This is a genomic window from Glaciihabitans sp. dw_435 (assembly GCF_018449675.1).
Taxonomy (GTDB): Bacteria; Actinomycetota; Actinomycetes; order Actinomycetales; family Microbacteriaceae; genus Glaciihabitans.
Genome location: NZ_JAAVUZ010000002.1, coordinates 286,227 through 455,523, shown reverse-complemented (window position 1 = coordinate 455,523; position 169,297 = coordinate 286,227). Strand labels below are relative to the sequence as shown.

The window sequence follows — 169,297 nt, the reverse complement described above, 5'->3', positions numbered from 1 at the left end:
GAGAGCCGGACTTGCCCGGTTTGGCGCGGGGCGCGCAGGAGGCGCGCGGGCGGCCAGAACGAAATTCAAATTCCGTCACAGCCGTGCAATAGGGTACAAAACGAACCTAGACTGTGGATATCAGGCCGATGTTGTTCGGCCTGACCCCCGTTAAGGGGGTACAGGCGCCGGGGTTTCGAGCAATCGGACTCGTCTGAGAGCATCCGATCGGGGAACAGTGGCGCTGGATTTGCCCACGCAGGCGAGCGCGCACAAGCTCAGCCGCACGTTCTCTGAGGTGCTGCACGCGCCCGCCTTTGTGTTGCTCGCCGGTGCCGCGCTCATGGTCGTGTTCTTCCAGATCCAGTACCCGCAGTACCCGCTCTGGCCCGCCTTCGTCGGCCCGGTAGCCATGCTGGCCGTCCTCATCGCGCTGGATCGCCGGCACTCGGCCGTGCTCACCGTCGTCTACGTCGTGGTCGGCGGCGTCGCAGTGTTCTTCTACTCCTATATATTCGCCACGTACTTTGACCTGCCCGTGATAGCCGATTCCTTCTCGGTGGCGCTGCCCAAGGTCGCGTTGGTGTTCGTCGGGGGAGTGGGGCGTGGGCTCGGCCCCGCGCTGCGGTGGTGCACGGTCGGAGCGGTGACGTCGGGTGTGACATCCGCTCTCGGCATGATTGCGGCGGGCAAGACGTTCATGTTCGATCCGATCACCATCACGGCCTACGTCGTCACGGTCGTCGTGCTCTCGGTCGTGTGGTTCGGGCGGCGCGGCGATACGCGCTCGCAGAGCGGGTTCTCCACGGCGACACAGGACGAGTTCGTGTCGCTCATTCGCCAGCGCGCCGAGCTCGAGGCAGCGGCGCTCATGCACGACACGGTCGTCAACCATCTCGCGATCATCGCCTCGTCCACGAGCGGGCCGCCGCCGATGGCGCTGCGCACGCAGATCGAGGGGGACCTCGCCAAGCTCCACGACCTCGAATGGGCCGTGGTGGTCGCCGGCGCCCGTCGCCCGAGCATCACCGTCGGATGGCCCGAGACCCCACTCTTCCACGCCATCGACGATGCAGTGCAGGGCGGCCTCGCCGTCTCCTGCACGGGGGAGACCTCACCCATCGTCGCGCTGTCCGACAGCGACGGGGAAGCCCTCGCCCTGGCCGTGCGCCAGTGCCTCGAGAACGTGCGGGCCCACGCCGGCGTCATGGCGGCGGAGGTGGCCCTCGACTCCACGGACGACGAAGTCATCGTGATGGTCGTCGACATGGGCGCGGGTTTCGAGCCCGACAAGGTGCACGCCGACCGCCTGGGTCTCAAGAGTTCCGTGCGCGGGCGCATCGAAGCGATCGGTGGAAGCGTCGCCGTCTGGTCGACGCCGGGCAGCGGAACGTCCGTCATCATGCGGATGCCCCGAGCCGACGTCCCGGGAGGCGCCGAGTGAACACCCCCGAACAGACGCAACAGCAGGTCGACCCGGCCTCGGCCATGGGCGCGCGCGTGCCCGCCATCACCCTCGCCGTCATCCCCGTCATCTGGGCTGGCATCGCCACCATCATCGAGACCGTGGGGCAGGGCCCCCGGCTGCCTGAGCTGCTCGCCCTGCTCTCCTTCGTCATTGCCGCCGCGATCGTCGCGCGGCAGACGGCCCCCGAGCGGGCGCCCTTCACGGCGACGACCCACGTGGTGGTGCTGGTGTTCGGTCTCGCGGCCTTCTTCTTCGATACCTACGGCGGCTGGGGCTCGCAGGACTACCTCCGCGACGACTGGGCACCGGCCTGCATCGGGCTCCTGATCCTCGCCATGAGCTCGTATCGACCCCCGCGGGAGCTCGTCATCCTCGGCTCGGTCGCCGCCGTCATCATCGGGGTCTCGACACTCGTCGAACTCAGCGGACAGCAGACCGTCGCCCCCGTCTACGCCTCGGCCCTCACCGTCACGCTTCCGCTCATCGCGTGCGCGTACGGCGCCGCCCGGTACTCGCGCGGAATAGTGCTCGCCTTCTCCAACTGGCACCTGCAGATGACCGGCCGGGCCGAGGCGCACGCCGACGAGCGCCGCGACGAGATCAACCGCGCCGTGCACCAGGACCGCATCGCCCTGCTCAGCAGCGACGTGACCCCCTTCCTCAGCGGGCTGCTCAGCCAGAACGCCATCACCGACGACGACCGCGCGACCGCCCGCAGCATCGCCGGCCAGATCCGCACGGCGCTGGTCGCCAGCGTGGACCGTACGTGGCTCCAGACCTCGGTCGCCGCCCTGCGCACGGTCGACGCCCACCCGCACGAGATCCATGACAACGGGCAGCTCGCCCCGGCGATGAGCCACGACCAGCGCACCGCCGTGCGGGCACTCCTGTTCGCCCTCGGGCAGGAGGCGACACCGCACTCGGTTTCCATATCGATCGAGCGCGAGGGAATCAGCGCCGTCATGACGCTGTTGGTGCAAGTGGATGCCTCGTCCCGCACGTTCCGCGGCGACTACAACCCGTATCTCGCCGTCGCGAGAAACACGTTCCCGATCCTGACGGTGTCGTTCACACCGCCCACTCTGTTGGTGAGGTTTTCCTATGACGCTGGCTGAGACATCCGCTGAAATCGTCCGTCCCGTCACCATCGCGATTCTCGACGACCACGAACTGTTGATGGACAGCATCAGCACCTGGGTGGCCACGAACGCGACGGACTTTGACGTTGTGCTCGCCGCCATCACCTGGGGTGACTTCGTGCTGTCGCCGCACTTTCCGGCCGACCTCGTGTTCATGGACTACCACCTGCAGGGATCGGCTTCCATCGAGTCGCGCGTGCGCACCTGTCGCGCCGCGGGGTCGAAGGTGATCGTGCTCAGTGGTCTGGACACCCGCGAGACGCGTGAGCGATCGCTCAACGCCGGTGCGGCTCGCTTCATCTCCAAGGCGCTCGGCATGACCGACGCAATGGAGATCGCCCGCGACGTCATGGGCCTGCCGCAGCTCGCGCCGGAGCCCGCTCCCGAACTCGTGGAGGCGCCCGAACTGATCAAGCCGAAGCTCAGCGCGGGGGAGACCCAGGCTTTGCTGCTCTACGCGTCGGGGTTCAACCTCGAGGATGTAGCGCGCGAGATGGGCGTGCAGTACGAGACGGCAAAGACCTACATCCGCCGCGTGCGCGAGAAGTACTCCAAGGCCGGCCGGGCCGCCAGCCGTCGCATCGAGCTCATCCAGCGCGCGGCCGAAGACGGCTACCTGAACTGACGCTGGCGAAGCTACGCGGCCAGCATCCAGATCAGCACACCCAGGTTCGCCACTGCCGTAACGGCCGGGCCGACCGTCTTGAGGGTGTCCCGCGTTCGCACGCCAATGATCGCGTCCGCGGCCTGTACAACCACCATCGCGATCGCGACGGCCGCAACAAATGCGGTCGAGCCAGCAAACAGCGCGATGATCGCCACTACGAGCAAGGCAAGGCTCCGCGCGAACGCGTACATCATCCCCACCTGCTCGGGGCCGCGAGCAGATCGCAGCCCCGCTACCGAGTACCCAAAACTAACCGCGGCGCTGACGGTCGTGACGGCGGCGCAAATCCAGAAGGCGATAGTCATCTGCTCATCGTAGGAGTACCTAGTTCAGGGACACGCGCTACCCGGGACGATCATGCGTCAGACGCCGTCCCCTAGGATTCCAAGGTGTCTGAGTCCAAGTCCCGTAGCAACGTCAAGCGGCCGAGTGCTGTCTGGTTATCCATCGCCGGTGTGACCGTCCTGGCCGTCATCGCGGGAGTCCTTGTCGGTGTCGCCCTGACCCGCCAGACACCGCCGGTTGATGCCAATGCCTCGCTCTACACAATTCCGCCGGAGCCCACCTCCACGGCGTCACCCGTGGTCGCCGTGACGCGCACCGATCAGCCGCTGAAAGTGCTGTTCGTCGGCGGTTCTCTGACGGGCAGCGTCTCTGCATCTGTCGACTCCAAGGGATTTCGGTCGACCATGGTCCGCGAACTGCGGAAGACCGGCGCCGTGACGAGTGCAAAGTCGTTGTATTCAACCGACAGCGACACAGCGGTCGCGGGTATAGCGGATGCCGGCGCCGACCAAGACATCGCGGTCGTGGAACTGGATCCAGACGACGTTGGTGCATCGAGTATCGATGCGTTTACGAGCGACTACAAGGCGCTGCTGTCGGCGGTTGTCGCGACGTCTCCCGGGATCAACTTCGTCTGCGCGGGAGTCCGGCAGGCGCCGGAGACCGGCGACCAATACGACGCGGTGATCGCTCGCGAGTGCGAGGCGCAGGGCGGAGTTTTCCGCGCCCTGTCGGATTTGCGCTCAGTCGAGGCGAACCGGGGACCGGCCGGAGTGACAGGAGTCGTCGGCGGCACTCGCGATGACGTCCACCCCAATGACACGGGCTACGCGGCGATTGCCGCCCGTCTCCTCCAAGCGATCGATATTTCCTAGCAGCGGCTCTTTCACCGTGACTACGGTGGAAGGATGAGCACGCAGCCAGTTTCATCGGTGGTCGAGGAGTATCTTCGGGACCTCGAGCCGACGAAGCGCGCCGCGGTGGTCCCGGTCTTTGAGACGGTGCACGCTGCGATGCCCGACGGTTACGAACTCGTGGACTTCCGTGGCGCCCCCAGCTGGGTCGTCCCGCTATCGACATACCCCAACACGTACAACAAGCAACCGCTGAGCTACGTCGCCCTAATTGCGCAGAAGAACTACAACTCTCTGTACCTGTTGTGCCTGTACAGCGATTCCGAGGAGGAGCGCCAGTTCCGCGCCGACTGGGAGGCCACCGGCCGCAAGCTCAACATGGGCAAGAGCTGTCTGCGTTTCACGTCGCTGGGTGACGTCGACCTCCCGCTCGTTGCTCGTACTGTGGCGAGCACTCCCGTGCAAAGTTTCCTAGAGACGTACGAGCGGATTCGAGCTGTGCCGCCACATACTGTGTAGTTATGGGACAGGTTTACACCTGTCGTTTATTTCCTGAGGTACCTTCATCTAGTATTCGAGGCATGCCCGCATCCAAGCCTCGCAAGCGTTCCCGTTCCCGTAGCAACGTTCGGAGGCAGAGCAAGGTCTGGCTCGCAGTGGGCGGGGTCGTTGCTCTGGGTATCGTCGCGGGTGTCTTGTCAGGTGTCGCGCTGACGAACAACTCGACGCCGACCGCAGCGGGCAGCCTGAGCTACACAATTCCGCCAGACCCTACGCCGACAGCGCTGCCCGTACTCGACGTGCAGCGGGGCACTGACCCACTCAAGGTACTCTTCATCGGCGACTCGCTGACGGGCAGTCTCTTTGCCTCATCTGAGGCCAGGGGGTTTCGCCCGCTGATGGTCAATGCGATGAAAGCGAGCGGGCCAGTCATCGCCGTGGAAGGGCATCGCAACGGTGGGGACACGGCCGATGCGAGCAAGCTGACCAACCTCGGCAGTTATCAAAATCTCGCCATCGTAGAGTTGGGAACCAACGACTACAACGTGACCACGATCGATGACTTCACGACTGACTATCGGGCGATCTTGGCGCAGATCGTAAGCACGTCGCCCGACGTTCGACTTCTTTGCGTCGGCTCATGGCAGCAACCCGACCGCGGCGCTGCGTATGACGCGGTTATCAAATCGGAGTGCGAAGCCCAAGGCGGCGTCTACCGGTCAATAGAGAACCTGCAGGTGCAGGAGAGCCTGCGCGGCCCCGCTGGTAAGACTGGCGTCTACGGCGGGACCAGCGATGACTTCCACCCCAACGATGAGGGCTACGCCGCGATCGCAAAGCTACTCCTTGGCGCTATCCATCTCAGCTGATAATTGCGCGGCGTGAACGTCAAAATCGGAAGGGCACGAACCCGTATCTCGACATTCGTGGCGGGAGGGGTGCTGTTCATCCTCGTCGCGGACCTGAGCGGAATCATGGCGCAGATCCCTGTGGTCGCTCTCGCCGCCGTAATGATGATCGTCGCCATAACCACCGTCGACTGGCACAGCGTCAAGCCGTCGACGCTGAGGCGCATGCCGATTCCTGAGACCATCGTGATGATCGTCACTGTCGTCGTCGTAGTTGCTACCGGCAACCTCGCCCTTGGGGTCATCGTTGGCGTGGTGCTCGCGATGGTCCTCTTTGCGCGTCGCCTCGCTCACGTAATTTCTGCCGAGCGCACGTTGGGCGACGACGCAACCACCGCGAGCTACGCTGTACGCGGCCCGCTGTTTTTGGCAGCAGCAATGACCTGGTCGAGCGCTTCAACTACATGGAAGACCCGAACGACGTCGTCATCGATTTCACCCAAACGCAGATCTGGGATGCCTCGACCGTCGCAGCTCTAGACCCTATCGAGATCAAGTACCGAAACCTCGGCAAGCTGGTGCGCTTCAAAGGGTTTGATGAACGCAGCGCTGCCCTCTACAGGCTATTAACGGGTCACGTGTCTGGCAACTGAATCATTCGCTCGACACGTGGATCGTCTCGTGGACAAACAGCTCAAAGTGTATTTCACCGCCCCTCGGTGGCCCTAGCATGTAATTAGATTGCGTGCTTCGTCGTCAACATTTATCTCTGGAGCGTTCCAGAAATGGGGGACTCAATGGCGGCTGAACTAGCTGCGGGCGGTAGTGAGATGTCGATCGCTGGCGTGATTGTGACGTTCAACACCGACGTGCCGGAGTTATCCTCTGCGTTGCGGCTGATTTCGACGTCGCTGTCGGAGTTGGTCCTTGCTGACAACAGCGACGACCCGGACATCGCGAGAGATATCAAAGAACTCGCTGAATCGATGGGAGCTACTTACATTGGGTTGGGTGGCAACCTCGGAATAGCCGCGGCGCAGAATAGCGCAATACGTCACATTCGTAGTCAAGGCCATGAGTATGTGCTCTTTCTTGATGACGATAGCAAAATGACCGCTGATGCCGTTTGGGCGTTGCTGGCTGCTTTGAAGGAAGAACAGCGCAAATATCCCAAGACCATCGCCGCTGGCCCGATAATTCTCGACGAGCGGGCCAATATCCCGTTAGCGTTCGTGTGGAAATCCAGCGCTATTAAGCGGCTCGTCGATGTGGACGCCACCGCAGAGCCGATAGAAGCAGCGTTTCTCCTCAGCTCGGGTTGTCTTATCGAAATGACCGCATTCGAGGCGATTGGAGAATTCAGGGACGAATACTTCATCGACCATGTCGACAAGGAATGGGGATTGCGGGCTGGCCTTCTGGGGTATCGGCTAATTGTCGTGCCAGGAGTCGTGATGAACCATCTTCTTGCAGACTCCGTCGAGTTCGATTCTCGCGGGATCCCGCGCCACCAGCATCAGAATCCGATCCGTGATTATTACTTGACGCGAAATGGGATATTCATCCTGCGAGATCTTCGACTTCCGCCCGTGCGTCGTTTTCGAATGATGCTGTTCCTAGGTGCGGCATACGCGCGAAAAATGCGCCGCAAGTCGACCACCCCTGTCCAGCGACGCATCATGACGGCAGCGGTGCTCGACGGCCTCAGAAACAGAAGAGGGCCGCTCGCGCCAACCGTAAAATAGAGCGGGGTCCTCCTGGGGCGGGACGCAAAGGTGTTATCCGTGGGCCGCGATGCCTGCCAAGACTCTTCGTAATCTAATGCCTTGCGCGAGCGTCACTCCAGTCTCTGCCGCCGCTACTGCAGCTGCTGCGCCGACGGCTCCATAAACAGGCACCGATACGAGTAAGAGCGGGATGCCAATGGCAGCGCCTACAACAGCGCTGATCGCCACGGCCTTGGACATACCAAGGGTCTGAAGTCCAGCCATTCCCGATGCGCGAGATATCGTTGACATCGCCACGGAGATGCCGACGAATGCCGCAAGCGCAAAAGTTACCGACACGTGGCTTCCGCCCAGTAGGTGGGCAAGCCAGGGGCCGAGTGAGGCTACGCCAATCCCAGCACCGATGCCAGCGACAGTAGCCGCATTCAGTCCCTTTTTGATCCGAGCGGGCGTATCGGTGTGGTGGCGGCCCAACCTCGGAACCCATCCTTGGAGCCACTGACCGAATGGGGTCAGAGCCATCAGGCTGAATCGACCTAGCCTGTCTGCGAGTGCGTACGCGCCAGTAGCCTGCGGCGCCGTGGCCGCCACCACTAGGGTTGGCAAAGCGAGGTATATGGACGCAGTTATCGCTGTGATTGATGGGTAGATCTGAGATCGCGTTTCTCGAATACCCACGCGAACGCTCCAGGTCCGGCCCGGCAGATGTGCACGCGGCGCTGTCGAATTCACCGAAGAAACTGTTACCGCTATTAGCCCGCCAACGAGTTGGCAGGCGGCGAGAGTCCAAAGGTTCCCAGTAACCAACAGGGCCGCCCCGCCCACGACGGTGCTTGCTGCTCGCGGTAACGTGTCAAGGACGAATAGTTCGGTCGGACGTCCCTGTCCCACGAATACCCAGGTCATGCCGAGTCCGACTGTCGAAGTCGCCAAACAGGATAGAACCGCCGCAATCGGATCGCCCGGAGCGAGTAACCACGCCGCAATCGAGCTAAGAATGAGTACGGGCGGGGAAATGATGATTCGCGAAATCAGAGAGGCGCGCGCGATGGCAACTTGATCTGGACCGGAACTCGCCGCGATTAACGTCGGTCCGCTGATTCCCCAGCCGAGCGCTATCAGTACCCCGGCTACCGACCCCGCCGACTGCCCCACGGCGAAAGAGGACCATCCAGAGTCACCAGTGGTACGGATGACGAAAGGTATGACAAGTAGGCCGACCGCCGCGGTAGTGATAACCGAAATTGAATAGCCGCCCAGAAGGCCGAGAACTCGTTTCATTTCGGTTCTCTCGTTGGCCCGGTAGTTGTTTCTCGATTGCTAGCTGCGGCGCTAACTCGACCATTGACTAAGTCTTGCTGCGTCGGTCGTTTTTGGTCGATGCCACCGTTCGGCACGATTCGAGAACGAAAGTCGAACAACGTCATGAACACCCATCCAAATGCGAACCACAATGAGTTAGTCAAGGCAGTGGTGATGGCAAGTGCGACGAAGAAGGCAATGCTGTCTCCTCTTCTACGAGTCGACCACCAGACGAATATCAGGCCAACGATGACCGCGCAAAGCCCGAGAAGACCAACGTCGTATAACTGGGCGATCCAGGCATTGGACAGATAGTCAGCTAAGCCGGCCTGCACGAGATCGGCGTGGCGCTGTTCGAAGGTATTTACCCCAAGTCCCGTGAACAGCGAGTTCTGTGCGGATATGTCATCGAAGGCCATTGCCCACGAACGTGCCCTGAATCCTCCCGTGCCGCTCTCTAGATCGAACAAGGACGTGGCGCGGTCCGTAAGTGGCGTGAGCCAATTCAGCGCTCCGGACGCCAAGGAGCCGAGTACGACCACGATGGAGACGATAACTACGCCTATGTTTTGGACGGCGCGAGATCGATCTCGGACTAGTGCGAAGACAACAATGACTGCGAGGGCCACCCAAGCGGCCCTTGTCATCGTGAGAATTGTCGCCAGCGCGATTATCCACACGAGGCTGTTGACGCGTCGGTTGAGCGAGCGTCTCCAGTACACCATGACTGCAATCCAAAGCGACCCGATTGCGCCCATTAGGTTGGGCTCAAAAGCGAGCCCTGACACTCGCTGTATAACTTCGCCGGCGTTGTATCCGGATAAAGGCGTTGTGAGTCCTGCGAAGGTGCCTCCCAGCCATGACAGGACCGACAGAACGCTGACTAGCGCGATCGCATAGGACCCGATAGCGACGAGTTCAACTCTAGGCGCGCTGTTTCGCGACATGATCCACATCGCGAGAAGGCTGGAAGCAGTCCACGACACGATATAGATGCTCGAGATAACTTCGGGGGACTTAGCAATGCTCGCGAACACGCCAAAGAGAAGCCAAATTATTAGTGGGATCCAAACTGCAGCGGAGAAAGTCCGCACTCGGGTCTGTCCCGTCTCTCGTCTGGCGCCAGCGAGCACCGCGAGTGACAGCAACAGACCTACATGTTCAGGGCGAAGCACGGCCCCGCTGAATTCGAGTCCCAGTCCGTTACTGACGAGACAAAGAACGTACAGGAACCAAGACCATCGCCACTTCGAAATTAGAAGTGGAAATATGAGTACGGCGACTGCGCCGACAATGAGAGTCGCAATCATGTCACCCTCTCAAAATGGAGCTGTCCGGCGGTTCACGTGTTAGCCATTGATCTGCGGCGTGTCGACCGTCAATTGCGGGCAAGAGGCTCTTTGCCTCGGGCGCAGTGCGCGTACTCGAAAGACCCATGACGATCGCGGCGGCAAGCTGCGCTCGGGTGGGCTTAGTAAGCACCAGATGGTCGTTAAGCTGCAGCCAATTCGCCAGACCTGTTTCGTCTGTCGTGATTACTTCGCAGCCTTCAGCGAGTCCTTCTACGATTGGTAGGCCAATCTGCTCTCGCCACGTCGCAGTGCGAACGGAGGGAAGAATTAGAACGTGAGAAAGGCTTAGGGTGCGTTCGATCGTCTCGCGTGATGGATGGAGAGACGTCTCGACGCTTGCCATCTTGCGCGCTGCAGTATGCACCAGACCTTCTAAGGGGCCCTGTCCCAAAATCTCCAACTTGGCATTTGGGATAGCGAGCAGAACCTCCGGCCAGGCATCAAGCAACTCGCGGATGCCCTTTCGGTCTTCAAAAGACCCAACAAAACAGGCCTGGTTATTTTCTCGAGCGACTGTGGTTTGAGATGCCGCAGGCAGGCCCAGAAAAATCCTGCTCTGAACCCGGACTGAACTCACACCGTAATTAGCGCCAAGCAACTCCGCGTAATTGTGCTCGGCCGCTGGCGTGCCGAAGGCGATTTTCGTTAGCTCGCGCATGACTGGCCGAAGGGCGCAGCGCAATAGGGCTCTAATTACACTTGCCGGTAGCGGAAGCTTTGACCGCAATTTGTCGACGGCGTCCATATTCTCAATTGCGTAGGTAACTAAGCGGGTTCCGGATCTTCCCGTCAGCCTTGACAGCCTCGCAAGGGTAGCCAATCCGAGCAATTTTGGGATTAGCGGAAGCGCCAATGGCTCGGGTATCTCTAGCAGTGCAAATTTACGCCGCCAGACTTGCCAAAGGAGTTGGGAGTAATTGACTCGGTGAACGTTAGGCAGGGAGGATGCAAGTGATTCGCTCCAGTCAGTTCTATGCGAGGAATAGAAAAACTCGATTTCACGAGAATCACGGATGCGTTCGATGTGGACTAATCGAGCGACTGGATAAAAACGCGCAACCGTGGGAGCCCCGGACCCATCCCCTTGGACCGCCGAAGGGCGACGTGGCGCGGTGAGCCGTCGGTTCATCTGTCGGGCCGAACGGCAGCTAGAGCGGTTGCATAGATTGAAAATCTGTGTGCGTTACGGAGTGCTTGCAACTTCTTCCTGGGTCTCGCTATCGCCAGCGCTCGGTACGCGACGGCGCGGCCTCTAAAACCGACGCCAACGATCGCTTTCCATGCGAGTGGTCCGTGAGAGGTGCGAGCAATTGTGGTTGCGTAAAGATCGAAGAGGTTCGTGATCCAGACTGTGCTCACTCTGCCATCGACATTGCTGCTGCTGCCGCCGACTTCGTGGATCGCTGTCGCGTTCGAATCGACAACAACGCCGTAACCACTTCGACCGACTCTCAAGCAGAGATCAATATCCTCTGCATACATGAACCAACGCTCTGATAAGCCATCCGCCGCGACCCACGCTGAACTCCTGATCATCAGGCATCCGCCGGACACCCAGTCCACGGTCGTGAGATTGTTACCAATGTTGCGAGGTATCAGATAGTGGCCCGTCATGAACGGCAAGCTCCCGCTCAACCGCGACAGACCCGAGGAGTGCAGAAACATGCGCCAGATACTTGGCTTAAGACCCGCACCGATCGTTGCGAATTCCGACTCCGGATCCGACACTAGTGGAGCGCAAATGCCGAGGGAGCTATCAGCGGCTAGAAGTGACGACAGCGCATTTACCGATTCCAATTCAATAATCGCGTCAGGATTCAGCAGGAGATAATTCGAGCCTGATGCTTGCTTTGCTCCTGCGTTTACAGCCTTGGCAAAACCAAGGTTGGATCCGCTATCGATGACGCGCACTGTTGGGTAACGGCTTCGAATGTGTGTCGGGGTTCCATCTGTAGAGGCGTTGTCGATGCAGATAATTTCCAAGGACCCATCGGATAGCGGGCCCAAGCAAGCATCAATGACGTGCTTGCTGTTGTAGGTAACGATGAGGACTGTGACCGTCGGGCTTGTTGAGAACTCGGAGTTCATCATTTTCGTGTACCAACAATCTTTGCCGGAACTCCCACAGCAATCGAATATGGCGGAATCGACTTCGTGACTACCGCCCCCGCGCCCACTACCGCGCCCGTTCCGATGGTGACACCCGCGAGTACCTTCACTCCAGCCCCGAGCCAGCAATCATCCTCAATTACCACAGCATCTCGTGAACCGAGTTGAGTCATTATCGGCTCGGACAATGAGGCAAAGGAATGATTTTCGGTGATTATCACCACGTCCGGACCTAGAAGACAGTTCTTGCCAATGATGAGCCCGCCCTGTCCCCATAGCGTGTTGCGGATACCGATGGCTGAATCCGAACCGATAGAGATTCCCGTGCCTGGCTCTCGGACAACAGTTGTCGCCAAAAGGCTGGAAAAAGAACCGATTGTCACACGGTCGCCAATTCGGATTCCGTTTGCTGAATAGGAATCGATCTTAGTATCGGAGGAAATGACGACGTTCTTGCCAGTAGAGAGCCATTTCGGATTCTGAATGATTACTCTCGCACCAACGAAGTGGGGCTGGGCGGACTGCGAGTAGCGTCTGCTGCGCAACAGGCCCCTAAACGCCATTTTTCCATAGCCGGATAACAGGGACATCAATACAGAAGTAGGTGAGTCTCCGAGCTCTCTGCCGCGGACGGCCTTGTACAGAAAAGCAACGACTCTCCTCACTGCACTGACTCCGTAGAAGTCTCCGCTAGTTTGGCTCGGATGGTTCGTACAACGTCGGCCCATTCCCGAATGGGGGAATGGGTCTGGAGGCGTTGTCCGCCAGCACGCAGAACATCAATAGCTGCGGCTATGGCATTGACGTCGAACGGGTCCACATAGATTGGCCCACTCCCGTTAACCTCGCGCATGACGGCATTTTCGCTCAGCACCAAGGGGATTCCGAACGCTGCCGCTTCCACTGGAGGTAAGCCGAACCCTTCGTCCAGAGAAAGATACAAGAGACCGAGAGAATGTTCGTACAGCCACCGAAGTTCACTGTCGGTGGCGCGGCCCAAGAACACAACGGAGCCGTTATCGATTTCCAGTTGCGCGATTGGATCGGTCTCATATGAGAGTCCGTTCTCCTCACCTACGATCACCAGCGGGCAGTCAGGGCGAATTGCAGAAGACAGAATAGCTGCGTCAATGACGCGACCGAGATTTTTTCGAGCGTTCAATCGCCCGACCGAAAGAAAGTAACTGTTCACTGGGGGGAGTCGGCCGGGCCGTGTTGGTGCGGCGGTCGCGAGTCCCGTGGACATTCCGAGGCCCACGACTGTCGGTGCTTTGGCTCGGCGAATAAACCTTGAAATTCGAGCTGCCTCGGAGTGAGACGATGCAAAGACGGTCGTGGACTTACGTACTAATTTGCCGATGAGGGACAGGTAGGCGCGTTCAACGTTGCTAAACCATTCCGGGTTACTGAGGAACAAGACATCTTGTATGAAGACTGCGGAGTTTTTGCTCAACGCAGCAAAATTTTGGGTAATAGCAAGCCTGTCGGTATTCCGAAGTCGCCAAGGCAGTTCAACCGCCATGGCGAGAGCATGAGGAAACAGCCGCAGCGGAATGAGAGTGACACTCGGCATTGCCTGTTTGACCGCATCCTGGTCTCGCGACCGAACAGCAAGACCCAGATCGTCATCTGGGAAGGTCTTCGACCAAGCCCTCGCAAGTTCGATGACGACTAGCCGGCCGCTTGGAGGACCGGACACCCACCAGTACGCATCCAGAGCAATTCGCATTATCTTGCCTTCACTAGAGCCAAAAGCGCTCGCTCGTAAGCCTCACAAACTGATTGCCATGAGTAGACGTCTACAGCTCGGGCGTGCGCGCGAACACTCAAATCGGACTGTGCGATTTGGTCTTCCATCAGGGAGTTAATCTTCTCCGCAATGTCATCGGGAGTCGGGTCGGCGAAGATGCCTGCGTCTCCCAACACCTCCCGATTGTAGGCCGTGTCCCGAGCAACGGTTGGTGCCCCCGCTGCCATCGCCTGAACCAGCGCGGGATTCGTTCCACCCACGCTGTGTCCGTGAAAATAGACCCCAGCATGCTGCCAAAGCGACATCAATCGATCGTCGTCGCTTACATGTCCGTACCAATGTACGTTGGCATCTGTTTTTGCGAGTCGAGAAACCTCGGCCTCGATCTCACCGCCATACCCAGATGAACCCACAATCACTACTGGCCAACGTGCACTGATTTCTGACACAGCGGAAACAAATTCCGGGATTGTGTTCTCAGGTACAAAACGGGCGACGACCAAAACGAATCCTCGGTGGGTGAGGCCCGGTTCGATCGGTAGGTCAGCGGGTACATCCCCGCCATATGGAATGAATTCTCCGTCTAGTCCGAATTCAGTGCGCCATCGTCGACCAATTTCTACGGAGTCATAAACCATTCGCGTGCCGTGCCGAGCAGTTGCCCGAGCGCCAGCGTGAAACACGCTTTTCGCGATGCGTCCCCACTTAGCTCTGTCCCACTCAATCCCATCCACGTTTACAAGGCTGGGGATGCCTCGGGCGTTGAGCAGCGGCAGGAAAAATCCGTTTGCGACATTCATCACGAGGGCCACATCGGGCTTTCGACGCAAAGCGCTTATCACCGCTGTAAATCCGTACGACAACGTGCTAACTGATTTGGTTTCCAGACCACGCGTCTCGATCGAGCGCACGCGATCGTCTCGCCCGGGATCGGACTGCCTTGTCGAGCCCTTACGCCCGTACACGGTGACATCCCACCCCTGTTCGGCTAAGTAAGGTGCCAGCTTTCGAACGGCAGTCTCGAATCCCCCGTAATAACTCGGGTACCCACGGGTGCCGATGATCACTAAAGACTTCTGGCTAGGCTTGATTGCGATGGCGTGTCCAATCCGGTGAACGTGCGGCGTGGGCCGCCGCAATCATCTTGCGTCCAGGCAGGGCTCGCGTGCGTGTGTCGATAGCGCGCATGCGAGTCACTCCCCCCGGATCAGTGACTTGGCCCACCAAATCCCGTTAATCATACGGGACGTCACGTTCATGGTTTCTGGACGCTGATTGACTCTGCCGGTGAATTAGGGGGTGCAGGATGCGGACGATTACGCAGGTGGAAAAGCCCCCTTCCCCGTGCATTGGCATTGGGGTGAGCAACGATCACGTTCCTATCGGTTCATATCGCTTCGGCCTATGCTGTCGACGTGACTAAGAACATCGATGTTGCTTTGATCGGCGGCGGAATCATGAGCGCCACCCTTGGTGCTCTGCTAAAGCAGCTTGAACCTAGTTGGGACATCCAGATATTTGAGCGGCTGAGCGGAGTTGCGCTAGAGAGCTCCAACCCGTGGAATAACGCCGGGACTGGCCATGCTGCCCTCTGTGAGTTGAATTACACACCGCAGATGCCAGACGGTTCTATAGACATAAACAGCGCGATCAAGGTAAACGAGCAATTTCAAGTTTCTCGCCAGTTTTGGTCACACCTGATCGACATTGGCGCGCTGCCTCATCCGAAGTCGTTCATAAACGCGACCCCACACATGAGCTTCGTGTGGGGAGCCGACAACGTGGAGTACCTTCGCAATCGCTTCGCCGCGCTGAAAGACAATCCGTTGTTTGCAGGCATGGAGTACAGCGAAGAAGCGTCGATAATTCGTAAGTGGACGCCGCTCTTGATTCCTGGCCGAAAGAGGGCCGAGCCGATCGCCGCAACCTACATGGCGGCGGGAACTGACGTGGATTTTGGCGCACTGACCGGGCTCCTTGTTGACTACTTGTCCGACAACGGCGGAACGCTCAATTTGGAGCAGACGGTCAAAAGAATCAAGCGCCAGAAGGACGGAACCTGGCAGCTGCACATTCGGAACGAAGTCGGGCACACGCCCAGCAGCGTCAACGCACGCTTCGTGTTTGTTGGCGCGGGTGGGAACGCATTGAACCTGCTTCAGAAGTCCGGAATACCCGAGATCAGGGGCTTTGGAGGCTTCCCAGTGAGCGGCGAGTTCTTGCGAACTGACAATCCCGCGGTGGTCGCTCGTCATGAGGCAAAGGTCTATGGAAAGGCGGGAGTGGGATCGCCACCGATGTCCGTTCCTCACCTCGACAAACGAGTGGTGAATGGTACTGCAAGCCTGATGTTCGGTCCTTACGCTGGCTTCAGCCCGAAGTTCTTGAAGACTGGGTCGTGGTTCGATCTCATCAAGTCCGTGCGTCATCACAACGTCATTCCGATGATTCAGGCTGGCGTCGGCAATCTCAGCCTGGTTCGTTATCTAGTCGGGCAGCTTGCTGCAAGCAAGAAGGCAAAATTCGCTTCCCTGAAAGAGTTCTATCCCGATAGCGACCCGGGCGACTGGTACGCAATAACGGCTGGGCAGCGGGTGCAGGTCATAAAGAACGGTCCTAACGGCGGATCGCTTCAGTTCGGCACTGAGGTAGTCGCGGCTGCCGATGGCACGATTGCGGGACTGCTGGGGGCCTCGCCGGGAGCGTCGACGGCGGTGCCCATCATGCTGGGCCTAATTGCCCAGTGCTTCCCTGATCGCATGGACGTCTGGACCCCAAAGATCAACAAAATGGTTCCCACCTTCGGCAAGAAGCTTTCAGATAATCCAGCACTCGCGAAGAAAACGATGGCAGAAACCGCAAAGGTCTTGGAGATCGCAAACTAGCCCTGATTGAATCCCCTTCAGAGTCCTCCGGGTACTGTGTACCGACCTATTCCCCGCATTAAGGATTTGTGTGCCTTCCTCTCCCCGTCTTCTTGCCTTCGATCTCGACGACACCCTCGCGCCGTCCAAGTCACCGCTCGATCCCCGGATGATTGAACTCCTCGTTGACTTGCTCGATCGTGTCGAGGTTTGCGTCATTTCCGGAGGTCAGTTTGGTCAGTTCAAAGCTCAGATCATCGACGAGCTTCCTGATGTCGCTGCCGAGAAACTCGAACGGCTTCACTTGATGCCGACTTGCGGTACGCAGTACTACCGCTTCGATGGAACGTGGAAGCAGATCTACGCACAGAATCTGACTGAGGACGAAAAGTCGCGAGCGCTGCATGCCGTCGAATCCACGGCCAGAGAGCTTGGATACTGGGAAAGTGACACGTGGGGCCCGATTCTCGAGGACCGCGGATCGCAGATTACTTTCTCTGCGCTCGGCCAAGCCGCACCAGTCGCCGCCAAGATGGCGTGGGATCCAACGGGAGAAAAGAAGAACACCCTGCGGTCGAAAGTAGCGGTTTTGATTCCTGATCTCGAGGTGCGTTCCGGAGGGTCGACATCCGTCGACATCACTCGCCAAGGAATTGATAAGGCCTACGGAATGACGCGTCTCGCGGAGTTGACTTCGATCGATCTTCAAGAGATGCTCTTCATCGGCGACCGCCTCGATCCTGAGGGAAACGACTATCCGGTGAAGGCACTTGGAGTGCCGACCCACGCGGTAGGAGGTTGGGAAGACACTGCGACTTTCCTCACTGGGTGGCTCGCTCATTCTGCTGAATAGAGCTATGTCCGCGCGGGCGGTGATGCTTGAATCTGGTGCGGGAGTCGCATTAGTGCTTGCTAGCACCGCGGCGACAATCACTATTGCCGATCAGAACCAGTAAAACGCGTCGAGCCGTCGCCTATTGTGGCTGGTACCTTTACTGCGGCGGCTTCTGTTCGCCGGGGGAGCCGGGGCGAACACTTGCGCCGCGCGCTATTGAATTTTGCTTGAAGTATCACGACGAAAGGCCGTCTCGGTGGAGCTAAGCGACTACTTGCGCATATTGCGCAAGCGCTGGATCGTTATCGTCGCGCTTACGCTGGTGGGGTTGGCAGCAGCGGCGGCAGCGACGATATTGACTACGCCGAAGTATGAGGCGTCGACCCTCTCGTTTGTGAACGTCTCAGGAAGTTCGGTTACCGACCTGGCGACAGGCGGCACGTTCGCCCAGAATCAGGTTAAGTCTTACGCCGATCTGATCGGTACGCCTCGGGTCTTGGACCCTGCCATCAAGCGTCTTGGACTCGACATTTCTGCGGAACAGCTCGCCAAGTCTGTTTCCGCGTCTGCGGCTCTTCAGACCGTGAATATTGCAATTTCAGTAGTTGACGATTCGCCGACAGATGCGGCCGCGATTGCGAACGCTGTAACTTCCAGTTTTCGCGAGCAGATCGCGGACATCACTGAGCCAGCCACCGGAACTTCTCAAGTTTCAGTAAGCGTCATGCAGCAAGCAACTGTGCCCACGGCGCCGATCTCGCCAAACACCCAACTTAACTTGGTGCTCGGACTCCTGATAGGCCTCGCTCTTGGGCTGGGCATTTCAATTCTCCGTGAAACGCTTGACACTCGCATTCGTGGCGAGCGAGATGTTCTCGCTATAACTAGCGCGCCCATCATCGGCGGCATCGCCTACGATCCAGCGGCCGTGAAACGACCGCTGATCGTTCAGGATGATCCGCACAGCGTACGCGCTGAAGCGTTCCGCACCCTTCGCACGAATTTGCAGTTCCTCAACGTTGAAGCTGGCCCCAAAACGTTCGTGATTACTTCATCGATCCCGAGCGAAGGAAAAACTACTACCTCTGCCAACCTTGCCATTGCGTTGGCTGATTCTGGCGCCAAGGTTGTCATTATTGACGGGGACATGAGGCGTCCGAAGCTTGCTGATTACATGGGCATTGAGGGCGCTGTCGGGCTGAGTGATGTTCTCATTTCGCGCGTCGAATTGGCGGATGTTTTGCAGCCCTGGGGGCGAGGTAATCTCATGGTGCTGGCCGCCGGCGCGGTGCCGCCGAACCCTAGCGAACTGCTGGGCTCGAAGGCCATGGCAGCTCTGTTGAGCGATCTCGAGGCCCATTTTGACGTGGTGATAATTGACCTTCCCCCTCTGTTGCCTGTGACGGACGCCGCGCTAGTGAGCAAGCTCACCCGCGGAGCACTCGTCGTGGTAGCCGCTGGTCGCACGCACAAGGGTGAGCTCGCAGGGGCGATTGCCGCCCTGGAGAACGTCGGCGCTCCCGTGGCCGGAGTCATCCTGACGATGATGCCGACAAAGGGCCCTGATGCTTACGGTTATGGCCGCTATGGGTACGGGAACTACGGGTACACCAGATACGGCGAAGAAGGCTCTGGGGTTAATTCAGAGTCAGCGGCGGCCGCCAAGAAGCTCGCCCCGGACTGGGGACAGGGACCAAGCTCGAGCTTGTAATGTTCATAAACGCGACGCTCTATCACGTGTTATCTTCGTAAACGCGATACAAGCTCAGTAGTGAGCACATGGGAGGTGCGGTATGTCGTCGTTGGACGGATCTGACGTGTTCCGTGTCCTCTTTGTGTGCACAGGAAATATCTGCCGATCACGCATCGCAGAGCAAGTGTTCCGAACTCGCTTTGGCAGTGCGAATATTGAATTTTCCAGCGCCGGCGTCGGCGCATTAATCGGTATGGCGATGCCAGTTCAGGCGCAGGCGGCGTCCCATCATCTCGGTGGCGACGATGACGGTCACGTAGCTCAACGTCTGACTCGAGACCTGGTGGCTGACGCCGATGTCGTCATAGCGCTTACCCGCGCGCACCGCAGTGAGATTGTGCGAACGCTTCCCCGTGCCGGCCGCTCGGCATTCACGCTGCGTGAATTGGCACGTGTTCTTGCGAGTTTCGTCAACGATCCAGATGCTGGCGCACCAGTCGAGTCTTCGTCTCTAGTCGACATCCTTCGTTCCTACGTTCCACTCGTAGCTGCACAACGTGGGTACGCAGAGCAGCCCGAATCTGCAGTTGACGATGACGTCATTGACCCGTTCCGGCAGTCGCAGGAGATTTACGACTTGTGCGAACAGCAGATCGGTAACGCAGTCGCCCAAATCGAAGCATCCATTTCACGCCTCGCGGGCGTCAGGCGATGACGGCGGGCGTCCACGTGGATCAGAGCGCCGGAGAATCCAGTCGAGGAGCTTGGGCTCAGGACCGCGACTGGGCCAAGTCGTATGCGATGCGCGTCGCGATCACCGACATGATCGTGATTACCTGGGCAGTCGTCGGTACTCAAATCGCGTGGTTTGGCACATTGGACTCGAGCCTCAACATAGAGAAATATCGAGGAGGCTTTGGGCTGAGCTATACCCTTATCTCGATCATCCTCATTGCCAGCTGGGTGGTTGTTCTGGCCGCCTTCGCTACCCGAGACGTTCGAGTAATCGGAATTGGCCCTACCGAATACAAGCGGGTCGTGGATGCGACCGTGCGCCTCTTCGGAGTTGTGGCAATCGTTGCCTTCCTCTTTCAGCTCGACCTCGCGCGCGGGTACATTCTCATGTCTCTGCCTGTCGGCGTACTTGCTCTCCTCGCCAGTCGATGGATCTGGCGCCAGTGGTTGAGCGGCCAGCGAGAGCGCGGCCTGTATTCGTCTCGTGTTCTTCTGTTGGGGACTCGCGACAGCGTCGCGGCGATCGCTCGCGATCTGGCTCGTGCGCCCTATGCCGGCTACCTCGTTGTCGCTGCGTGCGTTCCGGGAGATACGTTCGGGGGGACTCTTCGCGGTGGAATCCCGGTGCAAAACAACCTTGACGACATTCAGGCGATCATGAAGCAAAACGGCGCCGACACGGTTGTTGTCACGAGCAGCGACGAGCTTCCCCCTGAACGCATCCGTGAGCTGAGCTGGTCGTTAGAGCCCGGTCGTCAGCACCTCGTGCTGGTGCCAAGCCTCACCGACGTCGGTGGACCGCGTATTCACATGCGGCCAGTAGCGGGTCTGCCGCTCATCCACGTGGAGACCCCGAGCTACGAGGGCCTTAAGCGGTTCTCGAAGCGGACCTTCGACATCGCTGCGTCTGCGCTGCTGCTCTTGATCTTGTCACCGGTCCTGGTGATCATCGGGATGTGTGTGCGATTGAGCACGCCCGGCCAGGTGTTCTTCCGTCAGCGTCGGGTCGGACTCGATGGCAAACAGTTTGAAATGCTGAAATTCCGTTCGATGGCAATGGACGCCGAGCAGCGCCTTGATGAGGTGCGCCCGTTCCAGACGATCGAAGGCAACGCGGTGATGTTCAAGATGAAGAATGATCCGCGCGTCACTCCAGTAGGAGCCTTCCTCCGGCGATTCAGCCTTGACGAACTACCCCAGTTGTTCAACGTCTTGTCAGGTTCAATGTCACTCGTTGGGCCGAGGCCGCCGTTGGAACGAGAAGTTCAGGAGTACGAAAACCACGTACACCGCAGATTCCTCGTCAAACCAGGAATCACCGGCTTGTGGCAGGTGAGTGGGCGATCAAATCTGTCGTGGGAAGACAGTGTGCGGTTGGACCTGTACTACGTTGAGAATTGGTCGATGACCGGAGATTTCGTCATCCTGTGGCGCACGCTGAAGGCAGTTGTCGCACGGGATGGCGCGTACTAATTAGCGTAAAAATTTGCGCATGTTCGACGATATGGCTTATGCCGAGCGAGGAAGTAATCAGTAATGGGAAGAATTCTTGTAACCGGCGGCGCCGGATTTATCGGATCGAATTTCGTGCACTACGTACTGGAGAACACAGATGACTCCGTGACCGTGCTGGACTCATTGACATACGCAGGAAACCGCGCGTCACTCGATGGTCTGCCTTCGGATCGATTCAATCTCGTTGTCGGAGACATCCGCGATTCAAATCTCGTCGACGGGCTGTTTGCCGATCATGAGCAGGTAGTGCACTATGCCGCAGAGTCTCACAACGATAATTCCCTGCACGACCCGCGACCGTTTCTGGAAACCAACATCGTTGGCACGTACACCCTGCTCGAGGCAGCTCGAAAGCACGGCAATCGCTTTCACCACATTTCGACCGACGAGGTTTACGGCGACCTAGAACTGGACGATCCCCAGAGGTTCACCGAGAACACTCCTTACAACCCCTCGAGCCCGTATTCGTCGACGAAGGCTGGGTCGGACCTCCTCGTGCGTGCCTGGGTTCGTTCCTTCGGCGTGCTGGCGACGATCAGTAACTGCTCCAACAACTACGGTCCGTATCAGCATGTCGAAAAGTTCATCCCTCGCCAGATTACGAACGTTTTGGGCGGCGTCCGCCCGAAGTTGTATGGCGCGGGCCTCAACGTGCGCGACTGGATTCACGCCGACGACCACTCTTCAGCGGTATTGGCCATCCTCAATAGCGGAGTAATTGGCGAGACCTACCTCATTGGTGCTGACGGAGAGAAGAACAATAAGGAGGTCGTTGAGATGATTCTTGAGCAGCTGGGTCAACCCACCGATGCGTACGACCACGTCGTCGACCGGGCGGGGCACGACCTGCGTTACGCAATTGATTCATCCAAGCTGCGTAGCGAGCTTGGCTGGTTGCCGCAGTTCTCCGACTTCGCTGCTGGACTCTCCTCGACTATCGAGTGGTACCGCGACAACGAAGCATGGTGGCTTCCCCAGAAGCAAGCAACCGAAGCCCGCTACGCGGTGCAGGGACAGTAGAACTGATGCAGGCAGACAAGCCTCTGGCTATGCGCACGACCCCCATCCCTGGCGTGCTGATCTTCGACATTCCAGTTTTCGGTGACAGCCGCGGGTGGTTCAAAGAGAATTGGCAGCGTGCAAAAATGCTGGCCGCCGGTCTGCCTGACTTTGGCCCGGTTCAAAACAGCATCTCGTTCAACGAGTCGGTAGGAACTACACGGGGAATTCACGCAGAGCCGTGGGACAAGTTCATCTCAATCGGCCACGGTCGTGTTTTCGGAGCATGGGTTGATCTGCGAGAAGGTGATTCGTTCGGCGCGGTGTTTACCGCTGAGCTGGATCCCTCGGTTGCGATATTTATCCCGCGTGGGGTGGGGAACTCGTTCCAGACTCTCGAACCGCAAACGACCTACACCTACTTGGTCAACGAGCACTGGAATGCAGAGTCTCAGTCGCTGTACACGTTCCTCAACCTCGCTGACGAGACGGTAGCCATCGACTGGCCGATTCCACTGTCTGAATCCGAACTCTCGCAGAAGGATCTAAATCACCCGCGGCTGTCGGAGATAGCGCCGATGCCCTCGAAAAAGACGCTGATTCTCGGAGCGAACGGTCAAGTGGGACGCGCGCTCCGCGAACTGTTCCCCGACGCCGACGCGTTCGGACATGCAGAATTCGACATCACAAATCCGTCCGACTACGACACGGTCGAATGGACCTTGTACGACACGCTCATAAACGCCGCTGCCTACACTGCCGTCGACGAAGCCGAAACTCTAGATGGTCGCCGCCGTGCGTGGGCGACGAACGTCACTGCTACTTCTCAGATGGCACGAGTAGCTACCGCAAATCGACTGACCCTCGTTCACATCTCGACTGATTACGTTTTTGATGGCGAGTTGGAATCGCACGGTGAAGACGAGCCGCACACTCCGCTTGGCGTGTATGCGCAGTCGAAGGCTGCGGCCGATTCGATCGTGGCGACGGTGCCACGTCATTACATCGTGCGTACTAGCTGGGTCGTCGGGGACGGCGCAAACTTTGTGCGAACGATGGCGTCCCTCGCCCAGCGAGGTATCAACCCGAGCGTGGTCGAAGATCAGGTGGGGCGGTTATCTTTTGCCGACGACATCGCTGAGGGCATCCATCATTTGCTTGCATCGAAATCGCCGTACGGTGTTTACAACCTGACAAACGAGGGCGAGACGGTTACCTGGGCGGATATTGCTCGCGATGTCTTCAGTCTCACCGGCGCCGATCCGGATCGCGTCACTGGCGTAACCACGGCGGAATACTTCGCTGGCAAAGCCATCGCGCCGCGTCCACTGAACAGTGTTCTCGTGTTGGACAAGATTCGCGCGACTGGATTTGTCCCTCGAGACGCGAAAGAAGCCCTTCGGGAGTATCTCGCGTAGCCGCGTTCAGAAATCACCGATTCAGGACTGAACCGGTATTCTCAATTCGCGGCTCACACCTTCGCTTCGGCGGATCAGCGATTGCCGACTTACCCGAACGAAAGCATTGAACCTATGAAGATGTCTGTAATTGGTTGCGGCTACCTCGGCGCCGTCCACGCTGCGAGTATGGCGGAACTCGGTCATGACGTCGTGGGGATCGACGTCGACGCGGCGAAGATCGCAATGCTTTCTCGTGGAGAGGCGCCGTTCTTCGAGCCGGGGCTGCCCGAGATCCTGACGTCGTCAATCGCGACCGGTCGACTGCGCTTCAGCACAGATATGGCTGACGCTCAGGGTTCTCAAGTTCATTTCATTGCGGTGGGTACTCCGCAGCGCAAGGGTGAGCAGGCTGCGGACCTGACGTACGTCAATGCGGCGATCGACGGACTCATCCCGTTCCTTTCCGATGGCGATCTCGTCGCTGGCAAGTCGACGGTGCCTGTAGGTACGGCCGCCCGCCTTGCCGAGAAGATTTCAGCTGGATCGGGCGCCCTCCTGGCGTGGAATCCCGAGTTTCTGCGTGAGGGCTTCGCCGTGCAAGACACGATCGCTCCTGATCGCCTGGTCTACGGCATTCCGTCCGGCGACGCTGGCTCGCACGCCAAGGCGCTTCTGGACGAGGTGTACGCCACAGCGCTCTCCAAGGACACGCCTCTCGTCGTCACCGATTACGCCACTGCCGAGCTAGTAAAGGTCTCGGCCAACGCTTTTCTTGCGACCAAGATCTCCTTCATCAACGCGATGGCAGAGATTGCCGAGGTTACTGGCGCTGATGTCACCCAGCTGGCAGACGCCATTGGGTTTGACGCGCGTATCGGCCGCAAGTTCCTGAACGCCGGAGTTGGATTTGGCGGTGGTTGCCTTCCCAAGGACATCCGTGCGTTCACCGCGCGTGCCGAAGAGCTCGGGCGCGGAGAGTCGGTGGCCTTCTTGAAAGAGGTCGACGCGATCAACCTTCGTCAGCGCGACCGGGTCGTGCAGCTTGTCGTAGATGCGCTCGGCGGCAACGTCTATCAAAAGAAGGTCGCGGTCCTGGGGTTGGCTTTCAAGCCGAACTCGGACGACATCCGGGACTCGCCGGCACTGGACGTTGCAGTGCGACTCCACGGACTTGGTGCTGATGTGACTTCGACGGACCCCGAAGCCACGGTTCCCGCTCGTCGTCTCCATCCACAGCTCTCCCTCACCGAAGATACGATGGAGGCGCTCGAGGGTGCCGACGTAGTCGTTGTCGTGACGGAGTGGAAAGAATTCCGCGAACTCGATCCCGTGGCTGTCGCCGCGGTGGCTCGCGGCGCGATTGTTATTGATGGGCGGAACTGCCTCGACGCGGCCGCATGGCGGGACGCGGGCTGGACCTACCGCGGACTTGGTCGCCCGTAGGGTTTTACACGTGACGAATCGTAGGCTTTGCTGCATTAGTCTCGAAGTCCGTCGATTTCAGGGAATCGAACTAGGGGAATTGAGAGAGCATGTCGACCACGTCGCATAGTCGCCGCGGCCGACGCGCCAATCCGTCGCCACGACGTCGTCTGATCCTCTGGATTGTTGCGGCAGTCGTCGCAATTGTGCTCTTTGTGGTCTTGTGGGTTGCGATCCGGGCGCTCATCGCGCGTGATCAGCTGCTGGGCGCTGTGCCGCTCGTTCACTCGATCAGTGACGATGCGGTATCTGGAGACTCGGCAGGGATCGCCTCCGGCGTCGCCGAGTTGAGAGAGCGCGCGGCTAAGGCGGAGAGTCTAACTTCGGATCCAATTTGGCGAGCTACGGAAGTACTGCCCATCGTGGGGGCAAATCTCACAGCGTTCCGCGAAGCCGCAGCAATGATCCACGGGGTAGCTGACGAAGCCCTGCCGCCTCTTGCTGAATTGGCCAAGACCTTTTCAGTCGACAGTCTTTCTCCAAAAGACGGCAAGATCGACCTGAGTATCTTCACCACTGCGGCTCCACTGCTTGCTTCTGCGCGTGACGCGCTTGACAGTGCCACCGTGCAGGCGCAGGCGATTAATACCCGAGACACTGTTCCTCAGGTGGGTGAAGCCATCGATCAGCTCATCGGCGTTGTCGACTCAACGTCGGAAACTGTCGACGGGCTGGCAACGGCCGCGCAGGTGCTTCCGTCCATGATGGGTGGAGACTCTCCTCGAACCTACCTACTGCTGTCATTGAACAATTCCGAGCTGCGGGCGACTGGCGGGATCCCCGGAGCACTGGCGGTCGTCAAGGCGAACGACGGCGCGCTGAGCCTCGGCGCACGGTCGTCCGCCACCGCTTTAGGCCAGTTCCCCAAGCCGGTCTTGACGCTGACAACAGAAGAGAAGACTCTCTACAAGAACATTCTCGGTACCTACATGCAGGACGTCACGTTCACGCCGGACTTCGCTCGGTCGGGCGAACTGGCGGCTGCAATGTGGAAGCAGAAAACTGGGCAGACCCTCGACGGCGTGATCTCGGTGGATCCGGTTGCGCTCGGATACATTCTGAAAGCGACTGGCCCCGTTGATACATCGTCGGGCGTGACCCTTACTTCGGACAACGCAGCAGAGACGCTTCTCAGTACGGTGTACTCGAAGTTTCCGGATCCCGATGATCAGGACAAATTCTTCTCGCAGGTGACGAGCCAGATCTTCGGGCTACTCACGAAGGGAACCACGGACAGTGGCGCCCTGCTGAGCGCTTTGAGTGATGCGTCTGCCGAACACCGCATTCACATTTGGAGCGCTCACCCCGAGGAGCAGACCCAAATGGTCGCGTCCACCCTCGCGGGTCCGCTCCCCACGAGCAGTAAGAATGCGTCGGGGTTCGGTGTTTATTTCAACGACGCCACTGGCGCGAAGATGGACTATTACGTCCAGAGCTCGATCGGTATCTCGGCTGCCGTCTGCCGGGCGGACCAGCGTCCCAATTTCGACGTTCGCGTGCGGCTTCGTTCCACCGCGCCGGCGGACGCCGCCACCTCGCTCCCGAAGTATGTCACCGGGGACGGTGCGTACGGCGTGAAGATGGGAGATGTCAAAACAAGCATCTACGTCTATGCGCCCGCCGGATCAACGGCCACAGGAGTTGTCGTTGGGGGCAAGTCCAAGGCCTTCGTGAACAGCGAACACGATGGATTGGCAGTCTCGGGGGTCCAAGTGCAGCTCGCTCCCGGTGAGTCCACCGAGGTCTCCTTTAGCTTCGTTGGTCCTGTCGGCGCGTCGACAACCGCGACGTTGGAACACACGCCGATGGCAGGGCCTGTCTCGACAGCTCTCGACAATTACCTGGACTGCGACACCACCACGACGGCTCCAGGCGGAGACACGACGGCCCAAGCGGACGAGAACCCAGTAGTTTTCGCTCTTGCCAAGTAGGGGCCGTGCGCCCCACTATGGGGTCACAGCGAATGTTTACTCTTTCGTAACGTGACAACCTGTACTAATTTCGGAATACGCCAAGTAGACTCATCACAATCTTCTGGGGCGGCACCCGAATTCCTGACCGTCGTCCCAAATTTTTCCAAGGGGGAAACCATCGTGAAGACACGTATCGCAGCAGTTGCCGTTCTCGCAGCCGCACTCGCACTGACCGCAACGACCGCAGCCAACGCTGACGAGACCTACCCGAGCGACATCAGCGCCAACACCGCTGCTCCCGGTGCAGACATCACGTTCTCGGCACCCGAGACCGGTGAGGCTCCCGGAACCCCCGCGAACATCTCGCTCACGGGTGACCTGGCCGCCGAAGAGGCGACCATCACCGCAGCTTCAACTCTCACCAGCACCGTCGCGGTTGCCGCTGACGGTTCGCTCACCTTCGACGTGAGCCTCCCCACCAACGCTGCTCCCGGCAGCACCTACACCCTCGCGGTCTCGGCCGATGACGGAGTTGGCGCCAGCTTCAACCAGACCCAGACGCTGACCGTCGCCGCCGTTCCGGCTGACACGGCCGCTGACGCCGCTGACGGAACCACGGATGGACTCGCTGAGACCGGTACCGACTCGCTTCCGTACTTCTGGTTCGGTGGCGGACTGCTCGTCATCGGTGCTGGCTTCATCACCGCGATGACCATCGTTCGTCGCAACCGCTCGCACGGCACTCAGGCGTAAATAGCTTCATCGTGATCTAGGGAGTCCAGGCATGACGCTTGGGCTCCCTAGCCATTTGGCCCCGATCAGTACCCACCGATCGCTATCCCGCGCATTGCACGCGATTGCGACGGTGGTGCTGGCCGGGGCTTTTCTGTTGGTTGTGGCGTACCAGTTCGTCTATTTGGACCGGCCGCTGTGGCCAGCGCTCATCGCCCTCGCGCCCATGGGGTTCTTCCTCGCCGTTCTGAACCAGCGGTCCACACGGCTGAACGCGATTCTCTATCTGGCGGTCAGCGGGGTGGCCGTCGCCGTGTATACGGTCGTGCTGGTCGAGCAGATGCCCGCGGCCGTGCTCAACGGTCTGTTCCTGCTCAATCTCCCGCTGGTGGCTCTCGTCATGACGAGCGGCCCCGCGCGCACGGTTGCCGAATCGATCGTCTGGCCCGTCGCGGGATTCGTTACGGGAGCCCTCTCCGCCCAGATCTCCACCGCGGTCATCGGCATGCACACCGGGGTCGACATGGGGTCCCTCGCCGCACTCGTCGTGATCGTGATCATTCGCGTGGTTGCGGGATCCGCCCGCCGCAAAGCTGCGCGTGGCCAGGCGGGCCTTCACCGGGCCGCCAGGGACGAGCAATTCGCCGTTGTGCGCTCCCGGGTCGAGAGCCGAGCCGCGGCTCTCCTGCACGACACCGTGCTCGGACACCTCTCGCTCGTCGCCGGCGGAACCGCCGGCGCCATCGATCCGTTCGTGCGCCGCACCCTCGAGAAGGACCTCGTGGTGCTGATCGGCCAGGAATGGCTCGCCGAACCCGAGGAGGAAGACCCGATCTTCGGCTCTCCTTCGAAGTGCGAGGTCGTGCAGGTAATCCAGGCGGTGCGCGAACAGGGACTCACGGTCGAGACGTCCGGCGCGTTCGACGACCTCATCCGAGTGGTCGCGGACCGCCGCCAGTCGCTCGCCCTCGCCACCGAGCAACTGCTCATCAACGTGCTCAAGCACTCCGGCACCACCCGCGCGGACGTCATCGTCTCCAGCACCCCGACGGCCGTCTCGGTCATGGTGCTCGACAGCGGCAAGGGGTTCGATCCGAAGTCCACGCGCGCCGATCGGCTGGGCCTGCGGCAGTCGGTGACGGGGCGGATGACCCAGTCCGGCGGCACCGCGCAAATCTGGAGTACCCCGGGCAACGGCACTGCGGTGCTCCTCACCGTGCCTGCTGGCCCGCAGGAGTCCGCATGAGCACCAGGTCAGGCCTCCGGGAACGCAGCCTCCAACAGCTGGATCCGCTCGGCACCCTCGGCGCGCTGCCCCTCACGCATATCGCCGCCATTGCCGCGCCGGTCATAGGCCTGCTCCTCGGGCTGGCCCGATGGGAGCAGACCGAGCGGCCGGTGTTCACGGTGCTCGCGATTCTCTGCCTGATCGTGGCATCCGCTCTTCTCGTGTACGCCACCAGTCCGATGCGGGCGCCCTTCACCGGGCGTATCCACTGGACCGTCGCGGGCCTCGGCGCCCTGGCCGCGCTGTTCGGCTCGCTCGCGCAGACGGCAACCGACATGACGCTGCGGGACCAGTGGGGCATGATCACCCTCGGCATCCTGCTGGTAGCGGCCACGCCGTACCGGTCGGCCCGGTCTCTGGCGATGGTGGGCCTCGCCGCGGGCGGCTTTCTCGTAGTGCTCATCGCGGCCGAGTCCGCCCGATTCAACCTGCCTATTCCGCTGGCGGTGCTGATCATCATCGGGATCCTGCCCGTCGTGGCCCTGACCTCCGCCGGTATCGAGTTTGCGAACGCCGCGGTGACCGCCCGCGAGCGGTGGCAGGCGCACGCGGCATCCGCGTCCCTCGAACTTGCCTCACTGCTCAAGCCCGCCTTCGCCCGCTCGGTGCAGCAGGACCGCGTGACGGTGCTCAATCAGGAGGTCGTGCCATTCTTCAGTGATCTTCTCAGCAGCGAGCAGGTCACCGACGCCGACCTCGAGCATGCGCGCTCGATCTCCGAGGCCTTCCGCGCGATCATGATCGCGGACGTCAACAGCGGCTGGCTGGCCGACGCCGCCGAGGAGTCGGCGCACAAGGCCGGCTACGAGCTCCACGCGGTGACAGCGGTTCGGGATGACGCGCGGCTGGCCGACCTCCTTACCTACGAACAACGTGTCTCGGTACGCGCGCTGCTCGTGGCCCTGTTCGCGGAATCGTCGCTGACACCCGCGGGGTTCTCGGCCGTTGTCACGGGAGACATGAAAAGCACCGATATGGTGATCACCGCCCAGACGAAAAAACCGCGGGCGATGCACGCGCATTTACGACCGTATTTCGCCGCTGTTCGGGTGGTGTTTCCCCACATGCGTGTAGCGACCAATAAGACACATCTGACACTAAGGTTCTCGTATGAGCAGTAGCGAGGCGCGGACGCCAGCGGCGTCGGGGGCGCAGCCGGGGGTAGTCAGCACGCCAGTCACTCGGGTTCGCCTCGCGATCCTCGACGACCACGAGGTGCTGCTCGATAGCCTCTCCAGCTGGATCGCGGCGAACGCGCCCGACTTCGACCTGGTGCTGAGCGCCAGCACGTGGTTGCAACTCGTCCACAGCGATCAGTTTCCGACGGACCTGGTGTTCATCGACTTCCAGCTGAAGGAATCGGTCTCGATCGAGGCCCGCGTGCGCACGTGCCGCGCCGCCGGTGCCAAGGTGATCGTGCTGACCAGCCTGGATACGCAGGAGTCGCACGACCGGGCCATGGCGGCAGGGGCATCCGCTTTTTTGACCAAGTCCATGTCGATGCGCGAGGTCATGGACTCTGCACGCACCGTGATGGGCATCGCCCACGACGCAACGCTGCAGCGCGACTGGCGCCCGCTGCCCGGGGGAGCGATGCCGCAGCAGGTGCGGCCCAAGCTCAGCGCGGGGGAGGTTGAAGCCTTTAAACTGTATGTCTCGGGCTTCAGCACCACAGAGGTTGCCTCGCAGATGAACGTCCAGTACGAGACTGCGAAGACCTACCTGCGGCGCGTGCGCGAGAAGTACGCAAAGGCCAACCGGCCGGCCAGCAAAAAGGCAGACCTGATCAGGCGAGCCGCAGAAGACGGGTACCTCAGATAAGTGTCGAAGCTTTACTTCCGCTACGGCGCCATGAACAGCGGCAAGAGCACGGCGCTGCTGCAGGCCGCGTATAACTATGAGGAACGCAACCAGCAGGTGTTGCTGGCCAAGCCCTCCGTGGATACCAAGGGTGAGTCGCTCATCGTCTCCCGTCTCGGGGTCTCGCGCCCCGTCGATTTCACCGTCTCACCGACCGACGACATTCTCGAGGCGTTCAACGTCGAGCGTGCCCGCGTCAAGCGCGAGACGGGGGTGGATGTCTCGTGCCTGCTGGTCGACGAGGCGCAGTTCCTCACCGAATCCCAGGTAGACGACCTGCTGCGCATCGCGATTCTTGAGGGTGTTCCCGTGCTTGCGTATGGCATCCGCACGGACTTCCAGACTGTCGCGTTTCCCGGCAGCCGTCGTCTGCTCGAGGTCTCGCACTCGCTCGAAGAACTCAAGACGATCTGCCGCTGCGGACGCAAGGCAGTCTTCAACGCGCGCACCGTCGACGGAGTGTACATCTTCGATGGCGACCAGGTCGCGATCGATGGCGTCGACGTCACCTACGAATCGCTCTGCGGTGCCTGCTACCTCGAAGAGTCCGGCGGAATCCTGAACAACGGCTGGCGCCCCCGCGTCGACGTTGCCTACGCGTCCTCGCCCGACCCCGACTTCGCGTAACCGGCTAAGTCTCCGCACCCGGAGTCATCCATGTCCGATACCGCACGCCCGCCGCTGATTCGCAACCCGATCACCGTGCTGTCAGCCCTTCGCTCGCCGCGCCAGCTCTCCCGTGAGGTGCTCGCCGGCATGGTCACCACGCTCGCGCTGGTGCCGGAGGTTATCTCCTTCTCGATCGTCGCCGGTGTTGACCCGATGGTGTCCCTCGTCGCCTCGATCGTGCTCGCCCTCACGATGTCGATCCTCGGCGGACGTCCCGGCGTCATCACCGCCGCGGCCGGCTCCGTTGCCCTCGTCATTGCCCCACTCGTTCACGACCGTGGCGTGGAATACGTGTTGCCGACGGTGATCGTTGCCGGGCTCATCCAGATCGTCTTCGGCTTCGCCGGACTTGCCCGGCTGATGCGGTTCATCCCGCGCTCGGTCATGATCGGATTCGTCAACGCCCTGGGCATCCTCATCTTCGTGGCCCAGGTTCCCCACGTCGTGAACGTGCCGGGGCTGGCCTACGTGCTGTTCGCGGTGACCCTCGCGATCATCTTCGTGTTGCCCCGATTTACCAAGGCGGTGCCGTCCCCGCTGGTCGCGATCGTCGTGGTGACCGCGATCGTCATCATCGCGAACCTCACAGTGCCGAACGTCGCCGACGAGGGACCGCTGACCGGGCAGCTGCCCGGCATCACCCCGTTCCTGGTGCCGCTGAACCTCGAGACACTGCGGATCATTCTCCCCACCGCGCTGAGCGTCGCGTTTGTCGGCCTGATGGAGACGTTGTTGACCGCGAAGCTCGTCGACGAGATGACGGATAGCTCCTCGCACAAGGGCCGTGAGTCGTGGGCACTCGGGGTCTCCAACATCCTGGCCGGCTTCTACGGCGGCATCGCCGGCTGCGCGATGATCGGACAGACCGTGCTGAACGTTAAGACCGGCGGCGCCCGTACCCGCATCTCCACGGTCGTTGCGGGCGTGTTCCTGCTCTTCCTGGTTACCGCCCTGAGCTCGATCATGGGGCAAATCCCGATGGTCGCCCTCGCCGCCGTGATGATGATCGTCGCCATCACCACCGTCGACTGGCACAGCCTCACGCCGTCGACGCTGAGGAGAATGCCGATTCCGGAGACCCTGGTGATGGTCGTCACGGTTGTCGTCGTGGTCGCAACAAACAACCTCGCGCTTGGCGTCATCGTCGGTGTGATTCTCGCCATGGTGCTCTTCGCCCGGCGCGTGGCGCACGTCATCTCGGTCGAGCGTGCCCTCGATGCCGCCGGAGATCACGTCGCCTACCTGGTGAGCGGGCCGCTCTTCTTCGGCAGCAGCAACGATCTCGTCGACAGGTTTGCGTATGCCGACGACCCCGCGCTCGTGACCATTGATCTCAGTCAGGCGCAGATTTGGGATGCCTCGACCGTCGCAGCCCTCGACTCGATCGAGACCAAATACGCCCACCACGGCGCAGCGGTCACGTTCACCGGTCTCGACGCGCGCAGCACCGGCTTTCACCAGCGACTGACCGGTCGGTTCGGCGCCTAACGTTCCTCCGCGTGTAGTCGCCCGCTCCATTGATTCGGTCAGGCGGGCTCTGGGGTTACTCCGTTGAAGAGGTTTGCCAGCGCGTGAGGTGCGTGTGCGCCGAAGATCAGCTCGGCGCTCTCGTGCGCGGCTTCTGCTTCGGCCGCGGAGCGTTCGAACATCTCCTGCTCGTACTCCTCGAGCGCGGCTTCGACGTCGTCGGGCTGCGCGACGATCGCCTGTGCAAGCCTGGCGCCGTCGAGCATGGCGTTGTTCGCACCGTCACCGCCCGGCACCGTTGCGTGGGCAGCGTCCCCGAGTAGCGTCAGCCCCGGCGACCGGTGCCAGCGGTGGTTGTCGGGGAGTTCATGGATCATGCGCAGGATCGGATCACTGTCGCTGTCCGCTATCAGCGCCCGCAGCGTGTCATCCCACCCCTCGAACTCGGCCGCGAGACGAACCGCCGTCGCGGTGCGGTCCGTGAAGTCGAGCGATTCAAACCACGCGGGCTGCCTGTTGACGACCAGGTAGTTGTGGATGCGATCGCCCGGCTCGCGATGCGCGAGAAAACCCTTGCCGGACTCGAGCGCATACATCGCGCCGTCGCCGACGAGACGCGCGACCGCGGGGTGACGCACGTCGACGTCGTGCAGGTACGTGTCGATGTAGCTCATGCCGGAGTAAGCGGGCGTGGCTGCCGACAGCAGCGGGCGCACCTTCGACCACACGCCGTCCGCTCCCACCAGGATCTGCGCGGTGACGGTCGAGCCATCCGCGAATGTCAGCTCGTGCTGTCCGTCGCCGAGCGGCGTGACAGTCTTCAGCTTTTTGCCCCAGTGCACGGTTGCCGCCGGCAGCGATTCAAGCAGGATGCGGCGGATGTCCCCGCGAAGCGCCTCGGGATTTTCCATCGACCCGTCGTCGGGCAGCTCGGCGAGCACAACTCCGTGACGATCGACCACCCGGGCTGCTGCTCCGCCGAGATGCACGATGGACCGGAACTCCTCGCTGAGTCCGGCGATCTTCAGAGCCAGTTGACCGTTGTGCTCATGGAGGTCGATCTGGCCACCCTGCGGGCGGGCGTGGTCCGAGGCATCCGCTTCATAGACCGTTGCTTGGATGCCGTGGAGGTGGAGGACGCGAGCGAGCGTGAGGCCGCCGAGGCCGGCGCCGACGATGGTGACGATGGGGGAGTTCATGGGGTCCGTTCTGAGTAAGTTGGAGCAGTGCTCCATTAGTTTGGAGCGTTGCTCCAACTATGTCAAGATGGGTGCATGAAACCCGCAACCCCGCGACGCTCGGAAGCCCTGTCGAAGATCCGCATCGTGGAAGCGGCGATCGGAATCCTCGACGCAGAGAACTCTGGTGCTGGCGAGCTGACGCTGCGATCTGTGATGACGCAGCTCTCGACCGGATCGGGTGCCATTTACCACCACGTGGCGAACATGGACGAACTGCGCGCTGCAGCCGCGGATGAAGTGTTGCGCGGTGCTCTGGCTGACATCCCAAGTGACCTGGACGCGGATGAAGCCCTGCGTCTCGTTGGTCTGGGGATATTTGATTCGATCGGAGCCCATCCGTGGGTTGGCGCGCAGTTGACGCGGAAGCCCTTCCAGCCGGCGGTTGTGCTGATCTGGAAGACGATTGGACTGCAGCTTCGTCGGCTCGGCCTCGGGGGACCGGCCGCCATGAGCGCGGGGTCGACTCTTGCGAACTTCATCCTTGGCGCCGCGGCTCAGTACGCGGCCGGCCCGGCGCGGGTCGCAGACGGTAAGGACCGTGACGCCTTTCTGAAAGACTTGGGCGAGGCGTGGTCCGCCGTCGACGACGATGCGGTTGTGCTCGAGATTGCATCCGAGCTTGGTGCCCACGACGATCGTCAGCAGTTCATGGATGGCATCGACATCATCCTCCGGGGGATGAAAGCCCTACCGCGGCAGACTCAGTGAAGTGAGCCCTCGGCTCGACCGGCGCCGCGTAACCGCCTTACCCGGCACCCGCGTGACTCCGCGGAATCGGCTTCAGCGCTTGGCCTCTAGAACAGCATTGGCTGCGGTGACGCGACGCTCGCGACGGCGCTGTTTCGCACGCCGCCGGTCGCGGGGTTTTCGATTCCCTTGTGGAGTCCGTGTGCGCGGATGAGCGGCTCGATGCGAGCGGCGAGCCACTTGCGGTAGCCCACCGGGCCGTAGGCACTCTTGGCGTACATCTCCTCGTACTTGGCGACGAGCTCCGGGCGTTCCTGCTGCAGCCACAGCATGTACCACTCCTTGGCGCCGGGGCGCAGATGGAGTGCTGTGTAGATCACCGAGCTCGCGCCGGACTCCTTGACCAGCGCGAGCGCGTGGTCGAGGTGTTCCTTGGTGTCGGTGATGTACGGCAGCACGGGCATGAGGAAGACCGTGCAGTCCATGTTGTGATCGCGCACGGCCTTGACTGTGGCGAGTCTCGCCGTGGTGCTCGGGGTGCCCGGCTCGACGGACTGCTGCAGCGCGTCGTCGTAGATGGCGATGGACATGGCGATGTCTACGGGCACTTCTCTACTCGCGCTGGCCAGCAGATCGAGATCCCGCCGAAGCAATGTGCCCTTGGTCAGGATTGACAGGGGCTTCCGCGCCTTCACGAGCGCGTCGATGATCCCGGGCATCAGCTTGTAACGGCCCTCAGCCCGCTGGTAGGGATCCGTGTTCGTCCCCAGGCTGACCGCCGGAACCTGATCGCCCTTTGTACGAAGCTCCTTGGCCACGACCTCTGCCACGTTCACCTTGACGATGATCTCGGAATCAAAATCCTTGCCGGCGTCGAGGTCCAGGTAGGTGTGGGTGTTGCGGGCGAAGCAGTACGTGCACGCATGCTGGCAACCGCGATACGGGTTGATCGTCCATGCGTGCGGCATCGCCTGGCTCGCTCCCGGCACGTGGTTCAGGGCGGTCTTCGCGAGAATCTCGTGAAACGTGACCCCGGCGAAGTCCGGCGTTCGCACCGTGCGGACAAGATTGTTCAGCCGCGCCAGCCCCGGAAGGGCCTGCACCGTCGGCGTGGTCAGTTCCTGCTGGTTCCATCGCATGCAGCCCATTCGAACATATCTTCGAACGTCGTGCAACCGATGGCGACCCTGCGACTACTGGCGTCGCCGCCGATTTCGGATCAGCGCGAAGGCAGTCACCAGCACGATGGCGACCACCAGCACCACGATTCCAACCGTCGACATCTGTACGTTGCTGGAGGCGGTGTCGTCGCAATCGGAGTAGCCCACCGCACACGACGCAAATACTTGGCTGAAGATCACGCCCCAGCCAACCACGCCGAGCGATTCCTCGCCCACAGCCCCACCAGCGCAGCAAACGTCGCCCCGATGCCCGCCCGAGCCCTTCTCTTCAGCCCGCTTGTCTCCCCGGACGGCTTCCACCGCCCGAGCTCGCTCCAGCAGAGGCGGAGATTTGATCATTTCGACCTCTCATGTGCCCCAACATCACCGGATCTCCTCCGTGCGTGAAACAATGGCGAGCGGATTGCCCTGCCACGAGCGCATCTGAACTGCCGCCGATTTCGCGTACGGAGGTACCCAGAGTCTTCCGTTGGGCACGATCACACCGCAACTGATCTGCGCAATCGGCCCCGACACCGAGTTCTGGCCGCCGCATCATTACTGGGAACCCGCCTAGTGCGCCGCGCCCATCCCGCGGGTAGCGTCACTAGAAGTTGCCCTGGACCGTGGTCGCTGAGATCCCGAACGGAATTCGTTCGGAGCAGATAGCGAGCCAACGTCGTCAGGTGCTGGAGTTCTCGCACACACCCGGCCGTGTGGCCATGACGCAAGCGAGGCTCATCGTGACCAGCCCCTCCTCCTCTGCCCCCGTGCGGATCCTTCGAACGAAGCCGCGCGAGGGCCGCACGCACCCGACGTCCGAGTATTCGGCGCTGCTGCACACCGTGCGCGATGCCGGTTTGCTTCGACGTCGCACCGGCTACTACTTCGGGATGTTCGGCGTGGTCGTCGCCGGCTTGCTAGGGCTGGTGGCGGGGTTCATCCTGCTGGGCGACTCGTGGTTGCAGTTGCTCATCGCCGGCGGGCTCGGGGTAATCCTCACGCAGTTTGCGTTTCTCGCGCACGAGGCATCCCATCGTCAGGTTTTCGAGTCGGGCAAGGCGAACGACGTTGTCGGCCGCACCATCGCGAACTTGTTCGTCGGCATCAGCTATTCGTGGTGGATGACGAAGCACTCGCGTCACCACGCCAACCCGAACGTGCTCGGCAAGGATCCCGACATCGCGCGTGACCTGATCTCGTTCACGACCGAGGATGCCGCCCGCTCGCGCGGCCTGTACGCGTGGTTCACCAAGCGCCAGGGATATGCGTTCTTCCCTGTGCTCATGTTCGAAGGGCTGAATCTGCACATCCACGGGTTCCGTACCGTGTTCGGCCGCGGCAAGGTCGACAAGCGCTGGCTCGAAATCAGCATGCTCACGGCGCGCATCGTGATCTACGTGGCGATCATCTTCTGGTTCCTGCCGCTCGGCATGGCCGCCGCGTTCCTCGGTGTGCAGCTCGCGGTGTTCGGCGTCTACATGGGTGCATCGTTCGCGCCTAATCACAAGGGCATGCCGTTGCTGCCGCGGGATGCGAAGGTCGACTTCCTGCGCCGCCAGGTGCTGACCTCGCGCAACATCCGCAGCACCTGGCTGACCGACCTGTACATGGGCGGACTCAACTACCAGGTCGAGCACCACCTCTTTCCGAACATGCCCCGCCCGCACTTGCGCAAGGCCCAGGTCATCGCCAAGGAGTACTGCCGCACCAACGACATCGTCTACACCGAGACGTCGCTCGCACAGTCGTACGGCATCGTGATCCGCTACCTCAACCGCGTCGGGCTCTCCGCCGGCGGGGACCCTTTCGATTGCCCGGCCGCCACGGCGTTTGGTCGGTGAGCGGATGACCCGCGCCCCCGTTTTTGGGTGCGCCGTGTCCTCCATATGGAGGACACGGGCTGATAGATTTTTTGGATCGGTACGCAACCCCCCCTGCGCGCACCGATGCGTTTCGCGAGATGGCTACCCGAACTAGCTGTCTCGCGTGAGAACAGAGTCCGGTGCTGCCTGTAAAGGCGGCGCCGGACGTTCTCGTTGGGCGAGTCGTTACCTCGGGGTGCCCGCGCAACGGGGATGGGGCGCCCCGCATGTTACTGCGGCTCGGGTTCATCCACGTCAAGGTCGCTTGCGCGCGTAAGGATGTCCGAGATTAACGTGAGCCTGGCGAGGTCGCGAACCGCCGCATCCAGTGTGCGCTCGCCGAGGAATAGCGCGTCAAAGCAGAGCGGACCAACCAGGCGGCTGAAGGTGTGGTCGTCAACTCTCACGACTGTGGTGCTGAGCTCGGCCCGCCACATCTCGATGATCCCGCGACGGGTGGCGCCCGTTTCATCGGGTGCGAGCAGTGCGGCCCGTCCAACGGGCGTGGAGAGCCAGTCGCGAATGTGCAGGAGCCCCTGCTCCATGCGACCTTCGACCGTGGGGAGGGTCACCGCACCGCTCATGGGGAGGTAGAAGTGCATGAACATGTCGTTCCAGAACTCGGGCAACGTCGCCCAGTGCGTGTACAGGGTACGCCGGGAGACCTCGCACTGCGTCGCGATGGCCGCGTAGGTGATGGGCATAATGTCCGTGGTGAGGAGCAGATCGAGCACGCTGCGAAAGACGTGGTCGTTGGTGCGCATCACTCGAGGATCGGTCATACGCGTGACGCTACCGGGCGCGGGCTCCAGCACCTAGCGGAATTTACAGGAGCAGTAACACCTCAGTAGCCCCAATACTGCGGATGAGAATGGCCCGGCCTATGGCCCCCGCCTTAGGCCGGGCCGAGCGAGGGGCAAAGCGCTTAGACACCCCCCGCGCACGGTCAGTACCCGAACTGAACCGCATACGGAGAGGCTACCCGGAGGCTTGTGAAAACGTCGCCCCCCAAGCGGGGGCAACTGCCAGCGATCGACAATTCGCGCTCGGCAGACCTCCCTCTTGTGCGTACTCGCGTTAACGCACATGTCGTACAGTGCGGTTATGACTGACAAGCCCGTGGTTCTGTTCGTGTGTATCCATAACGCGGGGCGCTCGCAGATGGCGGCCGGCTTCATGCGGGAGCTGTCGGGCGGTGCCGTCGAGGTGCGCTCGGGTGGGTCCGAGCCGGGTAACGAGATCAATCCGATCGCCATTGCGGCCATGGCCGAAGAGGGCATCGACATCTCGCAGGGCGTGCCGCAGCTGATGACGACCGAGGCGGTGCGCGCGTCCGACGTGGTGATCACCATGGGATGCGGCGACGTGTGCCCGATCTTCCCGGGTAAGCGCTACGAGGACTGGGAACTCACCGACCCGGCGGACAAGTCGCTCGACGAGGTGCGGCCCATCCGCGATGACATCAAGGTGCGGGTTCAGGCGCTGCTCGCGCACATCCTGCCCGCGTCGGTCGGCTAAACGTAACTGTTCATCACGAATTTACAATTCGGGGTACAAAACTGTCCACGGAACGGCTGACACTGCCCTAACGTTTTCGCATGAGAAAAACTAAGCGTCAGCGCCTTCGGTCAGGCGAGCGCCGCCGCCGCCGGGCCGTTATCGGCAAGATCGCCGCTTACGTTGGACTCACGATTCTCGCGGTCGTCACCGTCGTGCTCGTGGCGGCGGCAGTCGCCAACCACTAGCCGCGCTTCTCGCGTCAGCGAATGATGCGGCGGATGACCCGGTACGCGGCCCATCCCGCGACCACCCACGGCCCCGCCACGATGATCGGGTCGATCCACGTGTGACGGGTATCGGCGCGGTCCTTGCCGAAGCGCGAAGCGAAGATGCCGGGCTTCAACTCGCTCAGAACACCGGTCTGCGTGATGGGATTATCCGGGCGCGCGGTGACGAACGAGTGCACTTGGTTCTCGATGGCGTCGACCCGGTCGGCGCCGAGCAGGATCAGCCAGTGCGCGGCGCGACCCTCGCTGAAGTGCTTGTACGAGTAGCGGCGCAGCGCCCCGGCGAGCCCGCGCAGCGGCGCTGAGGTGCCAAACACGGGGGTCAGCATCGAGTGCTCGACGGACTTCTCGCGGAACTCCATCTCGGGCTGGCGGGGCGGAAAGTCCCAGTGCGCGCCGGTCGGCTCGAAGCTCACCTGGCGGCCGGAGGGCCGGTCGGCGGGATCGAGATCCGCACCCCAGCCGGGGATGCGGGCGCGCAGCTCGTCGGCGCGGGAGCGCAGCGCGTCGTCGTCGGGAAGGGACGGGAGGTAAGGCGTGTTCGTCATGGCTGACCCCTTCTAGCTGGCGCTCGGAATGATGAGCGGCTTGATGCAGTTGTCGAGTTTGGACGAGAAGATGTGATAGCCCTCCGCGATGTGTTCGAGCGGGATGCGGTGGGTGATGAGCTCGCTGGGCTTGAGATACCCGTTCTGGATGTGCTCGAGCAACCTCGGCCACTGACGCTTCACGGGGGTCTGGTTCATCCGCAATGTCAAGCCCTTGTTCATGGCGTCGCCGAACTTCAGGGCACTGAACATCGGGCCGTATGCACCCACGACCGCAACGGTGCCACCCTTGCGCACCGAGTCGATCGCCCAGTTGAGCGCGATGGGGGATCCACCTTGCAACTTGAGTTTGGCCGAGGTGATGTGCTGCAGCAGGTTGCCGTCGGCTTCGGCTCCAACGGCGTCGATGACGACGTCCGCTCCGAGGTAGTCGGTGGTCTTCTTCATGGCCACCACGATGTCGTCGTACTCGTTGAAGTTGAAGGTTTCGGCGTGCGCGAAGGTGCGGGCCTTCTCAAGCCGGTACTCGAGGTGGTCGATCACGATGACCCGGCCGGCGCCCATGAGCCAGGCCGACTTCGCCGCGTACAGGCCGACCGGTCCGGCGCCGAACACGACCACGGTGTCGCCCTGCACGATCTCGCCAAGCTGCGCACCGAAGTAGCCGGTCGCGAGCGCGTCGGTCATCAGGAGGGCGTCTTCGTCGGACAGCCACTCGGGGATGATGCTCGGCCCGACATCGGCGAACGGCACCCGCACGAACTCGGACTGGCCGCCGTCGTAACCACCACAGGTGTGCGAGTAGCCGTAGATTCCGCCGACCGCCGTGGCATTCGGGTTGACGTTGTGGCACAGCGAGTACAGGCCGCGCACGCAGAAGTAGCACGAGCCGCAGAACACGTTGAAGGGCACCATGACGCGGTCGCCCTTCTTCAGGTTCTCGACCGACGGGCCCACCTCCTCGACGATGCCGATGAACTCGTGGCCGAACGTCTGGCCCACCCGGGTGTCCGGCATCATGCCGTGGTACAGGTGCAGGTCGGACCCGCAGATGGCGGCAAGCGTGACCCGGATGATGGCATCGTTCGGATGCTCGATGGTCGGGATGTCCTTCTCCTGGACACGAACCTTGTACGGTCCGCGGTACTCCATGGCGCGCATAGCGTCCCCTCGAAAAAGTGGATGGGTGTGCTTACAGGCTCCGCGAGGAATCCGATTTCAGATAGCTGTTGCCAGTGGGCGACACGTGACGTAAGGTGCCGGGCCGCGTGACCCCGATGCAGGTATTGGAGTGGACGAGTGGATGCCCCGGGGCAGGGTCATCCGCTCACCGCTCACCGCCCACCGCCCGTTCCTCGCGCGGCCGCCTGCTTGTACCGGGGCGGCACTCTTGTCGCTGCACCCACGCACCGTCAAGCCCGAATCCGCGATCTGGTATTTCGAGTTGAATGGCAGCATTGACACCCGCTGGGGGTGATCTCGAGCCGATGCCAGGAGGAACCACCATGAGTGACCCCAAGAACGACGAACCCATCGCCAAGCCGACCGCCCCGCAAGACGTGGATCCTGAGACCGGCACCGATCCCGACGGAACTCCCACGGAGAACCCCGCGGGCTGACCGCGCACGACGCAGCGCGGTGCCGGCGCGGGGACGGTCGCGCTAGCGTGGGGCACAGCACCATCCGCCGACGGAAGGCACCTCCCATGACAGCTGTGCTGATTCTCACCATTGTTTCCACGCTGATAGTTGTCGCCCTTCTCGTCGTTCTCGTGGTGGCGATTGTCCGTGCCCTGCGTGATCGCAGCGCACGGACCGCCGGCGACCCCGCCCTGCATAGTTTCGGCGCGGGGACCCGCCGCTCCGACCGCTCGGACTCCGGCAGCAGCAGCGTTTACGGCGGGGACTCGTCCAGCGGACTCTCTGGCCCCGGCCACCACGGCGGCTTCTTCGACGGCGGGGGCCACGGTCACTCCGGCGGAGATGGCGGCTTCGACGGCGGTGGAAGCGACGGCGGTGGTAGCGGAGACGGCGGCGGCGGTGGAGGCGACTAACGCCGTTAGTCCCTGCTGAGGAACCCTTCCAGATCGCGCTCGTTGTCGCGCGTCTGCATCCCGGCAGCGAGCAGCGCGTGAGCGAGGGTCGCGGCGTCGGGTCCGAACAGCGGTGTCAGCAGGGCGTTTTCCGTGGCCAGGCCCTCGCGGGTAACGGGTGTCGCGCCGGCTGTTACGGCGCCCTTGACGGAGGCGATGATGTCCGGGCTCAGGGAACCAATGCGGCGGGCGAGCGCGGCGACGAACGCGTCGATCTCGTCGGCGGGCAGTGCTCGGTTCACCAGGCCGTACCGTTCGGCAAGTTCCGCGTCGGCGAGCTGAGCGCCAAGAATCAGTTCGAGCGCCCGGGCGCGACCGACGAGTGACGACATGTACTGGGTTCCGCCGCCGCCGGGCATGATGCCCATGAGTACTTCCGGCTGCGCCTGGCCGGCGGTGCCGATGGCGGCGAATCGCATGTCGAGTGCCATGAGGAACTCGTTTCCGCCGCCGCGCGCCAGCCCGGTGAGCTTTCCGATGGTGACCTGGGGGAGCGAGCGAACCTCCTCGTGCACCACCTGCATGAGGTTCAGCGTCGACGGAAATTCGGCGTCGGGGTTTGCCGCCATCGTTGCGGCGCCGGCCGCGGCCATCACGTCGGGTTCCGTGATGAACCGCATATCTCCGTGGGCGATGAAGAAGTCGGGGTCGGCGCTGTCGAACACGATGACACGCACGTCCGCGTCATCCCGAACCTGTGCGACGAAGCGTCGCAGCGATGGCAGCAGCACTCCGTCCGAGAAGTTCAGCGGCGGGTTGTCGATGGTGACGGTGGCGACTCCATTGGAGACTGTGATGTGGAGGGCGGGCAGGTCATAGGTCATGGGGGTGCTCTTTCGTGCGGGTTGAGGAAGTGGTGCGGGCAGTGCCGTCGGCCATCGATGAAGCCGAGATGCGTAACTGAAACTGAGTATCACCATAGGTACCTGTGTTCAATTACGCAAGTCGGTTCGACTTTCCGTATCCTGAAGTCATGGAAGCTCTCAGCACTCGTGCCATCGGACGCGCGGCAGTGCGGGACGAGCTGGCGCGGATTGCGCTTCCCCGCTTCTTTGAGGACGGCTTCGAGAGCGTCACGTTCGATGATCTGGCGGCAGCGGCGGGTGTTTCCCGCAGCACGTTCCTCCGGCACTTCGGCAGTAAGGAAGACGTCGTCCTCTACGTCTTCGACCCGCTCGGTGACGCTATTTCCGGCGTCCTCGCGTCGCGGCCGACCGACGAAGACGAGTGGGTGTCGCTCCGGCGGGCCGTCGACCCCGTCGTGGAACTCCTGACCCGGGATCCCGGCGCCGGTCTCGCTCTCATCAGCCTGGTCTGGAAGACACCCGCGCTATGGTCGCGACTTCACGAGAAGCAGGGAAGCTGGCGACCCGCAATCGCCGATCTGCTGGCAGAGCGTGCGGGGGCGGATGCCGCGCCCATATTGGTACTGCGCACGCGAGCGATGGCGGCCCTCGGGTGCCTGATGGTTGCCTTCGACAGCTGGGTGATGGGTGAGGGAAGCGACGATCTCGCCGCTCTCACCGACACCACGTTCGGCTCTCTGGCGCCCGCGGACTCCACGACCTAGCCGTCGCGTCCATTTACCGATGACCCGTCCGCGTGAATCTGGGCTAGTTAGGCACTTCCGGGTGAGCGCGCACGCCCGCATCCGCCGGATTGGACCGCTTTAACGAAAGCGCCGCCCGCCGTGCGAGCTACACCCGCCGAACTCGCCCGTCTTCGTCGCTCCCAACCCGAAAACGGGCGAAAGCGCTGAAAACGGTCAAGCACGCTGGCCCGTTTTCAGCGAACTCGCCCGTTTTCGCGAAGTAGGTCGCTGGCGAGGACCCCAAGCAGCATCTCGCGACCGCCGAAGTCGCGAAGGACCGCCGCACCGCCGCCGGCCCAGCCGCCGCCCCAGCCGCCGCGTACCATTGAGCGGTGGTTACCGACAGCGCGAACACCCCCGACCTCGTCGGAACTCTCGTCGCCGCCCGCTACCGCATCCTCAAGCTCATCGGACGCGGCGGCCTCGCCACCGTCTACTCCGCCCGCGACGAAGTTCTCGGTCGCACCGTCGCGGTCAAGATCATTGACGGCAATGATGCGGATGCCTCGGCAGTCGCCCGCGAGCGCGCCGAAGTAGAACTCCTGGCGTCACTCAATCACCCCGCGCTGGTGACACTCTTCGACGCGAGTATCGACAACGGCGACGGAGTCGCGGGACATCCCGGCCGCACCATCCTCGTGATGGAACTCATCAACGGCCCCGACCTCGGCCACCGCATTGGCGAGGGCCCCATCGCCACGGTCGATGTCGCCACCATGGCGGCCGACCTCGCCGAGGCGCTGCACCTCGTCCACTCGCGCGGAATCGTGCACCGCGACATCAAGCCGTCGAACGTGCTGCTCAGCCGCTCGGACTTTCCCTCCCGCGAGTTCACGGCGAAGCTTGCCGACTTCGGCATTGCGTACCTCATCGATTCGACCCGCCTCACCTCCACCGGAACCGTGGTGGGCACCGCCGCCTACCTCAGCCCCGAGCAGGCGATGGGCTTGCCGCCGGGACCCGCCACCGACATCTACTCCCTCGGGCTGGTGCTGCTGGAGGCGCAGACCCTGATGCGTGAATTCCCCGGCACCATGATCGAGTCGCTCGGCGCCCGCCTGAACCGCGACCCCGAGATTCCCGTCTCGCTCGGCCACGGATGGGTGCAGCTTCTGAGGGCCATGACCGCGAGGCATCCCGCAGACCGTCCGACCGCCGTCGAAGTCGCCGTCGCCGCGCGCACCCTGCAGACGGCCTCGGTCGGCACCGACTTCGGCACCGATCGCGACATCGACCTGGGGCTGCGGGTGCATCCCGAGAACGAAAATGCTGGTGGGCAAGCGGATGCCACGGAGTTGCTGCCCGCGTCCGGCCCGGCTGCGACCCTGCAGATGAACCCCACGCCCACCGCCATGGCGCCGGACGCGACCTCGCGCATGGAACCCGCCCGCACCCGCGTGCTGCCGACCGCTGCCACGGACGTGCTGAGCCCGCGCGGCGGAGGCACCCGTGTGATGCCCGTGGCCGGCGACGATGACGCGACCGCGGTGCTCGATGGCGCCAGCCCCGATAGCGCCCGCACCCCGCGCAAGCTGCGTCGCTCGGTGATCGTGGCCGTGGTGATCCTCGTTCTGGTGGTGGCAGGAGTGCTGACGTACGTGCTGCGCCCGGCGGACGAGACGACGCCGCCTCCTGCGATGCCGACCGTGAGCGGACAGCTCGGCACGGATCTGCAGCAGCTGATGGATGAGGTGACCCCGTGACATCCCGCCGCCCCTTCCGCAGCGCGACCGTCGCCGCCGCGCCCGGACCGCGCCGCGCTGATTCTGGTCTCACACCGGCTGGCGCGCCCGAGCCGCGCCCCGGCGCATCTCGCGTTGCTCGGGCCGCCGCCGTGGCCGCGCTGAGCCTCGCCCTCCTGAGCGCGTGCGCGCCGACCTCGCCAGAGCTGTCGCCGACGGATGCAGCGGCGATGCAGACCTCCGTCGTCGGGATAGCGGATGTAGCGGCCGCCGGTGACTACACGACGGCGACATCCCGGCTGGCGGCGCTGCAGGCGCAGCTCGATGCCGCGATCGCCGCGGGCACCGTGACGTCGGCGCGCGGGGATCGCATCCAGACGGCGATAGACGCGGTCACCGCGGATGTGGCCGCCCTCGTGGCCGCCGCAACGCCCACGGCGACGACGACCCCGTCGCCGACGGTGACTCCGGTCACGGCGGCGCCCGTCCCCACCCCGACGGTGCCTGGCCCGGGCAACGGCGACAACACCGGGCCCGGCGCTGGTAACGGCAACGACACTGGGCCGGGCGCTGGTAACGGCAGTGACAAGCCCGGCAACGGCAACGGCCCGGGCAAGGGAAACGACAAGCCGGGCAAGGGCTAGCACCCGTACTCGCACCGGCTCCTCTCGCTCCCTCTCACCGGCTCCTCTCGCTCCCTCTCACCGGCCCCGCTCGCTCGCCGAATCTGGTCGCCGCGCGCCTGCGTGCGTCAGCCCGAGAAAAGGTGAGAGCTCCCCACAACTGGGGTCACCGGTGTCGCGGCGCTTCGGGTCCGTCTGAACGGCAGACCCTCCTGTCTACGTTACGTTCGTGAAACGGGATTCCCTTCCCGTCGTCTCAGGGAACGGACCGCACCACGATGAGCCGACTAAATGCCTTCTGGATTCACGTGGTGTTTTTCCTTGGGGTGGCTCTGTGCCTCTTTGGCCTGGGAACCCTCCTTTCTCCAATCAACATCCCCTACGACGCCGGCGAAAGCGCCGATTCACATGGCTGCGGGCTAACCGGGCAAATTTTGGTCGGCCTGACCTTTGAGGACAGCGGCAGCAATGACGTCATTGCCGAAGTTGAGGGCAGTTGCCAAGGTGAAGCTCACGCGCGTGGACTGATCGCGTTGGGGCCTCTGCTGGTCGGAGCCGGACTCATTTACACGGCAACCAAGTGGGCTCGCCGCATTCACCGCGACGACTACGTGTCTCCGGTGGTGGAGTTGTCGACCGAGGCGCAATCGCAGCGATACGGCCGACTGACGGTGCGGATGATCGTGGGACTTGCCGCTGTTGCGGTCGGCCTCGTTCTCGTGATTCAAGGGCTCGTCGTGGTGTACGCGGCCTCGGGCAGTTCCTTCGCGAAGTGCCAGCAGGAGCTGCCGGTTCCGATGCGGGCAACGACCGAGGAGACCGGCGGAACGCCGGGCTATTGGCCCCTCGGTATTGAGTGCGACTGGACCATCGAGGGCGCTGACGTTCGTCTGCCCGCCGCCGACTGGACGGCGACCATCGTGTCGTACGGTGGCCTGGCTGTTGCCGTCGCCGGGGGCATCGTGAGCTTCACCGCGAGCGGCGCCCGGGAACGCATCCGGGAAGGGAAGCACAATGTCTCTGTTTGATCCGGCTCAGTCCGGTGGTAGCGCCAGAGGCCCACGTCTGTCCAAGCACGACCAACTCACGAGTCGTATCGCCCTTGGTTTTATCGTCGCCGCCGTCGGCTTCGTCCTTTTTCTCCTGGGGATGTTTGCAGTCACCTGGAATGTGAGTAGCGGCGTCGCCGACTGCGGGACGGGTGCGCCGCCTCCGCCCGGTGCCACCCCCGAGACGTACTACATCCGCGCGGGGTATCTGCCGCTCGGCATCGACTGCGTATGGATGGTCGGCGACGACAAAGTGGTCGTGGAGCGGTCAACCGATTGGTCGGCGAGCGTGGGAACGTACGGCGCACTGCTGGCCGCGGTGGCCGGAACAGTGGTGGCTGTCAGGGCCATGGGCGCGCGCAGCCGAATCCCTCGCCGGACCCGCGATGCGGCACTATGAGCACATGACCTCCGCCCGCGCAGAAGTACCCGATAACGCCACGATCCGCCTGGTGACCCGAGTCGCCCTGGGATGGGCGCTTCTGGGCCTGGCCCTGCAAGTGGTCTTCACCGTCGTGATCGCCCCAGCGGTCGGGGACATCCTGCAATTCGCAATTCCCGGACGCGGCCCGACCCTGGCCGTCTCGGTCGACACCGGCGTGCTGTCCGTTGTCGGACTGATCGTCACCGTCGTCGCGGCAATAGTCGCGGCCATCGCGATCGCTCTGGTGCGCACGAAGGCGCGCGTCGCCTACGCGATTGCTGCGGTCATTTCGATTGTGATCCCGGGTTTCGCTGTGCTCAACATTGCGAATGGGATAGCGGATGTCACGAGCGACGGCGACATGTCGGCGGGGACTTCGCTCGTGGTGGCAATTCTCGGCATCGCCGCTATCTTTGCGGGCGCGATTTCCCTTGACCAGGTGCCGAAGCTCGCTCGCCGCCGCGCCGGACGGGCAAGCTGAGCTAACGTCTTCGCCAGATTAGGAAATTGTGCCCCGGAGGGGGCCGAGGTTCCTCACGAAGACGAAATTTCCCGCAAAGTCCTTATCTGCGCAACGGCTCGAGCCCTACGAACTCGAGCGCAATGGCTCGAGCCCGACGGACGCCGGACGCCGGACGCCGGACGCCGGACGCCGGACGCTCGCGCCCCTACGGACGCCCCACGATCAGCCGCAGCGACCCCTCGAACTCGGGCTGGGTGCGCAGGCCGCCGTATTTCGCGTCCCACGCGCCCGATTCGAGGTCTCGCCGCAGTGCCGCGTCGAACCTCGGCTCCACTGCCGGGCTGACGAAACTCCATGCCGAGTTGGCGAGCCGCGCGCCGGGATCCAGGAGCGATTCGGGGCGGCCGTAGTACGCCTCGCCGAAGCCGTCGGTGCAGTCCAGCGGGATGGGTAGCACCGAGACATCCACTGTCCCACCCAGCAGCCGCGCGATTTCCGCCGGTGCCGGGTAGCGGCGCGACTCGGTCTCGATGACCTCGGGCGCGTAGTCGACGAGCCAGAATCGGTCGAGTTCGGCGGGGTCGCAGGTGAGGATGACGACGGGCCCGGCGGTCACCCGGCGCAGCTCGCGCAGGCCGGCGGCGAGGTCGGGCCACTGGTGCACGGTGAAGGTGGCCATCGCGGCGTCGAAGGTGTCGTCCTCGAAGGGGAGGTGCTCGGCGGTGGCGTCGATCGCGACCGCGAGATCGGACGGACGCTGCGCCCGCATCGAGGCGCTGGGCTCGACCGCGGTGACGTTGCGTCCCCGCGGCTCGTACGAACCCGCGCCGGCGCCGACGTTGAGGATGCGGTCGGCGGCTCCGAGGGCGGCGAGAATTGCCGCCTCGAAGTGCGGGTCGGGCTGGCGGTACGCGGCGTAGTTCGACCCGATGGCGCCGTAGTCAGCGTCGCCCGCGCTGCCGTCGGCCCGGCGGGCGGGAGGTGGCACGTCGGTGGCCGGGGTGAGGTTGTCCGTGGCATCCATGATCCCCATTCTGCTGCGAGCACCCCACGGATGCACCCTGCTGCCCGCCCCGCGACCGGAGCAGAATCGCAGGGACCGGGGCGTCGACCCGAGCGGGGAGGCGCCGAAAGCGAGTGAAAAACTGCGTTAACGCGCACTTCGCGCAGATCAGACGGCGAAAGAGCGTCGATCGAACGGGTTTTGCCCGCCGAATTTTAGTTGCGGAGGAGATTCGGTAGCTGAACGGTTCTATTCGGGCCGAACTGACCGAATTTCCTCCCTGAGCAAAAAAGCGGGCGGCGGCCGGATGTCTCGGCTCCGAGGTCATCGCCAGACGGGGATGTCACGGGGCGACGCCCCCCCGGATCGACCCTGTTGCGCGCCCCAAGACCGGAGCAGAATCGCAGGGACCGGAGCGCCGGCCCGGGAGGGGTGAGCGCGGGACGCGAGTGAAGCGGAGGCATCTATGTCAGAGCAGACGGGCGCAGAGCAGGCGGGCGCAGAGCTGACCGGCGGGACCCAGAACCATGCACCCCTGGCAGGCGCCGACCAAACCGTCTTCGAGCAGGTACGGGTGTTCGACGGCGTCGCGGACACCCTCAGCCCGCCGACCAACGTCGTCGTCACCGCTAACCTCATCACCGCGATCACCGACGAACGCCCGCCCGACGGCTGGGGGCTCGCCCGCATCATCCGCGGACACGGCCGCGTGCTCATGCCCGGCCTCATCGACGCGCACGCGCACGTGGCCTTCGCCACCGTGCCGGTCTCGGCCCTGGTCTCCGCCGACGTCGGCTACATCAGCATCCACGCCGCCGTTGCCGCCGCGGACATGCTGCAGCGTGGGTTTACGACGGTTCGGGATGCCGGCGGGCCGGTGTTTGGCCTCAAGCTCGCGATCGACGAGGGAACCGTGCAGGGCCCACGCATCTTCCCGGCGGGCGCGTTCATCTCGCAAACGTCCGGCCACGGGGATTTCCGCCTGCCGACCGAGGTGCCCCGCGGCATCGCCGGACACCTCACGCATACCGAGGTCGTGCGGGCGGCCATCATCGCCGATGGCGTCGATGAGGTGCTGCGTGCGGTGCGCGAGCAGTTGATGCTGGGAGCGAGTCAGATCAAGATGATGGCCGGCGGGGGCGTGTCATCCGCTTACGACCCCATCGACTCGACGCAATATACGCTCGCCGAACTGCAGGCCGGGGTCGACGCCGCCGCCGACTGGGGCACCTACGTGATGGTGCACGCGTACACGCCGCGCGCGGTGCAGCGGGCTCTGCGCGCTGGGGTGCGCTGTATCGAGCACGGGCATCTGCTCGACGATGAGACCGTCGAAATGATGAGGCAAGCGGATGTCTGGTGGAGCCCGCAGCCATTCCTCAACGACGAGGACGCAATCAGGACATCGGGCGAGTCCGCGCGGGCGAATGGTGCGCTCATCATGCGGGGCACCGACCGGGCCTATGAGCTGGCAATAAAGTACGGCGTGAACCTGGCCTGGGGTACCGACACCCTCTTCGACCCGCACCTGGCAACGCGGCAGGGTGCGCAGCTCGCGAAGATGACGCGGTGGTTCACTCCGGCCGAAACGCTGCGGATGGCCACCTCGGAGAACGCGAAGCTGCTGGCCCTCAGCCGGGAACGCAATCCGTATCCAGGTCGCCTCGGGGTGGTGGCCACCGGCGCGCTCGCCGACCTGCTGCTGGTGGACGGCAACCCGCTCGAAGACCTCTCGCTCCTGGCCACCCCGCAGACGTCGCTCGTCGCCATCATGAAGAACGGCGAGCTGGTGCGCGGCGAGCCCGAGTAGCGTCCGGCGGCGCCGCGGGCCAACTGATGCCCGGCAGCGCCGCGAGCCCGAGTTAGGCCCAGCACCGAGCCGCGAGCCGACTGACGCCCAGACCGAGCCGCCCCATTTTCTCTAGCTGCGGAAGTTTTGCCACGAAAGGACCCGGGGTCCTCCGGAAGGGGCATTCGTACCAGAATTCCGTATCTAGCCAAACGGCACGACCAGATGACGGCAGTCGCCCCGATGGGCCGAGCCCGGCTGACCGCGGTGGTCTTTTCTCTAGCTGCGGAAGTTTTGCCACGAAAGGACCCGGGGTCCTCCAGAAGGCGCATTCGGACCAGAAATCCTTATCTGGCCAAACGGCGCGGAGAAGATGGGGTGGGGCGGATGCCTCGGTCCGCGCTACCCCGCGGAAGCGGGAGCGGGCGTCGGCGTCGGGGTCGCCGTCGGCCGCGCGTAGCTGCCGTCCTTGACCGCCGTCACCTCGTCCGAGGTGAGCAGACGCCACGGGCCGGAGTCAGGTGAGACGAGGGATGCCTCGGGGTTGTCGCCCTGGCTCCACCACTGGTTCTCGTAGGGAACCTTCCCCAGCATGATCCGATCGTTCTCGCCGTAGATTTTGGTCGGGTCCCACTCGGGGTAGGTGCCGACCGGAAGAATGATCTGCACCCGCGGTTTGTCGGTCGGCAGCACCGGCCCGATGAGCACCCACGGCGTCGTGGTGCCGAGGGCGGCGGGGTCATCCGGCAGCTCGCCTCGGGTCCACCACTTGGCCTGGAATACGTTGCCGTGCCAGACGACCTTCGTGTCCTTCTGGAAGACCGTGGTTGGTGCCCACACCACGTAGGGGCTGGTGATCGGGTTATCCACAATCTGCGACTCGGCGGGCGCGGCACCCTTGGTCGGAATCGTGGTCGCCAGCGGCATCACCGGGGTCGGCGTCGTCGTCGAGAAGCGGGTGCTGAGCGCGTCGGAGAAGAACGTTCCGCCCTGCGCGACGCCGCTGCACGAATTCGAGACCGTGCCGACGGCCACGAAGTTCGGCCCGCACGCGAGGTCGCGGTTCATCGACCACATGGACATGCGGCCGAGCTGCTTCTGCTGCGCGAAAGTGTTCAGCGCCGTGGCATCCTTCAGGTCAAAAATCTCACCGGGAACGTCGTTCTGTCCAATCATCGGCGTCGCCCCGATGCGCGACCACAGTTCGGCGCTGGTCAGCGGCTGCTTCGCGGTCGTGTAGAGCGTTGCCAGCTGGTCGTGGGTAGCGTTCAATGCGGCGATGGATGCCACGGACATCGAGTCGCTCGCGGCCTTGCTGCCACCGAAGTCCATCGTCATGGCATTCACGCCCGCGAGGTCGACGCCCGCGGCGAGCATCTGCGCAACGGCGGTGGTTCCGTCGGCGGTCAGGCCGGTGGGGGACACGGGCAGCGTCAGCCACACTTTGAGCTTCGCGCCGTCGGAGGTGCGCTTGTCCTGCAGGGTCTTGATCGCGAGGGCGCGGCGATCGCCGGCGGCGGTGTTGGTGAGGTCGTCACCCTCGATGTCGAGGTCGATCGTCGAGGATTTGTACCGGTCGACGACGGAGGCGTAGGCGGCGACGAGCTCGTCGGGGTCGGTGCAGACGGTGGCGAGCTCGTTGTTGATGGCGCCACCGAATGAGATGGTCGCGGCGCCGCCGAGCGTGGTGAGACGGGCGATGCGGCGGTCGAGGTCGAGGCCGTCAGCGGCGCTGTCGAGCGAGTAGAAGGTTCCCCACGACGGAGCGCAGTCGTCATCCGTTGCCGCGACGACGAAGGAGAGCACGACGTTCTTCTGGCTGGCGATCGACGGGTTCTCGAACGCGTACGAGGGGGTGCTGGTGACGTCGACGTAGCCGGCGAACCACGGGTCGTAGGAGGCGACCGCCCGATTGGAGTTCCACACCTGGTATCCCGTGTATGCGCCGGCGGTCAGGATGACCACGATGAACAGGGCGAGGGCGACGCGCAGCGGGGAGAGCCTGCGGCCGCGCGCGGGCGGTTTATCGGGGTGGTGCACGGGGATGGCGAGCTCGCTCACGCGCTGACCTCCGTGTGCGTCGCGTCCTGGGATTCGTGGTGTGAGGCTGATGGTGTCCAACTCGGGTGATCGGGGCTCGGCGGGGTAATGCGCACGGATGGTGAGTCGAGGGTGTGCCGCGTGACGGTGGCGAAGGCGGTGCGCTTCGGCACTTCGAGCACAGCCTGCGCACCCTCGGGGGTGAAGCTCGCGTTGCCGTAATAGAGAACCGTCTGCCAGTCGAGGTGCGGCGTTGCGACGGATTGGGTGGCCTGCACGGGCGGGCTGTCGCGACGGCGGTCGACCCAGAGCCAGTCGGTGAGGCCGAGCCAGATGTCCACGAGGGTGTTGACGATGCCGATGTTGGAGACGATCGAGATGATCGCCAGGGTGGCGTTGAAGCCGGCGAAGAACGCGTTGCCCCAGTTCTGCGCGTCGATGTTGCGCCACAGGGTAAGACCGGAGAACGCGACGATGACCAGGGGCACCACCACGAAGAGGATCGGGGACGCCGTGCGGTTGGCGACCTTGGGCGTGCGGGCGAACGGGATGCGCTTGCCGGTGATCGCCTGCTGCAGCGACTTGACGACGCCGGCAAGGTTGACCGGAAGCAGGATGAGGTTGAAGCCGTAGATCCGGAAGATGTCGCGGAACTGGTAGCCGTTGTAGCGGAGGTCGCTGCCCATTGCGATGAAGTAGGGCAGGGAGGCCAGCAGCACGATCGGGCTGAGCAGGCGGCTGTTGTACGGGTAGGCCAGCAGCAGTACGAGGCCGAAGCTTGCCCACGCGATCGACGCCACGTAGTTCAGCCGGAGGCTGAGCTCCATGAGGGTCACGGGGTGCGGGGTGTTGCGGCGGGCCTTGATCTGGCGAATGAGCTTCGGCAGGATCAGCAGGCCACCGTTGGCCCAGCGCCGGCGCTGCACCACGAGGGATCCGAAGTCCGGCGGCGTCGCGCTGTAGCTGAGGCGTTCCGGATAGTTGATCAGGCTCCAGCCGTGGGCGCCGAGGTCGATGCTCGACTCGGTGTCTTCGATGACGGTGCGGTCCTGTACGTAGACGCCGAGGTCGATGCTCGACTCGGTGTCTTCGATGACGGTGCGGTCCTGTACGTAGCGGCGGACTTCGAATCCACCGACGGTCTCGATCTCGACGATGTCTTCGAGGGCGCGCTTGCGGATGACCGCGTTGGCCCCGACCCAGAAGGCAGCACCGAAGTGCGACATGCCCTGGTGGAGGATGTGCTGCACGTCGGTGGTCGCACCGGCGAGACGCTCGATGCGGGTGGGCGCCCCGCGGAACGAGGAGTACGGCGTCTGGGTGACGGCAACGCGGGAGTTCTCGGACTGCTCGAGGAAGTAGATCAGGCGAAGGCAGTAGTCCTTGAGCAGGAGTGAGTCGGCGTCGAGGGTGAGCAGGTACTCGGAATCCGGCACCGAGAAGTTTGCCTGGCTCGGGTCATCCACTTCCCACAGCACGCTGCTGGTGCGGTCGTCTTCCCGGCGGAAGCTGCGGCCCATCAAACCGATGTAGGCGTTGAGGTTCATCGCCTTGTTCGCCTCGTGGGAGAGCGAGGTGAATGCCTTGCGCTCGAACGTGTCCATCTCGGCGGTGAAGACCCAGACCAGGCGGCGGTGCAGTTCGAGCATGCGCTTGGGGGTGGGGGCGAGCTCGTCCCAGGCGGAGGCGTCGAGGGCGGTGGCGAAGAGGGTGAACTCGTCGGCAAGGCCGCCGACGACCTCGGTGGCGAAGAACGTTGCGACGTGGTCGAGAGCGCCGTCGCTGTACGCCTGGCTGCTCAGCCAGCGGGCCGCCCAGCGGTAGTGCGCGGCGAGGCGGCGCACGGCGTCGCCGGACACCTCGCCGCTGCCGGCGTTGATCTCGCGTTCGAAGAGTTCCATCGCCTCGCGGAAGCGTCGTTCGGGGACGGCCATCGCGGTGGCGATCTCGTCGGCGATGCCGCGGCTCTCGGCGAGCTTGCTGATTTCGGTGGGGTCGGTCGGGTGCGGCGGGTTGTCCAGCAGCAGCACGACGCGCATGGACGGGTACTCCTGCAGCGCGGCGGACCACAGCGTTGCGCGGACGACGGACGGCTCCTCGGCGTAGGACGGCACGAGCACGGTCAGGTCGCCGTGGCCGGCACCGAAGTGGTGATCGAGGGCCGCACGCGGAACGCGGTGGTGGTCGCGGAACCGGGTGAAGGCACCCTGCCGGGCGATCAGGTACATGAGGGCGGAGAAGATCAGCACCGTCACGATCGCGAGGTACGAGAAGGCCTGCACCGCGAACGTGTAGTTCACGCCCTGAGGGTTGAAGAACTGGCGAATGATCGTGTCGACGACATAGAGCACCCAGAAAACGATGGTCAGGATGATCGCGAGGCGACCACGCACGAGTTTTCCATCGCTCGGTCGAGGGTGCACGGAGGGGAGGGCTGTGGTCGTCCGGTCGGCACCAAATTGGCGCCGGCGCATGCCGATGTTCTGGGTCATAATCGCGGGAGCTCCGAAGCTTGTACTCATGGGTCAAGTCGCGTCGCGACCCGCGCGGGCGGTGATGTCACGCCTTCGCGTGAGCCTCATCGTCGGTGCCGTCGGACGTTTTCCAACCTAGCCACGAGCCCGATCGGAAAACGGGGTAATTTGGCGGAATTTGGCCCCCTTTAGGGTCAAATAAGACACTCGATCGCGTTTTTCGCAGAATTTTGTACCCTATTTAGTCCTCCTAACGGCCGTCACGATTTTCGGCCCGCGCTCGCCAAAATCGACCGAATTCGACTCCCGGAAGCACGATCGCCACCCCGCGGTGCGCCTGTCTGTGCCCGCCCGCGTGGCCGTCACCAGGGCGAGTTCGGCGGCAGGCGCGACATTGATGTGAAAGACGGGCGAGTTCGGCGGCAGGTGCATAGGACGCGGTCCAACGCGGGCGAGTTCGGCAGCGCGTTCGCCGGGAGCAGTCCCACCACGGACGAGTTCGGCGCATGCGGCGGCCAAATCACGTATGTCCGGGCGCAATTTCGGGCCTCGTCACGAGAAACCGGGCGAGTTCGGACGTAAGACCCAAGCGCCCGAGAAATGACGGGTGAGTTAGGCCAAAGCGGGCCTGCGCGCTCGCCCGCAAGCGCCTAACTCGCCCGTCGTGATGCCGGGGGTGGTGGGGAAGTCCTGGACGCAGGCGGCGACGGGCACCCCTGCGCGGGGCGGGCGACGACGGCTCGGGGCCGGGGATGAGCACTCGCGCACAGGGCGGGCGGCGAGAGGCGCCGGGAAACACAAAAGGAGCCGCACAATGTGCGGCTCCTTTAGGTGTGTCGGGGTGGCGGGATTCGAACCCACGACCTCCTCGTCCCGAACGAGGCGCGCTACCAAGCTGCGCCACACCCCGATCAATTCACGCGACATGTCGCGCGAACCTCGTCAAGAATAGCTGATATCTCGAGCGGTTAACGTCACTACGACGGCTTCGGGCGGAACCGCGAACCGAACGGGCGCGTAGATCGAGGTTCCGAGGCCCGCAGAGACGTTCAAATACGCGGTTCTCTGCGCGTGATTCCACAGCGAAAGGCCCTGGGCCTGGTCGCGCGGAATGTCGCAATTGGTGACGAGAGCCGGGAAACCGGGTACGCGAACCTGTCCACCGTGGGTGTGTCCGGCGAAGATCACGTCGGCGCCGTAGGTGACGAAGGCATCGAGAACGCGCTGGTACGGGGCGTGGGTAACACCGATGCTGACGACGTCGGGGCCGGCCGTGTCATCCACCCACGCCACATTTTCGCGCATCTCGTCGATCGCTCCGGGGAGGCGGTCGAGACGGTCCCACTGGCGGTGCGCGTCATTGGTTCCGAAGAACTCGAGACGGGAGCCCTTGATGAGCATCGCGCGGGAGAGGTTGTTGAGGTCGAGCCAGCCGAGGGAGTCCTCGAAGAAACTTGTGAGGCCCTCGACGTCGAGCTTCGCCTGCTTGGGAGCGTGCGAGCTGGGCGCCATGAAGTATTTCAGCGGGTTCTTGGGCGTGGGGCCGTAATAGTCGTTCGAGCCGTACACGAAGACGCCTGGGACGTTACGGAAGGGCTCGAGGGCGTACTCGACGCCCGCAAGTCCCTCGACGTGGCCGAGGTTGTCGCCGGTGTTGACGATGAGGTCGGGCTCGTAAACCGTCAGCGAACGGACCCACTCCTGCTTGTCGACCTGCCACGGTGCCATGTGGAGGTCGGAGAGGTGCAGGACTGTCAGGGGACGTGCGCCGGGATCGAGCACGGGAAGGGTCTCGTGTCGCACCGTGAACGCCTTGCGCTCGACGAGAGCTCCGTACGCGAAGGCGGCCACGCCGGCCGCTGCCGCCACGCCGAGCGTGGAGACAGCGGCCTTGCCGATGGAGTGAGCCATTACGGCTTGGAGCAGTCGAGCGAGCCGTAGAAGATCGTCACGTTGTTGTCGTATCGCAGCGACTTTCCGGCCGTGGGGTTGGACCCGACGACCTTGCCGTCACGACCGGCATCGCCCGCGGCGAGCGTCTGACACTGGGTCTTGATCGAGGTGAAGCCTGCTCCCGAGAGCGTCGCCTGGGCGGAATCGACGGATTGCTGCCCGTCGCCGACGATGTTCGGCATCGAGGTGAGCTGGCCGTTGGAGGTGTAGATCGTCACCTCGTCACCGCGCGACACCAGGGTGCCCGACGAGGGGCTGCTCTTGGCGATGTCGCCCTCGGAAACCGAGGAGGTGACGGTGCCACCATTCTTGACCTTGAAGCCGGATGCCTCGAGCACAGACTTTGCGTAGTCGTAGCTCTTACCACTCAACGAGGGCACCTTTACGCCCGAGCCCACGAGCATCGACGCCGTGGCACTGGGGAAGTCGCCGCCCCGGTACTTCGAGACCTTGTCGATGGCCGTTGCCACGGTTTTGAAGATCTGGTGTCGCATGACGGCGGTTTGACCGTAGGCGGTGTACACGCTTCGCAGCGGGACCTTGCCCGAGATGTTTCCCACCCAGACGGCGGTGGCAACCTTGCGGCTTGCTCCGACCATCCACGTGTGAACCGAGTCGTCAGTGGTTCCCGTCTTACCGATGTACTCGACACCGTCGTACGGGTTCGAGGCGGTACCGGTACCGGCCGTCATGACCTTCTGCATCGCGAAGGCTGCGGTGTTCGCGACATCCGCATCGATTGCCTGCTTGCAGGTCTGTGCCTGGCCGGCCAGTTCCTTACCGTCGGGTCCGATGATCTTGTCGACGGCGATCGGTGCGCAGTACATGCCGCTGTTGGCGATGCCGGCGTACGCGGCGGCCATGGTCAGCGGGGCGACCTCGTTCGTTCCGAGGACGGACGACGGGTTGGTCTGCAGCGGGGTTCCATCGGCACGGTGGACGCCAAACGCCTGTGCGGTGTTGCGGATGTCACAGAGGTCGAGCTTCAACGCCATGGAGACGAAGACACCGTTGACCGAGTACTGCGTTCCGGTGGCGACGGTCATCTGTCCGCCGCGGCTGTCATCGTTCTTGAAGGTGAACGGACCGCCCCACCCACCGGGGGTGCAGGAGTCGGTGAAGCTGGAGGCAGCCTCGGTGCGGCCCGAGCCGTTGACCGACTCGTTCAGGCCGTGCCCGGCCTTGAGCCAGGTGAGAAGGGTGAAGGGCTTGTACGTCGATCCGGGCTGGAATCCGCTCGAGCCTCCGTATGCCTTGTCGGTGGAGAAGTTGACGGCGGTTGCGGTCTTGCCGCCACCCTTTTCGGTGTCGTTGAAGACCTTGTTCTCGGTCATGACCAGGATGCGTCCGGTGCCCACCTCGACCGAGACGGTCGAGCTACCCAGTTTCAGCTGGGCGTAGTCATTGGGGGCGTACTTCTGGTTCGCCTTGGTGGCCACGGTCTGCAGGTTGACGTCAAGCGTGGTGTAGATGTCGTACCCACCGCGCTTGAAGTTCGCCGCGCGTTCGGTGGCATTGGCGCCGAAGGCGGGCAGGTCCTTGACGAGTTGACGCACGTAATCACAGAAGAACTTGGAGTACTTGTTCGCCGAGATACAGCCGTTGCGGGGATCCGAGATCTTGATCGTCGTCTTGTCGAGCTTGGCGGCGAGGGCGGTGTCGCGCTCGGCAGCGGTGATCTTGCCGTCCGTGTACATCGAGTTGATGATGAAGTCACGGCGCACGAGGTTTGCGGGGTAATTCGCCGGGTCCTGCAGGCTTCGCGTGGACGGCTCCTGCACGATGGCGATGAGGCTCGCGGCCTGGGTCACCGTCAGATCCTTTGCGGAAACGCTGAAGTAGTGCTCGGCAGCTGCCTGGATGCCGTATGCGTTATCGCCGAAGAACGCGATGTTGAGGTATGCCAGCAGAATCTGCTGCTTGGAGTACTGCTTCTCCAACGAGATCGCGAGCTTCATTTCCTTCAGCTTGCGCTCGATGCTGGGGGAGACTGCCTCGTTGTACGCCTTCGTACGCTCCTCGGCCGTGTCCTTCTCCAGCGCCTGCTGAACGTAGATGTTCTTGACGACCTGCTGGGTGATCGTGGATGCACCCTGCAGTTCCTTGCCCGACAGGTTGCCGACGCCCGCGCGAATGATGCCCTGGATGTCCACTCCACCGTGCTCGTAGAAGCGCTTGTCTTCACCGCTGACCGCGGCATCCTTCGCTGCATCCGAGACGTTGTCCCAGGTCACTTCTTCGCGGTTCTGGTCGAAAATGGTGGCGATCTGGTACGGCTTGCCGTCCTTCGTCGCGAAGATTCGGTTCTGCTCAGGCTGCTGGTCGATCTCGATGAAGCTGGGCAGGCTGTCGAAGATGCCGATGGAACTGTTGACCGTGGCTCCGGTGATGGCGATGGCCGGTGTGACCATCACGGCCACCAGAAGACCGGCAAGAACGCTGAAGCCGAGGGTGCCAAGAAGCGCCGCGAGCACACTTCCGGATCGGGGTTTTTGGGCAGACATAGAATCAAGGGTAAGCGATCAACGCCGAACTCAAGCTGAATGAAGGCCCACAAATGCCCACCTGGGAATACTTGACCACCCCGCTGATGATTCACGCGACCTCAGCCATCCTCAATAACTGGGGCTCCGAGGGCTGGGAACTGGTGCAAATCGTCGTCGGCCCCGAGGGCGGATTGGTCGCCTACATGAAGCGCCAGACGAACGCGGACGCATCATGAGCCGCATCGATGAGCGTCTGGCAGAGCTCGGAATCGAATTGCCGGATGTCGCGGCTCCCGTCGCCGCGTACGTTCCCGCCGTCATCACGGGCAACCTCGTATTCACCTCGGGGCAACTGCCGTTCGTCAAAGGCGCCCTCTCCCACAGCGGCAAGGTAGGCGCCGCCGACGGAGTCTCCGCCGAGGACGCGAAAGCCCTCGCCGCCATCTGCGTGCTCAACGGGCTCGCGGCGGCCAAGAGTGTCATCGGGTCGCTGGACCGCATCACCCGCGTCGTGAAGGTCGTCGGGTTCGTGGCATCCGACCCGTCCTTCACCGGCCAGCCCGGTGTTATTAACGGAGCGTCCGAGCTGCTCGGCCAGATCTTCGGGGAGACGGGCCAGCACGCCCGCAGCGCCGTGGGGCTGACCGTCCTGCCCCTGGATTCGCCGGTCGAGATCGAGTTCGTCTTCGAATTCGCCTGATAACCCCTGCGTAAAGGCCGGGTCCGCGTGGTGCGGCCCGGCCTTTTGCGTCTGCGGACGGCTAGCAGGCGGTGCGGCCCACGCTGAGCCCGATGTGATCCGTGCGCTTCACGGTGCGACCGGAGCCCGGGCTGCTCGCGACGACATAGCCGTCACGGGCCGCGTTGCTGGGCGCGAGGGGGATGCAGAGCTCCGAGATGGTGGTGAAGCCGGCCGCAGACAGGCGGCCCGAGGCATCCGCAAATTGCAACCCGACCACCTTTGGCATCTTTGCCAGCTTGCCGTTGCTCGTGACGACGCTGATAGCGGAGCCGCGGGAGGCGATGGTTCCGGCGCCGGGGGAGCTGCGCACGACCGACCCGGCGGGCAGCGCCGACGAGATCTGGTCGGTGACGGTCAGCGTGAAGCCGAGGCCCTTGAGCTGCGCGGTGGCTTCGGGAAGCGTCAGGCCCGCCAAATTCGGCACGGTGATGCCGGAGCCTTTGAGGAGAGCGGATGCCGCCGGCGGGAAAGCGCCGCCGGGGTACTTCGAGTCGACTTCCAGCATCGTGGTGCGCCAGATATTGTGCCGGATCGTCGCCCCGTAGGAGCCGTTCGAGAGGTAACTGCGCAGCGGCACGTGCCCCGAGACGTTTCCGACCCAGACGGCGGTGGCCACCTTGCGGCTCGCCCCGACCATCCAGGTCTGGTTGGACTCGTCGGTCGTTCCGGTCTTGCCGATGTGGGGCGTGCCGTCGTTGGGGTTGGACTGGCCGCCGGTGCCGCCGGTCATGACGCTCGCCATCGCGTAGGCGGCGGTATTGGCGACGCTCGACTCGAGGGCACGGTGGCACTTTGCGTCCTGGCCGGGGAGGGTGGCGCCATCGGGGCCGATGACCTTGTCCACCGCGATGGGGCTGCAGTACTTTCCGCCGCTGGCGATGCCGGCGTACGCCGCGGACATCGTGAGCGGGGCAACCTCGTTCACGCCGAGCACCGAGGAGGGCCGGGTCTCGAGCGGGTCGCCGTCGGCGCGGTGCACCCCGAGCGACTTGGCCGTCTTGGCGATCTCGCAGAGGTCGAGCTGCAGCGACATGGAGATGAAGGCACCGTTGACCGACTTCGCAGTGGCCGCGGCGACGGTGTACGAGCCCTTTTCCCCGGCCTCGTCGTTGCCGAACGTGTAGGGGCCGGTCCACGGGCCGTTGCAGGAGTCGGAGAACGTGGACTGCGAGACCGTGCGCCCCGAGCCATCCACCGATTCATTAATGCCGTGGCCGTTCTGCAACCAGTTGAGCAGCGTGAAGATCTTGTAGGTCGAGCCCGGCTGGAAACCGCCGGACCCGCCGTAGGACTTGTCGGTGGAGAAATTGACGGATGACACGGAGCGGCCTGATGTCTCGCCGGTGTCGTCGAACTTCGTGTTTTGCGCCATCACGAGGATGCGGCCGGTTCCGACCTGCACGGACACCGTCGAACTCCCGAGGCGCAGGCGCGTCTCGCTGGCGGGCGCCAGCTCCCAACTCGCCTTCTGCGCGACCGTCTGCAGGTCGTAGTCGAGGGTCGTGTAGACGTCGTAGCCGCCGTGCTTCCAGTTCTCGGCCCGGGTTTCGGGATCCGCGCCGAGGGCGGTGAGGTCCTTCACACTCTTCTGGATGTAATCGCAGAAGTACTTCGCGTACTTGCTCGCGTAGGTGCACCCGTTGCGAGGCTCGGTGATGGTGACGGTGGTCTTGTCGACCGGTGTGGCGACCGCCTCATCGTGCTGCGCCTGCGTGATGTTGCCCTCGGCGAGCATCCAGCCGAGGATCACGTCACGGCGTTCCTTGTTCTCGGGGTAATTCGCGGGGTCGTTGAGGCTGCGGGTCTCGGGGTGCTGCACGATCGCAATGAGGCTCGCCGCCTGCGCCGCCGTCAGGTGCTTCGCGTCCGTGTTGTAGAACTGCTCGGCCGCCGCCTGGATGCCGTAGGTGTTGCCGCCGAACCCCGCAATGTTGAGGTATGCGAGCAGGATCTCATGCTTGGTGTACTTCTTGTCCATCGAGATCGCGAGTTTGACCTCCCGGATCTTGCGGTCGGGGGTGGGCCCCGCCGCCTGCTGGAGCGCGACCTTGCGCTCGGCCTTCGTGGGCAGCGTCAGCGCCTTCTGAATGAGGATGTTCTTCACCAGCTGCTGCGTGATCGACGACGCTCCCTCGTCGGCGGTGCCGGTCGCCAGGTTGTGGATCGTTGCGCGCGCCAGACCCTGCACGTCGATGCCGCCGGTCTCGAAGAACCGGCGGTCCTCACCGCTGACCGCGGCGTCCAGGGCGAACTCCGAGACCTCGTCCCAGGCCACTTCCTGCCGGTTCTGGTCGTAAACCGTCGCGATCTGCACGGGCTTACCGTTCTTCGTCGCGAAGATCCGGTTCTGCTGTGGCTGCGCATTGATCTCGATGTACGACGGAAGGCTGTCGAAGATGTCGATGGTGCTCGACGCCGCGGCGCTACTGACGGCCATCGCGGGTGCGACCAGCACCGCGACGAGTACGCCCGCAATCACGCTGAATACCGACAGCCCCAGCAGCGCGCCAAGCGCCGACCCGGCACCACGTGATCGTTGAGAGTTCTTCATCACTTCACGCTAGTGAGTGACGTCCTCCCGCGCCTCATCCCAGCGACGTATATCGACCAGGTTGTATACCTCGGCCGAATGGTCTCGCCGGAACGTTATCCGGCGGGCGGCGCTGTCGGTGGCGTCGGCGTTGCGGTTGACGGTGTGCAGACAGAGCGTGCGACCCGCAGAACAATAAGGTCGGCGGATGTCACGGAGTTGCTGGCTGCGGGGTTGGACGACACCACGGTCCCATCCTTCGCCCCACCCGACTTGGCCAGGGGCACGCACTCCTCGCTGACGTTCAGGAAGCCGTCCGAGGTGAGCACCGCCGCGGCATCCGCAAATCTCAATCCGACCAGGTTCGGCATGGTGTTGAGGGATCCGTCGCTGGTGACGACGGTGATGGCCGCGCCGCGCGAAGCCAGCGCACCGGCGGCGGGAGTGCTGCGCACCACAGTGCCGTAGGGCAGCGCCGACTTGGTCTTACCGGCGACGGTGATGGTGAAGCCGAGCACCTGCAGTTGCGCGGTGGCGGTCTCGACCTTCTGGCCGGCCAGCTGTGGCACCGTGACGCCGGACCCCTTGAGCAGGGCGGTCGCCGGCGGCGGGAAGGCGCCACCCTTGTACTTCTTGTCAATCGCGAGCATCGTGGTGCGCCAGATGTCGTGACGGATGTCGGATCCCCACGCCCCGTTCGTCAGGGTGCTGCGCAGCGGCACGAACCCGGAGATGTTGCCCACCCAGACGGCGGTGGAGACCTTGCGACTGGCGCCGACGATCCAGGTTTGGTTGGATGCGTCGGTGGTTCCGGTCTTGGCGATGTGCACGGTGCCATCGTGCGGGTCGGCCTTGCGGGCGGTGCCGCCGGTGACCACGCCGGCCATCGCGTAGGCCGCGGTGTCCGCGACGTCCGAATCGATCGCCGTGTGGCAGTTCGCGTTCTGGCCGGGGAGGGCAACTCCGCCGGGCCCGACGATCTTGTCGACCGCGATGGGGCTGCAGAAGGTGCCGCTGTTGGCGATGCCGGCGTACGCCGCGGACATCGAGATCGGGGCAACCTCGTTGATGCCGAGCACCGACGACGGGTTGGTCTTCAGGGGATCACCGTCGGCGCGGTGCACCCCGAGTGAGCGGGCCGTGTTGGCGATATCGCAGAGGTCGAGCTCCAGCGCCATCGAGACGAACGCACCGTTGATCGACTTCTGGGTGGCGCGCGCCACCGTGAACTGGCCGACTTCGCTTGCCTCGTCATTGCCGAACTTGTAGGAACCCACCCACGGGCCCCCGCAGGAATCCTTGAACGACGCCTGCGGGACTGTGCGGGGCGAGCCATCCACCGATTCGTTAATGCCGTGCCCGTTTTGCAGCCAGTTGATCAGGGTGAAGAGCTTGTAGGTCGAGCCGGGCTGGAAGCCGCCGGACCCGCCATACGCCTTGTCAGTGGAGAAATTGACGGATGTCACGGAGCGGCCCGAGGTCTGCCCGGTGTCGTCGAACTGCGTGTTTTGCGCCATCACGAGGATGCGACCGGTGCCGACCTCCACGGAGACGGTGGAACTGCCGAGCTTCAGCTTGGTTTCCTTGGCAGGCGCCAGTGCCCAGCTGGTCTGCTGGGCGACGGTCTGCAGGTCGTAGTCGAGGGTCGTGTACACGTCGTAGCCGCCGTGCTGCCAGTTCTCGGCGCGCTCGGCGGGGGTGGCGCCGAGGGCGGTGAGGTCCTTGACGCTCTTCTGGATGTAGTCGCAGAAGTACTTCGCGTACTTGAGGGCGTAGCTGCAGCCGTTGCGGGGCTCGGTGATCGTCACCGTGGTCTTGTCGACGGGAGTGGCGAGCGCTTCGTCGCGCTGGGCCTGGGTGATCTTTCCGTCGGTGAACATGGCGGTGATGATGTAGTCGCGTCGGGTCTGGTTGTTCACGTAGTTGGCGGGGTCGTCCAGGCTACGGGTCTCGGGGTGCTGCACGATGGCAATGAGGCTGGCGGACTGGGCAACGGTGAGGTGCTTGGCGTCGGTGTTGTAGAACTGCTCGGCGGCGGCCTGGATGCCGTAGGTGTTGCCGCCGAATCCGGCGATGTTGAGGTACGCCAGCAGGATTTCCGGTTTGGTGTACTTCTTGTCCATCGCGATGGCGAGCTTCATCTCGCGCAGCTTGCGGTCGGGGGTCGCGCCGGCTGCCTGGTGCAGCGCTGCCTTGCGCGCCTCGGGAGTGGGAAGCGTGAGTGCCTGCTGGATCAGGATGTTCTTCACCAGCTGCTGGGTGATCGTCGACGCGCCCTCGTCCGCGGTGCCGGTGGCGATGTTGTGCACGGCCGCGCGCACGAGACCCTGCACGTCGATGCCGCCGGTCTCGTAGAACCTGCTGTCCTCGCCGCTGACCGCGGCATCCAGGGCGAACTGGGAAACCTGGTCCTGCGTGACTTCCTGACGGTTCTGGTTGTAGACGGTCGCGATCTGCACGGGCTTTCCACCCTTGGTCGCGAAGATCCTGTTCTGCTGTGCCTGGGCGTTGATCTCGATGTACGTGGGCAGGCTGTCGAACACACCGATGGAGCTCGACACCACGAGGCTGCCGCCGGCGACCGCGGGCGCGATCATGACGGCGACCAGGCCGCCCGCGAGCACGCTGAAGAACAGAAAACCGAGGACGGAGCCGATCGCCGACCAAACCCCCCGAGGTCGTTGAGATCTCATGGACCGACGGTAACCCGGGGAACGCGCGTTTCCCCGTCGCTGGGTGCCGAACCGAGGGGTGTGTCTCCGTCCTTTACGTAGTCGGCCCCGCCCCTCGGCCGGCTTCCGGGGCTACTTGAGCTTGTCGCTGATGATCTGCATAACGGAGGTGTCGGCAAGAGTCGTGGTGTCGCCGATTTCGCGTCCCTCCGCGACATCCTGCAGCAGCCGCCGCATGATCTTGCCCGACCGGGTCTTGGGAAGCTCGGCGACGATGAAGACCTGGCGGGGCCTCGCGATCGCGCCGATCTGCTCGGACACGTGCTGGCGCAGGAGCGCGCTTGCCTCCGTTGCCGTCTGGGCGTCCTGCTGGTTCGACTTGATGATGACAAATGCCACCACTGCCTGGCCGGTGGCTTCGTCTTCGGCTCCCACGACGGCCGCCTCGGCCACGATCGGGTGGGACACGAGGGCCGATTCGATCTCCTGGGTCGAGAGGCGGTGACCGGAGACGTTCATCACGTCGTCGACACGTCCGAGCAGCACGATGTCACCGTCGGTATCGACGTGGGCGCCATCGCCGGCGAAGTACTTGTACTTCTCGGGCGTGGAGAACTTCGACCAGTACGTCTCGATGAAGCGGTCGGGGTCATTCCAGATGCCGCGCAACATCGACGGCCACGGCTCGGAGACGACGAGCAGTCCTCCGTGCGGCGGGTCTACCCGCGTGCCATCCTCACCGAGGATGTCGATCTTGATTCCCGGGATGGGAACCTGCGCCGAACCCGGCTTCAGCGTCGTCAACCCGGGCAGGGCCGAGATCATGATCGCGCCGGTCTCCGTCTGCCACCACGTGTCGACGATGGGCGTCTCGCCGCCGCCGATGATGTCGCGGTACCAGATCCACGCCTCCGGGTTAATCGGCTCGCCCACCGACCCGAGCAGGCGCAGGCTCGACAGGTCGAACTGCTGCGGAATCTGCCGTCCGATCTTCATGAACGAGCGGATCGCCGTCGGTGCCGTGTAGAAGATCGTGACGCCGTACTTTTGCACGATCTCCCACCAGCGTCCCTGGTGCGGGGTGTCCGGGGTTCCCTCGTACAGCACCTGGGTCGCACCGTTGGCCAGCGGACCGTAGACGACGTAGCTGTGACCGGTGATCCAGCCCACGTCGGCCGTGCACCAGTACACGTCGGTCTCCGGGTGCAGGTCGAACACGTGCTTGTGCGTGAACGCGACCTGGGTCAGGTAGCCGCCGCTGGTGTGCAGGATGCCCTTGGGCTTACCGGTTGTGCCCGAGGTGTAGAGGATGAAGAGCGGATTTTCCGCCTCGAACCCCTGCGCCTCGTGATCGGCGTCCATTGCGACGATCTCGTCGTGCCACCAGAGGTCGCGACCCTCGGTCCACTCGACATCGTTGTGTCCGCGCTGCACGACGAGTACGTGCTCGACGGTGGAGGTGCCGTTCGCCAGCGCCCCGTCGACCGCCGCCTTGAGCGGGAAGACCTTGCCCTTGCGCCATCCGCCGTCCGCGGTGATCACGAGCTTGGCGCTGGCGTCATCGATGCGCGAGCGAAGGCTCTCCGAGCTGAAGCCTCCAAACACGACCGAGTGCACCGCGCCGATGCGGGCAACCGCGAGCATGGCGATGACGGCCTCGGGAATCACCGGCAGATAGATGGCAACGCGATCACCCTGCTGCACCCCGAGCGAGGTGAGCAGATTCGCGGCCTTCTTGACCTCCCCGGTCAGTTCCGCGTAGGTGATGCGCGCGGTATCGCCATTTTCGCCCTCCCAATACAGTGCGACGCGATCGCCATTGCCGGCGATCACGTGCCGGTCAAGACAGTTATAAGCGACGTTGATGCTGCCGTCGGCGAACCATTTCGCAAATGGGGGATTTGACCAGTCGAGGGTCTCTGTGAAGGGGGAGTGCCAGTGCAGGAGTTCGCGGGCGGTGTCGGCCCAGAAGCCAACGCGGTCTTCCGCGGCCCGGTCGTAGATGTCCGGGGGAGTCACGGAGTTCGAACTGAAGTCCTCTGCGGGCGCAAATCGCCGGGTCTCGCGTAGCAGGCTGTCAATCGAATTCGTGGGCATTGTCATCCTTGTTTGTCTCGCTCCGTGCCTCAAAAGTGCACGATTCCTCGTTGAATAATCCGATCCTAGACCGAGCCTGAAAGTGGGCTTCGAATCCGCAATATCCGTGGTGCAAACATCTGGCACCGCGTCCTCCTTTAGGGGTACTATCGAACCCGTCAAATGCAAATTTGACGACGCGGCGTCAAGCGATTCCCCCCAATCCGACGCCGCTGTGGCGGCGCCTGTTCCCCCCAATAGGCGCCGCCCCTCTCGTTAAGCCGCGGGCCGTGACATCCACTCGCATTCAGCAGGGTGCCAGCCAACGTCCGGCACTCTCGCCAGCTCTACGCAGCATCGGATGCGAGGCTAAGTGCATGACAGTCCTCTCACGTTCCCGGGTGATTCTTCTGGTGTTCGTTGCGGCGACGACGGTAGGACTGGCGGGATGCTCGTCCACGTCCGCCTCCACCACTCCCGACGCAAGCGCCTCGGTCACCCAGCCGAGCGCGTCACACCCGTCAACGACGACGGCGACCGACACTCCCTCCGCCAGTACCTCCACCTCTAATCCCGGAACCACGACCACCGCGTCGTCCGGATGCGCCCCCACTCCCGCCACCTCGATGCCCGCGGACGCCGTTGCCCGCAAGGTGATTGACGTCGATGGCGACGGAAAAAAGGACGTCTTGTGGGCGACGGATGACGGTGGGCCCGTGCGATTCGGCGTGACGACCGCCTCGGGTGCGATGTTCTCGTACGAGGTCAACTCGGCGTCGCCCGGCGGACGCCACGCATTCCTGGCGAAAATGGTCGGCGGACGGATCATCTCCCTCGCCGACGACGGTCGTGGCGCGTATCTCCACGTGCTGGTCGGATGCAACTTCGTCCAGCCCCTGAACCCGGGCGGCGAGGCGTACACCTTCGACATGGAGAACCTTCGCGGCAATGGCACCGGCGTTGGCTGCATCACGACGGACCAGGGCACCGAAATCGTGGGACTGCAGGCCACGGCGACCGGCAGGACCTACACCGTGACGCAAACGGTGATCAACCTCAGCGCCAACGGCAAGCTCGCGAGCAACGGAGCAACGACGACGCTCGGCACCAAGCTCGCGGCCACCGATCCCATCGTGGTCGGCGCCCAGTCGATCACCTGCGGTGCGTCCTCGGCCGCAACGGACGGCGTCTCCATCCAGGAGCAGTAACTCCCCGTCTCTTAGTCACCAAGATGTGCGGTCATCATGACCGACACAAGAACGTTCGGCAGATCCACGCCGAGTTTGGTGACCGCGCGGGTGGGTTGCTCCGAGGGAAATATCGTTGCGTAGCTCTCGTTCATCCCGGCGAAGTCGTCGGGGTGCGCCAGGAGCACGGTGACCTGCACCACGTCATCCAGCGAACCACCGCCCGCTCTGAGGATCGCCTCGCAGTTGCGCAGGGCCTGCGTCGTCTGTTGCTCAATCGTGGGGCCTGCCAGCTCTGAGGTCGCAGGGTCAACTCCGGTCATTCCCGAGACATATACCGTCGATCCGACCTTGACGCCCTGGCTGTAGAGCGACGAACTCGGCGCGTTGGCGGTCATGATTATCTGCTTTGCCATACGCCCGACGGTATCCCCGCGAGCGCTCCGCCGGAAGGACCGCGACCAGGTAACAACAGGCTGGCTCGTGTCCTCCACAGAGTGACACGAATTTCCCGTTTACCCAGATTCATCGATCGCGATCCGGTGGTGACACCGGAGACCTACCGTCGTCGCATGATCGATGAATCGCGCGCAATCGCTCCCGTCATCCAGCTCGCGGCGCGGCGCGACGAAAGGTTCGTCGCGGTTCGCGAGAAGCCCCGTCGAGATCCGACGGCCACGCTTCACCTTGTCGATGCTGACCTCCCGCAGGCCGCATCTGTTCGTGACCCAGACGCTGCGCCATCCGATCTTCCGCGTCGAACTCTCGGCGGGGAGTACCCGTCCGAATTCGGACCGGTCGCCCACCTTGTCGCGGACGCCAGCGTTACCGACGTCTTCATCAACGGTGGCGCCGGCGTGTGGGTGGACAGGGGAGAGGGACTGAGTCCAGTGCCCGACCTTGCGCTGGACGAGGCGCAATTGCGCGCGTTGGCCGTGCGGCTGATGTCGCGGGGTGGCCGTCACATCGACGAAGCAACCCCGTGCGTCGATGCCCGGCTGGATGACGGCATCCGCGTGCACGCGGTGCTCCCTCCCATCTCGCCGGCAGGAACCCTGCTGTCGATACGCCTCCCTCGCGTGCAGATCATCACCATGGACACGCTAGACGGCGTCGGCTTCTTCGGGTCTTTCGCACGGGGCACCATCGAGGAGCTCATTTCCCGGCGAGAAAATATGCTGATCACCGGTGCCGGCGGTAGCGGTAAGACGACGTTTTTGTCGGCGATGCTGTGTGGAGCCTCCTCGACCGAACGCATCGTCGCAATCGAGGATGTCGGCGAACTTCGGGTCACCCATCCGCACTTCGTGTCGCTCGAGGCGCGGCAGGCCAACCTCGAAGGAGCGGGTGCGCTGGGCCTCGAACGTCTCGTGCGCGAGGCACTTCGAATGCGGCCCGACCGACTTGTGCTGGGGGAGTGCCGCGGCGCCGAAATTCGCGAGCTCCTCGCCGCGCTCAACACCGGGCACGACGGCGGCGCGGGAACCCTGCACGCGAACTCGCTCGAAGACGTTCCCGCCCGGCTGGAGGCACTCGGCGCCCTCGCAGGCATGTCCGCCGTGGCGATTGCCCGCCAGACGGTGAGCGCGATCGGCACCGTGCTGCACCTGGAACGCGTGGGTACGCAACGTCGGCTTGCCCAGATGGGGCGGTTCGCCCTCGATCGCCATGATCGATTGACCGTGGAGGCGGCGTGACCGGCGCCGCGACTCGCGCGAGGGGACGCGAGCGGCCACGTTTCAAGTGGCGAGCCCGGTCGCGCGCGCGGGCACCCGACATTGCGGCAGTCGCGTCCGTTGTGCAGCGTCTGGCGGTTCTGCTGCGGGCGGGTGTTGCGCCGGCTGGCGCATGGGAATACCTGCGAGCGGATGGCCCGGCCGGCCAGATTGCGGCGGCAGTGGCATCCGGACAGGCGATCCCCGATGCCATCGCGGCGGCCGCCGATGGCCGTCCGGACGGCGATGCCGGTGCCTGGCGAGGACTCGCCGCGGCCTGGGCCGTGGCGTCGGAGGCCGGTGCGCCGCTGGCCCCGACCCTGCGGGACTTCGCCCGATCCCTGCGGTCGCTTGCAGAAGCTCAACGCGACATCGCTGTCGCCCTCTCCGCCCCGGTCTCCACGGCACGCATGGTCATGGTGCTGCCGGTCATCGGTGTGCTGTTCGGAATGGTGTTGGGATTCAACACCGTCGCGACGCTCTTCGCGACCCCGGTGGGACTGGTGTGCCTCGTCGTGGGCGGCGGCCTGCTCGCGGCCGCCGCGGGGTGGAATCGCCGGCTGGTTCGGTCGGCGCAACCGCGGGATCTCACGCCCGGACTCACCCTCGACCTCGTGGCTATCGCCGTCTCCGGGGGAAGCCCGGTCGATCGCGCCCGGGAGCTGGTGCGACGGTGCACCGCCCAGTACGGGTTGGTGGAAGACCCATCGGCCGCACGAATCGACGAGGTGCTCGACCTGTCCCAACGCGCGGGAGTGCCGGCGGCGGAACTCTTGCGCAGTGAGGCCGACGACGCCCGCCGGGCTGCCCGCGCCGAGGTGCAGCAACGTGCAGCGCAGCTCGCGGTGCGGCTCATGCTTCCCCTGGGCCTGTGCATCCTGCCCGCCTTTATGGTGCTCGGTGTGCTGCCTCTGCTGGTGGCCGTGGTCACCAGCACAGTGGGCTCGTTCTGAGGACCCGTTTCGCCCGTGCGTCCAGCCCTCCACAGTCGCCGTCGAAGACCGGCCATCCACAGATCGCCACATTCCGCGCACGGCAGGGCCGGGCGCGGCGAGGCTTGTTGTACTCGTGCCGCCGAGACGCGTTTCGACGCAGAAAGAAAACGAGGCATCCATGAGACGACTGAGAGATCGTTTCCGGCAGTTACGAGACGAGGAAGGAGCGGCGACGGCGGAGTACGCAATCGCCACGATGGCGGCCGTCGGGTTCGCGGGGCTGCTGGTGGTGATCATGCGCTCGAACGAGATCCGCGGCATCCTCACCGAGCTGGTGCGCAATGCGCTCACCTACTCGCCGTAACTTGCGGGCGACCGGCGGCAGCGAACGCGGTAGCGTCACGGCCGAGTTCGCTGCCGTCATTCCCGCGGTGATCCTGGTTCTGGCCGCGGCGCTGGGATGCATGCAGGTTGCAGGTGAACAGTTGCGGCTGCAGGATGCCACCGCGGACGCGGCGCGGTCGTTGGCGCGCGGCGATGGCTCCGGCCACGCCTCCGGGAGGTTGGCTGAGGCGGTCGCGGGAGCCAGCTTCACCGTGCGGCACCGCGGCGACCTGCTCTGCGTGACCGCTCGGGCCCGCTCGTCGGCGGGTGCCGGGCTAGTCTCGCTGCTCACGGTGCGTGCGACCGCCTGTGCGCTGGACGGGGGTGGATGACCCGTGGGCGCAGACATCGGAGAACGGACGCTGCGATCGTGCGGAGCCCGTGATCGCGAAACGGGGGCTGCGGCAGTTCTGGCGGTTGCCGTGGTCGGTGCGATCGCAGCCCTAACGGCCACAATTCTTCCCCTATATATAGGTATGAGTATTCGGCAGTCGGTGATCGCCGCGGCCGATGCATCCGCCTTGGGCGCCGCCGACGTCGCGTCGGGTCGATTGCCGGGCGTTCCCTGTGCGATTGCTGAGGAAATAGCTGGTGCAAACCATGCCCGAATCGACCGGTGTGAGGCGGATGGACTGGTCCTCACGGTTGTTGCGGAGCGTGATTTCCTCGGAATTCGTCTGCGGGCCGCCGCGGCAGCCGGACCACCGGACCTGGTATCGAATTAGGTGCAACGCGGGTTGACCTGTGTATGGTGTCGCTGACGGTGGCACTTTGCACCGCCATTCACTGTCGTAAACAAGAGGAGCACCGTGCCCGGCACGAACAAGCTGGTAATCGTCGAGTCGCCTGCCAAGGCGAAGACGATCGGCCAGTACCTGGGTGATGGCTACGAGGTTCTCGCCTCGGTAGGTCACATTCGTGACCTCGTTGAGCCCAAGAACCTGCCGCCGGAACTGAAAAAGGGATCCCTCGGCAAGTTCTCCGTCGACGTGGAGAACGGCTTCGAGCCGTACTACGTCGTGTCCGAAGAGAAGAAGCGCACCGTCGCCGACCTCAAGCGAGCTCTGAAGGATGCCGACGAGGTCTACCTCGCAACTGATGAGGACCGCGAGGGTGAGGCCATCGCGTGGCACCTGCTCCAGGTGCTCAAGCCCAAGGTTCCTGTCAAGCGGATGGTCTTCCACGAGATCACCAAGGACGCCATCAACCTCGCGAAGGAAAACACGCGCGAGCTCGACACGGCTCTCGTTGACGCGCAGGAAACCCGCCGCATCCTCGACCGTCTCTACGGCTATGAGATTTCTCCCGTGCTCTGGCGCAAGGTGGGCCCCGGCCTGTCCGCCGGCCGCGTGCAGTCCGCCGCCACCCGCCTCGTTGTCGACCGTGAGCGCGAACGCCTCGCCTTTATCGCCGCCGGGTACTGGGACCTCACGGCCCACCTGACCCCGGGTGACAACCCCACCGATTTCGAGTCACGCCTCGTGCGCATCAACGGCACCCGCGTCGCCACCGGCCGCGACTTTGACGACACCGGAAAGCTTCGCGACAGGGTCGTGGCGCTGGATGAGGCATCCGCTACCGTCCTCGCGACAGCGCTCGCCGAAGACAGCGTTCGCATGACGGTCTCCTCGGTGGAGTCGAAGCCCTACACGCGCCGCCCGGCCGCGCCCTTCACGACGTCCACCATGCAGCAGGAGGCCGCTCGCAAGCTGCGCTTCTCCTCGCGCCAGACCATGAGCGTCGCGCAGTCGCTGTACGAAAACGGTTTCATTACCTACATGCGTACCGACTCGCCGAACCTGTCGGACCAGGCGATCACCGCGGCCCGCAAGCAGGCAACCCTGCTGTACGGCGCGGACACGATTCCCGAGAAGCCGCGCTACTACACCGGCAAGAACAAGAGCGCGCAGGAAGCCCACGAGGCTATCCGCCCGTCGGGTGAGACGTTCCGCACGCCCTCCGAACTGCAGTCGACGCTGCGCGGCAACGAGTGGAAGCTCTACGACCTCATCTGGAAGCGCACCGTCGCCTCGCAGATGTCCGACGCCAAGGGCTTGACCGCGTCTGTTGTCATCACGGCGGATCGTGCTACCGGCCTTCTGGCGGAGACGCCGGCGGTGGCATCCATCACCGCCGCTGAATTCGTGTCGACCGGAACCGTCATCACCTTCCGCGGCTTCATGGCCGCCTATGAGGAGAGCCAGGACGAGGACCGCAACCAGGTCGCCGAGCCGAGCGAGGCCAAGCTTCCCCCGCTGAAGGAGGGTCAGGTTCTGACTCTCGTCGACGTGGACGCCAAGGGACACGAGACGAGCCCGCCCCCGCGCTACACCGAGGCGAGTCTGATCAAGACGCTGGAAGAGCTGGGTATAGGTCGCCCGTCGACGTACACGGCCACGATCTCCACGATCGTCGACCGCGGATATGTCACGCCGCGCGGATCGTCGCTGATTCCGAACTGGATAGCGTTCTCGGTCGTGCGTCTGCTTGAGCAGTACTTCTCCGACCTCATCGAGTACCAGTTCACCGCCGACATGGAGGCCGACCTCGACCGCATCGCCGGGGGAGAGGCCGACCGCGTCGAGTGGTTGACCGGGTTCTACTTCGGTAACGAGACCCACCGGGGACTGCGTACCGTCATCGACAACCTCGGAGAGATTGATGCGAAAGACATCAACTCGATCAAGATTGCGGATGACATCACCCTGCGTATCGGTAAGTACGGCCCCTATCTCGAGGCTCCGGGTGACGATCCCGAGACCCCGCGGCGGATCAACATCCCGCAGGACCTGGCGCCCGACGAGCTGACCCCGGCCAAGGCCCGCGAACTCATCGACGCTCCCGTTGTCGGCGACCGCGTGATCGGACTGAACCCCGAGAACGGCAAGCAGATCGTGGCGAAGGACGGCCGATTCGGTCCGTACATCACGGAGCTCGAGCCCGAGCCCGAGGTCGACCCCGAAGCAGTCGCGAAGGAAGCAGCAGAGGCCGCCGCTGCGGCGGAAGCTGCCATCGTCGCGGCCGCCGCCGTTGCCGCCGGAGAAACTCCGATCAAGCCCAAGCGCAAGCCGGCCGCGAAGAAGGGCGTGGCCGTCAAGCCGCGCACCGCCTCCATCTTCAAGTCGATGGACCTGGCAACGGTTGACCTCGACACCGCGCTCAAGCTGCTGTCGCTCCCGCGCGTCGTCGGACATGACCCGGAGACGGGCGAGGAAATCCTCGCGCAGAACGGCAAGTTCGGTCCCTACTTGAAGAAGGGCGCGGACACGCGCTCGCTCGAGACCGAAGACCAGATCTTCGACATCGAGCTGCAGGGCGCGATTGACCTGTACGCGCAGCCCAAGTACGGCGCCCGCAAGGCCAGCAGCGCACTCAAGGAATTCGACGCGGACCCGGTGAGCGGCAAGCCCATCCGGATCAAGGACGGACGCTTCGGCGCGTACGTCACCGACGGCGTCACCAACGTGACGATTCCCCGTGGTGAGCAGATCGAGGACATCGACTTCGATCGTGCCGTCGAGATGCTCGCCGACAAGCGCGCCAAGGGACCGGCGAAGCCACGAGGCAAGGCCCCCGCGAAGCGTGCACCGGCCAAGCGTGCCCCAGCGAAGACCCCCGCGGCGAAGACCACGACGACCAAGGCAGCGGCTGCGAAGTCGACCACCGCCAAGGCGACCACCACGAAGACCACGGCGGCCAAGTCCACCGCGGCCAAGTCGGCGTTGTCGAAGACGGTGTCTGCCACGGCCGCGAAGGCCATGACAGCCAAGGCTCCCGCCGCGCGCAAGCCGGCAGCAGCGAAGGTCGCCGCCCCCGCGAACGAAGCGTGATGAGCGGACTGTTCATCACGCTCGAGGGCGGGGATGGTTCGGGAAAGTCGACCCAGTCGGCGCTCCTGGCCAGCTGGCTCGAAGAGCAGGGGCGCACCATTGTGCTCTCCCGCGAGCCCGGCGGGACCGAGCTGGGTGTCGAGCTGCGCGAGATCATCCTTCACCGACGGGGTTACATCGCCCCGCGGGCGGAGGCGCTGTTGTACGCCGCCGACAGGGCGCACAACATCGCGACAAAGATCCGGCCGGCGCTGGAACGCGGTGACGTCGTTCTTCAGGACCGCTACCTCGATTCATCCGTCGCCTATCAGGGAGCCGGGCGTGTGCTCGACCCGACCGAGGTGCGCAACCTCTCGCTCTGGGCCGCCGAGGACCTGCTGCCGGATCTGACGATCCTGCTCGACCTCGACGAGACCGTCGGACGCAGCAGGCTCGACCAGTCCCGCACGCAATACGACCGTTTGGAAGCCGAAAAGCAGGACTTCCACGCCCGCGTCCGGGCGTCGTACCTCGAGCTTGCCGACGCCGAACCGGAGCGCTTTTTGGTGCTCCCGGCCGCCGACAGCATCGAGTCCATCGCCAGTGCAATCCGTGCGCGGGTTGCCACACTTCTATAACGTCGCCCTGCGTTGTCAGCTGCGTAACTTAGGCTGACCGCATGGGTGTGTGGGACGAACTGACCGGTCAAGCGGACGCGATCGCGATCTTCAGCGCTGCTGCCGCCTCCGGAGATCTCGACTCGTCGATGACCCACTCGTGGCTGGTCACGGGCCCGCCCGGCTCGGGGCGCTCCAATATCGCCTATGCCTTCGCGGCCGCGCTGCTGAGTAATGGGGCGGATGACGCGGCGACGCAACGTCAGGTCGAAGCGCGAACGCACCCCGACCTCGGCGTGCTCAGCACCGAACGCGTCATCATCAGCATCGACGAGGTGCGGGCGCTCGTGAAGACGTCGCAGTTCTCCCCGTCGGTGGGTCGCTACCGCGTCATGGTGATCGAAGACGCCGACCGCATGGCGGAGCGCAGCTCCAACGTGTTGCTCAAGGCGCTCGAAGAGCCGCCGCCCCGCACTGTCTGGATCTTGTGCGCTCCCAGCGAGGCCGACCTGCTTCCCACCATCCGTTCCCGCGTGCGCAGCGTGCGGCTGCGCGTGCCCGGTGTGGACGAGGTCGCCCAGCTGATCGCCCGCCGTGACAACGTGGATATCGAAATCGCAACCCGCGCCGCCCGTGAGGCGCAGAGCCACATCGGCATGGCCCACCGCCTCGCCACCAATGACGAAGCACGCAACCGTCGTGAGCAGACCCTGCGCATCGCGCTTGGGCTCCGCTCGGTCTCCGATGCCGTCCGTGCTGCTGCCACCATGCTGCAACTCGCCGGCGACGACGCCAAGGCCATCACCGAAGAGCGTGACGCCGAGGAGCGGGCGAGCGCGATGCGGTCCCTCGGTGTGGAACCCGGCGGCACGATCCCGCCCGCCCTGCGCATCCAACTCAAGAACCTCGAAGAAGACCAGAAGCGCCGCGCGACCCGTAGCCTTCGCGATGGGCTCGACCGCATCATGGTCGACCTGCTGTCGCTCTACCGTGACGTGCTGCTGATGCAGCTGGGCGCGACCATCGAGCCGATCAACCTCAGCATCCGCTCCGAGCTGGTGCTCGCGAGCGAGCGGTCCTCCCCGGCGGAGACCCTCGCCACCCTCGACGCGATCTCCACCGCGAGAACCCGTATCGACGGCAACGTGAGCCCGGCGCTCGCCCTGGAGGCGATGCTCATCTCGGCAACAAGAAAAGACGTATCTCTGTGATTTCACGCCGCCGCCTCGGCATGACGGCCCTGCTTCTCGCTGTGCTCGTCCCGCTCAGTGGATGCTCCGCCTGGTTCTTGCCGCCGACGACCAACGCGACCTCGACCCCGTCAGAAGAGAAGGTCGCCGCCGACCTCGAGCCGTTCTATGGCCAGCTTCTGCGCTGGAAGTCCTGCGGCGACGGCATGCAGTGCTCGACGCTAACCACGCCCCTGGACTGGGCAGACCCGACCGGTGACACCATCAAGCTCGCGCTCGTTCGCCAGCAGGCAACCAGCGGCAAGGCGATCGGATCCCTGCTGGTGAACCCCGGCGGCCCCGGCGGTTCCGGGTATGACTTCGTGCACGACAGCGTCGACTACGCGACCAGCGACGCCCTGCAGAAGCAGTACGACATCGTGGGCTTCGACCCCCGCGGTGTCGGCCGCTCCACCGCCGTCGACTGCTACGACGACCCGGCCGAGTTTGACGCCATCAACTTCGACATCCCCAAGGGAGTTCGCGGGTCCGACGCCTGGCTGGCCGAGGTCACCGCGACCGCCGGCAAGTTCGGGGCAGCCTGTCTCGACCACACCGGGGACCTCCTCGCCCACGTCGACACCGTCAGCGTCGCCCGTGACCTCGACGTGCTTCGCGCCGCGCTCGGAGACGCCAAGCTCAACTACCTCGGCTACTCCTACGGAACCCTCATCGGCGCGACCTACGCCGACCTCTTCCCGACGAAGACCGGCCGGCTGGTGCTCGACGGCGCCGTCGACCCCACCGCCACGGCATTCGATATCAGCCTGGAGCAGGCCAAGGGCTTCGAAAGCTCGTTGCGCGCCTTTCTGGCGAAGTGCCCGACCCTGAGCGGATGTCCCTTTAGCGGAACCGTCGACGAATCGATGACCGAGATCCGTGCGCTGCTCGACAGCCTCGACGCCAGTCCGCTCAAGAACAGCGACGGCCGCCAGCTCGGGGCGAACACCATGTTCACGGCCATCGTCTACCCGCTGTACAGCCCGGACAACTGGCCCGCCCTGGTACAGGTCTTCACCACCGTGATGGCCGGCGACGCGTCATCCGCTTTCCAGGTCGCCGACGCGTACTACAGCCGCTCGTCCGATGGCACCTACAGCACCAACTCGGCGGAGGCCTTCAGCGCCGTCAACTGCCTGGACTACCCGCTCGACGACAACGTCGCGACCATGCGCGCGGAAGCCGCCCAGCTCGACGCCGAGGCGCCCGTCTTCGGTCACCTCATGGCCTGGGGCGGCACCAGCTGCGCCAAGTGGCCGTTCCCTCCGACGGGCAATGTCGACCCGATCGCCGCGAAGGGCTCGGCGGACATCCTGGTTGTCGGGACGACGGATGACCCGGCCGCGCCATACGTCTGGGCGAAGAGTCTCGCCAACCAGCTCGAGAACGGCCACCTCGTCACCTTCACCGGTGAGGGTCACACCGCGTACAACAAGTCCAACGCCTGCATCAACACCACCGTCGACGACTACCTGCTGGCCGGGACCGTTCCCGCGACCGACCCCCAGTGCTGAGGCAGGGCTCCCGCAGGAGCGGGGTGGTCCGCTGGGCCGTCGCGGTCGCGGTGGTGGCGCTCATCGCACCCCTGTCCGCGTGTTCGTTGCCGTCTCCCGGACCCGCGACGTCGACGCCCGTTGCGGAGGACGCCCCGACCGCCGCGGTGCAGCGCTACTACGACCAGACACTCATCTGGAAGGACTGCGACGACGGAGCGCAGTGCACCACAGCGATCGCTCCGATGGACTGGGACAACCCGTCGACGGACACCGACATTTCGCTGGCGCTCACCCGTCACGTTGCCACCGGAAAGAAACTGGGGTCGCTGTTCGTCAATCCCGGCGGGCCGGGCGGTTCGGGCTACGACTTTGTTCACGACGACGTCGACAGCGCTGTGCAGCCGGCGCTGGCGAAGAGTTACGACGTGATCGGCTGGGATCCCCGCGGTGTCGGCCGTTCCAGCGCCGTGAAGTGTTACGACGACGCGCAGCTCGACGACTTCCTCTATGACATTCCGGCGGCCCCCGTCGACACCCCGGAGTACGACGCGGAGACCATCCAGGCCTCCAAGGACTTCGGCGCCGCGTGCCTCAAGAACACGGGGCAGCTGCTCAATTTCGTGGATACCCAGAGCACCGTGCGCGACCTCGACATGCTGCGCGCGATCGTGGGGGACACCGCGCTCAACTACCTCGGATACTCCTACGGCAGTGACATCGGCATGTACTACGCCGACCGATTCGCCACCAAGGTCGGCAAGATGGTGCTCGATGGATCGACCGATTCCACCGTGACCTCCTTCGACGTCACCCTTGCGCAGACCGCCGGGTTCGAACTGGCCCTGCGCAACTATCTGACCGCGTGCCCGAAGACCGACGACTGCCCGTTCACCGGAAACATGACGGCCGACCTCGCCACGATTCACGGCCTCTACGAGACCCTCGACGCGAAGCCGCTCACGGCGCCCGATGGACGCAAGCTCACCGCGGGCGTGCTGGACACGGCCATGTCGATGGCGCTCTACGACGAGTCATCCTGGCCGTACCTCAGCGACCTGTTCTCCGAGGTGGAGGCGGGAACGACGACGACAGCCTTCTACCTGTCCGACTTCTACTACGGACGCGACACCGACGGCACCTACGCGGACAACTCGACCGAGGCGTTCGTCGCCATCTCCTGTCTCGATTACCCCGCAGTCACCGACCCGGCAGAGATCGCGCGCGAGAACGCCGAGCTGCTGAAAGCATCGCCGACCACGGCGCAGACCTCCGACCTTGGTGACGTGACCTGTGCGAACTGGCCGTTCCAGCACCGCGGTGGCGCGGCGAAGGTCGTCACCGGTGCGGGTGCGGCTCCGATCCTCATCGTGTCGACCACGGGCGACCCGGCCACGCCGTACCAGTGGGGCGTCGCGTTGTCCCACCAGCTGCAGAGCGCACACCTCGTCACCAACAATGGCGAAGGGCACACCGGGTACAACGGCGATTCCCGCTGCGTGAACACCACGGTCGACAACTACTTCACGAAGGGAACCGTGCCCGACGCCGATCCGAAGTGCGCTACCTAGTCCGAGGCATCCATCACGCCTGGGTGTAGACCTGACGCTGCCGACCGAGCCCCTCGATCTCCAGCTCGACCACATCGCCCGCGCGCAGGTACGGGAACTTGCCCGACAGCGCGACGCCGGCCGGAGTCCCCGTCATGATGACATCGCCGGGCTCGAGCGCCATGAACTGGCTGAGGTTCCAGATGATGAAGTCGACATCGAAAATCAGGTCGGCGGTCGTGGAGTCCTGACGCGGCTCGCCGTTCACCCAGCTGCGCAGACGCAGGTTGCCCGGGTCGACCTCGTCGGGCGTGACGAGCCAGGGCCCGAGGGGGCTGAAGCCGGGCGCCGACTTTCCCTTGCTCCACTGGCCGCCCGAGATCTCGATCTGGAACTCGCGCTCCGAGACATCGTTGGCGAGCAGGTACCCCGCGACGTGCGCCGCCGAGTCGGCGGGCGAGTCGAGGTAGAGCGCCTTGCGGCCGATGAGCACCGCGAGCTCGACCTCCCAGTCGGTCTTGTGGCTCTTGCGCGGAATGGCGACATCGTCGTTCGGCCCGCCGACGGTGTTTGGCGTCTTGAGAAACAGGATCGGCGCGGTGGGCGGCGCGGAGCCCGACTCGGCTGCGTGCGCGGCGTAGTTCATGCCGATGCAGATGATCGCGCTCGGCCGCAGCACAGGAGCACCGACGCGCAGTGCGCCAGCGCCGTCCAGCACCGGCAGGGAACCGGATGCCACGGCCGCCCGCACCCGCTCCAGCCCAGCCATGTCGGAGAAGTCCTTGATCACCCCTCGCAAGTCGAGATAGCGGTCGCCGTCGACCAGTACGGGGATCTCGCTGCCGGATTCCCCGAGGCGTGCCAACTTCATCTGGTATCCATTCATCGGGGGTAGTCGGTTCGTCCATTCTGTCGCCCGCGGCGGGAGAACCCTCGCAATCGACCGAGAATATTCCTGCGTGTGCGAGCGCAGGAATGCAAGTTTGCATCCTGTGCAATGATTGAAGCATGTCTGACGCACCCGCCCTCGGCCTCCGTGAACGCAAGCGAATTGCGACCCGCCGTGCCATCCAGCGCGCCGTCCTCCGCCTCGCCTCCGAGCGCGGCCTCGAGCAGCTGACCATCGAAGACATCAGCAGGGAAGCGGATGTCTCGCCCCGCACGTTCTTCAACTACTTCGGGTCCAAGGACGCCGCCGTCATCGGCGATGCGCCCGACCTGCCGAACGACGCGTCCGTCGAGCGCTTCATCACCGCCGGTCCCGGGGCCGACCTCATGGATGGCATCCGCGAGCTCATGGTCGAGGGTGTGGAGACCGCGCTCGAGGACCGGGTGGAGACCCGCCAACGTCGCGAACTCCACAAGCAGTACCCGCACTTGTTCGCCCAGCGCATGGCCAACATGCGTCAGTTCGAGAACGCGCTCGCCTCGATCGTCGAACAGCGTTTGGCTCAGGATGACCCTGCGCTGGCGCAAGATGCGGAGGCGCTTGCCTCTCGCGCCCGCCTGATCACGCTGGTTGCCATCGCTGCGCTGCGGCACGCCTGGTCCCTCTGGGCCGACGGTGAGAGCAGCGAGGGACTGCCCGAACAGATGCGCGATTCCTTCGCGGAGCTGGAGTCGCTCCTCGTTTCGGCGCGGCCCTAATCTTCGGCTATGCTTTCAGACTGTGCCCCGGCTTGCCGTGACACTCGCCGCCTTAGCTCAGTTGGTAGAGCATCTCACTCGTAATGAGAAGGTCGTCAGTTCGATTCTGACAGGCGGCTCCACAAGATTCCCCGCGATCACTAGCATTCAGTGATGGCTGCGTGGGTTGCCTGACTCTGAGAAGACGGCTGTACCCGCATTTCGCCCACATTCGTATCCCGGGCGCGCTCATTGCCCAGTGCGACATACGTCACAACGGATTCACGTCTACATTGTGTAGCATCACTAGTTGCTTGGGACGGACATGCTTCATGAATGAGCGTGGACAACGCAAATCGCCAAAAGTCTCAATGATGTTGAAGACCATCATCGCAACGTGGCTACTTGTGATGATCGGCTTTCTGGTTGTAGCAGGTGTAACAGCGCTAGCGGGCGATGCCGAGGCAGTTGTGTGGATGTACTTGGCGCGGGCGTGGGCTTCAATTGGAATGCTGATCGCCATTCTCACCGTCGCGATGGTCCGAAGGCCTCCCGCGAATTGACCGTTCTGCTTTCCGACGCGGTCACGCGTCGGAAATTGTCATGGTTGACCTCGCGACGGAAGTGCTTTCTGCACCTCGGCAGATCCTCTACAACTTGGCCGACCGCTGCAGCGATGGGGCCAAAGGCCTGACCGTCATCATGTACGAATCTGCACCGCTTGCATGGAGAAGGGTATGGCCGACTAGTGGTTCGGAACCACGGAGGTCGCCGTCCATCACTGGTAACGAGCGTGTGACGGGCTGCCGAGAACCTCGATCTTCTCGAACGTCGCGTCTAGACGACCTGTCGGGTCGGCATAATCGTGATGTGTTGCAGGTTCACGTGGCTGGGGAGGCTGACTGCAAACGTGACGACTTCGGCGATGTCCGCGGCGGTGAGGGCGGTCATCGTCTCTTGCGCCTCTGCGAGCCAGTCGGTGACGTTTTTGTCGGTGACATGGTTAGCGAGTTCGGTTTGCACGAGGCCCGGTGCGATGGATCCGACGCGTACGCCCTTCGGGCCGAGTTCTGCACGCAGCGTAGTGGTGAAGTGTTTCACGAACGCTTTCGTACCCGAGTAGACGGCGAAGTTCGTGAACAGGGCTTCGCCGGCGACGGATCCCGTGCTGATGAGGTCGGCGGGTGCGCCAGTTGCGGCGGTTTCTACCAGCTGATCCACGAACGCCCCAACAGTTGTCACAAGCGCGCTCACGTTGAGGTCTATCTGGGTTTTCCATTGATCGTCGCGGTGCTCACCGATGGGTGCTGGAAGCATGATGCCGGCGTTGTTGAACAGGATGCCCGCCGACCCGAGCTTGTTTTTGACGGCCGCAGCGGCCTCCCGGACCGCAGACGAGTCGGTAACGTCCGCCGCGATGACCAAGGCGGTGCCACCCGCGCGTCGGATATCCGCCGCAATGGCCTCGAGCCTGTCGGCGCGACGAGCGATGAGAGCGACGGATGCCCCAGCGGCGGCAAGGCGGCGGGCCGTTGCCTCACCAATGCCGGAGGAGGCCCCGACGATAACTGCGACACGGCCGGTGAGGGTGGGAGTGGATGTCATGGCGTTGTCCTTTCGAAGACGTGCTTACAGCCAACGGGAGTGCATGGTCCGATGGGGTGTTCGGACAGGCACGGTGCTGCCTAGGACCGACATTGCGACTCGCGACCGCGACAGCGATGATCGGAGACCCATACTGGACAGATGGAGAGCCAAGACGGACTGAAGCAGTTTCTTCGGGCGAGCCGGGCCCGGCTGACGCCCGATGATGTCGGCCTGGCGATCGTTTCGCCGTCCACCCAGCCAGAGAGTGTGCGGCGGGTGCAGGGACTGCGCAGGGAAGAAGTCGCGCAGCTCTCTGGAGTCAGCGTGGATTACTACGCCCGCCTCGAGCAGGGGCGCACCAAACACGTTTCGCCAGCAGTTCTTCGCGCGGTCGCCCGTGCCCTGCGCCTCAACGAAACTGAGCGCGATTACTTCTTCGCCTTAGTCAACGCACAGACTGAGGCGCCGCCGCCTCCGCCGCTACCCGTACAGCGTGTGCGACCCAGCATTCATCATCTTCTGGCCTCATTCACTGACTCGCCTGCATTCGTCATTGGGCGGGGGATGCAGCTTCTCGCCATGAACCGGTTGGCACGCGAGGTGCTATTCGATTTCGAAACCGTTCCCTTCGAGCAGCGGAACCTGGCCAGGTGGACCTTTCTGGCAGACGAAGCCCGACAGCGTTTCGTCGGCTGGGAGAGCGTCGCATCGGACGCTGCCGCCATTTTGAGAGTCGATACCTCGGCTAATCCTGGCGACCGCTTCCTCAATGAGCTCATCGGTGAGCTAACCGTGAAAAGCGATGAATTTCGGCGGAAATGGAATGAGCACAGAGTGTACGAATGCACTTTCGGATCGAAACTGCTGGAGCACCCGCTCGCCGGACGCATCACGATCACCTATGAGGCTTTCGATGTTCCCGGAGCGGATGACCAGAAGATGTTCGTGTATTCAGCGGCACCGGGTTCCAGGTCGCAGGAGGCGCTGAACCTCGTCGCTAGCTGGGCTGCCGAGAGTGGCGGAACAGTGAAGGATGCTCCAATAGCGTCGCCCTCCGATCGGAGTGCAACGCGTGGCTGATCAGCCCCGGTTGGTGCGCGCGCTCACACGCTGTGTAGTGATTGGTGTCTGACAGGAGGCTCCACCGACACGCCCTGGGGGGCAGGCCTTCTGAGTGTGCCGGGGTCGAAGGCACCGCGCGCTCTCGAAGTCATTCAGAAACATACGTCCGATACCTTTAACCAATGGAACTCGGTATCTACGGCGTCATCGGCATCGCCGTGCTGGTCGCCGCCACGGCGTTCTCCAAGAAGCTCGGTGTCGCGGCTCCCATCCTTCTGGTCGCCGCGGGAGTGGGATTCTCCTTCTTGCCGGGAATCCCCTCCATCAGCCTGCCGAGCGAAGTTGTGCTCGATGGTCTGCTGCCCCCGATCCTCTATGCCGCCGCTATCAGCGTGCCGATCGTCGACTTTCGCCGGAACCTGAGCACGATCACGAGCCTGTCGGTCGTGCTGGTGATCGCGACCGCCTTCGGCGCGGGCTTCCTGCTCTACGCGCTCTTGCCGGATCTCAACTTCGCCGCAGCCGTGGCGCTCGGAGCGATCATCAGCCCGCCGGATGCTGTAGCCGCGACATCCATTGGCCGACGACTCGGATTGCCGCCGCGCATCCTCACGGTCCTCGAGGGCGAGGGCCTGGTCAATGACGCGACCGCTCTCGTTCTCCTGCGGTCGGCACTCGCCGTGGCAGCAGGCGGGATCATCAGCCCCTGGGCAGGCGTCCTCGACTTCTTTTACGCGGTCACATTGGCCATCGTGATTGGTCTGGCAGCGGGCTTCGTCACCGTGTACATCCGGTCAAAACTTCACGACCCCGTGCTGGACACCGCCATCTCGCTCGCGGTGCCGTTCGTCGCGTTCATGCCGGCCGAAGGAATCCACGCGTCGGGTGTTCTCGCGGTGGTGGTCGCTGGCCTGTACACGGGTCACGCCAGCCCCGCGTTGTTCGCCGCGCAATCACGCATCAGTGACCGAATTAACTGGCGCACCGTGCAGTTCCTGCTCGAGAACGGCGTCTTCCTCCTCATCGGTCTCGAAATTCGCACCCTCATCGAGGACGTGAAGCCGGGCACCCTCAGCGCTGGTAACGCCGTGATCATCGGCCTGATCGCCACGGTCGCGCTCATCATCCTGCGGTTCGTATGGATGGGTCCGCTGGTCTTCGCCCTGCACCGCCGGGCCGAACGGGCAGAGAAACGCACCTTCACCATGTGGCTCTTGCTCGGGTACTTCCGCACCCATCCGAGCCCGAACCGCAGGGCCACGCGGCGCCGCATTCGCACCGAGAAGATCTACGACCGACGACGATTCGACCTCGCACAGCTGCGTGGGGAGAGCATCGATTGGCGGGGAGGCGCGGTTCTCGGCTGGTCAGGTATGCGCGGGGTCGTCACGCTCGCCGCCGCCCAATCCCTCCCGGAGAACATCGCGTACCGCGAGCAGCTCATCCTCATCGCGTTCACCGTCGCGGTGGTGACGCTCGTTGTGCAGGGTGGCACGCTCCCCTTCGTCATCCGGCTGCTCGGGATCCGTGGAGTCGACGAGGCGCAGGACCGCGAGAAGCTCGCGATTCTGCTCGACGAGATCAGCTTCGATGGACTTGTCGTGTTGGATGACCCGAGCGCGGCCATCGGGCAGGAGGGCACCGAGGTCGATCCCGACGTTGTCGAGCGCGTCCGTCAGTCGTCATTCCTTCGCGCCGAATCGGCGTGGGAGCGGGCCAACGCCCTGGGCGCCGAACCCGGCGAGACGCCGCACCATCAGTACCGTGAGCTGCGTCTGGCCGTCGTCGAGGCCGAGCGGCAGAGCCTCCTTGTTGCCCGCAGCCGAGGTTCCTACCCCTCCCGGATCCTGTCCCAGGCGCAGGCAATGCTCGACCTGGAAGAGACCCGACTGCGCCCTCCCCGCTCGGAGCACTGACCGCTGCCACACAGGTCCGTCCGCAGGACTACGACACCGAGTGGTGGTGCCGAGGACAATGGCCGCATGACCGAAGATTTTGGCTGGGTATCCGATGTCGCGCGCGGCGAGTGGCTTCTGCCGATGAAGGCCGAGCCGTGGAACAGTATTCTTTCCGTCGTTCCGCGTGGATTCGAAGCGTACGCACGGGTATTCCATCCGACAGAGCGCGACCGGCCGCGCGCCACAGGAACATGGCTCGGGGTGGATACGTCCACGCTGTTTTCCGAGGTGCACGACCTCGACGCGGCGATAGAGACCGAACAGGCCACCTGGGCGATGGTCGCAGCAGCGTTCGGTACCACCATGCATGCCGAGGCACAGCATGCGCTCCTGATTGCGAAGGATAGGAGCTCCGACAGCGCAATAGCTCCCGATGGGTGGCGCTACAACGACGCGTCTCAGGGTTCGATCGACGCTGCGTCGCTCGCCGCGGCATCCGCTGTCCTCGCTCGTCACACCTCGACTCCGGGTGCCGGCGTCGCTGCGGTCTGGGAAGGCTGGGGTGGACTGACCAGTTCGTCGGGATCGGCCGTGAGCTACGTCCTCCTCGAGTCGGACGACGATATGCCCGAGTGGTTCGGCGACGATGCCGGGGTTATCCAGCAAGGGTCGCTTCGTCAACGTATTGTGGCGGCGGCCAGACGTCTCGTCGGCCGTCGGTCGGGGTCTGAGTTCTTTCCGGGTCATCCGTTCCGCCAGCCAAAGCCCGGCACGGGTGTGCTCAGCCGCGAGATATCCGCGGGGCCTCGCTTCGAGATTCTCGAAGGTACTGGCCGAAGCTATGTGCTGTTCGAAGCGGGCGCAACCGATTTCGCCGATCCACAATGGCCCGCCCGTGCCCCCTGGGTCGTCCACGAGTGGGACGTGCAGTCGCCCAGCATCATCTGGCCCGACGACCATTCCTGGGTCCTCGCAACGGAGATCGACTTCGACTCGACGCTGATTGCGGGCAGCCAAAAATTAGTAGACGAGCTCACCCACACTCCCGGTATCGAGGCGATGCAGATCGGCCCCGACGCCGACCTCACGAGCGAGGGCGATCGGATCAACCGCCCTGCGTAAGCCTTCCCTCGCATCCCGGAGAGACGCCTGCTGCGGAGGTAAAACACCAGGCCGCTGGCAGCGGTTCCCCGGCCGCGAGTAGCGTGGATGCATGTCGTTTGACGTCGCCGCCGACGCGTACTCGCGCTTCATGGGTAGGTTTTCCGAGCCGCTCGCCGGGGAGTTTGCCGCGCTCCTCGGGTTGCGAAGTGGCCAGCGGGCCCTCGATGTTGGATGCGGCCCGGGAGCGCTGACGTCCGTGCTGGTCGAGGCGCTGGGCGAGTCATCCGTCGCCGCCGTCGATCCTTCCGCGCCGTTCGTCGGGGCCGTGCGGTCTCGCTACCCACTCGTTGACTGCAGGCAGGCCTCGGCCGAGTCGCTGCCCTTCGAATCCGGCGAGTTCGACGTCACGCTCGCCCAGTTGGTGGTGCATTTTATGGATGACCCGGTGCGGGGCATCCGGGAGATGGCCCGCGTCACCCGACCCGGCGGCACCGTCGCCGCCACCGTGTGGGACTTTGCCGGCGGCGCGGGCCCGCTCGCTCCCTTCCGGGAAGCCCAGCGCAGCCTCGACCCGGACGCGCACAACGAGGCAACCCGCCCCGGCACCACCGAGGGCGACCTCGCCCGGCTGTTCGCGGAGGCGGGGCTCCTCGACGTGCGCGCGCCCGTTGTGACGGTCGAGGTGCAGTTCGCCTCGTTCGAGCAGTGGTGGGAGCCGTTCACCCTCGGCGTCGGCCCCGTGGGTGACTACCTCAACTCCCTGACGCCGGACGGGGTGGCCGCGGTGAAACGCGCGTGCGCGGAGCGCCTGCCCGCGGGACCCTTCTCGACCGTGGCATCCGCCTGGGTCGCCATCGGCACCGTCGGGAGCGCCGACGCTTTCGCATAGAGCCGTCGGCGGCCGGCAGCTAGACGTCAGCGCAGGCGTTCAGCCGCGGTGAGCGCCCATCGCGCGATCCGCTGCGCGTCGGTCTTCCGCGTCCCACTCGGCCTTGCGCTTGTCATAGTCGCGCTTTCCCTTGGCGACGGCGATCTCGACCTTGGCGCGACCATCACTGAAGTAGATCGACAGCGGAATGATGGTGTACCCGCCCTCTTTGACCTTCTTCTGAATCTTAAGAATCTGCTGCTTGTGCAGCAGCAGCTTGCGTTTGCGGCGCGGAGAGTGATTCGTCCAAGTGCCGCCGATGTACTCCGGGATGTAGACGGCATCCAGCCATGCCTCACCGGCATCGATGTAGGCGTACCCGTCCGTCAGTGACGCGCGTCGGTCACGGAGCGACTTGACCTCCGTGCCGGAGAGAACCATGCCCGCCTCGTAGGTGTCCTCGATCGTGTAATCGTGGCGCGCCTTCCGGTTGGTGGCGACGATGGTGATGCCCCGCTCTTTCGGCATGTCGTCTGTCCTCCATTTCGGCGATCCATTCCCTCGCACCCGGATGGGGCGCACACAAGAAACAGCCGTTGGGAGGGCCTGCATATTCCCCAGGGCCAGAAATAGACAACCGCAGTGCGGCGAGCCACGAGTGCCCGATTGGCCCGCGACGCGGGGTGCGACGGGTTTGTATTCTTCCGGCATGGAGATACTGACCTACCGCGCGTTCACCACGACGGAATCGGACCCCGCCTCGGGCAACCCCGCGGGAGGCGTCATCGACGCGGACGCCTTGTCGCGGAACGAGATGCTCCACATCGCGGCGGAGCTGGGGTTCAGCGAGACGGCCTTCCTTAGCGCGATCACGCCGGACTCCGCCCGGGTGCGCTACTTCACGCCGCTGGATGAGATCGCCTTCTGCGGGCACGCGACCATCGCATCCGGCGTGGCTCTCGCCCGCCGCGGAGCGGCTCCCGTCGTGCGGCTGGAGACCCGCGCCGGCGAGGTGCCCGTTGAGGTCAGCCGCGATGCGGCAACGCTGACGGCTGTCGACAGCACGGTGCATCCGCTCGCCGACGACGTGCTCGATGAGCTGCTCGACGCTCTCGGACTGACGCGCTCTCAGCTCGACGCCGATCTGCCCGCGGCGTTTGTGCGGGGCGGCAACCCGCATCCGATCGTCTTCGTGCGCGCGGGCGTGCTCGGGCTGCTCGATCATGACGCCGACGCGGTATTGCGGTTACAAAATCGGGAGGGATGGGATGGCACGGTGCCCGTGGTTCACCGCGAATCCGGTCACCGGTTTGTGTCCCGTAATCCGTTCCCGCGCGGGGGTATCCGCGAGGATCCGGCCACCGGATCCGCGGCGGCGAGCTTGGGCTACTACCTGCGCGCGGGTGGTCACCTGTCGGTGCCGGCGACCATCGAGGTGGCGCAGGGGGCGGAAACGGGGCACCCGTCGCTGATCACGGTGCAGGTGCCGGCCGAGGGACGAGTTCGCGTGGGCGGCACCGCCGCGGCACACCGCAGGCTCGAGGCGGGGGAAACGCACGACAAGATCGTGCTGGTCGCCGGGTAGCAATCGGCACGTCCGGGGTGTGCGGCGCTCCGGCGGGATCGTGCGCCTGCTAGAGGCGGGCGAGTTTTGCGCGGGTCACCAGGAAGATCCCGTAGTTGATCAGGCCGATTCCCACCAGCACCAGCGCGATTGTGCCGAGCGGCGGCACCGCAAGCAACCTGAGCGCGCCATCGAGGCCGGATGCCTGTTGCGCGTCTCCGGTGACCGCAGCGGCCACAAACGTGCCGCCGACGATGCCGAGCGAAATCCCCTTGGCGATGTATCCCGATGCACCGAGCACAAGGACGATACGCCCTCGTCGGCCCGTAGGGATTCGGATGAGCTTCCGGAAGCCACGGCGAATGCCGATGGCGATAAAGCCGATACCGCTGCCGAACACCGTGAGCCCGACACCGACGAGGATCAGGACGCCCGTCGACGTCGTCAGCAACGCGGTGTTGACGTCACGCGTGGTCTCCGACGAGCTTGTTGCGCCGCCGAGGGCGAAGATCAACACCGTGCCGGCGAGAGTCAGCGATGCCAGGCCCTTCCCCGATTCGGCGATCCGTCGACCCCACCGCTTCAGACGGCTGGGGTTATCCGAAAGACCGCCCCTGGTGAGCTGCCAGATCCCGAGCGAGAGAAGAGCTCCGAGCGCTGCCCACACGAAGATGAGTCCGACCGGACCGGAGGCGAGCCGGGCGATTGCGCCGGAGGGATCCGCCTCCTGCGAGGAGGTGTCACCGAACGCAAGCCTGATCGCGAATCCACCGATGATGAAGTGGATGAGGCCGTTGACTGTGTACCCGGTACGGGCCATTCGCCGGAATCGCCGCGTTCTGACCAGGGAGCGCGCCGTCGGCACACTCACTGTGGACATGTCACCAGTTTCCCACGAATACCGCGGTTGGCTCCTTCCGGAGACCTCGTTGTCAGTCGCGGAGCAGGGGAGGGATGGCCAGCGTCGCAATGCGGTCCGGGTCGGCGAGCACATTCAGACCGGTAATGCGGCCTCCCGCGATCGCAAACACCATGAGCGAGACGATCTTCCCGTGCACGGTTGCGACGATGCCTGGCCGGCCGTCGATGCGCGCCAGGGTGGAGTGCGCGGCAAGCCGACCCGCCAGCACGGCGTTGTCCGCGATCTCGCGGGAGCCCACCAGTACCTGCCGGCGAACTCCGTAGTCGGCGGTCAGCACCGCCCCGTCGTCGAGCAGCTCAAGAATCGCGGAAAAGTCGCCCGTCTGCACGGCCTCGAGCCACGCGGTGACGACCGATCGCTCCCGACCCCGGTCACGGAGCTCGGTTGGTGCAGATTGCCGGACTCGCCTCCTCGCCCGCGAGGCGAGCTGCCGGGCGTTCTCCGGCGTCCGGTCGATCAGTGTCGCCACTTCATCGAACGACATTCCGAACACATCGTGGAGCACCAACGCGAGACGCTCCGCCGGGGTCAGCAGTTCCAGTACGACCAGCAGAGCCGTGCCCACCCGATCGGCCTGGGCTACGTCCGTCAGCGGATCACCCCTCGACGGGTCATCCTGTCGATCCCAGACGGTCACATCCCATCGTCGTTCCCGCACGTAGCGCGGCGAGCGAACCACATCGAGGCTGAGCCGGGACACCACCGTGGTGAGCCACGCATCGAGGTTGTCCACCTCGTCCGGGTGCACGCGCTGCAGGCGCATCCACGCGTCCTGAACGACGTCCTCGGCTTCGGCGAACGATCCCACCAGTCGGCGGGCAATGGCAACGAGGCGGGGTCGCTGCGCGTCGAAGCGGTGGGCGAGCGTGTCGGGATCGGTCATGTCACATTCCTCCGGTTCATCCGTCATATCACTGACGGGACGGAGGTCTCGATCGTGACGGAAGGAATGACATGAATGACATACCGGGGACATGGATGGGTGGCCCGATTCTGGTGACCGGTGGCACCGGCGACCTCGGACGCCGCGTGGTGCGGCGGCTCGTCGGTCATGATGCTGCGGTGCGGGTGCTCAGCAGACACGGCGGTGTGGACGAACCCGGCGTGCACCACTACGTGGGAGACACGGTGCACGGGCGCGGGATGACGGAAGCGATGGATGGCGCGGACGTCGTTGTGCACCTCGCCGGGGGAGCGACGGGCGATGACGTCGCGGCCGGTCATGTCGCCCGGGCAGCGCGGGCGGCGGGAGTCTCGCACCTGGTTCTGATTTCGGTGGTTGGCGCCGACGCCATGCCGATCGGGTATTTCCGGGCGAAGGCCGCGGCGGAGAGAGCGGTCGCGGATTCCGGTGTGCCGTTCAGCATCGTGCGGGCTGCACAGTTCCACGATTTTGTGCTGCACACCGTGGGGGTGATGGCACGGTTGCCCATCGTTCCGGCGCCGGGCGAGCTCCGATTGGAGCCGGTCGCGGCCGAGGAAGTCGCCGACGTCGTCGCCGGACTCGCCCTGGCGGGCCCGAGGGGACGGGTGGCGGACATCGCGGGACCGGAGGTGCTCGAGATCAGGCAGATCATCGCCACGCTTCGGGCGATCCGAGGCAAGCACCCCCGGATGATGACGGTGCGGCTGCCGGGAGCGGTGGGTCGCGCTTATCGCGATGGCCGCAACCTCGCGGCATCCGGCGCTCGCCGTGGGAACGGAACATGGGAGCAGTTTCTTGCCGAGACCGTGTCGCTGTCACCGCCGAGCCATCGGGAGACCGCGGCGCGATGAAGCCCGGACGGAGTTAACGACGTACGGCGGGAGCCGTAGCTCCCGCCGTACGTCAGTTTCTCCCGCCATACCCGGCGATTTCTCCCGCCGAGTGGGGTGGGGCGAGCCTAGCTCGCGATGGACTGGTGCTCGGAGGTCGTGCCCGCGGTCACCTCGATCTTGCGCGGCTTCGCCCGTTCGCTCACCGGAATGACCAGCGACAGCACGCCGTTGTCGTAGTGCGCCGTGATCTTGTCGGAGTCGATGCCCTCGCCAACGCTGAACTGACGCAGGTAGGTGCCGTGCGGACGCTCCTGTGACAGCCACTTCACGCCGTCACGGGTATCCGCGGTGCGGTTTGCCCGGATCGTGAGCAGCTGGCCGTCGACATCGATATCGACCGAGCCCGGGTCGATGCCGGGCATATCGGCGTTGAGAATGTACCGGTCGCCGTCACGGTACAGGTCCACCGGCATGAACCGGGGTCCCTGGCGGGTGCTGAGCAGGCTGCCGGTCAGGCGGTCCAACTCGGTGAAAGGATCGAATGACATAGCCATGATGAAAGGTCCCCTTTCGGATGAATCGTGTTGAGTTTTGTTTTCCGACCTCTGCGGCCGGGACATCCATAATCATACTCTGACCGGCATTTTGTGGCTTAAAAAATCCTCAACAAAAGCTCAAAAAGAGCTGAAAACTCGGGATGACCCGCACGCACGCGACCCCGGTATGTGTCCGGACATACCGGGGTCGCGTGAGCGATGCCGCGCGAGGAACTGGCTACTTCTTGGCCGCTGCCTTCGCGGGGGCCTTGCCAGCGGAGGCGGCAGCCGGAGTCGGCGCGCCGGTGGGTCCGTAGAAGCTCTCGATGTCGGCGAGCTCCATCTCGGCCGTCTGCTGGATGAGCTTCAGCAGATCGGTGTCGAGTCCCGGTGCGAACTCTTCGAATCGTTCGGGAGCGATGACCGAGGGAACACCCTCGGGAGCCTGCTCCTTCGCCTCGAGGTTCGTTCCATCGTTCGACGGAGACGCACCCTGGAAGATGCGGCCGGCCTCGGACTGGTCGGCGAGGTCGAACGAGTACTGCTTGCTCTGCAGGCCGAGGTCAACGAGCTTCTTGACCTCCGGGAACTTCTCCGCGTTGGTCTTCGGGATCGGCAGCGTCTTCTTCCAGTCGATGCCGAGGGTCTCGAGCGCCTTGGCGTACGCGTTCTCGTGGGCCTGGTCGCGAACGATCAGGTACGCGATCGTCGAGCGGGCCGTCTTGTTCTCGGTCATCTCGTAGATGCGGCTCTTCTGCAGGCGTCCGGTGGACTCGAGCATGAGGTTGTAGAGCAGGTCGAGAACGAGGTTGCCCGAGTTATAGACGTAGCTGCCGCTCCAGGGGTTTCCCACGGAGTCGACGGGCAGCGCGCCCTGGGCACCGACGAGATAGTGGTGGATGTTGCTGGTGTCGAGCGCGATGTTGAGCGGGGTCGCTCCGCCGGCGCCGGGGGTGTCCAGCGGGTCGGTCTTCTTACCGTTGTACTGGGGAGAGCCGTCGAGGAGGCGCGAAATAGTCGTGCCGATGAGCTCAACGTGGCTGATTTCTTCGGTTCCGATGCCCTGGATGAGGTCGCGGTAGGGCTTGGCGGCCGGTCCGCGGAAGTTCATGGCCTGGAACAGGTACTGCATCATGGTGCGCATTTCGCCGAACTGCCCACCGAGCCCCTCCTGAAGCGCGTTGGCGGCGGCGGGGTCCGGCTCGTCCTGCTCGATGTCGTTGATGAGTCGCTGCACGTGGAAGTACATGGATTCCTCCGAGGGGTTAGCGACGGCGAGGTGCCGACGCTGTTCACTGTGCGCGTCGGTAACCGGGGCAACAACCCACCCCGGCGATTCGGGAGGGGACTTGCCAGATCGGAGAAATGGGCTTAACGAGGAGCCGTCGGGAAGGCTCTCAGGTTCAGCGTGAGACCCGGTTGCGACCCTGCGACTTAGCCCGGTACATCGCGGCATCCGCTTTCCGCAACAGCTCGAGGGCGTTGATCCCCGGCTCGGCGGCAGAGACGCCCACGGACGCCGTTGAGCTGACGCTGCGGTCGCCGATGACGACCGGCAGGCACACGGCCTCGACGATCCGGGCCGCGATCAGGTCGGCCTCCTCGTCGCTGGTGTTCTCACACAAAACGACGAATTCGTCGCCGCCGATGCGCGACACCGTGTCCTCCGCGCGGGTGGTGGCGAGCAGCTGGGCGCCCACGTGCACCAGGAGCGCGTCACCGGCATCGTGGCCGAGGGTGTCGTTGACGGCCTTGAATCCATCGAGGTCGATGAAGAGCATCGCGAGGCTGTCGCCGCGGGCGTGCTTGGTGAAGGCGTGCTCGAGGCGGTCCATGAGAAGGCGGCGGTTCGGCAGGCCGGTGAGGTCGTCATACAACGCCATGCTGGCAAGCCGGGATTCCGCCAGACGCAGGCGTGCTCCGTCGAGGTCGCGGCACAGTTCGGCCGCCTCGGTTTCGAGGCCCGCCCAGGGATCGGACACCCCACTGACGCTCTGCGTCCACGACGAGAAGGAGTTACGGGGAGACAGCGGTGTTTCCCGGTTGGCGGGGCGCTGGTCGCCCAGCCACTGGATGGTTTGCGAAATTTCGGGGCGGAACCAGGCGAGGAAGTCGCCGTCGGCACCGAGCGGCACCATGAGGACTCCGGCCACCGCGGGAAGCAGCGCGGCGAGCTCGGGATGATCGACAGCGAGGGAGTCGGTGACGATGGACAACAGGCCAAACTTGTCGCGAACCGCGTCGGCGAAGGCGGTGATGTGGTGATCCGGCGCTGTGTCTCCGACGGAGGTGACGGTGCCCGACAGCCGCACCGCGGCACCCGCAGCGGGGATGAGGTCGAGAAGGGTCAGCTCGCCTCCGATGAGTGCTTCGGCGATGCTGTGGTTGCCAGCGAGTTGTCCGATGAGTCGAAGGCGGAGCGTGCGTAACTCCATCTCGCGGGTAAGGCGGTCAATCTCTCGCATCGAGTGCAGCTGAAGTCCGACCTGGCTCGCGAGAATCTCGAGTCCCTGGCGCAGAACAAATGGCACGCGGTGGGGCGTGCGGTGCGCGCAGGTGATCATGCCGATCAGCGTGCCGTCGTGGACGAGCGACAGTGACAGCGTCGAGCCCTGTCCCATGTTGCGCATGAACTGCAGGTGCACCGGCGAAACGCTGCGCAGCTCGGCGTAGCTGAGGTCAAAGGTGGTGACGGGTGCTTCTGCCGTGGTGATCAGTGCGGCGCCGTCGTGGGAAGTGCTGGCAATGAGGCGGGACAGCTTGGTTAGGTAGAGCTCGCGCGCCTGTGTGGGGATGTCGGAGGCGGGGAAGTGGAGGCCAAGGTACGGATTCATTCCCTCGACGATCTGCTCGGCGACGACTTCGCCGTGCCCGTCGGGGTAGAAGTGGTACACCATGACCTGGTCGAAGTGGGTGAGCTCGCGAAGCTCGCGGGCGACGGCCGCCCACAGCCCGGCCACCGTCGTCTCCTGTGCGAGGCGGCGAATCGCGCTGTAGATGCCGGGTGCCGACTGATAGCCGAGTTCGGTTGTTGCTGGCTCGAACTCCAGAACGACGAGCTCGCCGGAGCGGTGCACGATCAGGTCGAAACGTGTGTTGGCGACGACCGCCGAGATGGGGTTGGTCGTGGCATCCCGATCGACAAAGAACCGGGCGACGAGCGCGGCCACGTCGCTGCCGATCAGATCGACCACGTTCGTCGACAACAGGTCGGCGGCAGGCGTTCCGAGCACGGACCCGGTGTTGTCGCTGGCGATCACGATCGTGTTGTCGGCATCGATGGCGAGCAGCGCCCCGTGCGGCTGTACCGAACCGGGGGTGCGAATGGGTTCCTGCGCGCAATTGTCGAGGCGTTGTTGCTCGGTGGTTCGGAGGATGCTCGCGTTCGCACTCACTAATTCACCACAGCTTTCCCGGAGAGCGCGAAAGGTGGGACGTGCGCCGTTGGTCAAAGTTTATCCGGAGGAAGCGCGGCGATTGCATGCTGAACCCGTAGGGAATCAGTCGGAGGACTGGGCTGGGGAGGTTAGCTTAGGCTAACCTCATCCCATGGCCAGAACCACGACCCGCATCGTTCCGTCCAACCCGCAGCTCTTTCGTGCTGAGGTAGTGCGCACTTTTCCGGTGTCACCGAATATGCAGCGAGTGACGATCGCGCACGAAGGTCTCACCGCGTTCCCGTGGCTGGGCTTCGACCAGTGGTTCCGGTTATTCGTGCGTAAACCGCACCAGGACGCCTTCACCCTCCCCGACATTTCGGGCAAGAAGTGGTGGAAGGAATTCCTCGAGATCCCCGAAGACGTGCGCCCGCACTGCGCGAATTACACGGTCGCCGATTACCGCGGGGACGCAGGCGAGATGGACATCGACTTCGTCATTCACTGCGCAGCGGACGGATCGCTGGAGGGTGCCGCCGCCCAGTGGGCATGCTCGGTGCAGCCCGGAGAGCAGATGGCGCTGCTGGACCAGGGCCGGATTTTTGATCGACCGGATGACGCGGCGCAGGTGATCATCGTCGCCGATGAGACAGGCCTGCCCGGAGTAGCCGGAATTCTGCGCTCGCTGCCGGATGACGCCGTTGGCCGGGTCATCCAGGAGATCCCCGCGGCCGTGGACCAGCGGGAACTCGCGGGTCCGTCAGGCATGCAGATCTCGTGGATCGTGCGCGATGACGCCACCATGGTCGCCGGCGTCAAGGCGCTCGAAGCGCTGAAGAGTCACGCGGACGTGCATCCCATGGCCTACGGATTTGTCGTGGGGGAGTCAACGCTGGCGACAGAGGGCCGGCGACACCTGCACAAAATGGGAGTGCCGAAGGAACGCATTACGTTCTCCGGGTTCTGGAAGCACGACTAGCACCCGCGGGCAGCGGCCGCCCGGGGCATCCACCCGTCCCGTGTGCTCCCTGCTCTACTGCTGACGGGCGGGTGTAGGTGAGGCGATCGCGGAGCCGCGTTCCTGCCGGGCGCGGAGGAAATTGCGCGAGAAGACGTGGGACGGCTTCTCGACGTAGCGATAGAAAAGCCAGCCGACGAGGAGGCTGAGCGCCAGGGCGAGGGGAAGCTCGATCCAAAGCGGCCAGGAGCCGCGGGTGAGGAAGCTGAGCCCGACGACGATCGGTTCCTGCGTGAGGTAGAGGCTGAAGGAGATCATTCCCAGCCAGCGGACCGGGCGCGACTCGAACAACCGCTTCGCCGGTGGCCAGAACGCCACGATGATGACCACCATCACGGAACCGACCGCGGCGATGCCGATCCACGCCAGCCGCACCCGGGAGTATGGGTCGGCGCCGGCGACGAGCCACGAGTTGGTGATCAGGGCGATCGCCGCCACGAGGGCGATCCACCAGGCGGCGGTGGGGATGCGGGCGGCGACGACGCGGATGCGTTCGACGTTGTAGGCAAGCAGAACGCCCAGAGCGAAGACGGCGATGTAGACGAGGTCACCGTAGAAGAATCCGAAGACGGGCCAGAGCGCACAGAAGGCGATGACCACGGCCACCTTGAGCCAGAGGGCTCGGCTCAGCCGCGACGCGAGGTAGAGGAACACCGGCAGGAGCAGCGAGAAGATGACCTCCCAGCGCAGCGACCACAGCGATGTGTTCAGGCTGCCCCAGCCCGCCATGAGGGAGGAGCCGAGGACGACCTGCAGTGGTCCGTGGGCCTCTTCCGCGTGCACGTTGAGCCAAGGGCTTCCGCCCGGGATAACGGCGCGATGGATGACAAGGGTGGTGAGCCACGCGAAGATCAGGCTGGCGATCGCCGGAATGTACAGGCGCAACAGTCGCCGGGGGTAGAAATACCGCCACTGCTGGGTGCGCCCGCGGGCGAATGGAAGGGCCAGAACGAACCCGCTGAGCACGTAGAACAGCACGACCGCCTCGGACCCGGACCAGAGGATGCGCAGCGGCGTGTAGTTGAAGAGCCACTCGATGCTGGTAAGGGGCTCACGGTTGGTCAGCGTATAGATGGCCCCGGCGCGGGTGTCGGAGGCCACGACGTGGAAGACGACGACGATGACCGCCGCAACACCGCGCAGTCCGTCGAGGGACGCAAAGCGCTCGCGGGTGGGCTCCATGGACGACCTCGTGCGGCGTTGGGATCACCGGCGCTCGGGTAACGCGGTGACCGGGTGCCGGTCAGTAAGCCGCGCGGCACCTCCTTGTCAGTCACGGTAACGGTTCCGCGCCCCGCGGCGAAGGGAAATTCTGGCCCTTGTGAGCCGTCGCCGATGTTGGTAGACGACGGTGTACGCGGCAGACGTAGTCTCGGAGGATGAATCCCCTCGCTCCCGCCAACGTGGCGGACTCCCTCGCCCTGGTCACCGAACACTGGACGCCACGCGTGATCGGCCAGGTCAACGACCAGTACATCAAAGTTGCGAAGTTACTGGGCGAGTTGGTCTGGCACGCGCATGACGGCGAGGACGAGATGTTCCTCGTTGTCTACGGGACGCTGCGCATTCAGCTGGAGGGTGACGCCGAGGTCACGCTGACACCGGGTGAGTTCTACGTGGTTCCCCGCGGGGTGCGGCACAACCCGGTTGCCGCCGAGGAGGTCGGGATCGTGCTGATCGAGACTGTCACCACGTCACACACCGGCGACGTGGCATCGGATCGCTCCGTGTCCATCGAGCGCCAGCTCGGGCAATAGCCTGCTCGCTACGGCGACGCCAGCTTGAGAAGGATCCCGGGAATCCGGGCCAGGATCTGACGTTCTTCATCCGTCAGACGCGCGGAGAGCTGACCGATCAGCGCGGCCCGGCGTGCCCGCAGGGCGAGGATCTCCTCCGTGCCGCTGGGGGTGAGCTCGATCAGCCACCCGCGGCCGTCCCCGGGATCCGCGGACCGGTCAACAAAGCCGAGCGCCCGCAACTCGGTGATCGTTGCGCTCTGACTCTGGTGGCGAATCTGTCGCCGACGGGCGAGGTCGGCGACCGAAAGCGGTCCCTCGCGAATCAGGAAGCCCATCGTCTCGATGTACGCGGGTGGGAGGGTGTCCGTCTCGGCCCGACCGGCGCGAACGAATTGTCCGATGGCGGCGCGAAGCTGCTCGCCGATGTCGTCGTCCGGCTGCGGTGTCATGGGATCGACTATACAGGCAGGCTGTATATACTCCGGGTATGGAAATCACAAAGCACGCTCACGCCGCCGTCGTCTTCGAGAAGGACGGGACGACCATCGTCGTTGACCCGGGCGCATTCACGCCGAACTCTGCCGAGCTCGTTGCCGCGGCATCCGCTGTCCTCATCACGCATGATCACTACGACCACATCGACGACGCCGCCGTCGAAGGCGTCGAGGTCTACGGACCCGCCGACCTGATCGCGCGCCTCGGCCGCGGAACCGTGCTCACCGAGGGCGACGAGCTGACCATCGCCGGGTTTGACATCAAGGTCTTCGGAAAGACCCATGCCCCGATCTGGGGAGATATGCCCGGCAACGACAACGTTGCGCTGCTCATCGACGGAACCGTCTACCACCCGGGTGACTCGTACGTCGTGCCCGGCGGTGCCGTCGACACGCTGTTGGTACCGACCAGCGGACCGTGGACCAAGCTCGGCGAGGCGATCGACTTCGTGCGCGCGGTCAACCCGCGCCAGTCGGTGCAGATCCACGAGCTCATGGCGAGCGAGCCCGGCCAGGCGATGGCCGCGCAGATGCTCGGGGCTGAGGGATTCGGCGGTGTGCCGTTCATCCGTCTCGCACCGGGCGAATCCCTCACCGTCTAACACCACGGTCGTCCGCGACGCACGGCGGGAGTTGCGACTCCCGCCGTGCGTCGTCGTCGTCCGGGTCAACCCCGCACGAACTTCAGGCCCGAATCGGGCATCGCCCGCGATCAAAACCTAAGCTTGTTTGCGTGGCAGGCAAGAAAGAGCGCAGCGATACCCGGTTGAATGTCGCCCGGTACCAGGTCGACAAGCTGGCTCCGGGCACGGAGGCCGACGCGGCCGCTGCCCGCGAGGACTGGACCCCGCCGGAGCTCGACGACGAAGAGAACAGCGCCGGGCAGTTCACGCCCGAGCAGCACGCGCAGTACGTCGAGATTGTCATCGAGCAGGCTATGCGGCGCGGGGAGTTCGACAACCTTCCCGGCGCGGGCAAACCGCTCGCCGGCCTCAACCAGACGTACGATCCCGACTGGTGGATTCGCAAGAAGATCGAGCGCGAGCAGCTCACCGGTCTCGGCCCGCCTGCATTGACCCTGCGCACCGAGGACGCCTCCCTCGACGAGCGTCTGGACGAAGCGCCGTCCGAGTTTGCTGTGCGCGAGATTCTCGAGGACTTCAACAAGCGCATCATCTCCGCGCGCCGCCAGCTGCAGGGCGGCCCTCCCGTCGTCACGCAGACCCGCGACGTCGATGCGGAGGTGGCCCGCTGGGCCGAGCGGCGTTCCGCCCGGTACCGCGCCCGGGCACTCGAGCAGGAGCGCCGGTCCGCCGAGCTTGCCAGCATGACCTGGCGCGAGCGGCGCCGGGCGCTTCGCCAGGGGTTTTAGCCGCTCACGGGTTGGCGCCCTCGGCACGCCAGCGGTCAAACATCGAGACGTGCGCGTCGGACCAGCGGATGTCCCGGGGCAGCGAGCCATCCGCCAGCCGCTCTGCAATCGCGGCGCCGTGACGCACCACATCGTCGAACGACCACAGATCGAAGAACTCGAGCATCGCGGTGCGGTCCCCCTGCGTAAACAGAGGCCGGATGTCTGCTTCGAAGCTCAGGCGCGCAGGTTCGCGATCGACGACCATGTGACGCTCCCGTTCCCCCGCGGCTACATCCGCAGTTGAACTTTATTCACTCCGGGAGAACGAGGGTGTTCCGCGCGTGCAGCATTCTGTTCCGCGAACGCAGGGGGTGACCGGGCGAGTTATTTGCCGTCGACGTTGGTCGAGCGGAAGCGCTGCTGATACTTCAGGGGCGAGATTCCCAGTCGGGCAATAAAGGCACGCCGCAGTGCCTCGGGGCTGCTGAAGCCGGACTCGGTCGCTGTCGTGGTGATGGCGTGGCCGCGGTCGAGGAGCGCCTTGGCCCTGTCAAACCGCATGACTGCGGCGTATTCGGAGGGAGTGCTGTCGAGCTCCTCACGGAACAGGCGATTGAGGTGGCGGGCGCTCACGCTGGCGAAGTCGGCCAGCTCCATCACCGTATGTTGGCGCGAGGGATTCTCGTTGATGAAGTTGACCACGGAGCGAACCAACGCCGTCTTGGGGGCGGGTCCCCGCAAGGACGCCGAAAACTGCGACTGACCGCCGGCGCGCTGCATGTACACGAGAAGACCCTGTGCGACCGACCGCGCGAGGTCGGCGCCGTGGTCCTCCTCCACCAGCGCAAGCGCCAGGTCGATCCCCGCGGCAACGCCACCGGAGGTATAGGTGTTGCCACTCTTAATGAAGATGGCGTCGGGCTCCACCTCGACGGCGGGATAGAGGGCGGCGAGTTCCTTGACGAACTTCCAGTGGGTGGTGGCCCGCGTGCCGTCCGTAACCTCGCCTGGGCGAGTACGAACGCGCCGCTGCAGATGCCCGCAACGCGGTCGGATTTCGCTGCCAGTTCTTTCGCCATGGCCAACACCTGCGGGGTTGTAAACACCAGGGGCGACAGCTCGCTGCCGGGCACGATGAGGGTGTCGAAGTGCCCACATTCTTCGACCGCGATCTGGGCACTGACGCGCACGCCGATAGATGTGCTGACGTCTCTACCGTCGATCGACACATACGTGAGGACGTAGTTGGCGCCGAACTGGTTCGCCTCGGCGAAGACCTCGGCGGGGCCGACGAAGTCGAGCATCTTGACGCCGTCGAAGAGCAGAATGCCGACGTGTCGGGGTCTGGAAGTGGCCATGGTGTCCTCCGCGTGCTGTGTCTCAAGTCGAGGTATTCGTGGCCGATCGCGGGGGATGATCCGAGTGAGCACGACTCCATACTGGAACTCGCAGTCAACCAGAGTTGGGTCTCGCACTCAACGCGCGGCCGTACATGGATGGAAGCACAGCACTTCATCGGTCGAGCGGAGGACACCATGGGCTCTTGCGTAAACGCGGATTTCGTCCGCGGTGAATCACGATGACATTCCTGCCGCCCGCCGTGCGCACCGCCAGCGGGTACCGGGACGCGCCGGTCGCCGTCGCAGGTAGCGCGACTCTCGAGGGTGTCTACGTGCGCCGGGTGGTCGCACCCCAGTTTGCCCAGCACGAGCGCGCTGACTACGAGGATCCCGGAGATGCGTTCGTCATCGCCTTCGTCTCCAGCGGTGGACTCGAGACCCATCTCTCCCACCGCACCGAACCCACCAGTGCCGGGCAGATGGCGATCAACGACATGAGCCGGGTGTCGGGGTTTCAGGTCTCGCCGGACTTCCGGTCGATGAGCGTTCGGATCAAGAAGACCGACCTGGGAATCCCGGACGCCGACGTCGAGCGGCTCTCCCGCAACATCGTGTCGTACAACAGTGGTGTGCCCCTCGTGCTGTGCGCCGTCGCCACGCAGGTGCTGCGCACCGAGCATCCCTTCGCCCAGGGCGCGGGCCTCGTCGTCGCCACATCGATGATCGACCTGGCCACCGCATTCGTGAACGAGGCGCTCGGACGCTCGTCCGAGCCGCGTCTCGTGCGCCGTAACGTCGTCACCGAGGCCAAGCGGCACATCGACACGCACCTGACCGAACAGTCCCTCACGCCAGCGACCATCGCCGAGGCGCTCCACATTTCGCTGCGGTCGCTGCATCTCGCGTTCGAGAGCGAATCTGCCTCGGTCGCCCGCACGATCCTCACCCGTCGTCTCGAGAAATGCCGGGAAGCCCTGGAACAACCGGGCCTTCGTCACCTCAGCATCGAGATGATCGCGGGGCGGTGGGGATTCGCGAACGCCTCCCATTTCAGCCGCGCGTTCCGGGCGATGTACGGCTGTTCACCGCGGGATTGGCGTATCGAGAACGGTCGCTTCGGGACATCCATCTCCGCTTGATTGCCAGCGCGCGATATTTTTCGCGGGGCGCACCGGCGGTGGGACGGCATCGTCGTCGGGCGAGGCTGGGGTCACCACCCACCCCGGCACAAAGGAGAACGTCATGTCCGCCACCCCCACCATCGTGTTGATCCACGGCGCATTCGCCGACGCAGCAAGCTGGGCGCCCGTCACCAAGGACCTGCTCGCCCGCGGATACACCGTCGCCGTGCCGCCCGTCTTTAACCGCAGCCTGATCGGTGACTCGGCCTACATCAAGTCGTTCGTCGAGCAGATCGACGGACCCGTCATCCTCGCCGGCCACTCCTATGGTGGAGCCGTCATCACGGTCGCAGGGGTCGCCGAGAACGTGGTCGGACTCGTCTACGTCTCCGCCTACGCGCTCGAGGAGGGCGAGAGCCTCGGTGCCCTGCAGGGAGGATTCCCCGACTCCGACCTCGCCGCGAACCTCGTGTACTCGCCGTACCCGATCGAGGGTGCCGACCCGGGAACGGATGTCTCGGTCAAGGTCGAATCTTTCCCCGCCGTCTTCGCCGCGGGCGTGCCGCTCGAGGATGCCCAGGTGCTCGCCGTCTCGCAGCGCCCACTGTCGGCCATCGCCTTCGGGGAGAACGCACCCGTCGCTGCGTGGAAGACGAAGCCCGCGTGGGGCATTGTCTCCAGCGCCGACCACACCATCAACCCCGACGTGGAGCGGTTCGGCTACACCCGCGCGGGGCTGCGCAAGGTCATCGAGCTCGACGCACCGCACCTGGTGATGCAGACGCACCCGACCGAGGTTGCCGACTTCATCGTCGCCGCGATCACCGAACTGGGCTAGGCACGACCCCCAGGGCGGCGTCGCAGCGCGCGGCGCCGCCACTGCACGGGAAGACTATCCGTGCTGCACGCATCGTCAATTCCCGTGGATTGAACGCTCCAGATTGCTACCGTGGCGAACATGGTGCGCACCCGACGATTCGACGAAACTGCGCTACTGGAAGTGGCCACCCAGCTGTTCTGGACGCGGGGGTTCGACGCCACCTTGGTGGCTGCGGTGTCGGACGCCAGCGCCATCGGCAACGGCAGCATCTACGCGGCCTACCGCAGCAAGTTCGGACTGTTCCGTGCCGTGTTCGAGGCTTACTGCGCGGCCCGCGTCGAGGTCGTCCGCGTCGCGGTATCCGTCGACGGCGCCTCGACGCTTTCCGCCGTCGAGAACCTGTTTGCGACGATCATCGCCGACTGCGCCTCACAACCAGGCCGACGCGGATGTCTCATGCTCAACAGCCTCTCCGAACTGGGCATCCGCGAGCCCGAAATCACCGAGCTGTGCGCCCGCACGACCGCCGATATGGAGACGATCGTCGCCGGACGCCTGCTCGATGGCGCCGCCGGCGGAGAGCTCACCGCGACCGATGACGAGTGCGCGAGCCTCGGGGCGCAGCTGGTGCTTCTCACCCAGGGCCTCATCCAGATGAGCCGCCTCGGTGTCGCCGAAACCAAGCTCGTCTCGATCGCCGCCACGTCCACGGCGATGCTTCCCTGGGCCGATCTGGCCGCGCATGACACCCTCCCGTCGATCGCCGTCACCATCGACGGCTTGGTGCGAAGGATCCGCGCGACCGCGCCGGTGGCGACTCCGGACGAGGCCGAGACCCAGATCCAGCTGCTCGTCGGCGCCGGCCAGATGCTCACCGGCTCCGGGACATCCACCATCCCTCGCACCCTCGCGGGCGACGTCAGCACCTTCATCGACAACAACCTGCACGACCCGCGGCTGTCACCGACGATGATCGCCCGGGCGCACCACGTGTCGGTGCGGTCGCTGCACGTGATGTTCGAGGGACAGGACGACACCCTCAGCAAGGCGATCCAGAAGCGGCGGCTCGAACGGGCACGCACCGACATCGAGGCATCCACCTCGTCCACCATCTCCAGCATTGCGGCGCGCTGGGGTTTCGGAAGCGCGGCGCATTTCACCCGCCTGTTCACCAAGGCGTTCGGGATGTCTCCGACCGGCTGGCAACGCGAACGCGCGGGTGCCTAGATGTCCCAGACATTTGAGGTGAGCGTTGCCCGGCGGCCGGAAGGTTCTGCTCCCGAGGCGGAGCCGGCGTCCGGGTACCTCACGCGCGCGCTCCACCTGCTGGACAGGTGCCAGTTCGGCCCGGTGCTGGTGTCACGCCTTGTCGCGCAGCCCCGGCTGCCGCGCGACAGCTCGCCCTTCGTCCCCTCGGGGGATGCGACGATCATCGCCATCGTGATGTCGGGTTCCGTAACGCTCACCCTGGACGTCCGCGAGGTCGTCGTGGCGACCGGTCAGCTGATGATCTTCGAACTGCGGTCGCTGGTGGCGTTCGTTCCGTCGCCCGACTTTAAGGTTGTCGCGCTCAGGCTGGCCGACGGGGTGCTCGACCTCACTCCCGCCGAGCGGCGCGAGCTGGCCGCGATTCCGCTGGACGCCACGCGCGGGGCCGGCTCTGTTGTGCGGGCGACGACCGCGCAGCTGTACCGCAACCGCCGCGCGCTGCCCGCGTCGACGAACGAGCAGTTCGGTCATTCGCTGGTCGCGCTCGTCACCGTGGTGATCGACGAACGGCTCGAACGCGTGCCGGGGGCCGAGTTCGCCCATCGCGCGACAGTGAAGGCCGCACGTCGCTACATCGACGCGAACCTCTGGAACTCCCGGCTCAGCCCCTCCATGGTGGCGGCGGCACAGCAGATCTCGGTGCGCGCCCTGCATCAGGCGTTCGAGGGAGAGCCCAACACCGTGGCGCGGCTCATCGCGATCCGCCGCCTGGCGGGTGCCCGCAGCGACCTGGAGGTTGCGGTGGGCCGGGGCATCTCCATCGGATCCATCGCGACCCGCTGGGGTTTCACCAGCGCCTCGCACTTCAGCCGCTCGTTCCGCGAGGCGTTCGGCAGCTCGCCCACCCAGTGGCAGGCCGATCACAACGCCGCGACCTAGCTATTCGTCGAGGTCGGCCTCGAGCTGTTCATCGGTGAGATGTTGGCCCGGCGTCGGGCGGCGGAATGTCGGATTGTCTCGAAGCGGATGCCCCGGCTGCGGTTCGGCCTCGCTGGAGGTCTCCTCGAGCACATCCGGACCGTCACCGGAGCCCTCGATCAGCGTTTCTTCGTCCTGGTCCGAGAGTCGACGCGGGACATCGGGCAGGAAGGGATCAGACATGGACATGACCTCAGTTTTGCAGGCGCTCAGCGCACACGGCTAGCGATTCCGTGCACGATTTCGCACCACGTCAGGTGGAGCGAGCGGCGCCCGTCGGCATCGTGGACCGCTTGTGCGGGTGTCCGAGCGAACCGGTTCCCACATTCGACTGCATGTGGTGTGCCGACGCCGGAATCCCCGCCGGCGGTGTGCCCGTGCCGGACGGCTCTTCGATCAGCATCATCCCCTGCGCGGAGTTGGCGGTGAGGGTGAGCGTCTCCAGCCACTCGTGGTTGATGACGTGTCGGGTGGCAGAGCTAAAGCGGAAAAAGAGGGGAATGCTGCGGTCGATCCACACGCTGCTGCGGCCCCCGCCGATCGATGGTGCGTCCTTCCAGGAGAAGAAGAAGGCCTCGCCGCGACGGAGCTTTGCACACAGAACAAGCTGTACGTGCGCGAGCGTGCGATCGTCGAACTCGATAACCATCCTCGCGGCGCCGTACATCAGGGATCCCATGCTCATGCCCTCCCGCGGATTACGGAGACGGCGGTGTCCCCGTACTTGAAAAATGTACGCCGGGATGCCCGGGATTTCGCGGGATTGACACCTGTCGTTTCTGCGGAATTGAGACATCCTGTTCCACAGCTGATCCACACGACGGGCCCGGTGGCGCAGCCGCGGCTATAGTGCCCTCATGGCCACCCCCGACTTTGTCCTTGACCTGCGCGCGAAGATCGGCACCGCCCCCCTGTGGTTGTCGGGGGTCACCGCTGTGGTGATCCGCGACGAGGAGATCCTCCTGGTGCGCCGTGCCGACAACGGTAACTGGACGCCGGTCACCGGCATCATCGATCCCGGCGAGCAGCCGGCCGTCGCCGCCATGCGGGAAGTGCTCGAGGAAGCGGATGTCACGGCCACCGCCGAACGCCTCGTGCTGGTGAACGTCACGGGAATGTCCGTCTATGCGAACGGCGATCAGAGCAGGTACCTCGACCTGGTGTTCCGCCTGCGCTGGGACTCCGGCACACCGTCACCGGCCGACGGGGAGAACACCGAGGCGCGGTGGTTCCCGCTGCACGCCATGCCGCCGATGTCGGACGACATGCTCCAGCGCATCGCAGCCGCCGTCGAGAACGCGCCCGAAGCGAAGTTTCTGACTTAGGGAGTCGGGTCTACTGGGCGGCCCCCGGCTCGTAACGCCAGAGCTCCTGCTGAATCTCCAGCGCGAAATCGCGCAGCACGCTCTGGTCGATCACGGACGCGTCGTGCGCCTCCGAGTCGTAGACGCACAGCGAACCGATGCGCTGGCCGTCCGGTGCCTCGATGGGGAAGCCGGCATAGAACTTCGGATGCCTCGCGCCGACGATCCTGTCGTCGATCGAGGTGTCCGGCACGATGAATGGCCCCGACGACTGGATGGTCATCTTGCAGATCGACTGGTCGAGCCCCACCTGCTGGGGCATCCCACCCGTTGTCGACTTCGCCCACATGCGGTCGGTGTCCAGCACGGTGAACGCAGCCCCGGCAAGACCGAACTTCGCCTTGGCCCGCGCCACGATGGCGTCGATGCGCGCATCCGGCGCCGAGTCGAGCAGTCGCAGCCGTTCGACCGACCTCGCCCGATCGCCCTCGTCCTGCCTCCACCGCGGACGGCTCAGCGAGTGCGTGTTGCCGACGGCAGCCAACTGGCGGGGGTCCACCGTGGCCGCGGCCGTGAGTCGCGGGGCAAGCGCCTGCGCAATCTGGTTGGCCCACTGTTGGTATTCCGCGGCAGACCGCACCTTCTCGATGCGTCCCGCGGAGGCCTCGAGCCCGATATGTCCGAGCCGATCGTCGGTGGCGGTAAACCTGATCGCGGCGATCTCACTCGCGTTGAGGTTGAGGAGCCGGATGTGCTTCTCTGCACTTCCGCGCAGTGAATCCCAGGGCACCTGCCGTGGTTCGAGGGTGGCGAAGGTAACACTGGTGGACGCGGATGACTCCGCGAGGGCGAACCGGGCCAGCTCGAACAGGCTGCGCCGCCATTCCTTCTCGGGCATCATCGCGACCGCGTCGCTTACCCCGAGAAAGATGACAATCGCGTCGTAGCGGTCGACGTGGTGCGAGTCGAGTACGTCGACCGCGTTGGCGGCGGTGATGTCGCGGGAAGCGACGACGTCGATGTCGGTTCCCCGCCCGGTGATCGCCGTGAGCGCCTGGGCGACCCGTCCCGGGAGTGCCGCGTCATGGCTCGGCATGCCGAGACCGACGGCGGGACCGGAACCGAACAACAGGATTCGGTCGGGGTTGATCCCGCGGCTGTGCACCTGCGGAATACCCCCGGGGATCGACAGCGTCCGGTTCTTGCGGGTGCGAAATGACCCCGGCGATGTCGGATGTGTACGCACTGAGGCGTCCCCTTTTGTTGGTGCTCCACTCATGTATCGACAGTATCGGCGCGGCATTGGTGCCTTCTCAGAAAACTACTGGGAAAGCACCGGACCTCGGTCCGCAAGGAATTCAGCAGCAACCCCAGTGAGGCTTCGACGGTGTTGCGTGAGCGGTGAAGGAGAACAGCGAATCCCTTTTGAGAAACAGTGTGTCAAAAGTACAAGTATGTGACAATTGGTCACATTGTCAAGCCCCTAGAAGTGGCTGGTCACACGGAACATACGCACGCATACACTGGCGAAAAAGCGCAGAGCGGCGCTCACGGAAGGGGTCGTCACGGTGGGCAGAATCATCTATGGCGCAGCGGGCCTTATCGTGGACTTCGAGGATCGGGTCCTGGCTCACATTCAGCTCGTCATCGGCGCAAAGCTACGTCGGGATGAGGGTTTCTTTTTCACCTGGCGCAATGACCCCGCCGTCGGGGACGGGCGCAGCAGCGTGTGGCTGCACAGTTCCGTTCCCATCACGTTCCGGTTCGCGAGCGCTCGCCGGCACACCATCAATGCCGCCTGGCTGGAAGAGCTGAGCGTTTCGGCCAACCGGCCGGCGGGGCTCTTCCTCACGGATGAACCGGGATCGGTGTCCGCGGGACGGCCACTCGCCACGGGCTACACGCACCCCTGAGATGTGAGTCCCAGTACTCGTTATCACGTGTCGTCAATCTAGACTGGTCGTACTACCCCCAGAGGGGTGACGCAGAAGTCCCCGATCACCGTCGGCGGCCACGTGTGTGGCAGCGACACGGTGTGAATAATGCTTCGGTTACCCCCAAAGGGAGGGCAGAAGACGCCGTCTGTCCTACGGATTTGCTTGATCGCATTGGTCGAGGGCCATACCTTTACAACAGGTAGCCGGGTGGGGTTCAGGTATTCCGGCTACGCGGGGGGTTGTTTCCAGTGAAACGTTCTATGTGGGTCATCTCTGCCTTCGTGGCGGCACTGGCCGTTGCAGTTCCAGTCACGGTTCTGGGTCAAGCCGCCCCGGAATCCTCGACCGTCGTGCCGAGCGAATTCGCCGCATCCGTCGACACCTCCGCCGTCGCGGACGCGACTGTCGCGACATCCGCCGGGTCCACCATCACACTCGCCGCCGCGAAGAAGAAGAAGGTCTGCCCCAAGAACGTGGGAGGCACCTATCGTTCCGCCCCCAGTGCGCGGTCGGCCGGGGGAGTGGCCGGCACGACCAGTCACGACCTTGCCCTCTTCGCGGAACGGTTCAACGCGATTCGCGTTGCGAACTGCCTGGCTCCGATTCCCCGTGCCAACTTCCGGTACGACGCCTGCATGGAGCAGCGCCTCTTCTGGATGGCGGAAGACCCGAGCACCAATCCCGCGAGTGCGTGGGGCCACGTCGGCTCGGTGCGCAGTGACCGCAAGCCCAGCGTCGGCTGCGATGGCAATCTCGCGGGCGGCGCCAACAACACTGCGGCCACGGTCGCGCTGAAGTGGTGGAATTCTCCGTCGCACAAGTCGGCCCTGTACCGCCCGGGCTACGTGAAGAGCAATGCGCACGTGTGCGTGTTCTTCGCGATCACCCACGGCGGGCTGCCGAACGAGGCAAAGACCTTCACCCGCGCCGCTGCACGACGGGCTGCCTGCTAGCACGAGGTTCCTTCACTAGAGTTAATCGCGGCGCGCAGAACGACCTGCGGCCGGGAGGACGGACGACGTGACGGAAACAATCGGCTGGGGAATTCTCGGCACCGGCGGAATTGCACACGCGTTCGCCTCGGACCTGCGGGACAACGGTTTCCACATCGCCGCCGTCGGATCCCGCACTCAGGAGTCCGCCGACGCGTTCGCCTCAACCTACGACATCGCCTCAGCGCATGCGAGCTACGAGGCACTCGTTGCGGACCCCACGGTTACCGCGATCTACGTCTCCACGCCGCATCCGTTCCACGCCGACAACGCGAAGCTCGCATTGACCGCTGGCAAGCATGTGCTGCTGGAAAAGCCCTTCACCATCAACGCCGTGGAAGCCCGCGAGGTCGTGGAGCTGGCCGAGAGCCGTGGACTCGTCGTGCTCGAAGCCATGTGGACCCGCTGGTTGCCGCACATGCTGCGCGTGCGCGAGGTCATCGCCGCCGGCACCCTTGGCGAGGTGCGCTCGGTGATCGCCGACCACGACCAGAAGGCAAGCACCGACCCCGAGGGTCGCATGCTGAACCCGGCGCTGGGTGGAGGCGCCCTGCTCGACCTCGGCATCTATCCGGTGTCATTTGCGTGGGACATCCTGGGCAAGCCGGGCACCATCCACGCGATTTCCACGCCGACGTCCACGGGCGTTGACCGGCAGACGGCCATGGTCTTCGGCTACGGCGAGGGGAAGCAGGCACTCCTGCACACCTCCCTCGACTCGCGCGGCCCGAACAAGGCGGTGGTGATCGGCACGGAGGGCCGGATCGAGATCGAGTCGGTCTGGTACACCCCCACCAATTTCACGGTGTTCAACTCGGACGACGAGGTCACCGAGCGATTCGAGAACACCGTCACCAGTCGCGGAATGCAATACCAGGCGTGGGAACTCGAGCGCCTTGTCGCCGAGGGGCAGACCTCCGGCAGCATTCTCTCGCCCGCCGAAAGCGTGCAGATCATGGAGACCCTCGACACGGTGCGGTCGCAGATCGGGCTGGTCTATCCGGGCGAGTAACGGCGCCCCGGGGCATCCGCTTGCCGCGGTCCCCGGCCGGTGATCCGGGGCCGCGGGTATCATGGGCGGGTGACTGAGCCAGGCAACCACAACGACGGAACGGGCACGTTTTTCGCCCGCCACCGGTTCGCGGTCATCGCCACGGCGCTGGCCGTGGCCTTCCTGCTACTGGGAACGGGAGCGGTGTTCGCGGGCATTTCGAGTGCGTCGCTGCCGACCGCGAACGCGACACCGACCGCCACCACCACGACCGCGCCCCCGCGTGCGGTTCCCACGGCGCTTCCCGCCAGCGCGGGCGTGCGCACCTGCTCGATCGCGGCGCTTGCCAACGATCCCACCCTCATGACGCTGTACGGGTCCGTGGAAATCGCCAAGACCGGCTCGCTTCTCTATACCAAGCGCGGTGACGAGCCGCGACGCCCCGCGAGCGTGCTCAAGGTGCTCACCGCCGCAGCCGCCGTGACCGTGCTCGGTAACGATGCGGTGCTGACGACCCGGGTGATGGACAGCCCGGTTCCCGGCACGATCGTTCTGGTCGGAGGTGGGGATGCCACGCTGTCGCGACTGCCCGCCGGTCAGCAGAGCTACTACCCCAACGCCCCCAAGCTCTCCGATCTCGCCGCGCAGGCTACCGCCGCGTACATTGCCGCCCACCCGGGCGTGCCGATCACCTCGGTCGTGCTCGACTCCAGCTACTGGGACTCCGCCGACGCGTGGGACCCGACGTGGGACCGCAGCGAGCAGACGACGGGCTACCAGTCAGAGGTCACCGCGCTGCAGGTCGACGGCGACCGCGACGATCCCACCAAGGCGACGAGTCCCCGCAGCGACGACCCCGTGCAGCGCGCGGGAGCGGAGTTCGTGAAGGCGCTGGGATTCCCCAACATCACGCTCAGCGAAGGGACCGCCGAGAACGGCGCCCCGGTGCTCGCGCAGGTGCAGTCCCAGCCCGTGAAAGTGCTCGTGAAGCAGATGCTGCTCTCCAGCGACAACACCCTGGCCGAGATGCTCGCCCGCGTGGTCTCGAAGGAGTCCGCGATGGACGGCTCCGCGTCATCCCTGCAGACCGCCATCCCGAAGGCCCTCGCCAAGTTCGGCATGGACTTCGGCGCCGTCACGATTCGGGATGGCTCGGGGCTGAGCAACGACAACCTGGTTGCCACCCGGTTCATGGCCGACTTCATGGCGCGCGTGGCGACGGACAGCTCGCTGAGCACCGTCAAGGCCGGGCTCTCAGTCGCAGGAAAGACCGGAAGCCTCGCGTCCCGCTTCACCGGGGACAGCTCGGTCGCCGTGGGCGCCGTGCTGGCGAAGACCGGCTGGCTCACCACCGCCTACACGCTGAGCGGCATCGTCAACGCGAAGGACGGCACGCAGCTGACCTTCGCGTTTTATGCCCTGGGCGATGGCATCTCCGACAAGGCTCAAGCCGCCCTCGACGCTCTTGCGGCCGGCGTGTACACCTGCGGCAATAACCTCTCGAACGTGCAGTAACCGCCGCCCGAGGCATCCACCGATCCATCAAACGAGGAGATTTTCGTGACCCGTGCGCTGCTCATCATTGACGTGCAGAACGACTTCACCGAGGGGGGATCGCTCGCGGTCGCCGGAGGGGGCGCGGTTGCGGCGGGAATCACCGACTACCTGCGCACGCACCCGGACGAGTATCAGCTCGTGGTCGCCTCGCGTGACTGGCACGACGCGACCGGAGACAACGGTGGGCACTTCGCGACGACGGAGGATCCCGACTTCACGGTGACCTGGCCCGCGCACTGCGTCGCCGGAACGCCCGGCGCCGAGTATCACCCGGCGCTCGACACGTCGCTGATCGATATCCACATCCGCAAGGGGCAGGGCAAGCCCGCCTACTCGGCGTTCGAAGGAACGGCGGACGACGGGATGACCCTTGCCGAAGAACTCGACGCGCGGGGGGTCACCGACGTCGACGTCGTCGGCCTTGCCACCGACTATTGCGTGCGGGCCTCCGCGCTGGATGCCCTCGGGGTCGGACGCACCGTGCGGGTGCTGACCGACCTCGTGGAGGGTGTCGACCCGGTGTCCAGTCTCGCCACGCTCGCGGAGCTGGCCGGGGACGGCATCGAGGTCGTCTCGTCGGACGGCGCGGTCGCCGAGGACGACGCCGAAGCTGCTGCGGACGCCGCAGACGTGGACGCCGCCGGCACCACCGCGGGTACCGCTCATGAGTAGCGCGAGCGAAGCGGCCCTTCTGGCGAAGGTGCCGGACCGCCTCTTCATCGGGGGACAGTGGCTCGAGTCATCCTCTGGCAAGGCCATCGACGTGATCGACCCCGCGACCGGCCTCGTCATCAAGACCATCGCCGATGCATCGGTTGCTGACGCCGCGCTGGCCATGGACGCCGCGGCCGCGGCCCAGGACGGATGGGCCCGCACCGCACCCCGCGTGCGCGGAGAGATCCTGCGGCGCGCGTTCGACCTGCTGCAGGAGCGGGCGGACGAGTTCGCCCTGCTAATGACGCTTGAGATGGGCAAGCCACTCGCGGAGGCGCGCGGCGAGGTCACCTACGGCGGCGAGTTCCTGCGCTGGTTCAGCGAGGAGGCAGTGCGCATCAGCGGGCGATACGGCTCGAACCCCGAGGGCACCGGCCGCATGATCGTGACGCACCTGCCCGTCGGGCCGTCGTACCTGATCACCCCGTGGAACTTCCCGCTGGCGATGGCCACCCGCAAGATCGCTCCGGCGCTCGCCGCGGGGTGCACCGCCATCGTCAAGCCCGCCGAGCTCACCCCGCTCACCACCCTCTACTTCGCGCGACTGCTCGAGGACGCGGGCCTGCCCGCCGGCGTGCTGAACGTGCTCACAACCTCAGCCGCCGGCGAGATCACGACGCCGATCCTCGCGGACTCCCGTCTGCGCAAGCTCAGCTTCACCGGCTCGACGGCGGTCGGTGTTCGCCTGCTCAAGCAGGCGGCGGACAACGTGCTGCGCACCTCCATGGAGCTCGGCGGCAACGCCCCGTTCATCGTCTTCGAGGACGCGAACATGGACAAGGCGGTGGATGGCGCGATGCTGGCCAAATTCCGCAATATCGGTCAGGCCTGCACCGCCGCCAACCGGTTCATCGTGCACGAGTCAGTCGCCGACGAGTTCGCCGCGCGGGTGACCGAACGTGTTCGCGCCCTGAGCGTCGGACGCGGCACCGAGGATGGCGTCACCATCGGCCCCCTCATCAACGAGGGTGCGCTCGACAAGGCGGAGCGGCTCGTCCGCGACGCCGTGGACCGGGGTGCGACTGTGCTCACCGGTGGCGGCCGGATCGAGGGTGCGGGTACCTTCTTCGAGCCGACGGTGATCTCGGGGGTCACGCCGGGCAGTGCCATCCTGAACCAGGAGATTTTTGGTCCGGTGCTCAGCATCATCCCGTTCACGGACGAGGACGACGCCGTCGCCAAGGCCAATGACACCGAATTCGGGCTGGTCGGGTATGTCTTCACCGAGGACTTTGCCCGCGGACAGCGCCTCATCGAGACGCTGCAGACCGGCATGATGGGCCTCAACGTTGGCGTCGTCTCGAACGCTGCCGCGCCCTTTGGTGGGGTGAAGCAGTCCGGGATCGGCCGCGAGGGCGGGGCCGAGGGCATCCACGAGTACCTCGAAACGAAGTACGTGCTCACCCCGAACCCGTTCGCGTGAGCGGACCGGGCCCTGCGGCATCGCCCGGTCCGACGGCCACGGGCGCCGGCTCCGCCGTGCCGGGCGCCGGCCTTACCCTGCCGGGCGCCGGCCCTACCGTCGTCGAGATCGAGTCGCTGGATGACCCGCGGTTGGCCGACTACGCCCACCAGACCGATGTCGCGCTGAAGAAGGCCAGGGGCACCGAGCACGGGTTGTACATCGCGGAGTCCGCCCTCGTGCTCGAGCGTGCCATCCGGGCGGGGCATCGCCCGCGTTCGGTGCTCGCGCTCGGGGGATCCGTGGACGAGGCGCTTGCGCTGGTGGCCGGGTTTGACGTTCCTGTGTTCTCCGGCCCGGGCGAGCTGCTGGAAGAGCTCACCGGGTACATCCTGCATCGGGGTCTCATCGCGTCCATGCACCGCCCAGAACTGCCATCACCGGAGTCGCTGCTGGCCGGGGCCCGCCGCATCGTGGTGCTCGAGAACGTCTCGGATCCGACCAACGTGGGTGCGATCTTCCGGTCCGTCGCGGCGATCGGCGCCGACGCCGTTCTCGTCACCCCGCGGTGCTCGGATCCGTTCTATCGCCGGGCAATCCGGGTATCGATGGGAACCGTGCTGCAGGTGCCCTGGACACGGGTGGGTGACTGGGATGCGACGAAACGGCTGCTCGAGGCATCCGGATTCCACATCGCGGCGCTCGCTCTGACGGACGACGCCGTTTCGCTGCGGGCGTTTGCCGCCACCGCACCCGAGCGGGTGGCGCTGGTGCTCGGCGCCGAGGGCGAGGGGCTCACGCCCGAGGCCATCGCCGCCGCCGACACCGTGGTGCAGATCCCGATGGCGCACGGGATCGACAGCCTCAACGTGGCGGCAACGGCCGCGGTCGCGATGTACGCACTCGCCGACGCCTAGCTTTCTGCCGCCGGGTGGGTGACCGCAGCTACACCAGCAGCTGGTGCTTCGCGAGCTCCTTGTAGAGGGGGGTCGAGAGCACGAGCTCGGAGTGGGTGCCGGTGCCGACGACCCGTCCGTGATCGAGCACGATGATCTGATCGGAATCGACGACGGTCGACAGGCGGTGCGCGATCACGATGAGCGTGCGGTTCTCCGCAACTGCGTCGATCGCCTCGCGCAGCATCTGCTCGTTGAGCCCATCGAGGGACGACGTCGACTCGTCGAGCAACAGGATGGGCGGCGCCGCGAGCAGCGTGCGCGCGATCGCGAGACGCTGGCGCTCTCCTCCAGAGAGCATGACGCCGTCCTCGCCGACCGCGGCGTCCAGCCCCAGCTCGTTGCGTTCGAGCACCTCGGTGAGGTTCACCGAGTGCAGTACCTCGATGCACTGCGCGTCCGTGGCATCCGGAGCTCCCAGCGTCAAGTTCTGGCGCAGCGTGCCGGCCAGCACGGGGGCATCCTGCTCGACATAGCCGATCTGGGCGCGCAGCTCCTCGCGGTCGAGACCCCGGATGTCGACACCACCGAGACGCACGACGCCCGACGTTGGGTCGTAGAACCGCTCGATGAGGGCGAGGATGGTGCTCTTGCCGGCGCCCGAGGGCCCGACGAGGGCGGTGCGCTTGCCGCGGGGGGCGCTGAACGAGACGCTGTGCAACACTGCGCGGTCGTGGGCATCGGCGAGCGTGGGATCGACAACCACGATCTCGGAGGTCGCGGGGTCGACCAGCGGCAGGCCCGCGGCGGCGAGAACTTTCTCGCTCTCGGTCTTCTTCGCGGTGTCCGGGTAGAGGAACTCGACGGCGTCAAACGTGATGGCGTCGTCGCTCTCGATGGCCGCGGCCGGCACGATTCCGGCATCACGCTCGGCCTCGCTCGGCAGCTCGATGATCTCCTGGATGCGCCCAAGCGCACCCAGCGCCTGGTTGACCGAGTTGATGGCACCGAACGCCTGGCCCAGCGGCATGATCATCATGAACAGGAACAGGATGAACGCGATCAGGTTCGCGATCGTCAGGTCACCCGCCGCGACGCGGAAGCCACCGACGCCCAGCACAACAAGCAGCGACGCCTGCAGCGCGATGCCCGCGATCGGCACGACGAGGGAGGAGATCTTCGCGACGCGAACGCCGGCCTCCCAGGCACCCTGCGCGTCTTCCTGCACGGTCGCGATTTCACGCTCGGTCGCGTTCGAAGCGCGGACGGTGCGGATGGCGCTGACCGCCCGTTCCACGGCGGCGGCGAGGTCTCCCACCTTCTCCTGCTGCATGCGACTTGCCACCCGGATGCGGCCGGACAGCAGCACCACGGCCACGACCGACACGGCAATGACGAGCACCGTCAGTCCCAGCAGCACGGGGTCGATGATGAGCATGGCGATCAGTGCGCCGAAGAAGAGGAGCGCTCCACCGATCGCGTCCACGAGGCCCTGGGTAATGACGGCGTAGAGGAGGGTGGTGTCCGAGCCGACGCGCGACACGAGGTCGCCGGTGCGGCGGGTGTCGAACTCGCTGATCGGCAGGTGCAGCATGCGGCGAACCAGCTGGCGGCGGGCCGACAGCACAACACTCGTGCCGGTGCGCTGCAGCAGGTAGTGCTGGAATCCGCTGAGAAGTCCCGAGAGCACCACGAGTCCGACCAGGGCCCAGACGAGCGAGCCAAGGGTGTCACCCTTCTGCACCACCGCGATGACCTGGCTGACCAGGAGCGGCTGGAGGAGGGACGCCCCGGCGGACAGAATGCTGAGCACGATCACGACGGCGAGAGCAGGCTTGTGCTCGGACAGGTACGGGAGAAGCTGGGAGAACTTGGCGCGGGGGCCCGAATCATCCGTGCCTCTGCCCCTTCCGAATCCGCGGCTGGCGCGGGGCGGGCGGGACGACGTGTTGGTGCTCATGGTGCGGCTTTCTGTGGGACGGCGTGAGTGAGGGCGGGCGGGACGGTGCCCGGGGACAGAGCGATCAGCTCCGACCATACTTCTTGTGTACGGCCTGGCGTGACACGGCGAGGGCAATAGCGATGAGTTGCCAGGATGCCCCGGCGTTGCGGGCTCGTCGCACGGCGATCACTTCGACGCGATCGAGCTCCTGACGAAGCTTGCGAATCGCGCCGAGGGCCATGATCGGGTCGTCCGAGTCGGCGCTGGCGGCGAGGGTGTGGATGGTTCCGGAGTCCATGCCGTCAACGTTAGTTGACACTTTTCGGGTTGTCAATCTACGTTGACAAGCGGATGACCCTAGAAGAACCGCGACCCGGACGGGCGAGTGGGACCCGCCAACAGTATGAGGAGCACGAGTGACCCCAGCCCGGGAATGAGGGTGATCCAGAACCAGGTTCCCGTGTGGTTGCCGTCGTGCAGTCGACGGAATGTCAGCGCGAGCGTGGGGACGACGGTGATGATGGACCAGAGCGACCACAGGACGTTGATGGGGACAATCGATGAGGCCACGCCGAACGACGTGATGGACTGGATTGTCGTATCCAGGCTGCCATCGTCGAAGTTGACCACGGGCCCTTCCGGTATGGAAAAGGTGCCACCCAGAGCGACAGACACGGCGGAGAACGTAACTTGCACGACGCCGGCAACGAGCATCCACCACCAGAATTCGCTCCGGCTCGCCTGTCCGTAAAAGATCGAGTATTTCCGGAAGAAGCGGCTTACCGCGATGGGGAGTGTTGCCCCGTAGTACGGCTCGTTGAGTTCGTGCGCGATCCGCCGTTCCACAAAGGGAGCGTTCAGCGACATGCCCGTCCTCCTGTGCTGCTAGTCATGGCCAGAGCATAGAAGGTCAAAGTTGCGGCTAACTCGTTTCGTGCCCGATCAGCGGCGGCGCCACTGAGCGAGGTCCGGGCGAAGGCGCTCTTCCCGACAGGCGGCCCGCGAAAACACAGGGATTCCTCACCTCCGAGGCCCGCGAGTAGACACGACGGGCTACCCCCGGAGCCGCCGTAGGATATGTGCACGGGGGATCGCTTCGAGAGACTGGAGGGTGGGCAGCCATGAACTTCGGTGACCTCGCCCGTCGGCCCGAGCTGGGCATCTCCATCCTTGTTCCCGGCGAGAACGCGCTCGAGCGCCAGGTGACAGGTGTGTACATCACCGACCTGCCCGACCCGTCCCGATTCCTTTCCGTCGGCGATGTCGTCCTGACCAGCGGACTGTGGGTTTCCCGCCCGGGCGGCATGGAGAAATTCGTCAACGCGCTTGCCCGCCAACGGGTTGCAGCCCTCATCGTCGGCATCATCGAAATCGGTTCCATCCCCGACGAACTCATCGCCCTGTGCAGGCAGCATCAGCTCACCCTCGCCACGATCGCCGAGACGGTGTCGTTCAAGACGTTGTCCGAGGAAGTCGCCAAGGGCCAGCCGGGGTCGACGAACGGGCTCCTCGCCCGGGGCATCCGCTTCAATCGCCAACTGTCCGACGTTCTCGGTCGCGGGGGCGGCGCTGCCGCGGCGTTGCAGCTCTTCCATGACGAGTTCGCCATCTCCTGCTGGGTGATCGACACGGTCGGATCGGTAATCGCGACAGCGGGCGCCGAGCCGACCCGTGTGCATGTTGCGGCCGTGTGGAACCAGATGATGAACGCCACCGGAGCCGAAATCACCCTCGTGCCCGACGCCGACGACCGCCCGTTCTCGGTGTGGGCCATCGGCACCGGCCAGGACCGCGCGGCCGGCCACCTCGTTTGCTGGGGCGACTACCGCACCTTCTCCCCGGAGGTGTCGATCGTCGTCTCCGCGCTGCTCGGGGCGCTTCGGGTGGAGCTCGAGCTGTCCAGCCGCTGGCGTGACTCGCACCACAGCCACGTGTCCGAGCTCGTGCAGTTGCTCATCGATGACACCGTCTCACCCGGCGAGATCTCCGCGCGCATGCGGCTTGAGGGCCTCGACCCGCAACTTGCCACCTCGATCGTCATTGCCGAAGTGGATGACCCGCGCTTCCCACCCTCGGCGGTGCTCGAGATGGCGTACCGAATGTTCTCGACCCAGAGCAGCCACGTGATCGGAGGCATCATGGACGGCCGGGCGGTGCTGCTGGTCAGCGGTGCCGGGCAGGACGGCGAATCGTACGAGGACGGCGTCATCCGTCTCGCCGAGGACTACCTGCCGTTCCTCGCGGGGCGCCAGCTGCGCATGGGCCTGAGTGACCCGATCATGGGCGTCAGCCAGCTCGGATCCGGCATCGCCGTGGCCCGCGAACGGCTCGCAAACCTCAGCGGAAGCGGCCCCGTGCTGCTGTCCAACACTTCGAGTGTGCAGTCGCACCGCGACCTGCTCATGATGCTGGGGGAGCGCACCCGCTCGGCCTATGCGTCCGAGGTGCTGCGTCCCCTCATCGCGTACGACACCAAGAATGGCGGCGACCTCGTGGGAACCCTCCGGGCGTTCCTCGAGAGCGGCGGCGCGTGGGTCGAGTCCGCCCGTCAGCTGCACATGCACCCCAACACCCTGCGCTACCGCATCGGTCGCATCGAGATGCTGACCAACCGCGACCTCAGCTCGATGGAGGATCGCGTCGACATGTACCTCGCGCTCGCGAGCCTTGGGCCGGTCGGCCCGTAGCCCCGGCCGCTGCGCAGTGTCGGCGGCGCATGATGGATACATGACATCCCTCGACGCGTCGCTCACGGAACTCCACTGGACGACCACGGGATCACGCGAGGTGTACCGCGGTCGGGTGGTGGTGACCGAGCATGACGTGGTGTTGCCCGGCGGCGGGACATCCACTTTCGAAGTCGACGAGAGCATTCCCTTCGCCGTCGCGGTGCTCATCGTCGATGAACTCAGCCGGCTCTGCCTCACGCGGCAGTACCGCTACGCGATCGACCGATGGATCTACGATCTGCCAGGTGGTGCCGGCGACGCAGATGAGAGACCAGTGGATGCCGCGTTCCGCGAGTGTCGCGAAGAGATCGGGCTCATCCCGGTGTCCCTCGACCCGCTGCACACGTTTTTCCCGAATCCCGGACGTGTCGCCTGGCCCGCGCACATCTTTTTCTGCCGTGCGACGAGCGTTGGCGTTGCGGACACCTCGGACCCCGCGGAGCAGGTCACTGCCGTGTGGATCACGTTGGAGGAACTGGACCGGCTGATTGCGTCGGGCGACATCGTCGACCCCGCCGTGCTCATCGCCCGGGTGATGGCGGCCGCGCGCGGACTGCTCCCAGCAGTTGTAGAGGCTGGTTAGCGGGCCGACCAGGTGCTAGCCGTGCCCGCTCAGCGCAGGGAGTCTCGCTTCGCTTTGATGGCGTCGATCGCGGCGAGAAGTGCGGCTCCGTCGACGGCACCGGCCGGCGCGGAACCGTGCATGACGTCGACGCCACCGATGAACTCCTCGACATCTCTCTCGCCCACGAGTGCATCGAGAATGAGGAAGGTGGCGCCACCAGGCCCCTCGACTCCAGTGAGGAGAGCGAAGGCGGGGTGGTACACATCGACGTCGACGAAGGAGTAATCCGGGGCGATATCCATGACGAAGCGCGCGTCGCTGAACTCCACAAGGACATCCTCATACATCACGGGGAAACCTTCGTTGAGATCGGAGCGGCGTCGGTAGTCAATGTATTCCCAGATCTCGGTTGCCGGTGGAGCTGCTCTCAACCACTGGTCGGTGATGGGACGTAGCTCCCGGGATCCCGCCCCGGTCACCACCAGAGCCAGCTCAGCGTCAAACCCACCCGCGAGCTCCCAGCTCAGGGAAGGGTTGATCGCGTCGACGCGTCGCGACATCTCCTCGGCCGCAGCGCCCCATTCGTTGGTCGCCGCGCCCTTCTCAAAGGCAGCGGCTCCACTTTCTCGCCACCAGGTCCAGAAGGCGGCGATGGCTGCGGTTGGGTTCTTTGCGCGGCGGCGTCGGAAGAATGCCATTCGTACTCCAGGTGGATGCTGTCGAGGGCGGACGTACAGATGAGTCTGGCAGTGACGAGGGGCTGACTGGCGGTCTACCCGCGGCAGACCGGTTGCTTGGCAACTGGATGGGCCGGAAGGCCGCCGTGCAGCCCCGCCATCGGCCGATCCAGCGCAGTCGATTTCGCCAGATGAGGAGATCGGGAGGCATTCGCGCCAGATGAGGACTCCGGGGCCCTCTCTCGCCGGAATGTCCTCATTTGGCGAAACGGACGAGGCTCACTGCGGTTGCCGCGGGCGGGTTAGCCCCCCTTCGGGCCTTCGCGCGAGGGGTAGACAGAGGGTGTCACCCCGCGTGAACTGGAACGGTCGCACTGCACGTCCGGCAACGGGGCCGGAGGGCATCGACCGAACGGAGAAAACAATGAGTGACATGACGCTGGAGCACGCGCAGGCGGTCATCGAGGCCGCGCGACGCGTCGCCGAGGAGATCAACACCGCCATGAACATCGCAGTCGTGGACGAGGGAGCCAACCTCACCGCCTTCATTCGAATGGATGGCGCGTGGCTCGGCAGTCTCGACATCGCGATCAAGAAGGCCCGCACGGCACGGTTCTTCGACATGGAGTCCGGGGACCTGGGCGAGCTATCCCAGCCGGGTGGACCGTTGTACAACATCGAGGTGTCCAATGGCGGGTTGATCAGCTTCCCGGGCGGGATCCCCCTCACGATCGAGGGCAAGATCGTCGGCGCCATCGGAGTGAGCGGCAGCACCGTCGACAACGACCGTCGGGTCGCCCGCGCCGGAGCCGCCGCGCTCGCGATGGTCTAGCGTCGGGCGTCAGCCGCGGTACGTGAAGGCGAGGTTTTCGAGCCCGTGCGCGTTGACGTCGGACACGCGCGACATGGTCGGAGCGAGCACCTCTTCGATCACGAGCTCGGCGACGTAGTGGGTGGTGGCCGCCAACAGGTGACCCGCATGGCCAGCGGCCGCGTCATCCTTCACTCCAACGGCGACGTGCAGGTGCACCTGCGGCGCGCCCAGAACCTCATCCCAGGTGACCGATCCGCTGCCGACGCCCTCGACGTACTCGACGGTGGTGGAGTCCTTGAGCGGCGGTTCCGGGTCGGCAACGGGCTCGTGCGAGGCGATGAAGCGCACCGAGCGGAAGGCGCCGAGGAACACCGAGACGTAGCCCTGCTTCACGCCGTGGAACACGCACGCATCGGCGATCGTGGAGAGGACGTCGTCGCCCGGGTGCAGGACGACGCCAATGCGCCGGCCCGTCGTCAGTTCAACGCTCTGCACGGTACTTGCTCACTTCTGCTGTGTAGCGGATCTTGTCGGCCTCCGGCAGGAACGATGCGGTGAACGAGTTCTCCGCGAGCGTGTCGAGCTGGGCCGGGCTGAGGTCGAGTGCCTCGGTCATGGCGGTCAGGTTGTCGTCGATGTAGCCGCCGAAGTAGGCTGGGTCATCGCTGTTGATCGTGACGAGCAGTCCCTCGTCGAGCATGTTGAGCAGCGGATGCTGGGACAGGTCGGATGACGCGGTGCGCAGTGCCACGTTCGACAGCGGGCAGACCGTCAGGGGTATCTGCTCATCCCGCAGGCGCGCGACGAGGTACGGATCCTCCAGGGCTCGGTTGCCGTGGTCGATGCGCTCGACGCCGAGCAGGTCGAGGGCCTCCCACACGTAGTCGGGACCGCCCTCCTCGCCGGCATGGGCGACGCGGCGTAATCCTTCGGCCGATGCCCGGGCGAAGACGTCGGTGAACAGCGACGGCGGAAAACCCACCTCGGCCGAATCGAGCCCGACGCCGATGAAGCTGTCACGGAAGGGGAGTGCCTGCTCGAGGGTCTGCATCGCGGCATCCGCGCCCTGATCCCGCAGGAAGCACATGATGAGACCGCTGGAGACGTCGAGGTTGGTGCGGGCGTCGCCCAGCGCGGCGCTGAAGCCGCCGAACACCACCTCGATGGGGATGTCGTTGAGCAGGTGCGTCTGGGGATCGAAGAAGATCTCGGCGTGACGCACACCTGCAGCCGCCGCACGGGTGAGGTAGGCGGTGGCGAGGTCGTAGAAGTCGTCCTCGGTTTTCAGCACCGCGAGGTTCTCGTAGTAAATGTCGAGGAACGACTGCAGGGAGTCGAACTTGTACTTCTCGCGCAGCACGTCGGCGTCGTAGGTGGGCAGTACGATGCCGTTGCGGCGGGCGAGCTTCACCATGAGTTCGACCTCGAGGGTGCCCTCGACGTGGACGTGCAGTTCGGCGATCGGCCGCAGCGCGGTGGCGGAGCCGGGCTGGGTGGCGCTGGCGCTGATTGTCTGACTCATCGATGTCCCCTTCTGAAGTGCTTTCCGAGTGCTGCCGGATCGATGAGTTTCCGTCCGAACACCGCCAGAGTGACGATGGTCAGGACATAGGGGATCATCAACAGGAATTGGAACGGGATGCCGGTGTTGTCGAGCTGAGCCCGCAACTGGAAGGCATCTCCCGCGCCGAAGATCAGGGAGGCGATGAGAACGCCCCACGGGCTGCGCTGGCCGAGGATGAGGATCGCCATCGCGATGTAGCCGCGGCCCGCCGTCATGTTCTCGACGAACTGGTTGGACGCCACGAGGCTGAGGAACGCCCCGCCGAGCCCGGCGAAACCGCCGCTGACCAGCAGCGCGAGAAAACGCGTGCGGTTGACGCTGAGGCCGAGGCTGTCGACGGCCGCGGGGTGCTCACCGGCGGAGCGGATCAACAGTCCCCAACCCGTGTACTTGAGCACGAGCCAGGTGACGACGACGCCGAGCAGTGCGATGTAGACGAGGTAGCTCTGGTCGAAGAGCAGTGGCCCGAGGATCGGAATCTGGTCGAGGCCGGGAATGGGGGATGCCTCGATCACCGGTGTGGTGCTCGTGGTGCCTGCCTGGCCCACCGCCACCCGGAAGATGAAGCTCGTTCCACCCACGGCGAGCAGGTTGAGCGAAATACCGACGACCACGGGGTCTGCGGGCAGCAGCACGGTGAAAATGGCGAGCAGCGCGGCGACGCCGACACCGGTGACAACGCCGGCGAGAAGACCCGTGGTCGTGCTGCCGGTGCTGGAGGCAACGAGTGCGGCGCTGAGGGCGGACGAGAGCATCATGCCCTCGAGCCCGACGTTGATGGCGCCGGCGCGCTCGGCGTAGATGGCACCGATTGCCGCGAGCAGCAGGGGGACTGCCAGTCGCATGGTGGCGGAGAAGAAGCCTTCGCCCGAGGCGGAAACGATCCAGTTGAGGATGTCCATGGCTTACTCCTCACCCTCTGCGGTGCGCGACGGTCTGCGCAGGGTGCGGAAGGCGGTGTACGCGATGACAAGCAGAACCGTGAGGTACTGCACGATCGTGACGAGGGAGGCGGGAACGCCGACGCTTGTCTCCATCGAGGCGCCGCCCGCGGACAGCGCACCGAAGAACAGCGCCGCGAAAAGTGCACCGAGGGGGCTGCTGCGCCCGAGCAGGGCAACGACGATGGCTGTGTAGCCGTAACCGGGAGAGAGGTTGACGATCATCTTTCCCTGCACGCCGGCGACCTGCACCATGCCGGCGAGTCCGGCGAGGGCACCGCTGGCGAGGAAGACGGAGATGAAGATGCGCCGCACCGGGAGCCCCGCGCTGCGGGCGGCGACGGGGTTGAGTCCCGTCGCGATGAGCTGGAATCCGCCGACCCTGCGGCGCAGGAACAGGTGGGCGGCGATGGCCACGACCACCGCAAGGATGATGCCGACGTGCAGCGTGGTTCCGGGGAGCAGGGCGGGCAGCAGCCCCGACGACGTCAGCGGCGCGGTCTGCGCGAGCGGGCTGGCGGGATCCTTGGCGGGACCGTTCAGCAGGTACGACACGAGGTAGGTGGCGACGTAGGTGAGCATGATGGTCGTGAGAGTTTCGGATGCCCCGAGGTAGACCTTCAACAGCGCCGCGATGCCTGCCCACGCGGCCCCGGCGATCATCGCGGCGATGGCCATTCCGAGCAGGGTCACGATGGAGGGCGCCGTGCCGAGCGCCTGGCCAACGAGGGCCGCGGCCATTCCTCCGAGGAGGAATTGGCCCTCCGCACCGACGTTGAAGATGCCACCCCGGAAACACAGCGCGATGCCGACACCGATGAGGGCGAGCGGGGTTGCCTCGATGAGCGTGTCTGCCACGTGCTGGGTGGTGCCGAAGGCGCCGTTGACGAGTGCCGCGTAGGCGTCGAACGGGTTGACCCCGGCGACGACCATGAGCACGCCACCGACGATGAAGGCAAGCAGGATGGCGACAGGGATCGTCCAGAATTCGACGCCACCGGTCACGCGCACCACGGTGGTGCGCCAGGCGGCGGGCTTCGAGGAGGTTGCTGGTGTCTGGCTCATGCGGCCTGTCCCGCCATATTCATTCCGATGGTGCCGAGGTCAACGTCGGCGCGGTCGTAGGTGGCCAGGAGCGCGCCGGAGTAGATCACGGCGACACGGCTGGCGAGGGCAAGTACTTCGTCGAGCTCGGTAGAAATCAGCACCACGGCGCATCCGCTTGCCGCAAGCTCAAGAATCTGGCGGTGAATGTTCTCGACGGCGCCGAGGTCCACACCGCGGGTGGGCTGCGAGACGATCAACACACGCGGGGACCTGGTGACTGCCCGGGCGAGGAGCACCTTCTGCTGGTTTCCACCGGAAAGCTCGCGCACCGCCTGGTCGGGGCCGCTGCAGCGGATGTCGAACTCGGAGATGATCCGGAGCGCGTTCTCGCGGACGGCCGCGCGGTCGAGGGTGCCGCGCTTGCTGAGCGGAGCGATGCCGACGGTCTCCATCGCCAGGTTGTCGGCGATGCTGAGGTCGAGGATCAGCCCGGTGCTCTGGCGGTCCTCCGGAACGTGGGCAATGCCGCTGGTGATGCGGGCGGCGACTCCGAGCGAGGAAATGTCGGTGCCGTCCAGTTCCAGCGACCCCGCGCTCGCGCGGCGCACGCCGCTGAGCACATCGGCGAGCTCGCTCTGTCCGTTGCCATCGACGCCGGCGATGCCGAAGATTTCGCCGGGCTGCACGGAGAAGCTGATCGAGTCGAGGGTGGTGTGTCCGCGCCGGTCGGTGACGCTGAGGCCGTGAAGTTCGAGCCGGGGGACTGCTTCGAGCCGGGGACGCACGGTCGCGGTTGCGTTATAGACGGCGGGGGCGGTGTCGCGTCCGATCATTGCCGACGTGAGGGTCGCGTCGTCGGTCTGATCGAGACTGAATGTGCTGATGCTCTTGCCGTGGCGCAGGACCGTGACACGGTCGGCGATCGCCCGGATCTCGCGGAGCTTGTGCGAGATGAAGATGATGGAAGTGCCCTGTTCGGTGAGCGAGCGCAACAGCTCGAGCAGGGAATCGGTCTCGCCGGGGGTGAGCACGGCGGTGGGCTCATCGAGGATGAGAATATTCGCGCCGCGGTACAGCGTCTTGAGGATCTCGACGCGCTGCTGCTGACCGATCGACAGGTCGGAGACGCGCGCGTTCGGGTCGAGGGCGAGTCCGTGCTGCTCGGAGAGGGCGCGCAGCTCGCGACCCACGCGAGCGATATTGGGGAAGAACCGGCCGGCGGACTTCAGCCCGAGGCTCACGTTCTCAGCAACCGTCATGGTCTTCACGAGCATGAAGTGCTGGTGAACCATGCCGATGCCCGCGGCGGAGGAGTCCGCGACCGAGTGGAAGGTGGTGGGGGTTCCCGAGAGGAACAGCGTGCCCTCGTCGGGCTGCAACAGGCCGGCGAGTACGCGCATCAGCGTGGTCTTGCCCGCGCCGTTCTCGCCGAGCAGGGCGTGAATCTCGCCCGGCTTCAGGTCGAACGACACACGATCGTTGGCGACGACGCTCCCGAAGCGCACAGTGCTGTCCTGCACGCGCAGGATCGGTTCGGCCGCAGCGTTCTGCGTGGATGAGAGTGTCAACGCGTCGTCCTTCGGTTCGGGAGCGGGTGGTGCAGGGAGGTGAGTGTGCCCCGCGTCATCCGCTCTCCCACATTCGGGACAGCGGATGACGCGGGCCGAGCCGATTAGTCGACGGTGGAGACGTCGTACGGCACCGTGAAGCTGCCGTCCTTGATCTGCGCTTCGCGCTCGAGGACCGTCTTCATCACGTCGGCGGGAACCTTGGACTCGAGACCGTGGAAGTCCGCGAGGCCGATGGAGCCCTCCTTGATGCCGTAGCTGTAGTTCTTGTTCGTCCAGCTGCCGTCCTGAACCGCCTTGGCGATATCGGTGAAGAGCGGGGAGACATCCCAGGTGACCGAGGTGAGAACCGTCTGCGGGCCGAGGAAGTTCTGGTCCGTTAGGGCGCCGATGGCGTAGGCCTTGCCGGCGATCGCGCCGTCGATCGTGCCGACGGTCTGGGCGCTGAGAACCTGTGCGCCCTTCTGGATCTGAGCGAGAGCCGCTTCCTTCGCCTTGGGCGGGTCGTAGAAGCTGCCGATGAAGGAGTGGAGAACGGTGGCCTTGGCGTTGATGTCCTTGGCGCCGGCCTCGTACGCGTGGAGGTTAGCGAGGAGGTTCGGGGTCTGGATGGCGCTGACCCAGCCGACGGTTCCGTCGGTCGAGGTGCCGGCGGCGAGCATGCCCGCGAGGTAGGCACCCTGGTAGTCGGGGTTGTCGTAGGTGCCGACGTTGGAGGCGTTGCTGGTGGCGGTTCCGGCCATGAACACCGTGTCCGGGAACTCCTTGGCAACCTTCAGCGTGGCGTCACCGAACGAGAAGCTGTGCGCGATGATCAGCTGGTAGCCCTCGGAGGCGAAGTTGCGAATGGTGCGCTCCGCGTTCGCGTCGCTCACGTTCTCGGCGAAGGCAACCTTGGCGCCGACGGACTTGCCCGCGGCCTCTGCGGCTTCGTACCCGACCTGGTTGAAGTCGTGGTCGGTCGTGGGGCCGGACAGCACGATGGCGATCTTGAGGTCCTTGACCGGGGTGCGTGCGGCGGACGTCGCGGTGCCGGTGCTCGTTGCCGAGTCGGTGGAGACGGCCGTCGAGCAGGCTGCGGTCAGTGACACGACCGCCGCAATGCCGACGACCGCAAGCGCGTGTCGTAGTCGAAACTTCATGAAGAGCTCCTAGCTGTGGATCTGGCCGAGGGTTCACGGTCAGTGTGAATGTGGGTGCGCCGCGGGCGACAGAACGCGGGCGTGGGAGCCCGCGATTCGATGACCTAAGTCAAACACGCCGCGTGTTGCATAGCTCTGGTCGCTGGCTCCAAGGATTCGGATGACCCGGGCGCAGGTTTCAGGTCGATTCACCGAAGCCTGTACCCACAGTTACCCGGGCGACCCCGTGCGTTCACACTCTCGGAGGATCGCACAACGATCGCCGGGGTAGACCGCGCGGTCTTTTGTGGGGACGGTGCGTCAGGGGGCGGCGGTAATGGCGGCCAGCTCGGCGAGTGCCTGGTGTACGTGGTCGCCGAAGGCCTGCGGGTTCGACGGGAGGATCCAGCGCTGGAAGGAGATCGTGAAGATGCCGACGCAGAGGTCCGCGGTGACGCTCGCGGCCAGCTCGCCGAGGCCGCGCGTGCGGAGGGCTGCGGCGACCGCCGTGGTGAGTTTCGCCATCTTCATGAGCTCGCGCTCCATCAGCGGGGTGTTCGCGCTGATGATGGACTGGCGCAGCACGGCGCCCGCGCGGCGTTCGTCGAAGAGCGGGCCTGCCGCTTCGAGGGCCGCGGTGATGGCCTGCAGCGGAGTCGCGTCGGCGGGCGCATCGATGATCGTCGTGGTGAAGAGGTCGACCAGCGACTCGGACCCGAAGAACAACACCTCCCGCTTATCGGCGAAATGGCGGAAGAAGGTGCGCTCGGTGAGACCCGCGCGTTCGGCAATGTCGGCGACGGTGGTCTGCTCGAAGCCGCGCTCGGCGTAGAGCTCGAAGGCAGCCTGCTGCATTCGTCCGAGCGCGCCCGGCTCCCATCGACCCATGTCGTCAGTCTACATGATGACAGTGGCTGACATTGGTGTTAGCGTGTGATGACAGCGGCTGACATTGCACAGCTCGGCGCACACCGCGACGGGCACGGTCGCTCTTCTGGAGGAAATTCCATGCGTGTTTTTGTCACCGGTGCGTCCGGTTTCATCGGTTCCGCGGTTGTCGCGGAGCTTCTCGCCGCGGGTCACGAGGTCACCGGGCTTGCCCGCTCGGACGCGTCCGCTGCCGCCATCACCGCGTCGGGTGCGCAGGTGCTTCGCGGTTCTCTCGACGACCTCGAGGGGCTGCGGGCGGGGGCGGATACCTCGGACGGAGTCATCCACCTCGCCTACAACCACGACTTCTCGCAGTACCTCACCGCCGGCGAGACGGACAGACTCGCCATCGAGGCGATGGGGTCGGCGCTGGCCGGGACCGACCGTCCGTTGGTGATCGCGTCGGGAGTGTTGGGGCTGAATCCCGGACGGCTCGCGCTGGAGACGGATGGCGCGAACCTGACGCCGGCCGATGCGCCGCGGATCGCCGGTGCGCAGGCAACGCTCGCGCTCGCCGGGAGCGGTGTTCGGTCGTCCATCGTGCGACTGGCGCCGTCGGTGCACAACAGGGACAAGGAGGGGTTCATGGGCCTCATTGTCGACACCGCGAAGGCGAAGGGTGTTGCCGCGTACATCGGCGATGGGGCCAACCGCTGGCCGGCGGTGCACGTTCTCGATGCTGCGCACCTCTTCGTGCTGGCCCTCGAGAAGGCTCCCGCCGGCTCCATCCTGCACGGTGTGGGGGAGGAGGGCGTGCGGTTGCGTGATGTGGCCGAGGTCATCGGCCGCCACCTCGATGTGCCGGTGGTGTCGCTTCCGGCGTCCGAGGCGGGGGAGCATTTCGCTTGGATGGGCGCGTTCATCGGTGCCGATGCGCCGGCCTCAAGCGCTGCGACACAGGAGCTGGTGGGTTGGACGCCCTCGCATCCGGGGTTGCTCGATGATCTCGAGCACGGTCACTTCTTCGAATAACCGGGATTGCTAGGCCGGCGGCTGGGCCCCGAGGTGCTGCACCGCGAGGGCACCGGCCGCCACTCCGGCGTCGACGGCGTCGGACAGATCGCTGCCCAGCGCAAGGGCCGCGGCGAGGGCTCCGACGAACGCGTCGCCCGCGCCGGTGGTGTCGACGACGGTGACTTTCTGTGCCGGCCGATGGACCAATCCCAGATCGTCGGCGAGGACCACGCCATCCCCGCCGAGGGTGATGACCACCGAGCGGCTGCCCGCCGAGAGTTCGCGCGCTGCGTCGACAGCCGCGTCCTTCGAGTCGACGGCGTGCCCGACGAGGGCTGCTGCCTCGGACTCGTTGACCACGAGCGGGTCGCACAGGGCGAGGAGTTCGGTGGGCAAGGGCTGTGATGGGGAGAGGTTCAGCACGATGCGCGCTCCCCGCTCCGAGGCGGCAGTTGCCGACGCCGTCACCACGTCGAGCGGGATCTCGAGCTGCGCCAGCACGATGGTGCCGGGCTCAACGAGCGAGGACACCAGGGCGGACGTGGCATCCGCTTCCAACCGCCCATTGGCGCCCGCCGCGACGACGATGGTGTTCTCTCCGTCCGCGGCGACGGTGATTAGGGCTACGCCGGTCGGGGCATCCGCCCGCTGCTGAACATGCGTGACGTCGACGCCCGCGGCGGTGAGCTCGGCGAGGAGGTCGTGCCCGGTCGAGTCGTCGCCGACGGCGGACACGAAGACCGGGGTGACGCCGGAGCGCGCGGCGGAGACAGCCTGGTTCGCCCCCTTGCCGCCGGTTCCGCTGAGGATGTCGCCGCCGAGCACCGTTTCGCCGGGCACCGGGTGACGATCAACCACCACCGTGAAGTCGCGATTGGCGGAGCCGAGAACGATGAGGGGTGTGGTCACGGCGGCGTGCTCCTTGGTGCTTCGGGTGCGGGTGCGGATGGGCATCGCCAGCGTACAAGAATGGGGTGTGAGCTACTCGACTGACGCCGACCCGACCCGCATCGACTTCGAGGCGGTGTGGCAGTTTCTGTCCACCGAGGCGTACTGGAGTCGATGGCGTACGCGCGAGAACGTGCGTGATCAGATCGCGGCGGCGTGGCGCGTCATCGGTGTCTACGACGACGCGACCGGCGCACAGGTCGGCTTCGCGCGCGCGGTCTCGGATGGGGTGACCGACGCCTACCTCGCCGACGTGTTCGTTCTGCCCGCGCACCGTGGTCACGGCCTCGGCAAGCGCATTGTCTCCGCGATGATCGAGGAGGGCCCGGGCGCGAAGTTCCGCTGGGTGCTCTTCACCGGAGACGCCCACGGCCTGTACGAGCAGTTCGGATTCGCCGCCCCCGACGAGAGGGCGATGGTGCGGCCGGGCAAGTTTCTCGTGAGCTGAGCGCGCCGGCTGACCGCGGGCTGAGCCCGTCCCGCCTGACTGAGCTGAAGGCGCCCCGCCCGACCGCAGTCTGAGCGCGCCCGACCGACCGCGGGCCGCACCTCGTTCGTGCGACCGCGTTTCCGTTTTGACCGCGGAGGAAATCGCGCTCCTGAGACGTTTCACCCCGCCTGATCTAACCGAATCTCCTCCCTCAGTGAAATTCGGCACCCGAGGCGGACGGACGGATGCCTCCGCCAGCGCCCCAAGCCACCTCGCTTGCGTCCCTGGCCACCTCGCATGCGTCGCTGGCTACCTCGCCTAAGCCCCCTTGCCTCGTCGCAGTGCCCCAGTCGCGTCGCCTGCGACTCTTGACACTTCTCTAGATGAGGAATTGGCGGCGACACAGCGCCCCTGAGTCCTCACGAAGAGTCAAAAAGCCGGGATCTCCGCATCTGGCGAAATGGCTTGGCGTGAGTGCACTCGCACGACGGCGATGGCTCGGCGCGTAGGCGCTGGTACAACCGTGGTGGTCGGGGCGGCGTGAGTGCGGCGGCACGGCGCTGCCGCCCGGCGCGGGACGCCCGGGGACAGCGAAACGGCCCGGGCGGTGTGCCCGGGAACAGCGAAACGGCCCGGGCGGTGTGCCCGGGCCGTTCGGCGGTGCTGTGGTGCAGGTGCTGTGACGCGGGCGAACCGGAGCGGTCCGCCGATAGAGCAGGTTAGAGCAGCGCCTCGACCGGCACCGACGTGTTGGTCTCGTAGTCGACGTTCTTCGTCTCCTTGCTGATGCGCAGCGCGATCAGCGTAAGGACAGCCATGACGCTGAGGTAGAGGCCGACGAGCCAGGTGCTTCCGTCCGCGGCCTGCCACAGGGCAACGGCGATGAACGGGGCGACGGCGGCACCGAGGATGCTGGACACGTTGTAGCTGATGGCCGATCCGGTGTACCGCACGTTGGTCGGGAAGAGCTCAGGCAGTTGCGCGCCCATCGGCCCGAAGGTGAGACCCATGAGCGTGAAGCCGATGATGAGCAGCGCCATCACACCAACCTGGCCGGCGCCGAACAGCGGCACGAAGAGCAGACCGAAGATGATGATGCCGACGGTGACCCAGGTGAGCATCTTGCGACGGCCGTACTTCTCGGCGAGCGGTCCGGAGACCAGCGTGAAGATACCGAAGAACACGACGCCGATGATCAGCATGATGAGGAAGTCGTTGCGGGTGTAGCCGAGTCCGGGAACGAACGCCGCGGCTGCCGCGTCCGTGAGGGGCGCGCCCTTGGCGATGGCGGCAGCCTTGGCCGCCTCCAGCGAGGCAGCAGTGGTGCCGAAGGTCAGCGTGAACGTGGTCATCAGGTAGAAGAGCACGTAGGTGGCAAGCATGATGAACGTTCCGAGGATGAGCTCACGCCAGCTGATCTTGAAGACACGGGCGAGGGGCAGCTTGGCGACCTCGCCGCTGTCGACGACCTTCTGGAATGCGGGGGTCTCGACGAGCTTGAGACGCACGTACAGTCCGACGATGACGAGGACGGCACTCACCAGGAACGGGATACGCCAGCCCCACGCGATAAACGCCTCGGGGGACAGCGTGAGGTTGAGCACGAGGAACAGCACGTTCGCGATGATGAAGCCGATCGGTGCACCCAGCTGCGGGAAGGTGCCGTAGATGGCGCGCTTTCCCTTGGGTGCGTTCTCGGTCGCGAGCAGCGCGGCGCCGCTCCACTCGCCGCCGAGGCCGAGGCCCTGGCAGAAACGCAGAATCACGAGCAGGGTCGGAGCGAGAACCTGCCATCCCGGGGTCAGTGCGGTGGGCAGTGCGCCGATGAGGACGGTCGCGATTCCCATCGTGAGAAGGGATGCCACGAGCGTGCCCTTGCGGCCGATCCGGTCACCAAAGTGCCCGAAGATGATCGACCCAATCGGACGGGCGACGAATGCCGCGCCGAACACGGCGAACGAGCTGAGCAGCGCGCTGGCGGCGTTCTGGCTCGGGAAGAACAGGGACGGGAAGACGAGAACCGCTGCCGTCGCGTACGCGTAGAAGTCGTAGAACTCGATGGACGTACCGATAAGGCTGGCGATGATCACCCGCCCACGGGTATTGGTGGTCGCGGCTGGCGCTGCTGCTGAAGACATGGTGAAAGGTGCTCCGGAGGAGAGAGGAAGAGAAGGCAGAGCGTCGCGAGTTCGAACCAACACCGGTAAGCGCGATGGGAACTCGAGCGACACTGCCGAGAAGGAGAGGGGTCCGCTTGTGGCGAACCCCTCTACCTTACGCTGTGTTTCGGGCGTGTGAACGTATGTTGACTATTGCCCGCGAATGGATCGCAGGAGCACGGCGGTGGCGACGGCGGCCTGGGCGGCCTCGGCTCCCTTGTCTTCCTTCGATCCGGGCAGCCCGGCGCGATCAAGCCCCTGCTGCTCGTCGTCGAGCGTGAGCACGCCAAAGCCGACGGGTTTGCCGGTGAGGATGCTCACCTGCGTGAGACCGCTGGTCGCGGCATCCGACACGTATTCAAAGTGCGGGGTGCCTCCGCGGATGATGACGCCCAGCGCCACGACGGCATCGGCGCCCGCTTCCAACGCGGCTTTCGAGGCAACCGGAAGCTCGAAGCTCCCCGGCACGCGCACCTCGGTCACTTCGACGTTCGCCTCCGCGAGGGCGCGGCGCGCACCGGCGAGCAGCCCGTCGGTGATGACCTCGTGCCAGGAGCCGGCGACGATTGTGATGCGCAGCCCCGTGCCATCCGTCTTGATATCGGGAATTCCGTCGCCGCTCATGCCGTGAGTCCTTGTCTGTTGTTCGCGAGTACTTCGCTGTCGAGAGTTCTGTCGTCGGGAAGAATGTGGCCCATGCGGTCACGCTTGGCCTCGAGGTAGGCCTCGTTGAACTCGCCCACCCCGACGATCAGCGGCACCTGCTCGACGACACGGATACCGCGCTCCTCGAGCTGGCTAATCTTGTCGGGATTGTTGGTGATGAGGCGGATGTCACTGAGCCCGAGATCCTCGAGGATGGCGACGGCTGCACCGTACTCACGGCCATCGGCGGGGAACCCGAGCGCGAGGTTGGCGTCGATCGTGTCGAGGCCCTCCTCCTGCAGCTTGTAGGCGCGGAGCTTGTTGATGAGGCCGATGCCGCGTCCCTCCTGCCCGCGCATGTAGATGACGACACCGCCATCGCGCTGGATCGCCTCGAGCGCGGCGTCGAGCTGCGGCCCGCACTCGCACTTCTCGGACCCGAACGCCTCGCCGGTCAGACACTCCGAGTGCACGCGCACGAGCGCGCCATCGCCGGGCGTGCCCGAGATCACCGCGAGGTGGTCGGCACCCGTCATGCGGTCGCGGTACGCGCGAAAACGGAACGGGCCGTACTCGGTCGGGATGGTCGTCTCGACTTCGAAGATGACCCGGGATGTCTCGGGCAGCGGTGCGGCCGGAAGTGGGGCATCCCCGTGGGTCTCCTGCAGGTACGCGATCAGGGCTTCGATCGTGATGACCGGTACCCCGTCGCGCTCGCCGAGGGCGATGAGGGCCGGGAGACGCATCATCTCGCCGTCGTCACCGACGATCTCGCTGATGGCGCCGACCGGAACGAGCCCCGCGAGCTTCATCAGGTCGACGGTCGCCTCGGTGTGTCCGCCGCGTTCGCGCACGCCACCCTCGACGGCGCGCAGGGGGAGGATGTGGCCGGGCCGGTTGAGGCTCGACGGAACGGAGTTGACGTCGGCGAGCACCCGCAGGGTGTGAGCGCGATCGGCGGCGCTGATGCCCGTGCTGAGACGGTCCGCCGCATCGACGCTCACGGTGTACGCGGTGCCGAGCGGGTCCTGGTTGTCGATGACCATGAGCGGAAGCTCGAGCCGGTCGGCGATCTCGTTCGTCATCGGCGCGCAGATGAACCCGGACGAGTTGCGCACCATCCAGGCGATCCACTCCTGCGAGGCGAGCGCGGCGGAGATGAGAACGTCCCCCTCGTTTTCGCGGCTCTCATCGTCAGCGACGATGATCGGGCGCCCCGAGCGGAGAGCTGCGAGCGCTGTGGGGATATCGGCGAGACTCATGACTGAATCCATTCGTTGGTACTGGTTGCTGCGGCTGGCGTGATGGCGGCGAAGTGGGTCATCCGCTCGACATGGCGGGCCAGAATGTCCGTCTCGATGTTGGCGGCGTCACCCACCTGTTTGAAGCCAAGGGTCGTCACGGCGAGCGTCTCGGGGATGAGCGACACCTCGAACCAGGCGTTCGGCTCCTCGGGGGCGCTGACCGCGCTGACGGTGAGGGAGATGCCATCGATCGCGATGGACCCCTTGCTCGTGACGAGCGGTGCGTGCTCGGGATCGAGGGTGAACCGCAGCACGCGCCACGCTCCGCCCTGCTCGATGCTGAGCAGCGTGCTGGTGCCGTCGATGTGGCCCTGCACGATGTGGCCGCCGATGCGGTCGCCGACCTGCGCGGCACGCTCGAGGTTGACCCGCACGCCGGGCTGCGGGTTCTTGAGGGTGCTCATCGCGATGGTCTCGGCCATGACGTCGGCGGTGAACCAGTCGGGTCCCTGGTCGATGACCGTGAGGCAGACGCCGTTGACCGAGATCGAGTCGCCGTGCTTCGCGTCCGTGACCGCGAGCGGGCCGCGCACGGTGATGCGGGCGGCGTCGGTGGAGGGCGACCAGCTCACGACTTCGCCGAGCTCTTCGATGATTCCGGTGAACATGGTTACCTCTTTTGGTTGAGCGGAGTGGTGGAGAAGGTGGAGGGGAGAGTGGATGACCCTGCGACCGGGTTCACCGCGGCCGCGACCGGTCGCGCGGTGATGAGCAGGTCGTTGCCGAGCTGCTCGACGCCGACGAGGTCGAGTCGCTTCTGCGCGGTGATGGTGGGGATCCCGAGGTCGCCGATCGCGAGGCCGGGTCCACCGAGCAGCGTGGGGGCCAGGTAGACCGAGACCTCGTCGACGAGGCCGGCCGCGATCAGGGCGCTGGCGAGCCGCGGGCCACCCTCGACGAAGGCGCGGCGGTATCCGCGATCGAACAGTCCCGAGAGCACGGCGCCGAGGTCACGGGTCCGCGCCTGGATGAGCCCGGCCGGGTGGGTTCGGAGTTTGGCGTCGTTCGGGATGTCCCGTTCGCCGATCACCACCGGAACCGGCTGGTGCTCCATGAGTTCGCCGGCATCTCCGCGGGCTGTCAGCGACGGGTCATCCGCCAGCACCGTTCCCGTGCCGACGAGAATGACGTCGCTGGCCTCGCGTTGTTCGTGCACGCGCTGGCGTGCGGCCGTGCCGGTGATCCACTGGCTGGAGCCGTCGGCGGCGGCGGCGCGACCGTCGAGCGTCGACGCCCACTTGACCGTGACGAAGGGGCGGCGCAGGCGCACGGCGGTGAGCCAGACCCGCAAAAACTCCTCCGCCTCGGCGGCGAGGACGCCCCCGGTGACGGGGATGCCCGCCTCGATGAGACGCGCGGCGCCGCCGGAGGAGGCGATGCCGGGGTCGGAGACGGCGAAGTAGACGGCGGAGACGCCGGCGGCGATCAGCGCCTCCGAGCAGGGCCCGGTGTGGCCGGTGTGGTTGCAGGGTTCGAGGGTGACGACGGCGCTGAGTCCCCGCGCATCCGGGACGGTGACGACGGTGCCATCGGCGGCCGTGACTTCACGGGTTGCCAGTTTCGACAGCGCGTCGACCTCGGCGTGGGGTGTGCCCACCCCGCGGTGCCAGCCCTCGGCGACCGTGTGCCCCGAGGCATCCAGCAGCACGCAGCCGACCTGGGGGTTCACGCCGATGGCGGGTCCGCGCGAGGCGAGATCGAGGGCGTGGCGCATGGCCGTCTCGATGTCGGTGCCTGGGGTGTTCATCCGGTCCTCGTCTGGTTACGACGGACTCCGGGGGTGGGTCAAGAAAGACCTGTTGCAGGGCAATTGCCATACAACACGTGCGCCTCCCATCCGGACTTTAACCGTCGGTCTTGGAGTTTCACCAAGTCAACCGCTGCGGATCTTGCGACCCACGGCAGCTCGCGGACTGTAACCGCCGGTTCGGATTCTCACCGACCCCGGAGCACGTTCTACTACTGATTATATGTAACGCGTCGTGACGCTCACTATTCCGCGGCGCCCGCCGGCGCCCGTCGCGACATTCTTCGTAACGTGCGGGCGGGGCGTCGGTCCGTCAGGAGGCTGGTGCGACGATGGCGCGCAGCTCGCGCAGGGAGTGAATGACACGGACACCGGATGCCCCGGCCGCCGTGTTCTCGTCGTCCGTGGCATCCGCTGTCCGATCCAGCCACACACCCGTGAGCCCCGCATTGGCGGCCCCGATCGCGTCGGTGCGCAGGCGGTCACCGACGTAGAGCGCCTGGGCGGCGCGGACACCGAACTCGCGGCACGCGTGGGCGAAGATGCGCGGGTCTGGTTTGGCGTACCCAAGTTCGCCCGAGGTGATGACGTGCTCGAACCAGGCGGTGATGCCGACGCCGTCGAGTTTGGACTGCTGGAAGTGGAGGTCGCCGTTGGTGATGATCCCCAGCCGCACGGCCGGATGCAGCTCGCTGAGCTCGGTGAGGCAGTCGAGAGTGTCGTCGTGCAGCGTCCACGCCCGCTGGTATTCGACGAGGTAAGCGTCGAACCAGGCGTCGGCAACGCGGTCATCGGCGAGCGTGATGCCGAAGGGCTCCACGAATGCGCGGGAGCGGGCGCGACGCTGCCCGAGGTAGTCGAGTTCGCCGCTGAGGTAGCGGTGGTAGTGCAGTTCCTCGAGGGCGTGCCAGCGCGCGAGCTCGGCGACGGCATCGGCCGCGGCGATGCGTCCGCCGAGGGCCTCGCGGTGCGCGGTGACCCCGATGGCGACGGCCCTGCGGTGCGCGAAGAGGGTGTCATCGAGATCGAAGAGCACCACGGATACGCGAGGTGAAGTGCTGCCGCCACCACCGCCGACCTTGCTGCCGCCGACCTCGACCCCGCTGTCCTCGACCCCGCCGACCTCGCCGCCGGCCGGCCGCGTGTACTCCGGCCACGTGGCCGCACTTGAGTCCGCAAACGCCGGCACCGAGTCATCCACATGCAAGGCGCCATGCCAGCCGGGTGGGAAGGAGCCATCTCGGAACTGCAGTGTGCTTGGCCCCTCGCCCGTGAAGCGAAAGCCGCTCTTGCGCGCGGTGGTGGCCGAGGCGGTGTTGCCCGCGACGCACTCCCACAGGATTTCGCGCACGCCCTGGCCGAACACCCACCGGGTGACCGCGCCGAGGGCTTCGGGCATGTAGCCCTGACCGCGGTGCTCGGCGCCGAGCCAGAAACCGACGTCGCTTCCGCCGGTGCGGTAGCTGACGATCCCCATCAACGGGCCGCCCTCGTGGGTGCGGATCGCCCAGATGTACTCGCGCTTCGTGGCCCATCCGTTCGGAACGAACTTGCGCAGGAAGAACTCAGCGTCCGCCGGCGTGTACGGCCACGGCAGCGTCAGCACCTTCTCGAACAGGGGGTCCTGACAGTGGGCGACGACCGCCGGGGCGTCCGTCATCACCGGGCTGTCGAGCCACAGCCGTGGTGTCTGGAGGACAACGGGTTTCATCGGTCAGCTGCGGGGGATCAGCCCGATGCGCTCGTAGACGGTGGCGAGCATCGGGGCAGCGATGGCTTCCGCGCGGTCGGCGTTCGTCGCCAGGATCCGGTCGAGCTCGGCCGGGTCATCCAGCAATTCCAGCGTGCGCTCGCGAATCGGGGCGAAGGTCTCGACGACGGCCTCGGCGACAGCGCCCTTCAGGTCGCCATAGCCACGACCGGCGAACTCGTCCTCGAGGGTCGGGATCGCGCTGCCGGTGAACGACGACAGGATGGTCAACAGGTTGGAGACGCCGGGCTTGTTCTCCCGGTCGAAGCGCACCTCGCGGTCGTCGTCGGTCACGGCCGACTTGATCTTCTTAGCGGTGACCTTCGGGTCGTCGAGCAACCACACGACACCGGCATCCGATGCCGCCGACTTGCTCATCTTCGACGTCGGGTTCTGCAGGTCGTAGATGCGCGCCGATTCCTTCATGATGGTGGCCTCGGGCACGACGAAGGTCTCCCCGAACCGCGAGTTGAAGCGCACCGCCAGGTCGCGCGTGAGCTCGATGTGCTGGCGCTGGTCGTCGCCGACCGGCACCGACGTGGTGCTGTACAGCAGGATGTCGGCGGCCATCAGCGTCGGGTAGGCGAACAGGCCCACCGAGGCGCTGTCGGTTCCCTGCTTGGCGGCCTTGTCTTTGAACTGGGTCATGCGGCTGGCCTCGCCGAATCCGGTGATGGTGTTAAGGATCCAGGCAAGCTGCGAGTGCGCCGGCACGTGGGACTGCACGAACAGGATCGACTTCTCGGGATCGATGCCCGCGGCAATGTACTGTGCGGCGGTGCGACGGGTCTGGGCGGCGAGCGATGCCGGATCCTGCGGGACCGTCAGCGCGTGCAGGTCGACGACGCAGAAGACCGCGTCGTTGGTGAGCTGGAGCTCCTTCCACTGCAGCAGCGCGCCGATGTAGTTACCGATCTGGAGAGAATCGGCGGACGGCTGCATACCGGAAAAGAGGCGGGGCTGAGTGCTCATGGGAACAGTCTTTCAGTAGTTCGGCTTGTGCGAAGCGGATGCCCCACCGCGAGGCATCCCGAATCGGAACGTCCGCGGTACCGCACGAAGCAGCTAAGCACCCCGGGCGGGGTTGCTGCTGCGCTGCTGCGTGTGGGGCTGCTGCTAACGGGAGTGACTACAGGTCGTAGTCAACGACGACGGGAGTGTGGTCGCTCCAGCGCTTGTCGTGGGACTCGGCACGGTCGACGGTGTACTTCGCGACGGTGGCGGCGAGGGCGGGCGTGGCCATCTGGTAGTCGATACGCCAGCCGGTGTCGTTGTCGAACGCCTGGCCACGCCAGCTCCACCAGGTGAAGGGGCCGTCGACCTCGCCGGACTGCTGGCGGCCGATGTCGATCCAGCCGAGGCCGGCACCGGTCGATCCGTCGACACCCGTGACCTCTTCGCCCAGCGGGCCAAAGAAGCGGTCGAAGTAGGCACGCTCGGTGGGCAGGAAGCCGGCGCGCTTCACGTTGCCCTTCCAGTTCCTGATGTCGAGTTCGCGGTGACCGACGTTGAGGTCACCCATCACCACCGCGTATTCGCTGTGGGCGGCGAGCTCGGGGAGGCGCTTCGTCATCGCGTCGAGGAACTTGTACTTCTCGACCTGCTTCGGCGTATCGACCTCGCCCGAGTGCACGTAGGTGCTCACGACCGTGACGATCTTGCCGTTGACCTCGTAGTCGGCCTCGAGCCAGCGACCGGCGCTGTCGAAGTCTTCGTCGCCGAGCTCGACCCGGTGAATCGTGGGACCCTCGCCGTGCGCTCCAGCTCGGCTGGCAATCGCGACGCCGGCGCGGCCCTTGGCGGTGGCGGCGTCGTGCAGGATGTCCCAGTCCGGCCCGAGCAGGCCCTGCAGGTCTTCGGTCGAGGCACGCACCTCCTGAATCGCGAGGATGTCGACGTCGCGCGTCGCCAGCCAGTCACCCATTCCCTTGCGGAACGCGGCGCGCACGCCGTTGGTGTTAATGGTCGCAATACGGAGGGGCTTTGCCATGAGAAAAGTTTACCGAGTACCTCCGACCTTGAAGACGAGGGGCGGATGCCTCGGGCTCGCCGCACCCCGTCACGCAGAACCGCACCGCGGCAGAACCGCACCGCGGCAGAACCGCACCGCGCCGCGACCGCCTCGCGACCGTGCCCGACCGTCGCGAGTCGCGCCCGTATCGCTACTGCTTCTCTGCGCGTTTCTTCCGCCGGAACAGCCGCGCGAGCCCGCGGGGGCGGGCGGCGGCGTCCTCGTCCGCTTTCCTCTGTGATTCGAGGGCCGCCTCGGCGGCGAGACGCTCGACTTCGGCAAGGCGGGCCGCTTCCGCCTTGCGATCGAAGGGGATCCCGGCATCCGTCATCCCGACCGCAATCCACTCGGCGGAAATCAGGATCACCTGACAGGTCAGGTTGAACCAGATGAGCAGACCAATGATCACCGCAAAGGAGGCAAGGAGAGGGTTGTTCGTGGCGCCGCCGAGCAGCACGCTTCCCAGAGCCTTGAGCACACCGAGTCCGATGCCGCCCAGCAGGGCACCGCCCGCGAGCCTACGGAACGGAATCTGGATCCCCGCGACGAAACGGAAGAACGCCGCCAGCACGATGGTGTCGAGACCCAGAACGATCAGCAGACCGACGATACGCACGATGACGATGCCGGCGATGGAATTGTCGGGGTCGATCGACACCCATCCGAAGACCACGTCGAGGGCGGAGGTGCTGAGAACCGACATCGCGGCGGACACGAGCAGGGCGACACCGAAGCCGAGCCCGAGCCCGAGGTCCTTGAGCTTGAGGAGGATGAAGTTCGTCTTGGGCGCCCCGAGGCCGAACATGGTGCGCACGGAATCACGGCCGGACGCCAGCCACCCGAGCGCGGTGAAGAACAAACCGCCGAGGGCGATTGCGCCGGTCCAGCTGAGCACGCCGGTCTCCAGCAGGGTCTTCGTGTCGATGGCTCCGGTGCCGTCTCCCGTGTCGAGAAGCCCCGGCACCGAGGTGCTGATCAGGGCGAAGAGCGAGTCCTGCAGCGGCTTGTTGGCCTCCAGGAAGAGCCCGATCACCGAGAACACCACCCAGATGGCGGCGAACACGGCAAAGATCGCCTGGTATGCCAGACCGCTCGCGAGGATGGGGCCGCGCCGGGAGCCGTATTCGGTGAACACGCGCACCGGCTTCAGCTTCACAACACGGGCAACGATGGCGGAAACGCGGGCGGTAACCCTGGCGAGGGGAGCGGGCGACATGCGGTCAGCCTAGCCAAGAGCGCCGCCCGCCCGTGCCCGGCTGCCCGCCCGCGTGTGCTTGCCCGCGTGCCCGGCCGCACGCCCGCGTGTGCCTGCCTGCCCGCGTGTGCCCGGCCGGCCGGCCCCACGCGTGTGCCCGCCCGCGTGTGCCCTGCCCTGCCCTCCGCGCAGGCGTTCGCCCGGGGCATCCACCCGCTTCCCCTCTTTCCCTCTTCGCCACTGCCGTATCACTCCATCGCCGCATCAGCCCGGCGCGGTTTTCCACAGGCGGGGTTATGCACAGATCCCCGTTCTCGCCGGGACGGCATCCGCAACGTCGGTGACACTCGTTTCATGACAGCGGATGCGAACCCTCTGAACCGGCAGATCCTGTCATCGGCGGGCGCGGTCGCGGATGTCGCGGTCTCCCTCACCTCTCTCAGCGAAATGGATGACTCGCGGCTCCGCACCGCGCTCGACACCGTCAGTGCGCACCGCCGCACCATCGACCTCGTCGCCGCCCGCATCGCGGGGGAAATTGCGCGCCGATCCCACCACGACCTGGGCTACGCCGGTCTCGCCCAGCGGGAGGGATTCCGCACTCCCGAGGCCCTCATCCAGTCCCACACCGGCTTGCAGGATTACGCCGCCGGAACACTCATCGATGTCGGAACCCTCCTCAGCGAGGTCGACGACATCGAAAAGCTCGCCGCCATCGATCCCGACTCCGCCCAATCACTGCTCGCTGACTCCGCCTGGAAGTCCACCCTCGCCACGGCCCTCATCGACGGCGCCGTCTCGCTGGACGGCGCCAACGCCATCCGTCGGGGCATCGGCGTACCCGATCACGGCGTGAGTGTGGAACAGGTGGATGCCGCGTGCGCCACTCTCCTCGAGGACGCCACCGGGGTCAACACCGCCGGTGTCCGACTCACCCCAGACGAACTGTTCCGCGCGGCCCGCCGCTACCGCGAGGAGATGGACGTGCTCGCCGTCGCCCGCCGCGAGAAGCACCAAGCCGACCAGGAATATCTCAAGGCGCATCGCCGTGCCGACGGCATGGTTGCCATTCACGGACTGCTCACCCCCGAGAACGGCGGATACCTCCTCGGCGTGCTTGACCAGGGCACAAACCCGCGACGCGGGGGACCCCGCATGGCGGACGACGCCCAGAAGGAACACGCGCAGCGCATCATCGACGATCCCCGGTCGAACGCGCAAATCAATGTCGAGACGCTCATCGTTGCTGTGCGAGCAGGCGTCGCGGCTGACAGGTCTCGCCTCCGCGGGCGAGCCCCCGCGGTGCGGGTCGTCACCACTGCCGACACAGTAGCGACCCGCACCGTCGTGCCTGTCAGCTCGCCTGGCGGTCCCACCCAGACCGAGTCCGGCGAGCCCCAGGCCCCCACTCACGCCGGCCCGATTCGGCGCGACCCCGCTGACCTCGGTCCCCAGCCGGAGTCAGCAGGCCTCGAGGCAACACCGCCGAACAGCGACCTGACCGATAGCGTCCCGCTGACCGCGGTTCCAACGACCGTGGTTCCAACGACCGCCGTTCCGACGACCGCCGCCCCGCCGAACGCCGCTCAGCCGGACACCGCACCGTCGGGTGTCGTTCAGCCGGACACCGCACCGTCGGGTGTCGCCCAGCCGAACACCGCACCGTCGGGTGTCGTCCAGCCAGACACCGCACCGTCGGGTGTCGCCCAACCGAACGCCCTCCGGCCGCGCTCCGCCCACCTGGAAGAGTCGGGTGACCCGGTTTCCCTCCAGACCCTCGAACGCCTCATTTGCGACGGCGCCACGGTCAACGTGTCCATCGATCCCAGCGGTCAGGTCGTCGCCTTTGGAACCGAACAGCGGCTCTTCACATCGCGCCAGCGAGTTGCGCTCGCCGTTCGGGACGGTGGATGTCGCGTCCAGGGGTGCTCTCGGCCACCCTCATGGTGTGAGGCGCATCACGTCGAGTGGTACAAACGCGACAAGGGTAAGACCGAGATCGCCAACGGAATCCTGCTCTGCCGACATCACCACATGCTGATTCACAACAACGGATGGGAGATCATCCGCGACGGTGGAACCTATTGGTTGCGGCCACCAGCATCCGTCGACCCCGCGCGGAAGCTCCGCCCCATGCCGAGCAAGAACCCCATCATCACGGCGATCCAAGCTTCCAATCGAAGTGCGCGGTCGACCGCCGAGCCGACCGCCGAGCCGACCGCCGAGCCGGCGCCGCCGACCGAGCCGAAGTCGTAGCCCGAGCCAAAGTCGTAGCCCGGGCCGACGGCTCTGATGGGGCAGCCGCCACCAACGGAACCGACGACCGGACTCCCGTCACCGACCGGCCCGGCTCGGTGCCGCCGGTTAGCTTCGGAGACCAAGCCGACATAACCGACCTAGCCGACGTCAGCCGCCACATCCGTCACGCCACCATCACACGCAAAGCGCCCGAGGACCGTCGCACGGTCGCGACCGACGATGTGGTGAGGTGTGAACTAGACCTTGCCGCGGATGATGGCCTGCTTGACCTCGGCGATGGCCTTGGTCACCTCGATGCCACGGGGGCACGCGTCGGTGCAGTTGAAGGTGGTGCGGCAACGCCACACACCTTCCTTGTCGTTGAGGATGTCCAGTCGAACCTGAGCGCCCTCGTCACGTGAGTCGAAGATGAAGCGGTGTGCGTTGACGATGGCGGCGGGCCCGAAGTACTGGCCGTCGGTCCAGAAGACGGGACAGCTCGACGTGCACGCCGCGCAGAGGATGCACTTCGTGGTGTCGTCGAAGCGGGCGCGCTGCGTGACGGACTGCAGGCGTTCCTTGTCCGGCTTCGAGGAAGCGATGAGGAAGGGCTGCACTGCCTTGAAGGACTCGAAGAACGGGTCCATGTTGACGACGAGGTCCTTTTCCAGCGGAAGACCCTTGATGGCCTCCACGTAGATGGGCTTCGAGAGGTCGAGGTCCTTGATGAGGGTCTTGCAGGCGAGACGGTTGCGGCCGTTGATGCGCATCGCATCGGACCCGCAGACTCCGTGGGCGCAGCTGCGACGGAACGTCAGCGACCCATCCTGCTCCCACTTGATCTTGTGCAGCGCGTCGAGGATGCGGTCAGTGGGGTAGACCTCAACGTCGAAGTCCTGCCAGCGGGGTTCGTCGTCCACGTCCGGGTCGAAGCGGCGGATGATGAGCGTCGCGGTGAAGGTCGGGATGACCTCGGGAACGTTGGGCTTGTTGTCCAGAATTGCTGTACTCATCAGTACTTTCTTTCCATCGGCTGGTAACGCGTAATCACGACGGGTTTGGTGTCGAGCTTGATGTGATCCCCGGCGTCCGACGAGTGGGCGTCACCGGTGAGGTACGCCATCGTGTGAACGAGGTAGTTGGCGTCGTCGCGGAGGGGGAAGTCTTCCCGGAAATGACCGCCACGGCTCTCCTTGCGGGACATCGCTGAGTACACGACGACCTCAGCGAGATCGAGGAGGAACCCGAGTTCGATCGCCTCAAGCAAGTCGGTGTTGAACCGCTTGCCCTTGTCCTGGACGACGATGTTCTTGTAACGCTCGCGCAGTCCGGCGATGACCTTCGTGACCTCGACGAGCGTTTCCTCGGTACGGAATACCTGAGCGTTGCGGTCCATCGAATCCTGCAGCTCCTTGCGGATTGCAGCGATGCGCTCGGTTCCATTCGAGTTACGGGCCGAGTCGATGAGGCCGATCACGAAGCCGGCGGGGTTCTCCGGGAGCGGGACGAACTCCGCGGTCTTCACGTACTCCACGGCATTGTTGCCGGCCCGCTTGCCGAACACGTTGATGTCCAGGAGCGAGTTCGTGCCCAGGCGGTTGGACCCGTGGACCGACACACAAGCGCACTCGCCCGCGGCGTACAGGCCGGGAACCACCGTTGTGTTGTTGCTGAGAACTTCGGCGTTGACGTTGGTCGGGATGCCGCCCATCGCGTAGTGCGCGGTCGGAAGAACCGGCACCGGCTCCGTGTACGGTTCGACGCCGAGGTACGTGCGGGCGAACTCCGTGATGTCCGGCAGCTTCGCGTCGATGACCTCTTTGGAGAGGTGGGTGATGTCGAGGTAGACGTAATCCTTGTTCGGTCCGCCTCCGCGACCCTCACGAATCTCCGTCGCCATACAGCGGGCCACGATGTCGCGGGGCGCAAGGTCCTTAATCGTGGGGGCGTACCGTTCCATGAAGCGTTCGCCCTCGCTGTTGCGCAGAATTGCGCCCTCGCCGCGGGCCGCCTCCGACAGGAGGATGCCGAGTCCGGCCAGTCCGGTGGGGTGGAACTGGAAGAACTCCATGTCCTCCAGCGGCAGACCCTTGCGCCAGATGATGCCGACTCCGTCACCGGTGAGGGTGTGGGCGTTCGAGGTTGTCTTGTAGATCTTGCCGAATCCGCCGGTGGCGAAGATCACGGCCTTGCCCTGGAAGACGTGGATGACCCCCGTGGCAAGTTCATACGCGACGACGCCGCTTGGCTTCTTCTCGCCATCGACCTCGGACATGATCAGGTCGAGCACGTAGTACTCGTTGAAGAAGTTGATGCCGAGGCGCACGCAGTTCTGGAACAGCGTCTGCAAAATCATGTGGCCGGTGCGGTCGGCCGCGTAGCAAGCCCGGCGAACCGGGGTCTTGCCGTGATCGGCGGTGTGACCACCGAAACGACGCTGATCGATCTTGCCGTCTGGCGTGCGGTTGAACGGAAGGCCCATGTTCTCGAGGTCGATGACCGCCTCAATGGCTTCCTTCGCGAGGATTTCCGCGGCGTCCTGGTCGACGAGGTAGTCGCCTCCCTTGACGGTGTCGAAGGTGTGCCACTCCCAGTTGTCTTCCTCGACGTTTGCGAGCGCTGCGGCCATGCCGCCCTGGGCCGCGCCCGTGTGGGACCGGGTCGGATAGAGCTTCGAGATCACCGCGGTGCTGGCGTGGGGGCCCGCCTCGATGGCGGCACGCATGCCTGCGCCTCCGGCTCCAACGATGACGATGTCGTGCTGGTGGTAGTGAACGCCGTCAACGATGTCGCCGTCCTTGTAGTCCGTCACTAACTAGCCCGCCTTGCAGAAGTCGGGAAGCAGACTGGCGTCTCCGCCGGTCGGGCACGGGTCAAAGGTATAAATCACAAGGGTTCCCAGCACGATAAGAATGACGGTTGAAGCAAGAATCGCGATCAGCAGCACCTTGCGGAGCGTGCGGTTGTTCGCGTAGTCGTTGACGAGGGTCCGCATGCCGTTGCCGCCGTGAATCAGGGCGAGCCAGAGCAGCAAGGTGTCCCACACGACGAAGAACGGGTTGGCCCACTTGCCGGCCACGAACGCGAAGTCGATCGCCTTCACGCCCTCACCGGACACCAGGTTCACAAAGAGGTGGCCGAAGATCAGCACAACGAGGAAGACCCCGCTGACACGCATGTAGATCCAGCCCCACTTTTCCCAGTTGACGCGGCGCTTCTTTCGCGGCGCGGTGTCGCCGGAGCGGGGAACGGGAATCGCAGTCATCGTCTAACTCCCGAAAACGTGCATGAGCTGGCGCGGTGCGAACCCCGCGATGAGGATGACCCAGAGGATGAGCACGATGTACCACATCAGCTTCTGGTACCGGGTGCCCACGCTCCAGAAGTCGATCAGGATGATGCGCAGCCCGTTGAGCGCGTGGTACCCGATGGCGATCACGAGGGCGAGTTCACCGAGTCCCATGATCGGCGTCTTGTACGTGCCGATCACGGCGTTGTACGCCTCGGGACTCAGCCGAACGAGCGACGTGTCCAGGATGTGCACGAGGAGGAAGAAGTAGATGGCCACACCGGTAATCCGGTGAAGGACCCACGACCACATTCCTTCTCGACCGCGATACAGGGTTCCTGCCGGTCGGCGAGGAGCTTTGATTTTGGGAGTGGGGGCGCCAGGCGTCTCCAGGGTTCCCGCCGTCGTCTTTGGCACGAGCAACCCTCCTTGCGGATGATCGGGACCGCGTCACGGCGGCCGACTGAAGTTCTGTGATCGAACAGCTTCCAGTCTAAGCAGACGCTACGGCTATCGCTGCCAAGGGGACCCTAATTAGCTCGACTTCAAGACACTTCGAATTCGGTGACGGCGGGAGCGGGCAGATCGTTCAGCGGTGCGCCCGCAGTGGTGGACGTCACAGGGGCGACGTCGCCTGGCACGTCTGCGGTCGTCGCATTGGTGCGTGTGCCAGCGGAACGCGCACCGATCCCCACCGGGGACGGCACGGAAGCGGATGTCACGGTCGCACGCTTCCTCGACGCGATGGCGCTCTCGTAGTACGCCATGAGCTGATCGCACGTCGCGTCCCACGTCTTGCCGAGCACGGAACGGCGGCCGGCCTCACCCATGCGCAACCGAAGGGATGGATCGCGCACGAGGGACTTCACCTGCGCGCGCAGCTGCGCCGGGTCATCCACTTCATAGAGATATCCGTTGACGCCCACATCGACGAGGTCAATCGGGCCACCGGCGCGCGGCGCCACCACCGGCAGGCCGCTGGCGAAAGCCTCCTGCAGGGTCTGGCCGAAGGTCTCCTCGGCGCCCGTGTGGAGGAAGATGTCGAAGCTCGCATAAGCGGTGGCGAGTTCCTCGCCGCGCAGCGGGCCGAGGTAGGTGACCGGCATGCCCTTGAGCACGCGCTTGATGGACGGCATCGAGGGCCCGTCTCCCACGATCGCCAGGCGGAAACCGCTCAGCCCACTCAGCGCGGCCATGCGCTCGAGTTGCTTCTCGGGAGCGACGCGTCCCACGTAGCCGATGATGACCTCGCCGTTCGGCGCGAGGCGATCGCGGAGCGCTGCGGTGGCCTCCGACCGCCGGTTACGCGGGTGGTAGGTGTCGAGATCGACGCCGCGACCCCATCGTTCGAGGCGCTTGATGCCGGCGAGTTCCAGATCGGCGCGCGACGTCGAGGACGGCACGAGCGTGAGGTCGGCATCGCCATGGATCCAGCGGATGACCCGCCAGGCGAACTTTGTCGCGGCACCGAGGTGATTGCGCCGGGCGTATCCGGCCACATCGGTCTGAAAGATTGCGACAGAGGGGATCCCCAACCGGTTGCTCGCGGCAATCGCCTGGGCGCCGAGGAGGAAGGGAGATGCGGCGTGCACAACGTCGGGAGCAAAGTCCGCGATCAGCTTCTGCACCTGGGGGTTGGGAAGGCCGACCGGAAACTGGCGGTAGGCGATCGCGGGCAGCTCGACGACGGGGAAGCCGGCGTAGCTGGAGGGCGCCCCGGCGGCCGGAACTATGACGAGTGCGTCGTGTCCGTGGGCGCTCAGGTAATCGAGCACCTTACGGACACTCGTGGTGACTCCGTTGACGGTGGGGAGGAAACTTTCGCTGACTACTACGACTCGCATGGTTTCGATCCGCTCCCGTTCGTTAGCCGATGGTTCACACGCTATGCGGCCAGGGTTTCGGGGGGATGAATGGGAACTTAACCTATGGTTGGGGTCATGTCTGAACGCCAGAACTCCCTCAACCATTTCTACGCGGTGATTCCCGCGGGTGGAATTGGCTCCCGGCTGTGGCCGTTGTCCCGTGCTGACGCTCCCAAATTCCTGCACGACCTCACCGGTTCCGGTCAAACGCTGTTGCGCGACACCTGGGACCGTCTTGTTCCCATCGCCGGTGAACAGCGCATCATGGTCGTCACCGGTCGCGCCCACCGCGCCGCCGTCGAGTCGCAGATTCCGGAACTTGCCGACCTCAACGTCGTGCTCGAGAGCGAACCGCGCGACTCGTCCGCCGCCATCGGACTCGCGGCCGCGATCCTCGAGCTGCGCGAGCCCGGCGTGATCATCGGTTCCTTCGCGGCCGACCACGTGATCGGCAACCGCCCCCGCTTCAAGCGCGCGGTCATCGAGGCCGTTGCCGCCGCGGACGCCGGATACATCGCCACGATCGGCATCACCCCGACCGAGGCCGCCGTCGGCTTCGGGTACATCCGCTGCGCAGCCGCTCTCGACATCAAGCACGCACCGAGCGCGCTCGCCGTGGACAGCTTCGTCGAGAAGCCCGACCTGGAGACCGCGGAGAAGTACGTCTCGGACGGCAACTACCTCTGGAACGGCGGCATGTTCATCGCGCGCGCCGACCGCCTGCTCGAGCAGATCGGTGAGTCCGACCCCGCACTGCTCGCGGGCATCCTCGAGCTCGCCGCCGCGTGGGACACCCCCGAGCGTGGTGCTGTTGTCGACCGCATCTGGCCGGGCCTCACCAAGATCGCCATCGACTACACGGTCGCGGAGCCTGCGGCCGCCGCCGGTCGTCTCGCCGTGATCCCCGGCGACTTCGACTGGGATGACGTGGGCGACTTCGCCTCCATCGCCAAGCTGCACGCGTCGGGCCGCAAGTCCGATCTCGCCATCCTCGGAGAGAACGCCCGTGTGCTCGCCGATTCGTCGAGCGGCGTCGTCGTTACGCAGACCAAGCGTCTGATCACGCTGATCGGCGTGAGCGACATCATCGTTGTGGACACCGACGACGCCCTGCTTGTCACCACGACTGCCCACGCCCAGCGCGTGAAGTCGGTCGTCGATGCGCTGAAGCTCAGCGGAAGCACCGACGTCCTCTAAATAGCGGATGCCCCGCCGGCCCGACACCTCGGACGGCGGGGCACCTCACCGCCCACCAGTCCAGTGCACTGGGGCGCATCCTTCGAGTCCCACCCGTCCGACGTGACCCACCCGTCCGACGTGACCCACCCGTCCGACGCGTCCGACGCGTCCCACGCGACCCACGCGTCCCACGCGGCGCTCGCTACCTGCGCCGTGCCGGACGCATCATGCAACGGCCCTACGCTGGTCTGCATGACTTCCGGCAGCATCCCGCTCATCATTGACACCGACACCGCCCAGGACGACTGCGTCGCCCTCTTGATCGGGCTCCTCGATCCGGTCGCCGACCTGCGCGCGATCACGATGGTCGCGGGAAACGTCGGGTTCGAACGCCAGGTGCTCAACGCCTACCTCACGCTGAATGTGGCAGGTCGCCTCGGCGAGGTTCCGCTGCACCTCGGATGCCGCCGCCCGATGACCCGCGAATGGGTATCGGCAGAGAACGTGCACGGCGACGGTGCCGGCGGACTCAGCATGAACGTGGAGGGGCTCGAACCGAGCGAGCAGCACGGCGTCGACGCTCTCATCGAGCTCACCGCGGCGAACCCCGGCGAGATCACCATCGTCTGCATCGGACCGCTCACCAACATCGCGATGGCGGCGGTCAAGGACCCCCGTTTTGTGACCAACGTCAAGCAGCTCTTCATCATGGGCGGGTCCAACAACGCCCGGGGCAACATCACGGCGGCCGCCGAGTACAACTTCTACGTCGACCCCGAGGCGGCCAAGACCGTCTTCGAGGCCGGATTCGACATCACCGTCATCCCGTGGGCACCGTTGACGTTGCGCGACGCGGTCTTCTCCCGCGAGCGCCTGGCGGAGATCGCCGCCATCGACACCCCGCTGGCCGCCTTCTTCAGCCGCGTCGTCGGAACCACCGTCGAGTTCGACGAGAGCGTCGGAATCCCCGGATCGACCCACCCCGATTCCCTCACCGCCGCGGTCCTCCTGCACCCGGAACTCGTGACCGCGAGTGCGCGCTACGCCGTCGACATCGAGACGTCATCCGACCTGACCCGGGGCTACGCCGCGATGTCCTGGGGCGTCCACGGCCTCGAGGCCAACGCGACCGTGATCGATGCCATCGATGCGCCCGGTTTCTCCTCGTACCTGGAAGAGCTGGTGTCGAAGGTCTCGGTGCCGAACAGGCCGTTCGACGCGTAACGGATGACCCGGGGCTTCGCCCGTCCGTTGCATCGCACCACCGATTCGAGGGGCACCAGCCGACCGCCATTGGTCCTGACATTTCGGAAACGTTAAATCCGTGTCCCAGCTTCATAACGTCTCCGTTGCATAGACCGGATTTGCGCGCAAGCGGTTCGTAGCACTGGGTAACGTGTCCGGTAGCCGCCCCGGTATGGCCGGGGCTTGTATCAGGAGGACTTACTAGTGAACGTAATCACGCGCAAGCGCGGTCTCGCCGGATTGGCGCTTCTCGGCGCCGCCGGTCTTTTGCTCGCCGGATGTTCGGCAGCACCCACCGCTTCGTCGACCGCCAAGAGCGTCGACTTCAAGGGCTGCGCAGTTTCCGATGAGGGCAGCTGGCAGGACAAGTCCTTCAACGAGGCAGCGTACGAAGGCCTCATGAAGGCAAAGACCGACCTCGGCATCACCACCGCCGACGCTGAGTCCAACAGCACCGAAGACTTCGACCCGAACCTGGCGCAGATGGTTTCCGCCAAGTGCGACCTGACCTTCGCCGTCGGCTTCAACCTCATTGACCCGGTGAACGCTGCAGCTGCCGCGAACCCCGACTTCAACTTCGTCACCATTGACGGCTCGGTCACCGACGCCGCCAAGACGCCGAACCTCAAGGCGATCAACTACTCGATGGCGCAGTCCAGCTACCTCGCTGGCTACCTCGCCGCCGCGTACAGCACCTCGAAGGTCATCGGAACCTACGGTGGACTCGACATCCCCGCCGTCACCGAGTTCATGGAGGGCTTCTACTACGGAGCCAAGGCGTACGAGAAGGAGACCGGAACCGCGGTCAAGGTTCTCGGCGCTCCCGTTGGTGGCGGTGGAACCTTCACCGACCCCGGCAAGAGCTTCGGCGACACCGAGGGTGCCAAGACCATCAGCGCCGGCCAGATCGCTGACGGCGCCGACGTCATCTTCCCCGTCGCCGGTGGCCTCTTCAGCGCAACCGCTGAAGCCATCAAGGAGTCGGGCAAGCCCGTCGTCTTCATCGGTGTTGACAAGAACATCGCCGTCACCTCGCCCGAATACAAGGACCTCGTTCTTACCTCGGTTGAGAAGCGCATGACGCAGGCCGTCTACGACGTTATCGACGACACCATCAAGAACGGCTTCTCAAGCAAGGCGTACCTCGGAACCCTCGAGAACGACGGCACTGACCTCTCTGACTTCGGTGCGTTCGACAGCAAGGTCTCGGACGAGATCAAGGACAAGCTGAAGACGCTCAAGGCCGGGATCATCGACGGAAGCATCGACCCGCTCAAGTAACTCTCCAGTAACACTCAGAACGTCGGGGCAGCGCATGCTGCCCCGACGTTTTGCATCTGCCCACGCAAATTGCTGGCAGAATCGACTCCGGGCGATCGCCCATGAGACGACCAATCCAGACACCAGTTGGACGGGAGGCCCAGGGGCACATGAAGCTTGAGCTGCGCGGCATCACCAAGAGGTTCGGAGCCCTTGTGGCAAACGACCACATCAGCCTGACCATCGAACCGGGTGAGATCCACTGCCTGCTCGGCGAAAACGGGGCGGGAAAGTCCACCCTCATGAACGTGCTCTACGGCCTCTACAACGCCGACGAGGGCCAGATCCTGCTGGATGACACCGCCGTCACCTTCAGCGGACCCGGCGACGCGATGGCCGCCGGAATCGGCATGGTGCACCAGCACTTCATGCTGATCCCCGTCTTCACCGTCGCCGAAAACGTGATGCTCGGCCACGAACCGACCAGGGCCGGCACCCTTCTCGACCTCCCAGCGGCCCGCGCCCTCGTGCGCGAGATCTCCCAGCGTTTCGGATTCGAAGTCGATCCCGATGCGCTTGTCGAAGACCTTCCCGTGGGCGTCCAGCAGCGGGTCGAGATCATCAAGGCCCTCGCTCGCGATGCTCGCGTTCTTGTTCTGGATGAACCGACCGCCGTGTTGACTCCGCAGGAGACCGACGAGCTGATGGTCATCATGCGCGGGCTCGCCGCGTCCGGGACATCCATTGTTTTCATTACTCACAAGCTGCGCGAAGTACGCGAGGTTGCCGATCGGATCACCGTGATGCGGCTCGGCAAGATCGTCGGAACCGCCAGCCCCACCTCGTCCACGAGCGAGCTGGCCGAGCTGATGGTCGGTCGCGCTGTCGACCTGACCGTCAAGAAGGACGAGCCGCAGTTCACGGCGAAGGAATTCGACGTCGCGCACCTCACCGCACTCGACGCGCTCGGCAACCACCTTCTCGACGACGTGTCCTTCACCATCCGCGGGGGCGAAGTGCTCGCCATCGCCGGCGTGCAGGGCAACGGACAGACCGAGCTCACCGAAGCGATTCTCGGATTGCGCTCGCACGTCAGCGGATCGATCCGGCTGAACGGTACCGAGCTCGTTGGTTCCAGCGTGCGCAAGGTGCTCGACGCCGGTGTGGGTTTCGTGCCGGAAGACCGCCAGAAGGACGGCATCATCGGCGAGTTCACGGTCGCCGAGAACCTGATGCTCGACCGGAGCACGGGTAACCCCTTCGCCTCGGGCCTGAACATCAAGTTCGGCTACCTCGAAGACTTCGCCTCCTCGGCGATCACCGAGTTCGACATCCGCACCCAGGGAACCGACACCCTTGCCGGCCGATTGAGTGGTGGAAACCAGCAGAAGGTCGTGTTGGCTCGCGAGCTCTCGCGTGACCTGCAGCTGTTCATTGCATCGCAGCCCACTCGCGGTCTCGACGTCGGCTCGATCGAGTTCGTGCACGACCGCATCATCGCGACGCGTGATGCAGGCATCCCGGTTCTGATCGTCTCCACCGAACTCGACGAGGTCGTCAGTCTCGCGGACCGTATCGCCGTGATGTATCGCGGAAAAATTGTCGGAATCGTCGACGCCACAACGTCACGAACCACCCTCGGAGAAATGATGGCGGGTATCGCAGCATGAGCAACCCCGAAAACACCGGGCTCCTTGTCCCGCTTGACGAGGAGATCCCGGCTCCGTCGCGTTCCAACGAACTCATGCGAGAGATCCTGGGCGGCGGCGTTGTTCGCACCCTCCTCGCTCTGGTCGTCGGATTCGTCGTCGGCGCGATCCTGATCATCGCTACCAACGAAGACGTACTCGCCAGCGCGGGCTACTTCTTCTCGCGCCCGAGCGACCTGCTGACCGCCGCGTGGAACGCCGTGTCCACCGGCTACGGCGCACTCTTCCGCGGCTCGATCTACGACACCACCGCGACGACCTTCGCCGAGGGAATCCGTCCGTTGACGGAGACGCTGCGACTCGCGTCCCCGCTGATCGCTGCCGGTCTGGGTATCGCTCTCAGCTTCCGCGTCGGACTGTTCAACATCGGTGGTGGCGGACAGCTTCTCGTCGGTGCGGCCTTTGCGGGATTCGTGAGCTTCCAGTGGCACCTGCCATGGGGCATCCACCTCATCGTTGCCATCATCTTCGGCATCCTTGGTGCCGCACTGTGGGGCGCAATCGTCGGATTCCTCAAGGCACGCACCGGTGCGAACGAGGTGATCGTGACGATCATGCTCAACTACATCGCGGTTTCGCTCGTGAGCTTCCTCATGCGCACGCCGATTCTGCAGGCGCCGGATGCCTCGGGAAACCCGAAGACACCGGCACCGGATGCCACCGCACAGCTCCCGCTGCTGTTGGGTGACGGGTTCGCGCTGCACCTTGGCTTCGTTCTCGTGGTCGCCGCGACGGTTCTGTACTGGTGGCTCATGGAGCGCTCGACCATCGGGTACCGCTTCCGCGCGGTCGGCCTCAATGCCAACGCGGCGAAGACCGCGGGCATCAACGTTGGTCGCATCTACATCCTGGCGATGGCTGCCTCCGCCGCCTTCGTCGGTCTCGCCGGCGTGAACCAGGCTCTGGGCCGCAACACGGGCTTCACGCCCACCATCGACTCCGGCATCGGCTTCGATGCGATCACGGTCGCGCTGCTCGGTGGGTCAACCGCCGGGGGAGTCTTCCTCGCCGGTCTGCTGTTCGGCGCCATGAAGGCCGGGTCTCCTGCCATGCAGGTCGAGAGCATCTCGCCCGAGGTGCTCGGCGTCGTTCAGGGCGTCATCGTGCTGTTCATTGCGGCTCCGCCGCTCATCCGCGCGATATTCCGTCTGCCGAAACCGGCGACCAACTCGTTGATCAAGCAATGGTGGAGAGCACGCTTCACGAGAGGACAGGTGAAGAAGTGACCACGGTCAACGCCACCCAGGGTCTGGCAGCACCCGTCGCAATCGACGTTCCCCGCAGCTGGAAGACGCCCATCGTCCTCGGAGTGCTCGCGCTCATCTGGCTGATCTGCTTCGGCATCTTCGGCGACGCCCGCACCGTCGCGTTCGGCTGGTCGGACACGAGCGACGCGATTGTTCTGCCGGACTTTGTCGTCAACTCGAAGACGTTCTGTCTCACCATCGGAATTCTGATGCTCGCCATCGCGGTCGTCGCGACGTGGCTTGCGAGCCAGCGCCGCAAGGTGCCGATGTGGCTGATCATTCCGTTCGGCGTGCTCCTGGTCTGGTCCCTCGTCGGCTGGGTCGGTGCTGGCGGACGCGTTCCCGTCGAGTTCCTCCTCACCGGAGCTCTCGCCCTGTCGACTCCCGTCGTCTTCGGAGCACTCTCCGGCGTCATCGGTGAGCGCGTCGGTGTCGTGAACATCGCTATCGAGGGCCAGCTGCTCATCGGAGCCTTCGCGGCTGCGGTCACCGGCAGCATCACCGGTAGCCTGACGCTCGGCATCATCGCGGCAATGATCGGTGGAGCGCTCGTCTCCCTCGTGCTCGCCGCGTTCTCCATCGTCTACCTCGTCGACCAGGTCATCGTCGGTGTTGTGCTCAACGCGCTCGCCATCGGCATCACCAACTTCCTGTACGCGTCGGTGCTGAACGACAACTCGGCCGAGTACAACTTCCCCGGAACGCTTCCGTTCCTGCCGATTCCGTTCCTCTCCGACATCCCCGTTATCGGTGGCGTGCTGTTCAACCAGCGCATCACGACCTACGCGATGTTCGTGCTCGTTCCCCTGGTTTACGTCGTGCTGTTCAAGACCAAGTGGGGCCTGCGCATCCGAGCCGTCGGTGAGCACCCGCTCGCCGCCGACACCGTCGGTATCAACGTCAAGCGCACCCGCTTCTGGACGGTCACCGTCGCCGGAATGATTGCCGGCCTCGGCGGCGGCGCGCTCACGATCGGTTCGGTCGGGGCGTTCGTACGCGAGATGTCTGCCGGCCAGGGATATATCGCCCTCGCCGCTGTCATCCTCGGTCGCTGGAACCCGTGGCTGGCTGCCTGCGCGGCACTGCTGTTCGGCTTCTCGCGCAACTTCCGCATCTGGGCCGGCCAGGCCGGATCGACCATCCCGTCGGACCTCATCGCCATGACGCCGTACCTCGTCACGCTCATCGCGGTCGCCGGTCTCGTTGGTCACGCCCGCGGCCCCGCTGCTGCGGGTCGTCCGTACATCAAGCAGTAGGAAACACGAACATGACCGACATCGACTGGGATCTCCTCAAGTCACGCGCCACTGAAGCCATGGGCAAGGCGTACGCGCCCTACTCGAACTTCCCGGTGGGAGCCGCCGCACTGGTGGACGACGGACGAATTATTGTGGGATGCAACGTGGAGAACGCTTCCTACGGCATCGGTCTCTGCGCCGAGTGCGCATTGGTTTCCACGCTGTACCTGACCGGCGGAGGAAAGCTAGTCGCATTCAGTTGCGTGGACGGTCACGGCAACGCCCTCATGCCCTGTGGACGCTGCCGCCAGCTGCTCTACGAACACTCTGCCGATGGCATGCTGCTCGCGACGGTCTCCGGTGTGAAGACCATCGACGAGGTGCTCCCCGACGCGTTCGGGCCCCGGCAGCTCATCGACTACGCGGGTTAGTCCCTCTCGTGGCCGGACCGCCGTCCGCCACAATCAAGCGGAGTACCGACTCCCTCCGCTATCGAGCGGAGTACCGAACCGCCGTCCTCGACAGTGGAGCGGCCTGGCAAAGCCAGCCCGCGTCGCCTGATTGTCGATGGAGATGGTCACCGCATCCCGGGGTCACGAGTCTGCGATCGCGGAGGCGATAGTCGACTGCGCACGATAGCCACATAGCCCCGCGGATGACGGCTCCGCGGGGATGGGTGATCCCCAACCGGCACCGGCATACTGGTGCCATGGCCATCGAACCCTTTGACGTCGTCGATCTGATCCGTATCAAGCGCGATCGGGGGGTCCTGAACACCGCCCAGATCCGCTGGATGATTGACGCCTACACGCGTGGGTATATCGCCGACGAGCAGATGTCCGCGATGACCATGGCGATCTTCCTCAACGGAATGGAACGCACCGAGATTCGCGATCTCACCCTCGCCATGATCGACAGCGGCGAGCGACTCAAGTTCGACGGCCTGTCCAAGCGCACGACGGACAAGCACTCGACGGGCGGCGTCGGTGACAAGATCACCCTCCCGCTGGCGCCCCTGGTTGCATCGTTCGGAGTTGCCGTGCCGCAGCTGTCCGGGCGGGGGCTCGGCCACACCGGTGGGACGCTCGACAAGCTCGAGAGCATCCCCGGCTGGCGCGCGTCCCTCACCAACGAGGACTTCTACAGTCAGCTCGAGGACGTCGGTGCCGTCGTCTGCGCGGCCGGATCGGGGCTCGCCCCCGCGGACGGCAAGCTGTACTCCCTGCGGGACATCACCGGAACCGTCGAATCGATCCCGCTGATTGCATCGTCGATCATGAGTAAGAAGATCGCGGAGGGCACCGCGGCCCTGGTGCTCGACGTGAAGTTCGGTTCCGGCGCCTTCCTCCAGGATCCGGCCCGCGGTCTCGAGCTGGCCGAAACCATGGTGCAGCTCGGCACGGATGCAGGCGTCGCCACGACAGCCCTCCTCACCAACATGAACGTGCCGCTCGGATATGCCATCGGTAACGCCAACGAGGTGCGCGAGTCTCTCGAGGTTCTCGCTGGTGGTGGCCCCTCCGACATCGTCGAGCTCACGCTCGCCCTCGCCCGCGAAATGCTCGCCCTCGCCGGGCAGCCCGATGCTGATGTTGAGTCAGCGTTGCAGGATGGCCGCGCCATGGACACCTGGCGTCGCATGATCAGCGCGCAGGGTGGGGATCCGGATGCCACGCTGCCCGTAGCCCGTGAGACGCTCGTTGTCCGGGCCACCCACAGCGGCGTCCTCGTGGAGCAGCAGGCTCTTCCGTTCGGGGTCGCCGCGTGGCGCCTCGGCGCGGGCCGTGCTCGCAAGCAGGATCCGGTGCACCACGCGGCAGGCATCGACCTGCACGCGAAGCCGGGAGATGCGGTCACCGCGGGTCAGCCGCTCTTCACGATGAGCACCGACGAGCCGGAGCGGTTCGAACGTGCGCTGCAGGCCGTCGTCGGCGCGTACCGCATCGGGAACGTCGGTGACGAGGTTCTCACCGGCGGTCCCCTCATCGCCGGTCGCATCGGCTAGCTAGGTGCCGGCCCGCAGGCGGGTAAAGGAACCGCCGGGCTACCAAACTGCCGGCCTGCAGGCGGGTGCTGGGCCCGCCGGGCTGCCGAGCTGCCTGCCCGCAGGCGGGTTAAGGAACCGCCGGCCTGCCGAGCTGCCGGCCAGCAGGCGGGTGCTGGAACCGCGGGGCTACCTGGGCGCGGCTAGCAGGCGGGTGCCGGACCTGCCGGGCCACGCGCGCGCCGGCCTCAGGCGGGATGCCGGAACCGCCCGGGGTGCTCAGCTTCGAGGCATCCCGTGCACGATCGTGCAGAGTGCTACCCGCTCAGGGCAGAACGCCGCGGCCGAAGTTCTACGGCTAGTAGAATTTCGAGCATGAACACCGTTCCTGAGGACTACCTGCTGTCGGGCGGTGGCGCTGACGTTCGCGCTCTTCCCAAGATCTCCCTGCACGACCACCTCGACGGTGGACTACGCCCGCAGACGATCATCGAACTCGCTGACGAGATCGGTTTCGAACTTCCGACGACGGATGCCACGGAGCTGGGCACCTGGTTCGAGCAGCAGAGCAACTCGGGCTCGCTCGTTGAGTACCTCAAGACTTTCGACATCACAACGGCCGTGATGCAGACCCGCGAAGCGCTCATCCGTGTCGCCCGCGATTTCGTCGAGGACCTGGGCGCCGACGGCGTCATCTACGGCGAGATCCGCTGGGCTCCCGAACAGCATCTCGCACGCGGCCTCACCCTCGATGAGGTCGTCGAAGCGGTGCAGGAGGGCCTCGACGCCGGTGTCGACAGCGTCCGGTCCACCGGCGCAGACATTCGCGTCGGCCAGCTGGTCAGCGCCATGCGTCACGCCAACCGCGGTCTGGAGATCGCCGAGCTGGCAGTTCGCCACCGCGGCAACGGCGTCGTGGGCTTCGACATCGCCGGCGCCGAAGACGGATTCCCCGCGGGCAACCTGCGCGACGCGTTCGACTACCTCGCCAAGAACTACATGCCCACCACCGTTCACGCGGGCGAGGCTGCCGGTATCGAGAGCATCAAGGGCGCCCTGTTCGACGGACGCGCCCTCCGCCTCGGCCACGGCGTCCGTATCGCCGAGGACATCGCGAGCGAGCGTGAGGACGACGAGAACACCTACGTCACCCTCGGCCCGGTCGCCCAGTGGGTCAAGGACCGCCAGATCGCTCTGGAACTGAGCCCCTCAAGCAACGTCCAGACGGCCGCGTTCGCCCAGTGGGGTGACGAGCTGGTGGATCATCCGTTCGACCTGCTCTACCAGCTCGGATTCCGGGTAACGGTGAACACCGACAACCGCCTGATGAGCGGTACCTCGCTCAGTCGCGAGCTCGTGCTGCTGAGTGATGCCTTCGGGTATGACCTCAGCGACTTCGAGGTCTTCCAACTGAACGCCGCTGCGGCCGCCTTCTTGCCGATCGAGGACCGCGAGGACCTCGCCGACCAGATCTCGGCCGGGTTCGGGCGGGTCTAAATGCCGCTGCCGTCTCTTCCCGCAGAAGCGATCATCCTCGGCGCCACGGCCGAAGACTGGCGCGGCGCCGTGCGACTTGCCGGCGACGCGCTTGTGCGGTCGGGCGCGACGCTGCCGTCCTACGCGGACGAGATGGTGCGCATGATCGAGCAGTACGGCCCCTACGTGGTCATCGCGCCGGGCCTGGCCCTCGCTCACGCCCGGCCGGGTCCCGAGGTTCTCGCCGACGGACTTGCCATCGTCACTCTCGCCACCCCCGTTAACTTTGGGCATCCCCACAACGATCCGGTGAGCGTGATTCTCGGGCTTGCGGTCGTGTCGGCGGAAACACACCTCGCGTCCGTGGCCGATCTCGCTAATGTGTTCAACGACGCCAGTGCGATTCCCGCACTCGCAGCCGCGACGACGGTGGCAGAAGTGCAACGCATCATGGGGGTGCAGGCATGAAGATCGTAGCTATTTGCGGAGCGGGCATCGGCTCGAGCGGAATCCTCAAGGTCAACGCCGAGCGCGTGCTCGCCAGGCTCGGTATTGAAGCGGATGTCACGGCCGCCGACATCGCGTCGATCCAGACGGCCGCGTCCGACGCACAGGTCATACTCACCAGCGCAGAATTCGTCGACGCCATCGGCAAGACGTGGGCGGACGTGATCGTCATCAACAACTACTTCGACGCCGCCGAACTCACCGCGAAGCTGCAGGAGAGCCTGGGCTAGCTGCCGGTAGCCGGCAGCTTGACTCCCGGCGGCGCCAACACCCGGCGGCGCCTACGTCTGGCGGCGCCCACCCCGCGGTGCCAACTCCCGGCGGCGCCTGCATACACCGACGCCGAGCCCCAGCCGCGCATACGCCGCCGGCGCTGCCGCGCCCAACGCCGCCGCGCACTAGGCGATGAGGGCGCGCATCCCGGCGTCGAGTTCGGCGACGGACTTCTCGGCGGCTGCCCGCCGCTCCGCGGCCGTGCCCGTGGTGCTCGACGCGTCGATGTACACCTTCAGCTTCGGCTCGGTGCCGCTGGGACGCACGATGACGCGAGCTCCGTCATCCATCCAGATTCGCAGAATATCGCTGGGACCAAAGCTGCCGAACCCGTCCGCGAAGTCATCGATCGAGGCGACGCGTGCGGCTCCGATGGTGCTCGGGGGAGTGCGGCGCAGCTCCGCCATGATGCGGGGGATGTCCGCGAGGTCGGCGACCCGCAGCGAGATCTGTGACGAGGCGAAGGCGCCGAACTTGTCCGCGAAGTCGCTCAGGTGGTCGTCCACTGTCTTGCCGGCGGCCTTGAGTTCGGACACGAGGGACAGGAAGTCCACCGCGGCGGAGATACCGTCCTTGTCGCGGACCTTCTTCGGATCGACGAGGTAGCCGAGGGCTTCCTCATAGCCGAAGGCGAGGCCGCCAACGCGCGAGATCCACTTGAAGCCGGTGAGAGTGTCGGCGTAGTCAAGCCGGTACTCGGTGGCAACGGCCTTCAGCGCGGGGGAGCTGACGATGGACGCCGCGAGCGTCCCGTCGCTGTCGCTGGCGTAGAGGCGTTCGGCAGCGCGCCAGCCGAGGAGGGCGCCCACCTCGTTGCCGCTCAGTCGCCGCCAGGTCGCGGCGGCTGGGGACTCGGTCGTGGAGGCGGCCGCGGAACTGCCTGCCGTGGCGGGCACCTCTGCTTCGCCTGGCGCGGCGGGGGTCGATTCGACGCCACCGGGACCGATTGCTGCGCGGGCGGTTCCGACCGGGATCGCGATGGCCAGACGGTCAGCGTCCGGGTCGTTGGCGATGATCAGTTCGGCGTCCAACTCGATGCCCCGCGCGATGGCGAGGTCGAGGGCACCGGGCTCCTCCGGGTTGGGGAACACGACCGTCGGAAACGCGGCGTCTGGCGTGATCTGCTCGGTGACTACGGCCGGTTCGCCGAAGCCGGCATCGACGAAGACACGGCGGGCAGTTTCCCACCCGACGCCGTGCATCGGTGTGTAAACGACGGACACGGGTGCCTGCGGGGACGCAGCGAACTCGGCGGTGAGTCGGACGTACTCGTCGAGTACCTCCTCACCCGCGATCTCGTAGTCGGTCGACCGCGGCAGATCGCGCGTCGAGCCCTCCGCAACCCGCTCGATGTGTGCGGCGATGGCGCCATCGACCGGCGGGACGATCTGGGAGCCCGCGTCCAGCCCTCCGAGGTAGACCTTGTAGCCGTTGTCCGCCGCCGGGTTGTGGCTGGCGGTCACCATGACCCCCGCGCTCACGTCGAGGTGGCGCACGGCGAAGGCGAGCACCGGCGTCGGCAGAAGCCGCGGAAGCAGAATTGCCCGCACCCCGGCACCGGCCATGATTTCGGCGGTGTCGATGGCGAAGACGCGCGAGTTTGTGCGTCCGTCGTAACCAATGACAATGCTGGGACGAGCGGATGACTCGGCCGCCGCCGCACCACCCGTTCCCTGGGCGAGAAGGTACGCCGCAAGGCCGGCGGCGGCTTGAGTGACCAGGACGCGATTCATCCGCGTCGGACCGGCACCGAGCTCGCCGCGCAGACCGGCGGTGCCGAACTGCAGGCGGGTGGCGAAGCGGGCGGTGAGATCGGCGATGGCGGTGTGGTCGCCGCCCGAGGCATCCGCTATCAAGGCGTCGAGATCCGCGCGGGTCAGCTCGTCCGGGTCATCGTCGCGCCAGGCACGGGCGACCGCGATGAGGTGGCGCAGGCTGTCGTCGTGGGCGCCGGAGGATGTGGCGGTGTCGTCCGTGCCGGGCGTAGCGGGGGATGTGGCGGCGGTGCCGGGCGTCGCGGTGGTGGCGGGGGATGTTGCTGTGGTGTCGGCCGCGCCGGGCGCGTGCGCGTTCTGGTCGGCGGTCACAGCTCGACGACGATCCGCGCCAGCAGCGCTCCGATGGTGGCTTCGGCGTTGCGGCCGGCCTCGATGACTTCCTCGTGGCTGAGAGGCGTCTTCTGGATGCCCGCCGCGAGGTTGGTGATGAGCGACATCCCGAGGATCTCCATCCCGGCCTGGCGCGCGGCGATGGCCTCGAGCGCCGTGGACATGCCGACGATGTGGCCGCCGATGGCCTTGGCCATCTGCACTTCGGCCGGCGTCTCGTAGTGAGGTCCGCGGAACTGGCAGTACACGCCCTCGTCGAGGGACGCGTCGATCGTGCGGGCGACGTCGCGCAGACGGGCCGAGTACAGATCGGTGAGGTCGACGAACGTTGCCCCCTCGAGAGGGGAGTCCGCGGTCAGGTTGATGTGGTCGCTGATGAGCACGGGGGTTCCGGGCGTCCACGTCTCCTTGATGCCCCCGGCACCGTTGGTGAGGATCATGATCTTCGCACCGGTCGCGGCGGCGGTGCGCACGCTGTGAACAACGCGACGCACTCCGTGGTTCTCGTAGTAGTGGGTGCGTGCGCCGATGACGAGAGCGCGCTTCCCGTTCGGCAACAGCACCGAGCGGAGCGTTCCCACGTGTCCGACGACGGCAGGCGAGCTGAACCCGATGACCTCGTCCGCGGGAATGGTCGCGGTCGTCTCACCGATGAGATCGGCTGCCTTGGACCATCCGCTTCCCAACGTCAGCGCGATGTCGTGTTGCGCGACACCGGTCAGCTCGGCAATTTGCTGCGCGGCCTGGGCTGCGATGGCGAAGGGGTCCGCGGCGGGGTCGTCCAACGGGTGGGCATAAGGCATCGTCGACATGCAACCACTCTATTGGCGGATGCCTCGACCGCTCGTTCTCCCGCGACGGGGGTTGCCGGGACTGCTCGTTGCCGACGAGGGGTGTGACCCTGCTGGCGGCGGGGGATGCCAGGACCGGTCGTCGCCGGCGAGGGGCGCGATCCTGCTGGCGGCAGGGGCTGCCAGCACCGCTCGTGCCGAGGAGGAGTGTGACCCCGCCGCGCTTCGGGTCGCCGTGGTTCGGGGTGCGCTATGGGTCGCCGTGGTTCGGGTGCGCTTCGCGTGCGCTGCGGCGTCGCCGGGCGGCCGGCGCGCGGCTACGTTTCTTCGACGACGCTCTTCAGTCCCGCCAATGCCATCTCCCAGTTGGCCTGCGAGTGTTCGGCCGCCTCCGGAGTGTCGTTGTTGTCCTGCGTGAGGGTCACGAGAGTGCCGCCGGGGGCAAGTTCCTCCAGCCTGTACGTGACGGTGTGATAGTTCTCGGGGATGTCCTCGGCTCCGGTGAGCGGACTGAAATGGCTGGTCTCCAGCAGCTCGTTCGGACGGAATTCGAGGACGATCCCCTTGTCCTCGTAGGGCTTCCCCTCCCATTCGCCGCGGTAGACGACGGGGCTGCCCACCTCCCAGTCCGTGGTGAGCTCCGTGCCGAACATGTAGCGGGCGACCAGTTCCGGGTCGGTGAGGGCACGCCATACCTCGGCGGGTGACGCGTCGATGGTGATGGTCGCCGTGGCGACGAGCTTGCGTGGCATCGCAGGTGTCCTTTCCCGTACGGGTGTGTGAATTCCAGCTTCCCCCCTCTGCGCGGGCAGCGCACCGGGTTTGGCCGGGGCAGCCGCGGCAGGGGAGAATTGGCGCCATGGCCTATGAATTCGAGCGAAAACAGCGCGTTGTCATCGTGGGCGGGGGACCCGGTGGATACGAAGCCGCCCTCACCGGAGCTCAGCTCGGCGCGGAAGTCACCCTCATTGAGCGCCAGGGCGTCGGTGGCTCGGCAGTGCTGACCGACGTTGTTCCTTCCAAGACACTCATTGCCACCGCCGAAGCTGCCAGTGCCCTCGGCGAGGCTGCCGACCTCGGCGTCCAGTTCTTCGCCCGCACCGACACCGGCCGCCCCGTGCGTCCCGAAGTCACCGTCAACTTTTCCGCCGTCAACGCCCGCCTGCTCCGTCTCGCCCGCCAGCAGTCCGAAGACATGAAGGCGCAACTGACGAAGGCCGGAGTTCAGATCGTTCAGGGCGAAGGTCGTCTGGACGGGCCATCCCGTGTCATCGTGTCGACGGGCACCGGAAAAAAGGCCACCGACTTCGACGAACTCGAAGCCGACACGATCGTCATCTCGGTCGGTGCGCGACCCCGCCTGCTCGAGTCGGCGATGCCCGATGGCGAGCGAATCCTGAGCTGGACGCAGCTGTACACCTTGCAGGAAGCACCCGAGCACCTCATCGTTGTCGGTTCCGGAGTGACGGGCGCCGAGTTCGCGTCCGCCTACACGGCCCTTGGTTCGAAGGTGACGCTGATCTCCAGCCGCGACCAGGTGCTGCCCGGGTCCGACGAGGATGCCGCCCGCGTGATCGAGGACGTCTTCCTGCGCAACGGCATGACCGTGCTGTCGAAAAGCCGGGCCGATTCCGTCGTTCGCACCGAGAACGGTGTTATCGCGACGCTGTCCGACGGACGCACGGTCGAGGGCAGCCACTGCCTGATGGCCGTCGGCGCCATCCCGAACACCACCGGGATCGGTCTCGAAGCCGCAGGTGTGCAGCTGACCGACGGCGGGCACATCCGGGTCAACCGAGTCGCGCGTACCTCGGTGCCCTCGATTTACGCCGCGGGTGACTGCAGCGACTTCCTCCCACTGGCCTCCGTCGCATCGATGCAGGGCCGCACCGCGATCCTGCACGCCATGGGCGACGCGGTGAATCCGACCGAGCTTCGCAACGTGACATCCAACATTTTCACCAATCCGGAGATCGCGACTGTCGGCTGGACGCAGAAGCAGATCGAAGATGGGATTGCGCAGGGAGAAATCTACAAAATCCCTCTGGCGTCCAACCCGCGTGCGAAGATGATGGGGTTGAAGGATGGCTTTGTGAAGCTGTTCGCACGAACCGGCTCCGGCACCGTCATCGGCGGTGTGATCGTTGCACCCCGTGCGTCCGAACTGATTCTTCCCATCGCGCTTGCGGTGGAGCACCGCCTCACGGTGGACCAGTTGGCACGCGCCTTCTCGGTATACCCGTCGCTGAGCGGAAGCATTACGGATGCCGCGCGCGCGATGCACATCGTGAATTAACGCCTGCACCGCCGAATTACACGCTTACCGGGGGAAACCGTGAAGAATCTGCTG

General features: G+C 65.0%; 158 protein-coding genes, 2 tRNA genes, 1 pseudogene and 1 riboswitch (1 of these 162 running past the window's edge). Of the genes and pseudogenes, 91 read left to right on the top strand and 70 right to left on the bottom strand.

The window, feature by feature from the left end; genetic code table 11:
• The first annotated feature begins 217 nt into the window (after positions 1-217).
• From HB677_RS04935 to HB677_RS04925, 3 genes are read left to right on the top strand one after another with little or no spacing between them, the layout of a single operon-like run.
• On the top strand, positions 218-1,423 hold the full coding sequence (locus HB677_RS04935) for a sensor histidine kinase (RefSeq protein ID WP_213814545.1): 1,206 nt from the start codon (positions 218-220) through the stop codon (positions 1,421-1,423).
• Entirely contained in the window at positions 1,420-2,562 is a 1,143-nt protein-coding gene (locus tag HB677_RS04930) for a hypothetical protein (RefSeq protein WP_213814544.1), read from the top strand. Before HB677_RS04935 ends, HB677_RS04930 begins: the two co-directional genes overlap by 4 nt.
• On the top strand, positions 2,549-3,211 hold the full coding sequence (locus HB677_RS04925; protein WP_213814543.1) for a DNA-binding response regulator: 663 nt from the start codon (positions 2,549-2,551) through the stop codon (positions 3,209-3,211). The genes HB677_RS04930 and HB677_RS04925 overlap by 14 nt, the downstream gene beginning before the upstream one ends.
• A gap of 11 nt (positions 3,212-3,222) precedes the next feature.
• Here HB677_RS04925 and HB677_RS04920 read toward each other — a convergent pair whose 3' ends face one another.
• A complete protein-coding gene (locus tag HB677_RS04920) occupies positions 3,223-3,558 on the bottom strand; it encodes a hypothetical protein (RefSeq protein WP_255546183.1) in 336 nt (111 codons plus the stop codon).
• An 84-nt stretch (positions 3,559-3,642) separates the two neighbouring features.
• Here HB677_RS04920 and HB677_RS04915 point away from each other — a divergent pair, with 84 nt between their 5' ends.
• From HB677_RS04915 to HB677_RS04895, 5 genes are all read left to right on the top strand, one after another.
• Complete coding sequence (locus HB677_RS04915; protein WP_213814542.1) at positions 3,643-4,413, top strand: SGNH/GDSL hydrolase family protein; 771 nt, start codon at positions 3,643-3,645, stop codon at positions 4,411-4,413.
• A 33-nt stretch (positions 4,414-4,446) separates the two neighbouring features.
• Positions 4,447-4,911, top strand: a complete 465-nt coding sequence (locus HB677_RS04910) for a DUF1801 domain-containing protein (RefSeq protein ID WP_213814541.1) — start codon at positions 4,447-4,449, stop codon at positions 4,909-4,911.
• Positions 4,912-4,973: 62 nt separating this feature from the next.
• Positions 4,974-5,762, top strand: coding sequence for a GDSL-type esterase/lipase family protein (locus HB677_RS04905; RefSeq protein WP_213814540.1), 789 nt, complete (start codon positions 4,974-4,976; stop codon positions 5,760-5,762).
• 12 nt (positions 5,763-5,774) lie between these two features.
• Complete coding sequence (locus HB677_RS04900; RefSeq protein WP_213814539.1) at positions 5,775-6,281, top strand: hypothetical protein; 507 nt, start codon at positions 5,775-5,777, stop codon at positions 6,279-6,281.
• 257 nt (positions 6,282-6,538) lie between these two features.
• Positions 6,539-7,486, top strand: coding sequence for a glycosyltransferase family 2 protein (locus HB677_RS04895; protein ID WP_213814538.1), 948 nt, complete (start codon positions 6,539-6,541; stop codon positions 7,484-7,486).
• A 33-nt stretch (positions 7,487-7,519) separates the two neighbouring features.
• On the opposite strand, the gene HB677_RS18940 is transcribed toward HB677_RS04895, so the two are convergent.
• From HB677_RS18940 to HB677_RS04860, 7 genes are all read right to left on the bottom strand, one after another.
• A complete protein-coding gene (locus HB677_RS18940) occupies positions 7,520-7,990 on the bottom strand; it encodes a polysaccharide biosynthesis C-terminal domain-containing protein (protein WP_374193778.1) in 471 nt (156 codons plus the stop codon).
• A 755-nt stretch (positions 7,991-8,745) separates the two neighbouring features.
• Complete coding sequence (locus HB677_RS04885; RefSeq protein ID WP_255546226.1) at positions 8,746-9,495, bottom strand: O-antigen ligase; 750 nt, start codon at positions 9,493-9,495, stop codon at positions 8,746-8,748.
• A 586-nt stretch (positions 9,496-10,081) separates the two neighbouring features.
• Positions 10,082-10,780, bottom strand: a complete 699-nt coding sequence (locus tag HB677_RS04880) for a glycosyltransferase family 4 protein (protein ID WP_213814535.1) — start codon at positions 10,778-10,780, stop codon at positions 10,082-10,084.
• Positions 10,781-11,247: 467 nt separating this feature from the next.
• Entirely contained in the window at positions 11,248-12,213 is a 966-nt protein-coding gene (locus HB677_RS04875; RefSeq protein WP_213814534.1) for a glycosyltransferase family 2 protein, read from the bottom strand.
• Complete coding sequence (locus HB677_RS04870) at positions 12,210-12,896, bottom strand: DapH/DapD/GlmU-related protein (RefSeq protein ID WP_213814533.1); 687 nt, start codon at positions 12,894-12,896, stop codon at positions 12,210-12,212. The genes HB677_RS04875 and HB677_RS04870 overlap by 4 nt, the downstream gene beginning before the upstream one ends.
• A complete protein-coding gene (locus HB677_RS04865) occupies positions 12,893-13,960 on the bottom strand; it encodes a glycosyltransferase family 1 protein (RefSeq protein ID WP_213814532.1) in 1,068 nt (355 codons plus the stop codon). The genes HB677_RS04870 and HB677_RS04865 overlap by 4 nt, the downstream gene beginning before the upstream one ends.
• Positions 13,960-15,048, bottom strand: coding sequence for a glycosyltransferase (locus HB677_RS04860; RefSeq protein WP_307852480.1), 1,089 nt, complete (start codon positions 15,046-15,048; stop codon positions 13,960-13,962). The genes HB677_RS04865 and HB677_RS04860 overlap by 1 nt, the downstream gene beginning before the upstream one ends.
• A gap of 303 nt (positions 15,049-15,351) precedes the next feature.
• On the opposite strand from HB677_RS04860, the gene HB677_RS04855 reads away from it, so the two are divergent.
• The 15 genes from HB677_RS04855 (at position 15,352) to HB677_RS04785 (ending at position 33,454) form a co-directional block, all read left to right on the top strand.
• On the top strand, positions 15,352-16,866 hold the full coding sequence (locus HB677_RS04855) for a malate:quinone oxidoreductase (protein WP_307852482.1): 1,515 nt from the start codon (positions 15,352-15,354) through the stop codon (positions 16,864-16,866).
• Between the two features lie 70 nt (positions 16,867-16,936).
• Positions 16,937-17,698 carry an HAD-IIB family hydrolase gene (locus HB677_RS04850; protein WP_213814530.1) on the top strand — a complete coding sequence of 254 codons (762 nt, stop codon included), beginning with the start codon at positions 16,937-16,939 and terminating at the stop codon, positions 17,696-17,698.
• 238 nt (positions 17,699-17,936) lie between these two features.
• Positions 17,937-19,391, top strand: coding sequence for a polysaccharide biosynthesis tyrosine autokinase (locus HB677_RS04845; protein ID WP_213814529.1), 1,455 nt, complete (start codon positions 17,937-17,939; stop codon positions 19,389-19,391).
• Positions 19,392-19,497: 106 nt separating this feature from the next.
• Complete coding sequence (locus tag HB677_RS04840; RefSeq protein WP_213814528.1) at positions 19,498-20,088, top strand: low molecular weight phosphatase family protein; 591 nt, start codon at positions 19,498-19,500, stop codon at positions 20,086-20,088.
• Between the two features lie 86 nt (positions 20,089-20,174).
• A complete protein-coding gene (locus HB677_RS04835; RefSeq protein ID WP_213814527.1) occupies positions 20,175-21,581 on the top strand; it encodes a sugar transferase in 1,407 nt (468 codons plus the stop codon).
• 63 nt (positions 21,582-21,644) lie between these two features.
• Positions 21,645-22,643, top strand: a complete 999-nt coding sequence (rfbB, locus tag HB677_RS04830) for a dTDP-glucose 4,6-dehydratase (RefSeq protein WP_213814526.1) — start codon at positions 21,645-21,647, stop codon at positions 22,641-22,643.
• Positions 22,644-22,648: 5 nt separating this feature from the next.
• Complete coding sequence (locus HB677_RS04825; protein WP_213814525.1) at positions 22,649-24,040, top strand: bifunctional dTDP-4-dehydrorhamnose 3,5-epimerase family protein/NAD(P)-dependent oxidoreductase; 1,392 nt, start codon at positions 22,649-22,651, stop codon at positions 24,038-24,040.
• A 114-nt stretch (positions 24,041-24,154) separates the two neighbouring features.
• The gene (locus HB677_RS04820; protein WP_213814577.1) at positions 24,155-25,465 is read left to right on the top strand and encodes a UDP-glucose/GDP-mannose dehydrogenase family protein; all 1,311 of its coding nucleotides are present in this window, start codon (positions 24,155-24,157) and stop codon (positions 25,463-25,465) included.
• Positions 25,466-25,554: 89 nt separating this feature from the next.
• A complete protein-coding gene (locus HB677_RS04815) occupies positions 25,555-27,435 on the top strand; it encodes a DUF4012 domain-containing protein (protein WP_213814524.1) in 1,881 nt (626 codons plus the stop codon).
• Between the two features lie 162 nt (positions 27,436-27,597).
• Entirely contained in the window at positions 27,598-28,170 is a 573-nt protein-coding gene (locus HB677_RS04810; RefSeq protein WP_213814523.1) for a hypothetical protein, read from the top strand.
• A gap of 142 nt (positions 28,171-28,312) precedes the next feature.
• Positions 28,313-29,395, top strand: a complete 1,083-nt coding sequence (locus HB677_RS04805; RefSeq protein WP_213814522.1) for a sensor histidine kinase — start codon at positions 28,313-28,315, stop codon at positions 29,393-29,395.
• The gene (locus HB677_RS04800; protein ID WP_213814521.1) at positions 29,392-30,558 is read left to right on the top strand and encodes a hypothetical protein; all 1,167 of its coding nucleotides are present in this window, start codon (positions 29,392-29,394) and stop codon (positions 30,556-30,558) included. Before HB677_RS04805 ends, HB677_RS04800 begins: the two co-directional genes overlap by 4 nt.
• Positions 30,548-31,258, top strand: a complete 711-nt coding sequence (locus tag HB677_RS04795) for a response regulator (protein ID WP_213814520.1) — start codon at positions 30,548-30,550, stop codon at positions 31,256-31,258. Before HB677_RS04800 ends, HB677_RS04795 begins: the two co-directional genes overlap by 11 nt.
• Positions 31,259-31,924, top strand: a complete 666-nt coding sequence (locus HB677_RS04790; RefSeq protein WP_213814519.1) for a thymidine kinase — start codon at positions 31,259-31,261, stop codon at positions 31,922-31,924.
• Positions 31,925-31,954: 30 nt separating this feature from the next.
• On the top strand, positions 31,955-33,454 hold the full coding sequence (locus HB677_RS04785; RefSeq protein WP_213814518.1) for a SulP family inorganic anion transporter: 1,500 nt from the start codon (positions 31,955-31,957) through the stop codon (positions 33,452-33,454).
• A 38-nt stretch (positions 33,455-33,492) separates the two neighbouring features.
• On the opposite strand, the gene HB677_RS04780 is transcribed toward HB677_RS04785, so the two are convergent.
• Positions 33,493-34,632: an NAD(P)/FAD-dependent oxidoreductase gene (locus HB677_RS04780; RefSeq protein WP_213814517.1), complete on the bottom strand. Its 1,140-nt coding sequence runs from the start codon at positions 34,630-34,632 to the stop codon at positions 33,493-33,495.
• Between the two features lie 75 nt (positions 34,633-34,707).
• Between HB677_RS04780 and HB677_RS04775 the strand changes: the two genes are divergently transcribed.
• Complete coding sequence (locus tag HB677_RS04775; RefSeq protein WP_213814516.1) at positions 34,708-35,382, top strand: TetR/AcrR family transcriptional regulator; 675 nt, start codon at positions 34,708-34,710, stop codon at positions 35,380-35,382.
• A gap of 86 nt (positions 35,383-35,468) precedes the next feature.
• Here HB677_RS04775 and HB677_RS04770 read toward each other — a convergent pair whose 3' ends face one another.
• The gene (locus HB677_RS04770) at positions 35,469-36,500 is read right to left on the bottom strand and encodes an Rv2578c family radical SAM protein (RefSeq protein ID WP_213814515.1); all 1,032 of its coding nucleotides are present in this window, start codon (positions 36,498-36,500) and stop codon (positions 35,469-35,471) included.
• 54 nt (positions 36,501-36,554) lie between these two features.
• Entirely contained in the window at positions 36,555-36,881 is a 327-nt protein-coding gene (locus tag HB677_RS04765; RefSeq protein ID WP_213814514.1) for a hypothetical protein, read from the bottom strand.
• Between the two features lie 362 nt (positions 36,882-37,243).
• On the opposite strand from HB677_RS04765, the gene HB677_RS04760 reads away from it, so the two are divergent.
• Positions 37,244-38,365 carry an acyl-CoA desaturase gene (locus HB677_RS04760; protein ID WP_213814513.1) on the top strand — a complete coding sequence of 374 codons (1,122 nt, stop codon included), beginning with the start codon at positions 37,244-37,246 and terminating at the stop codon, positions 38,363-38,365.
• Between the two features lie 251 nt (positions 38,366-38,616).
• On the opposite strand, the gene HB677_RS04755 is transcribed toward HB677_RS04760, so the two are convergent.
• A complete protein-coding gene (locus tag HB677_RS04755; RefSeq protein ID WP_213814512.1) occupies positions 38,617-39,168 on the bottom strand; it encodes a hypothetical protein in 552 nt (183 codons plus the stop codon).
• 322 nt (positions 39,169-39,490) lie between these two features.
• Between HB677_RS04755 and HB677_RS04750 the strand changes: the two genes are divergently transcribed.
• Together HB677_RS04750 and HB677_RS04745 are read left to right on the top strand one after the other, a co-directional pair.
• Positions 39,491-39,904 carry an arsenate reductase ArsC gene (locus tag HB677_RS04750; RefSeq protein ID WP_213814511.1) on the top strand — a complete coding sequence of 138 codons (414 nt, stop codon included), beginning with the start codon at positions 39,491-39,493 and terminating at the stop codon, positions 39,902-39,904.
• 80 nt (positions 39,905-39,984) lie between these two features.
• Positions 39,985-40,131 carry a hypothetical protein gene (locus HB677_RS04745; protein WP_213814510.1) on the top strand — a complete coding sequence of 49 codons (147 nt, stop codon included), beginning with the start codon at positions 39,985-39,987 and terminating at the stop codon, positions 40,129-40,131.
• Between the two features lie 14 nt (positions 40,132-40,145).
• Here the strand turns inward: HB677_RS04745 and HB677_RS04740 are convergent, their stop codons facing one another.
• Together HB677_RS04740 and HB677_RS04735 are read right to left on the bottom strand one after the other, a co-directional pair.
• Entirely contained in the window at positions 40,146-40,721 is a 576-nt protein-coding gene (locus HB677_RS04740; protein ID WP_213814509.1) for a hypothetical protein, read from the bottom strand.
• Between the two features lie 12 nt (positions 40,722-40,733).
• Entirely contained in the window at positions 40,734-41,882 is a 1,149-nt protein-coding gene (locus HB677_RS04735; RefSeq protein ID WP_213814508.1) for a zinc-dependent alcohol dehydrogenase, read from the bottom strand.
• A 544-nt stretch (positions 41,883-42,426) separates the two neighbouring features.
• Here HB677_RS04735 and HB677_RS04730 point away from each other — a divergent pair.
• Positions 42,427-42,774: a hypothetical protein gene (locus HB677_RS04730; RefSeq protein WP_213814507.1), complete on the top strand. Its 348-nt coding sequence runs from the start codon at positions 42,427-42,429 to the stop codon at positions 42,772-42,774.
• A gap of 5 nt (positions 42,775-42,779) precedes the next feature.
• On the opposite strand, the gene HB677_RS04725 is transcribed toward HB677_RS04730, so the two are convergent.
• On the bottom strand, positions 42,780-43,637 hold the full coding sequence (locus HB677_RS04725; protein ID WP_213814506.1) for an enoyl-CoA hydratase/isomerase family protein: 858 nt from the start codon (positions 43,635-43,637) through the stop codon (positions 42,780-42,782).
• 149 nt (positions 43,638-43,786) lie between these two features.
• Between HB677_RS04725 and HB677_RS04720 the strand changes: the two genes are divergently transcribed.
• From HB677_RS04720 to HB677_RS04695, 6 genes are all read left to right on the top strand, one after another.
• Entirely contained in the window at positions 43,787-44,383 is a 597-nt protein-coding gene (locus HB677_RS04720; protein WP_213814505.1) for a TetR/AcrR family transcriptional regulator, read from the top strand.
• A gap of 353 nt (positions 44,384-44,736) precedes the next feature.
• The gene (locus HB677_RS04715; RefSeq protein WP_213814504.1) at positions 44,737-46,107 is read left to right on the top strand and encodes a serine/threonine-protein kinase; all 1,371 of its coding nucleotides are present in this window, start codon (positions 44,737-44,739) and stop codon (positions 46,105-46,107) included.
• Complete coding sequence (locus tag HB677_RS04710) at positions 46,104-46,730, top strand: hypothetical protein (protein ID WP_213814503.1); 627 nt, start codon at positions 46,104-46,106, stop codon at positions 46,728-46,730. The genes HB677_RS04715 and HB677_RS04710 overlap by 4 nt, the downstream gene beginning before the upstream one ends.
• A 257-nt stretch (positions 46,731-46,987) precedes the next feature.
• Positions 46,988-47,737, top strand: coding sequence for a hypothetical protein (locus HB677_RS04705; protein ID WP_213814502.1), 750 nt, complete (start codon positions 46,988-46,990; stop codon positions 47,735-47,737).
• Positions 47,724-48,158, top strand: coding sequence for a hypothetical protein (locus tag HB677_RS04700; protein ID WP_213814501.1), 435 nt, complete (start codon positions 47,724-47,726; stop codon positions 48,156-48,158). Before HB677_RS04705 ends, HB677_RS04700 begins: the two co-directional genes overlap by 14 nt.
• A 4-nt stretch (positions 48,159-48,162) precedes the next feature.
• Positions 48,163-48,663, top strand: a complete 501-nt coding sequence (locus HB677_RS04695; RefSeq protein WP_213814500.1) for a hypothetical protein — start codon at positions 48,163-48,165, stop codon at positions 48,661-48,663.
• 187 nt (positions 48,664-48,850) lie between these two features.
• Here the strand turns inward: HB677_RS04695 and HB677_RS04690 are convergent, their stop codons facing one another.
• Positions 48,851-49,669: a class I SAM-dependent methyltransferase gene (locus HB677_RS04690; protein ID WP_213814499.1), complete on the bottom strand. Its 819-nt coding sequence runs from the start codon at positions 49,667-49,669 to the stop codon at positions 48,851-48,853.
• A 445-nt stretch (positions 49,670-50,114) separates the two neighbouring features.
• Between HB677_RS04690 and HB677_RS04685 the strand changes: the two genes are divergently transcribed.
• Positions 50,115-51,458 (top strand): amidohydrolase family protein, encoded by a 1,344-nt coding sequence (locus tag HB677_RS04685; protein ID WP_213814498.1) that lies wholly within the window; start codon positions 50,115-50,117, stop codon positions 51,456-51,458.
• Positions 51,459-51,839: 381 nt separating this feature from the next.
• Here the strand turns inward: HB677_RS04685 and HB677_RS04680 are convergent, their stop codons facing one another.
• The 5 genes from HB677_RS04680 to HB677_RS04660 form a co-directional block, all read right to left on the bottom strand.
• Positions 51,840-53,498, bottom strand: coding sequence for a chitinase (locus HB677_RS04680; RefSeq protein ID WP_213814497.1), 1,659 nt, complete (start codon positions 53,496-53,498; stop codon positions 51,840-51,842).
• Complete coding sequence (locus HB677_RS04675; protein WP_255546176.1) at positions 53,495-55,999, bottom strand: glycosyltransferase family 2 protein; 2,505 nt, start codon at positions 55,997-55,999, stop codon at positions 53,495-53,497. Before HB677_RS04675 ends, HB677_RS04680 begins: the two co-directional genes overlap by 4 nt.
• A 788-nt stretch (positions 56,000-56,787) precedes the next feature.
• A tRNA-Pro gene (locus tag HB677_RS04670) sits at positions 56,788-56,861 on the bottom strand.
• A 32-nt stretch (positions 56,862-56,893) separates the two neighbouring features.
• A complete protein-coding gene (locus tag HB677_RS04665; protein ID WP_213814496.1) occupies positions 56,894-57,862 on the bottom strand; it encodes a metallophosphoesterase in 969 nt (322 codons plus the stop codon).
• On the bottom strand, positions 57,862-60,408 hold the full coding sequence (locus tag HB677_RS04660; protein WP_213814495.1) for a transglycosylase domain-containing protein: 2,547 nt from the start codon (positions 60,406-60,408) through the stop codon (positions 57,862-57,864). Before HB677_RS04660 ends, HB677_RS04665 begins: the two co-directional genes overlap by 1 nt.
• Before the next feature lie 53 nt (positions 60,409-60,461).
• Between HB677_RS04660 and HB677_RS04655 the strand changes: the two genes are divergently transcribed.
• Together HB677_RS04655 and HB677_RS04650 are read left to right on the top strand one after the other, a co-directional pair.
• Complete coding sequence (locus tag HB677_RS04655; protein WP_213814494.1) at positions 60,462-60,626, top strand: DUF4177 domain-containing protein; 165 nt, start codon at positions 60,462-60,464, stop codon at positions 60,624-60,626.
• Positions 60,623-61,090 (top strand): RidA family protein, encoded by a 468-nt coding sequence (locus HB677_RS04650; protein WP_213814493.1) that lies wholly within the window; start codon positions 60,623-60,625, stop codon positions 61,088-61,090. Before HB677_RS04655 ends, HB677_RS04650 begins: the two co-directional genes overlap by 4 nt.
• A 61-nt stretch (positions 61,091-61,151) precedes the next feature.
• Here the strand turns inward: HB677_RS04650 and HB677_RS04645 are convergent, their stop codons facing one another.
• The 3 genes from HB677_RS04645 to acs all read right to left on the bottom strand — a co-directional run bounded on the left by HB677_RS04645 (position 61,152) and on the right by acs (position 68,431).
• Complete coding sequence (locus HB677_RS04645; protein ID WP_213814492.1) at positions 61,152-63,683, bottom strand: transglycosylase domain-containing protein; 2,532 nt, start codon at positions 63,681-63,683, stop codon at positions 61,152-61,154.
• Between the two features lie 95 nt (positions 63,684-63,778).
• Positions 63,779-66,355 carry a transglycosylase domain-containing protein gene (locus HB677_RS04640; protein WP_213814491.1) on the bottom strand — a complete coding sequence of 859 codons (2,577 nt, stop codon included), beginning with the start codon at positions 66,353-66,355 and terminating at the stop codon, positions 63,779-63,781.
• 111 nt (positions 66,356-66,466) lie between these two features.
• Complete coding sequence (acs, locus tag HB677_RS04635; protein WP_213814490.1) at positions 66,467-68,431, bottom strand: acetate--CoA ligase; 1,965 nt, start codon at positions 68,429-68,431, stop codon at positions 66,467-66,469.
• Positions 68,432-68,787: 356 nt separating this feature from the next.
• On the opposite strand from acs, the gene HB677_RS04630 reads away from it, so the two are divergent.
• A complete protein-coding gene (locus tag HB677_RS04630) occupies positions 68,788-69,618 on the top strand; it encodes a hypothetical protein (protein ID WP_213814489.1) in 831 nt (276 codons plus the stop codon).
• Between the two features lie 11 nt (positions 69,619-69,629).
• Here the strand turns inward: HB677_RS04630 and HB677_RS04625 are convergent, their stop codons facing one another.
• On the bottom strand, positions 69,630-70,013 hold the full coding sequence (locus HB677_RS04625; protein ID WP_213814488.1) for a RidA family protein: 384 nt from the start codon (positions 70,011-70,013) through the stop codon (positions 69,630-69,632).
• Between the two features lie 156 nt (positions 70,014-70,169).
• On the opposite strand from HB677_RS04625, the gene HB677_RS04620 reads away from it, so the two are divergent.
• From HB677_RS04620 to HB677_RS04575, 10 genes are all read left to right on the top strand, one after another.
• On the top strand, positions 70,170-71,294 hold the full coding sequence (locus HB677_RS04620; protein ID WP_213814487.1) for a TadA family conjugal transfer-associated ATPase: 1,125 nt from the start codon (positions 70,170-70,172) through the stop codon (positions 71,292-71,294).
• On the top strand, positions 71,291-72,265 hold the full coding sequence (locus HB677_RS04615) for a type II secretion system F family protein (protein ID WP_213814486.1): 975 nt from the start codon (positions 71,291-71,293) through the stop codon (positions 72,263-72,265). The genes HB677_RS04620 and HB677_RS04615 overlap by 4 nt, the downstream gene beginning before the upstream one ends.
• Before the next feature lie 160 nt (positions 72,266-72,425).
• Positions 72,426-72,611: a DUF4244 domain-containing protein gene (locus HB677_RS04610; protein WP_213814485.1), complete on the top strand. Its 186-nt coding sequence runs from the start codon at positions 72,426-72,428 to the stop codon at positions 72,609-72,611.
• Positions 72,589-72,963: a TadE family type IV pilus minor pilin gene (locus HB677_RS04605; RefSeq protein WP_213814484.1), complete on the top strand. Its 375-nt coding sequence runs from the start codon at positions 72,589-72,591 to the stop codon at positions 72,961-72,963. The genes HB677_RS04610 and HB677_RS04605 overlap by 23 nt, the downstream gene beginning before the upstream one ends.
• Positions 72,964-72,966: 3 nt before the next feature.
• The gene (locus tag HB677_RS18935) at positions 72,967-73,356 is read left to right on the top strand and encodes an Rv3654c family TadE-like protein (protein WP_374193773.1); all 390 of its coding nucleotides are present in this window, start codon (positions 72,967-72,969) and stop codon (positions 73,354-73,356) included.
• An 84-nt stretch (positions 73,357-73,440) separates the two neighbouring features.
• Entirely contained in the window at positions 73,441-76,461 is a 3,021-nt protein-coding gene (gene topA, locus HB677_RS04595; protein ID WP_213814482.1) for a type I DNA topoisomerase, read from the top strand.
• Positions 76,461-77,078 (top strand): dTMP kinase, encoded by a 618-nt coding sequence (gene tmk, locus HB677_RS04590; RefSeq protein ID WP_213814481.1) that lies wholly within the window; start codon positions 76,461-76,463, stop codon positions 77,076-77,078. The genes topA and tmk overlap by 1 nt, the downstream gene beginning before the upstream one ends.
• Before the next feature lie 41 nt (positions 77,079-77,119).
• On the top strand, positions 77,120-78,268 hold the full coding sequence (locus tag HB677_RS04585; RefSeq protein WP_213814480.1) for a DNA polymerase III subunit delta': 1,149 nt from the start codon (positions 77,120-77,122) through the stop codon (positions 78,266-78,268).
• Positions 78,265-79,800 (top strand): alpha/beta hydrolase, encoded by a 1,536-nt coding sequence (locus HB677_RS04580; protein ID WP_307852477.1) that lies wholly within the window; start codon positions 78,265-78,267, stop codon positions 79,798-79,800. Before HB677_RS04585 ends, HB677_RS04580 begins: the two co-directional genes overlap by 4 nt.
• Before the next feature lie 23 nt (positions 79,801-79,823).
• Entirely contained in the window at positions 79,824-81,350 is a 1,527-nt protein-coding gene (locus tag HB677_RS04575) for an alpha/beta hydrolase (protein WP_307852476.1), read from the top strand.
• Between the two features lie 13 nt (positions 81,351-81,363).
• On the opposite strand, the gene HB677_RS04570 is transcribed toward HB677_RS04575, so the two are convergent.
• Positions 81,364-82,200 carry a fumarylacetoacetate hydrolase family protein gene (locus HB677_RS04570; protein WP_213814479.1) on the bottom strand — a complete coding sequence of 279 codons (837 nt, stop codon included), beginning with the start codon at positions 82,198-82,200 and terminating at the stop codon, positions 81,364-81,366.
• A 137-nt stretch (positions 82,201-82,337) separates the two neighbouring features.
• Here HB677_RS04570 and HB677_RS04565 point away from each other — a divergent pair, with 137 nt between their 5' ends.
• Together HB677_RS04565 and HB677_RS04560 are read left to right on the top strand one after the other, a co-directional pair.
• Positions 82,338-82,976, top strand: coding sequence for a TetR/AcrR family transcriptional regulator (locus HB677_RS04565; protein ID WP_255546174.1), 639 nt, complete (start codon positions 82,338-82,340; stop codon positions 82,974-82,976).
• A 46-nt stretch (positions 82,977-83,022) separates the two neighbouring features.
• Positions 83,023-83,098, top strand: a tRNA-Thr gene (locus HB677_RS04560).
• Between the two features lie 694 nt (positions 83,099-83,792).
• On the opposite strand, the gene HB677_RS04555 is transcribed toward HB677_RS04560, so the two are convergent.
• Positions 83,793-84,560, bottom strand: a complete 768-nt coding sequence (locus HB677_RS04555; protein ID WP_213814478.1) for an SDR family oxidoreductase — start codon at positions 84,558-84,560, stop codon at positions 83,793-83,795.
• A gap of 141 nt (positions 84,561-84,701) precedes the next feature.
• Here HB677_RS04555 and HB677_RS04550 point away from each other — a divergent pair, with 141 nt between their 5' ends.
• From HB677_RS04550 to HB677_RS04535, 4 genes are all read left to right on the top strand, one after another.
• A complete protein-coding gene (locus tag HB677_RS04550; RefSeq protein WP_213814477.1) occupies positions 84,702-85,622 on the top strand; it encodes a helix-turn-helix transcriptional regulator in 921 nt (306 codons plus the stop codon).
• A gap of 164 nt (positions 85,623-85,786) precedes the next feature.
• A complete protein-coding gene (locus HB677_RS04545) occupies positions 85,787-87,520 on the top strand; it encodes a sodium:proton antiporter (RefSeq protein WP_213814476.1) in 1,734 nt (577 codons plus the stop codon).
• Positions 87,521-87,586: 66 nt separating this feature from the next.
• Complete coding sequence (locus tag HB677_RS04540) at positions 87,587-88,624, top strand: hypothetical protein (RefSeq protein WP_213814475.1); 1,038 nt, start codon at positions 87,587-87,589, stop codon at positions 88,622-88,624.
• Positions 88,625-88,715: 91 nt separating this feature from the next.
• Entirely contained in the window at positions 88,716-89,495 is a 780-nt protein-coding gene (locus HB677_RS04535) for a class I SAM-dependent methyltransferase (RefSeq protein WP_213814474.1), read from the top strand.
• 39 nt (positions 89,496-89,534) lie between these two features.
• Here HB677_RS04535 and smpB read toward each other — a convergent pair whose 3' ends face one another.
• Positions 89,535-90,002, bottom strand: a complete 468-nt coding sequence (gene smpB / locus HB677_RS04530; protein WP_213814473.1) for an SsrA-binding protein SmpB — start codon at positions 90,000-90,002, stop codon at positions 89,535-89,537.
• Between the two features lie 181 nt (positions 90,003-90,183).
• Between smpB and HB677_RS04525 the strand changes: the two genes are divergently transcribed.
• Positions 90,184-91,059: a PhzF family phenazine biosynthesis protein gene (locus HB677_RS04525; RefSeq protein ID WP_213814472.1), complete on the top strand. Its 876-nt coding sequence runs from the start codon at positions 90,184-90,186 to the stop codon at positions 91,057-91,059.
• Between the two features lie 49 nt (positions 91,060-91,108).
• Here the strand turns inward: HB677_RS04525 and HB677_RS04520 are convergent, their stop codons facing one another.
• Both HB677_RS04520 and HB677_RS04515 read right to left on the bottom strand, forming a co-directional pair.
• Positions 91,109-91,918 (bottom strand): DUF1206 domain-containing protein, encoded by an 810-nt coding sequence (locus HB677_RS04520; protein WP_213814471.1) that lies wholly within the window; start codon positions 91,916-91,918, stop codon positions 91,109-91,111.
• 52 nt (positions 91,919-91,970) lie between these two features.
• A complete protein-coding gene (locus HB677_RS04515; protein WP_213814470.1) occupies positions 91,971-92,843 on the bottom strand; it encodes a sigma-70 family RNA polymerase sigma factor in 873 nt (290 codons plus the stop codon).
• Between the two features lie 71 nt (positions 92,844-92,914).
• Between HB677_RS04515 and HB677_RS04510 the strand changes: the two genes are divergently transcribed.
• Positions 92,915-93,736 carry an SDR family oxidoreductase gene (locus tag HB677_RS04510; RefSeq protein ID WP_255546173.1) on the top strand — a complete coding sequence of 274 codons (822 nt, stop codon included), beginning with the start codon at positions 92,915-92,917 and terminating at the stop codon, positions 93,734-93,736.
• 107 nt (positions 93,737-93,843) lie between these two features.
• Here the strand turns inward: HB677_RS04510 and HB677_RS04505 are convergent, their stop codons facing one another.
• From HB677_RS04505 to HB677_RS04495, 3 genes are all read right to left on the bottom strand, one after another.
• The gene (locus HB677_RS04505; RefSeq protein WP_213814469.1) at positions 93,844-94,272 is read right to left on the bottom strand and encodes an Hsp20/alpha crystallin family protein; all 429 of its coding nucleotides are present in this window, start codon (positions 94,270-94,272) and stop codon (positions 93,844-93,846) included.
• A gap of 220 nt (positions 94,273-94,492) precedes the next feature.
• Positions 94,493-95,503 carry a manganese catalase family protein gene (locus HB677_RS04500; protein WP_213814468.1) on the bottom strand — a complete coding sequence of 337 codons (1,011 nt, stop codon included), beginning with the start codon at positions 95,501-95,503 and terminating at the stop codon, positions 94,493-94,495.
• Positions 95,504-95,657: 154 nt separating this feature from the next.
• On the bottom strand, positions 95,658-97,649 hold the full coding sequence (locus HB677_RS04495) for a sensor domain-containing diguanylate cyclase (protein WP_213814467.1): 1,992 nt from the start codon (positions 97,647-97,649) through the stop codon (positions 95,658-95,660).
• Between the two features lie 154 nt (positions 97,650-97,803).
• On the opposite strand from HB677_RS04495, the gene HB677_RS04490 reads away from it, so the two are divergent.
• Positions 97,804-98,610 (top strand): siderophore-interacting protein, encoded by an 807-nt coding sequence (locus HB677_RS04490; protein WP_213814466.1) that lies wholly within the window; start codon positions 97,804-97,806, stop codon positions 98,608-98,610.
• Positions 98,611-98,664: 54 nt separating this feature from the next.
• Here HB677_RS04490 and HB677_RS04485 read toward each other — a convergent pair whose 3' ends face one another.
• Entirely contained in the window at positions 98,665-99,831 is a 1,167-nt protein-coding gene (locus tag HB677_RS04485) for an acyltransferase (protein WP_213814465.1), read from the bottom strand.
• Positions 99,832-100,028: 197 nt separating this feature from the next.
• Between HB677_RS04485 and HB677_RS04480 the strand changes: the two genes are divergently transcribed.
• On the top strand, positions 100,029-100,406 hold the full coding sequence (locus HB677_RS04480) for a cupin domain-containing protein (protein ID WP_213814464.1): 378 nt from the start codon (positions 100,029-100,031) through the stop codon (positions 100,404-100,406).
• Positions 100,407-100,414: 8 nt separating this feature from the next.
• Here the strand turns inward: HB677_RS04480 and HB677_RS04475 are convergent, their stop codons facing one another.
• Positions 100,415-100,837 carry a MarR family winged helix-turn-helix transcriptional regulator gene (locus HB677_RS04475; protein WP_213814463.1) on the bottom strand — a complete coding sequence of 141 codons (423 nt, stop codon included), beginning with the start codon at positions 100,835-100,837 and terminating at the stop codon, positions 100,415-100,417.
• A 38-nt stretch (positions 100,838-100,875) separates the two neighbouring features.
• Between HB677_RS04475 and HB677_RS04470 the strand changes: the two genes are divergently transcribed.
• Together HB677_RS04470 and HB677_RS04465 are read left to right on the top strand one after the other, a co-directional pair.
• On the top strand, positions 100,876-101,484 hold the full coding sequence (locus HB677_RS04470; RefSeq protein ID WP_213814462.1) for an MBL fold metallo-hydrolase: 609 nt from the start codon (positions 100,876-100,878) through the stop codon (positions 101,482-101,484).
• Between the two features lie 131 nt (positions 101,485-101,615).
• Positions 101,616-102,254: a DUF1992 domain-containing protein gene (locus HB677_RS04465; RefSeq protein WP_307852475.1), complete on the top strand. Its 639-nt coding sequence runs from the start codon at positions 101,616-101,618 to the stop codon at positions 102,252-102,254.
• A 4-nt stretch (positions 102,255-102,258) separates the two neighbouring features.
• On the opposite strand, the gene HB677_RS04460 is transcribed toward HB677_RS04465, so the two are convergent.
• The 3 genes and pseudogenes from HB677_RS04460 to HB677_RS18745 all read right to left on the bottom strand — a co-directional run.
• Positions 102,259-102,501, bottom strand: coding sequence for a hypothetical protein (locus HB677_RS04460; RefSeq protein ID WP_213814461.1), 243 nt, complete (start codon positions 102,499-102,501; stop codon positions 102,259-102,261).
• A 119-nt stretch (positions 102,502-102,620) separates the two neighbouring features.
• Complete coding sequence (locus HB677_RS18750; protein WP_307852474.1) at positions 102,621-103,163, bottom strand: helix-turn-helix domain-containing protein; 543 nt, start codon at positions 103,161-103,163, stop codon at positions 102,621-102,623.
• Between the two features lie 128 nt (positions 103,164-103,291).
• Positions 103,292-103,540 (bottom strand): annotated as a pseudogene (locus HB677_RS18745) (DJ-1/PfpI family protein); the annotation flags it as partial.
• A gap of 275 nt (positions 103,541-103,815) precedes the next feature.
• On the opposite strand from HB677_RS18745, the gene HB677_RS04450 reads away from it, so the two are divergent.
• From HB677_RS04450 to HB677_RS04435, 4 genes are all read left to right on the top strand, one after another.
• A complete protein-coding gene (locus HB677_RS04450) occupies positions 103,816-104,715 on the top strand; it encodes a helix-turn-helix domain-containing protein (protein WP_213814460.1) in 900 nt (299 codons plus the stop codon).
• A gap of 103 nt (positions 104,716-104,818) precedes the next feature.
• Entirely contained in the window at positions 104,819-105,535 is a 717-nt protein-coding gene (locus HB677_RS04445; protein WP_213814459.1) for an alpha/beta fold hydrolase, read from the top strand.
• Positions 105,536-105,655: 120 nt separating this feature from the next.
• A complete protein-coding gene (locus tag HB677_RS04440; protein ID WP_213814458.1) occupies positions 105,656-106,744 on the top strand; it encodes a helix-turn-helix domain-containing protein in 1,089 nt (362 codons plus the stop codon).
• Positions 106,745-107,665, top strand: coding sequence for a helix-turn-helix domain-containing protein (locus tag HB677_RS04435; protein WP_213814457.1), 921 nt, complete (start codon positions 106,745-106,747; stop codon positions 107,663-107,665).
• Here the strand turns inward: HB677_RS04435 and HB677_RS04430 are convergent, their stop codons facing one another.
• Positions 107,666-107,887, bottom strand: coding sequence for a hypothetical protein (locus tag HB677_RS04430; protein ID WP_213814456.1), 222 nt, complete (start codon positions 107,885-107,887; stop codon positions 107,666-107,668).
• A 70-nt stretch (positions 107,888-107,957) separates the two neighbouring features.
• Positions 107,958-108,389 carry an ATP-dependent DNA ligase gene (locus HB677_RS04425; RefSeq protein WP_213814455.1) on the bottom strand — a complete coding sequence of 144 codons (432 nt, stop codon included), beginning with the start codon at positions 108,387-108,389 and terminating at the stop codon, positions 107,958-107,960.
• A gap of 172 nt (positions 108,390-108,561) precedes the next feature.
• Between HB677_RS04425 and HB677_RS04420 the strand changes: the two genes are divergently transcribed.
• Positions 108,562-109,029: an NUDIX domain-containing protein gene (locus HB677_RS04420; protein ID WP_213814454.1), complete on the top strand. Its 468-nt coding sequence runs from the start codon at positions 108,562-108,564 to the stop codon at positions 109,027-109,029.
• 10 nt (positions 109,030-109,039) lie between these two features.
• Here HB677_RS04420 and HB677_RS04415 read toward each other — a convergent pair whose 3' ends face one another.
• Positions 109,040-110,254, bottom strand: a complete 1,215-nt coding sequence (locus tag HB677_RS04415; RefSeq protein ID WP_213814453.1) for a hypothetical protein — start codon at positions 110,252-110,254, stop codon at positions 109,040-109,042.
• A gap of 322 nt (positions 110,255-110,576) precedes the next feature.
• Here HB677_RS04415 and HB677_RS04410 point away from each other — a divergent pair, with 322 nt between their 5' ends.
• The 7 genes from HB677_RS04410 to HB677_RS04380 all read left to right on the top strand — a co-directional run bounded on the left by HB677_RS04410 (position 110,577) and on the right by HB677_RS04380 (position 117,518).
• Entirely contained in the window at positions 110,577-110,921 is a 345-nt protein-coding gene (locus HB677_RS04410) for an ATP-dependent DNA ligase (RefSeq protein WP_213814452.1), read from the top strand.
• 272 nt (positions 110,922-111,193) lie between these two features.
• Positions 111,194-111,898 carry a hypothetical protein gene (locus HB677_RS04405; RefSeq protein ID WP_213814451.1) on the top strand — a complete coding sequence of 235 codons (705 nt, stop codon included), beginning with the start codon at positions 111,194-111,196 and terminating at the stop codon, positions 111,896-111,898.
• A gap of 67 nt (positions 111,899-111,965) precedes the next feature.
• On the top strand, positions 111,966-112,949 hold the full coding sequence (locus tag HB677_RS04400) for a Gfo/Idh/MocA family protein (protein ID WP_213814450.1): 984 nt from the start codon (positions 111,966-111,968) through the stop codon (positions 112,947-112,949).
• 69 nt (positions 112,950-113,018) lie between these two features.
• On the top strand, positions 113,019-114,443 hold the full coding sequence (gene dacB / locus HB677_RS04395; protein ID WP_307852473.1) for a D-alanyl-D-alanine carboxypeptidase/D-alanyl-D-alanine-endopeptidase: 1,425 nt from the start codon (positions 113,019-113,021) through the stop codon (positions 114,441-114,443).
• A gap of 45 nt (positions 114,444-114,488) precedes the next feature.
• Entirely contained in the window at positions 114,489-115,157 is a 669-nt protein-coding gene (locus HB677_RS04390; RefSeq protein ID WP_213814449.1) for an isochorismatase family protein, read from the top strand.
• Positions 115,150-116,622, top strand: coding sequence for an NAD-dependent succinate-semialdehyde dehydrogenase (locus tag HB677_RS04385; protein ID WP_213814448.1), 1,473 nt, complete (start codon positions 115,150-115,152; stop codon positions 116,620-116,622). Before HB677_RS04390 ends, HB677_RS04385 begins: the two co-directional genes overlap by 8 nt.
• A 77-nt stretch (positions 116,623-116,699) precedes the next feature.
• Complete coding sequence (locus tag HB677_RS04380; protein WP_213814570.1) at positions 116,700-117,518, top strand: RNA methyltransferase; 819 nt, start codon at positions 116,700-116,702, stop codon at positions 117,516-117,518.
• 28 nt (positions 117,519-117,546) lie between these two features.
• Here HB677_RS04380 and HB677_RS04375 read toward each other — a convergent pair whose 3' ends face one another.
• From HB677_RS04375 to HB677_RS04365, 3 genes are all read right to left on the bottom strand, one after another.
• Positions 117,547-119,457 (bottom strand): ABC transporter ATP-binding protein, encoded by a 1,911-nt coding sequence (locus tag HB677_RS04375; RefSeq protein ID WP_213814447.1) that lies wholly within the window; start codon positions 119,455-119,457, stop codon positions 117,547-117,549.
• 64 nt (positions 119,458-119,521) lie between these two features.
• The gene (locus HB677_RS04370) at positions 119,522-119,737 is read right to left on the bottom strand and encodes a hypothetical protein (RefSeq protein ID WP_213814446.1); all 216 of its coding nucleotides are present in this window, start codon (positions 119,735-119,737) and stop codon (positions 119,522-119,524) included.
• A 59-nt stretch (positions 119,738-119,796) separates the two neighbouring features.
• Entirely contained in the window at positions 119,797-120,306 is a 510-nt protein-coding gene (locus HB677_RS04365; RefSeq protein WP_213814445.1) for a DUF805 domain-containing protein, read from the bottom strand.
• 254 nt (positions 120,307-120,560) lie between these two features.
• On the opposite strand from HB677_RS04365, the gene HB677_RS04360 reads away from it, so the two are divergent.
• A complete protein-coding gene (locus HB677_RS04360) occupies positions 120,561-122,126 on the top strand; it encodes a PucR family transcriptional regulator (RefSeq protein ID WP_213814444.1) in 1,566 nt (521 codons plus the stop codon).
• 40 nt (positions 122,127-122,166) lie between these two features.
• Complete coding sequence (locus tag HB677_RS04355; RefSeq protein WP_213814443.1) at positions 122,167-122,751, top strand: NUDIX hydrolase; 585 nt, start codon at positions 122,167-122,169, stop codon at positions 122,749-122,751.
• A gap of 29 nt (positions 122,752-122,780) precedes the next feature.
• On the opposite strand, the gene HB677_RS04350 is transcribed toward HB677_RS04355, so the two are convergent.
• Complete coding sequence (locus HB677_RS04350) at positions 122,781-123,431, bottom strand: hypothetical protein (protein ID WP_213814442.1); 651 nt, start codon at positions 123,429-123,431, stop codon at positions 122,781-122,783.
• Between the two features lie 403 nt (positions 123,432-123,834).
• Between HB677_RS04350 and HB677_RS04345 the strand changes: the two genes are divergently transcribed.
• Positions 123,835-124,242 carry a heme-binding protein gene (locus tag HB677_RS04345; RefSeq protein WP_213814441.1) on the top strand — a complete coding sequence of 136 codons (408 nt, stop codon included), beginning with the start codon at positions 123,835-123,837 and terminating at the stop codon, positions 124,240-124,242.
• Between the two features lie 9 nt (positions 124,243-124,251).
• On the opposite strand, the gene HB677_RS04340 is transcribed toward HB677_RS04345, so the two are convergent.
• The 7 genes from HB677_RS04340 to HB677_RS04310 all read right to left on the bottom strand — a co-directional run bounded on the left by HB677_RS04340 (position 124,252) and on the right by HB677_RS04310 (position 131,353).
• The gene (locus HB677_RS04340) at positions 124,252-124,719 is read right to left on the bottom strand and encodes a PPC domain-containing DNA-binding protein (RefSeq protein ID WP_213814440.1); all 468 of its coding nucleotides are present in this window, start codon (positions 124,717-124,719) and stop codon (positions 124,252-124,254) included.
• Positions 124,706-125,746, bottom strand: a complete 1,041-nt coding sequence (locus HB677_RS04335) for an adenosine deaminase (protein WP_213814439.1) — start codon at positions 125,744-125,746, stop codon at positions 124,706-124,708. The genes HB677_RS04340 and HB677_RS04335 overlap by 14 nt, the downstream gene beginning before the upstream one ends.
• Complete coding sequence (locus HB677_RS04330) at positions 125,743-126,690, bottom strand: ABC transporter permease (RefSeq protein WP_213814438.1); 948 nt, start codon at positions 126,688-126,690, stop codon at positions 125,743-125,745. Before HB677_RS04330 ends, HB677_RS04335 begins: the two co-directional genes overlap by 4 nt.
• Before the next feature lie 3 nt (positions 126,691-126,693).
• The gene (locus HB677_RS04325; protein WP_213814437.1) at positions 126,694-127,794 is read right to left on the bottom strand and encodes an ABC transporter permease; all 1,101 of its coding nucleotides are present in this window, start codon (positions 127,792-127,794) and stop codon (positions 126,694-126,696) included.
• On the bottom strand, positions 127,791-129,344 hold the full coding sequence (locus HB677_RS04320) for an ABC transporter ATP-binding protein (RefSeq protein ID WP_213814436.1): 1,554 nt from the start codon (positions 129,342-129,344) through the stop codon (positions 127,791-127,793). Before HB677_RS04320 ends, HB677_RS04325 begins: the two co-directional genes overlap by 4 nt.
• Before the next feature lie 104 nt (positions 129,345-129,448).
• The gene (locus HB677_RS04315) at positions 129,449-130,486 is read right to left on the bottom strand and encodes a BMP family protein (RefSeq protein ID WP_213814435.1); all 1,038 of its coding nucleotides are present in this window, start codon (positions 130,484-130,486) and stop codon (positions 129,449-129,451) included.
• A gap of 300 nt (positions 130,487-130,786) precedes the next feature.
• Positions 130,787-131,353: a TetR/AcrR family transcriptional regulator gene (locus tag HB677_RS04310; RefSeq protein WP_213814434.1), complete on the bottom strand. Its 567-nt coding sequence runs from the start codon at positions 131,351-131,353 to the stop codon at positions 130,787-130,789.
• A gap of 120 nt (positions 131,354-131,473) precedes the next feature.
• Here HB677_RS04310 and HB677_RS04305 point away from each other — a divergent pair, with 120 nt between their 5' ends.
• Positions 131,474-132,367 carry an SDR family oxidoreductase gene (locus tag HB677_RS04305; RefSeq protein WP_213814433.1) on the top strand — a complete coding sequence of 298 codons (894 nt, stop codon included), beginning with the start codon at positions 131,474-131,476 and terminating at the stop codon, positions 132,365-132,367.
• 9 nt (positions 132,368-132,376) lie between these two features.
• Here the strand turns inward: HB677_RS04305 and HB677_RS04300 are convergent, their stop codons facing one another.
• Entirely contained in the window at positions 132,377-133,258 is an 882-nt protein-coding gene (locus tag HB677_RS04300; RefSeq protein WP_213814432.1) for a ribokinase, read from the bottom strand.
• Between the two features lie 67 nt (positions 133,259-133,325).
• Here HB677_RS04300 and HB677_RS04295 point away from each other — a divergent pair, with 67 nt between their 5' ends.
• Positions 133,326-133,745, top strand: a complete 420-nt coding sequence (locus tag HB677_RS04295) for a GNAT family N-acetyltransferase (RefSeq protein ID WP_307852472.1) — start codon at positions 133,326-133,328, stop codon at positions 133,743-133,745.
• A gap of 701 nt (positions 133,746-134,446) precedes the next feature.
• Here HB677_RS04295 and HB677_RS04290 read toward each other — a convergent pair.
• The 9 genes from HB677_RS04290 to HB677_RS04250 all read right to left on the bottom strand — a co-directional run bounded on the left by HB677_RS04290 (position 134,447) and on the right by HB677_RS04250 (position 144,559).
• Positions 134,447-135,865: an MFS transporter gene (locus tag HB677_RS04290; protein ID WP_213814430.1), complete on the bottom strand. Its 1,419-nt coding sequence runs from the start codon at positions 135,863-135,865 to the stop codon at positions 134,447-134,449.
• 171 nt (positions 135,866-136,036) lie between these two features.
• Positions 136,037-136,510 (bottom strand): 6,7-dimethyl-8-ribityllumazine synthase, encoded by a 474-nt coding sequence (gene ribH / locus HB677_RS04285; RefSeq protein ID WP_213814429.1) that lies wholly within the window; start codon positions 136,508-136,510, stop codon positions 136,037-136,039.
• Positions 136,507-137,793, bottom strand: coding sequence for a GTP cyclohydrolase II (ribA, locus tag HB677_RS04280; RefSeq protein ID WP_213814428.1), 1,287 nt, complete (start codon positions 137,791-137,793; stop codon positions 136,507-136,509). The genes ribH and ribA overlap by 4 nt, the downstream gene beginning before the upstream one ends.
• Complete coding sequence (locus tag HB677_RS04275; protein WP_213814427.1) at positions 137,790-138,443, bottom strand: riboflavin synthase; 654 nt, start codon at positions 138,441-138,443, stop codon at positions 137,790-137,792. Before HB677_RS04275 ends, ribA begins: the two co-directional genes overlap by 4 nt.
• A 2-nt stretch (positions 138,444-138,445) precedes the next feature.
• Positions 138,446-139,582, bottom strand: a complete 1,137-nt coding sequence (ribD, locus tag HB677_RS04270; protein ID WP_255546167.1) for a bifunctional diaminohydroxyphosphoribosylaminopyrimidine deaminase/5-amino-6-(5-phosphoribosylamino)uracil reductase RibD — start codon at positions 139,580-139,582, stop codon at positions 138,446-138,448.
• 74 nt (positions 139,583-139,656) lie between these two features.
• Positions 139,657-139,791, bottom strand: a riboswitch (FMN riboswitch).
• 104 nt (positions 139,792-139,895) lie between these two features.
• A complete protein-coding gene (locus HB677_RS04265) occupies positions 139,896-141,293 on the bottom strand; it encodes a GNAT family N-acetyltransferase (protein WP_213814426.1) in 1,398 nt (465 codons plus the stop codon).
• A gap of 3 nt (positions 141,294-141,296) precedes the next feature.
• Complete coding sequence (trpS, locus tag HB677_RS04260; RefSeq protein ID WP_213814425.1) at positions 141,297-142,304, bottom strand: tryptophan--tRNA ligase; 1,008 nt, start codon at positions 142,302-142,304, stop codon at positions 141,297-141,299.
• Between the two features lie 157 nt (positions 142,305-142,461).
• Positions 142,462-143,322: an exodeoxyribonuclease III gene (locus tag HB677_RS04255; protein ID WP_213814424.1), complete on the bottom strand. Its 861-nt coding sequence runs from the start codon at positions 143,320-143,322 to the stop codon at positions 142,462-142,464.
• A gap of 172 nt (positions 143,323-143,494) precedes the next feature.
• Positions 143,495-144,559, bottom strand: a complete 1,065-nt coding sequence (locus HB677_RS04250) for a YihY/virulence factor BrkB family protein (protein ID WP_213814423.1) — start codon at positions 144,557-144,559, stop codon at positions 143,495-143,497.
• Between the two features lie 333 nt (positions 144,560-144,892).
• Here HB677_RS04250 and HB677_RS04245 point away from each other — a divergent pair, with 333 nt between their 5' ends.
• Positions 144,893-146,794 carry an HNH endonuclease signature motif containing protein gene (locus HB677_RS04245; RefSeq protein WP_213814422.1) on the top strand — a complete coding sequence of 634 codons (1,902 nt, stop codon included), beginning with the start codon at positions 144,893-144,895 and terminating at the stop codon, positions 146,792-146,794.
• Between the two features lie 239 nt (positions 146,795-147,033).
• On the opposite strand, the gene HB677_RS04240 is transcribed toward HB677_RS04245, so the two are convergent.
• The 5 genes from HB677_RS04240 to HB677_RS04220 all read right to left on the bottom strand — a co-directional run bounded on the left by HB677_RS04240 (position 147,034) and on the right by HB677_RS04220 (position 151,909).
• The gene (locus tag HB677_RS04240; protein ID WP_213814421.1) at positions 147,034-147,789 is read right to left on the bottom strand and encodes a succinate dehydrogenase iron-sulfur subunit; all 756 of its coding nucleotides are present in this window, start codon (positions 147,787-147,789) and stop codon (positions 147,034-147,036) included.
• Positions 147,789-149,588, bottom strand: coding sequence for a succinate dehydrogenase flavoprotein subunit (sdhA, locus tag HB677_RS04235; RefSeq protein ID WP_213814420.1), 1,800 nt, complete (start codon positions 149,586-149,588; stop codon positions 147,789-147,791). Before sdhA ends, HB677_RS04240 begins: the two co-directional genes overlap by 1 nt.
• Positions 149,589-149,591: 3 nt before the next feature.
• A complete protein-coding gene (locus HB677_RS04230; protein ID WP_213814419.1) occupies positions 149,592-150,041 on the bottom strand; it encodes a succinate dehydrogenase hydrophobic membrane anchor subunit in 450 nt (149 codons plus the stop codon).
• 3 nt (positions 150,042-150,044) lie between these two features.
• Positions 150,045-150,458 carry a succinate dehydrogenase, cytochrome b556 subunit gene (sdhC, locus tag HB677_RS04225; protein WP_255546212.1) on the bottom strand — a complete coding sequence of 138 codons (414 nt, stop codon included), beginning with the start codon at positions 150,456-150,458 and terminating at the stop codon, positions 150,045-150,047.
• Positions 150,459-150,610: 152 nt separating this feature from the next.
• Entirely contained in the window at positions 150,611-151,909 is a 1,299-nt protein-coding gene (locus tag HB677_RS04220; protein WP_213814418.1) for a glycosyltransferase family 1 protein, read from the bottom strand.
• A gap of 96 nt (positions 151,910-152,005) precedes the next feature.
• On the opposite strand from HB677_RS04220, the gene HB677_RS04215 reads away from it, so the two are divergent.
• The 11 genes from HB677_RS04215 to HB677_RS04165 all read left to right on the top strand — a co-directional run bounded on the left by HB677_RS04215 (position 152,006) and on the right by HB677_RS04165 (position 164,005).
• Positions 152,006-153,127, top strand: coding sequence for a mannose-1-phosphate guanylyltransferase (locus tag HB677_RS04215; protein WP_213814417.1), 1,122 nt, complete (start codon positions 152,006-152,008; stop codon positions 153,125-153,127).
• A 234-nt stretch (positions 153,128-153,361) separates the two neighbouring features.
• On the top strand, positions 153,362-154,333 hold the full coding sequence (locus HB677_RS04210; RefSeq protein WP_213814416.1) for a nucleoside hydrolase: 972 nt from the start codon (positions 153,362-153,364) through the stop codon (positions 154,331-154,333).
• 225 nt (positions 154,334-154,558) lie between these two features.
• The gene (locus HB677_RS04205) at positions 154,559-155,635 is read left to right on the top strand and encodes a BMP family protein (protein WP_213814415.1); all 1,077 of its coding nucleotides are present in this window, start codon (positions 154,559-154,561) and stop codon (positions 155,633-155,635) included.
• Positions 155,636-155,784: 149 nt separating this feature from the next.
• Positions 155,785-157,284 carry an ABC transporter ATP-binding protein gene (locus HB677_RS04200; RefSeq protein ID WP_213814414.1) on the top strand — a complete coding sequence of 500 codons (1,500 nt, stop codon included), beginning with the start codon at positions 155,785-155,787 and terminating at the stop codon, positions 157,282-157,284.
• Positions 157,281-158,549, top strand: a complete 1,269-nt coding sequence (locus HB677_RS04195) for an ABC transporter permease (protein ID WP_213814413.1) — start codon at positions 157,281-157,283, stop codon at positions 158,547-158,549. The genes HB677_RS04200 and HB677_RS04195 overlap by 4 nt, the downstream gene beginning before the upstream one ends.
• Complete coding sequence (locus tag HB677_RS04190; RefSeq protein WP_307852471.1) at positions 158,546-159,826, top strand: ABC transporter permease; 1,281 nt, start codon at positions 158,546-158,548, stop codon at positions 159,824-159,826. Before HB677_RS04195 ends, HB677_RS04190 begins: the two co-directional genes overlap by 4 nt.
• An 11-nt stretch (positions 159,827-159,837) precedes the next feature.
• Entirely contained in the window at positions 159,838-160,239 is a 402-nt protein-coding gene (locus HB677_RS04185; RefSeq protein WP_213814411.1) for a cytidine deaminase, read from the top strand.
• A 278-nt stretch (positions 160,240-160,517) separates the two neighbouring features.
• Entirely contained in the window at positions 160,518-161,813 is a 1,296-nt protein-coding gene (locus tag HB677_RS04180) for a thymidine phosphorylase (RefSeq protein WP_213814410.1), read from the top strand.
• 354 nt (positions 161,814-162,167) lie between these two features.
• Complete coding sequence (locus HB677_RS04175) at positions 162,168-163,289, top strand: adenosine deaminase (RefSeq protein ID WP_213814409.1); 1,122 nt, start codon at positions 162,168-162,170, stop codon at positions 163,287-163,289.
• Positions 163,290-163,736, top strand: coding sequence for a PTS sugar transporter subunit IIA (locus tag HB677_RS04170; protein ID WP_213814408.1), 447 nt, complete (start codon positions 163,290-163,292; stop codon positions 163,734-163,736).
• On the top strand, positions 163,733-164,005 hold the full coding sequence (locus HB677_RS04165) for a PTS sugar transporter subunit IIB (protein ID WP_213814407.1): 273 nt from the start codon (positions 163,733-163,735) through the stop codon (positions 164,003-164,005). Before HB677_RS04170 ends, HB677_RS04165 begins: the two co-directional genes overlap by 4 nt.
• A 168-nt stretch (positions 164,006-164,173) precedes the next feature.
• Here HB677_RS04165 and HB677_RS04160 read toward each other — a convergent pair whose 3' ends face one another.
• The 3 genes from HB677_RS04160 to HB677_RS04150 form a co-directional block, all read right to left on the bottom strand.
• Complete coding sequence (locus tag HB677_RS04160; protein ID WP_213814567.1) at positions 164,174-165,982, bottom strand: phospho-sugar mutase; 1,809 nt, start codon at positions 165,980-165,982, stop codon at positions 164,174-164,176.
• Between the two features lie 149 nt (positions 165,983-166,131).
• Complete coding sequence (locus tag HB677_RS04155) at positions 166,132-166,959, bottom strand: purine-nucleoside phosphorylase (protein WP_213814566.1); 828 nt, start codon at positions 166,957-166,959, stop codon at positions 166,132-166,134.
• A gap of 305 nt (positions 166,960-167,264) precedes the next feature.
• A complete protein-coding gene (locus HB677_RS04150; protein ID WP_213814406.1) occupies positions 167,265-167,699 on the bottom strand; it encodes an SRPBCC domain-containing protein in 435 nt (144 codons plus the stop codon).
• Positions 167,700-167,806: 107 nt separating this feature from the next.
• On the opposite strand from HB677_RS04150, the gene HB677_RS04145 reads away from it, so the two are divergent.
• Positions 167,807-169,243, top strand: coding sequence for an NAD(P)H-quinone dehydrogenase (locus HB677_RS04145; RefSeq protein ID WP_213814405.1), 1,437 nt, complete (start codon positions 167,807-167,809; stop codon positions 169,241-169,243).
• Positions 169,244-169,282: 39 nt separating this feature from the next.
• Positions 169,283-169,297: the beginning of a carboxypeptidase regulatory-like domain-containing protein gene (locus HB677_RS04140; protein WP_213814404.1), read on the top strand. 1,077 nt of this gene lie beyond the right edge of the window; 15 of the gene's 1,092 nt are visible here — the first part of the coding sequence; its start codon is at positions 169,283-169,285; the stop codon falls past the right edge of the window.

Coding starts and splice junctions, on each gene's coding strand:
- HB677_RS04925 (WP_213814543.1), top strand. CDS start 2,549: ATGACGCTGGCTGAGACATCCGCTGAAATCGTCCGTCCCGTCACCATC.
- HB677_RS04920 (WP_255546183.1), bottom strand. CDS start 3,558: ATGACTATCGCCTTCTGGATTTGCGCCGCCGTCACGACCGTCAGCGCC.
- HB677_RS04910 (WP_213814541.1), top strand. CDS start 4,447: ATGAGCACGCAGCCAGTTTCATCGGTGGTCGAGGAGTATCTTCGGGAC.
- HB677_RS04905 (WP_213814540.1), top strand. CDS start 4,974: ATGCCCGCATCCAAGCCTCGCAAGCGTTCCCGTTCCCGTAGCAACGTT.
- HB677_RS04895 (WP_213814538.1), top strand. CDS start 6,539: ATGGCGGCTGAACTAGCTGCGGGCGGTAGTGAGATGTCGATCGCTGGC.
- HB677_RS18940 (WP_374193778.1), bottom strand. CDS start 7,990: ATGGCTCTGACCCCATTCGGTCAGTGGCTCCAAGGATGGGTTCCGAGG.
- HB677_RS04885 (WP_255546226.1), bottom strand. CDS start 9,495: ATGGTGTACTGGAGACGCTCGCTCAACCGACGCGTCAACAGCCTCGTG.
- HB677_RS04880 (WP_213814535.1), bottom strand. CDS start 10,780: ATGCGCGAGCTAACGAAAATCGCCTTCGGCACGCCAGCGGCCGAGCAC.
- HB677_RS04875 (WP_213814534.1), bottom strand. CDS start 12,213: ATGATGAACTCCGAGTTCTCAACAAGCCCGACGGTCACAGTCCTCATC.
- HB677_RS04865 (WP_213814532.1), bottom strand. CDS start 13,960: ATGCGAATTGCTCTGGATGCGTACTGGTGGGTGTCCGGTCCTCCAAGC.
- HB677_RS04835 (WP_213814527.1), top strand. CDS start 20,175: ATGCGCGTCGCGATCACCGACATGATCGTGATTACCTGGGCAGTCGTC.
- rfbB (WP_213814526.1), top strand. CDS start 21,645: ATGGGAAGAATTCTTGTAACCGGCGGCGCCGGATTTATCGGATCGAAT.
- HB677_RS04825 (WP_213814525.1), top strand. CDS start 22,649: ATGCAGGCAGACAAGCCTCTGGCTATGCGCACGACCCCCATCCCTGGC.
- HB677_RS04820 (WP_213814577.1), top strand. CDS start 24,155: ATGAAGATGTCTGTAATTGGTTGCGGCTACCTCGGCGCCGTCCACGCT.
- HB677_RS04815 (WP_213814524.1), top strand. CDS start 25,555: ATGTCGACCACGTCGCATAGTCGCCGCGGCCGACGCGCCAATCCGTCG.
- HB677_RS04800 (WP_213814521.1), top strand. CDS start 29,392: ATGAGCACCAGGTCAGGCCTCCGGGAACGCAGCCTCCAACAGCTGGAT.
- HB677_RS04795 (WP_213814520.1), top strand. CDS start 30,548: ATGAGCAGTAGCGAGGCGCGGACGCCAGCGGCGTCGGGGGCGCAGCCG.
- HB677_RS04785 (WP_213814518.1), top strand. CDS start 31,955: ATGTCCGATACCGCACGCCCGCCGCTGATTCGCAACCCGATCACCGTG.
- HB677_RS04780 (WP_213814517.1), bottom strand. CDS start 34,632: ATGAACTCCCCCATCGTCACCATCGTCGGCGCCGGCCTCGGCGGCCTC.
- HB677_RS04775 (WP_213814516.1), top strand. CDS start 34,708: ATGAAACCCGCAACCCCGCGACGCTCGGAAGCCCTGTCGAAGATCCGC.
- HB677_RS04770 (WP_213814515.1), bottom strand. CDS start 36,500: ATGCGATGGAACCAGCAGGAACTGACCACGCCGACGGTGCAGGCCCTT.
- HB677_RS04765 (WP_213814514.1), bottom strand. CDS start 36,881: ATGATCAAATCTCCGCCTCTGCTGGAGCGAGCTCGGGCGGTGGAAGCC.
- HB677_RS04760 (WP_213814513.1), top strand. CDS start 37,244: ATGACGCAAGCGAGGCTCATCGTGACCAGCCCCTCCTCCTCTGCCCCC.
- HB677_RS04755 (WP_213814512.1), bottom strand. CDS start 39,168: ATGACCGATCCTCGAGTGATGCGCACCAACGACCACGTCTTTCGCAGC.
- HB677_RS04750 (WP_213814511.1), top strand. CDS start 39,491: ATGACTGACAAGCCCGTGGTTCTGTTCGTGTGTATCCATAACGCGGGG.
- HB677_RS04745 (WP_213814510.1), top strand. CDS start 39,985: ATGAGAAAAACTAAGCGTCAGCGCCTTCGGTCAGGCGAGCGCCGCCGC.
- HB677_RS04740 (WP_213814509.1), bottom strand. CDS start 40,721: ATGACGAACACGCCTTACCTCCCGTCCCTTCCCGACGACGACGCGCTG.
- HB677_RS04735 (WP_213814508.1), bottom strand. CDS start 41,882: ATGCGCGCCATGGAGTACCGCGGACCGTACAAGGTTCGTGTCCAGGAG.
- HB677_RS04730 (WP_213814507.1), top strand. CDS start 42,427: ATGACAGCTGTGCTGATTCTCACCATTGTTTCCACGCTGATAGTTGTC.
- HB677_RS04725 (WP_213814506.1), bottom strand. CDS start 43,637: ATGACCTATGACCTGCCCGCCCTCCACATCACAGTCTCCAATGGAGTC.
- HB677_RS04720 (WP_213814505.1), top strand. CDS start 43,787: ATGGAAGCTCTCAGCACTCGTGCCATCGGACGCGCGGCAGTGCGGGAC.
- HB677_RS04705 (WP_213814502.1), top strand. CDS start 46,988: ATGAGCCGACTAAATGCCTTCTGGATTCACGTGGTGTTTTTCCTTGGG.
- HB677_RS04700 (WP_213814501.1), top strand. CDS start 47,724: ATGTCTCTGTTTGATCCGGCTCAGTCCGGTGGTAGCGCCAGAGGCCCA.
- HB677_RS04695 (WP_213814500.1), top strand. CDS start 48,163: ATGACCTCCGCCCGCGCAGAAGTACCCGATAACGCCACGATCCGCCTG.
- HB677_RS04690 (WP_213814499.1), bottom strand. CDS start 49,669: ATGGATGCCACGGACAACCTCACCCCGGCCACCGACGTGCCACCTCCC.
- HB677_RS04685 (WP_213814498.1), top strand. CDS start 50,115: ATGTCAGAGCAGACGGGCGCAGAGCAGGCGGGCGCAGAGCTGACCGGC.
- HB677_RS04675 (WP_255546176.1), bottom strand. CDS start 55,999: ATGAGTACAAGCTTCGGAGCTCCCGCGATTATGACCCAGAACATCGGC.
- HB677_RS04665 (WP_213814496.1), bottom strand. CDS start 57,862: ATGGCTCACTCCATCGGCAAGGCCGCTGTCTCCACGCTCGGCGTGGCG.
- HB677_RS04660 (WP_213814495.1), bottom strand. CDS start 60,408: ATGTCTGCCCAAAAACCCCGATCCGGAAGTGTGCTCGCGGCGCTTCTT.
- HB677_RS04655 (WP_213814494.1), top strand. CDS start 60,462: ATGCCCACCTGGGAATACTTGACCACCCCGCTGATGATTCACGCGACC.
- HB677_RS04650 (WP_213814493.1), top strand. CDS start 60,623: ATGAGCCGCATCGATGAGCGTCTGGCAGAGCTCGGAATCGAATTGCCG.
- HB677_RS04645 (WP_213814492.1), bottom strand. CDS start 63,683: ATGAAGAACTCTCAACGATCACGTGGTGCCGGGTCGGCGCTTGGCGCG.
- HB677_RS04640 (WP_213814491.1), bottom strand. CDS start 66,355: ATGAGATCTCAACGACCTCGGGGGGTTTGGTCGGCGATCGGCTCCGTC.
- acs (WP_213814490.1), bottom strand. CDS start 68,431: ATGCCCACGAATTCGATTGACAGCCTGCTACGCGAGACCCGGCGATTT.
- HB677_RS04630 (WP_213814489.1), top strand. CDS start 68,788: ATGACAGTCCTCTCACGTTCCCGGGTGATTCTTCTGGTGTTCGTTGCG.
- HB677_RS04625 (WP_213814488.1), bottom strand. CDS start 70,013: ATGGCAAAGCAGATAATCATGACCGCCAACGCGCCGAGTTCGTCGCTC.
- HB677_RS04620 (WP_213814487.1), top strand. CDS start 70,170: ATGATCGATGAATCGCGCGCAATCGCTCCCGTCATCCAGCTCGCGGCG.
- HB677_RS04610 (WP_213814485.1), top strand. CDS start 72,426: ATGAGACGACTGAGAGATCGTTTCCGGCAGTTACGAGACGAGGAAGGA.
- HB677_RS04605 (WP_213814484.1), top strand. CDS start 72,589: ATGCGCTCACCTACTCGCCGTAACTTGCGGGCGACCGGCGGCAGCGAA.
- tmk (WP_213814481.1), top strand. CDS start 76,461: ATGAGCGGACTGTTCATCACGCTCGAGGGCGGGGATGGTTCGGGAAAG.
- HB677_RS04585 (WP_213814480.1), top strand. CDS start 77,120: ATGGGTGTGTGGGACGAACTGACCGGTCAAGCGGACGCGATCGCGATC.
- HB677_RS04570 (WP_213814479.1), bottom strand. CDS start 82,200: ATGAAGTTGGCACGCCTCGGGGAATCCGGCAGCGAGATCCCCGTACTG.
- HB677_RS04565 (WP_255546174.1), top strand. CDS start 82,338: ATGTCTGACGCACCCGCCCTCGGCCTCCGTGAACGCAAGCGAATTGCG.
- HB677_RS04555 (WP_213814478.1), bottom strand. CDS start 84,560: ATGACATCCACTCCCACCCTCACCGGCCGTGTCGCAGTTATCGTCGGG.
- HB677_RS04550 (WP_213814477.1), top strand. CDS start 84,702: ATGGAGAGCCAAGACGGACTGAAGCAGTTTCTTCGGGCGAGCCGGGCC.
- HB677_RS04545 (WP_213814476.1), top strand. CDS start 85,787: ATGGAACTCGGTATCTACGGCGTCATCGGCATCGCCGTGCTGGTCGCC.
- HB677_RS04540 (WP_213814475.1), top strand. CDS start 87,587: ATGACCGAAGATTTTGGCTGGGTATCCGATGTCGCGCGCGGCGAGTGG.
- HB677_RS04535 (WP_213814474.1), top strand. CDS start 88,716: ATGTCGTTTGACGTCGCCGCCGACGCGTACTCGCGCTTCATGGGTAGG.
- smpB (WP_213814473.1), bottom strand. CDS start 90,002: ATGCCGAAAGAGCGGGGCATCACCATCGTCGCCACCAACCGGAAGGCG.
- HB677_RS04525 (WP_213814472.1), top strand. CDS start 90,184: ATGGAGATACTGACCTACCGCGCGTTCACCACGACGGAATCGGACCCC.
- HB677_RS04520 (WP_213814471.1), bottom strand. CDS start 91,918: ATGTCCACAGTGAGTGTGCCGACGGCGCGCTCCCTGGTCAGAACGCGG.
- HB677_RS04515 (WP_213814470.1), bottom strand. CDS start 92,843: ATGACCGATCCCGACACGCTCGCCCACCGCTTCGACGCGCAGCGACCC.
- HB677_RS04510 (WP_255546173.1), top strand. CDS start 92,915: ATGAATGACATACCGGGGACATGGATGGGTGGCCCGATTCTGGTGACC.
- HB677_RS04505 (WP_213814469.1), bottom strand. CDS start 94,272: ATGGCTATGTCATTCGATCCTTTCACCGAGTTGGACCGCCTGACCGGC.
- HB677_RS04500 (WP_213814468.1), bottom strand. CDS start 95,503: ATGTACTTCCACGTGCAGCGACTCATCAACGACATCGAGCAGGACGAG.
- HB677_RS04490 (WP_213814466.1), top strand. CDS start 97,804: ATGGCCAGAACCACGACCCGCATCGTTCCGTCCAACCCGCAGCTCTTT.
- HB677_RS04485 (WP_213814465.1), bottom strand. CDS start 99,831: ATGGAGCCCACCCGCGAGCGCTTTGCGTCCCTCGACGGACTGCGCGGT.
- HB677_RS04480 (WP_213814464.1), top strand. CDS start 100,029: ATGAATCCCCTCGCTCCCGCCAACGTGGCGGACTCCCTCGCCCTGGTC.
- HB677_RS04475 (WP_213814463.1), bottom strand. CDS start 100,837: ATGACACCGCAGCCGGACGACGACATCGGCGAGCAGCTTCGCGCCGCC.
- HB677_RS04470 (WP_213814462.1), top strand. CDS start 100,876: ATGGAAATCACAAAGCACGCTCACGCCGCCGTCGTCTTCGAGAAGGAC.
- HB677_RS04460 (WP_213814461.1), bottom strand. CDS start 102,501: ATGGTCGTCGATCGCGAACCTGCGCGCCTGAGCTTCGAAGCAGACATC.
- HB677_RS04450 (WP_213814460.1), top strand. CDS start 103,816: ATGACATTCCTGCCGCCCGCCGTGCGCACCGCCAGCGGGTACCGGGAC.
- HB677_RS04445 (WP_213814459.1), top strand. CDS start 104,819: ATGTCCGCCACCCCCACCATCGTGTTGATCCACGGCGCATTCGCCGAC.
- HB677_RS04440 (WP_213814458.1), top strand. CDS start 105,656: ATGGTGCGCACCCGACGATTCGACGAAACTGCGCTACTGGAAGTGGCC.
- HB677_RS04435 (WP_213814457.1), top strand. CDS start 106,745: ATGTCCCAGACATTTGAGGTGAGCGTTGCCCGGCGGCCGGAAGGTTCT.
- HB677_RS04430 (WP_213814456.1), bottom strand. CDS start 107,887: ATGTCTGATCCCTTCCTGCCCGATGTCCCGCGTCGACTCTCGGACCAG.
- HB677_RS04425 (WP_213814455.1), bottom strand. CDS start 108,389: ATGAGCATGGGATCCCTGATGTACGGCGCCGCGAGGATGGTTATCGAG.
- HB677_RS04420 (WP_213814454.1), top strand. CDS start 108,562: ATGGCCACCCCCGACTTTGTCCTTGACCTGCGCGCGAAGATCGGCACC.
- HB677_RS04385 (WP_213814448.1), top strand. CDS start 115,150: ATGAGTAGCGCGAGCGAAGCGGCCCTTCTGGCGAAGGTGCCGGACCGC.
- HB677_RS04375 (WP_213814447.1), bottom strand. CDS start 119,457: ATGAGCACCAACACGTCGTCCCGCCCGCCCCGCGCCAGCCGCGGATTC.
- HB677_RS04370 (WP_213814446.1), bottom strand. CDS start 119,737: ATGGACTCCGGAACCATCCACACCCTCGCCGCCAGCGCCGACTCGGAC.
- HB677_RS04365 (WP_213814445.1), bottom strand. CDS start 120,306: ATGTCGCTGAACGCTCCCTTTGTGGAACGGCGGATCGCGCACGAACTC.
- HB677_RS04360 (WP_213814444.1), top strand. CDS start 120,561: ATGAACTTCGGTGACCTCGCCCGTCGGCCCGAGCTGGGCATCTCCATC.
- HB677_RS04355 (WP_213814443.1), top strand. CDS start 122,167: ATGACATCCCTCGACGCGTCGCTCACGGAACTCCACTGGACGACCACG.
- HB677_RS04350 (WP_213814442.1), bottom strand. CDS start 123,431: ATGGCATTCTTCCGACGCCGCCGCGCAAAGAACCCAACCGCAGCCATC.
- HB677_RS04345 (WP_213814441.1), top strand. CDS start 123,835: ATGAGTGACATGACGCTGGAGCACGCGCAGGCGGTCATCGAGGCCGCG.
- HB677_RS04335 (WP_213814439.1), bottom strand. CDS start 125,746: ATGAGTCAGACAATCAGCGCCAGCGCCACCCAGCCCGGCTCCGCCACC.
- HB677_RS04330 (WP_213814438.1), bottom strand. CDS start 126,690: ATGGACATCCTCAACTGGATCGTTTCCGCCTCGGGCGAAGGCTTCTTC.
- HB677_RS04325 (WP_213814437.1), bottom strand. CDS start 127,794: ATGAGCCAGACACCAGCAACCTCCTCGAAGCCCGCCGCCTGGCGCACC.
- HB677_RS04315 (WP_213814435.1), bottom strand. CDS start 130,486: ATGAAGTTTCGACTACGACACGCGCTTGCGGTCGTCGGCATTGCGGCG.
- HB677_RS04310 (WP_213814434.1), bottom strand. CDS start 131,353: ATGGGTCGATGGGAGCCGGGCGCGCTCGGACGAATGCAGCAGGCTGCC.
- HB677_RS04305 (WP_213814433.1), top strand. CDS start 131,474: ATGCGTGTTTTTGTCACCGGTGCGTCCGGTTTCATCGGTTCCGCGGTT.
- HB677_RS04290 (WP_213814430.1), bottom strand. CDS start 135,865: ATGTCTTCAGCAGCAGCGCCAGCCGCGACCACCAATACCCGTGGGCGG.
- ribH (WP_213814429.1), bottom strand. CDS start 136,510: ATGAGCGGCGACGGAATTCCCGATATCAAGACGGATGGCACGGGGCTG.
- ribA (WP_213814428.1), bottom strand. CDS start 137,793: ATGAGTCTCGCCGATATCCCCACAGCGCTCGCAGCTCTCCGCTCGGGG.
- HB677_RS04275 (WP_213814427.1), bottom strand. CDS start 138,443: ATGTTCACCGGAATCATCGAAGAGCTCGGCGAAGTCGTGAGCTGGTCG.
- ribD (WP_255546167.1), bottom strand. CDS start 139,582: ATGAACACCCCAGGCACCGACATCGAGACGGCCATGCGCCACGCCCTC.
- HB677_RS04265 (WP_213814426.1), bottom strand. CDS start 141,293: ATGAAACCCGTTGTCCTCCAGACACCACGGCTGTGGCTCGACAGCCCG.
- trpS (WP_213814425.1), bottom strand. CDS start 142,304: ATGAGCACTCAGCCCCGCCTCTTTTCCGGTATGCAGCCGTCCGCCGAT.
- HB677_RS04255 (WP_213814424.1), bottom strand. CDS start 143,322: ATGGCAAAGCCCCTCCGTATTGCGACCATTAACACCAACGGCGTGCGC.
- HB677_RS04250 (WP_213814423.1), bottom strand. CDS start 144,559: ATGTCGCCCGCTCCCCTCGCCAGGGTTACCGCCCGCGTTTCCGCCATC.
- HB677_RS04245 (WP_213814422.1), top strand. CDS start 144,893: ATGACAGCGGATGCGAACCCTCTGAACCGGCAGATCCTGTCATCGGCG.
- HB677_RS04240 (WP_213814421.1), bottom strand. CDS start 147,789: ATGAGTACAGCAATTCTGGACAACAAGCCCAACGTTCCCGAGGTCATC.
- HB677_RS04230 (WP_213814419.1), bottom strand. CDS start 150,041: ATGACTGCGATTCCCGTTCCCCGCTCCGGCGACACCGCGCCGCGAAAG.
- HB677_RS04220 (WP_213814418.1), bottom strand. CDS start 151,909: ATGCGAGTCGTAGTAGTCAGCGAAAGTTTCCTCCCCACCGTCAACGGA.
- HB677_RS04215 (WP_213814417.1), top strand. CDS start 152,006: ATGTCTGAACGCCAGAACTCCCTCAACCATTTCTACGCGGTGATTCCC.
- HB677_RS04210 (WP_213814416.1), top strand. CDS start 153,362: ATGACTTCCGGCAGCATCCCGCTCATCATTGACACCGACACCGCCCAG.
- HB677_RS04200 (WP_213814414.1), top strand. CDS start 155,785: ATGAAGCTTGAGCTGCGCGGCATCACCAAGAGGTTCGGAGCCCTTGTG.
- HB677_RS04195 (WP_213814413.1), top strand. CDS start 157,281: ATGAGCAACCCCGAAAACACCGGGCTCCTTGTCCCGCTTGACGAGGAG.
- HB677_RS04185 (WP_213814411.1), top strand. CDS start 159,838: ATGACCGACATCGACTGGGATCTCCTCAAGTCACGCGCCACTGAAGCC.
- HB677_RS04180 (WP_213814410.1), top strand. CDS start 160,518: ATGGCCATCGAACCCTTTGACGTCGTCGATCTGATCCGTATCAAGCGC.
- HB677_RS04175 (WP_213814409.1), top strand. CDS start 162,168: ATGAACACCGTTCCTGAGGACTACCTGCTGTCGGGCGGTGGCGCTGAC.
- HB677_RS04170 (WP_213814408.1), top strand. CDS start 163,290: ATGCCGCTGCCGTCTCTTCCCGCAGAAGCGATCATCCTCGGCGCCACG.
- HB677_RS04165 (WP_213814407.1), top strand. CDS start 163,733: ATGAAGATCGTAGCTATTTGCGGAGCGGGCATCGGCTCGAGCGGAATC.
- HB677_RS04155 (WP_213814566.1), bottom strand. CDS start 166,959: ATGCCTTATGCCCACCCGTTGGACGACCCCGCCGCGGACCCCTTCGCC.
- HB677_RS04150 (WP_213814406.1), bottom strand. CDS start 167,699: ATGCCACGCAAGCTCGTCGCCACGGCGACCATCACCATCGACGCGTCA.
- HB677_RS04145 (WP_213814405.1), top strand. CDS start 167,807: ATGGCCTATGAATTCGAGCGAAAACAGCGCGTTGTCATCGTGGGCGGG.